Genomic DNA, 227,224 nt, shown 5'->3' with positions numbered 1-227,224 from the left:
TGTCGACCTCTTCGCGCAGCGCCGCGATGTGCTCGCGTGCCTCGCGCAGGGTGTAGGTCAGCTTTTCGTTCTGTGAGACCGCCGCCGACAGTTGCCCCTTCGCTTCGAGCAAACGCTCCTCGAGGGTGCTGACGCGCGCAGGCGTGTCGGCCAGTTTGCGTCGGAGCAGAGCGACCTCTTCCTCGAGCGCGCGCAGGCGACTGCGGAGGACCCCCGCATCGGCTGCGCTGCTGCGCTGAGGTTCGGATTCGCTCTGGTCCATGCGCGGCTGACACTACCCGCACACTGTTGTGATGACGTGACGCGCGGTATGGATGGCCGACGGGCCGCGGCGGGAGCGCTCGCGGGTGCCGTGCGGTACGCGCGCCGACTCGGTAGATTTCATTAGTGGCGCGGGCTCGCCTATCGGGCCGTCGCGGAGGAAGGGTCGCTACACGATGAAGGTCTGGATCGATCAGGATCTGTGCACCGGTGACGGGCTCTGCGAAGAGATCGCACCTGATGTATTCACACTGCTCGACGACGGTCTGGCCTACGTGAAGGAAGGCGACAAGGTCTTCGCCGAACCGGGCGGTGTCGAAGGTCTCGCCGAGTTTTCCGACTCCCAGCTCGACGCCGTGATCGAATCCGCCGAAGAGTGCCCCGGGGAGTGCATCTTCATCGAGGCGTAAGCCGAGATGAAGCAAGAAGCGCAGATCGAGGCGTAAGCCTCGTTACCCGCCGCCGCATTCACCGTTGGGGACTTCGCTGAGGTCTCCAGGTCTCGCCCCGATCACAGTGCGGCCAAGGGTGTCCACTCGGGCATCGACCCCCGCCGAGACGAGGAACCCCACCAACTCAGCCCGGCTGAGAGCGAATCCGATCTGGGAGGGGCCTCGCACCGTGCCGAACGCCACACCGACAACGTTTCCCCCCTGATCGACCAGCGGAGCGCCGGACTGTCCGGTTCGGATGTCGGCAGCAACCACGTACACGCTTCTAGCAGTTCCGTCACCCCACAGCCCGGTTGCGCTCACGTAGTGCTCGATGCGTGCTGGTGAGGCCACGAGCCCTCCGCCCTCGGGGTATCCGAGCACCACCCCCGATGCGCCCACCCGTGCCTGATCGATGCCGAGTGGCGGCACCGCGGCGTCGATCAGCAGCAATGCCAGGTCTCGTCCCTCCTCGTAGCCCACCACGACCGCTGGGTACGTGCTCGGATCAACGGCACCGCTCGGGGACCATTCGATCTCGATGGCAGATGCCCCTGCAATCACATGGGCAGCACCCACCAGGACCCCCGGCGCGACGGCGAACACCGTGCCGTTCGATACTGGCCCGCAGCCTCTCGCCCGCACGGCAGCAACTCCCCGAGCCGCCGCGGCGAGCACATCGTCGTCGACCGGCGATGATGCCGGCGGAGCGCCCAGCCACAACGGTCCCTCGCTGCTCTCAATCCGAGCAACCGGTTCGACCAGGGACCCTTCCCGTCCGGCATCGTCGGGTTCTGGAGCGCAGCCTCCCAATGAGGCAGTCAGCAGAGCCGCGCACAGCGTCCGCGTTAGCCACGCTGCGGCGCGTTGGGGTGTTCGTGCCTGGCGCCGGAGTTCGGTTCGTGTGCGGGAGGCGATGGTGCGCGTCACTCCTCGATCAATCGGGCGTGTGTCAAGAAGCCGGTGTGGGCAACCATGCGATGGTCAGGTCGTACGGAGGCCCCCTGCACGTGCCAGCTGCGATGCAGCACCTCGATGGTCTCGACGAACGCCCAAGGACCGTCGTCAAGCGTTCGGCGCAGTTGTTGCACCTGGGTCACCGACGGGTTGTAGACGACGAGGATTCCGCCAAGCCGCAGCCGACCAGGCAGATGCACCGCCACCCGCCAAGGCTCAGGGATGTCCAGGACTGCCCGGTCGTACTGGGCGTTGCCAGAGCCCGGGGCAGGAGCTTGGGAACTGGAACCAAGTCGAGGGGGATCGACTGATTCGTAGGCGTCGCGCAGTTGAACGTCGTAGCGGTCGAGTGCCTCTGACCCCTCAGCACTCGCCACATTGACCGCAGCCCGTTCGGCGAAATCGTCCCGCAACTCGTAGCCGGTGACGATTGCGCCCGTACGAAGCAAGGTCGCCGACAGCGCACCCGAGCCCACACCGGTTTCGAACACCTGCATGCCCGCTCGAAGATCGGCCAACATCCAGATGGCGCCAAGGTCTTTGGGATAGATGACTTGGGCCCCGCGCGGCATCTTCAACACTCGATCGGCGAGCGTCGGCCGCATGGCGATGAACCGGGCTCCCGAGCCACTGCGATATTGCGAGCCCTCGGGCGATCCGATGATCTCGTCGTGAGACACCACTCCGGCGTGGGTGTGAAACTCGCCGCCGTCGCTGAGCGACACGAGGTACCGCCGCTGGCGACTATCGATCATGAGCACGGTCTCACCCGGTCGCAGCTCGCCCCCTCGCTGTTCGCCGGCGTCGTCCGGCGCCGTGTGCTCGGGCGCGGCTTCGGAGTGGCTCACATCTGATCCGCCGACGAATTGTCCTCGCCGTAGCTGCGTGTGGTGTGCCGGATCGCGAGTTCTTCACCCGGCGCCAGCTCGCCGCTGAACACAACCTCGCGCTTGCGCCTCGATATTCGCACGAGCAGCCGGAGCCCACTGACGACGATCGCCGCTGCCAGCCACTTGCCGTTGCCCGACCGCGCTCGTCGCCACAGGACATCCATGGTCCGAGCCTTCAGCCCTCCGATGCGTCGCTTTGCTGCCATGTTCACGCCCACCGCATGCCGTGAACCCGGACTACACCCGGACGACTTCGACGATCGTGCTGCGGCGGCGCCCACGGCGCCGACCGAACAGGAATGCGGCCAGCACAAGACCCGTCCCGATCGCGGCGGCCACCGCGACGGCGGCACTCGACATTTGCTCTGCAGCATCGCCGGCTCCACCGATGAGCTGCCGTACGCGATCGGAAATGTCCTGCGGTGTGATGCGCTGCCCGTCGGTGCTGGATTCGAAAGTTTCGGCCACGTTGTTCTCAGTCTTCTCCGCGTTCGGTCGCCCCGTCATCGAACCGTTCGATGTCCGGCGCCAGTCTGGTGGCGTCGTCCTTGGGCCGAATCGCCCGCGCCACGGTGACAATCGCCACGATCAGCACGGCGGCGCCAGCCAAGTGCGGCACGAATGACCAGTTGGCACCGAAGACCGTGGTCTCGGTCTGCAGGACGCGCACCAGCGCCAATGCGCCAAGCACGACCGAGAGGCTCACTCCGACCGCGCCGAGCAGTCCGAACAACAGGTAGCGGCCGATCCCACGCAGTGGGCCCACCGTTTCCTGAACGACGTAGGCCCGCAACATGGCGGCCAATTCGGAAAGCTCGGCTCGCAGGCCGATGTCTCGTCGTGGCATTACTCGCTCAGGCACCATCCGCTGGGCACAGACTGCGAGAGTGCAGCCTGCTCAGGCACATTGTCCGCCGCTGGACATGAGCGGGCCGCCCAGGCCCGTGTGGCGACGCTACCGGCCCCCTAGCAGTTCTTCCACGCCGTCAAGCACCCCTGCGATCACCTCGACACGGTCAGCCGGATCGGGTGCGCTCAGCATGGCGTAGCGATCGAAGGGACCTGCGGGTACGAGTGCCGCCAATTGGAACGACCAGTCCGTCGCGTCCGTCGTGGCCTCCCCAAGTTGCGCGAGGAGGTCGTCGATCGCTGCTGACTCAGCCGCGGTGACTCCCAAGGCACCGATTTCCGAGGCCAATGCTCGCAACCGCCGGAGCCGCGCCACCGTCGCTCTGCGCGTCTGCGAATCCACCTCGGAAGGCTCGTCGGGCCAGATGATCGTCATAGCACGCGGGTAGGGATCGTCCGGCAGCCATTCGGCGATGCGAATCCGCGGGCCACCGGTGGCGAGCATCACCCATCGCCCGTCGGGCAGTTCTTGGTGCTGCGCGATGGACGCCAAGCAGCCCACGTCGGAACGGACATCCCCGCCGCCGACTTCGCTCCCACGCTCGATCATGACGACGCCGAACGGTTCATCGTTGCTGGTGCACCGCCGTGCAAGGGTCCGGTAGCGGGGCTCAAAAATGTGGAGCGGCAGTACGGCACCAGGCAGCAGCGGGGAACCAAGAGGGAACATCGCTCGCTCGCGAGCGACATCGGACCCAGCCCGCTCGCGAGCCTCGTGTCGCCCTTGGCCGGGGTCCGGGTCTTGTTCAGGCGGGGCCATGCATCAATCCTCGCAGGGCTGCCACATCACCCACGGGGTACCGCAACAGCTGACCCACTAACGACTCCTGCAGTTCCAGACCCAGTCGGGAATCGACAGGCACACCGTTGAGGATCTGGGCGAACATGACCGTACCGCTGTCGGTATGGACGAACCCTGCCAACGAGTTGACCCCCGTCAGCAAACCGGTCTTGGCATGCAGCCGGCCCGCCACCGGGTGCTCGGCAAATCGATGCGACAACGTCCCGGTGCGCGCTGCGATCGGGAGTCCCGCTGCCACGGCCGAATCGGTGCCGAGGCTGTCGAGCAGAGCTGCCAGCAGGCTGCACGACAACTGGTTCTGACGATCCAATCCTGAGCCGTCCACCACGACCGGCGGTGACTGTTGAGGCAGCATCTCCGACACGATCCTCGCCGCGGCAGCGGCGCCGGCTGGGGTCGAGCCCTCACCGGCACTTCGCAGACCGATCTCTCGCAGCATGAGCTCCGCAGTCGTGTTGTCGCTCTCACGCAGCATCTGCTGGATGATCTCGATGAGCGGCGGTGACGTCAGCCGCGCTATCTCGGTCATGCCGCTCGGCGCGGTCGAGACGTCGATTTCGACATCGACCGAGACGCCACGTACGGTCAACAGATCCGCCAGCGTGGACACGAACCAGCGCGCCGGGTGTTCGGCCGCGGTCAAGGCCGTCGTGAAGCCCGTGATGCCGTCATTGAGGCTGAGTGCCGAAAGCGGCCCGCTGTGCAGCTGGGTGACGTAGCGCTGAGGCCATGTCTCGGGAAAGCGGGTCGCGTCATAGCGCGACTCATCGGCGATGAGCTTGCCACGCAACGATCGGATGCCCAGGCCGACGAGTTCGTCTGCGAGATCCTCCATCGGCGTGCGCAACTGCGGCTGGCGACGATGCGAGTCCGCGTACGACTGAGTCATGATCAGCGGATCGCCGCCGCCGACGACCCAGACCGTACCGTCGAGTACGCCGTCGACGATCTCAGCATCGGTGAGCACCTGGGTGACCAGTTGCTCAGCAGGGTCAACCACTGCAAGCGCCGCTGCGGCAGTAATGAGCTTTTGAACCGAAGCGGGAATCACCACTTCGACATCGCTCGAGAACACTTCGGTACCGTCGATCCAGATCGCGAGGCAGTGCGGCTCGGGCCAGTCCGAGCTGAACGCCGTCATCTCGGTCCCGATGTGGTGTTCCTGCGCCGCCCGCCACAACGCGTCCGGTGCGCGTTCGGCCCGCAGGAGCGGCACTGCCAACGCCAACGCCTCATTCCCGCCATCGGGATCTTCGAGGTCGAGGGGGTCCGCGGGAGCGAACACCGGAGTGCGAAGCGCAGCGGCGTAGGCGGCTGCTTCATCGGCTGAGGCGTTCATGCGCACGGCCGCCAGAGTGGGCAGCAGGCCGGCTGCTGCCGTCAACAACGCCAGCACGGCTGCGCGCAGTGGTCTCACATCACTCGCGAGGGGCAGTCACGCACGAATCGGAATCCGCACGGGCGCCACCAAGGGCGGCACGGTCCGCACGGGCGCCACCAAGGGCGGCACCCAGGGCCGCTGAGAGTTCGCCGGCTTGTGAGGGAACCACCTTGGGGCGCGAGGTGTCCGATCGACCAATGAGCATCTCGGTCAGCAGCACATCCAGCGATCCGGCAAGCAGATCCCAGTCCTCGCTGAGTCCCCCGCCGATCACCACCATTTCAGGGTCCGTCAGGATGCAGAGATTCGAGATGCCCAGCGCGAGCCAGTATGCGAACTCGTCCAGCACTCCGAGCGCAATGGTGTCTCCCTGCCGGGCAGCCTCGGTCACGTCGGGGCCACGCGCGCCATCGCCGAGACGCTCGCTGGCCATCCGATCCAGTGCGGAACCCGACGCGTAGGCCTCCCAGCAACCCTTCCGCCCGCAGGTACATTCGCGCCCGCCAGCCGCCACAATCATGTGCCCTGGCTCACCGGCGAGCCCCACCGCACCGCGAAGCACCTCGCCGCCAAACATGAAGGCTCCGCCGATTCCAGTACCGACGGCCACCATCACGCCATGGCGGACGTCTCGCGCCGCCCCGGCCGCCAATTCCCAACGGGCGGCGCAATTCACTTCGTTGTCCAAGGCAACTGGCATGCCCAGCTCGTCGCTGAGCCGAGCCCCGATGTCTGCACCGTCCACGCCGACGAGATTGGGCGAGACTGTCACCCGCCCGGAGTTGGTGATCAGCCCTGCCATGCCGACACCGACCGACGCAGGGCCCTGATCAGGCGCCAGCGCGCCGACCATCTGGACCAGACAGTCCACGAGCGCTCCGGCACCACTGGGTGTGGGCTCGCGCACCGCCCGCTGAAGTGTGCCAGCGCCATCGGTCGCGACGCCGAAGATCTTCGTCCCGCCGACGTCGAAACCGAGATGCAACTTCGATGTCGCAACCATTGACGCGCCGACAGATGTCGGCGCGTCGGTTGTCATGAGCGCTGCGACGTCGGCCTGGCGGCGGCGTCGCAGTCCCCCATGCGTCCGGCTGGGATCAGAGCTTTCCCAACATCGACGAGCAGCTCGAGACGTCGATACCAGCCCCGGGCTCGACCTCGAGCGCCGTCACGGTTCCGTCCTCGACAACCGCTGCGTAGCGGCGCGAGCGAGAGCCCAAGCCGAAGCCGGAGCCGTCCATGACGAGGCCCATGGCCTCGGCGAACTCGCCGTTGCCGTCGGCAGCCATTTCGATGCCCTGCGCACCGTTGGCCTCGGCCCAGGCGTGCATTGTCCAGGCATCATTCACCGAGACGCACACGACCTTGTCAACACCCTTGCCGGCAAGTTCGGAGGCACCTTCGACATAGCCGGGGAGGTGCACGTTGGTGCACCCGGGCGTAAACGCGCCCGGCACTGCGAACAGCACCACCTTGCCGCTGCCCAGCATCTCGCTGGACTGCACGGGCGCGGGCATGCCGCTCTCGTCCAGTACACGCAGTGCCACATCGGGAATCTGGTCGCCAACCTCAATCGCCATTGCTCTGCTCCGTCCCTGTTCTTCTTGCGGGGAAAACGTGGCTCGCAGCGTATCCGCGCCGCTGCTGTCCGGTCCGACCGGAACTGTCCCGGACCCCTCAGTCGCCGCAGTTGCTCTACTCGGTCGGCACGTGCACACCCTCGATCCAGCGCAGCAGTTCGCCGTAGTCGGATGCCGCTGGCAGGTCCGGATTCGCCTCGGCCACCGCTGCGGGGCATCTGAACAGGCTCGCGACGTCTGCTGCTCGCAGCATCGTCAGGTCGTTGTAGGAATCTCCGACCGCGGTCACGTGATAGTTGAGCTCCCGGTACGCGACGACGGCGCGTTGTTTGGAGTCTTCGACACGGCGGCGCCATCCCAGCAGGCGTCCATCAGCCACGTCGAGCCGGTGGCAAAGCAGATGTGGGTGACCCATCAGCTCCAGGAAGTGGTCGTCGAACTGCTCAAACGTGTCGGACAACAGCACGACGACCCACTGGCGCCGGAGTTCGTCGAGGAACTCACGGGCCCCTTCCAGCAGCGGCAGCTCAGCGATCACCTCCCGGATCTGACTCAGCGTCACTTCATGAGAGTTGAGCACGTCGATCCGGTACTTCATCAGGGCGTCGTAGTCCGGCTCGTCACGGGTCGTGCGTCGCAACTCGGCAATCCCGGTGCGGTCGGCCACCGCGATCCAGATCTCGGGCGTCAGCACACCCTCCATGTCCAAGGCGATGACCCTCTGCACGAGCGCCGATTCTCTCATGCCGTGGACGATTGTCCACGAACCGTTGCCCGGTCGGTGCCAGGACGTGTCCGGTTTGGCGTACCAAACCGTCTGTCGCTGATGGGCACGCGCCACCGCTTCGGGCTGTACGACAACGCATGCCTGCAGACCTCAGTGTCGCAGGTGCGTTGGGACGACGAGGCGGCCCAAGCTGCCTGGCATCGGTGGCATCGACTCCTACGAGGGGCACACATTTCACACCAGCCGCTGGGACTACGACTACACCCGAGGAAACAAGCTCGGGAACCCGAACGGCTTCTTCACTGCCATGTACGGCGCCGGCCCGATCAAGTTCTTCCGCATCCTGGACGAGTGGCGTTCGACCGGTCGCCTCGAAGGCATCGACCTAAGCTGAGCGGAAGGGCGATGCAGAGATATCACAGCCAGCAGAGGTGAAGCGTCGCCCCCGAACACGGACCACTGCAGGGAGGCTGGACATGGCAAAGCCGATCAAGATGGCGCACGCCGTCTTTCGCACCGACGACATCGAGCGCCTCCAGTCGTGGTGGTGCACGGTGCTCGACGCCAAAGTCGTCCACAACGGCGGCTTCATCTCGTTCATCTCCTACGACGACGAGCATCACCGGCTGGCATTCGTGAACCGTGGCCAGCCCGGTCGCTACGACTCTCGCCAGGGGACCCTTGAGCACATCGCCTACTCGATGGGCAGCTTCGGCGACCTCCTCGACCTCTACGAACGGCTCAAGGCCGCCAGCATCATGCCGGTTCGGACCATCAACCACGGTCCCACCACCTCGATGTACTACGCCGATCCCGACGGCAACGGGGTGGAGTTTCAGATCGAGAACTACCCGACGATGGAAGAGTGCATGGACTTCATGCGCTCGGAGACCTTCGCAGCAAATCCCATCGGCGTGGATTTCGACGCCGACCTGCTGGTCGAGCGGTTCCGCCGCGGCGACCCGCTCGAAGAACTGGTCAAGCAGGGTTCCGCCCCAGTATCTGTCGGCTGAGCCGGTGAGCACCACAGTCCATCGCAACATCTACCTGAGCGACGAGCTGCAGGCGATCTACGAGCAAACCGTCGCCTTCGTCGCCAACGAGGTCACCCCGGTCGGCGATGCCTGGGAGGAAGCCGGCCAAGTTCCGCGTGAGATCTACAAACAGATGGGCGAGCTGGGGATGTTCTCGCTGCGGGTGCCTGAACGGTGGGGCGGATTGGGCCTCGGTCCGCTCGCCTCGGCCGTATTTTCCGAGGCGCTCGGCACTTCTACGTACGCGGGCTTCGAAGCAAATGTGCTGGTGCACACCGACATGGCGCTGCCCCATCTGCTCAATGCGGGGTCCGACGAACAGCTTGAGCGCTGGCTGGGTTCGATTCAGTCCGGCGACACCATGCTGTCGATCGGGGTGACCGAGCCCGATGCCGGTTCCGACGTGGCAGGGCTGCGCACCACGGCGGTCCGCGACGGTGACGGGTGGCGGCTGAATGGCGCCAAGACATTCATCACCGGAGCCGTGTACGGCGACATGACGGTGCTGGCGGCTCGAACCGACCCCGATGACCGTTACGGGATCTCGATGTTCCTGGTCCCTGCGCACACCGAGGGCTTCGAAGTGGCTCGCAAGCTCGACAAGCACGGCTGGCGCTGCTCGGACACCGCCGAACTCGTGCTACGCGATGTGTGGCTGTCTGACGACCACCTGCTCGGCGAATTGCACCGGGGCTTCTACGCCACCATGGCGAACTTCCAGAACGAGCGGATGGTGATTGTCGGCATGGGCATCGGCGCAGCACAGGTCGCCATCGACCTGACCAACGCGTACACCCAGCAGCGCAAGGCCTTCGACGCCACGCTGTACGACCTGGGTGCAATCCGCCAGCGCATGGCAATGAACCAGGCCAAGGTCGACGCAGTGCGCGCCTCGATGTACCACGCCGCCTGGCTGACCGAACAAGGCATCGACGCCATCAAAGAGATGTCAGGCGTCAAGGCGCTCGGCGCCGAAGTCGTGAATCAGGTCATGTACGACTGCATGCAGTTCCACGGCGGCATCGGCTACATGCGGGAGTCGACCATCGAGCGGATGTGCCGCGATGCGCGCCTGCTGCCCATCGGCGGCGGCGCCACAGAAGTCATGCTCGAAGAGGTTGCGAAGCGCAGCTACGTCAGCCCTTAGCGGGACTCGAGCCAGTCGCGCACTGCACCGGCGAAGCGGGCGGCTGGGGCGCCGTCGAAGGCTCGGTGATCCCAGGTCAGCGAGAGGGTGAGCACCGGGCGGGCTGCGGGGTTGCCACCTGACCAGTCGGTCTCAGTGCGGATGCGTCCCACGCCCAAGATGGCGGTGTTCGGTGGGTTGATGACCGGCGTGAATGCGTCCACGCCGAACATGCCAAGTGCGGTGACCGTGAACGTGGCGCCCTGGAAGTCGTCGTAGCCCAACGCTCCCTCGCGTGCGCCGCCGGCAAGGCGCTTCGTCTCTGCTGCGATTTCGCTCAGGCTCAGACGGTCGGCATGACGGATCACCGGCACGAGCAGGCCGTCATCAAGCGCAACGGCGAGACCGACGTGGATGTCCCCCAACAGCGCAACCGCATCGGCCGTGACCTGGGAATTGATGCGCGGGTGGGAACGCAGCGCAGCGGCAGTTGCGGCCACGACGTAGTCGGTGTAGCCCGGAACCGCCACATCGGCGGTGTCGTCGCCGTTGCCGCTGCGAGCAGACTCGGCCCGCGCAGCCCGTTCGGCCACGATCGCGCTCATGTCAGCATCCATCGTGAGCGTGAGCTGGGCCATCGATCGCAGCGATGCGCTCATCCGATCCGCGATGACACCGCGCATGCCTCGCAAGGGGATCTCTTCAGTGGGTGTCTGGGCAAGCGGTGGTGTCTCGTCCGCTGCGGCGGGCTTCGTTTCAGGCGCGGCACTCATCAGGGCGGGCTGGTCCGGCTCGACAAGGCGACTCAGCCGGGCCAGCACATCCCGGACGTGAACAGCCACATCAGCGCGCGAGATGCGCCCGTCGGCAGCTCCGGCTCTCACGGTGCGAAGGTCAACGCCGAGCAGGTCCGCGAGTTGCCGGGCCGCCAGAGTTGCCGGCGGTGACACTGCGGCGCTGAGGTCCGCTGCAGCTGTGCCCGCTGGAGCTGCTTCGCTCAAGGCCGGAACAGGCGATGCGTCGAGCGCAGCTCGCACGTCTCGTTCGGTGATGCGGCCCTTGGGACCGGTCCCGGCGATGGTCGCCAACTCCACACCGAGTTCTCTCGCCAACCGTTTGGCTGCCGGAGACGCCAGGACACGTTCCCCAGGGGCGCGTGGCGGTGCCGTTGCAGAAGCGGCGGCGACAGCGGATCCGGTTGCTGAGGACTTCAACGCCTGTACAGGAGCCCGGGGCGGGACAGCAGCTGCGGTGGGTGGGGACTCCCCCGGTTCACAGAACCAGCCGATGCGCACGCCGCACTCGTAGTTTTCGCCGACCTCACCGGTGAGATGCAGCACGCCGCTGCCCGAAGCCTCGATCTCTGTCTCCACCTTGTCGGTCTCGACCAGCACGACAGCTTGGCCAGCATCGACCGGCGTGCCGTCGGGCACCAGCCAGCGCAAGATCGTGCCCGATTCCATCGTCAGACCCAGCTTCGGCATCGCAAACTCGGTGGCCATCGGCGTCCCCTTGCTCAGCCGTCCGCAACCACAGGCACGAAGGGGTAGCGCCGTCGCTGTGCCGCAGCAACCACCGCACCCACGTCGATCACCTGCGGACCGTTTGAATTGACAGCGACGTCTGCCCTCTCGCCTCGGCCCAGCACGGTCTCGCGCTCTCCGTCCAGCGTCAGCACACCGGGGCCCCACAGTGTGACTGGCTGTTCGAAACGCAGCCGCTCGCAATGTTCGATGTCGACGTCGGAATAGCTGCCGGGCATCACCGCCGCCCGGATGCGTCTGCTGCGCTGCGCGTTCTTCGATGCGCACCCCAAACGGACGTGCACTCCGCCGGCTTCGTGCCGCCCCACCGGGGCGACGGCCGCAGCGATGGCTGACAGTCCCACCGACGGCGGCTCGGCGATGGCAGCGACGATCTCGCTCACCGACGCTGATTCCCACACAGCGCGTGCGCCCACAAACGAGCCCCGCACCAGACACACGTCGACCAGCGCTACATCGGCGCCGCCACTCGACTCCAGCGTGATGTCAATGATCTTTGCCTGGGCTGTCACCTCCGCCGCGACCCCGAGACCGCTCGCCACCGCTCCTGCAGCGAAGCCGGCAACGGTGGCCTCCAACTGCGAAGGGAAGACGTTGTTGGTGCCGACGGCCAGCGGCACCAGTGGCACGTTTCGCCAGCCTTTCGCGACATCTCGCTGGGTGCCGTCGCCGCCCAGCGCGATCACCGCCCCCACGCCCAGCTCACAGAAGCGTGCAGCTGCCAACTGGGAGTCGCGGCCGGTATGCCAGCCGTGCGGCTCCAGAACCTCCACCGGTCCCGAGGGATCAAGTCCCGCCAGCGCCCGATCCCCCAGTCGCGACCGGTCGCCGCTGATCAGCACCCGCTCTGCGCCGCCTTCGAAAGCGCCCACCACAGCACGGCGGATTGCACCGATCTTGACGGCGTCCGAGACCGGTGTGACCCCTGAGGTGAGCCTTCTTACGTCTTTGCCAGCCAGGGGGTTAGCAACGATGCCGACTGTCGGGCCGGTAGCTTCCCTCACGCGGCCGCGAGTGCTCGGATTCGCTCGCCGACCATCTCGGCGTTGGGCACCCATTTCTTCTCGAGCACGGGACTGAATGGCACCGGGCTGAATGGTGCGCCGATGCGCTCGATTGGTGCATCGAGATAGTCGAAGGCTTCCTCAGCAATCTGGGACGCGATCTCGCCGCCGAGACCGCCGAATCGGACCGCCTCGTGCACCACGGCGACGCGATTCGTCCGCTGCGCCGATCGGATCACCGTCTCGATATCGAGCGGTTGCAACGTGCGGAGGTCGATCACGTCGCACTCGATCCCCTCTGCCGCGAGCGCATCAGCAGCCGATGTGGCCTCGTGCACCATCCGGCCGTACGTCACCACGGTGATGTCGTCGCCGGGCCGCACGATGTTCGCCGAGCCCAGCGGCACTTCGTACACGTCGGGGGGAACGTCCCCACGCAGGCCCAGCAGGCGCTTGTGCTTCACAAACACCGTCGGGTTGTCGTCACGGATGCACGAGATGAGCAGGCCCTTCGCGTCGTACGGGTTCGACGGCATGACCACCTTGAGGCCCGGAACGTGACACAGCATCGCCTCGAGGCTCTGACTGTGCTGAGCTGCGGCCGACAGCCCTGCTCCGGCACTCGTGGTGATCGTGAGCGGCAGCGTGGCCTTGCCGCCGAACATGTACTTCAGCTTCGCCGCCTGGTTCACGATCTGATCCATGGCAACGAGCATGAAGTCCATGAACATCAGGTCCACGACTGGCCTCAGGCCGCTGACGGCCGCCCCGGTGCCGAGACCCACGATGGCCTGCTCGCTGATCGGCGTGTCCACCACCCGCATATCGCCGAAACGCTCGTTCAGCCCGCGGAACGAACCGAACACTCCCCCGGCTCGACCGACGTCCTCACCGGCAACGAACACATTCGGGTCGGCCTCCATCATCTGTGCGAGCCCCTCGGTGAAAGCGGCTCCATAGGCGATGCTGCGCTCTGAGGCACCGGCAGTGGCGGTCATGATGATGCTCCTGAGTACGCGGCTGCGGTCAAATTGGCGCCGGTGTAGACGTCGGCCAGCAGATTGTCCGGGTCGGGCAGCGGACTCTCTTCGGCAAATGCGATCGCCGCTTCGATGTCGGCCTGGGCGGAGTCATGAACGGCTTGAGCACCGTCGGCATCGAGCACGCCGGCTGCCGCCAGCCGACCTTCGAACAACTCGATCGGGTCCCGTTGCTTCCACTGTGCGAGCTCGTCGTCGGTGCGGTACTTCATGCCGAGCGTCTGCACCCCGTGGTGGTTGTAGAAGCGGTACGTCTTGGCCTCGATGAACGAGGGCCCTTCACCCCGACGGGCCCGGCTGACGGCCTCGTTGGCTGCCTCCCACACCGCCACCACGTCCATGCCGTCCACGATTGCCCCGGGCATGCCATAGCCGGCAGCTCGGTCCACCACATCGGTGATGGCCATCGTGCGTTCACGTGGCGTGAACTCGCCGTACTCGTTGTTCTCGCAGACGAACAGCACCGGCAGCGACAGTGCGGCCGCCATGTTTGCGGCCTCATGGAAGGCGCCGATGTTGGAGGCGCCGTCGCCGAAGAACACCACCGAGACCCGGTCGTTGCCCCGGTACTTGTTCGCGAATCCGGCGCCAACCGCGATGGGCACACCGCCGCCCACGATGCCGTTCGCACCGAGCATCCCCAGGTCGAGATCGCAGATGTGCATGGAGCCGCCCTTGCCCCCGCAGTAGCCGGTGGCCTTGCCCATCAGCTCAGCCATCATGAGGCTGTAGTCGCCCCCTTTGGCCACCAGATGCCCGTGACCCCGGTGGGTCGAGCTGATCTGGTCATCGTCGTCGAGGTTGGCGCACACCCCGGCGGCAACCGCTTCCTCCCCCACATACAGGTGCAGGAATCCCGGCAGCCGGTTCTGCTCGGCCAGCCGCCCGGCGGCTTCTTCGAAATGACGGATGCGCACCATGCGTCGGTGCATATCCAGCAGTACTTCTGGGCTCGGATCCATGCGTGCCCCCTCGGCGCGATATCGGCCCGCCACACACTAGTTCCGCGCCTGTGAGTCCACCGTGGTGGCTGCGTCGTGTGCTCCACCGGGGGCCCGCACGGCTGCTGTGCGACCCGCGGCGAGGCGTAGTGTGGCCCGGTGGCTTCCGAACCAGATTCACACCCATCCTCCGAACCTCGTTCGATCCATCCTGTCGGCGGACCCGACCCGGGCATCGGGCGCGGCGGTCTGCGCTCGGCGGCCTGGTTCGACATCGAGGGCGACCCGCTCATGTCGGCGCTCTACCTCGAGCGCTATGCCAACTTCGGGCTGACACGAGAAGAGCTCCAGTCGGGCAAGCCCATCATCGGCATCGCCCAGACCGGCTCAGACCTCTCGCCGTGCAACCGTCACCACCTCGAGTTGGCAAAACGCGTGCGCGAGGGCATCCGCGAAGCCGGCGGGATTGCCTTCGAGTTCGGGGTGCATCCCATCCAAGAGACCGGCAAGCGGCCCACCGCGTCGCTCGACCGCAACCTGGCCTATCTCGGCCTCGTGGAGGTGCTGCAGGGCTACCCCCTCGACGGTGTGGTGCTTACCATCGGTTGCGACAAGACGACACCGGCATGCCTGATGGCGGCCGCGACGGTGAACGTGCCTGCCATCGCGCTGTCGGTTGGGCCGATGCTGAACGGCTGGCACGAGGGGCGCAGGACCGGATCGGGCACCGTCGTGTGGAAAGCCCGTGAGCTCTATGCCGCCGGCGAGATCGACGACACGGGATTCATCGACCTGGTGGCGTCTTCGGCACCGTCAGTGGGCTACTGCTCCACGATGGGCACCGCCACCACCATGAACTCCCTCGCCGAGGCGCTAGGTATGCAGCTTCCTGGCTCCGCCGCAATCCCAGCCCCGTATCGCGAACGGGCGCAGATCGCGTACCGTACGGGGCTGCGCGTCGTCGAGATGGTGCGGGAGGATCTGCGTCCGTCCGACATCATGACCCGCGAGGCATTCGAGAACGCCATCGTCGTGAACTCCGCGATCGGCGGATCCACCAATGCCCCGATCCACCTCAATGCGATCGCCGCGCATCTCGGGGTCCCGCTGGACAACGACGACTGGCAGAAACACGGCTACGCAGTGCCGCTGCTTGTGAACTTGATGCCCGCTGGGTCCTACCTCGGTGAGGACTATCACCACGCTGGCGGTGTACCCGCCGTGGTCGGCGAGCTGATGCACGCCGGGTTGTTGCCTCACCCCGATGCGCTGACAGCCAACGGCCGCAGTATCGGCGAGAACTGTGCCGATGCCAAGATCATGGACGCCGACGTCATCCGTACTGTTGGCGAACCGCTCTTGGCCGATGCCGGGTTCATCAACCTGTCAGGGAATCTCTTCGACAGCGCCATCATGAAGACCAGCGTCGTCTCCGACGAGTTCCGACAGCGCTACCTGTCCAATCCGGATGATCCCGACGCGTTCGAAGGCCGCGCCATCGTCTTCGACGGACCGGAGGACTACCGGGCCCACATCGACGATCCCGCTCTCGACATCGACGAGAACTGCCTGCTGTTCGTTCGGGGGGCTGGTCCGATCGGCTACCCCGGCGGCGCCGAGGTCGTCAACATGCAGCCCCCGGCAGGACTGCTGGTGCGCGGAGTCCATTCGCTGCCGTGCATCGGCGACGGTCGTCAATCGGGAACGTCGGGCTCGCCGTCGATCCTGAACGCGGCTCCCGAAGCGGCGGTCGGCGGCGGCTTGGCGTTGCTGCGCACCGGCGACCGTGTCCGGATCGATCTGCGTCGCGGCAGCGCCGACATGCTGGTCGACGATGACGAACTGGCCCGCCGCAAGGCCAAGCTGGACGAGGCCGGTGGATACCCCGTGCCGCCATCGCATACCCCGTGGCAAGAGATCCAGCGGTCGATCGTCACCCAGTTCGACGAGGGAATGGTGCTTCGCCCGGCTGTCAAGTACCGGGACACCGCTCGCGCATATGGCACCCCGCGTCACAATCACTAGGTCCGCGCCATTGGGATCGAGGTCGTCGCAGCGATGATCCTCGCATTGCTGGCACTGCTGGCGGGCCTAGTGCTGCTGGTGTGGGCTGGTGATCACTTTGTAACGGGCGCATCACGTCTCGCCACCGCGCTGCGAATCCGGCCTGCAGTGATCGGGGCGGTAGTGCTGGGCTTCGGCACGTCCGCACCGGAGATGGTGGTGTCCTCGCTGGCGGCGATCAATGGCGAGCCCGCGCTCGGCGTGGGCAACATCGTGGGCTCGAACGTGGCAAACCTCAGCCTGGGCCTCGGAGTGGCAGCACTGCTCATGCCGATCCCGTTCTCCCGCATGGCCCTGCGTCGCGATGTTCCCTGGTCGATGGCTGCCGCAGCGATATTCGCTCTGTTGGTCGTGGACGGCACGCTCAGCCGATTTGAGGGCGGCCTGCTGGCCGTTTTGATGGCAATCACCTTGGTGTGGCTGGTGCGCTCGTCGCGTGACGAGACCCTTCCGCCCGATAAAGGCACATCTCCTGTCGCTCAGGACGTCGGTCGGTCGATCACCAATCTGATCCGGGCGCTGCTGGGGCTGTTCGGCGTCATCGTGGGCGCCCAGCTCGCTGTGGAGGGCGCCACCGCACTCGCGGAGCGCTGGGGCCTCAGCGGCGGCTTCATCGGCTTCTCTGTCGTAGCGGTGGGCACGTCGTTGCCGGAGCTAGCGACCGTTGTAGCCGCCGCTCGAAAAGGGCACACCGAGCTGATCGTGGGCAACCTGTTCGGCTCAAACATCTTCAACAGCCTCGCTGTCGGCGGAGCCATGGGCCTGGTGGGCGCGGGAGCCATCGACGACCCCACGCTGACCGGCCTCGGAATCGGAGCGATGATGGCCGTGATCGTGCTGGCCTACCTGGGTGCGCTCGTCGGCAAGCGTGCCAGCCGAATCGATGGCGTCGCCCTGGTCGCCGTCTACATCGGCGCAATGGTCCTGCTCGGCGTCAGCTGAACGGAACGCGGCCACAATTCCCCGTTCAATTGCGAACGCCTCTAGCTCAGGAACGCGTGGGAGTGAGACCGCGCTGCCAGATGCCCAGCAGCACGATGCCGAACAGCGAGCATGCGGCCGCCGCGTAGAAGGCGCCGACCGTGGCGCCGACGAGCCACGCCGTGACACCCAGAATCGGCCCGCCGATTCCAGCCGAGAGCTCGAAGAACATCGTGAAGGTGCTCATGGCACGCGCGCGCTCGTTGACCGGGACGCCTTCGACAGCGGCGACCATCAGCGCTGGGTAGAGCAGCGAACCGCCGAGGGCCAGGATCAGCACGCCGACGTACAGCCCTGGAACCGACACAAAGGTACCGATCACCACCATGCCGGCGGCCGCACCGATGAGTGCCAACGTCGCCGTTCGCTTCGTGCCCAGCTTGTCGGGCAGCTTGCGTCCGATGATGCGAAGCACCAGAACCAGCATGCTGTAGACGAAAAAGACCGGGCCGAGCCAGCCGAGACTGTGCTCTTCTGCGAGCTTGGGCAGGTAGGCGTACAGCGCCGGGATGATGATGATCCCCATCGCCAGAATGGTCCCGGGCCACAGCGCCGGCCTGTAAAAGATGCGGCCTGCGTTGCCCGTGTTCGCGGGCGCCTGGGCGTGCGGCGCCGCAGGCGGCTGGACTGCGCTTCCCTCCTTGCCGACGAGTTGGAACACCAGCGGGCGTGCTGCCTGGGCGAGGCGCACCTGCAGTTGGGAAGCACCAACGCCCGCCGTCCCGTTCATCTGGCCGTTGTCGTCCTCGGCGAAATGCTGCCCCACGGCACTCGGCGAGTCCTTCGGAAGAAACCCGCCGATGACCGCAGACAGCATCATCAGTGCCCCCGCAAGAGCAAATGCCGCGTCGTAGCCCCCCAATGCGAAAGAGGAGTCGCCCCACTCCTGGGTGATCGTTCCCAGTCCTGGGCCTATCCCCATTCCGAAGTAGAGGAACACCGAGAACCAGCTCACGGCCTCGCCGCGGCGGTGCTCCGGGGCCAGGTCGCTGATCATCGCGGCGCTGCCGACGAAGAACATCCCCTGGAACGCTCCGGTCAGCATGCGCATGGCCAGGATGAGTACGTACGTATCGGCCCAGATATGCCCGAAGAACGTCACCGCGGTGGTGAAGCCGCCTAGGACGATCAAGAAGCGGCGGCCACGCTCGTCGCCGAGACGGCCGATGAGCGGTCGGGCTGCGATGGCCGTAATGGCGAACACGCCGATGGCGAAGCCGACTGCCACGTCACCACCGCCTGTCTGGTTGGTGACCAGCAATGCCGTGAGCGGCAGCATCGAAGAGAACGAGATAGCCGAGAACAGTGCGCTGACGTTCAGGATCAGGAACGGGCCGGTGAGCAGGCGCGACGGCTCGCCAAGAGGCGGCGCGGCGATCGGTGTCGCCGAGAACGTCGACTGTGACATGGGGCGATGGCCTCGTGCACGCTGTGCCCGGAATTCGATGCGGGCGCGCAGGTTCGGTTAGGCCATGCTAGGGGTGATGCCCACAGAGGTTCTTGAGGCGGCCGCCGGGAGCGAGCTCCCGATGAGCGATTCCCCAACGATCGTGCGCGGAGCGTGCCACCACGACTGCCCAGATACCTGCGCGTGGGAAGTCACGGTTCGCGACGGCGTCGCCGTGCACCTGCGAGGCGATCCGGCCCATCCGTTCACCGACGGTCAGCTCTGTCCGAAGGTGAACCCGTTTCTGGACCGCGTGTATCACCCTGACCGGCTCCTGCGGCCAATGCGACGAGCCGGGCCCAAGGGCGAAGGTCGGTTCAAGCCGATGGAGTGGGATGCTGCGATCGCTGAGATTGCCGAACGCACGGCCGCGGCCATTGCTCGCCATGGTGGCGAGACCGTGCTGCCCTACTCGCTCGACGGCACACAAGGACTCGTGCAGAAGGGTGTGCTCGCGGACCGGTTCTTCGCCGCGCTGGGGGCCACCCGCCTGAACCGTGACATCTGCGGAGTGACTGCGTGGTTGGGCGCGTCCGATGTGCTGGGTGTCCCCCTCGGAGCCGATCCCACCGAGATCGCCGATGCCCGCACCGTGGTGCTGTGGGGCACCAACACGCTGCTGACCAACCGTCACCTGTGGCGATTCATCGAAACGGCTCGCGGCAACGGCGCCAGCGTCATCGTCGTCGACCCGATCGCCACCATGACAGCCCAGCGGGCCGACTGGCACCTCCAGCCGCGTCCGGGCACCGACGTTGCCCTGGTGCTGGGAATCATCGGCGTGCTGGACAGCGAGGGATCGATCGACGAGGCAAGACTCGAGGCCAGCGCCGAGGGCTGGCCAGAGCTGCGGGCCGAAGCCCGGGCCATGAGCCTCGACGACGCAGCCAGCATCACCGGCACCGAACCCGCCGACATCGTTGGACTGGCGCACCGCATCGCCCACTCGGGGCCGACGGTGCTGCGTGCGCTCATCGGCATGGAGCACCGCGAACACGGCCGGGACATCCACCGCGCGATCGCCGCCCTGGCCGCCGTCTCGGGTTCTGTCTACATGCGCTCCACGCAGGTGTACTTCGACACGGCATTCGCCGACGTTGTGCCGCCGCCCGGTCCTGAGCGGGCCGTGAACATGTCGGCACTCGGCGACGTTCTCACCAAAAGCGAACTGGAATCGCCCGTAACGGTGCTGGTGAACTATGGCTGCAATCCCGCTGCCATCACGCCTGACCAGAACCGGGTGCTCGCCGGCCTCGAACGCGACGACCTGTTCACCGTGGTGATCGAGCAGTTCATGACCGACACCGCGAGGTACGCCGACATCGTGCTGCCCACGACCACCCAGATCGAGCACCTCGACCTGATGAACGCGTGGGGCCATCTGTACGTATCGCTGAACCTGCCGGCCATCGAGCCGCTCGGAGAGTGCTTGGCGAACACTGAGATCTTCCGCCGGCTGGCAGATGCGATGAAGCTCGATGCGCCCGGCCTGACCGACAGCGACGAGCAGGTGGCGCGGGATTTGCTCGCGAGCGACCACCCTTGGCTCGACGGCATCACCTACGAGCGGCTCGAACGAGACGGCTGGGCGCGACTGGAAGTGCCGACAGGCTGGTCTGCCCTGGTCGAACGGGAGGTCCCGCTGTCGCCGCCGTCGAGTGCCGACGCTGCCCATGGGGCCCCGCGTCGCCAACTGGGCCTGCTGCAGCTCGGTGCGCTCCGCTACCGACCCGCAGCAGAATCACCCGCAGGCGACGCTGCGCTGGCCGGGCGCTACCCGCTGGCGCTCATGACGCTGAAGCAGCACCTGCGCTTCCTCAACAGCCACTACGGCGGTTTCGAGCACCACCTTCCGGAACCGCCGCGGCCACGCCTCGAGATCAGTGCCGCCGACGCGTCGGTGCGGGGCATCTTCGAAGGTGACCGGGTGCGTGTCTTCAACCACCGAGGCGAGCTGTTCACCGACGCCACCATCTCGGACCGCTTGCAGCCCGGGCTGGTGGCAATGCCCTTTGGCTGGTGGGCTGGCAGCGCCGATGCGCGCACCGTCAACGTCCTGACCAACGCTGCGGTCGGCGGTCCCGATCCCGACGTCGGTTCGGCGGCCTTTCACGACACGCTTGTCGAAGTCGAACCGGCCCATCGCGATCCGCGGACACTGGCCAGCTCGTCGCCGTAGCCTGCGATGGCGATGAACGTCGCCGAATTGCTTGAACGCGCCGCGCGCGACGACGCCGTCGTGCTCATCGACCGTTCCGCCTCACCCACCAGACACGTCACCGCTGCTGAGCTGCGAGATCGGGCACTGCGTTGCGGTGCAGGCTTGGCTGCACGCGGTCTCGCGTCATCGGCGCGCGTCGGCCTGCTGGCCGGCAACTGCGGCGAGTTCTACGACGTGTTGTTCGGCGCACCTGCGGCGGGCTTGGTGTTCGTGCCGCTGAACACCAAGCTGCCGGCGGAAACCCAGGCGTACATCGCAGACGACGCCGATGTGCAGCTGGTCATTTCCGACCGTGAGCACGCCGCACTCGTCCCGCCCGATGTGCCGAACATTGTGATCGGGTCGCCGCAATGGGATGAGCTGCACTCGCACGAACCGCTCCCAGGCCCCGCAGACATGCACGATGACGACATCGCTGTGCACATCTACACCTCGGGCTCCACCGGCCGGCCCAAGGGCGTGCTGCTCACTCACAGGAACATCATCTTCACGGTTCTGGAGTACGGCGCGGCGATGCCCGGCGAGGTGATGCTCGTCTCTGCCCCGCTGTACCACAAGAACGCTTCGATGTCCTCGAAGCTGGCGTTCGCCAACGGAGGCACAGTGGTCCTCCTGCCTGGATTTACAGCCGCCGGCTACATCGACGCCATCACAGAGCACAGCGTGACGATGTGCTCGGGCGTGCCGACGATGTTCGCGCTCGTCACGGCCGAGGTCGCTGCCCGCGTCGCGGCCGGCGAGCAGATCCCTGACCTGTCCTCGGTCCAACGTGCCTTCATCGGCTCGGCGCCGTTGACCGAAGCCCTCCACAGCGACGTGCAACGCCTGCTTCCGGGAGCACTGGTATCGAACGGCTACGGCACCACAGAAGCCGTGCTCGAATTCGGGCCCCATCCGCAGGGCAAGCCACGGCCCAAGATCTCCGTCGGCCACGCACATCCCAAGGTGGAGCTGCGACTGGTCGACCCTGCAACCGGGGAAGACTCAGATGCGGGCGAGCTGTGGGTGCGCTCGCCCGGGGTGATGGCCGGCTACCACAACCTGCCCGAAGTCAACGCAGAGCGGCTGACCGACGGCTGGTACCACACAGGTGACCTGATGACCCGTGATGCCGACGGCTGGTATTTCTTCGTCGGTCGGGTCGACGACATGTTCGTCTGCGCAGGCGAGAACATCTATCCAGACGCAGTGGAGCAGCTGCTCGAGAATCACCCTGCGGTCCACCAGGCAGTCGTGGTTCCGGTGCCCGACGAGGTGAAGGGCCAGTTGCCCGCCGCATTCGTACGCATCGAGCCCGGTCGCACGCTCACCGTCGATGCGGTGAAGCAGTACGCACTCGCGATTGGGCCGGCATACGCCCACCCCCGTCACGTGTGGTTCGTCGACGAGATCCCGCTTGCCTCGACAGCAAAGATCGACCGCAACGGCCTCGTCGCGCGGGCTGCCGATCTGGTTCGCACACCCGACTCGGAACCCTCCGCATCCTGAATCGCCTACCAATGCCGGCGGGCCCGCCATCGAGGCTCCGCACCCTGACCCAGGGCGTCGGGCAGATCGCCAACGAGGTCCGCCAAGACTGGGCTGCCAAGCGCATCGCCGGACTCTCCGCTGAGATCGCATTCTTCGCCCTGCTTGGCCTGTTCCCGGCCGTCATCGTGTTCGCCGCGCTGCTCGGCTCACTGGATGTGCTGATCGGCCAGAGCGCGGCAGCCGACACTGAGGCGTGGCTGCTCGAACGCATCAGCGAGACGTTCGGCGATCAGAACACGCTCAATACCACCATCGCCGAGTTGTTTGACCGCTCTGATGCCCGCGTGGTCACCGTGGGCGTGGCCGTCGCCGGGTATGCCGCTTCCCGGGGCTTCGTGGCGGTTGTGCGTGCGCTGAACGTCACCCGTGGGCATCAAGGCGCTCGGAACTGGCTGTCCACCCGGCTCGTGGGATTCGCACTGACGTTCTTCACCTTGGTGGTCGCCGTGGGTGTCGCTGCGATGGTGGTCGTGGGGCCGCTGCTCGGCGGGGGTACCGAGCTCGCAGACCGATTCGGCGCGGGTCGGGTGTTCAGCACGGCGTGGGACTGGCTCCGCTGGCCCGCTGTCGTGATTGCTGTCGTCGCGTGGGCCGCGACCGTCTACCGCATCGCGCCACGCCACAAGCTGACATGGCAGCGCGAAGTTCCCGGCGCACTGATGGCAACTGCATGGTGGCTCGTCGTCTCGGGCGGCTTCGGTGCGTACCTCGGCCTGGCATCGAGCGGCATGAACGCCGTGTTCGGTCTGCTGGGTGGCGTCCTCAGCCTGCTGCTCTGGCTGTACTTGCTGGCGATGGGACTGCTCGCAGGCGCCGAGCTGAACAGCCTTCTGGATCGTCATCGTCCACAGGGCGGCGGCTCGCAGGCATCGCCCGAATCGCTCTCCTAGGGTGACGCTCATGTGGATTCGCTTGCGTCAAATTGCTGTCACGACTGCGGACCTCGGCCGTACAGCCGTCGACATTCAGACCGTGCTGGGCGTCGAGCCGTGTCATATCGACCCCGGTGTCGGCGTCTTCGGGCTGAAGAACACGCTGTGGCCTGTGGGCACCCAATTCCTGGAGTGCGTGACGCCCGTCACCGAGGACACCGCCGCGGGCCGCTACCAGAATCGTCGCGGCGGCGATACGGGTTACATGGTCATCACCGAGGTGGACGACGTGGCTGCGCGGCGCTCACATGTGGACGATCTGGGGGTCCGCGTCGCGTTTGACATGAACTATCCCGACGACGGCATCGTGGGGATGCAGCTCCACCCCGCCGACACTGGCGGCGCATTCTTCGAGATGGACCAGATGACCAGCGACGGCGCCGGGGCAGTCGGCGGTCCGTGGTGGCCCGCCGGCAAGCACTGGGAGCCGTTCGTGCGTACCGAGTTGGTGAGCGGCATCGCCGCCGCCGAATTGCAGAGCCCCGACCCACAAAGGCTGGCCGAGCGGTGGAGCCAGATCGCGCAGATCGATCTCGACAGCGACACCGACGGCAATCCGATCGTGCCGATCGACAACGCCACACTCCGATTCGTGGCCGAGACCGACGGACGCGGCGAAGGGCTCGGTGGGATTGACGTCACCACCGTGGATCGCGATGCGGTGCTCGCTGGTGCTCGTGCCCGCGGCTGCTACGTCAACGACAGTCAGGTCATGCTCGCCGGCTTGCGAGTCAACCTCGTCGACAGCGATGAGAACTCCGCCGGTGCGCATCGCCGCGCCGAGGCACCACGACTTACCGTCATTCCGACATCCACACCAACCAAGGAGACACGACCACCATGAGCGACAACCTGACGCACCTGCCGATCCCGCCGCGAGGTGGGCCGAGACCCGCGCCGGCGTCACAGAGGCGCTCAACCTGCCTGGCGCTCTCGACCACGAGGGCAAGTGGTGGTTCGGGCCGATGAGCGTCGACATGCTGTTGAGGGTGGTGAGTTGGGATCCGCTGACACATTCATGGGACATCGCTCAAGCCGCAGGCATCGACGTCGAGCTGCCCGCAGACCTGTGCGAGATCAGTCTCAACACCATCAAGAGCATGGGTGAAGGCCCGCGCAAGATGAAGCTGATCACCGATCCGGTTGAGATTGCCGACGACGCCCCGATCGCGGACCGTTACCTGGCATACGTCGGACGTCAGCCGTGAGCGGCACCGACGAGCGCGCCGAACCCCTGCGCTGGGACAGGTCGGCGACGTCACCATCACGTCGGTCTCGGAATCCGATACTCCGACTTCGCCGCGGTTTCTGTATGACGGCATAGGCAAGAACGACGTGCTGGCCCGCGCCGATGCCGCACCGTGGCTGCGCCCGCACTTCGTGAGCGACGAGGGCTACCTGCTGCAGCGAATTCACTGCTGCGTGATCGAAGCCGGCGATCACCGCATTGCGGTGGATACCTGCGTCGGCAACGACAAGCAGCGGTCCAACCCGTTCTGGCACGAACAGCAGGGTCCGTTCCTCGACGACTTGGCGGCCGCGGGCTTCCCGCCGGAATCCATCACCCACGTGGTGTGCACTCACCTGCACGTGGACCATGTCGGCTGGAACACCCGGCTCGTGGACGGCGAATGGGTGCCCACGTTCCCGAACGCTCAGTACCTGTTCTGCCGGGCCGAGTACGACCATTGGGAGAGCACCGACGATCTGTTCGGCGACGGTGTATTCGACGACTCGGTGGCGCCGATCGTGGCGGCGGGCCTCGTGGACATGATCGACCCAGACCATCAGATCTGCGATGAAGTGTCGTTCCAGTCGACACCGGGGCACACCCCAGGGCACATCTCGGTAGTCATCACCTCGCAAGGCAAGCGGGCGATCATCACCGGGGACATGGCCCACACTCCTCTCCAGCTCGCAGACCCAGATCTGAGCTCGATGTTCGACACCGACCAAGACGAGGCCCGGGCGACCCGCCACGAGGTCTTCCCCGACTGGGCTGACGGCGAGACCCTGGTCATCGGCACGCACTTCGGCGCGCCCACCGGCGGGATCATGGTGCGCGACGGCGAGGGCTACAAGCTCGAATTCGACGACGACGCTGAGCGGGTCTGAGAGCGGCTCCGAGACTCAGTGGCCGCCGCGTAGCAGCTTCGCGATTCCTGACATCAGGCGGTCGGGCCTGCCCGTTCTCAGCTCGAGTTCATCGGCGACGCCGAGCAGCGCGCGGCTCACGCGTACGCCGAGCCAGCGCAGCGGCTCGGGCTCCCAGCGCCTAGAGCTGACTCCCACCCAGGGCAGGCTGGCGCGCTCGGTGTCGCGCTCGCAGATCAGCTCGGCCATCGTGCGACCCGCAAGGTTGGACGCCGCCACACCTTCGCCCACGTAACCACCGAGCACGCCTTGGCCGGTCCGCGGGTCGAAGTGCACGCCCGGGAGCCAGTTTCGTGGGATGCCGAGCACGCCGCCCCATCGATGCGTGATGCGCGCATCTGCGAGCTGCGGAAGCATCTCGACCAGCACTCGCCAGATCCGCCGGTGCATTCCCAGGTGAAACTCGGCAGATGGCACGATCCGCGAGCCGAAGCTGTAGGGCACACCGGTGGCACCAAAGGCGATCCGGTTGTCGGCTGTGCGCTGGCCGTAGGTCACCATGCGACGGTCGTCGGCAAAGCTGGGTCGGTTCGCCAGCCCGATGTCATCGAACAGTTCGTCGGGCAGCGGCTCGGTGGCCACCATGCGCGAGTACACGGGCAGGATGTCGCGCCGGTGCCCTCGCAGGTCCCGGGTGTACGCCTCCGTCGCCCTCACGATCACCGGTGCCCGCACTTCGCTGCCGCCAACCTGCACGGCACTGCCGCCGATAGACCTCGCTCGGGTCTGCTCGTAGATCTCCGCCCCTGCCGATTCGGCGACCGCGGCCAGTCCGCGGGCCAGCTTGGCGGGGTCCAGCACGGCCGAGGGCCCGAGCAGGATGCCACCACGCACGTCAGTGGCGTTCAGCTGCTCTGCGGCCTCATCGGCATCAAGGAGCCGGACCTCGTCGGGGGTCAACCCCATCTCCCGGGCCTCAGCGATCTCCGCGACCTGGCGCTCGACTTGGGGAACGGTGCGCGCCACCCGGATCGTGCCGCCCTTCGCGTAATCGCAGTCGATGCCCTCGGTGGCTGCGACCCTGCCGATCTCGTCCACCGCATCGAAAACCGCCCGCAGCAGGCGTCGTGATTCGGCTGGATTCGAGCGCAGCGCATAGTCATCGACAGAGCCAGCAAGCTCCCCCACCGCCCAGCCGCCATTGCGCCCCGACGCACCGAAACCGCAGTAGTGCCGTTCCAGCACTGCGACACGCAGCGATGGTTCGAGCTGCCGCAAGTAATACGCCGTCCACAACCCGCTGAAGCCACCGCCCACGATGGCGACGTCCACGTCAAGATCGCCACCGACACCGGCTCGCGCCGTGATGGGCGGCTCTAGACGATCGATCCACAGCGGTGTGGTGGACGCCGTCTCGAGTGACCACACGTCAGAAGCACTGTGAGCTGCCATCTCGCGGAAACTACCGCCGCGACCAGTCGGTTCTTGTCGCGGCAGTAATGTCTCGCACTACAGCGGGGTGCCGCAGGTGCCTGCGGGGGGTCTGCGATGCGTGAGATCGAAGCTGTGTCTGTCGGCGAGCGCTCGGGCTTGCGCTATGCCCGCATCGTTCCGGAGTGGGCCACCGAGCTCGAGGCGCTGGAGCTGGCCTCTCACCCGACCGCCGACCAGCACGACCTGTACGACGCCGACGCGTTCGGTCAGCTGGCGCGCGATTTCTCCGAAGGCTGTTTCGCCGGATTCAACGGCGACGAGCTGGTCGCCATGGGCGTCGGCATCCGCTGCAGTTTCGATCTGGCGAATCCGATACACACGATCGCCGACATCGTGCCCGACGACCACAGCGGCAGCGGTCACGTTCCGGAGGGTCGTTGGTACTACGGCACCAGCATCGCCACCAGACTCGAGTACCGGCGCCGCGGCATCGGAGCCGAGCTGTACGAGCTGCGCAAGCGGGTCTGCGTCGATCTTGGGCTGGCGGGGATCGTCGCGGGAGGCGTCATCCCGGGCTACGCCGAGCACAAGGTGACCATGACCGCCGATGAGTACATCGCGGAAGTTCGAGCGGGCCGGCTCTATGACCGCACGCTGAGCTTCCAGATCGAGAATGGATTCGAGGCGGTGTGCGGATTGCCAAACTACATCACTGATCCGGCCACTGAGAGCTGGGCGGCGCTGATCGTATGGCACAACCCAGACTCTCAAGGCGACGCCACATGAGCGACGCTGGCGAGTCGTCGTCGGGCGGCGGGGGTTTGGTCGCCGGGGCTGAGTCCGAGACAATCGGCGATCAGGCCTTCCGGTCCGAAGGCCTACGTGGCCGGTTGCCAGAGATGACCTACGGCGGGGCATTGTCGTTCCTGCGCCGCCGCTACACACGTGACATCGCCGGGGCCGACATCGTCGTATCGGGCATCCCCTTCGACATGGCCACTTCGAACCGGCCCGGCGCCCGTCTGGGGCCCCGAGCTATCCGGGCGGCCTCGGTTGGCCTCGCCGAACTTGACGCCTATCCCTTCGGCTTCGACCCCTTCGAACACCTCGCCGTTGCCGACTACGGGGACTGCTTTATCGACTACGGCCACCCGACCGAAGCCGTCGAGCGCATTGAGGCCCACTGCACAGAGATTCTCGCTCACGACGCTCAGATGGTGACCTTCGGCGGTGATCACTTCGTCACCTACCCCATCCTGCGAGCCCATGCCGCCAAGCACGGCCCGCTGGCACTTATCCACTTCGACGCGCATCCCGACACGTGGCCCGACGACGAGGGCCGGCTCGACCACGGCTCAATGTTCCTTCGAGCCCTGCGTGAGGGCATCATCGACCCGTCGGCCTCGGTGCAAATCGGCATCCGCACCCACAATGACGATCACGGCTTCACGGTGCTCGGCGCGCCCTGGGTGCATCGCAATGGGCCTGACGCTGTCGTCGAGGTCGTGCTCGAACGTGTTGCGGATCGTCAGGCGTATCTCACCTTTGACATCGACTGCATCGACCCGGCGTTCGCCCCTGGCACCGGAACGCCAGTAGCAGGCGGTCTCACCACCGCCCAGGCACTCGAGATCGTGCGTGGCCTGTCGCCGGTCGACATCGTCGGAATGGACGTTGTGGAAGTTGCCCCCGCATACGACGTCTCCGAGATCACCGCTCTGGCAGCAGCGACCATCGCGCACGACTTCATCTGCACGCGCGCGGTGCATGTGGGCGCCTCGCCCAACCCCGTGGGACTCACATGAACACGTCCGCCGACGAGACCCCGGCCAGCACCGGTGCACCGGCTGTGGAGCTGCGCGACATCTCAAAACGGTTCGGCGAGGTCATAGCTGTCGACTCGTTCGACCTGAAGATCGCCGACGGCGAGTTCTTCGCGCTGCTCGGACCGTCGGGCTGCGGCAAGACCACGACGCTTCGCATGATCGCCGGCCTCGACGTTCCCAGCGAAGGCAGCCTGCTGATCTACGGCGAAGAAGTCGCATCTTCGCCACCGGACCGACGACCCGTCAACACCGTGTTCCAGGCGTACGCCTTGTTCCCACATATGACGGTGGCCCAGAACATCGCCTTCGGCCTGCGCATGCGCGGCATCCGCGGTTCCGAGGCCGATCGGCAGGTTGCCGAGGCAACCTCGCTCGTTCAGCTCGAAGGCATGGAACATCGCCGACCCTCGCAGCTCTCGGGCGGGCAGCAGCAACGGGTTGCGCTGGCCCGGGCGCTCGTGAACCACCCCAAGGTGCTGCTGCTCGACGAGCCCCTGGGAGCGCTGGACCTGAAGCTGCGCCAGGAAATGCAGGTGGAGCTCAAGGTGCTCCAGCGTGAGGTCGGCATCACGTTCGTGTTCGTGACACACGATCAGGAAGAGGCCTTGGCGATGAGCGACCGAGTGGGCGTCATGTCCGAAGGCCGCCTGTTGCAGGTCGGCACGCCCGCAGAGGTGTACGAGCATCCCGCCAGCCGTTTCGTGGCCGACTTCATCGGACGGACGAATCTGCTCGAAGGTGTCGTGGAGAGTTCCTCGACGGTGTGCCTGCGTGCTGGGGCAGTCGTTGCCGCTGAGAGCAACCTGGCCGCGGGCACCGCGGCAGCGTTGAGCGTGCGCCCTGAACAAGTGCGGCTGTATCCCCAAGGCGAGGTGCCTCCCGGTGCTCCGTGCCTCGACGGTGTCATTCTCGACGTCACCTACCTCGGCCACGCCTTCGTCTACACGGTGTCCATCAGCGCAGCGTCCGGCACGAGCAACGACGCACCAACGGTCACCGCCCGAGCCGAAACCGGCGAGGCAGCGCTGGCCGCAGGCGAGCCGGTCAGCGTGAGCTGGGCCCCGGCCTCTACAACCGTCGTGGCGGACTGATGCGCACGCTGCGTCGCCGTTCCAGCCCAGCAGAGACGCTGCTGACGCCCCAAGAGCAGGCCGCGCAGCGCCGGGCTCGGCGCATCGGGACGCTCATCGCCTCGCCCGGTGCGTTGTACCTGCTCATTTTCTTCATGGTCCCGCTGGGCCTCATCACCGTGTACTCGTTCGCCACCCGCACATCTACGGGCCGCACCTCGCTCAGCGGCTGGAACCTCAACTCCTACGAGCGCCTCGCCGACGACGTGATTCTGGGCATCATCGCCCGCTCGGCCTGGCTGGCGTTCATCACGACCGTGCTGTGCCTGGTGGTCGCCTACCCCTTCGCCTACTACCTGGCCACCCGCTCCCCCAGGGTCAGAGCCCGTCTGCTCGTGCTGGTGATGATCCCGTTTTGGACCAACGGACTCGTGCGGATCTTCGCAATCCGCTTCCTGCTCGGCTCGAATGGCCCGGCCTCAGCGCTCAGCGAGGCCATGGGCTTCGGCACGTTCCGCATCTTGTTCACACCCACTGCCGTCGTGCTGGGAATGGTGTACGGATTCCTGACGTTCATGGTGCTGCCGCTCTATGTGGCCCTCGAGCGCATGGACTGGCGCTTGGTCGAGGCCGCCCGTGATCTCTACGCCAGCGGAGCGAAGGCCTTCTGGCGGGTGACGGTGCCACTGACCCGCTCGGGCATCGTGGCGGGCTGCGTGCTGGTGTTCGTCCCCAGCTTCGGCTCCTATGTCGTGCCCGAGATCCTGGGCGGAGCCAAGACGCTGCTCATCGGCTCGTATGTGGCGCGCCAGTTCCAGGCTGCTCGCAACTGGCCGCTGGGCGCCTCCCTGAGCGTGCTGGTGATCGTGGCGATGCTCGTTACAGTGGCGATCAACCAGCGCAACTCGGAGAACGCCGAACGCGCCCGAGCAGGTGCGCCATGAGCAGTCTCGATACTGCGGGCACCAAGCGCTCGTCTCGACGGCTGCTGGCCGCGAACGCGTGGCTGGTGTTCACGTTCCTCTATGTGCCGATCGCAGTGTTGGTGGTGTTCTCGTTCAACGATTCCGAGCGGGTCAATGTCTGGCAAGGCCTCTCGGCGCGTTGGTACGGCGAGGCCCTTGGCAATACCCACGTCGTCAGCGCGCTGCGTGTGTCACTTGTCGTCGCGATCACCTCGACGATCGTGTCGACAGTGCTGGGGACAGCAGTGGCGCTCGCTCTCGACCGCTACCGCTTCAAGGGGAGGCGGGCGCTGGACGGCACCGTCTACCTGCCCATCGTCATCCCCGATATCACGATGGCAGTCATGCTCTTGGTGTTCTTCGCCGAGGCGTTCAGGCTCATCGACACATTCGGCCCGCGGCTCACCCTGGGTGTCACGACAGTCGCCCTCAGCCACATTGCGTTCAACATCTCGTTCGTCGCGGTGGTGGTGCGCGCCCGCCTGGATCAGTTCGATCGCACGCTCGAAGAGGCCGCACGTGATCTGTATGCCACACCGTGGCGTACGTTCAGGAGGGTGACGCTGCCGCTGATTGCGCCAGGCATCGCCGCGGGTGCCCTGCTGGCGCTGACGCTGTCGCTCGACGACGTCGTCATTTCAGCCTTCACGGCCGGCCCGGGGGCCACGACCCTGCCGGTGTACGTCTTCAGCAGTATCCGCCAAGGCGTCACGCCCGAGTTGAACGCCATCTCCACGCTCATGCTGGCCGCCTCGATCACGCTGGTCGTGGCCTCGCTGGCACTGCAACGGCCCCGGAGCAGCACGCCGTGAACCGGCACCACTCGATACAACCACGCTCACTCAGAGCGACAAGCACAGCGGCGTTCCGTTGGACGTCCATAAGGGAGGAAACATGACCGATTCAGCGAGCACCCGAGGCCGACTGCGCCGCAGTCGGTGGCTCGCAGTCACCGTTGTGGCTGTGCTGCTGCTGGCCGCATGCGGCGACGGAGACGACGACGATGCCAGCGAGGCTGCCGCCGCCACCACTGCCGCTGCAAGCGATGCGGGAGATGCCGCCGACGGTCCGGCTCCCGACGACGGCTGCGAACCCGGCGAGACTGACGGCGATCTGGTGTTCTACAACTGGGCCGACTACATCGATGAGGAATTGCTGGTCGCTTTCGAAGAGGAGTCAGGCATCAGCATCGACTACTCGGTGTATGAGTCGAATGAGCAGATGCTCACTCAGGTCGAGTCAGGCGCCGCCATCTATGACCTGGTCGTTCCATCGGACTACATGGTGGCGTTGATGATCTCCGAGGATCTGCTGCTGCCCCTGGACTTCGACGCCCTGCCCAATGCCGCTAACATCGATGACGCGTGGGACAACCCGCCGTTCGATCCCGAGCACCGCTTCCACGTGGCGTACCAGTGGGGCACGACGGGCATCGGCATGACCTACGACATGCTCGATACGCTCGGTGGCGAAGCCTCATGGGCGGTCATCTTCGATCCTGAGACGGCGGCGCTGGTGCCGGGCGACATCTCCATGCTCGACGACGCGCCCGAGGCCGTTTCGGCCGCACTGAAGTACTTGGGCTACAGCATCACCGAGGTGATCGAGTCCGGTAACGAGGACGCCGTGCGCGAAGCGGGCGCCCTGCTCAAGGCCACCAATGATCGGCTGCTCAAGTACGACTCGGTGACCTTCGGCGATGACCTGGTCAACGGCGAGGTCGACGTGGCACACGGTTGGAGCGGCGGGTTCGCCCAGGCCTTCTTCGAGACCGATGCGTACGAGACTCACGTGTACACCATCCCGATCGAGGGCGGTGTCCGCTGGGTGGACACGATGGCCATCCCGCACAACGCCGACAACGTGTGCTCGGCCCACGCCATGATCAACTTCCTGCTCGACGCGGAGAACGGCGCTGCGTTGACGAACTACACCTACTACGGCAGCCCGAACACAGCCGCAACGCCCTACATCCTGGACGAGATTCTGGAGGACCCGGGGATCTACCCGCCGCCGGAGGTGTACGCGCGGCTGGAGTTGATCCCGCAGATGGGCGACCTGGGCTTGATCGTGCAGGACATGCTGACCGAGGCCAAGAGCTGAGGGAGCCGGAGGTCAATTGAGCCGGCAGTACGCCGGGCTGGGCTCTGGCCTGGCCCGGCGCTGTCGCGTATGCCCGGGCTAGCTTCGGCCCAGTCCTGCCGGCGGGACGCCGTCCTCAAAACTTGTCGTCGGGGTCGCCCCAGCCGGTGAAGTCGTCGATGTAGTTGGTGTCGTCGATCAGCGCTTCATCGCGAGGGTGGTCGATGGCGTAGTTCAGCGCCCCGTTGATGTCGTCCTCCCAGACTTCACGCGGCAGGTCGTACAGCACCTCGACGCCGTAGCCGTTGGGATCGGTGATGTAGACGCTGTGCGTCATGCCGTGGTCAGTGCGGCGAGCGATCCTCACGTCGTTGTCCATCAGGAACTGGACCTGGGACAGCCACGACTCACGGTCCGGATACGTGATGGCGATGTGGTTGACCGCACATCCACCGCTTCCCAGTGTCCATTGTTCCGGGGGCGGCGGCAGGTCGTCCTGTTCCATGAGTGCAATATCGTGATGGTGCTGACCTTCGGGGGCACCCCGTACTCCGCTGTAGAAGCGCATCGTGGGGCGCCCGCGACCGTCGGGTGCAGCCACCAAGTTGCCCACCTGGCGGAATCCGAGCAGGTTGCACCAGAAGTGGTGCGACTCCTCAATGTCGCGCACGTTGAGAACGAGGTGGTTCACGCCGCGGGGTGCAACCGGCTCGGTCCGCTTCGACACCTCGGGTGCGGGAGGCACCTCGGTGCTGCTGTCGGTCGCCGTCATCGCTGCTCCCTGGCTGACTTGATCGACTGACTGTTCTGACGTGCCTCAGTTACGCGGCACTTCGATCCACGGGACGTCCTTGTCGACCCGTGGCTCGCCCGGGAGTCCCAGGACCTGCTCTCCCAGGATGTTCCGCATGATCTCCGAGGTGCCGCCCTCGATGGAGTTGGCGCGTACTCGCAGGAAACCGTGCTGCACGCCGCCGTCGGACCCGTCCACCGACAGGTCCTCGGGGCGGCGGAACGTGTAGTCGTAGCCGACGAGCCCTTCGGCGCCCATCATGTCCACCGCACAGGTCATGAGCGCCTGGTTCAGCTCGGCATAGGCCAGCTTGGCGATGGACATTTCCGGCCCGGGATTGCCCATGCGCCGGTTGGCCCCGGCGCGCATATTCGTCAGGCGCATCACCTCCGAGCGCGCCCACAGCTTTGTCAGTCGATCACGCGTCACGGTGTCGCGATCAGCTTCATCGCGCTGGTTCCACAACTTCACCAGCACCGAGATCGGTCCCGATCCCTGCTTGGGCGGACCACCGCTGCCGGTGCCGATGGCATTGCGCTCGTTCATCAGCGTGGTCAGCGACACCCGCCAGCCGTCACCGACGTCGCCGATGCGCTTTGCATCGGGCACACGAACATCGGTCATGTAGACCTCGTTGAATTCGGCCTCGCCGGTGATCTGGCGCAGCGGGCGCACCTCTACGCCCGGCGACTTCATGTCGAGTGCGAAGTAGGTGAGCCCCCGATGCTTGGGCACCTCGGGATTCGTGCGCGTCACGAGCATGCCGAAATCGCCTAGGTGGGCCAGCGTGTTCCACACCTTCTGGCCGTTCACGATCCACTCCTCGCCGTCAGCTACCGCCCGGGTCGCCAGTCCGGCGAAGTCGCTGCCCGCACCTGGTTCGCTGAACAGCTGGCACCAGAGCTCCTCGCCGGTGAACATCGACCGGAGGAAACGCTGCTTGACCTCTTCGCTGCCGTGCGTGTGAATGGTCGGACCGGCCAGGTGCATGAAGAACGTGACGGGCTTCATGGGCCGGGCGCCGGCCGCCCGCAGCCGCTCCTCGACCCCCCGCTGGAGCCTGGGGCTGACGCTCAGGCCGCCGTGCCCCTCGTCGAAGTGCACCCAAGCCAGACCGGCGTCGAACTGTGCTCCGCGAAACTCCGCGTAGCTCAGCTGTTCGGGGTTGTGCGATGCCAGCAGTTCGTCGATGGCGGCGTCAACCCGCGCCGCAGCGGCATCGGCAGTCGTCGGGGCTTCGAGCGTGTCGGTCATGGTGCCAGTCTGCCAGCACTGCGCAGCCGCTGGCGCTGTGCAACAAACAAGTCAGCGCAGCCGCTGGCGCTGCGCAGCATCGGTTCAGCGCGGCATTGGTTCAGCGCAGTCCGAGACGGCTCAGTAACGCTCGCCCGGGAACGAAGGATCGGTCTTGGCCAGGAACGCCTCTGCACCGTGCGACATGTTGCGCGGGATGAGCACCGCTTGGTGGCCCATCTCGACATCGAGCTGGTCGGCAAGGTCACGCTGCATGGCGCCATCCACCGCAGAGCGGATCCGCGCCATCGCCGCCGGGGAGCCGCGCCGGAGCACATCGACAACCTGTGCCACCGCAGCATCGAGGTCGGCGTCGTCGACCGTCCTCCACACCAGGCCCCACTCGGCGGCCTGATCGGCCGTGACGCGCTCTCCGAGCAGCGACATGCCCAACGCTCGGGCCCTGCCGACTCGCATGGGCAGCTGCCAGGTCGTGCCCAAGTCGGGGACGATGCCGAGCCGAGGCCCAAAGGTCGCGACGAAGAATGCTGACCGGGCAGCGATAGCGATGTCACACGAGAGCGCCAGACCGATGCCGCCGCCGGCGGCAACTCCGTTGATGCGGGCCACTGTCGGCACCGGAGACTCGGCCACCGCTCGGATGGCGGGATGGAACACGTTGTCCATCGAGTCGGTCGTGGCATCGCCCTGAGCCTGGGGATCGATGTCCTCGGCACCATCGGCGGCGGCGCGAAGGTCGGCGCCCGAGCAGAATCCGCGTCCAGATCCGGTGAGAATCACCGCTCGTACGGACTCATCGGCCACCACCATGCCGAACGCTTCGCTGATGTCGTTCATGAACTCGTCGTTCATGGAGTTCAGCGTCTCGGGCCGATTGAGCGTCACCGTGGCGACGTCGGCGTCGACGCTGAAGCTGACCGTGCCGTTTGACGGCTGCGCCGGACTGCTCATGAGGATTACTTATAGCGGTAGGTGATGCGGCCGCGGCTGAGGTCGTACGCCGAAACTTCCACCTGCACCCGGTCTCCAGGAAGGATCCGGATGTGGTGCTTGCGCATCTTGCCGCTCAGGTGCCCGAGAACCTCGTGACCGTTGTCGAGCTCAATGCGGAAGTAACCGCCCTTGAGCGCCTCGACGGTCTTTCCTTCGAGCAAGATTGCGTCGTCTTTGACTTTCGGCACGTGGTATCCCCGGTCGGCTGTGCGCCCGAGCGCCTCACCACAGCGGAGCGCGCGAGCCGTTCCATGGTAGCCGAGCCGACTCGGAGCCGCCCGCGGTTGCCGCCGGAAGGCCGCCCTCAGTGACGCTTCACGCCCCCGTACTTCATGCGGGTGTCCGACATCGAGGCGAGCCGCACCTCGTCGTTGTTGATGCCGGCAGAGACGATTTCGCCCATGAATAGCGTGTGAGTGCCCAAGTCCACGCTGTGGCGCACCTCGCAGTCCATCCAGGCCGCGGCATCGACGAACACCGGTGCCCCGGTGGCGGCTTCGTACACCGACCAGCCGTTCAGCGTCCCGGTTGCCGGACCGTCCCCATCACCAGCGGCCTCATAGGCAGCGGGCTTGGAGAACTTCACGAACGGCCTGGTGTTCTCTGCATCCCAGAGGTTCACGCTGAACGAGCCGCCGTCAGAGATCAGCCGGTGAGTGACGGCAGTGTTCTCGACACCGATGCCGATGAGCACCGGCTCCATCGACAGCTGCGTCATCCAGCTGGTCGTCATGGCGTTGCGCTCGTCGCCGGCTCTGGACCCCACCAGCGCAAGGGCATTGGGGATCTTCCACGTCACCCGGTTGACCAACTCGTCCGCAAGGTCGGCAGTGCTCATGGGTGCACCCTATGCACATCTGTACTCGGCTCGTTTCCGTACCGACCAATCCAAATTGGCTGCGCCCGCACAGTCCGGTCAAGCGGCATTACCTGGAGACGAACCCTCGACCGAGCCTGATGAGTTCGCCCGCCGCTTCCCTTAGATCGCCGTCCCCATGGCGAAACCCATGAATCACGGCGTTGCGCAGCGATGCCAGCTCTTTCAGTCTCGAATGCTCTTGGCGCGAAATCGCGCCGTGCATGGTCGCTTCGCTCAAGAGGTGTCGCACATGGCTGACAGCCTTTGAGTGCCCACCAGCCTCCTTCGCCAACAGCCGCCTGACCGCGGCTTCACACCCAGACCAAGCGAGCAGCACTGCTGCCTCAGGTTGCGAGCCGCTGAGCAGCGACTCGGCGTCAATCAAGCGGTGGCGAATGTCGTCCAAGGCCAGCGGATCCACGTTCTCGGGCGTGTCCACGCCGACGTGCTCAGGGACGAGAACGAGATCGAAGCTCCACCCGGGCTCCGCCTCTACCGCGCAGGCCAGCCTTTCGGCGGACGGATCGGTCCGCAACGAGGATCGCGTCTTGACCTCGATCACGCGTTTGTCGTCCTGTTTGGTTGCGATGAGGTCGGCTCGAACGCCGGGCAAGAAGCCCACTGGCGCTTCGATCGCAACCTCGTATCCCTTGCGCCGATACTCAGACGCAGTGCTCAGCAAGACCGTGTGTTCTGCTGCGTCTCGCTCTCGTTGCATCAGGTAACGCCTCCCAGGACATCCGCACGGTCGACGAGCACATGCAAGAACTCGTTGCGCACCACGGCGTGCTGCCGCAGCAAGGATGTCGCATTCGGCCACGCCAGCTTGCCACCAGAGCTCCTCTTGTGGCACGCAAGATCGAACACTTGGTCGTCGTCCGGGTACACCAAGTTCTTGAGCGCGTCCAAGATCGGTTTGGGAACATTGTCCACGTCGAGCGAAGCGTCTTCGTAGATGTAGCTGATCGTCACGGCGACTGGACCGTCGATGGGCTGGCTGCTGTCCCATTCGCTCATAGCCGCTGAGCGAACCGCATTCCTCCAGTCACGGCACCGCGCCTTCTTGTTCGCCTGCTGTGACACGGGTGGGCCTTCGATGCAGAACTCGAACGGCAGCGCCATGTCGGTGACGCTAGACCGACCTGGTGCCGTCAACGTGGGGTATTTTGCTCAAACAGCTAGAGCACGGGGGTTGCGACATGGCTTACGACCTGAAGATCACGGGCGGGACGATCATCGACGGGACGGGTTCGCCCCGCTACATCGGCGATGTAGGCATCTCGGGGGGCCAGGTCGTGGCGCTCGGCTCTGCTCCCGCCGAAGCCGCGCAGACCATCGACGCCACCGGGCGCATCGTGTGCCCCGGGTTCGTGGACATCCACACGCACTATGACGCGCAGATCATGTGGGACCGGCTGGTGAGCTGCTCTCCCTGGCACGGCGTCACCACCATCGTGATGGGCAACTGCGGGTTCTCGGTGGCACCGACTCGGCCCGAGCACCGCGACCTCATCATGCGAACGCTCGAGAACGTGGAGGGCATGAGCGTCGATGCGTTGCGTGCCGGCCTCGGCGACTGGGGCTTCGAGACCTTCCCGCAGTATCTCGATGCGCTCGAATCGAACGGCGCTGGGGTCAACATGGCTGCGCTGATCGGGCACACCGCCGCCCGCATGTACGTCATGGGCGAAGAGGCCACCGAGCGGGAGGGCACCCCCGAAGAGATCGCTGCCCAGCGCGACTTGGTGGCCGAGGCGCTGCGAGCCGGGGCGCTCGGTTTCGCGACCTCCAAAGCACCTACCCATGTCGGCTACGAGGGACGTCCGGTGCCCAGCCGCGCCGCGACCACCGACGAGATCGTCGAGATCGCTCAGGCGCTCGGCGACGTGGGCGGCGTGATGCAGGCAACCGTGGGTCGGGGCCTCAATCACGACGAGTTCGCACGCATCGCCGAGACCACCGGGGCGCACGTGAGCTGGACGGCGCTGCTGGGCTCGGCACGCGGTCCCGGCAGCCACCGTGCCGAACTGGAGCGTGCGCACGAGATCGCCGAACGTGGCCTGCCCGTCTTCCCGCAGGTTGCCGTGCAGCCCATCCAGTTTGAGATGAGCTGGAAGGCACCGTTCATCTACGAGGCCCTGCGCTGTTTCACGCCGGTCTCCCAGAGCGACCTCCAAGGGCGCAAGCGCTACTACGCCGACGCCGACTGGCGGGCCGAGTTCAAGGAAAAGGCGGGCAACGGCGGCAAGATCGGCGACCGCTGGGCTCGAACCGAAATCAGCTACCTGCCCCACAACCCAGAGCTCGAAGGCCGCAACGTGCAGCAGATGGCCGACGATGCCGGCCAGGACCCGGTGGACTGGGTGCTCGACGTAGCGCTCGAAGCCGACCTCGAGATGCGCATCATCCAGGACGTGCTGAATCACGACCCCGACGACATCGACGAGCTGCTGCATGACCCGACCACGGTGATCGGGCTGTCCGATGCCGGGGCGCACGCCAGCCAACTGTGTGACGCCAAGTACTCGACGGAGTTCTTGGCGACCTTCGTGCGCGGTCGGGGCAGCTTCGACCTCGAGACCGCCGTCCACATGCTCACCCAGCGCCCCGCCGAGGTGTTCGGCATTGCCGATCGCGGCACGCTGGCGCAAGGCAAGCCTGCCGACGTCGTGGTGTTCGACGCCGACGAGGTCGGCCATCTGGGCAAGCGGCGGGTGTACGACCTGCCCGCCGGCGCCGACCGCCTCATTTCTGATGCGAAGGGCATCGATGCAGTGGTCGTGAACGGCACCATCATCCGCCGGAACGGCGCCGACGCCGTCGATCCGCACGGCCCGCTGCCGGGCAAGCTGCTGCGCAACGGCAAGGGCTGAGCCCCCGTGCGCCCGAGCAGCGCCCCGACACCGACCGCGTCTACGGCCAGGGTCGGCAGCGGGCTCGACGGTGTGATCGATCTTCGTTCAGACACCGTCTCGCGTCCTAGCGATGACATGCGTGCCGCCATGGCCGCCGCGCCCGTCGGAGACGACGTGTGGGGCGACGACCCCACCGTCAATGAGCTGGAGGCGTACGCGGCGGACCTGTTGGGCTTCGAAGCCGCCATGTACGTGCCCAGCGGCACCCAGTCGAACCTGTGCGCGCTGATGGCGCACTGCGAGCGGGGCGACGAGTACATCGTCGGGCATCACGCCCACACCTACATGTACGAAGGTGGCGGCGCGGCGGTGCTTGGCAGCATCCAGCCTCAGCCGGTTCCCACCGACGACGACGGCATGCTGGACCTCGTCGCGGCGGAAGCCGCCGTCAAGCCCGATGACAGCCACTTCGCCCGTACCCGCCTGCTGTGCTTGGAGAACACCATCGACGGCAAGGTGTTGACTGCACCTCAGCAGAAGGCCGCCCGCGCGCTGGCGGACAAGCACGGGCTGGCGTTGCACCTCGACGGTGCCCGGCTGTGGAACGCCGCTGTTGCCCAAGGCTTGGCCCCTGACGAGGTCGCAGCCCCGTTCGATTCGGTGTCGGTATGCCTGTCCAAGGGCCTCGGCGCCCCCGTCGGCTCTGTGCTGTGCGGCTCGGCGACGCTTGTCGGCAAGGCCCGACGCTGGCGCAAGCTGCTGGGTGGGGGCATGCGCCAGGCGGGCATCATCGCCGCGGGCGGGCTGTACGCACTGCGGCACAACATCGACCGCCTCGCAGACGACCACGCCAACGCGAGGCGTCTCGCCGACGGACTGGCCGAGATCGACGGCCTGAGCGTGAACGCCTGCAACACCAACATGGTCTTCAGTTCTTTGGACCATGACGACCCCACGTTGTCACGGCGCCTCGCAGCACGCGGCGTGCTGGCCGACTGGCGCTACGGCCGCTCACGCATGGTGCTCCACCTCGACGTCAGCGAGGCCGCCGTAGACGCAGCGCTGGAGGCAATCGCCTCCGAACTCGCTGTCTAGCCCTCAGCGAGATAGCCCTCAGCGAGATAGCCCTCAGCGAGATAGCCCTCAGCGAGATTCGGTCAGTCTGCGACCAGCTCTCGGTTGGCCACCCGTGGCTCACAGACGTATTCGTCGAGGTTTACTTCCTTGGTCATGTCGAAGTAGTCGACGTTGCGCCACGGCGAGTTCACGACGATACGGCCCGACTCGTTTCGGTAGTAGCTGGTCATGCCGGGGTGCATCCAGACCATGTTCCCGTGCGCCTCGTCGACGCGATTGCGGTAATCGGTATGCACCTCGGGGCGCACCTCTACCGCTCCGAGGCCAGCCGCACACATCTTGCCGATCATGTCCATGATGTAGCGAACCTGCATCTCCACAACGAAGATGAGGCTCCCGCCGTGGCCCGGCTGCAGGTTCGGCCCATAGAGGGTGAAGAAGTTCGGGAAGTCGGGCGTCGCCGTGCCGAGATAGGCACTCGCGTCGTCGTCACCCCACGATTCGCGCAGCGTTCTCCCTGAGCGGCCCACTGCCTCATAGGTAGTGATGAACCGCAACACGTCGAAGCCGGTTGCCAGCACCAACACATCTGCCTCGCGCTCAGAGCCGTCCGAGGTACGGATGGTTTGGCCCGAAATCTCGGCAACGGCATCGTCGACCAGCTCGACCTTGGGGTTGCGCAGCATCCGGTACCAGCCGTTGTCCATCAGCATCCGCTTGCCGAACGGCGGGTAGGTGGGCAGCACCTTGTCGAGCAGTTCATCGGCGCGGTCGCCGAGCTCGTCGACGACGTAGCGCGTGAAGTACTTGCGGTGCGCATCGTTCTGGGCATTGAGCGATCGCTCAGGGTGATCCCAGTCGGGATCGGTTTGCAAGGCCGAGTGGATGCGGTCATTGAATGTCCAACCCAATCGCACCCGGTACCACGCCCGGTACAGCGGCACCGCTTCGAACAGCACCCGCATTGCATCGGGGACTTCCTTGCGGAACTGGTCGAACGGCGCCGCCCAGTGGTTCGATCGCTGGTAGATCGTGAGTGACTCCACGTCGTGCTGGATCTCGGGGCCGGTCTGCATGCAGCTCGCCCCGTTGCCCACGATCGCCACACGCTTGCCGCTGACATCGGCATCGGCGGGCCAGCGCGCCGTATGCCAGGTCTCGCCGTTCCAGGTCTCGAGGCCATCGATGTTGGGGCGGATCGGCGGGTTGAAGATGCCAGCGGCGCTGATAACGACGTTGGCTTCGATGATCTCCGTGGGTCCGTCGACGCCCTGAGCGTGCCCGTTCGCACCGGGCGCCGTGGCCGCACCGTCATCCCGCCGGCGCAGGCCTGTTTCATCGGGCGTAGCGCTCAAGCCCAGACTGCCGGTTTCCCAGCGCCCCTCGTTGTCCGCTACATGGCGCACCTCGGCGCGCCAGACCTGGCGCTCGGCGTCATAGCTGATGCTCTCGACCGAGGTGTTGAAACGAATGCTGCGGCGCACATCGAATTCATCGGCGACCTTCTCGAGGTAGCCGTGCAGCTCGTCGCGCAGACAGAAGTACATCTTCCAGTCGTGCGGGGCGAACGAGTACGAGTACAGGTGGTTCGGCGTGTCCACGCCGGCCCCCGGGTAGCGGTTCTCCCACCACACCCCGCCGACCGTGCCGTTGCGCTCGACCACTTCATAGGGCACGCCGGCCTGCTGCAGGTTGATCGCCGCGCACAGCCCCGACGCACCGGCCCCGATCACCAGCACCTTGAAGCCGGGCGGAACGTTGATCGGATCGTGGTCCAGGAACTTGGCGAGGCCGAGCTGGGCTGCAGTGAATGCGCCGTACTCGTCGGGGACGTGCTCTCCCATTGCCGTGCCCAGCATCCGCACGATCAGGTCGTCGTCGGGCTCCGGGATCGCCATGGGGCGGCCGTCGCGCCAGACACTCATCGCCTCGAACGCCGCCTCGCGCACTTCCTGCTGCTGCTCGGGCGTCAAGCCGCCTGTGTCGTTGTCGCCGAGGCCGGGCTGGCGCTTGGGGCGGTACGGGTCCTCGAGCCAGTGCAGTTCGCCCGTCATCTGAACCAGCAGCATCAGCAGCGTCGGGATGTTCGCAACGGCCACTGCTGCCGCGAGCGTCTCGTCGTCCACATCGGGTCGGCCAGCGGCCGTCGGCGCTCCGTAATCGGACGCATGCGCCCCGTTTGTCGCACTGGCCTGGGACACCTGTGACATCACTCCCCCTCCGCCGTAGAGCCAGCGTAGGGCGTGGCGGGTCGCCGAATCCGGTGAAGCGGGTTGCGCCGGTGTGCGTTCGGAACTCTCGGGTTCGGTCAGTCCTGCCTGGTGAGTTCGCCTCGCAGGTGATGGACGAGTTCGGTGTAGCCCACGGCGGCCATCCACAGCTCGGAGATCAACGTGGTGCTGTTGACGGTCAGCTCGCGCCGCACCGAGGTCACTTCTTTGGCGGTCGGTGTGAGGCCGACCTGTTCACTCGACAGTTCGATCACGAGGCCGCTGTCACTGGTGCGCACGGTGCCGAGATGGATTTCGGTGACGCCCGACGGTTGGGCAATCGTGAACTCCAGTTGCCCGTCGGGCAGGGCTCGCAGGTAACCCGCCTCGGAGTGCAACGGCTCGCCCGTGACGCGGTTGCGGGTGCGCTGGATCATCGACACGAACGGCTTGCCGACGTGGCTGAACACCAATTCCTCCACATACGTGAAGTCGTCGATCGTCGGGTAGTGGCCAACGCCGGTGCCCTGCCAAGTACCCAGCAAGGGGGCGAGCGGTTCGCACTGCAGATGCAACTCAGTCATCTCCGCAAGCTAGTGGGGATGGTCCCGACACTGAGGCGCAGTGCACGCTCTAAGGTCTGCCGCCATGAGCGCAGCCATCGAGGTCGGATTCAGCGTCAGCGACACACACCGTGTGACCGACGAAATGTCCCCGCCGCACCTGCCCAACAAGGTGCTGTCCACGCCCGACATGGTCCGGCTCATCGAGGGAACCTGCCTCTTCGGCGTCCAGCCGCATCTCGGCGAGGGTCGCACGACCGTGGGCATCCACATCTGTGTGAGCCACGAGGCAGCCGTGGCCTCAGGCGAGGACGTCGTGGTTTCAGGCGAGATCAGCGAGATCGACCGCCGCCGCCTCGTCTTCGACATCAAGGTTTCCCACGGCGACACGCTGATCTCCCAAGGCACCCACCAGCGGTTCATCTTCGGCGGGTAACCGCCGAAGATCAACACGGGGCGGGTAACCGCCGTCCCTCGCTACTTGGCGCGCTGAACGAAACGAAGGATTCGCAGGGTGTCAATGGCCGTGATGCGGCCAATCGGACCAGTGGAGTAGCACGCCTGGGCGACTTTGCCCCTTGGAGCAAGGATGAACCCAGTGGCGTGCAAAATGCCCCGCTCGGATTCGATGAAGGCACCAGTCGCCGACGACACCTCTGCTGGGTCGGCGCTGTGCAGCATCCGGACGGGACCCAACTGGAGATTGTCTGCGAGGCGCGCGGTGGTGTCCTTGTCATCGACGGACAGCGCCACAACCTTGGCGTCCAGGACCTTCAGAAGTGATGCGGCGCCGTTGAAGTCAACCAACTGTTGACGACAGTACGGTCACCAGTGGCCCCGGTACATGAGCACGATGCCCCAGCCGTCGCCGAACACTTCGGGGATGGTGACGTCGCTGTCATCGAGATCCCGCAGGGTGATATCGGGGAACTTGTCTCCGGTGTCGAGTTTCATCGGCTGACTCATCTCCCTGTGTTGGCGACCGAACACGCCGCCCGTAGGCCGACACGTACCGTAGTGCGAGGGTCCAGCGCCGGTCCTCCCCAGCGTGGTGCGTCCCACATCGCCGAGCAAGACGGCGAGTCCCTCCAGAGCACGCTGAGCGCGGCAATACTCGCGGACAGCCATGTCTGTGGCGGAGGGGGTAATCGGTCATGTTTGATTGGCACGGTATTGATTACCTGGTCTAACTGACCGCAACCGAAGCGGTTCTGGGGTTCGGGACCCCGCTCATCGTCTTCGCAGCGTTCTTCGTGCTGCAGATGGTCATGCCCGGACGGCACGTTCCCGGCTACGTCATCCATCGCGAGACCGGCGAACCCCGCAACTACCGACTCAACGGACTGCTGGTGTTCGTCGTGGCTCAAGTGCTGTGGTGGTTCGAACTCACGGGCATGCCGCGTGACTGGTTCTACCGGTCATCCCTGTACGCCGTGGCCGGCGGAACAGTGCTGACGATCATCACGACGATCATCGCTGTGTTCAGCCAGCCCGAAGGAGAGGTCAAGAACCGCTTCCTGGCGTGGTGGTTCGGGCGTGCCCAGGAGATGCAGTTCTTCAATGGGCGGAGTATCAGGCACAGGTCAAGTACCGGATCGTTCCCGGCATCTATTGAGCAGCATTTATTGAGACAGTGCCCCGCGGGATCCCGTCAATGCGCCTGTCGAGCGTGGGCGCTGCAGGACTCGAACCTGCGACCCCCTCCTTGTAAGGGAGGTGCTCTCGCCAACTGAGCTAAGCGCCCCGCGACGCCGGGCTTCGCAGGCTAGCGCCGGTCTCGACGGCGGCAGCCATCGAATCAATGGCCGACGAGCCTGGCCGCCAGTTGGGGGGTGCTCGCGGCGACGGGCCCGAGGCGTCGGCTGTGCTCGAGATGGAACAGCTCCCTGCCCTCCGCTTCGCCGGTCCATGCCCCCGCCTCGGCACAGATCAGCACGCCGGCGGCGTAATCCCACACACCGTGATTGGAGTTGAGATCGATGTACGCATCGAGACGCCCGCAGGCCACGGCACAAAGGTCCAACGCTGCTGAGCCGAGGACACGTACCTGCCACACCGGCAGTTCGGGGCCGGGGCGTCCCGAGACACCGATCACTGCGCGTGCGCCGTGATCGCAGCCGCTCGGCGAGATGGGTCGCCCGTCGAGGTTGGCGCCCCCGCCTGCGCTCGCCGTGAACTCCTCACCTGAGACCAAGTGGCGTACGAGAGCTGCCACCGGCGTTTCGCCGTCGACGACGCAGAGGCTGATGCAGTAGTGCGGGATGCGCCGTGAGGCATTGGTGGAGCCATCGACAGGATCCACGATGACGGTCTCGCTGCCGGCTCCACGGTGCAGGCCTGATTCCTCGCTGAGCACGGCCACGCCTGCCGCGTCGAGCACGTCCAGCGCTGCAGCGTCGGCAACCTGATCAAGCGCGTACTGATCGGGTCGGTCGCCGCCGTCTTGCCAACGGTCGAATCCGGCGAGCGCCGCCTCAACCGAGTCTGCAGTTCGTCGCAGCAGGCCCAGCCAGTCGTCGCCTGCGGCCGTCATTGCGATCCCCTGCACGCATCACACCGCCAGCAGACACGGTTCTGGCAGCTCCGGGCGAGTGGAATTCCGGACGGCATCGAGCGGAGGGTAGTGGTCAGCCGTGGCCGCTCCAGATCGGTTCGCGCAACTCTGTCGAGCCGGACCGTGCGGGGCTATAGCCTCCGCGCATTGTCCCAGCGCCACGTGGGGAGTGTCCCGATGGCAGCGATCGACGTCACCGGCTACGTGGCAAGCCTGAAGGACCATGCGCACGCGCACGGCTTCCACATTCACGACGAGCGGCAATTCATCGAGACCTACAGCCTGCGCCAGACCTGGGAGGTGGACTTGCATCCGGCCGAAGCGTGCGGCGGTCCGCTCGATTTGCACCTCACACTGGAGGCCGACCCGCGCACGCTCCTGTCGTTCGAAGAGGTCCTGTGGGCGATGCCCGAAGACGATCTTCCGCCGGATGAGTTCTGGTTGCCGCTGCTCTTCACCTGGGCGCTCCCGCCACTCGATCACAGCCCGGACATGCTCGTGCTGGCCACCGATCTGGCGGGTCTGGGAGGCACGGCCCTGCCCGTAGAGGTATCCGCAATCGATTCCCTGACATCGGTGACCGACCCGACCAAGCGGACGCTCATGATCGTGGCTCGCAGAGAATTGTCGCTCCAAGCACTGCTGCAAGGCGAGGACGACATGTGTGAGCCGTTCGACCTGTGCGCCAAGATCTGCGACTACCTGCTGCACCACGCGAACGACTGGTACGACGAGGTTTCCGCGTGAGAGCGGTCCAGCTTCTGGTGCGCTCAGCCGGTTTGGATGACGACGCCGGTCTCGCTGACGCGGCCTGAAGAGATGTTGCGCTCGAGCGCCTCGGCGGCCTCTGGAGAGCCGACCGGATAAAAGCAGCGGTACACGTGGCCGTTGTCGGCCGCAGCGTCGTCGAGTTCGCGGGCGTCTGGGTCGGGAACCGTTGGCACCGCAATCAAGGCCGGCTCCTCAGCGACACACAGATCCTGCGCGTACTTGCAGCGAGGTGCGAATTTGCAGCCCGGTCCCAAGCGGGTCATCTCGGGCGGCTGACCGCCGATGATCTCCAAGCGGGCGTGGCTGTCGTCGGTGACCTTGGGGATCGACCGGAACAGCGCTTCGGTATAGGGCATCTTCATGTTCCGGAACAGCGTCGTGGTGGGAGCGCGTTCCACGATCCGGCCCGCATACATCACGACGACCTCGTCGGTTCGGCCCGCCACGATCCCCAAGTCGTGAGTGATGAGCACCAGCGACATGTCACGCTCAGCCCGCTGGGTCTCCAGCAGGTCCAGGATCTGCGCCTGCACCGTCACGTCGAGCGCAGTCGTGGGCTCGTCGGCAATGAGCAGCCGGGGACTGCACGCCAGCGCGATAGCGATCACGATGCGCTGGCGCATGCCGCCTGAGAGCTGGTGCGGGTACTCGTCGATCCGGCGCTGGGGCTCGGGAATGCCCACCTCATCGAGCAGCTCGAGCGCGGCGCTGCGTGCAGCACGCGCCGAGAAGTCGCGATGCACTCGCAGGCCCTCGCCCACCTGCCGGCCGATCTTCATCACCGGATTCAGCGAGCCCAGCGGATCTTGGAACACCATCGCCAGCTGCGGGCCCCACATGTCGAGCAGCTGGCGGCGACTCAGCGACATCATGTCGATCCCGTCGAAGGTGACCGTCCCTGTCGAGATCACCTTCGACTTCGGCAGCAGCCGCATTATCGAGCGCGACATGACCGACTTGCCCGAACCTGACTCCCCCACCACACCAAGTCGGGCGCCCTCGCGCAGCGACCAGTCGACGCCGTCCACAGCCACCAGCGGGCCCGCAACGGTGTCAAAGGTGGTCCGCAGGTCCGCTACCTCAAGGAGCGTTGGCGCACTCAGCGACGCATGGTCACTCACGATGCCCCCTGGCGAGCCGAGCTCATCTGGACCCGCACCGGCGGCGCGTGTTCGCCGAACAGCGGCGTGTGGCAGGCGACGAATCGCCCAGGGGCGATCTCTCGCATCTCGGGCTCCTCGGCGGCGCAGCGCTGCGTTGCCAGGGGGCAGCGGGTGCGGAAACGGCAGCCCGACGGGGGCGCCATCGGCGACGGCAACTCCCCACCGATGCGACCGGCGCCAAGATCCGCCTCAGGGTCGGGATGCGGGATCGCCGCCAGCAGCAGCTCGGTGTACGGGTGGGCCGGCGCCTCGAACATCGCATCGGGTTCGCTGACCTCGCACAGCTTGCCGAGATACATCACGGCCACCCGATCGCTCACGTTCTTGACGACTGCCAGGTCGTGTGCGATGAACACCAGCGTCAGACCCATGAGGTTCTTGAGGTCCTCGAGCAGGTTCAGGATCTGAGCCTGCACCGAGACGTCCAGCGAGGACACCGGTTCATCGCAGATAATCACCTGCGGCACGCTGACGAGCGCTCGGGCGATGGAGAGCCGCTGCGCCTGACCGCCGGAGAACTCCCACGGGCGGCGATCCAGGGCATCCTCGGGGTTGATCCCGACATAGGTCAGCACCTCGCGCACCCGCGGTTCGGCGCGCTCCCACAGGACCTGACGGTTGGCCCGGTAGCGGCGCAGCACCCACCAGAACAGAAACCAGTCCACGGCACCGGAGACGACCAAGACAACCAGCTTCGCCGTGTCGTCGAGACCTGCGATGTAGAACACCTGCAGTACCACCATGGCGCTTAGCGTTGTAGCCACGGCGCTGGCGCCTGCCCGTTCGGGCTTCGCGAGCGACGCCACCAGCCACACGATGAGCACTGCGGTGAACAGGCTCAGCCCACCCGAGTTGAGCCACTGCGCCCAGCCTCCGAAGCTCGACCACGTGCGCCAGGCCAAGAAGGCGCTGGCAGCTGTGGTGACGAACACCCCGGCAAGGCCGACGGCCGCCGACACTTCCCCGAATTGGCGGGACATCAGGCTGAAGGGCAGCATCAGCGCGAGCATCACCCACGTCACGCCCAGCACGAGAGTGACCGCAGCCATCAGAAGCGCTACAGCCAGTGCCGGGAAGCCGATGACCGCAGCGGGAACCTGCGTCCAACCCAGTAATCCCTCCGCGGCCCGCTCCTCGACGGCCTCGGACACGATCCACAGCACAAACGCCACACACAACGCCAGGCCCACAATGCGCAGCAGTGTCGCGGCACGCCGCAACAGGCTCTGCAGCAGGCCGCCGATGCGCTCCTGCCACAATGCCATGGCAGTTCGCTTCGTCGCGTTGTCCCATGCGATGAACAACGGCTCGGCCACGATGTCGCGCACCGTGCGCCGTGGATTCAGCGAGGAGATCGGGTCTTGGTAGATCATTTGCAGCCGCGGCCGCACCTGCCGCATCGCTTCGTCGTCAAGAGCAGTCAGCTCTCGGCCAGTGAGCTGCACTGAACCCGAATTGGGCCGCGGCAGCTGCAGAATCGCCCGTCCCGTCGTGCTCTTGCCGCAGCCAGACTCGCCGACGAGCCCCAATGTCTCGCCTTCGAGCAGGTCGAGCGACACGCCCGACACTGCGTGGACCGTGCGGCCGCCCGCTGCTGGGAACTCCACGAACATATCCCGCGCACTCAGGATCGCACCGGAACGCAAGTGGGCGTTGCCGCTGCCTGCCACTACCGAACTCCCCCAGCGGGAACCATCACAAGACCGTGTCGACGAGTGCTGTGAGTCACAGCACCGACTCCCGCGGCTCGAGGTACTGCTGCAGCTTGTCGCCCACGAAGTTCAGCGCCAGCACGGTCACGAACATGGTGATCGCGGGCATCAAGCTGATGTGCGCAGCGACGTCGAGGTTCGTCCTGCCTTTGTTGATCATGTCGCCCCACGTCGGCGTGGGCGGCGGGACACTCAGGCCCAGAAATGCCGCGGACCCCTCCACCACGATGAGCCCAGCCATGATGATCAGCGAGTAGCTGACGAGCGATGGCGCCACATTCGGCAGCACCTCGCGGAACAGAACCCTGCCGTCTCGAGCCCCGAGCGTTCGGGCTGCGAGCACGAAGTCCTGCCCGGCCCACGACAGAGTGGCAGCGCGCACCACCCGGGCGATCGGGGCGATCGCCAGCAGCACGAACGTGAAGATCAAAATGAAGATGCGGCGCCGGGCCTCGGAGTCCAAGAACAGGATCAACGCCAGGAACAGGATCAGTGGCGGGATCACGAGGGACGCATTCAGCGTGGCGGTCAGCCAGCGGTCGACTCGCCCGCCGTAGTACCCCGAGACCATGCCTAAGAGACCGCCGATCGCCAGCGCCAGCAGGGTGCCGACCGTCGAGATCACCAAGCTCACCTGCGCCCCGTAGATCACCCGGCTGAACACGTCGCGGCCCACACCGTCGTTGCCAAACCAGTACGACAGGCTGGGACCGTTCTTGGACGTGCCGGCAAACGTCTGGGTGGGATCCTTGATGGGCAGGACATCGGCAAACATGGCGGCGAGCCCAAGCACGACCAGGTAGACCACGGCCAGCCAGAAGAAGAATCCGAGCCGTTTATGCACGGGCGCCGACCTCCCTGCCACGCAGCCGCGGATCGAGCGCCAAGTAGAGGAAGTCGGACATGGTGAGCACGATGATGTACAGCGTCGAGATCACCAGTACCCCGCCCTGCACAGCGATGAAGTCGCGCTGCGTCACGCCCAGGAAGATGTAAGCGCCCACGCCCGGGAGCGTGAAGATGAACTCGACGATCAGTGCGCCGCCAATCAGCAGGCCCATCGTCAGCCCGACCACGGTCAGCAGGGTGAAGCTCGACGGCCGCAGTGCATGCCGCCACAAGATCCGCCTGGTCGGCAGCCCCTTGCTTCGGGCCAGATCGATGAACGGCAGACGCAGCGTGCCGATCATGTCTGAGCGCAGCAACCGCATGAACACCGCGGCCTGCCCCATCGCGAGCGACAACGATGGCAGCAGCAAGTGCTTGAAGTGCAGCACGACGTTGTCGCCCAGGGGCACGTAGCGCGCGGCGGGCAATGCGTGGAATCCGAACTGATTGCCAGCGACGCTCAGCCCGCCGATTGCCAAGAACAGCACGAGCAATACCGCGAGCACGTAATTCGGCGTGGCCAGGAATCCCAGCATCACGTTGTTGATCGCACGATCCGAGGCTGAGCCCTGTCGGTACCCCGCCCATACGCCGAGCGGCAGCGCCACTGCGAGCGAGATGACCACCGAGTAGGCCATCAGCTGCAACGTCGGTGTCATGGATCGTGAGATGCCGTCAGCGATGTCCTCGCGCAGCACGATCGAGCTCCCCAAGTCGCCGAGCAGCACACCGCCGAGCCAGTTGCCGTACCGGCTGAAGAAGGGCTCGTCCAAGCCCAACTCGGTACGGACGATCTCGATCTGGTCGGGCGTCGCGGCGGGCCCCAAGATGTTGATCGCCGGATCGCCGGGCAGGCTCGCCATGAGCGCGAACACCACGAATGAGACCCCGACCAGGATCGGTATCACGCTCGCGATCCGACGGAGTGCGTAGCGCCCGTCGGCGATCACCGCGCCGGTCGTGCCGATTGCCACAAGCACACCGAACGTCCAGCTGAACGGGGGCCGGAAGAACCACGCCCACGCAACCGTGGCGATCAATGCGATGCCGACGATGCGCCCGAGTTGGTCGCGGACGAACTGCTTCATCCGACCAGCTTCATCGGCTCACTCCGTTGGCCCAGGCAACGCTCAGAGTCATGCTCAACCCTGACAGTCGCCGTCGGTGCACCAGATCTGCGTCAAGTGGTGCTTGCCGGAAATCACCGGGAAAGAACCCTCGACGTTCCCGGGAATTGACAGGTCGGTGATGTTCTGCACCCGCGGGTTGGCGATGATGCCCCACAGCGTCCAGTGCGACCACAGGTTCCAGACATTGCGCCCGAACGCCCGGTTGACCTCCTCGGCAGCAGCCTGCCGGGCAGCAGGGTCTGGGTTGTGGCGGATTTCCTGGAATGCAGCGTCGATCTCAGGGTCTTGGAACCGTCCGAAGGCCAGTTCGTCGCCGAAGACGTCCGTCCACATCGACACCATGAGTTCGTTTGACTCGACGTTGAACCCATCATTGGTGGCGTTGAGCCCCAGCGGGTCCATCGGGATCGGCGCGTCGGTGCCCCGCAGGAACGCGAGCACCGGGTTCACGCCGGAGGCCACGTTGATGAGGCTGTAATTGGTCTCGCCGTAGTCGTTGGCCTGCAACGTCACGAAGTCCGAGTCGCCCTCGTACTTCGAGACCTCATCCGCATTCGACGTGTGGATCATGTCGAACTGTCCCGCCTTCAGCCCATTCGAGCGGTCCTGGATGTCCACAGCCACCACGAACTCGATCTCGTCCAGATACGGCAGCTCCTCCCCGGTGATGCCGTTGGGACCTCGCCAGTAGTCGGGGTTGCGCTCGGCGAGCAAGCTGTTGCCGTTGCCCGGCGTGTAGCTCACGAACTTGAAGGGGCCCAGCCCCACCGGTGCGGAGGGGTCGCCGGTGGCGTTTGCGCGGGCCGCTGCCTTCTCCTCGTTGGTCAAGGGCGAAGACGGCGACACATAGAACGGGTTGTTCGGCAATGTCTCCAGCCACGCCATCGAGAACATGAAACCACAGGTCTCGGCCCTGCCTCCATGGGCGGGCCCCGTCTGGACCTCGCGGGTGTCCTGGCCCGTGGCCTCGCCCGCTTCACGCGCCGCTACAACCGCATCCTGGGCGGGATCATCGGTGGCCGGCGCCGGAGCGGCCGTGGACTCGGTTTCGGAATCTGGGCCTGTGCGTTCGTCAGTGGAACCGTCGCTCCCACCGCAGGCAACGGCAATCGGCGCGAACCCCGCTGCAGCTGCTACAGACCGCGCCCGTGCCAATTGCCGTCTCCCGTGCCGTCCTGGTGGGAGCTCAGCCTTGGCAATTGCCCTCTGTGCACCAGATCTGCGTCAGATGGTGCTTACCAGAGATCACCGGGAAGGAATTCTCTGCGTTGTCGGGAATGGGCAGGTCTGTGATGTTCTGCACCCGCGGGTTGGCGATGATGCCCCACAGTGTCCAGTAGGTCCACAGGTTCCAGACATTGCGTCCGAAGGCCCGGTTGACCTCCTCGGCAGCAGCCTGCCGGGCAGCTGGGTCTGGGTTGTGACGGATGACCTGGTACGCGCCGTCGATTGCGGGATCCTGGAAGCGCCCGAAGTTCAGCGCCAACTCGGGCACGGAAGGATCGACCGGGCTCGCCGTTGCAGAATGCCACCAGTACCACTGCTCGCTGGGGTCCACGCCGCCGTGGTTGCGCCAACCCTGCATCTGGAACACACCAGCCAGCGCCAGGTTGATGTACTGGCCCTGCTCGATGGGCTGGATCGACACGGCCAGCTCGTCGCCGAAGGCGTCCGTCCACATCGACACGACGAGTTCGTTCGATTCGACGTTGAACGCGTCGTTGGTGGTGTTGAACGAGAACGCCACCGGATTCTGATCGCTGTCGGTCTTGCACTGCTCAAATTCCGAAGCAGCGGCCTCAGGGTCGTAGGACGGATAGCCAGAGTCTTCGAGGTAACCGACGCTGCCTGGCGGGAACGGTCCATTGGCCACCTGCACCAAGCCTTGGTGGCGCTCGTTGGCGAAGCGGTCACCGTCAAATGCGTGGGCGAGCGCCTTGCGGCAGCTCAGGTGCACCAGCGGATTGGTCAAGTTAAGCCCCAAGGGATCCATCGCGATCGGCTCAGCGGCACCACGCACAAACGCCAGCACCGGATTCACCCCCGCGGCGACGTTGATGAGGTTGTGGCTGGTTTCTCCGTAGTCGTTGGCCTGCAGCAGCACGAAGTCCTCGCCTTCGTACTTGGAGATCTCATCGGCGTTGGCCGTGTGGATGATGTCGAACTGTCCGGCTTTGAGGCCATTCGAGCGACCCTGGATGTCCACGGCCACCACGAACTCGATCTCGTCCAGGTACGGCAGGTTCTCACCGGTGATGCCGTTTTCGCCTCGCCAGTAATCCGGATTGCGCTCGGCGAGGAAGCTGTTGCCGTTGCCGGGCGTGTAGCTCACGAACTTGAAGGCGCCCAGCCCGACCGGGGCGGAGGGATCGCCGGTGGCTTCTTCTCGCAACGCTTCGCGCATCTCCTGGGGCAGCGGCGATGCCGGTGACACGTACAGCGGGTTGTTCGGCAGTGTGTGCAACCACGCCTGGCTGAACATCTGGCCGCACGTTTCGGCCCGCCCTGCGGGGCCGAGGCCGGCTGCGAGCGGCTGTCCGGGACTGGCGGTGACCGTGACCGTCTGGCCCTCGCCGGTGACGTCGGCAATGCCCAGGAACGCCGGCCCCGTCAGCTGGCTCAGGCGGCACAGATTGATGTTGTAGGCCACGGCCTCGCCCGTCAGCGGCGTCCCGTCATGGAACTTGATGCCGTCGCGGAGCGTCATAGTCCACACCATGTAGTCGTCGCTGTGCGTCTCGGATTCCACGAGGTACGGCACGATCTCGCCGTCGCTGTCGGTGACATACAGCGAGTCGGTGATGGAGCGGAAGATCATGCGGCAGCTGATCGCGCACGACGATGCGTAGTGCACGAACGGATTGGCCGTATCGGCCTCGATGCCGTACACGAGCCTGCCGCCGTAGATGGGACCGCTCTCTGTCTCGCGAATGTCTTCGCCGGTGGCCTCGCCAGCCTCACGGGCTTCCACTACCTCTTCTTGCGTCTCATCGGGGGTGGTCTCGGGCGCAGCCTCAACGGCTTCGGTTGTCTCGGGCTGCTCGCTCGGGCCTTCACCTGTTTCGTCATCGCCGCCGCCGCATGCAACTGCGATCAGCGCGAATGCCGCAACGATGACCCCGATCCGCCAGCCGAGCGGCCGCCGGGGAAGAGACTTGCGTCGCTCACTCGTGAGATTTCCGGCGTCGCGCCGCGCTTCCCCTGTATGCATCGTGGACATTCCTCCCCCACGGCGCCGCGGTGGCGCTCTGCGCGCAAACTACTAGCCCCTGAGCGAGCCACTGACCTATCCCCAGATCGGCGCTTCGGCCCGGTACGGTGCTGCCGGGCCGGTAGCTCAGTGGTCAGAGCAGGCGACTCATAATCGCTGGGTCGTGGGTTCGATCCCCACCCGGCCCACCTGCCGTCGGCGTGCCCAGCCGACTCAGTATCGTTGCGCCGCACGTTCGGGAAGGAATCGACCCGTTCGGTCCGGGGTAGCTCAGCTGGCAGAGCAGCGGACTGTTAATCCGTTTGTCGTGGGTTCGAGCCCCACCCCCGGAGCACGATCACTCCATCAATGAACACGGGCTCTATTCATGTGAGGCCGACGCGACGGGTCCAGGTTTCACAGCTTCGATGCCGCCCTGGATCCAGCTCGCGACCGCCGACGCGGCACCGACTTGCTGCTTGACGTCGCGTAGCTCGACTTCACGCTCACTGAGCCAGCGCAGCCAACTGCGTCGGAAGTGGTAGCGCTCGGCTTGAGACGCGTCGACGTTCAGTGTCGTGAAGGGAATATCGGCGCCTTCGCTGATTCGACGAACCGTCTCACTGACGAAGTGCCGCAACTCAATCGCTACCCGCCCCAGTGCCTCCTCGCTCGACAGTTTCTCCCCACCAGCAGCCGCCGCCGCCAAGAGATCCCGCACATCTTCGCCGGGTGAACCTGACGCCCCACCCACGACGTCAGTTTCGCTGGGCACCGCCTCGTCGTCACGCCAGTCCGCGTCGGAAGCGATGTGCGAGAACGCCTCCAAGGCTGTGTTGCTGACAAAGAGCTCAGGAGTGATGAGGGAGACGGCATCACCCTCTGGAGCCATTGCGGCTTCCAACAGCAGGCGCTCCCGCCTCGCCCGCTGTCTGCTTGACCTCTCGATCTGCACCTGAACACGCCGACTCAGGCGGGTTTCTGCGGGCCCACGATCCGTGCGACCCGTCGGGTCAAAGCCCCGCTCGTACTCGTGGTCGTAGTAGCCGTCGTCACGCTCAGGCGGTAAAGGGGCGTCGTCGGGATCGGGAGCGGAGGACGCCGGGCGCTGAGTCAGCCGATCACGAGCCGCGTCAACGCGGCGGCGCAGGTCCGCTACTGCCATCGGTATTCGACGTGCGACCGGTTCAAGGTCCTTGTCGTTCAAGACGTCGGCGGGGTACACGGCCAATACCTCGGCGGCCTCATCGGCCGCTCGGTCACGGCCGGCCGGGCTGTCGAGTTCGGCCCTGTGCAGGATGCGCTCTGCCCTGAATGAATGCAGCGGCTGGGCCTCTTCCAACGCCCGGCGCAGCGCTGGAGGGCTGGTCTCGGCCAGATCGCCGGGATCGGACCCCGGCGGCAGCGCCGCCACGAAGACGTCGAGTGCGTAGGTGCGCTCCCACTGATGCACCCGTTCGGTTGCGGTCTGCCCCGCTGCGTCGGCGTCGAAGGCCAGCACGATCCGCTTGGACGAGCGCGACAGCAGCTCCGCGTGCTGCTGGGTGAGCGCAGTGCCGCAGGTGGCCACCGCTTCGGAGATGCCCGCCTGGTCGCACCCGATGACATCGGTGTAGCCCTCGCACACCACAATCCGGTCCGCAGTACGCGCTGCGTGCTTTGCCAGATGCAGCCCGTAGAGGACCTTGCTCTTGTCATACACCGCAGTGCCCGCTGTGTTCTTGTACTTCGGACCCTTCGACGGGGCTTCATCGGGCCTGGGCAAGACGCGGCCGGCAAAGCTCACCACTCGCCCGCTGGCGTCGCAGATGGGGAACATGATGCGGTCCCGGAAGAAGTCCGATGCCCGACCCGCGATCTCAGCGTCATCGTTTGGCGCATCGCTGTCTTGGCCGGAGGTGCCACCGTCACGCCGTGCGCCTGAGGGGCGCCGCGAATCCGCGTACGCAAGGCCGGCCGCGGCCAGCAGAGCCGCTGGTACGCCGAGGTGCTGGCACAACGCATCCCACAGCGGCGGGGCGTATCCCAGACGCCACTTCACCACCGTGTCCCGGTCGTAGCCGCGGCGGCGCAGGTACGCACGGGCCGGGCCGGCGTCGTGATCGCTCAGCAGTCGCTCGTGGTAGAAGCGGGCAGCAACCTCGAGCAGCTCCATGAGTTCCTTGCGACGCTGGTTGGCGCTCTGCGCGCCGGGAGCGTCGTAGGTGAGCGTGATATTCGCCGCTGCTGCCAGCTGCTCCACCGCGTCGGTGAAGTCCAGTTGCTCGGTCTCGCGCAGGAACGTGATGGCGTCGCCGGAGGCCTTGCAGCCGAAGCAGTGATAGAAGCCCTGTGACGGATCGACACTGAACGACGGTGTCTTCTCGGTGTGGAACGGGCACAGCCCGACGTGGCGGCCGCCGACCCGCTTCAAGCTCACTCGGCGGGCGATGAGCGCGACGATGTCCGTGGCCTCTCGCACACGCTGGACATCGGAGTCACGGATGCTCATCTTCACTGCGACGCTAACGATTCGCCGGCGTCCGAGTGGCCCCGGTTACCGCCCTGGATCTCGAATGCCCAGCAGCGCTTGAGCGCAGGCCAGTCGTGCGATGGGCACTCGGTAGGGCGAGCAGGACACGTAGTCCAATCCCGCCTGCACCGCGAATTCGATGCTGTCGGGGTCACCGCCGTGTTCACCGCAAATGCCCGCGCGCAATCGCGGATTGGCTGCACGCCCGCTCAGCAGCGCCCCGACAAGCAATTCTCCCACTCCAGGGCGATCAAGGGATGCAAACGGATCGGCCTCCAGCAATCCATCGGAGAGGTACGGCGCAATGACTTGGGTCGCTGTGTCGTCCCGGCTGAAGCCGAACGTCAACTGGGTGAGGTCGTTGGTGCCAAAGCTGACGAACTCCGCTTCAGGCGCCAGCTGTCCCGCGATCAGGCACGCTCGGGGGGTCTCGATCATGGTCCCGATCGGAGGCACGGGACCGACCCGTTCGCCTTCCCATGTTGCGCGCAGTGCCCGAACCGCTGCGATTAGCTCACCAGCCGTCGAGACGAGCGGCACCATGATTTCGACGCGGGGATCGCCACCGGCTGCTCGCCGATCGGCGACCGCGCCGGCAAGCGCCCGGACCTGCGCGTCATACAGCTCTGGACGCAGCAGTCCCAAGCGCACACCGCGTACACCCAGCATCGGGTTGTGCTCGTGCCATTCGGCGGCCGTGCGGGGATCTGCGCCTGCCAAGAACTCGTGCATCGGTGCGTCGAGCAACCGCACGGTGACCGGCAGGCCGTCCATTGCCGCCAGCAGTTCGACAAAGTCTGCCCGCTGCGATGCGGCCAGTACGTCGATGTGAGCGTCACCGCCATCGAGGATGACTCGCTGGACGATGTCCAACCGGCCGGGTTCGAGAAACATGTGCTCGGTACGACACAGCCCGATACCACGGGCGCCAAGTTTCCGTGCTACTTCTGCGTCGACCGCAGTATCGGCATTCGCCAGCACCGTGACTCGGCCCGCAATGACGGCATCTGCCCAGCGCAGGATCTCATCGACATCGGGCGGCAATACCGCTTGGGGGCGGACCGGTTTCACCTCCCGGTCGCCGAGCACCACTTCGCCCGTCGAGCCGTCGATCGAGATCGGTGTGCCGTTCGTGATGCGACGATCGCCGACGACGAAGCTGTCAGCTTCCACGGTGATGTCGCGTGCGTCGCATACCGCGGGGATTCCCCAACCGCGGGCAACAACCGCCGCGTGGCTCGCGAGACCCCCGCGAGCGGTCAAGATCCCGACTGAAAGGCCCATCGCTGCGACGTCAGCCGGTGTCGTCTCGGTTGCAACCAAGATCACCGCGCTGTCCCCAGATGCGAGATCCAGCGCTGCCTGCGAGCCGACGGCGACGAGTCCCGATGCCGCGCCCGGCGACGCGGCGAGGCCTGTCGTCAGCAGCGTGCCCGTATCGCTCTCGAACGACGGGTGCAGGGCCTCGGACAACTCGGCGACGCCGAGGTCTGCCACCGCCTGTCTCTGCTGAGTGCTGAGGCCTGTCACTGCCTTGCCGGCCGCAGTCATGGGACCTCCCGGCCGCGGGTGATCAGAGATCCAAGCGGCTTGCCAGATGGTCTACTAGCGATGCGATCGGCAGCCGGTCCTGCGCCATCGTGTCCCGGTCTCGCACCGTGACGCACCGGTCCTCGATCGATTCGAAATCCACCGTCACGCACAGCGGGGTGCCGATCTCGTCCTGGCGGCGGTAGCGACGGCCGATGGCCTGCGTCTCGTCGTAGTCGCACATCCAATGCGGCTGGCAGAGCCCAAGCACGTCGGCCGCCAGAGCCGTCAGCGGCTCCTTGCGCGACAGCGGCAGAACCGCCACCTTGTACGGCGCCAGTCGCGGGTGCAGCCCCAGCACCGTTCGCAGGTCGTCGTTGACGGTCTCTTCCCGGTAGGCGGCCAGCAGGAAGGCCATGAGCGCGCGTGTCGCCCCGGCTGCGGGCTCGATGACATGCGGGATGTAGCGCTCGCTACTGGCCTGGTCGAAGTACTCCAGCTTCTGGCCTGAGTGCTCAGCGTGCTGGCGCAGGTCGTAGTCGCCGCGGTTTGCCACGCCCTCCAGTTCGCCCCAGCCCCACGGGAACAGGTATTCGACGTCGCTGGTGCCGCTCGAGTAGTGGCTCAGCTCATCGGCATCATGGGCGCGCAGGCGCAGGTGGCTGGCCGGTACTCCCAAGTCCAAGTACCAGCCGAGGCGCTCGGACAGCCAGTACTCGTACCACTGCGGCGCGTCTGCGGGCGGGACAAAGAACTCCAATTCCATCTGCTCGAACTCGCGGGTGCGGAACACGAAGTTGCCCGGCGTGATCTCGTTGCGGAACGACTTCCCGACCTGCGCGATGCCGAACGGGGGCCGTTTGCGGCTGGTCTCGAGGATGTTCTTGAAGTTCACGAACATGCCTTGGGCCGTCTCGGGCCGCAGATACACCTCGGTGCCCGCACCTTCGACTGGCCCCGCCTGGGTGCGGAACATCAGATTGAAGGCACGCGCCTCGGTGAAGGTGTCGCGCTCGCCGCAGTTGGGGCACTGGTGCGGATCGGCCAGCTGGTCTTCGCGGTGGCGGGTCTTGCAGCTCGTGCAGTCGACCAGGGGATCCGTGAAGTTCGTCAGGTGGCCCGAGGCCTCCCACACCGCAGGGGGCCCCAGGATCGAAGCGTCGAGACCCACGACATCGGTGCGCAACTGCACCATCGAACGCCACCACGCGTCCTTGACGTTGCGCAGCAGCTGGGCGCCGATCGGGCCGTAGTCGTAGGCGCTGCGGAATCCGCCGTAGATCTCCGCCGAGCCGAAGACGATGCCCCGGCGCTTGGCGAGGTTGACGATCTTGTCGAACAGCGCAGGATCGGGAGCTGGCCCAGGATCAGGATCGGTGTGTGCGGTCTGGGTCACGGGCGGCAAGGGTACCGATGGGCCTCATGGGCGTTACGGCTCTCGTTAGGCTCGACGCCATGAGGCTGCGCGATACGACTGTGGTCTTCTTGTGCGCATTCCTCGGCGTGATGGTGTTGATCGTGCCGATGCCCGTATTCGGCGGTCCGTACGAGGGCATCCGCGAAGGCGAAGTCGAGTGGACGTGCTCGATGCCGCCGCTGAGCCTGGCTCCGCCCGACGTGGACCTCGATGAGGTGCGCGAGGCCGTGGCAGACGCGCACGTCACCGCCCGCACGACCGGCCGGCCGTACATCGCTCCGGTGAGCGGGCATCCGCTGTGCGGCGGGCTGGCCCGCACACAGGTGGTGCTAGCGCTGCTCGCGCTGGCCGGAGCGGCCTGGCGTGGACGGGTGTGGTGGCGCACCACCGCGGACACTCGGGCCGAGAAGCGCTTCAAGCGTCTCCACCAGAGCGCCGAGAACCCCCAAGGCGGCAACCGCATCTTCCGCTAGCGCGGGGTCATCGGCCAAGCAGGTCAGCGCTTCGCAAGCGCCTGTCCATGTGGTACTCCCACATGCTGGTGACGACAGCTGCAGCTTCCTGGGTATCAGCAGAGCGCGGTGCTTCGAGCACCGAGTTCACTTGTCCGGCGATGATCGACCGCAACAAACCGAGCGCCCCTGCTCCCAGGGGGCGCCCACGCCGGTGGGTCTCGCATGTGACACCGCCCTGCGCCGGGTCGAACGCGACGATGGCCGCGTCGTCGCAACCGCCTCCCACGACGCATTCGTCGAGCAGCGGCGCCGTGCCCTCGTGGGCCAGCAGGCGCAGCAGGAATGCCGGCAGCAGCATCTCGGAACTTGCAAGATCCAAGCGGCCGAGCGCCCCCACCAGCATCTGGTACGGCACCGGATCATCGCCCCGGTCATGAACTGACTGGTCCACTGCCTCGGCGAGGGTCATAGCGGTGCCCAACCGGTCGAGATCCTCGCGAAGCCCGGGCCACCGGTCCAGCGTTTCCGCGCCGGTGACGATGTCGAGTTCGCCCCGGCCCCGATACAGCTGCAGGTCGACGTGGCGCAGCGGCTCGACATGCCCTGCAAGGCGGCTGCGGGTTCGCCGAGCACCCTTCGCCACAGCGCGCACCTTGCCGTGCCCCGAGGTGATGATCGTGATGATCCGATCGGCCTCGCCGAGCTTGATGGTGCGGAGCACCACTCCCCGGTCCCGGTACTGCATCTGCGGGGACATCCCCTTCGCTGTCTCAGCTGAGTGCTGCTGCGGCGTCTGCGCAGCATTCCCCAGTGTGGCTCTAGCTCAGTGTGGCTCTAGCGATTCAGGCCGCCGAACCGCCGATCCCGCGCCTGGTAGATGCAGATGGCATCGAACAGGTCATCCCGCCGGAAGTCCGGCCAGAGAGTGTCAGTGAACACCAGCTCGCTGTATGCCATCTGCCACAACAAGAAATTCGACACCCGGTTCTCCCCCGAGGTTCGGATCATGAGGTCCACGTCGGGCATCTGCGCGTCGTAGAGGTGCTTCGCCAGCGACGCCTCGTCCACGTCATCTGGCGACACGCCGGCGCGCACGAGGGCCGCGGCAGCGTCGGCGATCTCTGCGCGCCCGCCGTAGTTGAACGCGACCGTGAACGTGAGACCGGTGTTTGCCGCCGTGAGCTCGACGGCCTCCTCAATACGAGCCTGCACACGCTTGGGCACGCGCGTGTCGCGCCGGCCGACGAAGCGGATCCGTACGTTCCGCTCGTGCAGTTCCTGGCTGCGCCGTACCAGCAGCGACTCGTTGAAGCCCATGAGGAAGCGCACTTCTGATGGCGGGCGACGCCAGTTCTCCGTGCTGAACGCATACACGGTGAGCCACTTCAAACCGATGTCGGCCGCGCCCTCGACCGTGTCGATCAGGGCCTCTTCACCCGCTGCATGACCTTCAGTTCGCGGTAGCCCGCGCGCTTGCGCCCAGCGTCCGTTGCCGTCCATCACACAGGCCACGTGAGTCGGCAGGCGCGACAGATCAATTCCCGCACCTCGGTTCACACTGCGCAGGGTAGAACCCCGGTCGCCGCGGATCACCACGCCCATCGGGAAATGCCTCGCATCGAAGAACCGGTCGTCTCGTACCGTTACCGCAACCGACTGACGGGAGGCCGATGTCCGACGAGCCATGGGACCTCGATCCTGTAGCCGACGCCTACGACGCCGCTGCGGCCCTCGACGATGCGATCTCGGCACTCGGCCACGACGGCGAGCAGCGTCCGGGCCAAGCCGAGATGGCGGCTGCGGTAGTAACGGCCATCAACGATGGGGGCACGCTGTTGTGCCAGGCGGGCACCGGCGTGGGCAAGTCGCTCGCCTACCTCGTGCCGGCAGCGCTCGCTGCTGCCAGCGGCCGTCGCGTCGTCATCGCCACAGCCACGCTGGCACTGCAGGACCAGTTGGTCACCAAGGACCTGCCGCTCGTCGCGGCGGGACTGGCGCAGCGACTCGGACGCCCGGTTCGTTGGGAGCTGCTGAAGGGACGCAACAACTACCTGTGCCGCCACCGCTGGGAGGAACACGCGCAGCACCAGCTCGACATTGATGGTGGCCCGGTCTCTGCCGCCGATATAGGCCGCGGTCAACAGCTCGCCGAGATCGGCCGGTGGGTCCGCCTGACGCGCACCGGCGACCGGTCCGAACTGGCAGTGGCGCCAGATGGTCGCGTGTGGTCATCAGTGTCGGTGAACAGCACCGAGTGCGTCGGCGCTGAGCGTTGCCCGCAGGGACATCGCTGCTTCGCAGAAGAAGCACGAGCCCGATCCGCCCGAGCAGACATTGTGGTGACCAACCAGCACCTGTATTGCATCGATCTGTTCGGCGACGGGTACCTGTTCGGTCCCCACGACGCCGTCGTGTTTGACGAAGCACACCAGCTCGAGACGGTGGTCACCCAGGTTGCCGGCCTGGAGATCACGCCCGCAGGCTTCGCTCGGCTGGCGTCCGAAGCGCGCGGCGTGGGAGCAGGCGGCGCGGCGGCAGATGCCGTGGCGGACATGGCGACACGCCTGACGAGCGAACTCGAGCCACTGCGTGATACCCGGCTGGGAGCAATCACGGGCGATCTGGCGAGCTTGCTCGAAGTCGCGGACGGAAGGGTTGAGCAATTGGCTGCCGAGTTGCGGTCTGCCAACAGTGCCGACAGTGCCAACAGTGCCGACAGTGCCGATCTCGAGCGGCTGCGTGTCGCTCGGCTGGCAGCTGAATCCCTCACGGCATTGCGCGTCGCCGCTGACCCTCCGGCGGGCACTGTCATCCTGGTGGAAGGGCGGGGACGGCTTCGGCTCGCCCCGCTCGATGTCGGCGACCTGCTCGCGAGCCGGCTGTGGGGTCGACAGGCGTGTGTACTCACCAGCGCGACGCTCGGCCCGCACTTTGTCCAGCGACTCGGCGTGCCAGCCGCCGACCACACCTACCTCGCAGTGCAAAGCCCGTTCGACTACCGGTCCAATGCGCTGCTGTACTGCGCCAAGCATCTGCCCGCACCGACCCAGGAGGCTCACCGGGCCGCTGCAACTGAGGAATTAGCCGCGCTGATCTCAGCGATCGGAGGGCGCACGCTTGCGCTGTTCACGAGCTGGCGCGCACTCAACGACACTGCGGACGCGCTCGGGGAGGTGTTGAGCGACATCCGAATACTGCGACAGGGAGGCGACCTGTCCAACACCGCCCTTCTGGAGGCACTGGGCAACGACTCTGCAACCGTCGTGTGCGGCACGATGAGCTTTTGGCAGGGTGTGGACGTCGCCGGGCCGGCCCTGTCGCTGCTGGCCATCGATCGTCTCCCGTTCACTCGTCCCAACGAACCGCTCGCGGCGGCCCGGCGCGAAGCGGCAGGCAGCGACGCATTCATGACCGTCGACGTACCCAACGCCGCGGATCTGCTGGCCCAGGGCGCGGGCCGGCTCATCCGCACAACCGTCGATCGCGGCGTTGTCGCGGTGCTGGACTCCCGACTCGCTACTGCCGGCTACCGGGCGCGGCTGTTGGATCCGCTGCCGCCGATGCGCCGCAGCATCGACCGAGACGAAACGCTCGAGTTCCTGAACGCCATCAGAGAACTCCACGACCGCTGAGCCGGCCTTGAGAGCCGGCGCTTTTCAGGGGTGCGGGCTCGAAGGCGCCTCTGGCGCGAGCATGCGTGCGACCGCATCGGGAGTGCGCTGCCAGTCCGGCTCGACGCGTACCCGCAGTTCGAGGTAGACCCCGTCGAGACCGAGTTCGCGGCGTGCCGCCGTGCCCACCTCTCGCAGCATCCGTCCGCCCCGTCCGATGACGATGCCCTTCTGCGAGGACCGTTCCACGGCGATGTCGCAGCGGATGCGGTCGGGCTCCCACTCCGTGACGCGGACCGCGATGCTGTACGGCAGCTCGTCCGCCAAGCGTGCCAACAGCTGCTCGCGCACGGCCTCGGAAATGCGCCACGCGTCGGGCAGATCGGTGATGCTCTCAGGAGGGAAGTAGGCCGGGCCCTCCCCTAAGCCGGACGCAAAGTGCTCAAGCAGCGCGTCGGTGCCCTCGCCCGTCCTTCCCGACACTGGGAAGTACGCGCCGGCATCGAGTTCCGCGGCCGCAGCCAGCTGCGCTAACACTTGGGCCCTTGATGCCCGGTCGCACTTGGTGACAGCAATGACGGTGGAGGTGCCCGCGGGCAAGGAATCCCAGATCAATCGGTCGCCGCGACCCAAGGGCGCTGTGGCGTCGAGGACCATGCAGATCACATCGGGTGGCTCGAGGTCGGCTACCGCAGTCCGCGCGGTCTCGTTCAGCTTCTCGCCGAGCGGCGTGACCGGCTTGCCGATGCCAGGCGTGTCGACGAACACGATCTGGGCCTCTGGCAGGTGCCGCACGCCCATGACGCGCAGTCGCGTGGTCTGTGGCTTGGCGGAGGTGATGCTGACCTTGGCACCGACGAGGCAGTTCAGCAAGGTGGACTTGCCCGCATTGGGACGACCCACCAGTGTCACGAACCCTGAATGCATCACTGGCCCCGGAACTACCCAGAACCCGTAGAGTCAGCGCCCCGCCGAGCCCCGACGAGGTTGATGCGTCTGCCTTCCACCTCAAGGGCGGACAGGCACCAGCCGTCGAGTTCGGTGGTCTCACCCGTCTCGGGCACGTGACCCATGCGGTCGAGCACAAGGCCGCCGACCGTGTCCCAGTCGCCCTCAGGCAGGCGCAGTTCCAACACCTCGGCCAGTTGCGACGCCGGCAGCCGCCCGGAGAACAAGAACGTATCATCGCCGAGCACTTGAACCAGCGCCTCGTCGGCGTCGAATTCGTCGGCGATTTCCCCAACCAGCTCTTCGATGATGTCCTCGAGCGTGACCAGTCCCGCCACACCGCCGTACTCATCGACCGCGATGGCCAGGTGCGACTTGGACTCTTGCATCTCGCGCATCAGGTCGCTGACCCGCTTCGTCTCAGGCACGAAGGTGGCGGGGCGCAGCACCTGTGCGCATGTCACCACTCCGTCGGAGCCGATTCCGTGCAGGTGGGCGGCGACGAGATCCTTCGCCAGCACGATGCCTTGGAGATCGTCGACGCTGACACCGGTCACGGGCAGCCGGGTAAAGCCAGAGGCGATGACCTTCTCCAGAGCATCGGCGACGCTGTCGCCGATGCTCACGGTGATCATGTCGGGTCGGGGCACCATCACCTCCCGCACGATCGTGTCCCCGAGTCCCATGATTTGCCCGATCAGCTCGGCCTCGCTGTCTTCGATCAGCCTGGCTTGGGCTGCTGCCGACGCCAGGGCGACCAACTCGTCCTCGGTGACCTCACCGCTGTCGCCGTGTGTCGCTGCGGGTCCGAGCGCTCTCGCGGGCACTGCCAGCAGTCGGGCCGGCCACACGAGCGGCCCGGTGCGGCTCAGTACGCGTGCGACCGGCGCGAGCACCCGTGCCATGCGATCGTTCGCCTCTACCCCCCAACGGCGGGGCACCGCCTCGGTGACCACGAACAACGCGACTGAGGTCACGGCGATCGCGGCGATGATGCCCGCTGCACCCGTCCGGCTTGCGGCGATCCAGGTGACGCCTCCCACAAGCGTCACCTGCGCCAGTACTCGCAGCAGCGAGACAGGTCCCAGCACTACCTCGCGGTCTTCCACCAGCTGTTCCAACGACGCCTTCGGGGGGGCGCTCGAGTGGCCATTGTCGCGGTCGCCGTTGTGCCGTTCGCTGTTTCCGTCCGCCTCATCCAGACCTGAGGCACGGGCGCGCCCCAGACGAATGAAGGTCGCCTCGATCAATCGCAGGAACATGGCTGCCGCAAGCAGGACTGCTGCCGCGACCGCGCCGAGCACCCAGTTCATGAACGGCTCCACAATCTGCGAAGGTGCTCGGTCTCACGGGCGCGCATGGCCGCAGCCGCGGCAGGCTCGGCGTGGTCCATGCCGAGCAAGTGCAGCACGCCGTGCACGACCAGGAGATCGATTTCCGCTGTGACGCTGCCGTCATGCCCCGGACGGGACCCAGCCCCTGCCGCAGCATTCGATGCGGCGACCGCCGGGCACACAACCACATCGCCGACCAGCACATTGCCGACCAGAACATCACCCGCATCTGGAGCGCTCGACGCGTGTGCGCCGGCCACAAGATCGATCGAGAACGCCAGCACATCCGTCGGTCCGGTGTGACCCATGTGAGCTTTGTTCAGCTGTGCCATTTCTTCAGAACCGACAAATGTCACAGCAGTTTCCGAACCCGGCGGCACGCCCTCGGCATCGAGCACATCGCGCACCAACGCTCGATAGCGCTCCGAGTCGAGCCGGACATCGCTCTGGCGATCTGCAATCAGCACTCCGCCCTCGCCGGGAGAACCCGCACAGCCGCCGACCGGCTCGGCGCAGCTCGCAGCCGTGCGCTGCGACCCGGCTCGCTCACTCGGTGCCGTTGCGTTTCGCGTCACGTCGGTCATAGGCCTCCACGATGTCGCCGACGATGCGATGCCGGGTGATGTCGCGCCGGCCGAGGCGTGCAAAGGCAAGTCCGGGAATCCCGTCCAGTGCTTTCTCCACGTCAAGCAGGCCACTCTTGCCGCCCGGAACGTCGATCTGGGTCCGGTCGCCTGTCACGACCACTTTGGAGCCGAAACCGATGCGGGTCAGGAACATCTTCATTTGCTCAGGCGTCGTGTTCTGCGCCTCGTCCAAGATAATGAAGCTGTCGTTGAGGGTCCGACCGCGCATGAACGCCAGCGGCGCAACGTCGATGGTCTTGCGCTCGAGAAGCTTGGCGGCGGCTTCCACATCAAGCATGTCGTAGAGCGAGTCATACAGGGGCGCCAGGTACGGGTCGATCTTGGCCATCAGATCGCCGGGCAGGAAACCGAGTCGCTCACCCGCCTCCACCGCGGGCCGAGTGAGCACGATGCGCCGCACTGCTTTGGACATCAGCGCGTCGACGGCCAGCGCCACGGCCAGCCACGTCTTGCCCGTGCCGGCGGGTCCGACGGCGAACGTCACGATGTTCGACCGAATCATTTCCACGTAGCGCTTCTGGCCAGCGCTCTTGGCACGAACCACCCTGCCGTTGGGAGCGCGCAAGATCGGAGCAGAGAGCACATCGCTCGGGCTCTCGTCGGCTTCGACCATGTCGATGACGCGGTCGAGCACTTCAGGCTCGATCCGTTGGCCGGCCTCAAGGACGTGAACCATCTCTTCGAAGACTTGCCCGACGAGCGCTGCGCTCGGGCCCGCCACGGTGATCTCGTTGCCGCGCACATGGATGTCGGCATCTGCGAAGTGGTCCGCGACGAGCCGCAAGTGCTCGTCGCGCTGGCCCAGCACGCCGACCATGAGGTGGTTGCCCGGAACGTGAATCCGAACCTGGGTGTCGGTCACAGGGCTTAGGTACCTGCGCTCAACGGCCCAGCGCTCATTGACACGGGGCGCCAAGACGGCAATCGGGGGTGCCGACGGATGGTGCGGTCACGATGCGGCCAAGGCTAGTCCGCAACCGAGAACGCACATCGGCCACTTGTTTGGCTCAGGACCGCAGACCGGCAAATATCTCCTTGCACGCCGGGCACACCGGGAAGCGCTCGCCGTCGCGGGTGGGCACCCACTTCTTGCCACACAGCGCCACGACCTCTCGACCGCTGACGGCCGAGCGCGTCAGCGCCGTCTTGCTGACGTAGTGGGAAAAGCGGTCATGGTCGCCTTCGGTCTCGCGGGTGTCCGGACGCTCAATGACGTCAGGACTGCTAGCGACATTCGCGCCGACGTTCTGGATGGCCACTTCGCTGCTCCGGGTCCGCTCCGGGGTTTGCCTCTGCCGGTGCCAACGGTACGGCAGTAATGTGCCCAATCGCGCCGCAACCGCACCGGCGGTGCACGCGTGCGTCGAAGGGCAGCCCAGACCCAGCATGGCTAGGACTTCCTCCCCGGTCGCCGAAGACGGCGTGAAGGGCACAGAACTTCAGGCGTCGCGATGAGCACTGATGCCCAAGGTGCTCGGCTCGACTCGGCTGCGGGGTGGGTAGTCGCACTGTCGGCTGCGCTCGCAACGTTCGCTGTGTTCGGCGTGGCCTACAGCTTTGGCGCCTTCTTCGCTGAAGTTCGGGCCGAGTTCGGCGTGGACCGCAGCCAGACGGCACTGCTCTTCTCCCTGACGACGTTTGCGTACTTCACGCTGGGGATCTTCACGGGCAGGCTCGCCGACCGCTTTGGGCCGCGCCGGGTATTGCTCACCGGCGCGTTCGTGATGTTGGGTGGGCTGTGGCTGACCTCGATGACGAACAACATCTGGCTCGCGTACCTCACCTACGGGGCCGGTGTCGGGATTGGCGTTGCCTGCGCCTACGTACCAATGGTGGCGGTCGTCGGCGGGTGGTTCGAGCGCAGGCGAGTTGCTGCACTGGGTGTGGCCGTTGCCGGAATCGGCGTGGGCACGCTCGTGGGATCGCCAACCGCCGAGGCCCTTGTAGAGGCTTACGGGTGGCGATCCAGTTACCGCATCTTGGCGGTCGCAGCAACTGCGCTCATGCTGGTGGCGGCGATCGGGGCACGCCGCCCCCCGATGCACGCCGACACTGCAGAGCTGCCGCGTCTCTCCGCGCTGATGCGGGGCCGGGCGCTCATGTTCACATTCCTGTACGCGTCGGTGCTCGTCCTGAGCGCGAGCCTCTTTATGCCCTTCGTGTACCTGCCCGACTACGTGTCGGGCCTCGGCAGGACTGGCGGCGCGACCCTGGTGGGCATCATCGGCGGCGCGTCGGTAGTAGGCCGGCTCGGTTTGGGGGCGCTCGGGGCCTTTGTCCCCCTGATGCGTCTGTATCAGCTCTCGTTCTTCACGATGGCGCTCAGCTATCTGCTGTGGCTGGGCTCCGAGGCGAACCCGTGGATGCTGCTCACGTTCGCCATCGTCATGGGCCTCAGCTACGGCGGCTTCATCGCATTGTCCCCGGCAGTGGCCGCGATGTTGTTCGGCCCAGTCGGGCTCGGCGGCGTGCTCGGAGCGCTGTACACCGCCGCTGGAGTCGGGGCGATGATTGGCCCACCGGTACTCGGCCTGCTGATCGATGCCAGGGGCTACAACGCCACGATCACTATTGCGATGCTCGTGGGCTTCGCTGCCGTACCGCTGCTGATTGCAGCTGAACGGCTCGCACGCTCGCGCCCCGCGGCATTTGGTCCACAAGCGGCAACGCAGCGCCCGCCACCCAAATCAACGGCAGCCGCTCATCCCCCCTCAGGCAAACCCGTACACGTTCCCGCGTACGGAACGCTCGGTCCCGCTGCCATCGATTCGGTCCTGCTGCTGTCATTCGGCGGGCCCGAAGGCCCCGACGACGTCATGCCGTTCCTTCAGAACGTGACCCGGGGGCGCAATGTGCCGCCGGAACGTCTTGCCCAGGTGAAGATGCAATACCTCCACCACGGCGGCGTGAGCCCCATCAATGAGCAGAACCGCTCGCTGTTAGCGGCCGTGTCGACAGAGCTGGCTCGACGAGGCAGCCCGCTGGCGTGCTACTGGGGCAACCGCAACTGGCATCCCTACCTGCGGGACACAGTCGGCCAGATGGTTGCCGAGGGTCGCCGTCACGCAGCGGTGATCGTGACGTCTGCGTTCAGCTCGTACTCAGGCTGCCGCCAATACCACGAGGATCTTGCGCAAGCCGCAAGCGACATGCCCAACGCGCCGCAGCTGTCCCGGTTTCGCGTCTACGGCAATCATCCCGGGTTCGCTGGAGCTGTCGCCGAACGCATCCGCGAGGCGCTCGACGGAGCGCATCTGCGAAGCGACGTACACACCCTGTTCAGCGCACACAGCCTGCCGAGCCGGATGGCGGCGTCCTGCAACTACGAGGCCGAGCTTCGCGATGTCGCCGAGGCCGTTGCCGATATGGCAGGCCTCGCTGGCGAGATCGAGATCGTGTACCAGTCCCGCAGTGGCCCCCCGCAGGTGCCGTGGCTGGAACCCGATGTCAACGACCGCCTCACCCAGCTCGGTTCGCAGGGATGCCGCGCAGTCCTCGTCGTGCCGCTCGGATTCGTGTCAGACCACATGGAAGTGCTCGTCGACCTCGACACGAGGGCACGTACGACGGCCGCTCGCGCAGGCATCACCATGGTGCGTGCCCGCACGGTCGGCACTCATCCGCTGTTCATTTCAGCGCTCGTCGATCTCGTCGAAGAGACCGCTGGGCTGCGTACCGACAGGCCCACGGTCGGTCGCCTCGGTCCACGTCCCGACATCTGTGCCCCAGGCTGCTGTCCCCTAGAGCGGGTCGGCTAACCGTCAGCCGCAGCCGCTGGTCGCTCCGCAGGACCGGCAAGCGAAGCACGAACCGACGCGCACCATCCGATCGCCGCAGGTCATGCACAGCGGTGCGTCCCGGTGACCGCGTGCCTCGGAGCGCTCCGACGGAGGATCCGGAGCCGGCTCGGCGCCGATTGCGCTCTCGACGGAAGCACTCTCAAGTCCTGGCAATGGCGGATCGGTGCGCTCGTCGACGCTGAGCACCCCCAGTTCGCTGCGCTCGTCGAACGACAGGTACTCGAGCGCCAAGCGGCGGAAGATGTAGTCGACGATGCTGGTTGCGATACGAAGCTCGGGATCGTCGGTGAGCCCCGCCGGTTCGAACCGCATGTTGGTGAAGGCCTCGACATAGGAGCGCAGCGGCACCCCGTACTGCAGGCCATGGCTCACCGAGATGGCGAACGCGTCCATGATCCCGGCCAGCGTGGAGCCCTGTTTTGCCACGGTGAGGAATATCTCCCCTGGCCGTCCGTCGTCGTACTCGCCGACCGTCATGTAGCCGTGGCAGTCGGTGACGCGGAAGGAGGACGTGCGCGACCGGCGACTGCGCGGCAACCGATTGCGCGGCGGTGCCGGCGCTCCCCGCAGCGCCGCGTCGGCGTTGGCCGCGTGGGCCACGGCGGCCGTTGGCGCGGGCCCGACGGACAATGGCTGGCTCACCTTGCAGTTGTCGCGGTAAATCGCTACTGCTTTGAGGCCGAGCCGCCACGATTCGGTGAGGAGGTCCTCGATGTCGCCCACGGTGGCCGATTCCGGAAGGTTCACCGTTTTGGAGATCGCGCCCGACACGAATGGCTGGCAGGCGGCCATCATCGCGACATGGCCCTGCGGCGAGATCACGTCGTCCCCGATCGAGCAGGCGAACACAGCGCGGTCTGCGTCCGACAGATGCGGCGCACCGGAGATGTGCCCGGTTTCGAGGATGTGCGCCTCGATATCGGCGATCTCCGGCAGCGAGTATCCCAGCCGTGCAAGGGCGACCGGCACTGTCGAGTTCACGATACGCAAGTCGCCGCCACCGACCAGCTTCTTGTGCTTCACCAAGCCCAGGTCGGGCTCGATCCCGGTGGTGTCGCAGTCCATCATGAACGAGATCGTGCCCGTGGGCGCGATGACGGTGGCCTGAGAATTCCTGACGCCGTGAGCCTCACAACCATCTACTGCACGGTCCCATCGCTCGCGTGCAGCCGATCGCAGCTCGACTACCAGAGCGGGCAGTCCGTTCTCTGAGGAAACGCTGTCGGCGGCTTCCGTGCGGTCTGGGTAGGCCTCGATGCGTTTGAGCGCGTCGCGATGCCGGCGCAGCACGCCGCTCATCGCTTCTGCGTTGGGCGCGTAGCCGTCGAACGCTCCGAGTCGTTCAGCCAGATCAGCGGAGGTGGCGTAGGCCTCCCCGCACATGAGCGCCGTGATCGACGCTGCGAGCGCCCTCGCTTGCGGCGAGTCGTACGGGAGGCCCGCTGCCATCAGCAGCGCCCCCAGGTTCGTGAAGCCCAGACCGAGCTGGCGGAAACGGCGGGACGTCTCGCCGATGAGATCAGTCGGGTAGTCGGCGTGGCTGACCAGCACGTCCTGCGCAATAAACGTGATTCGTACTGCGTGACGCAAGCCCTCGACGTCGAAGTCGCAGCCGGGTGCGGTGCCCACGTGATCCCCGAAGAAGGGCAGCAGGTTGACGCTTGCCAAGTTGCAGGCCGAATTGTCGAGGTGGACATACTCGCTGCATGGATTGCTGGCGTTGATCGGACCGTGAGCCGGCGCGGTGTGCCAGCTGTTGATCGTGGTCGAGAACTGCACGCCGGGATCTGCACACTCCCAGGACGCCTGGGCAATCTGGCGAAGCAGGTCCCGCGCCCCCATCACCGAAGTCACCTCGCCGTTCGTGCGGGCGCGCAGCTCCCAGCAGGCATCGGCCTCCACCGCTGCCATGAACTCGTTGGACAGCCGAACCGAGTTGTTCGCATTCTGGTACTGCACCGAGAACGAATCGACGCCGTCGAGATCCATGTCGAAGCCTGCGGCGGACAACGCTCGCGCCTTGCGCTCTTCGCGTGCCTTGCACCACACGAAAGCCTCAATGTCAGGGTGGTCGGCGTCGAGCAGCACCATCTTGGCTGCGCGACGGGTCTTGCCGCCGCTGCGAATCGTCCCCGCTGACGCGTCGGCGCCCCGCATGAAGCTGACCGGGCCACTTGCAGTCCCACCGCCCGACAGGAGTTCGCACGAGGCTCGCAGCGCCGACAGATTCACGCCGGCTCCCGATCCGCCCTTGAAGATGCGGCCCTCAGTGACGTACCACTCCAGGATCGACTCCATCTCGTCGTCGACGGCGAGGATGAAGCACGCCGACGCCTGCTGGGGCACGTCCCGCACGCCGATGTTGAACCACACCGGGCTGTTGAAGGCCACTCGCTGATGCAGCAACAGCCACGCCAGCTCCGCCTCGAAGGTGGTGGCCTCTTCAGGCGATTCGAAATAGCCATCGCTGGATGCCCAGCGGGTGATCGTGCCCGCAACGCGGTCGATGACCTGGCGCAGCGAATGCTCTCGCTCTGGGGTGCCGAGGGTGCCACGGAAGTACTTCTGGGCAACGATATTGACCGCTGTGGGACTCCAATCGGCAGGGAATTCGACGTCGGGCTGCGAGAACGCAACCGACCCGTCGACCGCGTTGGTGATGGACGCGTTGAAGCGTTCCCACCGCACGGCGTCGTAAGGGTGGGTGCCGGCAACGGTGAAATGCCGACGCAACCGCATTGGCGCGCCCTCAGGGCGGCGGCCGGGGTTTGCCCCCTGCACTCGCTGCGCCTCGGTCATCGCCACCTGCCGTTAACCCCCTGCACAAGTGTCGCGAGCCAGAATCGATTCGCGAGAACACGGCTGCCGAATCTTCCGGCCACCACAGACAGGCGCACCCTACGGCCGCCTGCCTGTGGAATGGAAGTGGGCAACGTCGGGGCTTTCATGGGGATATTCCTGTGCACAACTGGCGAGCGGTGTGGACAACCGCCCACGGAGGTGCCGGCATCAGACGCCACGCAGGAATTGCGTGACAGCCCCGTGAGCAGGGGATAGTGCTGGCCTCCCGGTCGGGCCACCACAGACATCCTCCTCCCGAACTGGCGCTTCTGACAATAAGTTTTCCACAGCCCCTGTGGATGAGTGCCGTAGCCCGGGACGTTCGGTGGATCCAACGGTGGCAGACTCGCCGCGTGCACCGGCTGTACCCGCTGCCTCCGGGACCCGTCAACGCGGAGCAAGCCGCCGGTCCGCGGCGTTCACCGCACGCCGACCGTCCCTGGGTGATGCTCAACATGGTGGCGAGCATCGACGGGGCCGCCGCGGTCGACGGTCTGTCGCGGGGACTCTCGAGCGAAGCCGACAAGGCATTGTTCGTCGCCCTGCGCGCCCAAGCCGACATCGTCCTGGTCGGTGCCCGCACGGCGAACGCCGAGCGATATGGCCCAGCGCGGCGATCTGGGGCCCGCATTGCAGTGGTCAGCGGCTCACTCAGCGTCGACCCGGACTTGCCGCTGTTCCGGTCGCCGTCCGATCCGGCGACCGCACCCTTGCCTCTGGTGGTGACAACTGCCAACGCTGACCCTGAAGCCGCGGCGCGGCTGGCAGATCGCGCCGACGTCGTGCCCGCTGGCACCGAGTCAGTGGATCTGCATGCAGCGTTGAGGCACCTCGGCTCGCTGGGAGCTCGCGTCGTGCTGTGCGAAGGTGGGCCAGCCCTCAACGCCAGCTTGCTGGCAGCCGATCTCGTAGACGAAGTGAATCTGACGCACGCCCCGCTGGCCGTGGGAGACGAGGCCCCACGCATCGCCACCGCGCCAGTGGGCGGCTCAACGCCCCCAGGACCACGCGAGTACGCGCTGGAGCACGTCATCACCCAAGACGGTGTGCTCTTCGTGCGCTGGATCCGCTCCCGGCACTGAAATCTCGAACAAATGCGCGCCATATCGAACATTCGTTGCTAGTGTAGTGCCCGGAACGAGAGTTCCATCTCACGAACTTCATTTCACGGACTTCGACGAGTTCCGGCTCGACGGACGATGGTGAGCCAACTCGGCGGCTTCGCCCAGCGGATTCGCCCGACACGGCTCACTCAGGCGTACTTCTCCAGGAGGATCACCATGAAGACGGCTAGTGCTGCGGACCGGCGGGTCGCACATCTCGGAGAGCGCCAGCGCGCCATGCTCGAGTTCATCGACGAGATACAGCGCGAGCGCGGTTACCCGCCGTCGGTGCGAGAGATCGGCGAGGCAGTCAACCTCAGCTCGCCTGCAACCGTCCACCGCCATTTACGAACGCTTGAGGCAGACGGTTGGCTCCGGCGCGACCCGTCACGGCCCAGAGCACTCATCGTCAACTTCGACTGGCAGACGGGCGTGAAGGGAGAGCGACGGCCGACCCGTCATGTGCCTCTCATCGGCGACGTCGCCGCCGGTACCGACGTGCTCGCCCAGCAAAACGTTGAAGAACTGCTGCCACTGCCCGCCGACTTCACAGGCAGCGGTGAATTGTTCATGCTGCGAGTGCGGGGCGACTCGATGATTGATGCCGGCATCTGGGACCGCGACTATGTCGTAGCCCGTCACCAACCCGATGCCGAATCGGGTGACATCGTTGTCGCCGGCATCGATGGCGAGGAGGGCACCGTCAAGCGCTACCGGCGCGCCGACGATCAAATTGTTCTTGAACCGGCCAATCCCGATCACCACCCGATCGTCCGCCCCGCCGCCGAGGTCACGATCTACGGCAAGGTAGTGACGGTCATCCGGCGCCTTTAGGCGCCGGTGCGAACGACACGGCGCCGCCTTTAGCGGCGGACCCTCAAACACGGCGCCGCCTCTAGCGGTGAAGCGACTTGACACGGCGCTTTGGCACGCCGTGTGCTCAACTTGGCTGGTGTTCACGGTCCTGACGCAGCCGCCTGAAGATCTCGATGTCGCGTCCCGGGTGTGGATCCCGATCCGATCCGGCACGGTCTTCACCGATCCCACAGGCGGCTTGGCCAGCGGCTCGACGGCACCAGTCGGCAACGGATCGCCTCGCGCCTTATTTCTGGGAGTGCTCGACGGGCAGGGCGTGTGGGCAGTCGACATGGATCCCGCTGACGGACCGCCGCTGGACGAGGGTGATCTCGAGCCCGTTCCGCTGCGAAAGCTCTACGGCCGCATCCCCGACGAGCACTGGCAGATCGCCGGCCGCGCAACCCAGATCGTGGAGTTCGAACGAACCCACTGCTATTGCGGACGTTGCGGGAGCCCGACGAACACGAATGCCGCCGACCGGGCGAAGGTCTGCGGCGAGTGCGGGCATATGGCGTTTCCGAGGCTCAGCCCGGCCATGATCGTGCTCGTCGAGCGTGGCCCCGAGGTACTCCTCGCATGGGGCCGGCAATTCCCCGGACGCTTCTACAGCGCACTTGCGGGCTTCGTCGAACCCGGTGAGAGCCTCGAGGATGCCGTGTTCCGGGAGGTACGCGAAGAAGTCGCTATCTCGGTGAGCGACGTGCGCTATTTCGGAAGCCAGCCGTGGCCCTTCCCGCACTCGTTGATGTGTGGCTTCACTTGCCAATGGCAAGCAGGCGAGATCGAGATTGATCCTGAAGAGATCGTCGAAGCCGGTTGGTACACCGCTGACAATCTGCCTCCCTGCCCGCGTGGAGGCATGTCGATCGCAGGCTGGCTGATCGACGACTGGCTCAATCGCACAGGCGGCGCCTAGGAGCCGCTCGGCTCACCTGGGCAAACTCAGCGCCTAGCTGCGGTGCCAGCTAGCGCCGTCAGGGCCATCGGACACCACGATGCCCGCAGCGGCCAAGTCGGCGCGAATGCGGTCGGCGTTGTCGAAGTCGCGAGCTGCGCGCGCCGCTTCCCGATCTGCAAGCAATGCCTCGACCTCGGCGTCGGAAAGCTCGACATCGGTGCGAATGCGGTCGCCGTCGTCTCCGCAGGTGAGACCGAGGACGCTGAGCAGATGCAGCGCCGTACGAGCCCAGCGCGCAGCCTCTCGAGGTTGTTCGGCATCGAGAGAGGCGTTCGCGCGGCGCACCAGCCGGAAGATCACATTGAGCGCGGTCGGCGTGGAGAAATCGTCGTCCATCGCCGCTGCAAACGCCGCGGCCGCTTCGACATCTAGATCGGGTGCTGCGCCGGCCTCGATTTCGGGCCGTCGCAGTGTGGCCCCCACCTCCTGGGCGATGCCTGCAGCCGCGACTCGGCGCGCGAACGCATCGAGGCGGCCGACGGCGCTGCGCGCCGCCTCAAGCGCATTAGACCCCATCTCCATCGCTCGCCGGTAGTGGGTCTGCAGCACCAACAAGCGGACGGCGCGAGCCCCCGCAGCGTCTATGGCGTCAGCGAGCTGGGTGTAGTTGCCAAGTGATTTCGCCATCTTCTGGCTGCCGACGTTCACCATTGCGCTGTGTACCCAGTAACGAGCGAACGACTCGCCAACAGCAGTCACCTGCGCCCATTCGTTCTGGTGATGCGGGAAGACCAGGTCGTCTCCCCCGCCGTGAATGTCGAAGCCGGGCCCGAGCGCGCTGAGCGACATCGCCACGCACTCGGTATGCCAGCCGGGCCTGCCCTCTCCCCACGGAGTCGCCCAGCGCGGCTCCCCCGGTCGGGCGGCCTTCCAGAGCGCAAAGTCGAGCGGCGAGCGCTTATCGGGATCGACTTCGATACGTGCGCCGGCGTCAGCGGCGAGTTGCTCGGAGGTCCGGCCGGCCAGCTGGCCATACCCGGGGGCTGAATCCACGGCGAAGTACACGCCCTTGCCGGGAATGTCATACGCAGCCCCGAGCGACCGAAGCTCAGCGATCACGTCGATCATCTGGGAGATGAAGTGCGTGGCATGAGGTCGCGAATGCGGCCGGAGTACACCGAGACGATCCATCTGTTGGTCATATGCCGCCGTGAACTCTGTCGCGACATCGGCCTCCGAGCGTTTCTCACGCTGGGCCCGTTCCACGATCCTGTCGTCGATGTCGGTGACATTCGATGCGACCGTGACATCGAATCCGGCCCAAGACAGGTAGCGCCGCACCATGTCGTAGGTCAGCGCTGTGCGGCCATGGCCAAGGTGTGGCACGTCATAGACCGTCGGACCGCAGACATACATCGAGACCTCGTCCGGCGTGCGCGGGACGAAGGCGGTCTTGCGCCGCGTCATCGTGTCGAAGATCTGCAAACTCACTGTTGCCGGGGTCCCGATCGGGGTGCAAGGGTACCGATGAGCTCTACGGCGAACCCCTGGAAATTCCCCATGAGTCCTCACAGTGCCGTCCTGTGCCACACAACGGCGAGCAAATCCTGACACGGCATGCTCTCAGGCCTCGCCATACTGGCTGTTGTGCCCACGCTCCTCTACAAGCTCGGTCGGGCGTGTGCCATCCATCGACTCCGGACCGTCGCAGTCTGGGTCGTCTTAGCCGTCTCGCTGCTGGTTGCCAACCATGTCTACGGCGGCGAGTTCGGTCGGGGCATCGAATTGCCCGGTTCGGACAGCGAGCGCGCCCACGAGTTGTTGCGTTCAGACTTCGGAACCGATTCCGGCACGACTGCACTGGTCGTCGTGCAAGCACCTGCGGGATCGACGCTGGCAGATCCGCCGCAGACCGTGGCCATCGCGATGCTGCGCGCAACCCTCGCCGAGAATCCGGACGTTGCCTTCGTGGACGGACCGCACCCGGGCGACCTTACGCGCCCGGTCGGGGGCACGAGCAATGACGGCTCCCGCATCATGCGCAAGCAGCCCGCCGTCAGCCCCGACGGCACCATTGGGCTGATTTCGGTCAGGCTGCGCCCTGACGTCGAGACCTCATCGCATGTCACGGAACGATTGGAGGCAACGGGCGACGCTGCCATGGCAAACTTTGGTGCCGGGACCTTGCGGGTGACCTACGGCGGCGACCTCTACCGGGAGATCCGAGAACCCGAGACCGGCTTGGGCGAGGCAGTCGGACTCCTTGCCGCAGTCGTCATCCTGCTGGTGGCATTCGGCAGCATCGTCGCGATGGGCTTGCCGGTCGGCTTGGCCCTGTTCGGCATCGGCATCGGGGTCTTCGGGCTTATGGGTTTGCTGGCATTGGGCCTTCCCGTTCCCGACTGGGCACCGAACATGGCCATGATGATCGGCCTCGGCGTCGGCATCGACTACGCCTTGTTCATCGTCACGCGTTTCCGGGAGGGTTTGGCCGACGGCCTCACCGTTCCCGATGCCGCCGGTCGCGCGAATGCCACTGCGGGCTTGGCGGTAATTGTCGCCGGCGGCACTGTCGTCATCGCCATCTTGGGCCTGATCATGTCCTGGGTGCCGTTCATGACGGCTGCCGCGGTGTCGGTCTCGGTGGTTGTAGCGCTGATGGTGGTGGCATCAATCACGGTGCTCCCAGCTCTGCTGGGGTGGGTAGGGCCACGCCTCGGTGCCCGCCACCGGCGCAGCCGCGGACCCGGCTCGGAACGCTTCGCCAGGATTCGGAGGAGGTTGCAGTCGTGGCGTGGGGGGACCGGGGACATTCATCCCGTCTGGCACCGTTGGGGAGCGCACGTGTCGGCGCACGCCCGCGCGTACTTCGTGAGCACGCTGTCCCTGCTCATCGTGCTGTCTGCACCGGTCATATGGCTCCGGCTGGGTTTTCCCGACCAAGGCAACGACGACCCCAACAGCACGACGCGGCAGGCATACGACCTGCTCGCGGAGGGGTTCGGGCCGGGCTTCAACGGCCCGCTGATCATCGCGGCCGACACCACACGCACAACACCCGCCGAGCTGTCACAGCTGACCGCCGCTGTGGGGGCCGATCCTGGCATCGCTGCTGTAACGCCGCCGCTGTACTCGCAGGTCGGTGATGCTGCCACCCTCACCGCATTCCCCACGACGGCACCGCAGGACGAGGCAACGGTCGAGACCCTCGAACGACTGAGAAGCGAGCTCCTTCCGATGGTGCTGAGGGACCCTGACGCTGCCCACATTGGCGGCGCCACGGCCACCCTCGCTGATGTGTCGAAGCGTGTCACCGACCGGCTGCCCTACTTCATTTCCGCAGTCGTCGTCCTGAGCTTCTTGATGCTGATCCTGGTGTTCCGGTCGCTGCTCGTCCCGCTCAAGGCAGCGATCTTGAACCTGCTGTCGATCGGCGCCGCCTACGGCGTGATGGTGGCCGTGTTCCAGTGGGGCTGGGGCCTGCGCCTGGTGGGGCTGGCCGAGCCGGTGCCAATCGTCTCATTCCTGCCGATGTTCACCTTCGCGGTGCTGTTCGGCCTGTCGATGGACTACGAGGTCTTCTTGCTGAGCCGCATCCGGGAGAACTATCTCTCCAGCGGCGACAACGCCCACAGCGTCGTCAGCGGCATCGCGAACACGGCTCGGGTCATCACGTCGGCTGCGCTGATCATGATCTCCGTGTTCATCGGCTTTGTGAGCAACGCAGATCCCGTGCTCAAGATGATGGGGCTCAGCCTCGCGACTGCCATCGCCGTCGACGCCACCGTCATCCGCATGGTGCTTGTGCCAGCGTCGATGAAGCTGCTGGGGGATGCGAATTGGTGGTTCCCACGATGGCTGGCAAGGCTGCCCAGCCTCCACATCGACGGCGAACGGCGCTTGCCGCCGCGTGAGTACGCCCAAGCGGCTACGGAAGCGCGGACTGGCTGAGGGAGCTGGTCACGCCCCAGACCGCCAGGTTGTGGAATGCGTGCAGGGCCAGGCCCGCCCACCACCCATAGCGCACTCGCGCGATGGTGAACATGAGGCCCAGCCACATCTGCGGGCTCACCACGAGCGGCGCCACGATGATCGCGGCGACGGAGAGATTCACGTCGTAGTTGCTGAGGTGTACGAAGCCGAACGCTGCTATCGAGCACCACACCGGCCAGCCCGGGTGAGATGACCACCACCCAGCGGCGCTGTCGCGCCAGGTCGGGGGGGTCGGGGCACTCTCGTTCTCAGCGGCGTCTCGCGTCACCCCGACGATGAGCGACTGGATCCACAACACGCCGGATGCGATCACGATGATCCCGAACACCGCAGCGACGGCGATGACCGGCCCGTCGCCTCCTGCGAAGTTCAGGACTCCGATCGCTCCTGTGGCCGCGAGTACCCCCAAGCGCAGGCGGCCGGCAAGCGGGAGCCGGAACACAAGCTCCTCGACAACCGGCGCCAGCAGCGCCACGAGCACGAATTGCTCGACGAGGGGTCGCTTGAGGAGTTCGGACTCCAGGGTGTTGTCATAGCCCACCATTGACGCAATCAGCGAGACTGCGAGCAAGGCGATCGAGCCGCCGAGACCGATCACGAAGAGGAGGGCAAGGCCTCCCGGCCAGCGGCCCCGAACCGCCGCGCTGCGCCAGTCTGGGCGGACGCCGAAGCGCGGGCTGATCGTGCTCCACACGCCCCCTGGCGCACCGGCGTCAGCGGGTGGAACTTCCTCGCCGCTCAAGCGTCGTCGGCCGTCTCGGGTACTTCGTCGAGGTCGGACAGGCGCGCTTCGGGATAGAGGTGCTCGAGACTTCCCGGCTCAACCCTGCATTGCTCCACGAAACTGTCCACATCGGAGAGTCGCAACCGGATGACACGGCCGAACCGGTACGCCGGCAGGTCGCCCCGATCAATGAAGCGATACAGCGTCCGAGTGGTGATGCCCATGCGGTTTGCAGCCTTCAGCGTGGACAGCCAGACGATTTCGTCATAGGAGGCCTGGCGCTGTTCCGGGCTCGTTGCGCCATCGTCGCCTGCCCCCGTCGGCCCCTCGGGCATCATCGCACCTCGCAGTCGCTCGGCCGTTGGCGTTGTAGGGCAACCGCGCCAAGTTCCTCGAAAACCACGCTAGTGCGCTCGCCTCCGGGCAAAGTGCATTTCAACATCGATGATTGATATCGCGCGCTATATCGCCATATTTGTTCCACATATTTGGTAAATAACGTGATGTTTCCATAATTTTCTTGTTATTTCATAGCCGTTTGGCTAGGTTCTCGCCGTGCCCACCGATTCGCTGCTGCCGACCGGTCGCGAGGCCGTCCCCGCGGCCTCTCGCGCCAGCCGCCGCGCCGCACCGGCGCACGCTTCGATTCGGCCGCGAGTTATCGCGGGCTGCATCCTGTGCGGCGCCGCAGCACTGGGGTTGTGGTGGGCATTCGAGCAGTCGGCGGCGGCGCCCGAGACCAGCTACTTCGTCGCACGGAACCGACTCGCGCCGGGCAGCGTCATCGAGCCAACCGACGTTGCCCTCGTGCCGATCCAACTGCCGCCTGAGGTCTCCGCCACCGTCTTCGGTGACGGCGATGACGTGGTCGGCAACCTCGTTGTCGGGGCCGTGCACGCCGGGCAATTGCTGACGCGTGGCGACGTCGGCTCGCTTGGGTTCGCAAGCGACCGACGCGAGGGTTATGCCATCTCGGTCGAGCTTGATCGTTCCCGGGCGCTCAACGGCCTGCTCACCGCAGGCGAGCAAGTTGACGTCGTCGCCACCGATCGCGTCCCCCCGAACGGAGCAGCCGTCGTGGCGACCGGTGCCCTCGTGCTCGACGTCGACGGCCTCTCGGGCACGGAGCATCTCTCGAACACGATCACCGTCACGCTGCAGGTGTCCGAACGCGTCGCCGCCGTCTCGGTCGCTGCGGCCGCAGATGCAGGCGCCATCACCCTGATCCGGGCCTGGGGTGCCTCGAATCCCGTCGGGTCATGATCGATCCAGAATCTCTCGCCGAGATTGAACGAGCGGTGTCGGAACGGGCTCGCCACGGCGGACTGGATCCTCGCGCGCCGGGCGCAGATCTCGCCATCATGGCTCTCGCCCACGAAGAAATGCGGCGTTGGAATATCGACTTCAAGCGCGGCGTACGCAGCCATGCAGTCACCGACGCTGATCCAGTGGCGGACCGGATTCAGCGCGACCTGCTGGGCTACGGACCGCTCGAGGCGCTGCTCGCCGATGCCGACGTATGGGAGATCATGGTCAATGCCCCGCGTGAGATCTTCGTCAAGCGTCACCGCGGCCCGAGCGGCCGTCACGACGAGGTCTTCCACGACAGCGAGCACGTCCGGCGCACTCTGACGAGAATCATCGACGACGCGACTGCGTCCCATCGCAAGCTGGATCCGAGCGAGGGACTGCAGGACGCTCAGCTGGATGATGGTGCCCGGCTTCACATTGTCCATCCCGACATCGGCCGCGGCGGCCACCTGATCTTCAACATCCGGAAGTTCACCGGAATCGCTTTCTCGAGCCTGAACGACTTGACAGCGATCGGGACGCTGACCCGCGAGATCGCCGACTTCCTGCGCACTGCTGTGCGTGCCCGGCTGTCGATCCTGTTTGCCGGCGCTCCGGGCACCGGCAAGACGACGCTGTTGGGGTGCTGCGCCGCCGAGCTCGATCCACAGCTTCGTATCGCGACCGCCGAAGAGGTATTCGAACTCGACATACCGCTGCCCAACGTCGCCGGTATGCAGACCCGGCCTGGGCGGACCGAGCGCGCTCCTGTCGACTTACGGCGCTTGGTGGCCGGCTTCCTGCGCATGGCGCCCGACGTGGCGATCGTGGGCGAGGTCCGCGACCGCGAGGCAGTTCCCCTGTTGCTGACGCTGTCCAGCGGGGTGACTGGCTACGCCACCATCCACGCCGGATCTGCACGCCAGGCCCTCGGACGGCTCCGGCTCATGTGCCAACTCGCGCCTGACGTGCGTGACATGCCCGTCGCAGCGATCACCCAATTGGTGGCCGAATCGATCGACATCGTGGTGTACCTGCGCCGGAACCCTTCCGGGGTGCAGGTCACCGAGATCGTGGCCGTGGAAGATCCTGTCGGCAGCGGTGACAGCCTCTCGTTCGAGACGACGGTGCTGTACGCAATTGACCGCCCCGGCCAGACGCCTGCGAGCACAGGGAACGTGCCACGACGGGTGGCGTCGCACATCGAATCCGCGGGATTCAAGATGCCAGGCCCTCGCGCACCCGCGGGCGCAGCTCAGTGACCGGTCTCGTGTTTGCGATCGCCGGCGCGCTGGGCGTCTGGCTGCTGGCGACCAAGGAGGGCGACGTGCCGCTCGCGCCACGGTGGTTACCCAAGATGGTGCGCCCGGCGTGGTTGGCATCTCGAAGATCATCAGATCACCTGCTCCGCAGCGTGCTGGGCGCGGTCGCGGCAGCCGTTGCCGGATGGACGGGTGCCTGGATCCTCTTCGGCGGGCTGGTCGCACCTGCGCTTGTCGCAGCATTCGGTGCTGCCATCCCCCCGAGTGCAGCTTCCCGCCGCCGACTGCACCGTGTCGCCAGCTCCCGGCAGGCGTGGCCCCGACTCTTGGCAGAGATTCGTGTCCTCGTAGCCAACCGGGGATTGTCGATCCCTTCCGCGTTGTTCGCTGCGGGAGCTCAAGCCCCCACAGAAATGCGAGTGGCGTTCTCCGAAGCGGCACGCACGTGGGCTTTGAGCACCGATTTCGAAGCCTCGTTGCGTGCGCTCAAGACATGGCTGGCGGACCCGACTGCGGACGCCATCTGCGAGACATTGCTGGCCGCGCACCAGATCGGCGGAGTGCGGCTCGACACTCGCCTGCGCGCACTGGCCGAGGCTGCACATGCCGAGGCTGCTGCCCGCGAGGACGCTCGCGCCAAACAGGCCGGAGCGCGGTTTGCCCGCAGCTTCGTCGCAGTGGTGCCGGCATTCATGGCCGTGATCGGCCTGAGTATCGGACGCGGTCGACAGGCCTACGAGGCGTCGGACGGCCAATTGCTCGTGGCACTCAGTGTGCTCGCCGTAGTCGGCTGTTGGTTGTGGGCGGGGCGGATCATGGCAGTCCCGTTGCGGAAGCGGGTATTTGGCCAATGAGCCTCCAATGAGCAACACCGCGAGATCCGGAGGGCGCATCGCGACGCTGCTGGACTCCGATACCGAACTCCGCGCCCGGCTGTCTCAGGCCGGCATTGCCCAATCCCCGTCTGAGTTTCGTACACGGCAGTACGTGATCTGCGGTGCCGTGCTCATTGCATCAGTGGCTGCACTCAGCGCCATCGGCGCGAGGCCGTTGCTGGGATTCGCCGGGGCGCTAGCCGCGGCCGCTGCGACATATGGCACGTTTGAGCACCACCTCGGGAGATCGGTTGCCCACCGGCGCACACAGATCATCGAGGAGCTGCCGGTCGTCGCCGAGCAGATCGGCATGCTGCTTGCCAGCGGCATGTCGCTGACCAGCGCCCTCGAAGCAGCGGCACGGCGCGGGAAGGGGATCTGCGCCGCGGGACTGGAACGCGTCAGCACCCACGTCTCGGGAGGAATCGCGGTTGAGGTGGCACTGGCCGAGTGGGCCGACGACGCTGGCTCGGCGGAGATTCGAAGATTCGTCGGCGTGCTCACCCTGCACGAGGAAACGACGGACATCGCGGCGCTGGTATCCGACGAGGCCCGCTCAGCCCGCATGGAGGCCCACCGGCGCCTCATCGCCCACATCGAACGTCGCAACGAGCAGGTGTGGATTCCCGTCACCGTCGCCGCGCTGGTGCCGGGATCTGTCCTGCTGGCGATCCCGTTCAGCGACGCCCTCAGCAGCTTTGTGGCGCTATGAGCCGCCGGTCAGCGCCAGCGAGGCCGGGCGAACCCTCCCAAGGACATGACCGGCATTTATCGAAAGGACAACCCCGTGTACCTCAACACCTTGACCGCTATGTTCGAAACCGCCCTCTCAGTGACGTTCGATGCCTCCGTCGCTGCGCTCAGCGCAGTTTGCGCCAGTGCTGGCATCGTGACACTGGACCGATGGCAGAACCCGGCGATGTCCTGGGCCGCACGCGGCTCCTCCGGGCGAAACGAATGTGGCGAAGGAGTCATTTCAGCGGCCATCGCCGTGCTGATCATCGCCTCGCTCGGCGCCCTCATGTGGGTTGGCTTCAAGGCGCTGTGGGAAAACGCGGAGGAAGCAACGAATTCTGAAATCGCAAAGATCGGCAAGTGACGCGTGCTCACGATGAAGAAGGCGTCGGTCTCGTCGCATTGCCGTGGGGTGTGCTGGCGTACCTGACGTTTCTCATGCTCGCAGTCCAGGTTGCCGTGTACTTCTACAGCACCTCGATTGTCACCGCTGTCGGCTACGACGCAACGCGCCGGGCTGCGCTCGCGGGCGCTGACCCCGCCTCGATCGTCGATGCCGAGCGCTGGTTGCGCTCGAACATCGGTCCAGGACTGGACATCGTGACGCTGCGTTGGAGCACGACCTCCGAAATCGTCGCCTTGGATCTGGTAGCAAAGCCGCCGAACGTTCTCATCGACGCTTCGGCACTGATCGGATTGCGGAGCATCGAGCGTCGGTTCGAGATGCGACGCGAACTGGCACGCTTCGAGGGCTCCCCGTGATCCGCAGAGGGCGTAATTCCTCAGGCGTCGTGGGGGCAGAAGTGCTGCCGTTTGTGGTGCTCGTCTTCATCGGGGGTGCCTTGGTGCTCGCCCAAGCCTGGGCGGCACTGGATGCGAAGATCGCCGTGATCGCTGGTGCCCGGGAGGCCACGCGGACCTTCGTCGAGCACCCCGGACCTCGCCCCGCACATGCCGTGGACGCGGCGGTCTCCGCAGGTACGCAGGCGATGTCCGGCTACCGGCTCCACGGTGAGGCCTCCGTTGCGCCGGTCGGTGCAGCCCGGTTGCATCGCTGCGATCGGGTGACGTTCGAAGCGACGCAGGAAGTCCCTCGTATCGCTCTGTTGGGCGGCGGCTGGTCGCCCCTCACGGTCCGTGCTCGCGCCAGCGAGATTGTGGATCCCTTCCGGCACGGTCTGGGCGGACGGGCACCCTGTGGACAGTGACCCCGCCCGGCCAGTGATCGCTGAACGCAATGAGCCCTCGCCGAAGGTTCCCGGTGACGGCGAGCGAGGCACGGTGCTGCTGCTCGTGCCGACCGGGGTGCTGATCGTGGCACTGCTGGCCAGCATCGCCATCGACAGCGCCGCTGCGTTCTTGGCGCAGCGCGAGGCCCAAGCAGCAGCGTCCTCGCTCGCGAACGATCTGGTCTCGCTCGGCATCGACGAGGCCTCGCTTCGCCGTCACGGGTCCTACCGGCTCGATGCTTCACGACTTCGGAATCTGAGTCAGTGGGGCCAGCGGATGGCTACCGAGCGGCTGTCCGCAGTGTTCGAACCCGGCTCTGTCTCGGTCTCGGTCAGCGCGGCAGGTTCGAAGGCCGTGCGGGTGTCGGTCTCGGGCTCGGCACGACGTGTCATCGGCTTGATCGGCAATGTGGATGGAAAGTCCAACAGGAACGTTTCTGCCGAGGCCATCGGTCGCGTACACCTCTCGGGGTGAACGTGCGAGCCGAACCGCTTGCTTGAGGACAATTCATTTGAACGAGATTCCTGTCTTTTTATAACTTCTGAATGTGCTGAGAAGTCCGACCGTTCGCGACGATGGTTCGGGCAGCGCAGTCCTGGTCAAGCACGCCATCGGCACTGAGCGGCCGCGTTTGCGCCACGAGGCCGGAGTGCTCGACGCCGCTCGCATCGAGGGAGTGGTCGAGTCCGTCGGGTTTGACGAAGTTGATGAGCGATGCGAGCTGCGGCTGCGTTACCTCGAAGCCGCGACGCTTGCCGAGCAGCCGCCCCTGGGTCTGGTCGACCTCTTGGATGTCCTCATCGATCTCGGCACGACACTCGCCGAACTGCATGCTCGAGGCATCCGCCACGGTGCACTCAGGGGCGAGCACGTTCTCCTGGCGCGACCGCGCCGGCCGGTGATCTGTGGCTTCGGGGAAGCGACGGGTCCTGCCGACCACCGTCAGCATCTGCCAGGCGCCGATCTCGCTGCGCTCGCTGTTCTCGGGCAGGTGGAACTCGCGCGCACCGATCGTTCGGCGTCGGATCCGACAGAGCGCCAGTTCTGCGGTGATGCGCTTATCGCCTGCGGGGACCTCGCTGCTGTGGCGTCGGCCAGTCCCCACGACAGTGAGGCGTTGATGACGTGGCTCACCCGGCTGCGTCACGTTCGCGACGCAGCCGGACAGGAACATTCGGTGACCACCGACGGCTTTCGATCCCCCCAGGCACGTGTTGCGACGTTCGGACACGAACCACATGGCCTGCGTGAACGATTGCGAGCAGATATCGCAGCCTCGAATCCGTCAGACGCTGTCGCTCGCTTGCCTCATCGTGCGGAGCTTCGAGGCCCAACGACGTGGGACCGGCGGCGTGTCGGCGCTTATGCGGCGGCCGCTGCGGCCTTGGCGGTCGCAGCGTTCATCGGATGGCGAGCGCTCGCGGGTGGCGAACCGGATTTCGAGTCTCCTGGCACGGCACCACTCATCGGCTCCCGAAGCAGCCCCGTGACCTCTGCTGCTACATCCGGTGCCCCCTCGCTTGAGCTCGCTGGCGTCTCGGCAGCTGCCGATGACCACGGCCAAGGCTCGACCGCACTGCCCGATGCCACGATCACCTCCGAGGAGCCCGCGTCCACGGGAGCGACCTTGCTCTACAGCACGGCAACGGCGTATTGCCCCGAGCGGACCGGCGCCGATCTCGATGTTGGCGAGGGCAGAGACGGCTCGGCTGAGCCCAGCGAGTTCCCCAACACACCACCGCAGAGTGAGGGGGCGAGTGCCGATGCGACGGTCGTGCTGTATCACGCCGACGTCCGCGGGGATGGCTGCCTGGTACCCGTCCGCATCGAGATGCCCGCCGCACATCGTCGGTCGGCGGCCGTGCGCACTCCGCACGGTGAATGGACGCTCGGTGCCGATGGTGACCTCTTCGCCGTCGGCGATTGGGACTGCGACGGCCGTTCGACGTTGGCGGTTGTGAACCCCAGTTCCGGCATCGTCGGCTTCTACGGTTCGTGGCCCCCGCCGGAACGCCCCGTCGTTCCAGCTCGCATTGCTGTTGTGCCTCAACACGCCGAAGCTGTGTCGAGGTCGTCGTCGTTCGGCGCGGCACACGATCTTTCTTGCGATGCGCTGGTTGTGCACTATGGCGATCTGCGCCTGACGCTGTCCCAACGCGAGCCTGCGGCGGATGCTGCGCTGGTACTGAGCGCGCAGTCGCGCTAGCGCCGCGACGGCAGCTCCAGACGGATTGCCACCTCGTTTGCGACGAGGCGTCCACGAGCGGTCAGCTTGAGACGACCCTGGCTGGCGGGCGTGAGCAGGTGCGCGACGTCGTCGGGAACCGCATCGGCGGGGACACCGGCGGAAGTGCGCAGCGCAAGCTGCAGCGCCTCGATGTGGCGTTCGGCGGAGTCCAGCTCCTCGCTGCCGGCGGTGACCGAAGTTCCCGTCGAGATCGCTGCGATGAACCGCTCGGGTGTGCGAACGCTCCAGTAGCGGCGGCCGTCACGGTGGCTGTGCGCGGCGCAGCCGATGCCCGCGTAGGAGCCCTGTTGCCAATACAGCAGGTTGTGCCGGCATTGCGCGCCGGGCCGAGCCCAGTTGGAAATCTCATAGATCTCGTAGCCCGCCTGATCCAGCAGCTCGTCGGTAAGCAGGTACTTGTCGGCCATGTCGTCGTCGTCGGGATGTCGGGAAGGATCGTCTCCGAGTGCTGTGCCGGGTTCGGGGGTCAGCCCGTACACGCTCAGGTGATCTGGCTCGAGCGCAATGGCCTCGACCAGCGTGCGCTTCCAGTCGGACACCGATTCGGTGAGCGAACCGAAGATCAGGTCCAGATTGAACTGGTCGATACGCGCATTGCGAACCGCGGTGACCGATGCCGCCACCATCTGCGGATCATGACGTCGGCCCAGCGCCTCGAGCACATGGAGAACCATCGACTGCACTCCGAGGCTGACACGGTTCACGCCCATGCCCGCGTATGCCTGCATTTGGTCCACCGTGACCAAGTCCGGATTGCACTCGACCGTTACCTCCGCGTCCTCGGTCAGCGGTAACTCCTCCAGCACGTCGGCAAGCAGCGAAGGCTCCACCAGATTCGGCGTGCCGCCGCCAAAGAACACCGATGTCACCGGCGGAAGATCCCCCGCCAGTTCCTGGGCCTGACGGCGGCAGCTCGCCATGTAGTCAACGATGAGATGGCTGCGATCCGTCCACGTCGCAAATGCGCAGTAATCGCAGCGGTGCGTGCAAAACGGAATATGGCAGTACACGCCGAACTCGGGCGACGTCTCCTGCACTGCGGGAGCCCTGGATCCCCCAGTGTCCCTCACAGGTCCCTCACAGCACGGCCTCAGGGGGAAAGTTGGACGATGCGGGGGTCCGAGCCTCGCTGGGTGTGCGAGGCGACTCGCGGCCACCAGACACCGGCAGCTCCTGCGGCAACAGGGCAGTGGGGTGTACGCCGTAGATCTCGGCCAGTCGCAGGAGGCGATGCACTCGCAGACCCCGCTGACCGCGCTCGTATGCCCCCAGGATTGATGTCCGGAACTCGCCGCCAGACACTGCCTCCACATCAGCCAGAGATAGCCGCCGCTGGCGACGCACGGCACGCAGCCGCTCTCCTACCAGTGCATCCAACTCCGCTGAGCGGCGCCGGCGGGCAGATCGGACGTCGACTTCGGAGATTCCGGCGACTGGCTCCATACCGGGAGATCTCAGTGCTTGTGGCGCCGCTTGCGCCGGCCAGCCGGCCAATGGTCGCCGTCGGGTTGGGTCTCGCTCGCCCCCGCAAGTACAGGGTCGGCGTTGCCGTCCACGGGTTCACCCCGCTCGGCAGCGACCTCTTTCAGCTTCACCGCCTCGGACTTCGAGAGCCTCTTCGGGATGTCCACCCGCACCACCACGTGCAGGTCGCCCCGTCCGCGCCCGTTCGCTCGGGGCACGCCGAGTCCGCTCAACCGGATGGTGTCGTTCGGCTGGGTGCCCGCCGCTACAGCAAGTTCCTGCGGCCCGTCCAGCGTGTCGAACGACAGCGTCGTACCCAGCGCTGCCTGCAGCATCGTCACCGGCAGCTCCGCCACCAGGCTGTCGCCCTGGCGCACGAAGACATCAGACTCCGAAACACGGAGATGCACATACAGGTCGCCCGCGGGTCCCCCGCGAGGCCCGACGGACCCGCGGCCGCTCAGTCGAAGCGTGGCGCCAGAATCGACGCCGGGCGGCACACGCACAACGAGCGAGACGTGTTCTGCGCGACGCCCTTCGCCCCGGCACGACCGGCACGGCTCGGCAATCTCCTCACCGATCCCGCGGCATCGAGCACAGGGCGCAGTGGTCACCATCTGGCCCAGGAAACTCTGGCGTACCTGGCGCACCTGGCCAATGCCCTCGCAGATGCTGCAGACGGTCGGCGACGTGCCCTCTGCGGCGCCCGAGCCACCGCAATCGTCACACGGAACCAGTGTCCGTACCTCGATCGGCCGGTCGGTACCGAAGACGGCCTCGGCGAAGTCGAGGTCGACGACCGTCTCATGGTCGTCGCCGCGAGGTGGACCTGCCGGGCGGCGCGATCGGCCGCTGCGGAACGGGTTCCCTCCGAAGAAGGACTCGAAGATGTCGCTGAGGTCGAAATCGAACGCGGGTCCACCCATCCCGCCCCGCAAGCCCTCATGTCCGAAGCGGTCGTATCGGGCCCGCGCCTCCGGATCCGACAGCACGGCGTAGGCCTCGCTGATCTCCTTGAAACGGGCCTCAGCCCCGTCGTCGCCGGGGTTCGCATCAGGGTGGTGCTCACGGGCTTTGCCCCGGTATGCACGCTTGAGATCGTTCTCGGTGACGTCGCGGCTCACACCGAGCAACTCGTAATAGTCCGCAGGCATCTGTGGTGGGTCTATTCCTGGGCCGATCGCGACAAGCCCGCCGGCATATGTGCGCCGTCGCCGTCTCCAAGCGAGGCCGACAGCCTCCGGCTCACCGTATGCACCGCTGCAAGCGCCTTCGAGTAGTCCATCCGTGTCGGGCCGAGCAGGCCGACGCTGCCGACTGTTCGGCCATCTACCTCGTAGGGCGCAACCACCACCGAGCATTCCGCCAGTGGCTTCATGCCGGTCTCAGATCCGATAGCCACACTGAGACCGCGATCCACCAGGCTTCGCAGCAGCGTCACGACCATCAGTTGCTCTTCCAGCACCGACAAGACTGAACGCAGCGATGACACGGCTTCGAACTGCTCAGTGATCTTGGCCGTGCCACCCACGTAGAGCTCGCTCGGATGCGGTTCGTCGGCAGCCAGGGCGGACAGGGCCGCGGCCGCCAGTGCATCGGTTGGGGCATCTCCGGTCTCGCGAACCAGCGGCGGCTGCGTACGAGTCCTTCCCACAAGCGCTGCGGCCAGGACCGCAGAGGCTGCACCTGCAGAAGGCCCCTGGGCCGCCGCCTCCAAGTCCGGGTTGCTGTACACGTCGACGTAGGTCCGCTCCACGACGCCCGACGACATCACCAACACCACAAGCAATCGGCCGCCGCCGAGGTCCACCAGCTGGGCCGATCGGATGCTGTCGCGGTCGTGGCTGGGTGCGACGACCATCGCTGCATACTCGGTCAGGTCAGACAAGAGCCGGCTGGTGTCGGCGAGCAGCTCCTCAATCTGTCCTTGGGCATGGGCGAAGAACGCACCTACCTGCCGGACGCCTGTGCTGTCCAGGGAACCGGGTCCGAGGCCGTCCACGAAGTACCGGTAGCCCGCCTCAGTCGGCACACGGCCGGCACTGGTGTGCGGCTGCATCAGGTAGCCGCCAGATTCGAGCGCGGCGAGGTCGTTTCGCACGGTCGCGGGTGACACATCGAGGCGAGTCATCTCGAGCACCGCTGCGGAGCCGACTGGCTGCGCGCTCTCGATGAAGTTCTCGACCACCGCTCGCAGCACTGTGGCTCTGCGCTCGTCCATCACTCCTCCGCGGCCCCAGCAGCTTGCCCAGCGCCGCACCCATGATTGGGACCCATGCCCGCAATGGTGTCGATGCTACCGACACCCCTCCTAGGCAGCTTTGGGCGACAGGTTCTCGTGCTGCCGGATTCCCGGAGCAGAGGGCCCTGCCGCCTCCGGAGCGGGCACCGCATCTCAGCGCGACCACTCAGGGGTCGAGGCGCAACGCCGAGACGAAGGCCTCGTTGGGCACCTCGACGCGCCCGATGGCCTTCATCCGCTTCTTGCCTTCCTTCTGCCGCTCGAGCAGCTTGCGCTTGCGGGTGATGTCGCCGCCGTAGCACTTCGACAGCACGTCCTTGCGCTTCGCCTTGACCGTCTCGCGGGCGATGATCCGCCCGCCTATGGCGGCTTGGATCGGAACGTCGAACAGCTGACGCGGGATGAGTTCGGCGAGCTTCGCGGTAATGGCCTTGCCGTAGGGATACGCGCCATCACGGTGACGGATGGCAGAGAATGCATCCACTGGTTCGCCGTTGAGCAGGATGTCGACGCGCACGAGGCGCTCAGACCGGTAACCCGCGTGGTCGTAATCGAGGCTCGCGTACCCCTGGGTACGGCTCTTGAGCTGGTCGAAGAAGTCAGTCACAACCTCCGCCAGCGGCAGCTCGTAGCGCAGCTCGACGCGTTCGGGCGACAGGTAGTCCATGGAGGTCATCGAGCCCCGACGCGACTGGCACAGGTCCATGACCGCGCCCGTGTAGGCGGTCGGCGTCAGCACGGACACGTTCAGCATGGGCTCGGCGATTTCGGCAATCTGAGCCGCGGATGGCAGGTCGGAAGGATTGTCGACCTCCAGCTCGCGATCGTCGTCGGTGTGCACCCGGTAGGCCACCGACGGCGCGGTGGCGATGAGAGACAGTCCGAATTCGCGCTCGAGCCGCTCGCGGACTATCTCCATGTGCAGCAGACCCAAGAAGCCGCAGCGGAACCCGAATCCCAGCGCACCTGAAGTCTCGGGCTCGAAGGTCACGGAGGCGTCATTGAGCCTCAGCTTCGCCAGCGCCTCTCGCAGATCGGTGTACTCGTCGCCGTCGACGGGGTACAGCCCGCAGAACACCATCGGCTTCGGGTCGTCGTAGCCGGCCAGCGGTGCATCAGCCGGTGCGCCAGCCGATGTGACAGTTTCGCCGGAGCGGGCCTCAGCCACATCCTTGATGCCTGCGATGAGGTACCCGACCTCGCCGGGTCCCAATTCGTCTGTCGGTGTCACCGCGGGCAGGCGCAGTCCGACTTCATCGCACAGGTGCAGCCCACCGGCATGCATGAACCGCAGCCGATCGCCAGTGCACAGCCGACCATTCATCACGCGCAGCGAGGACACCACGCCTCGGTACTGGTCAAAGGAGGAATCGAAGATCAGCGCCTGCAGCGGAGCTTGCGGATCGCCGCCGGGCGGGGGGATGCGCTCGACAATTGCGTCGAGCAGTGCTGCGACGCCCTCGCCGGTCTTGGCCGAGATCGCCAGCACCTCGCTCGCGTCAATGCCCAGCACGCGTTCGATTTCCGACGCGTACAAATCCGGATCGGCCGCGGGGAGGTCGATCTTGTTGAGCACCGGCACGATGGTGAGATCTGACTCGAGAGCCAGGTAGCAGTTCGCCAACGTCTGCGCCTCGATGCCCTGTGCGGCATCGACAAGCAGCACCACGCCTTCACAGGCCGCCAGCGAGCGGCTGACTTCGTACCCGAAGTCCACATGCCCAGGTGTGTCGATGAGGTGCAACGTGTGCCCCTGCCAGGTCACCCGCACGTTCTGGGCCTTGATGGTGATGCCGCGTTCCCGTTCGAGCTCCATGGAATCGAGGTACTGGGCGCGCATCGAGCGCTCCTCCACAGCATCGGTCAATTCCAGGATCCGGTCCGACAGCGTGGACTTCCCGTGATCGATGTGGGCGATGATCGAGAAGTTGCGGATCGAACCGGGCCCGACACGGACAGACCCACGGGCAGACCCATGAGCAGACGCAGGAGGCACGTGGGGCATCGCAGGCCGCACGGTACCCTGCGAGACCGGTTTCGGGACAATCCGTGGAGACTCGCCTCACGACCCGAAAACACCCAACCGACTCCCGGCGGGCTCGCCTTCGTGACCGCCACCGAGACAGAGAGCACGCCTTCGTGGCCAACATCAAGAGCCAGATCAAGCGCAACCGCCAGAACGAGACGCGCCGGGTGCGGAATCGAGCCGTTCGCTCAGAATTGCGGACTCGCGAGAAGGCAGTCATCGCTGCTGCACAAGCCGGTGAACCCACCGATGAGCTGATGCGCGCCATCCAGAAGCGTCTCGACATGGCGGCCGCCAAGGGCGTTATCCACCCCAATGAGGCAGGTCGGCGCAAGTCCCGTCTCGTGGCCCGTTCAACGCGAACCAACGAGGCCTAAACCGCCGCGCTAGCGATCAACGGGCGCCGGCCGCGAGCCGCGCGCAGAGAATCTCGGCAACACATCGGGGATCAAGTCCGGACCGTCCGCGCAAGTCCACGTCAGCCCCCGCCAGAAGTTCGACGGCCCTCGCGATCCCCCCGCTGCCGCGCCGCCGGCTGGCGTCAAGCGCCTTGCGGGCCGGAAACGTGGAGCCGCGTAGGCCCAGCACACGAGCCGCCTCCTTCTCGTTCGCAGCATCGGCGCCATCGAGGCGAGCCATGCGGGTGATATGTCCAGCCACGACTGCCGTGACAGCCAGCGGGTGTCGACCGGCGCCCCACATGCGTTGCAGCACGGCGAGTGCGCCGCCCACATCGCCTCGATCGATCGCGTCGGTCAGCTCCCATGGCGGCACGTCACCCTCTGCACCGAGGTACGGCAGCACTTCATCGGGCCCCAAGCGGGCACGTGCGCCGTAGATGGCCTCGAGCGTTTCGATCACAGCTCCGAGGCGGCTGAGTTCCTCCCCGAGATGCTCGGCGATGCATGCTCCAGCACGGGCATCGAACTGGACCGAGGCCTCCGCGAGACGCTCGGTGAGCCAGGTCCGGCGATTGCGCGCCCCGCCGGGCACGTCGGACGCGATCCGCTGGCCACCGGCGGCCTCGACAGCTTCGACGAGCGCTCGAGGCACACGGGCTGCGTCCCACTCGAGAACGAGATCGGTCGTGGGACACGGATCATCAAGCCAGTTGATGAGCGGTGTGAGCTCGGCGGCACTGAAGCGGCTGAGGCGGCGGCCGACAACGACCCGGTGTGTAGCGAGCATCGGCGGGGTCGATGCCGAGATGACCAGATCGGGCAGCGCGTACTCATCGTCGGAGTACTCGTCAAGCACGTCTGCCCGGTTGGCATCGCCGACCAATTCAGAGACCGCCGCACGCACTGCGGTGGCGGTGAGGATCTCGTCCGCTCCGCTGACGAGTCGCACACTTCCACCGGGCATTAGCGACGTGCTCCCCGATGGGTGGCCTGCCCGTGCATCGCCGGGTTCACGGGTCTTGCGCCCACGTATTTGACGCTACTTCGGTCGAGACGCGCAGGCGCTGCGCTGCGGGCTCGACCACGAGGCCGCCGACGGCGACGGGTTCGGTCACTGAGTTGTACGGGACACGGCCTCCGAGGCCCGCCGGTGCGAGCAGATTCGCGATCTCGTGCCGGGCGTCCAATGCCCGCACCGCTTCTCGCCCTGCCCGGCTGGCCGAGCGGGCCACCAGCACGTCGATGTCGTCGACTCCAGCCGTGGCGAGCTGGTCGAGGGCCCGCGCTGCATCTGGACGATCCACGACGACGACGGTGGGGTCGACGCGGTGCACGGACAGATGCACACCCGAGGGAAGCGGCGGCCGGTGGACGCCGGCCACGACCCAGATCCCGATCCCAGCAGCGACGATCGCAAGGCTGCGCGGCACGGCGCCGTAGGCGCGCAGCAGGTACGCAGCGGCTGCGCAGAGCCCGATGACGGCGACGGCTGCGGCGATCTCCGACGGCTCGATGTGCGGCCAGCCCAGCGCCGCTCCCCATCGGGCCACACCGGCGACCCAACCCATCATCAATCTGGTCGGGACGTGCAGAACCGATGCCACGGCGTCGCCCGCCACGCCGCCCGCGAGACCGCCGATGAGGCCCCAGACCATGGCCGGTCCTGCAATCGGGCCGGCCAAGACGTTGGCGGGGATGCTCACGAGCGGCAGCGAGCCGAACACGGCAAGCTGGACGGGCAGCACTCCCACCTGGGCGCTCAGCGTCGCTGCGAGGGCCAAGCGCAGCCACGACGGGCCCCACAGGAGCCTGGAGATGGGGCGAGCGCCGACCACGATGGCGGCCGTCGCTGCAACCGAGAGCTGAAAGCCGACCGAGCGCACCAGCAGCGGATCGACAAGCAGCAGCACGATGATCGCAAGCGCCAGCAGGCGCGGAGCGGATGCCCGCCTGCCGACGGCATGTGCTCCGACTGCCAACGTGGCAAGCACGCACGCCCGCAGCACCGAGGGCTCACCCCTGGTCAGGACAGCGAACTGAGCGAGCAGAACCCCGACGGCGCCGAGCCGGACCCCTGGCCGCAGCCGGATCAGCAGCGGTGCGAACAGCAACAGAACGAACGCCACGTTCGAACCGGACACGGCCAGCAAGTGGGTGAGCGACGTCGCCCGGAAGTCGTGCACGACTTCGGGAAGCTGTCCTCGATCGTCGCCGTAGACGAAGCCGGCAAGCAGCGCTGCATCCCGTTGCGACAACGAATCACTCGACGCCTCGATCAGGCTGCGCATGGAGTTTGCGAGACGGAACGGCGCACTGCCGCCGTCTTGGCGCCAGGCCGTGTGGATCTGGGCGTTCCCCGCAAGATGCCGCGGCCACAAGAAGGGTCGGTCGGCAGGCTCTGCTGGTGCCACGGTCGCGCTCAGGAGCCAGCGCTCCCCCAGCGCTGCGTCTTCCAGCGTCCACGCTGCGGGACCGCGTGCCCGGCCTTCCCACCGGAACTGCTTGCCGTCAATGACCGCGCTGAAGGGAACGACCAGGGCGCCCGAGCGCCATCGGGGATCGCGGACCACTACCGTTTCGCCCTCGAAGTTCCCTCCCACCGCTGCGCTCAATTGGGCGGTCTGTTGCCCCATGGCTGCAGCCCCCAGCACCAGCAGGCCGGCCGGAACGAGCACACGGGCACGGGTTCGCAGACCCACCCCGACCGAGGCTGCCCCCCACCACCACGACACCGAAGGCGCCCACAGTGCGCCGACTGCTGTCGCGACCGCTCCGGCGACCAGCCACCGATCGCCGACAGCGCTGAGGCCCCCGAAGCGCCGGGGCGCCGCTCGTGACGGACTCGGCGACTCAGACCTTCGCATGGGGCCGGAGCTGGGAGAGCTTGGATGGCCCGATCCCGGGCACCTGTTCCAGTGCGTCGAGCGTCGCGAACGATCCGTGCTCGGCCCGGTACGCAACAATTGCCACCGACAGGGACGGGCCAATGCCTGGCAGCTCCTGAAGCTGTGCAGCCGTCGCTGAGTTCACATCCAACGGTCCGGAAGCATCGGCGCCCTCGGCTCGGGCCACGGACTGCTCTCCCACGAGAGGCACGTAAACCTGCTGCCCGTCACGCATTCGCTCTGCAAGATTGACCGCCGCGGCGTCTGCATCGGCATTCGGGCCGCCGGCGGCATCAATCAGGTCTCCGACTCTGAAGTTGGCTGGAACCTCGTAGAGCCCTGGGTGCCGTACCGCACCAGCAAGATGCACACGCATCAGCGACGGTTGTGTCGTCGCCACTGGCGGCGGTGCTCCCGTCGCCGCAATGGGCAGGTCGATGGGCTCGGGCGCGCCGTGCCGGACGCCTGCCAGGAATCCTGCTGCCACAACTGCGCCGATGGCGCCGAGGAGCACCAGGACGGGTACCACTCCTACCCGCCGTGCAAATCCAGTGGCCTCGGCCGCTACGCAACGCCAATCAGTCGAACGCCAGTCAGTTGAGCGCTCAGCGCCTGGCGCCCGCATGGACGTGAACCTAGTGAATGCTCTTGATGACCTTTGAAGGAATTTTCACTGCTTTCACACGCAGCATCGTGATACCTGCGAGAATCAGGCAGACGACACCCCAGACACCGAACAGCCAGCGTGACCCGAAATGGCCATACAGCGTCGGGCCCAAGAGTGCAGATGTGGCAGCCACCATCAGGCCGATTGCCTCAAGCACGCCGCTGCCCATTGCCGCCTGCTCAACGCCAGTGGCCTCCAGCACCAGCACTTGAGCACCCATCACGCTGTAGGACTCGGCGACCGCCTCGGCCACGCCGATCACGACGAAGCTCCACAGGCCTCCGACCCACCCGTACAGCATCACCGCAGGCGCGAAGAACAGCAAGGCCGGCACGGCGACCCGGGCCCCGCCGAGGCGCTCGGCCAAGCCGCCCGCGTGCGGGGGCAAGAGCATGAGCGGGATGCCAAGAATGAGGAGTCCGACCGCGAACTCTGTCGACGAGAGCCCGACATCGGTGAGGTATCGGTCGATCGTGGAGTCGAACATTCCGATCAAACCCCAGACACCGACGTGTACCAAGATCGCCGCCTGCACACGTGGTCGCCGCAAGAGATTGATCAGGTCCGAGTAGTCCACCGCCGTGGCCGCTATGGGCGATTTCGAGATGAGGATCGCGGCTACCGGACCGAGCAGCGCCATCAACGTGCCTGTCAACAGGAACGGGGCCTCAAAGGAAATGCCGCTGAGCGCCGCTCCGATGAACGGACCGCTGATGAAGCCGGCAACGGCGAACGAGAGCAGGCCGCCTACCTTCGATCCGCTGCCGCTGATGTCCCGACCGATCAGCGCTTTGCGTGCCACGAGTCCGAAGAGGCCGAAGCTGATGCCCGCGACTGCCCGGCTGGCCACCAGCGTCCACGCCGAGTCTGCGAACACGAATCCGTAGGCCCCTGCCACCGAGGAAGCCACTGATACCCACACAACCGAGCGGTGGTGGCCGCGATCCACCAGCGGCGACAGCAGCAGCTGCGACGCCAGCCCTGCCACAAAGCCGGCCGCTGCGATGGTGCCCAGTTCCAGGTTGGTGAGGTCGTATCGGTCTTGGAGGTCTGCCAAGTAGGCGAAGACGACGCCCAGCGAGGCCGTGATGAAGAACTGCGTCGCATAGACCGTCATATACAGCACTGGCGAAGCGTATTGGCACCGGCATCGGGCCGAGCCGTTCGGACCGCACTGTTCGGTCTGAGCCGTTCGGGTGGCCCCCACACTCCCGCTTCTGCCGCTTGCGGGGCATCGCTGCACCGCGTAGCGACCATGATGGAGCGAGATGACGTTGCCCGTCGAAGGGAAACGCGTAGGAGGGAAACGACAGTGTCAGCTGCAGTCGACCCTGCTGGCGGTCCAATTGCAGGTATCGATCCTGAGCCGGTCACCATCTGGCTGGTCGAACGAGCACCGGTTGCGCCGCCGCTGCGGTTCGAGCTCATCACGGGAGGCCATTCCAACCTGACCTACCGGGTCACTGATGGCTCAGATCGCCGATGGGTGCTGCGCCGTCCCCCGCTGGCGCATCTTCTGGCGGGCGCCCATGACATGGTGCGCGAGCACCGGCTGCTCGACGCGCTGGGACCGACCGATGTGCCGACCCCTCCGGTGGTGGGGCTGTGCACTGACTCTGAGGTCAATAACGCCGACTTCTACGTCACCGGATTCGTCGACGGCAGCGTGCTGCGAACGAGTGCCGAAGCGGCCGTCTTGTCCCCAGCGGCTCGCAGCACGCTGTGTGCCCGACTCGTCGAATGCCTTGCATCGATCCACGCAGTCGATCTCGATGCCACCGCTCTCGCCGATCTCGGCCGTTCGGCGGACTACGTCGCCCGCCAGCTGCATGTGTGGCAGCGTCAGTTCAACGCGATGACCATGCGCGAGCTGCCGATCATCGAGCGCGTGCATGACGCTCTGGTTGCGTCGATTCCGCCCCAGCACGATGCCACGCTCGTCCACGGCGATTTTCGGCTTGACAACTGCCTGGTCACCGGCGACGGCGATGTGGCTGCGGTGCTCGATTGGGAGATCGCCACACTCGGTGACCCGCTGGCAGACCTGGGCTACTTGCTGGGCTACTGGGTGGAGCCCAGCGACGCGTTCAGTCCGTTGGGCCACGATGCCACTACCGCAGATGGCTTCTGGAGCCGTGACGAGCTCGTGAGCGCGTATGCGTCCGCGACTGACCGCGATGTTTCGGCGCTGGGGTGGCATTTCGCATTCGCCAGTTGGCGTCTGGCTTGCATCCTCGAAGGAGTTCACGCCCGATATATGGGCGGCGCCAACCCCCAGATCCCGCCCGAGGTCGACCTGTTCCCCCCCAGCGTCGTCGCGCTCGCCGAACGTGCCGAGGCGCTGCTGGCCGGTCTTTGAGCCAAATCGAAGACAGACCACTAATGTCCCGGCCATGAAGGTAGACGGCGGTATCGGAGTCAGCGGCGGATTCGACGACATCATCGAGTCGAGCCGAGAACAGGAGGCGTTGGGCTACGACGGCCTGTGGGTGCCTGAGACCAGCCACGATGCCTTCACCATGCTGCCCCTCATGGCCCACGCCACCGAGACGGTGGAGCTGGGCACCAGCATCGTGGTGGGTTTCGCCCGCAACCCCATGTCGCTGGCCTACAGCGCCAACGACATCCAGTTGCTGTCTCGGGGCCGTTTCATTCTGGGTCTGGGCAGCCAGATCCGGCCGCATATCACGCGGCGCTTCTCGATGGAGTGGTCCAAACCCGCAGCGCGGATGCGGGAGATGATCCTGGCCACCAAGGCCATCTGGAATTCGTGGAACACCGGCGAGAAGCTGGACTTCCGCGGCGACTTCTACCAGCACACCCTGATGACGCCGTTCTTCCATCCCGGCGAGAACCCCTACGGCGCGCCACGTTTGGCCTTGGCGGGTGTCGGCCCGCTGATGACCGAGGTGGCAGGCGAGACCTGCGACATGTTCCTGTGCCACGGCTTCACCACCGAGAAGTACCTGCGCGAGGAGACCATCCCGGCACTCGAACGAGGCGCCGCGCGGGCTGGCCGCGACCCCAGCGAGATCACGATCTCCGGGCCATCGTTCATCGTCACCGGCAGCACCGAAGAGGACATGGCCAAGGCCAAGGAGGCCACCAAGCAGCAGGTGGCGTTCTACGGATCCACGCCGGCGTACCGGCCCGTCCTCGACTGCCACGGCTGGGGCGACATGCAGACCGAGCTGAATTCCATGTCAAAAGAGGGCCGCTGGGTGGAGATGGCCAACCTGGTCGATGACGAGATACTCGATGCGTTCGCTGTGGTCGCCGAGCCCGAGGGCGTGGCAACCGAGCTGAAGCACCGCTTCTCTGATGTCGTGGACCGCGTCAGCTTCTACGCCCCCTACAAGGGCGACCGCTCCCGCTGGGAGACGATCTTCAACGACCTGAAGAGCTAGCGCCAGCTGGCTCGAAGCGTCGTTGAAGCAGCCAAGACGACGAGGGCCTGAGGAGTTAGCGCCGGCTCACGGGACGAGCGGATTCCTCGTAACGAGTTGAGGGAACATCGCGAAGTCGCGATCGCTGGTCAGCAAGACATCGACGCCATTGGCCACGCAGATCGCTGCGATCTTGGCATCGTGGACCTTGGGGCCGCGTACGCTCGGGCGGTTCACAAACGCCGACAACGTGTCCATGAACCCGGCAGTCTCGCCGATCTGGCGACATGTCGGCGATGCAGTCCACGCCGAAAGCTGCTGCCATGCCTGTTCGGGTGTGCTCGCGGCGTCTCCCCAGATGCGTCGATTCGTCGCTACACAGAAGAACTCATAACAGCAGGGCCACGGAATCGCCCACTGCTCTGATCCCTCCGACAGCTCGCTCATGACGTCGAACGCGACTTGGTTCTGCGGCAACTCGTAACGCTGGGCGTATACAAGGATGTTTGTGTCGACAGCAATCATTCCGCGCCAGGCCATTCACGGTCGCTGAGTTCGAGCATCTCGGACCATGTGAACTTCTCGAACGGGTTCGGCCCGTTCGGGTCTCCCATGCGCAGGTCCGGCAGCTTGTAGCCGCTCACCTGGGGCTTCTCCAGCACCAAGCGCAGGCCTTCCTCGATGACGGCTCGCAGCGTCTGACCGGTTTCCTTGGCGTGCCCCTTAGGCCCGCTTCAGCAGCTCGTCGTGCACATCGACCGTTGTCTTCACCTCACCCATACTACCCATACCGGACAATATGGGTGATATGGGTGATCAAGTTCAAGCGATTTTCGGCGGGAGCGAGAATCGTCTCAAAAGACAGCGCCGCAGCGTGCCAATCAGGCGCCGGAGGAGCTGAGCGGGGCGCAGTCGGAGGCACACCCGCTGTTGCTCGGCGGTGTGGCCGGTGTGGCCGGCCGGTGCAGGACGCCTGAAGTCGGGCGAAGCTCCAATTCGGGCCCGTCGGCACCGTCCACAGTGCGGGCCACAACGTCCACGATCATCGAGTAGCCGCCCGGCTCATACGGCGGCCACAGCACCGAGATGTTCGGTCGTTCGGCCACGTTGGCGGCTGCGGACCGGCTGGCACCGCAGCGCAGCACGTCGCCGTCAAGGCGCATCGCCAGGTGAGCGATGTGCGTTGTGGCATCGTCACGCACGGTCAGCACGTACGCCGCAGCGCCAAAACGCTCCATCTGATTGCCGATGTCGGCCGGCTCCACGGGGATGCTCATATGCGGGACGTTACGCCTGCAGCGGCTTCCCGCGCACCCTGCCGTCTCCTTCGAATTCCGGCAGCGCGCTGGTATCGTCGTGGAGCCTCGGGGCTATAGCTCAGTTGGTAGAGCGCTTCCATGGCATGGAAGAGGTCAGGGGTTCAATTCCCCTTAGCTCCACCCGAGAGACTTGCCAGGAATTCCCAGAAGTTCCCAAATCTTCAGGTCAGAGACATATTCTGGCAAATTGCTTCCCCCGGCAGTTCCCATGCAATAGCGCTAGTTCCCTAGAAAAAGGGAACTCGAAAAGGGAACTCGTGCGACGCTCCAAGCGCCTTACCGACAAGACAGTTCACGAATTGAATCTGCCTCGCTGGCGCAACAAGCACGCTGCCAACGAATGGCTCGCCAGCCTCGAGCGCTACGCATTCGCCCGCATTGGCGAGGTCCCGTGCAACGCATCGAGCGCAGCGACATCATCGCTGTCCTCTCCCCGATCTGGACCACAAAGCCGGAGACGGCACGGCGAGCCGTTGAGCTGGCAAGCACTGCTCAAGCTGCTACGCACCTACGAACTGGACACGACGGTGCACGGCTTTCGATCAGCGTTCAAGACATGGTGCATCGAGCAGACCGCTACCCCGTGAGCCGTGGGCGAGGCAGCTCTGGCTCATGTCGTGGGCAACAGCGTCGAGGCCGCATATGTCCGCACGGATCTCTATGCTCAACGTCGCCATCTCATGCAAGACTGGGCGAACTACGTCGCCCCCTGACCGACACAGCCGTTCACGGCCCGGTCAGCACGATTGCTCCGCGACGAAGCCGGCATTGAACGCTGCACGGGGTTCCTGGGCGGCTCCGCGATCCGCGCGGCCGCGCGAACCGCGGTGATCGGACCCTCGATCAGATCCAGCCTCCTAGCTGCAGCAGGTGTCGGCCAGGGAGTCGGCCCGCCAGGTGGCGACGGCCGCATAGGCCGCGGCGGCGGCGATGCACAGCCCGGCCAGCGGGTCGGCCCACCACCAGCCCAGCGCGGTGTTGGCGCCGAGCCCCACGAGCAGAGCGCCCGACATCAGCGAGCACAGGATGGTCTGGTTCGCCTCGGCCTCGACGGCCCGCGATCCCATGAGCGGGGCCAGCCTCCGCTTGGCCCTGGCCAGCAGAGGCATCGCCGCCAGCGACAGCGCCGCCATCACGATTCCCACCAGCGATTGGCCGGGACGGTCGGCCAGTACCAGGTCGCGCACCGACTCCACCCCCACATAGACGGCCAGGGCGGCGAAGCTGACCGCGATCAGGCGCTGGGCCAGCCGGTCCCCACATAGACGGCCAGGGCGGCGAAGCTGACCGCGATCAGGCGCTGGGCCAGCCGGTCCGCTTCCTGCTTGCAGCCCGTGCGGCGCTCCTGGGCCAGTCGCCAGGCGAGGATCAGCGCAGCCGACACCTCGATGCCGGAGTCCAGGCCGAAGCCGATGAGGCTCACCGAGCCCGCGGCCAGCCCTGCGGCGATGGCGATCACGCCCTCGGCCCCGTTCCAGCCGATGGTCGCCGCGGTGAGCCACTTCTGGCGGGTCACGGCCTGTTCTCGAGTGGTGGGCTCAGTAAGTGCCACCGAGTCGCCGTCTCCTCGCGAGTGCTCTCTTCGCGAACCGTACTGCGGCCGCCACTATTCCATCGACCGTCTCATGCGCAAGCACGCCGACGTGGAGCGGTGGCGCTTGCGGCATCCCGGCCGGGGTACTTGTAGCTAGTGGGCGCCCCAGTATCGTGCGCACGCTCGGCCCGTCCGCGAGCGAAGCGCACCCATAACCACCGACGAACCCACCGCCCCGCCTCCTCCGCCGCCGGTGCCGCCGCGGGAGGCGTCCTCGGGTTTGCCTGCTCCACTGATCTCGATCAGCGACTCCGCAGCCGCGGGATCGACCTCCCGGCGATCATGGGGACCACCGCGGACTGCTGCGTGAGCGCGACGGTTCGCGAGGCCAACGACCGGGGCTACGACTGCCTGGTACTCATCGACTGCGTTGTCGACGTGTCCGAAGCCCGCACCGCGTCGACTGTCGAGCCCTTCCGCATCAACCCACTCGGCGCAACGGCGGAACCTTCGGCCCTGCTGGCCGCGCTCCGATAGCCGCGCGGGCCTCCCTGGCCTGCGCGGTTTCGAAGCTAGGCCTTCTCGGTCGTTGGATCGATGATCTTGCCGATCTCGGTGACCACCGTCGCCGGAAACCCGCTGCGCTCCGCGTGCTCGTCGATCAGCTCCGGGCCGTCGGAGACATAGATGCAGAAGGTCTTATCACCGGCCACGTAGCTGTGCTCCCACTGGATGTGTTTGCCTTCGGACTGCATCGCCCGCAGAACCGCGTTGGATTGTCCGGCCGCGGCGCGCAGTTGCTCGCGTTCGGCAGAGCCGATGTCAGGGATGTCCCGTTCGATGACGAAGCGCCGCATCGTCCCTCCCTTGGTACTTCTGGCCTCTGACTCTAAACCCTCTGGGAGTGTCCCCGCGGGCTCGACAAGCACGCCGTGCTGTCCGCCGTCGCCGAACTCGAGTCCATCGGGGACATCACCGTGGTTCGACTCGCAGATGCCGGGCTGGTGTCCATGGCCGACATCGCAGCCCGCACCGGCCGAACCCGCGAAAGCGTACGACTCCTCATCACCGGCAAGCGCGGACCCGGCGGATTCCCACCCCCCGTTACCGATCCCCGCAGCCGTTACCGGCTCTGGCGCAGCGACGAAGTCAAAACCCGGCTTCGAGAACACCTCGCCGCGACCCTCGACGACTCAGCCGATGATTACATCCGAGCGGCAATCAACGCCGGCCTCGAACTCCGCCATCACCGGGCCCACCTCGGCGACGCAAAACGCTCAAGCCTTCGAACCCTCGTCGACATCTGAACAACCTGTCCCCCCAACGGCCCACCTCGCCGTCTGTCGCCTGCTCGTCGGCGAACCGCTCACTACGTCGTCACCGACAAGATCCTCGGCTTCTGACCACAGCCGCATCGCCTATGTCGAGGCACACGATGACGAGAAGGCCAGCATTGTGGCCGTCGGAGCGTTATCCCTCACGCAATAATCGGCCACTGGCCTCATCACGCCCCGCGACATACTGGCTCCCACTCGATACATCGGACTCCCGTGTTCCTCGTTTGAGGTACACTTGCGCCACGCACAGGAGGTCGCACCATGGCCAAGACCGAGATGATCCGAGCTCGTGTCGAACCAGATCTGAAGGTGCAAGCCGAGCGTGTCCTTCGCGAACTCGGATTGTCGGCCACCGAGGCGATCACCCTGTTCTACAAGCAAGTAGTCCTGCGGCAAGGCGTTCCGTTTGACGTCAGCATCCCGAACGCCGAGACCGTCGAAGCGCTGCGTCAGGCCCGGGAACCCGACGAACTGACCGAGTACTCAAGCCTCGACGAGCTCAAAGCCACGCTGTAGCCCGCAGTGATCCTGCGTTCGGCCCGTCACAGCCCACCGCTAGGGCGGTATGCCGCCGACAACTGCCGTCGCCGGTTTGCCGGCGAACCGCTCCCAATACGTTGTCGCCGACGTCGGGGAGCTGGCCGACCACCTCATCGGCTGAGGGCCCCGCCTCAGTTCAGGAGGGGAGCAGGCGCCGGGCGGCTTCGACTACCACCCCGACCGCCCGCTCCTCGGTGGCAGCGACGCGGGCCGCGTCGACGACGGCCTCGGACTCGGTCCGCTGAGCGATCACCCCGGCGACGCACCCGGCCCGCCAGCCGTTGGCTGCGCACATCGTGAACAGGGTGGCCGACTCCATCTCGTAGTTGAGCACGCCAATGCGACGCCACTCCGCCAGGCTGCCCCGCAGCCACCCGACGACCTCGGCGGCCATGGTGTCGTAGCGCTCCTGGCCGGGGTAGAACGTATCGCTCGACGCCGTGATCCCGACCCGATGGGCAGCATCGAGGGCGACCGCGGCATCGACCAGGGCCCGGGTGCACTCGAACGAGGAGGCGGCCGGGTACTCCACCGGAGCGAAGTGCCGGCTCGCCCCGTCGAGGCGGACCGCGGCCTGGGTGATGACCAGGTGACCGATCAGCAGATCAGGCTGGATCGATCCGGTGGTGCCGACCCGCAGGAACGTCCGCACGCCAAGCTGGGCCAGCTCCTCGACCGCGACCGAGGTCGACGGCCCGCCGACGCCGGTCGAGCAGATCACCACCGGCTGACCGTCGATCGACGCTCGATAGCTCGTGAACTCCCGGTTCGAGGCCAAGTGCGCGGGCTCGGCCATCGTTTCGGCGATCCTCCCGACCCGGGCAGGGTCGCCCGGCACGATGGCAAGCGAGGCGCCGCCGAGATCGGCGGCGCTCACACCCAGGTGCATCACCCGCTCGTCACTCATCACCCGACCCTATTTCTCAGCCGTTGACTGGGTGATGGATGCCCTCCAAGACGCCATGCTGTCCGCCGTCACTGCTGCTAGTCGACGCGGACGGTGAACTCGAGTCCTCCCGCGAAGGGGAGGGTCATCGTCCGGAGCTTGTTGGCGGGGTCGTTGAGGAACTCGAAATAGGGCTGGTAGCCCTTAGCGGCCGAGATGGTGTTGTCGGTAATGATGGCCGCGTCGGGACGCAGGGCTGGAGTGACCAGTTCGAGAGCGTCGAGAGCGACATGCCAGATGTCGACGAGGAGGAAATCGACCGGTCCTCCGCAGTCAACCAACGTCTCGCGCAGATCGCCCTCCCGAAGCTCGATCCAGCGAGCGAGACCCGCCTCTTCAAAGTTGGCCCGAGCAATGCCAGCCTTGGCTGGCTCGTACTCGGTTGCAATCACCACGCCGTCGTCATGACCGTTGTCCCGGACGGCGGCGGCCAGGTAGAGGGTGGACACACCGTGGGAAGTCCCGGCTTCGACGACACGACGAGCACCGAGAGCACGACAGAGCTGGTAGCAGAACGTTGCCTTGTCGCGATCGAGCGCGACGAGCTTGTCGCCGAGGAACTGACGCAGGTTGTCGTCGAAGCCACGCTGGCTTCGGTCCTGGCCGCTCTCTCGCCGTTGCTCCGCTAAGAACGCCGACATCTCACCAGCTTGTTCGTCGCTCTGGGCGTGCAGTCGATCGAGCAGTTTCTCGAGCACGGGGTCATGCAGGGGTGACGTCATGTGGTTCCTCTCTCGGGTGCCGGCAGATCGAGTCGGTTGGTCACTTGGCTTGCTGTCGATCTTGACGTTTGGGTTCTACACGGTCGCCACCGGTTGGGCCTGCCTGAACTCGAACCCGATCAGCTCGACGGTGCTGGCCTGGTACGGCGAGCGCAGCGCAACGCCGCTCACCGTCGCCCTGACTGGCGCCAGCGCCGGAGGGATCGTCATGATCCCGCTGCTGGTCTGGTTGAACGAGATCGTCAGGTTCGCAACCGGTCTGACCGACGCTACGGCGGCCACCCGTCTCCAAGACCTTGACACCCGGCAACTCCACGGCCAAGATCAAGGAGGTAATCGAACACTGGTTCGATGTCGGAGGGGAGACTGTGTTTCCGCAGGTCAGAGGCAGGGTTGAGTCTCCAGTTCCCCCTAGCTCCACTTGAGGATCCTGCGGCCTCGCCGGTGAGTTGTCGGAGTTGCTCCTCTACATCGGTTCGTTGGGGTGGGCGAAGCCCGGGACTGGCCAACGATCCTGGGTGCTGGACGATGGCTGAGCGTTCAGGGCACCCGACTGGGTTTCGGTCGGCTCGTCAGGAGCGTCGTCCTCGTCGATCTTGTCCGCCGCCGTGTGCCCGTCGCTCGACGATGCATCTCCGTAGCCGTCGGTCGCGATGTCGCGCTCACCCTCGCTCGCGATGTCGTTGTCCCCCAAAGCGTTGATGAAGACGTTGTCTCCGATCTCATCGCCGATCGGCATGTTGCGGCGAATGATGTCTGCCAGTGTCGTGGCGTCCACTTCCGCCAGCACATCGGGGTTGGCGGCGAACCACGTGTCGTTCTGGTACCAGAAACGGTCACCGTCACGCAGACGGCGGAACTGGTCAGCGATGATCGTCTGGAACGTCTCGCCGACCATGGCCCCCTCCACATGGTCCTCGGCGAGCCCGCCCTTCCAGAGGTCGACGTGCTCGACTTCACCGTAGGCCTGGCGCAGCTTCGCCTGTACTTGGGGGTCAGATGAGATGTCGCCGAAGCTCATTGCCGCTGGCAGTCCATACGCCTGGCGGGCCGCGTTGTAGGACGCCAGTCCGTGGTCGCGGTTCCGCTGAATGTTGAGCGCGGCCAGGTCGCGTCCGGGGCTGCCGGGCGGGCCGAACAGCATGTTTCGGACCGGGTCGACCAGTTGAGTATCGACCTGCTGGGCCAGCTGTGTTGCGAGGCCGCGCAGCAAGCCCGAGATGCCCTCGTCGGTCACCTGTGACGGCGCGAAGAACGCGTCGGCCAGCGAGAGCGTCCTCTCGATGCCGTTCTCGTCAACCATGAGGAGATCGGGCGAAAGCATGGTGTGCCCCACCCGGTAGGCCGCCGCGGAGAACTCATTCGCTATGGACGCGTCGACTGCTGAGTCGTAGCCGTCGTAGGAGCCGACCGAATCGGGGCCCAGCAGTATCGGCAAGAATTCGTTGTAGGTGATGACCTGCATCTCAGTGCCAACGATCTTGCGAGCCATTTCGAAGATCTCCTGCCCGCACAAGCTGGGAGGGGCGGTCGCGATCAGGTCGGCGAGGCGATTGTGTTCACGGACGAACAGTGTGTGCAATGCGGAAAGCCCCACCTGCTCATTCGCCCGAACATCACCTGCCGCGAACAGATCAGTGCGAGAAGTTCCGGCGCCTCGGCCGCCGCTGTCATTGTCGAGTCCGAACTCATTGAAGGGCAAGAATCGGCCGTCGCTCGATGTGCGGAGCTTCACCGAGTCGTCGTTGTTTCGCAGCGCCTGCGCTCGACCCAATGACGAGCCGTAGACATTCGAGGCGTCGATGAACGACGTAACCACGTTGATCTGCTGCCGGGTGCCGCCTGCAGCAGTGCCGTGAGCCGACCGGTTGAAGGCAATCGTGCGAGTCCCGGCGGATGTGGGATCGAAGACAGCGTCGCCGGTCGGAACCGGGATCGGTAACGACTCTGCGGGGCTGTGCTCGGGCGTCAGGCTGATGTCGTGGTCCAAGAACTGGCCCCACTGCCACACCATGTCGGTTGCGTGGGCCGTGTTGGTGATTGACCTGGCCTGAGCTGCCACGATGTTGCTGACTGCCCTCGGCCCAGGAAGGTCAGCAGGCACATCTGAGAGCCCGGCATAGTTCGCGGCTGCCAGCCGGAGCAGCTGAGTGCCAGCGGAGCCGAACTCGGGATTCTCGACATTGTTGCCCCAGCCGTCGAGCGAGCGCACACCAAACGACATGGGGTACTCGCGCAGGGCAACCGGAACGATGTCGCGAGCATGCAGCCGGACCCGCACGCCGATCCACGTCAGGACTTCCCCGTCGGACCGTGCGTCGGCCAGGTTCAGCCACACCTGCCGCAGCCGCAGCACCAGCCTGTCGGTCCTACCGTCGATGGCAGGGGTGACGGCGAAGCGCACCGCACAGTCGGTGTCGGGCCCGCTGCATGCGACAGTGAGCTCCGTCACCGTGTGGCTGGTACCGCCGATGGTGATTTGGTCATCCGACACGGCGCCGAGTCGGGAGCTGGCGTCGAATCCGATCGCACCGGTGCTCTGGCCCACACTCAGCGATGCCGACCACAGCTCAGAGGTGGAAGCCGTCGACAACGTAGGACTGGTTTGGTCGTCCTCCTCAGCTGCTGCTGCGGGCGGCGCCGTGCCTACCGCCACAAGGACCGAGGCCAGCGCGGCCAGCGCAGTGCAAACGGCGATCTGCGGTCGCCCGCTCCGCCGCGTGCGCGGAGGATCTGCGCGCTCAAATGGGCCGCTCACCGGGCCCGAGAGGCGTGTCGCATCGTCTTCGCCGCCCGCCGGGCGGCACCCCAGTGCGGCAGCTGGGCCCGTTCGATGCCGACGGCACCTCGTTGACGCACTCCCCTTATGCCCGCGGCAAGAAGTCGGTTGAACTCGACATCACCAGCCCCGACGGTGCCGAAGCGCTCCGCGGTCTCGCGGCCAGCGCCGACGTGCTGCTGGAGTCGGCCCCACCTGGCGAGCTGACATCGCTGGGCCTGGGACCCGACGTACTCGCCGAGATCAACCCCGCACTCGTCATCGCTTCGATCTCGCCGTTCGGCCAGACCGGTCCCAAGGCTGACTGGGCCGCAACAGATCTCACTGTGTGGGCATCAGGCGGCCCGATGCACCTGTGCGGCGACGAAGACCGGGCACCGCTCGGCGTGGGCGTCCCTCAGGCATTCCGTCACGCCGCTGCGCACGCTGCATCACTGGTGACGCTTGCACTGGTGGAACGCAACCAATCCGGCGAGGGCCAGCACATCGACGTATCGGCGCAAGCCGTCGCAATGAACTCGACGATGTCGTCGGTGCTGTGCTCGCTGATCGGAGCCCCCTTGACCCTGCGAGGCGGCGGAGCTGTGCGCAGCGGCGACCTCCGGCTGCGGTTCATGTACCCGGCCAGCGACGGGCACGTCTCGGTGACCCACGTGTTCGGGGCTGCCATCGGGCCGGCGACGGCTCGGCTGATGAACTTGGTGCACGAGGCAGGATTCTGCGATTCCGAGACCGCGTCGAAGGACTGGATCGGCTACGGCATGGCGCTCAGCGACGGAAGCGAGACAATCGAGGACTTCGAGCGAACCAAGGAATGCGTCGCCGCATTCACGGCCTCCCGGACGAAGCAGGAGCTGTTCGCCCTCGCCAACGAGCATCGCCTGCTGCTCGCACCGGTCGCCACAACCGCCGACGTCGCAGCATCGGAGCAATTGGCCACTCGCAGTTACTGGGACGTCGTCGACGGGAAGCGCTATCCGGGGCATTGGATGAAGCCCGAACCCACCGACGGCTCGGCCGATCGTGTGCCGGCCGTCGGCGAGCACACGGCTGCTGTCCTGGCCTCGCAGCGGACACCTGCAGTATTCTCGCCCCGGAGGCGCCGACCAGATGTGAGCGCCCGCTCGAAGGCTTGAAGGTGCTCGACTTTATGTGGGCAGTGGCCGGTCCCACGTTCTCCCGGATCCTCGCCGATGCGGGGGCGACCGTGATCCGGGTCGAGTCGTCAATCCGCCTCGACGCGTGCCGTACGTTTCTGCCGTTCATCAACAACGACCCTGGGCCCGAGAACAGCGCCCTGTTCAACAACATGAATGCGGGCAAGCTCGGTATCACACTGAATCCGGGCACGCCTGCGGTCCTCGAAGTCGCCCACGACCTGATCCGCTGGGCCGACGTGGTGTGCGAGGCCTACACGCCCAGAGCCATGCGTTCATGGGGTCTCGACTACGACAACGTGCGCGAGATCAACCCAACGGTCGTCATGCTGTCGACCTGCCTGTTCGGCCAGAGCGGACCGCTTGCCAACTTTGCGGGGTACGGCAACCTGTCGGGTGCGATGGCCGGGTTCTACAACATCACGGGTTGGGGTGATCGCGCCCCGGTCGGGCCCTATGGCGCCATCACCGACTACACCTCGCCGCATCCGGCACTGGCCAGCCTGCTCGCGGCCGTCGATCATCAACGACGGACCGGTGAGGGCCGCTACATCGACTTCTCCCAGGCGGAAGCGTCGATTCACTTCATCGCGCCCGCCATGCTGGAGTACTTGCGTCCTGGCACCGTCGTGGAACGGCGGTGCCAGGACGCCGGCGTGGCTGCGCACCGGGTGCAGAACAGTCCCGAGCTGGCAGTCGATCCGCAGCTCACCTACCGCCGTCACTGGGTTGAGGTTCCCCACTCGACGCATGGCTCGACGATCATCGAGGCGCCCCGGTTCACCATGTCGCGCAGCCGAGTGTGGCCAGATGTCGCCGCTCCCGCTCTCGGAGAGCACCTCTACGAAGTCCTGACCGAGCATCTCGGTTACGACGCCGATCGCGTTGCCGAGCTGGCCGCCGCCGAGGCATTCGACTAGCCCAGCGACAGTGCGAGCCTTCTCTGTGCAGAAATGCTGACTGAGCGCGCGTTTCTGCACAGAATTGATGCAGGCGGCAATCTGTGCGCAAATTTGCCGCCTGAGGCGGCATTTCTGCGCAGAGTCCGCGCCGGTCGGCCTGATCTGGCGGTTTTGCCGTCTCTCCGCACAGCCTCTAACGTGCGCGCATGGCAGCAATCGATCACATCGTCGTCGCAGCACCCGACCTTGAGGCGGGCACCGCGGCCGTGGAAGCACTCGTCGGCATGCGTGCGGCGCCCGGCGGGCCCCACCCGGGCGTCGGCACCCGCAACACGCTCATGTCGCTCGGCGACGACGTCTATCTGGAGATCATCGCTCCCGACCCAGAACAGCCCGCCCCGGCCAATCCGCGGCCGTTCGGGATCGACAGCCTGAGCAGGCCGAAGCTCGTGACGTTCGCCGTGCATGCGTCGGACGGTGAGACCATCGACGACGTGGTGGCGGCAATGCGCGTCTGCGGCGAGGACCCCGGCGAGATCATCTCGATGAGCCGCGTCAAGCCCGACGGCGAGGAGCTCCACTGGTCGCTCACCCTGTCCCCCGCCGGTCTTGCCGAGGGGGCCGGCCTGGCCCCGTTCGTCATCGAATGGGGCGACACCACCCATCCCGCCACCGTGACGCCGACCGGTTGCACCCTGGTCTCGCTGGCCGGAACGCACCCCGACACCGATCACATCCGAGCCCTGCACGCCGCGATCGGCATCGACATCGACGTGAACGCAGGCGACAGCGTCAACCTCGAAGCGACGCTCGACACGCCGAACGGCCGCGTCACGCTCCGCTGATTCCGGCCGGGCAAGAGGCTCGGCCACACACGCGATTCAGCCTCCAATGTGCCAGTCGACGGTTTCTCGGCCCGCGTCGGCCAGGGCCGCGTTGGCGCGACTGAACGGGCGGCTGCCGAAGAACCCGTTGTGAGCGCTGAGCGGCGACGGGTGGGCGGATTCGATGACCACGTGCCGGGTCAGGTCCACGAGCGATTTCTTCCGGCGGGCAAACGCACCCCACAGGATGAACACGACACGCTCAGGCTTCGAGCTGACAGCCCGGATCACCTCGTCGGTGAACGTCTCCCAACCAGCCGACCGATGCGAAGCCGCCTGGCGGGCACGCACCGTGAGAAACGCGTTGAGCAGCAGCACACCCTGGTGCGCCCACCCCTCCAAATTGCCGTGCGACGGCGGCTCGATGCCGAGGTCGTCGCGCAACTCGACGAAGACGTTCTGCAACGACGGCGGTTGCCGTATCCCCCGGGGAACCGAGAAGCACAATCCGTGGGCTTGGCCGGGGCCGTGGTAGGGGTCCTGGCCCAGGATCAGGACCTTCACCTCGGCGAATGGCGTCAGGTGAAGCGCAGCAAAGACCTGATCGTAGGGCGGGTACACGGCGCTCTGGGAACGCTCGTCGGCTACGTATTGCTGCAGGATCGGCCAATAGGGCTTGTCGAACTCGCCCCGCAGGATCGGGTTCCAGTCGGTGCGTGGCATAGCCCGCTAGCTGAGATCCACGGCGTCAGGAGATCGCTGCTGCTGCCGCTGCCGACAACTCGATGCCGCGCTCGATTCGGGCCCGGTAGAGATCCAAGTCGACATCGTCAGCGGGCTTCTGGCCCCGCATGTAGCGGGCGTACACGCCGTGGATGATGCACGCCGATTTCCAGTGGTTGAAGCTGACGTAGTACGCCAACTGCGAAAGATCCGCTCCCGTGCGTTCCTGGTAACGCTCAATGATGTCGGCACGGCCGACGAATCCGTCCACCAGCGTCGGCGGATCCGAGCCCTCCAGGATGTCGTCGCTCGGCTCGGTCCAGCTGTTCAGCGCGTACGCGAGGTCCGCGAGCGGGTCGCCGAGCGTGGAGATCTCCCAGTCCAACACCGCCTGCAGTTCGCCGCTGGGATTGAACAGGCAGTTGTGGAGGCCGTAGTCGCCGTGCACGACGCGCGCCGGACCCTGCTCTGGCTTGCGTTCGGAGAGGAAGTCGTGCAGTTCGTGGACAACGGGAGTGTCGTACCTTGCCGCTTCCGCCGAGGCTGTCCACGACCGGTACCAGGTGCGAATCTGGCGCCCGATGTAGTCCTCCTTCTTGCCGAGACCGCCCAGGCCGACATCGTCGGGATCCACCGAGTGCAGCGCTGAGAGCACGTCCATGAACGATGTGCCGACATGTGCCCTGCCTTCGGCGCTCAAGTGCTCGCGGGCGTCGGCAGATTCGAACAGGGGCCTGCCTTCGACGTAACTCATCACGTAGAAGTGGGCGCCAGTCACGTCGGGGCTCTCGCAGTAGCCGTATGCGATGGCGACCGGCACATCCGTCGGCCCCAAACCGCTGATGATCGTGAACTCGCGCCCCATGTCGTGCGCCTTGGGCAGCAGCTCCCCCATCGGCGGGCGACGCACGACCGCCGTGGTGCCATCGGCGGCGGTCAGCTTGTAGGTGAGGTTGCTGTGGCCGCCCTCGAGCTGGGTCCACGTGAACGGCGACTCAAGGCCGTCGACGTTGGCGTCGATCCATGCCTCCACCTCGGGCACGTCGTACCCGACGGCCCCACTCGCAGCCGTGCCGCCTGTCGCCCCGTCGGTCATCTCGCCTCCCCTTGTACCCGGCGAGCGCCCGCCGATGTGCAGGCTGGCGCAGTTCGCACACACTATGGCAACCGGCGGCGCCCGCTGCGGGCTGTGCACACCCGCGCCGAGGGCTGCACCGGCACCGCGAATCCGCGACGAATCGCTGCGGCGACGACCGGTAGCGTCGGCGCCATGGACCCGACCGCACCAGATCTGCCTTCAGAGCTGACGTCGCCTCCTCCGCACATGACACCGGACGAATTCCGGCGCCACGGCCGGGAAGTCATCGACTGGATTGCCGACTACTGGGAGCGCGTCGAGTCGCTGCCGGTGGCGTCGACCGTCGCGCCGGGTGACATTCGGGCGATGCTGCCCGACGCCGCCCCCGAAGAGGCCGAGCCGTTCGAGAACCTGCTCGCCGATCTGGACCGCGTGGTGCTTCCGGGCGTAACGCACTGGCAGCATCCGGGCTGGTTCGCCTATTTCCCGGCGAACAACTCCCCGCCATCGGTGCTGGCCGACACGGTGTCAGCAGGGCTCGGGCTGATCGGCCTGCTGTGGTCGGCCTCGCCGGCGATGACCGAGATCGAGAGCCACGTGCTCGACTGGCTGGTGGATCTGCTGAGCCTGCCGGGCCACTGGAAGACCACGTCGACCGGAGGCGGCGTGCTGCAGGGCAGCGCGTCCGACGCGACTCATGTCGCCCTGGTCGCGGCCCGCCACCGCGCTAGCGCTCGCAGCGGCCTGCCCGCGACCCAGATGGTGGCCTACACCTCGGCCCAGGCGCACAGCTCGGTGGAGAAGGGCGCCAACATTGCGGGCTTCGGCGTGGCGCGCCTCATCGAGACCGACGAGCACAGGGCAATGCGACCTGACGCTTTGCGCGCTGCAATTGAGGCCGACGCGGCGGCGGGTCTTGTGCCGACGTTCGTCGGCTCGACCGTCGGCACCACCGGCACTACCGCGGTCGACCCGGTGCGGGCCATTTCCGCCATCGCCCGAGAGCACGAGCTGTGGCATCACGTTGACGCTGCGTATGCGGGCACGGCCATGATCTGCCCCGAGTTCCGTCACCACCAGGACGGCATCGAGCTGGTCGACAGCTACGTGTTCAACCCTCACAAGTGGATGATGGTCAATTTCGACTGCTCGGCCTTCTACGTGGCGGAGCGGGAGGCGCTCACCGAGGCGCTGTCGATTGACCCGCCGTACCTGCGCAACGCCCAGAGCGACGCTGGCAACGTGATCGACTACCGCAACTGGCAGGTGCCGCTGGGTCGCCGCTTCCGAGCGCTCAAGCTGTGGTGGGTTCTGCGCAGCTACGGTGCCGCGGCGCTGCGACAGATGGTGCGCCACCACGTCGCCATGGCCCAGGAATTGGCGCAACGACTCGACGACGACCCTCGCTTCGAGATCGTGGCGCCGCACCCGTTCTCGCTGGTGTGCTTCCGCTGGTGTCCCGCCGACGAGTCCCAGACTTCACAAGAAGCCGCGGACTGCGCCACCGATGCGATTGCTGCGACGGTGAACGACAGCGGCGTCGCCTACCTGACCCCCTCCAAGCTGGACGGCCACAGCATCATCCGTGTGGCGATCGGTCAGTCCCGCACCGATCGCGAGCACCTGGATCGGCTGTGGAAGACGATCAGCGAGGCCGCCGTCTAGCCGGCAGGTCCGAACGTGCCCAAGGCGGCCAGCAATCGGTCGTTCTGTTCCGGCGTGCCCAGGCTGATCCGCACGCCTTCGCCCTCGAACGGGCGGGTCACCAAGCCCTGCTTCTCCAGCCGGACGAACAGGTCCATGGCCCCAGTTCTCACCGCCAGGTAGACGAAGTTGGCTTGGCTCGGCACGACAGGCCAGCCCTGCTCAACCATCGCAGCACTCACCCGCTCGCGCTCCGCCAAGATGCCTGCCACTCGTACGCCCAGCTCCGCTGCGGCCTGTGGCTCCAGCGATGCCCGTGCCGCGACCTGAGCGATACCGCTGACGATGAACGGAAGCACCACCTTGTCGAGCGCGCCGATGACGCCCGGGTGCCCGACGCCATAGCCGACACGCAGGTTGGCGAGGCCATAGGCCTTGGAGAACGTGCGCAGCACCAGCGCATTCGGGTGCTCGGGCAGGATGGCCTCAATGGGATCGGCCACCGCAGGATCGGTCACGAACTCCCGGTATGCCTCATCGACCACCACGATGACGTCGTCGGTCACGGCTGCGAGCAGGCGTTGCAATTCCGCAGTCGAACAGACCGTGCCAGTCGGGTTGTTGGGGGTCGAGAGGATCACGATCTTCGTGGCGTCGGTCACCGATGCGGCGACGGCGTCGAGGTCAAAGGCATGGTCGACGAGCGGAACCGTCACAGCCCGAGCCGCGGACACTGCGCAGAACACCGGATGGACCTCGAACGAGCGCCACGGATACACGACCTCGTCGCCGGGATCGACGTACGAGGCAAACAGCTGCTGGAGCACGCCCACCGAACCCGAGCCGACGGTGACCTGATCGAGCCCGACGCGGTGCCTGTCGGCCAGCGCTTCCCGTACCTCCATGCAGCGATGGTCGGGATAGCGGTTCATGCCCAGCGCAGCCTCGGCGACCGCTTTGGCCACCGAGGGAAGCGGGTCGTTGGCGTTCTCGTTGGAAGCCAGCTTGACGGCTTCGGTCAGGTCATGCTCGGCCTCGGCCTGCGCGGCCGAGCGACCCGGCTTGTATTCCGGCAGCCCCTCTACAGCCGTCCTCGGTCGTCCGATCATGCGCTGGCGCTCCTGGTTCTCGGGGCGGCCCCGGCACGCCGCACTGCCCGGCGGCAAGTTACCGGGCGGAACTGTTTACAAGCGGCGGTTCGCCTGGTCCCCCGGCTTGGCGGCCGCCCGAAACTCGTCAGCAACAGCGGCCATGGTGGCGAACGTCACGCTGGGCTGGGACGCCATGTGGTCGATGAGCCGTTCGAGCATCAGCATGCGGCTGCCCCGTCCTATGCACTGGGGATGCATCGTAAGCACGAACACCCCGCTGCCGACCCGGTCACAGAGGTAGTCGAACTCAGCGGACCACACGTCATAGACGTGATCGGGGGTGCGCAGCCCTTGCACCGTGGGACCGTCGTAGCTGAAGTACGGCCAGTCGTCGAGGATCCAGTCGAACGGCAGCTGAACGAGGTCTACCTCACCGCCGAATTGGTGCGGACCGTCGGTGGTAGGCACGTCGCCCAGCCGGCACCACGTGGGCGCGTAGTCGTTGCGGGCCATGGAGGAGTCGTATGAGAAGCCGTGCTCGATGAGCAGGCCGATCCAGCGGTCCCCGCAGTTGCCGCCCGGCACCCGGTGCCCGACCGGCGTACTGCCCGAGAGCCGTTCGAGGCAGTCCATGGAGCGCGTCAGGATGGCCCGCTCGTCGGCTTCATCACGTTTGGACGAGGGGGCCTCGTGGCAGTAGCCGTGATAGCCCACCTCGTGCCCGTCCGAAACCACCCGGGCGCACACGTCGCCGAAGGTGTCGATGGTGTGGCCGGGGATGAACCACGTGGAGGGAAGGCTGCGCTCATCGAGCAGGTCGAGCAGCCGGTGCGCGCCGATCGTGGAGAATTCCCCGCGGGCGGTCAGGTTCGGCGATCTTGAACCTCGTGGCCCCGTCCAGATTGAGATCGCATCAAAGTCGAAGCTCAGGCAGACCGTTACACGGGAATCTGGGGCATCGGGTGGTCGTTCGGGGCTCATCTGCGGACCCTACTGAACCTCCATCAGCGCCTGCCACGTCCGCATGCGTCGCATCCTCCGCCGGCGGGCCCCATGTGGCCAAGCTGCCGGGCGATACCGTGACCCGATGCCAGAACGGACTGCATCTGGTCCCACTGAGGGGCCACCGCTCGCCGGCATGAAGGTGCTGGAGGTGGCCACTGGCATCGCCGGGCCGTTCGCTGGCCGGTTGCTTGCGGGCGCCGGCGCGACGGTGCTCAAGGTCGAGCCGCCGGACGGCGATCCTGCCCGGCGCCAGCCGGTCGACGATGTCCCGCTGCATAACGGCGAGCTGAGTCCCCTGTTCGTTCACCTCAACGCAGCGAAGCTGAACTGCGTAGCGGACGACCTCGACCCGTCGTGGCCCGACGTAGTGATTGCGAGTGACACCCTGGCGGGGCTCGCCGGCACTCCGTGGGACCCTCAGCGACTGACTGCCCGCGCCGCTGCGAGCGAGTCGGCACCCAAGCTTGTGACGGTCACCGCCTGGGGTGCAGACGCAGACGACCCGGGCGTCATTGCCGACGAGCTGTTGGTGCAGACCGCAACCGGCTTCCTGGGCTTCAACGGCGACGAGGGTGCCGAACCGCTGCGCCTCCCCGGCTGGCAGGCCCAGTACACCGCGGGCGGATTGGCGGCTTGGGCTGCGCATTTGATCCTGCGACGGCCTGAGACCCACATGGACGTGTCGTGGCTGGGGGCGCTGCTGACAGGGGTCGAGCTGTGCTACTGCGATGCGCTGCACTGCGAGCGGCCGCGGCCGCTGGTGGGGCCGCATCCGCCGACTGCCTACCCCTCGGGCGCCATCCGCTGCGCCGACGGTTACGTGTGTCCCGGATCGATCCGGCGTGACGACTGGGAAATGCAATGCCTGCACCTCGGCGTGCCCGAGTGGATCGACGATCCTGAGCTGAGCCACCGGCATCGCCGGGTCGGCCACATCGACAAAATCCGCGAGGTCATCGAACCGTGGTACCAGGCGCGCACCAAGCGGGAACTCTTCCAGTTCGCACTCGAAACGCCATGGGCCGTCGGCATGGTGATGACCCCGCTCGATGCGCTCAGCGACGAGCACCTCGTTGCTCGCGGCTTCCTCGGCAACATTGAGACACCGGCCGGCTCTGCGGTTGGACCGATCCGACCGTTCACCGCGGTCGGCCTGCCGGTGCCGAATCAGCGAGTCAACGACCGAGGCACCGACTCGCTTCCGGCTCTGACGAACGGCTCCCGCAGTGACGCGGCTCCTGCGCTACGCCCAGCCCGCCAGCTACGCGTCATCGAGATGACCATCGCTTGGGCGGGCCCCTATGTCGGCAACCTGCTCACGCCGCTCGGCATCGACGTCATCAAGATCGAGGCGCAGAACCCCTTCGACGGCTTTCGCACACAGCGCCCCTACGACCACGGCATGGCACCGGGGCTCGAACACCTCGTGGCAGACAATCGCTTCTACGAGGCGGGCGGCCACTTCAACGCCGTCAACAAGGGCAAGCGCGACTGCGTGGTCACGCTTGCGACGCCCGAGGGCCGGGACGCGTTCATGGAGCTGGTGCGCAACTGCGATGCGCTCGTCGCCAACTTCGCGGCCCACGTGCTGCCGCAGTTGGGTCTCGAGTTCAAGACGCTGGCAGAGGTCAACCCCCGCATCGTGCTCGTACGCATGCCTGCGTTCGGCATCGACGGTCCGTACGCGGACGCGGTCGGCTATGGCTCGATCATCGAGGCGATGGGCGGGCTCGGGCACCGGCAGGGCTACGAGCACGAAGGCGCCCGCATCTCCAACATCTACTTCCCGGACCCCATCGCCGGCATCGCCGCGGGATTCGCCCTGCTGAGCGGCCTGCACCACGCCGAGCGCACCGGCCAAGGCATCGAGATCGATGTCTCACAGCAGGAAGGCACCTGGCAGCACAGCGGCGAGGCAATCGTGCTGGCTTCAACGGCCGGGCGCGACATCGGCCGCATGGGCAACCGCGAACCCGGCACGGCATGGAGCGGCTTCATGGAAGGAACCGACGGCTGGCTAGCGGTCGTGATCGACGCCTCGCCGGACGGCCGGGTCGAGAACCATGCAACGAACGTCGTTCGAGGGCTGCTCGATCAGATTGCCGCCAACGGTGGCAATCCCGTCCGTCCGTCAGCGGACCTAAACACAGCGCTACGTCTCGCCGGAGTCCGAACGCAAGTCTGCCTGGATCCGTGGACGGCGCCGGAATATCGCCCGCTCGCCGACCACCTCGATGTCGTCGAGCACCCGGTCACCGGCCACAGGCGCCACATTGCGTCCCCGTTCACCCTTGACGGCGTGCGCGCATCCCAAGCAGGCCCCTCCCCCCTGTTCGACCAGCACACCGACGAGGTCTTCGCCGAAGTAGCCGGCCTCTCAGCCGACAAGATCGCAAACCTCCGAGCCAACGGCCACATAGGAGGCGAACTCCCCCCGCCCGCAGAGCTCGGTTTCGTCTACGACTGACAACAAGAGCGAGACATCGCCTGCGGGCTACCGTGCGCCCCATGCGCATCGAACCGTTCCAGATCGCCGTCCCGGAAGAGCAACTCGACGACCTTCGCGATCGCCTGGTCCGCACCCGCTGGCCCGAGCCGGAACCCGTCGATGACTGGTCGCAGGGCATCCCGCTCGCATACGTCCAGGAAGTCTGCGAATACTGGGCCAACACCTACGACTGGCGTGCCCGAGAGGCCTCTCTCAACCGATTCGACCAGTACATGGCCGACGTCGGCGGCATGGACGTGCACTTCATACACGTCCGCTCTCCTGAGCCCAATGCCATGCCGATCGTGATCACCCATGGCTGGCCGGGCTCCGTAGTCGAGTTCCACAAGGTCATCGAGCCCCTGGCCGACCCCGTCGCCCACGGCGGGAACGCAGCCGACGCATTCCATGTGATCTGCCCGTCGCTTCCGGGGTACGGCTTCAGCGGCAAGCCGTCCGAGCCGGGCTGGGGCGTTGAGAAGATCGCCGAGTGCTGGGCCGAGCTCATGGCCGGCTTGGGCTACGAACGATTCGGCGCCCAGGGCGGCGACTGGGGCTCAGCCGTGACGAGTGCGCTCGGCAGTCGCCATCGGAATACCTGTATCGGCATCCACCTGAACATGGTGATGCGCGGCAGCCGGCCGAAAGATCGAGAGCCCAACGAAGAGGAACTGTCAGCCCTCGCGGCAGCGAAGCACTACAACGACTGGGATTCGGGCTACTCCAAGCAGCAGTCCACCCGTCCCCAAACCTTGGGCTACGGGCTCACGGATTCTCCCGCCGGACAGGCCGCATGGATCTTGGAGAAGTTCTGGGCGTGGACGGACTGCGACGGCCATCCTGAGAACGCGCTCAGCCGCGACGAGATGCTCGACAACATCATGCTCTACTGGCTGAACGCCACTGGGGCATCGTCGGGACGTCTCTACTGGGAGAGCTTCCGACAGATGCCCCGCATGACGGTGGACGTGCCAACCGGCGTGGCGAAGTTCCCCAAGGAGATCATCCCTCCGGTGCGTGCCTGGTCCGAGCCGATCTATTCCGACATCCGGCACTGGTCCGAGATGCCGGCCGGCGGCCATTTCGCGGCATTTGAGCAGCCTGAGCTCTTCGTCGACGACGTGCGGGCCTTCTTCAGCTTGCTGCGATGAACCAAGGCCTACCCAAGGCGCCTCGAAGGTGCCCCCGATGATGACTGGTCGTTCCGAGCCGACCCTGGCCGGCAACACCATGGATCGGCCGTTACTGGTCTCGACCCTCATTTCCTATGCATCCCGCAGCCATGCCGCCACCGACGTCGTGGCCGTCGACTCAGCGGGCATCACCACGCGCAGCACTTGGGGCCAGGTCGGTGAGCGAGCGCGACGGGTGTCCGCTGCGCTGGTTGCCGACGGGATTCGACCCGGAGATCGGGTGGCCACCATTGCCTGGAACGATCACCGCCACCTCGAGGCCTACTACGGCATCTGTGGCATCGGCGCCGTCTTGCACACCGTCAACCCACGGCTTCATGACGAACAGCTGGCGTACATTCTCAACGACGCCGCCGACAGCGTCGTGCTGGTGGACCCCTCCTTTATCGAGATCGCTGCCCGTCTCGCCCCACGCATACCCAGCGTCCGCCGTTGGGTGGTGCTCGGGCACCTCGATTCGCCCGCGGGCCTGCCAGGCGAGATCGGCTATGAGGACTGGCTGGACACCGTGCCGGGCCCCTCAACATGGCCCGAATTCGACGAGCGTTCCGCCGCCACGCTCTGTTACACCTCCGGCACTACGGGCAATCCCAAGGGCGTCCTGCAAAGCCACCGATCGATTGTGCTGCAGACATGGGCCTGCTGCACCGGCGACGGCCATGACGTTCACTCTGGTCACGCAGTCCTAGGTGCGGTCCCCATGTTCCACGTCAACGGCTGGGCACTGCCATTCGCAACGGCGATGAGCGGCGCAAAGCTCGTGCTGCCCGGACCGGACCTCAGCCCCCAAGCGCTCGTCAATCTCATCGAGGCCGAGGACATCACCTTCTCAGCAGGCGTTCCCACCATCTGGCTGGGTGTCGTGCAATACCTGCAAGCCACGGGTCGCACCGTGCCCACGCTGGGTAAGGTCGCAGTGGGCGGATCTGCAGCGCCCCGTGTGCTCATCGACACGCTCGAGGATGACTATGGCGTCACGGTCAGCCATGTCTGGGGCATGACCGAAATGACCCAAGGAACCTCGGGACGTTTCACACATCGGGTCGAGCGCCTCGACCGCGACGCTCAGCGTGCCCGCCAGGCCAAGGCCGGCCGAGAGCTGTACGGCATTGAGCTGCGCGTGGTCGATGATCAGGGAACCGTCCTGTTGCGTGATGGCCGCAGTGTTGGCGAGATCCAGGCACGCGGCCTTTGGATGTCCGGTTCGTACTACTGCGGCGCCCTCGCCGATGCCGAGACCTTTGCAGACTCGCACCTCTCCGAAGCCGAAGGCGGCTGGCTGCGCACCGGCGACGTCGGCGCCCTCGACTCCGAGGGTTATCTCACCCTCACGGACCGGTCCAAGGACGTCATCAAGAGCGGTGGCGAGTGGATCAGCTCGATCGAGCTGGAGAACGCTGCTCTTGCGGCCCCGGGGGTTGCGGCTGCGGCCGTCATCGGCTTGTCGCACGAACGCTGGGGCGAACGCCCGCTGCTCATCATCGAGCTTTCCGACGGTGCCACTCTCGATCACGCAGCGGTGCTCGATGCCATCCGGCCACGGTTCGCTTCATGGTGGCTGCCCGACGACATCGTCGTCATCGACACGATTCCCCTGACCGGCACCGGCAAGATCGACAAGAAGGCGCTGCGCACCTACTACGCGGGGCACGTCTGGCCGCAGCGTTAGCTCGAATCCGCGCCGACCTGCGCCATGACCCTGCCGGTAGCATGTGAATCGGATGCGCGGACCGCGTTGCCGAGTCCGTGCTCTGGCCGCTTTGGCGGCCACCGGCACTGCTGCGCCGAGCGAGGTCACAAACCGCTTGGCGCCGGGGTTCGCCCCGCGTGCCGATTCCCTACCGCCCGTATCCCGACAGCAAGGTGTGAGTCATGGCTGCTGGTCGCACGACGTTCGAGAAACTGCAGAGGGACCGGGCCAAGAAGGCGAAGGCCGAGGCAAAACGGGCCAAGCGCATGGGCAAAATCCCCCAGAGCGGCCCACTGGTCGCGGCCGAACCCGAACTTGACGGCACCGGCGCCGTGCTCGACGGCAACATCGACGAGGAGCTGTCCGCTGCCGATCTGATCCGTCTCGTCGAAGAGGTGCAGACCCAGTTCGACAACGACGAGATCTCCTTCGACGAGTACGAGGAGCGCAAGATCGAGCTCCTGGCCCGCCTGCCCACCGACTGAGCACTCTCGGTGCGGCCCACGAGCCGTCGAGGTAGCCGCCTGCTTGGTGATCGGCGCTGCGTTGGCCTCCATCGCACCCTCGCTGGTGGTCCTCATCGCCATGCGAGGACTTCAGGGGATCGGCGCGGCGATGATGGCCCCGGCCTCGCTCGGACTCGCCGTCGCCGCGTGGCCCGTCGAACGGCGCTGTACCGCGGTCGCAGTCTGGAGCTCGACGCTCGCGCTGTCGACCGCAGTCGGCCCCGTGGTCGGCGGCTTCTTGATCGAATACGGCTCGTGGCGCTGGGCCTACGCGCTGGAAATCCCGGTGGGCTTGATCGCGCTGGTGTGGGGAGTGGGGGTGCTGAGCGAAAGCGCACGCCACCCCGAAACGCACCACCCCGATCTGGTAGGCGCAGCGCTTCTGGGCGGTGCAACCGGCGGCCTTGCTCTCGCAATCGTGCAGGGACAAAAATGGGGCTGGACGTCGCCAGCAGTGCTCGGATTGCTGGTGACGTGCGTCGTGTCGATCATCTTGGTCGCTCGTCGCACCGCGCAACATCGCGACCCCATCGTGCCGAGAACGCTCCTGGCAGTGTCGTCGTTTCGAATCGCCTCCATGTCGCTCTTCCTGTTCGGCCTGGGGTTCTTCTCCATGCTCCTGGCCGTGGTGCTGTACCTCACTGAGATCGCCGGTTATTCCACCGTGACCGTCGGCATCGCGATCATCACGTTGCCCGTCGCAGCCTTGGTGTCGGCCAACGTCAGCGGACCGCTCGCCGATCGCTTCGGATTCCGGGCCGTGGTGATCCCCGGAATGCTGCTCTTCACTGTCGGTGCGCTGTGGCTCTGTGTGAGAGCGGGCCCGAGCCCGAATTACCTGTTGGATCTGTTTCCAGGTTTTCTGCTGGCCGGAACCGGCATCGGAGCGGGACCAGCCATCCTGAACGGGGCCGGAGTCTCCGAAATCAACCCTGCTCACTTCAGCGTCGCCGGAGCGGTCACCCAGACCGCTCGTCAGATCGCTAGGGCGATCGGTGTCGCCATCGTGGTTGCCATTCTCGGTGCCAGCGCATCTGGCGGCCCCACGGTCGGCACCTTCCGCTGGGCGTTCGCGTACTTGGCGTTCGCTACAGTCTTGGCGGGCCCGGTGGCCACCCGGATTCCTGCTCGGGTGTCGACCGCCTAGAGGCAGCACGGAAGCTATCGGGGCGTGCGAGCCTTGCATTTTGGTACGTTGATCGTATGAAGCGCAAGAGTTTCGGGCACATGGCGTGTCCCATCGCGCAGTCGCTCGAACTCGTTGGTGAGTGGTGGACGCCGCTGATCCTGCGTGACACCGTCCTCTTCGGGCTCACGCGCTTTGACGACATTCAGAACGACCTCGGCATCGCGCCGACGGTGCTCACAAGCCGACTCAATCGTCTGGTCGAGAGCGGCCTGCTCGAACGCCGCCAGTACACCGACCGCCCGCCGCGGTTCGAGTACATCCCAACCGAGGCTGCCGAGGACTTCAGGCCGGTTCTGGGAGCCTTGGCGGAGTGGGGCCAGAAGTGGACCACTTGCCACGCCGCTGACGCCAGCTCCTGACGATCAGCGGTCCAAGCCACCGCCGCGGGCAGCCTCGGCGTCGAGTCGGTGCACGGACACGGCGTAGTCGCCCCCGTCGAATGGGGCACCCTCCCAGGTTGAGTAGCGAGCTTCGAGCGCGAGTCGATTGCGTTGCGCCAGCGCGTCATAGACGTGCAGTTGCAGGTACGCGTCGCTGAGTTGGAAGCCCGCCACGAGCACTCCGCCGGGCCGCAGATGCGCTGCCAGATTGGCCACCACGGCGGCCTCAGTGCCGCGCTCGAGGAAGATCATGACGTTGCCGGCGGCCACCACGGCGTCGAAGAGGCGCTGGTGACCAGCTGAGTCAGTGAGGATGCTGTTCGCGAGATCACCCTGCAGCCACGCCAGTTCGGGTGCTTTCTCGCGAGCGAGGTCGAGCATCGCGGGGTCCAGGTCGACACCGACGACCTCATAGCCGCGATGCGCGAACTCGATGGCCATGCGGCCCGTGCCGCAGCCCGCATCGAGCACGGCCGCTCCCGGCGGCGCCAGCCTCGTGACCAGGTCCACCTCGCCGTGCACGGACTCGCCACGCTCGGCCATCTGGGCCCAGCGCTCGTCGTAGGCGGTCCCTCGCGGGATGTCGCCTCGATCTTCCCAGCGGCTCAGCGGTCCTCCCAGTCCGGATCACGCCTCTCTGCGAAAGCGGAGGCACCTTCGATGGCATCTGCGGACCCGAAGACTTCCTCGAGCGCCGGCTGCTGGTACTCCCAGAAGCCGCCCTCAGTCACACCCAGCACGTCGCGGATGAGCCGCTTCGAGGCCCGAACGCCCATCGGCGCATTGCGAGCAATTCGTTCGCCGAGTTCCACGGCGACGTTGACCGCCTCGCCCTTCGGGCAGACTCGGTTGACCATGCCGTGCTGGTGCGCGACTTCAGCCGTGATCGGCTCTGCTGTCAACGCCATTTCCATGGCCAGGCTGTAGGGAAGCTGGCGCGGCAGGCGCAACAACGCGCCGGCGCCTGCGAACAGGCCCACGCCCACTTCCGGGATGCCCAGCATCGTGCCTTCAGAGGCCACGATGAGATCGCACGACAGCGCCACCTCCAGTCCGCCCGCCAAGGCGAAGCGCTCCACGGCCGCGATGAGCGGCTTTGCAGCACTGCGTTCGGCGATGCCGGCGAATCCGCGGCCAGGCGGGTTCGGCATGGCGTCGATGCCACCGCCGCTCACGAAGGCCTTGAGATCCATGCCTGCGCTGAAGCCGCGCCCCGCCCCGGTCAGAACACCGACCCGAACGTCGGGATTCGCATCAAGGTTGTCGAGTGCTTCGCCGAGTGCCTCCGAAAGTGCCATGTTGAACGAGTTCATGGCGTCGGGGCGGTTCAAGGTCAGGATCTGCACGTAGCCGCGCTGTTCGGTCAGCACAAGCGGTTCATCGCTCACGAGATCTCCTCCGTCGGTGAAGCGGTTGTTGGTCTGTCGGCAGTTTGACGCCATCGGCAGCGCCGACGGCGCCGACAGTAGCCTCGCCGCGCGGCGCGAACCCGGGGGCAGCCGCGGACTTGGGGTTGGGATGAACGGCGACGGCTCACCCGCAGCGAGCGAAGCTTCAGGCAGCGACGAGGTCCGCGACCTGCTCGCTCGCATCGAGATGGCCGAATCGACCGAGGCCCCGATGCTGGTGCAGCTCCTGGCTCGGACCCCCGAGCTCCAGCAGGCTCAAGGGGCGACCGCCCTGCGAACGGCCCGTGCGCTCAGTGTCCACGGCGGGCCACAGCTTCTGTCGATCGCCGGGGAGCTTGCCGCACGAGCGCACCGCGACGGCCAAGCCGGTGCTGGGGTCGTCTTCGCCGAGTGCGCCGACAAGATGAGCCTGCTCAGCGGTCGGCCGCAGCAATTCGGCACGGTGGTCACGAGACACCTCGGTGACCTGGTGCTCGCACCGATCGACGGCACCGTCGACGACGAGGCCCGCGCCCGCGTGGGCCTGCCCACGTTGACGCACCGCCTCACCGAGATCGATCGGAGAAACCGGGAACTTGCCCGAGAGCGAGCCGCTGAGGGGGGCCTTCCGCCGGGTCAGCGGATATGCCGGGTCTGGCGCGACCTCAGTCCCGAATTCCTGGCTGCCGAACTCGACGCCGACCCGGCCGGCTGCTGGAACGACGGCGACGAGCTCACCTTCGTCTGCCGCAGCGACGCCGCCGGCGTACTGCCCGGGCCCGTCATCGAACTACCCATGTGGCGGGTCGGCAAAGGCGACGACAGCGACCTGTGGGCGCTCAGCGTGCGCATCGAACGTCTTCCAGAAGCAGTGATCGGCTACGGTTTCTGGCCCCTTGACGACGCCGGAAGTCTGCTGGGCGGTCAGCGCGGTCCGGTGCCGCACCGCTTCCGAGGACCCGAGGCTCCCGCCGAGCTGCCCTCGCACCGTGGCGACGAACTGCAAGGCACGACGCAAGTGCACACGGTCGACAGCACCTCACTGCGCTCGAAGCGGAAGGCCACCGTGTACTTGCCGCCCCAGCACACGGCTTCGGAACGTCTGCCGGTGCTCTATGCCACAGACGGCAACATGACCGGCCCCTATATCCGGCGCCTTGACGCCGGGATCACGAACGGGACCGTACCCCGCTTCGTGCTGGTCGCGGCCCATGCTGCGCCAATGGGTGGCTATGGCAATGAGCGGGCCATGGAGTACCTGCCTGGCCTTGACAACGATCGCTTCGACCGCCATCAGCGCTTCTTTGTGGAGGAGCTGACGGCGTGGGCCGAACAGTTTCTTGGCGTCTCCGATGACCGAAACCAGCGCGGCGTATTCGGCGCATCCGATGGCGGCGGGCACGCGCTCACCGTCGGGCACATGCACCGCGACAAATTCGGCCACGTCATGGCCTATTCCACTGGAATGCCGCCGAACGAGCGCATGGACTGGAACTCCGCCGAGGCCCCGTTCGTTCACCTGTGCGCTGGAACGCTGGAGGGTGGCTTCCACCAAGCCACCGAGGCGTGGGCGGCGTGGCTGCACTTCGCGAAATCGCCCCACGAATGGACTGAGCGGGTCTGCGGGCACGATCTCATCCAGTGGATCGAGGAGCTGCCGCGCGCAATTGCACGCGCGTGGGGCTGACGCCCCACGCCGATGCACGCGCCATGGGCTCACGCCCCACGCCGTGGCCCGCTCCTGGGGCTGACGCCCCGCGGCGGGCCGCTCAGCCGTCGCGCAGCAGGTAGCGCTTGATCTTGCCAGTCGCTGTTTGGGGCAGTTCGTCCACAACGCTGACCCAACGCGGGTACTTGTAGGGCGCGAGACGCTCGCGCACGTGAATCTGAACCGCTTTGGCAAGGCTGTCAGTGGCCGTGCCGGGAACCGGCACCACGAAGGCGCTCGGCTTCGTGAGACCCGCTTCGTCGAGAGCGCCCACCACCGCGACGCTCAGCACACTTTCCATCTCCAAGATGCAGGCCTCGACCTCGGCGGGTGACACCCAGATGCCGCTGACCTTCATCATGTCGTCGGTACGCCCTAGACAGGCGTAGGTGCCATCGGGATTGCGCACGTAGGTATCGCCAGTCGCGAGGAACCGGCCGTGTAGCGCCTTGCGGTTCTGCTCGGTGCGATTCCAGTAGCCCGCCATGACCGACTCGAAGGCGACGTGCAATGCGCCCGGCTCCCCGTCGGGTACCTCGTTGCCGTATTCGTCGCGGAGCGACACCTCGCAGCCGTCGATCGGCGTCCCGCTCGTGCCCGGCACCGAAGCGCCCGGCCGGTTGGTGATGACGATGTGCACGATCTCGGTGGTTCCCAATCCATCGAGGATCTCCACGCCGAAGCGTTCGTGGAATCTCCGACCGATGTCTGCAGGAAGAGGTTCACCAGCGGAAACGGCCTGGCGGACCGACGCGAACGTGTCGACCGGGAGATCTGCAGCGAGCAGCTGCGCATACGAGGTCGGGACGCCGAAGTACAGCGTCGGCTGGTACCGGGTCACATGTGCGGCGATGTCGTCAGGCGTCGGGCGGGCCGGGTTGAGCACAACCTTGGCTCCAGTGGCGGGAGGGAAGTAACCGGCATTGCCCAAGCCGTAGGCGAAGAACAGCTTTGCGACCGAATAGACCGTGTCGCTGGGCCCCATGCCCAAGATGTCGACTGCGTACCGGTCGGTGACAGCGCTCATGTCGGTGTGCCGATGCATGGCGCCCTTGGGATGGCCGGTCGTGCCAGACGTGTACAGCCAGAATGCGACGTCATCGTCGATGGCCACGAACGGATCGCCAGCGGCCGCAGGGTCACCAAGACCGGAGTCATCGGTGTCGTCGAGCGTCCATTCCAGAAACGGCTGGTCATCGGCGGCCGGCAAGATCTCAGCGGCGAAGGGCGGCGAGTACACCAGGCCTACAGCGCGGCTGTCCCCAAGCAAGAACCGGTAATCGGCAGTACGAAACAGCGTCGAGACCGGAACCGGCACCGCGCCAATCCACATGGCTCCCCAGAACCACCACAGGAACGCCGGGGTGTCGGCACAACACAGCATCACTCGCTGCTCGCGCTGTAGGCCGCGTTCAGCCAGCGCAGCAGCGGCGGCGCGCACGCGCTCGGCCAGTTCGGCCCGGGTCAACTGGCTGCCGCTCGGGGCGTCAACCACCGCTACTGCGTCGGGAGCGGCCGACGCTGGCTCAATGACGAAACGGTAGACAGCGTTCGCGTTCACGCCTGGCCTCCGCGGTGATGCCGGTGTCGTTGCGAACACTAACGATGCGCCGACACTCCGCCATTCGCTGCGACTCATGCAGGACTCAGGTTGTGCGGGTGGCGGCCGGGCTGCACACTCGTCGCGTGAGCACCGAACACGGCGTGTACCTCGACTTCTTCGGCGATCACCGTCCGTGGCGGCATTGGACTCTTCGGGTGGACGGTCCGGTCGCCACACTCACCATGGGAGTGCAGCCCGACGGCGGCATTTTCGAGGGCTGCGAGCTGAAGCTGAACAGCTACGACATGGGCGTCGAGCTGGAGTTCGCAGACGCCATCCGCCGCATCCGCTTCGAGCACCCGAGTGTCGGATGCGTCGTGATCGAAAGCGGCTACGACGGGGTCTTCTGTGCCGGTGCCAACATTCGTGCGCTGGCAGCCGCCCCGCATACCCACAAGGTGAACCTCTGCAAGTTCACCAATGAGACCCGGCTGGAGCTGGAAGAGGCCTCAGAGCACAGCGGGCTGCGATTCCTCGCGGCGGTGGGTGGTGCGTGCTCGGGCGGCGGTTACGAACTGGCGCTTGCCACCGACCACATCCTGCTCGTGGACGATCGCAACACGGCAGTGTCTTTGCCCGAAGTGCCACTGCTCGGAGTCCTGCCCGGCACCGGCGGGCTGACCCGGCTAACCGACAAGCGGCACGTTCGTCGTGACCGGGCCGATGTGTTCGCCACCAAGGCCGAAGGACTGCGGGGACGGGTGGCGCTCGAATGGGGCCTGGTCGACGAGTTGGCGCCGCGGACGACGTTTGCCGAGGCGGTGGGCGCGCGGGCGGCTGCATTGGCTGCGAAGAGCCGCTCCAGCGGCCCCTCTGCAAACAGGGAACCGATGGCGCTCGAGCCGCTCGGCTTGCACCCCAATGACGACGGCAGCGTGATCGGCGAGTTCGTGGCGATGGCACCGGATCGTGAACGCGCGTGCGCCGAGGTGCTGATCACAGCAAGTCCCGACCCCGCGTGGCCGTTGCGAGCCACTCGGGAGCTGGATGCGCTGCTGTGCCACCTGCGCTTCAACGAGACCGAACTGGGCACGATTGTGCTGTTCACAGACGGCATCCACGCAGACGTGACAGCCCATGACCGCGCCCTGGGCGAACCCGCCAGCCATGCCGAGCTCGAGACCGCCTTGCTGTGGCGACGGACCCTGTCTCGCCTTGACCTCACTGCTCGCACACTCATCGCAGCAATCGAGCCTGGTTCGTGCTTTGCCGGCGTGCTTGCCGAGCTGGCACTGGCTGCCGACCGCACGTACATCCTCGACGGCGAATTTGTCGACGACCGTCCCGGCGATGCCGTGGGGGCGCGCGTGCATGCCCTGCGAAGCGAGGCGATCGGAGCTCATGAGCCCGCCGTCCTACTGTGCTCCGAGCTCAGCCTGGGCACGATGCCGATGGCCAACGACCTCACACGGCTGCAGTCGCGGCTGTGGGGCGACGAGGCGGCCATTGCCGAAGCCGCCCGCACCATCGGCACCCCGCTCGACGCGCAGGCCGCTGCAGAGGTTGGCTTGGCGACCGCGACGCCCGACGATCTCGACTGGGATGACGACTTGCGGTTGGCGATCGAAGAGCGCGCCGCCTTCTCCCCCGATGCACTGACCGCCATGGAGGCCAACCACCGGTTCTGTGGCCCCGAGACCATGGCGACAAAGATCTTCGGGAGGTTGTCGGCTTGGCAGAACTGGATCTTCATTCGTCCGAACGCAACCGGACCACAGGGCGCGTTGACCCGTTACGGCACCGGGACTCGCCCGATCTACGCCCCAGACCGCGTCTAAGGTCCCGCGTCTAACCTCGCCGGGCGGCAGCGACGCCCCGAGGCGCAAGCACACCCCGCTGGAACGCACATGACCAGGGTCGACTACAGCGAGCGCATCCCCAACAATGTCGGGCTCTCGCAGGATCGGCGACTGCAGCGTGCGCTGGAGGGCTGGCAGCCCAAGTTCGCCCGCTGGTGGGACAAGTTGGGCCCCGCCGGCTTCTCGGGAAACGACGTCTACCTGCGCACCGCAACCGACACGAGTGCCGAGGGTTGGGCCCACTTCGACTACGTGAAGATGCCCGATTACCGCTGGGGCATCTTTCTCTCGGCGCCAAAACCCGACCGCCGCATCGGCTTCGGCGAGTCGATGGGCGAGCCGGTATGGCCGGAGGTTCCGGGCGAGTTCCGCAGCGAGCTGCGCCGGCTGATCGTGGTCCAAGGCGACACCGAACCAGCCTCGGTGGAACAGCAGCGCTACCTCGGCCACACCGCCCCGTCGCTGTACGACCTGCGCAACCTCTTCCAGATCAATGTCGAGGAGGGCCGCCACCTGTGGGCGATGGTGTACCTGCTCCACGCGCACTTCGGCCGGGACGGCCGCGACGAGGCCGAGGCCCTGCTTGAGCGGCACTCGGGAGACCCCGACAATCCCCGCATCCTGAACGCCTTCAACGAGAAGACCTCCGACTGGCTCTCGTTCCTGGCGTTCACCTATTTCACCGACCGCGACGGCAAGTACCAGCTCGGCGCCCTTGCCGAGTCGGCGTTCGATCCGCTCGCCAGGACGTGCGAATTCATGCTGCGCGAGGAAGCGCACCACATGTTCGTCGGCGCTACCGGCCTGGGCCGGGTTGTGCAGCGCACCTGCGAAGTGATGGTCGAACACGACACCGACGACGTTCGCGCCTTCGGCGCCATCGACCTGCCGACCCTGCAGAAGTACATCAACTTTCACTACACGGTCTCGCTCGACCTGTTCGGCGCCGAGGCTTCCACCAACGGCGCGAACTTCTACACCGCCGGACTCAAGGGACGCTTCGACGAAGCCAACTACCACGATGACCATGTGCTCACGTCGTCCACGTTCGCCTGTACTGAGGTGGTCGACGGCGCCATGGCCGCCGTGGAGCGGCCCTCACTGCAGGTAGTGAACCTGCAACTGCGCGACTCGTATTCCGAGGACTGCCTGAAGGGGCTGCGGCGCTGGAACCGGCTGATCGCCGAGGCCGGCATTGAGGCTGAGTTGACGCTTCCGCACCCTGGCTTCAACCGCGCCGTGGGCGTGTTCGCCCCCTATGACATCACGCCTGACGGCCGCGTCGTCGACAGAGCTGAATGGGAGGCTTCGTGCGAGGACTGGCTGCCCACTGACGCCGACCGCGACTACATCAACTCGCTCATGTCGCCCGTCTATGAGCCGGGGCGCATGGCCGCTTGGATCGCTCCCCCGGGTCGCGGCATCAACACCCGGCCCGTCGCCTACGAATACGTGCGCCTGTAGCCAGAATGAACGTCGAAGACGGTCGCATCCAGATCGACGCGGTCGGCATCGCGTACCGCCGGCTCACTCCCGAATGCTCCGAAGCTGGGCACCTCAACAGCGATGGCAGTCCCACGATCGTGATGCTGCACGAGGGGCTCGGCAGCATCACCCAATGGCGTGACCTACCCGAGGTGCTGACACGCCAGTGCGGACTCGAGGTCGTCGCCTACGACCGAGGCGGCTACGGACGATCCGACCCGCTGCCGGCGAACTACAGCGACGGCTTCATGGAACGCGAGGCAACCAACGTGTTGCCTGCGGTGCTCGAGGGGCTCGCTGTGAGCCGACCCATCCTGATCGGCCACAGCGACGGAGCCTCGATCGCACTGATCGCTGCCGCTCTGGGCTCGGTGACGCCACTCGGTGTGGCCGTCATCGCACCGCACACGTTCATTGAAGACATCTGCATTGAGGGCATCCGAGCGATTGACACCCAGAGCGACAAGGTCATTTCCGGACTTGCCCGCCATCACGACAACCCACGGCTCGCATTCGAGCGCTGGCGCGATGCCTGGCTGACCGATGAGTTCCGACACTGGGACATTCGGCCCCTGCTGGAACGCATTGCCTGCGGGGTGCTTGTGCTGCAGGGAGACGGCGATCAGTACGGCACCGATGCCCAGGTATGGACCATCACCCAGAACGTGAACGGTGCAACCGGGCACATTCTCGATGACTGCGGCCACGTCGCCCACCGCGACCAGCCTGAACAGATCGCCGGCTACTTGGTCGAGTTCGTCTCAGACTGCCTGTCAACCGGAAGTTGACCGAGCACGGTCGCAAGCGCGTCGGCTGCGACGACGTCGGGTGCTTCGAACGGTCCGAAATGGCTCAGACCCGCATAGGTGATCAAGCGTGAATTTGCCAGCGCCTCATGGGCAGGGACGCCGATGTCCTCGAAGGTCATTTCCAGCCCCTTGCCGATGACAATGTCCGTTTCGCTGCCTTGCAGGCGGGTGGTCGTCGAGGTCCACTCGCCGTCGTAGGTCGCCGCCTCGTCGGCCGCACGGCAGCGCAGGCGCACGGTCCCATCGGGCAGGTCTTCGAATCCGTTCGTGATGTAGCTGTGCAGTGCGTCGGCGCGCACCCCGCCGAATGGTGGCCGGGAGGCAAACCGCTCGAAGGCCTCACCACGTGAAGAAAAGACCTCCCGACGGTTTGTGGTGACAGCAATCAAGGGGTTCTCCCCGGGCCCGAACACTTCCTCTGCACGCCACACGACGGGCTCGTAGCCGTACATGCGCCGGATGGTGCCGGGTCGCTGGGCGTCCGCCAGCAGCAGCGTTGCCGCGCCGATGGAGTGACCGACGCAGTCCAGCTCGCCCGCAGCGATGCCGAGATGGTCGGTGACGGCCAGGAGATCACGCGCCAGCGTGGTCCACAGAAAGTCCCTGCCGACAGGCGGTGGGCTCCAGCCATGCGCTCGAAGGTCGGGCGCCCACACCGTGAAGTGCTCGGCGAGTCGACCGGTGAGCGGCCCATAGGTACGGCCGTTGAAACCAGTGGCGTGCACGAACAGCAGCGGCGGCCCGGCTCCGCCGAGGCGGTGCAGCGCAAGCTCGACACCGTCGCCCACGTGGACCATGTCGGGTGCCGGGATGCCGCCGTCAGGTCCACTCATGTCTGCGAGACGTGTGTGCTAGCCATGCGCGCATGAGTACTACAGACGCCGCCCCGGCTGCCGAGCAATCCCCCGATCTTGAGTTCTTCTGGGATCCGGTCTGCCCGTTCGCCTGGATTACCTCGCGCTGGGTGGAAAAGGTGATCGCTCAGACCGGCTACTCCGTGGACTGGCGCTTCATCTCGTTGCGCGTCCTGAATCGGCACCGCGATTACGCCACTGAATTCCCGCCGGGGTACGAGCAAGGACATACCGCGGGTCTCCGGATGCTGCGGGTGGCCGCCAAGGTGCGAGCTGAGCTGGGCCGGGACGTCATGGGCCCGCTGTACGACGCAATGGGTCAGCACTACTGGGAGATGCCCAAGGGCTCGGGCCTGCGGGATCGCATCGGCACCGCGGAGCACACCGCGGAGGCACTGGCAACCGCCGGGCTGCCCACGGAGTACGCGTTTGCGGTCGACGACGACTCCTGGGACGCCGAGATCTCCGCCGAGACCGAGCTGGCGCTCAGTCGCACCGGCCGCGATGTCGGCACGCCGATCATCACCTTTGAACCGCCGGACGGTTTGTCGTTCTTCGGCCCGGTGATCTCGCGAGTTCCCTCCGACGAACAGGCAGTGCCGCTGTGGAATGCCGTCATCGAGCTGGCCCGCTTCCCGGGTTTTGCCGAGCTGAAGCGATCCCTGCGCGAATCCCCGCAGCTGAACGTTCTCGGCACCCTCACCGACGCGCCCGAAATGGAGGATTGGGAAGCAGGCTCCCGTAAGGCCCACAAGCCGAGCTGAGCACACTCCCCGACTCCGCCCGGCGTCTTGGCTCAAGCGTCGAAGCGATAGGCCTCAGCGCGGGGCTTGAGTGGGCGAGACAGCCACAGCGGGCGGCGGAGCCCTCCCGGACCGGGAGCCGGCCGCGTCATCGCGAGCCACTCCTCGTACGCCTCCCGAGCGCGCGCCGTGTCAACCACGACATCGCCGTAGCGATCGTCGGCTTCGGCCGGTCCCACGCGCACCCGCTGGTGCCAGCACTGCATGCCGGAGATCGGGTCGGGCTGCACTGAGAACGTCAGGTTCTGGTGCACTCCCGTGTCGTTCCACCACACACGCTCGGTGTCGGGATCATCGGAAGCGAATGGCGTCATCGAACCCGTGCGGCGCATCCGCCATACGGTGCCCTGCCGGTCAATCTCTGCAGGGCCTCCGGCCCACGACCTCGGCCCTGCGCCATCACCGTTGGGGCCGGAGCTATGAGAGCCACCGGCGGCAACAGGATCGAGCCGCCAGCGGCCCATGTGGTGCGACGCCGCTACCACGCCGGGGCGGATCCCCTCGGTCCGCCACGCCGAGATGACGAAATGGCCGATGCGGGTGGTGATCCGCACGAGCCCGCCGACCTCGATTCCCAGGGCTTCGGCATCCGAGGGGTGGATCCACAGCGGATGTCGATGACTGATTTCTGACAGCCACTTGGAGTTCGCAGACCGGGTGTGTATGAGCGTCGGGATGCGGAAGGTCGGCAACAGAATCCGCTCAGTGCCTGCCAGATCCAGCTGCTGCCAGTGGACATGACTGGGAATCCAGCCGGGTGTCGCATGCTCGGGCCAGCCCCAATCGGCCAGGGTCGTCGAGTACAGCTCGAGCTTTCGAGAGGGCGTCGGGAATCCGTGACGGGCCGCTCCCGCAACCTGCACCGCCACTGAGCCATCCCCGAGCGGGGGCAGCGAGGTGTTCACATCACGGATTGTGTCGCGCTGGGGCCGGTAGACGGCATCGTCACCGAGCACGGTGCCAGCGAGCTGCGAGGGCTGAACGACGCGCTCATGGTGACCATAGGGATCGCCTCGAACGGCGTAGGCGCCCCGGTCACGCATGAACTCGAGCGGGGTCTGTCCCGCGGCAGCAGCGTCGTCGGCCAAGCCCGGCACCTCGTCGGTGAAGATTGCCTCGTAGTACTCGTCGATGCTGATGGGCTCACCCGGCCGGGACGGGCTCTCGAACCACTGGCGGATGCCGAGCGAGCCGTCCGGATCAATCCGCCAGGACAGGTCAATCCAGAACTCGTTCTCCTCCCAGACCTCGCCTGGGTTGAACTCGTGCGTTCTGCTGTCGGGGCCGACATCTTTGCCCCGCAGTTCGGCATACCGGCGCATGACCGGCTGGCGGAATCCCAGCCATTGGCCTGCGTGAGTCTCGAACGATGCCAGATCGTGGCGCTCCGAGCCAACGCCCATCGGCAGCACGTAGTCGGCGAACCACGCTGTCTCCGACCAGGTCGGCGTGAGCGAAACGTGGCAGCCCACGCGCTCAGGATCACTCAAGGCTTCCAGCCAGCTGAACCCGTCAGGGTTCGTCCACACCGGGTTGTAGACGCGCGTGAAGTAGGTGTCGAGCCGGCCCCTGCCCTCGCGCAGGAAATGCGGCAGCAGGATCGACATCTCGTGATGGCTGAGCGGATACTCAGGCGGCCAGGACAGCTCGTTCCAGTGCCCGACCGGCGGCGGCCGCAGCGGCGGTGCCGGCTTGATCTTGTGCCAGCCAGCCCCAGTCGTGCCCCCTACGGTGCCGACTGACCCGGTGAGCACGTTGAGCAGGAACAGGCAGCGCGCCGTCTGCCAGCCGCCGAGGTTGCCCGCCCCGGCGGCCCGCCAGTTGTGAGATGCGAAGCGACCGAACGCCCCTCCGATGGCCTCCGCGATCTTGCGAAGTTCGTCGGCGTCCACCCCGCACAGGTGTGCCGCGCGCTCAGGGGTGTAGCGGGCATACGCGTCGCGCAGGGCCACCTCGACCGACTCGAATGTCGGCGGAAGATCGGGTCGAGTCTTGGCCAGGTAGGTCTGCCAGTTCGTCCAGCGGTGGACAAACGCACGGTCCCACGTGCCAGCCTCCAGCAGCAGGTGGGCCAGGCTCAGCAGCAGGACCGGTTCGGTTCCAGGCCACGCCGGCAGCCAGTGATCGGCCTTGGCTCCGGTGTTCGACAGCCTCGGATCGACGCAGATGACCGTGGCGCCCCGCTGCTGGGCCTCGATGATGCGCTGGGCATGCGGATTGAAGTAGTGCCCGGCCTCGAGATGGCTCGAGATGAGGAAGATGACCTCGGCATTGGCAAAGTCCGATGAGGGACGGTCATGCCCCATCCAGGTCGCATAGCCCACGCGGGCGCTGGAGGAGCACACGTTGGTGTGGCTGTTGTGGCCGTCGATGCCCCATGCAGTCAGCACCCGCTCGGTGTAGCCGTCCTCGCCGGCTCGGCCGACGTGATACATGATCTCGTCCCGGCGGTCCTCGACGATGGCTGTCCGGATCCGCGCCGCGATCTCGGTCAAGGCCTCGTCCCAGCTGACGCGCTCCCAGCCTCCCCCGCCGCGCTCGCCGGTTCTACGCAGCGGGTACAGGATCCGCTCGGTGTCGTGGACCTGGTTGATCGTGGCCGGCCCCTTGGCGCAATTGCGTCCCCGCGATGCGGGGTGTTCGGGGTTCCCTTCGAATCGAACGACCTCGTCGGTGTCCCGGTCGATATAGGCGACCAACCCGCACGCCGCTTCGCAGTTGAAGCAGGTGGTGGGCACCAGCGTGTAGTTGCGCTCGATGCGCTCGGGCCAGGAGGCTGCGTCGAGCTCGGTCCAGTGATGCCATTGCTCGTGCGGCGGCGAAGCCCTGAGCCCGATGCCATCGGGACCGCTGGGGGGGGACCCGGCGGTGTCGGCGGCGGGGCGATCCGTCATGACAGCGGCGCTGCCTGTGCGGCACGCAGGTACTCACGGTCATGTCGCCACAGCCACGCCAGCAGCGCGGCGGCGATGACCGGGGTCCAGGCAAAAGCGATGGCGTTGGCTCGCAGGGCGAGGTAGGAACCCCAGACCGCACCCCCGCCCAGCACGGCTTCGCCGGTCAGTCGAGCGATGAGCACCAGCACTGGCCGGTCCGCCCACATCGGACGGCCGCGGCACTGATGCAGCAACAACGCGGTGTACGCAGCGGTCAGCAGCGAGCACACCGCTGTCGGGCCGATCAGCACGACGAACCAGGTCGAGCCGCCCCACAAGCCCGCGACGCCCCACAGCGTCACCAACGCTGCGTCGGCCATGATCACCCACGCACCCGCCGTGATCCAGCTGCGAAGCCGTCCCTTGGCGAACAGGTACCAGAAACGCTCTGGCCGCTTCAGGTCGGCGATCAGCAGCACGCCGGTCACCGCCAGCGCGACGAGCGCTATCGCGGCTGGCCCCGTGGCGACGGCCGCTCGGTCGTCCCAGCCCAGCAGCGCAGCCGCGGCGGCCCAGAGCATCACGCCTGCTGCCACGCCCTTGGTGACCAGGTAGCCGGCGACCTTGGCCCCCCACGGCTCAGCGTGAGGCACCGTGTACGCCGTCCGTGTCGCCGTGCTCGATGCCGGGCTCGATGGCCAGGTTGCGCTGCCAGTCCAATCCGACCAGATCAGCCCGTCGTCAGCCACGGGGCGTGCCAGTGGGTCGAGGGCTTCGGGCACCGTTCCCGCGTAATGCACCTTCGGCAACGTTCGGCGCTCGGGAGCGCGGACCGGCAACTCCTCGCGGCGAATTCGCTCTGCGGTGGGGTCAGCGGGATCGTCATGATCCACCACCGTGATGGCGCGCGTCGGACATACCGACACGCATGAAGGCTCCAGCCCGACCTCGAGCCGGTGCTGGCAGAAATTGCACTTGTGCGCCGTTCCGGTATTCGGCGAGATGTACAGCGCGTCATAGGGGCACGCGTTCATGCAGCCCTTGCAGCCGATGCAGCGGGATTCGTCGAAGTCCACCACGCCGTTCGATGCCCGGAACAGGGCGCCGGTCGGGCAAATCGAGATGCAGGGGGCGTCGTCGCAGTGATTGCAGCGCATCACGGCGAAGTGCCGCTGAGTGTCGGGGAACTCGCCGGTCTCGACGTAGTTGACCCACGTCCGGTTGACACCGAGCGGCACGTCGTGCTCGCTCTTGCACGCCACCGTGCACGCATGGCAGCCAATGCACGCGCCGCTGTCCAACAGGAACCCAAGGCGCGTCACGGTCATAGGTTCCCACAGATCACCTCCGGATCGACGCACCTGAGGGGACAGCTGGGCCCGTCACACACGCCTTCCAGTCAGGAGTGCACGGATTACCGACGCGCACACGCGGCGCGCCTAACGTGGCGCGGGATAGGTCAGGGGGGACTTATGAGCGACGACGCAGCCAACGGCTCTGCTGCGAGCGACGAGATCATCCGCCTCAACGAGGTGTACAAGATCTTCGGACCGCAGCCGAGAGGCCGTCCGTTCGAGTTGGCCCGTTCTGGCGTGCCTAAGAACGAGGTACAACGGCTCTCGGGCCACGTCGTCGGGCTCAGCAATGTGAGCTTCTCGATCAACCGAGGTGAGATCTTCGTCGTGATGGGCCTGTCAGGTTCGGGCAAGTCGACCGCCATCCGGACGGTGAACAAACTGCATGACATCACCTACGGCGAAGTACTTGTGGACGGCGTCGATGTTCAAAAACTCGACGGCACCGACTTGCAAGCGTTTCGGCGGGAGAAGATGGGCATGGTCTTCCAGCACTTCGCCCTCTTCCCGCACCGCAATGTGCTTGACAACGTCGGCTATGGACTCAAGGTGCAAAAGGTCGACCGTTCCAACCGGAACGAGGCGGCCATGCGGGCACTGTCGCTGGTGGGCCTCGCTGCGTTTGCCGAACATCGGCCCGCCCAGCTCTCAGGCGGCATGCAGCAACGTGTGGGCCTCGCACGGGCGCTGGCGTCAGACCCGGACATCCTCCTCATGGATGAGGCGTTCAGCGCTCTCGACCCGCTCATTCGACGCCAGATGCAGGACGAGCTGATGGAGATCCAGGACAAAGTGCACAAGACGATCCTGTTCATCACTCACGACCTCAATGAAGCCCTGCGCATCGGCGACCGGGTCTGCATCATGAAAGACGGCGCGGTCGTGCAGATCGGCACGCCCGAGGAAATCCTCACCGAACCAGCGACGGGCTACGTGGCCGAGTTCGTGCAGGACGTCGACCAAGGGCGCGTGATCAAAGTGGTCGAGGTGATGTCGGAGCCACGCCCGATTCCCTCCGACATGTCGCTCAGCGATGCACTCACGCTGTTGGACGACATCGCTGGGCGGTTCTGCTGCGATGCATCCGGCAGACCGGTCGCGCTGTTGACAGCAGCCGACGGCCTGCGCGCCCGCAGCATGGGCAGCAATGATCTCGCCAAGGCACTGCGGTCCGATTTCGACCAGTGCAACCCTGACGCCACGCTCAACGAACTCTATGCATCAGCGGGCCGCGGTCTCTCCATTGCCGTCGTCGACGACGACGACGGCAAGCTCATCGGCAATCTGGATCCCCGCCTGATCATGGAGGAGATGGGCAGAGTCGAGCAGCTCATAGAAGGCTTCGAGCGGGAGGTGTTCATGTGAGCGCCGCCGCGCTGCTCGCCCAGGCAGACGCCGAGGAGGTTCAAGAAACCGGCCACTTCATTGACAAGTTCATCGACACCGTCACCAGTCCCGAGGCCGGTGACCGCGTCGCCGACTGGCTCACAACTGGCGTGGAATGGGCGGTGGCCGCAGCGCTGTTCGCTGTGCCGGCATTGTTGATCTTCGGAGGGATACGGGGCCGTCGCTACGCGATCGGTGCTGGCGGACTGCTCGGATTGATCGCGGTGTGGTGGTACCGCAGCCGACCTGACGTGGTCGTGGCCTCGGGCACCCGCACGTTCATCGAGGACGGGCAGACATTTGAGTGCCGCGACGCGGTGATTGACGCACAGGGCAATCTCGTGGAGTGCGGCTCCGGCTTGATCGCACAGGTGCGGCAGAACACGGTGCTGGACCAGTGGCATATACCTGTGGGCGACTGGGTGGAGCAGGTCGTGTTCTGGGTGGATAACAACATGGAAGCCACCTTGGGCGTCATCGAGTGGCCATTCGCCAAACTGCTCAACGTCATCGTGGACCAATGGCTGCTCAAGCTGTCGTGGCTCACCGTGTGCCTGGCGGTGTTCTTGCTGGGCTGGCTGGTGCGCAACTTCCAAGTCGGCGCCATGGCGTTCATCGGATTGCTCATCTGCGGGCTGCTGGGCGAGGCCTACTGGCGTCAGACCGCGCTCACCATCGGCTTCATCAGCGTGGCGGTGCTGCTGTGCGTGATCGTCGGCATCCCAATCGGCGTGCTGTGCGGGCGGGTGGACAGCGCTTGGAAAGTGGTCCGGCCCGTGCTCGATGCCATGCAGGTCGTCCACTCCTTTGTGTACATGCTGCCCTTCATCTTCTTCTTCGGCATCGGGTTCGTCTCCGCCACGATGGTGACGATGACCTTTGCCCTGCCGCCGCTGATTCGGCTGACCAATTTGGGCATCCGACAAGTGCCCGAGGACGTGGTGGAGGCGTCGAGGGCCTACGGCGCACCCGAATGGCGGGTGTTGACCGATGTGCAGCTGCCGCTGGCCCGCCCCGCAATCATGACGGGTCTGAACCAGACGCTGCTGTTGGCGATCTCCATGCTGGGCATCGCGGCGATCATGGGCGCTGGCGGCTTAGGTCGGCTGCTGTTCACGGCTATCTCAAACCTCGACATCGCTCTTGCAGGCTCGGCCGGTCTGGCCTTCTTTCTGGTGGCCGTGGTACTGGACAGGCTGAGCCAGCCAGAGTCGAGCGATTCGGGCAACTTGCTCAGTCGCATCACTCAAGCTTGGGCCAACCGGCGCACACCGGAGAAGCTGCTGGTGCAACAGGCCGAGGCCGAAAGCAGCGACGCAGCCAGAAAGCTGGCGGCACAACCCGAAGCACCCGAGGAATCGTTCGTGCCCGCAGGTCGCCCCGAGCGTGCCGCTGCAGTCGTGACGGCTGTCGGCTCGCTCGTGACGCTGGTCGCACTGGCGTTGCCGTGGAACATCGATGCCGGACTCGTCTCGGCCTATGCCCGCAGCACCGACGCGGACCTCCGGACCGAGCAGTGCTCGGGCGACTGGATCGACGTGCAGTCACTCAACCCGTTGGCAGAGGCCGGCAGCAATCGCGTGTGTGACGGCTCCGAATCATTGCTCTCCAACAGCTTCAACGGCGTGTCGGCCTCGGGCGGCTCATGGTTCGGCATCTTCATCGCCATAGCGGCCGCTGTGGCCTTTGTCGCCGCCTACAACACCCTGTTTCGGCGTGGCCGCGGTTCTGGCTGGTTCACCGCGCACGGTGCTGCGGCGTTCTCGCTGGCGTCGCTGGCCACCGCGGCGGTGTACCTGTTGGCGAACCCGCCGGACAGGGTCGAGATCTACAGCGCCGGCATCGGCGTCTATGTCGCCGTCGCGGGAGCGCTGCTGGCGACCGGCGGCGCCTTTACATGGTTGTGGCGGGCGCCAATGGCTGCTCGCAGGCCGCTGCCGGCAACGGTGGCGTGGGGCCGGCTGCTGGGCGCCGCGTTCGCCGTGTTGCTGCTGGTGGGCGGCGGCTACGCAGGTTGGAGCTTCGACACTCGGACCGAATCGGTGATCAGCGATGAGCTGCGCGCTGAGCTCGATGCCATCGCCGCCGAAGGCGAAGCTGCGGCTGCAGCAGCTGTGGCTGCCGATGCAGCCGCAGATGAAGCATTTGAGGCTGGGGATGTCGTTGCCGAACAAGAGCAACGTCGAGTGGAGAACCAAGCGCTGGCGCTGGCGGGGATCAGGGCCGCCGATATCACCGCGAAGATCGCGTTGGCAAAACGCACCGGCGACATCATCCACGACGGCTTTGAATCCGAGGGCGCTGGGCTGGGCATCTGGACATTCATCGCAGGCCTCGCCGCCCTCGGGCTCTCGTTGCCGGCAATCGGACTGCTGGGCATCGACGAGAGCCTCCGGTACCGCTGGAGCACGCTGGTGGCAGGAATCGGCTTGGGCATAGCCATCATCCCGCTGGCATGGATCCTGACCATCGCCCGCGTCGCAGACACCAACTTGGTCTCTGGCGTCGGATCGGTCTTCGTGATGGCCGCTGGTGTGACCCTGTTTGCCGCGTCACGGGGAACCCTGTCAGAGTTCGAGCGGAACAAGATCTACGGCGATATCCCCGCCAACACTGGCTAGTTGCTGAGGCGAGCCGTGCAAAGTAATCCGAACATGTATGCGCGGTCTAGGGTTTAGGGCGCGCAGGCACCCGACTACGCTGCCATTCAAGGAGCCTTCGTCGATCCGGGCGAACGGCGCCGCACATGCGTGGTCGCAACACGGTGCGCCGCGTGACGCAACCTGTCGCAGATCAGGGAGGATCTCCGAAATGAAAACGAAACGATTGACCAAGCTGCTGTTGTTACTAGCAGCGTTCGCGCTATTCGCTGCCGCGTGCGGCGGTGATGACGACGACGATGCCACTGCCACTGCCACTGCGGAAACAGAGGCACCCGCCGCCACCGAAGCCATGGTCGAAGAAGAGCCGATGGAAGAGGCGATGTCGATGACGCCTGGCGATGGCGTCTCGGTGACGATGGGCCGCGCCGATTGGTCCACCGGCTACTTCCAGGCCGAGCTGTACCGGCAGCTGCTCACCGAGCTTGGCTACACGGTGTCAGATCCCGCCGAACTCGAGCTAGGGCCCAACAACGGCTACGTGGCGATGGCCGCTGGCGACATGGACTTCTGGGTCAATAGCTGGTACCCAGGCCACAAGGCATGGCTGGCGGGCGAACTGCCCGACGGCTCGCTGGTTGGCGACCACCTAACTGTGCTGGGTGAGGAGATGATCGCCGGGGGGCTTCAGGGCTTCCTGGTGACCAAGTCCTTCGCCGACGAATTCGGTGTCTACACGCTGGACGCTCTGAACAGCAATGCTGACGCGCTTGCAGCGTTCGATGCAACCGACCCGGTGCCCGGCAACGGCATTGCCGACATCTTCGGCTGCCCCGAGTCGTGGACCTGCGACAACATCATTACCGCGCAGATCGCCTTCTCGGGCTGGGAGAACATCACACAGACGATCGCCGGCTATGACGCCATGTTCGTCCAAGCTGTGGATAACGCCAATGCTGGCATCCCGATGGTGGCCTACACCTGGACGCCTTCGGCGTACATCACCGAGTTGCGCCCCGGCGACAACGTCTACTGGATTGGTGTTGAAACCGTCCTTGACGACTCGAACCCCACGGGCATCGAGGGCGGCGAGGAATACGACCAGACCGGCGACGGCACAGGCGGCTACGCAGCCATCGGCGCCGACCAGTGCCCGGCAGCCGCGGACAACGCCGACGGGCTGTGCCCGATCGGATGGATCGCAGCCGACATCCTGGCGACCGCCAACAACGACTTCATCGACGCCAACCCTGCAGCCAAGGCGCTGCTCGAGGCGGTCAAGCTGTCGGTGATCGAGGTCTCGCTGGCCAACGTCGACCAAGACGCCGGCGCCGCACCCGGCGATTTGGCCACTGCGTGGATCGCTGAGAACCGCGCCACGGTCGACGCCTGGCTCGAAGCGGCACGCGCAGCTGCGTAGACAACTCAACGCAGCCGTCGCCCCTCAGGGCTGACGGCGCAGGCGCACAACAGAGGGTGCCGGACTCCGGTCCGGCACCCTCTGCGCGTTCGGGCGATTCTCAGTCTTCGAGTTCGGGCAGCGCCGACGGAGCGTTCGTTGCGGTCACCCGGGCCAGACCACCGTCCACCACGAGCGTCTCGCCGGTGACGTAACGGGAAGCATCGGACGCGAAGAACAGCACGACGTCGGCGATGTCGTCGCCGAAGCCCCAGCGCTTGAGCGCTACCTGGCCGGCAAGGTCCGCTATCAGGCCTGGCACGTTGTTGCGTGCCTCTTCCCAGATGGCCGTCGCGATCAGACCGGGTGCAATCGAGTTCACCCTGATGCCGTCAGGGCCCCAATCCGCGGCGAGCGCCCGGGTCATGGCGTCAACGGCGCCCTTGGTGCCGGCATAGGCGACACGGCCAAGCGGACCGTGCACGCCGGCCACCGAGCTGATGTTGATGACCGAACCGCCGCCCCGAGCGATCATCGACGGTGCCAGGCCGGTGCTCAGCATCACCAGGGACCGCACGTTGATCGAGAACACCAGGTCGAAGTCTGCTTCGGTGAGCTGTGCGGGCGTGCGCCGCATGGGAATGCCCGCATTGTTGACAAGCACATCCACGCCGTCGACCTCGTTGAGGATGCGACGAGCCAAGTCGGTGCCTGCGCCTGCCGGTGCAAGATCGGCGGTCAGTGCGACCGGGTCATGGCGCAGCTCGGCCGCCACGCGATCGAGATCCGCAGTGGTCCGGCCGGTCAGAACCACCCGGGCACCGGCGGCGTCCAGCGCTCGGGCGCTGGCTTCGCCAATGCCACGGCTCGCCCCGGTGACCACCGCCACCTTGCCGTCAAGCCGGTGATCGGTGCTGGGAGAGCTTTCTGTGTTGGCTGCGGGAGTCATGCGCGCAAGCTAACGCGCCGCGACCGCTGCGGAGGAGGCAGTGCCTATCCGCTCATGCTCTCGGTCCGCTCAGGGAGTGTGCTCGGCCAGGAATGCGGCGAATTGCTTCATCGCAGCAGCCCGCCCGCTTCCGTCCATCCAGTCCTCGATCAGTGTCGAGTTCGGCGCGACATCGTGAACGATTCGCGACGATGACTCTGGGTGATACAGGTCGTTGCCGAGCAGCACCAGAAGCGGCGTCTGCACGGAGGCCACGAAGTCCCGGTCCACGTTGAACAGGAAGTTGTCGCCGTCGTACATGTTCGACCGGAACTGGTTCCAAGCCGCCTCGTCAACGTCGGGATGCGCATCGCGGATGGCAGCTGCCCAGTCGTCGAACATGTCATAGAAGGCGTGACGGTTCTCGTCGAGCCCGATGGTCTGGAACAGCGTGGCGCTGGCAACCCGTTCAGACGCTGCTCCGATCAGCCCCATGATGTAGGGGCCGCCGATGCACATTCCTGCCAAGTGGAACTGCTCGCAGCCGAGATGATCCATGAGCGCCAGCTGGTCTGCGGTGTAGGTCGCCCAACCGTCTTCCGCCGAGATCGGGGCAGTCGAACGGCCGGCATTTCGTTGGTCCATTGCGATGACCCGGTACTGGTCGGCCAGCTGAGTGATCGGATTCCAAGGGGTCGATTCCCAGAACGAAGCTGCCGAACGCATCCCGCCTGGGGCTATGAGCAACAGCGGGAAGCCGGAGCCGTACTCGTCGTAGTGGATGTCCACGGAGCCGCGTGTGAAGTTCGCCATGACGTAAGTCTGCCCGCAGCACAGCGGCGCTGGCAGCGGCAACGGCTACCCGATCGCTGAGACAATCCACAGCCAGGCCAGTAATGTGCCCCGGCGATGCTGCGGCTGACCACCTCCGACGGCGAGCATGCCGTGCTGCACGACCTCGGCGGGCACGGGGTACCGCTGCTGATGACTCATGGCAATGGCCTCAACGCCGGCATGTGGGCGACGGTGGTGCCACATCTGCGCGACACGTTCCACTGCTGGGGACTTGACTTCCGCGGCCACGGCGCTTCGCGGCCGCAGCATGACAGCATGTCGGTCAAGCGACCGCGCTTCGTCGACGAGGTACTGGCCGCAGTCAACGCCTTGGGCGGCGAGCCGATGCTGGCAGTCGGTCACTCCTTGGGGGCAGCCAGTCTCCTGCTCGCCGAGCTGCGCCAGCCGGGCACTTACCGGGGGCTGTATCTCTACGAACCGGTGCTCGTGTCCGAGGGCTTTCCGATGCCTGATTCCGATCACGAGCTTGTGGTGGCGTCACGGCGGCGCCGTATTCGCTTCGCGACCGTCGACGAGGCGTACGAGCGCTTCGTCTCGAAACCCCCGTTCTCGCGCTGTGAGCCCGAGGCGGTGCGGGCATACGTCGAAATCGGCACGTACCCCTCAGGCGACGATGCCGTCCGGCTGTCGTGCTCAGGTGATACCGAGGCCCGCATCTACGAGGCCGGCGTGCCCATCGACTACAGCGATTTCGCCACAGTGACATGCCCGACGGTGGTGGCTCGTGGCGATTCGATTGCCCAGTGGAACCGGATCCCGCCCCAAGTGGCACAGCCCATCGCCGAAGCTCTCGGCAATGGGCGCCTCGAGGCGTTCGCCGAGCTCAGCCACTTCGGCCCCATGGAAAACGGCGAACGGGTGGCAAAGGCCATCCGCGCTCACCTCGAACCGCTCGTCGCGGCGTAGCCGCGAGCAGCAAGCACAGGCGGCGTAGCCGCGACTGCCTCAATTCTGTGCAGAAATGCCGCCACAGACGGCAAAATTGCACACAGAAAGCGTGACAGACGCTTCCCGAGTGGCGAAACGGCCTCTTAGGCAGCTGCGGGGAGCGCGTCTGGATCGAGCCCGTAGAGCTTGATGACGTTGCTCCAGACCATCTGTTCGGTTTCGTCGTCGGGAACGCCCGAGAGAATCTCGTCGAGGATCGGCCGCGAGTTCGGCCAGATCGAGTCGTGGTGGGGATAGTCGTTGCCCCACAGCAAGTTGGTGACGCCGATCGAGTGCCGGGTGGCGATGCCTTCGGTGTCGTCTTCGAAGGTGACCCAGAAGTTCCGGTCGAAGTACTCCGACGGCTTCATGGTGAGCTCGTCGGACACGTCCCACGGGGTGCGGTACGCAGCGTGGTCAAGACGCTGCTTGAAGTGGCCCACCCAGCCGGTCTCGTACTCGGCGCACACGAAGCGCAGTTCGGGGAATCGCTCGACAACACCACCGCAAATGAGGTCGATCATCGTGTTGGCGATGGTCGTGTGAGCGAGCGTGTAGCCCTTGAGGTGGCCGCCTGGTGTGCCCCAATGCTCGGGCATCCCGCCCTCGAGGCTTGACCCCGTGAAGATGTGCATGGTGAGCGGCACGCCGAATTCCTGGGCGCGGGCCCAGAACGGGTCGAAATCGGGGTGGCAGTACGGCTTGGCGGGATCGATGTGAGCGGGGATGGCAAACCCGCGCACGCCGAGCTCGGCCGAGCGATCGATCTCTGCGATTGCCCGCTCCACGTCTGGCAACGGCAGGCAGCCGACGCCGATGAGGCGGTTGCGGTCCACCGAGCAATAGTTGAGCACCCAGTCGTTGTGGTTCCGGAATGCAGCGTCACGCACTTCGTCGTCACCGATGGCGAAGGTGAACATCGACAGGCTGGGGTACATGACCTCGCCCACGATCCCGTCCTGAGCCTGCTCGTTGAGGCGCGCCGTCGGATCCATCACGCCGGGATTGAAGCCGTCGTAGCCCTTCTCGATGCGAGCGTGGGTAGCCGGGTCCGAGAGGCTGGCGCCCGCGATTCCCAGCCGGCCTACTGGCACTGGTCGGATGCCGCCTGGCAGAACCAACCAGGTGCCGGGCTTGTCGTTGTAGTCCTTGCTGATGAACGGTGCCCGGTCGCCGAACCGGTCGGTCAGCCCTGCGTAGATCTCGGCCGCCTCGACCACGTGCGAGTCACACGAGTAGTAGCGCATCGCTCTCCCCCATCGGCGCTGCCGCGCCTGGTCGCCAATTCGAGGCCAACAGTACCAGCGGCCCGCGATCTGCTCCTGCGAGGCGGCGCAGGCGCTCGTTGTGCAATCGTGTCGCCATGCGTGCATTGGAAGTGCAGTCCCTGACCGGCCCCGACGGCGTCGCTGTCGTCGACGCTCCTGAACCGGAGGCCGATCCCGACGGCGCGTCGGTGATCGTCGACATCGTCTGCGGCGGGGTGTCGTTCCCCGACCTGCTGCAGAGCCAAGGGCTCTACCAGTACCGGCCCGATCCGCCCTTCCGGCCAGGAATCGAGGCGTCGGGCGTCGTGCGTTCAGCGCCCGTCGAGTCGGGCTTCGCCGCCGGCGACCGCGTCTGCGTGTGGTCGAACGGTTGCCTCGCCGAAGTCGTGGCCTCCCGGCCCCGCGACCTGTTCGCGCTGCCTTCGGAGCTGTCATTCGCGCAAGGCGCTGCGCTGGTCATGAACTACCAGACGGCAGTGTTCTGCATGATCGACCGGGCCGGCCTGCGCGAGGGCGAATCCGTGCTGGTACTGGGCGCCTCTGGCGGTGTGGGCACATCGGGCATTCAGGTCGCCAAGGCGGTCGGTGCAGGACCGGTCATCGGTCTGGTCTCGACTGAAGCGAAGGGCGAGATCGCCACGGCCGCTGGCGCTGACCATGTCGTGCTCATCAGCGAAACCTGGAAGGACGAAGTGCGTGAGCTGAGCGGCGGACATGGGGTTGACATGACCTACGACCCCGTGGGAGGCGACCGTTTCCTGGACGGGATCCGGGCTCTGGCACGCTTTGGCCGGCTGGTCGTGGTGGGCTTCGCTGCCGGTGAGATCCCGACGGTCAAGGTGAACCGGCTGCTGTTGCGCAACGTGAGCCTGATCGGTGCCGCCTGGGGCGAAGCTGTGGCGGCTGACCCGACGATCCCGGCCCGTATCCATGAACGGTTGCTCGACATGATCGCCACGGGCGCCGTGCGGCCGCCGATCGGGCAGGTGCTGCCCTTGTCCGAAGCGGCCGAGGCCTACCGGCTGCTGGATGAACGCGAAGCCGTCGGCAAGGTGCTCGTGCGCATGCGCCCCGACCCGGCCTAGCTCACAGGCGCCAATCAGTCCCGGTCGGCTGCGAGGTTGCGGGCGAGCAACACCATCGTGACAGCCACGTAAACCGCGTCCTCGCCCACGTTGTGGCCTCCGGGGCCTTTGCTGCGCGCGTGTGCCTGTTCTTCGCTCTCGACCGTGACGAGGCCGAAGCCGATCGGGATGCCTGTTTCAAGCTGAACAGCCATCACGCCCTGCGCGGCGCCTTCGCTGACTAGCTCGTAGTGAGTGGTCTCGCCGCGGATGACCGCTCCGATCGTCACGATCGCGTCGATACGACCGGAGTTGGCCAGCATCTGTGCCGCCAGCGGGATTTCGAAGCACCCAGGCACGGTCACTTCGGTTACCTCGGTGACAGCTCATCGAGGCCCCGCTGGACGCCGTCCGACGCTCGACGATTTCGGGATTCCAGATTGCTCGCACGATGCCGACACGGAGTCCGGCACCAGCTCGGGGGCGGCCTGCCGGCCCGCTGGTCGCCACTCGTGACCCCCAGCTCATCGAGGCCCCGCTGGACGCCGTCCGACAACCGCTCGACGATTTCGGGATTCCAGATTGCTCGCACGATGCCGACACGGAGTCCGGCACCAGCTCCTGGGGGCGGCCTGCCGGCCCGCTGGTCGCCACTCGCACGCCTGCACGGTACCCCGCAGCTACTAGCGGCGACCGAATGCGGCTCGCCTACGCTGGGTCGATGGCAGGCGCACGCGCGCGGCTCGCAGCCGACATCGGCGGGACCTTCACCGACATCGCGCTGGAGGTCGACGGTGGCCGAGGCGCGCATCCAGCGCTGCACACGGTGAAGGTACTGACCACGCCAGAGTCGCCCGCCGATGCCGTGCTCACCGGTGTCGAGGCCGTCCTGAGCGAGGCGGGTGTCACACCCGCGGAGGTGGGCGTGTTCATCCACGGCACCACGCTCGCCACCAACGCACTCATCGAGCGCCGCGGCGCACGCACGGCGCTGCTGACGACCCAAGGCATTCGCGACTCGGTCGAGATGGCTCACGAGAACCGGTTCGAGCAATACGACCTGTACATGCGCCGGCCCGAACCGCTCGTGCCGCGGCACCGGCGTATCGGCATCCCCGAACGACTGGCTGCCGACGGGAGCGTGCTGCTGGCGTTGGACGAGAATGCTGTCCGGGCCGCTGCCGAATCGCTGGCAGCCGATGGCGTCAGCAGCGTGGCGGTCGGCTACCTGCATTCGTATCTCGACTCCCGCCACGAGGAACGCACCGCGGAGATCCTGGCGGAGTGCTGGCCAGAGGCGAGCGTCACCCTGTCCAGCGAGGTCTGCCCCGAGATCCGCGAGTACGAACGCTTCTCCACAGCGTGCGCCAACGCCTACATCGCACCGCTCATGCGGCGCTACCTGACCGACCTGGATGAGCGGCTGGCAGCGCTGGGCCTGGGCTGCGAGCTCTTCCTGATGACCTCCGGCGGCGGGCTGGGAACGCTCGCCGAGGCATTGCGCTTCCCGGTGCGGCTTATTGAGAGCGGACCGGCAGGCGGCGCTATCCTCGCGTCGGAAATAGCCTGGGGCCTCGACTGCGAGCGGGCGCTCAGCTTCGATATGGGCGGCACCACCGCAAAGCTGTGCATCGTCGAGTCCGGCCATCCCCGCACGAACCGCGAATTCGAGATCGGCCGCGAGTACCGGTTCCTGGCGGGCAGCGGATTGCCGCTGCGCCTGCCGGTGATCGAGATGGTCGAGATCGGCGCCGGGGGCGGCTCGATCGCAAGCCTGGACGCACTTGGCCGCATCACCGTCGGTCCTGCCAGTGCCGGATCAGAACCGGGGCCCGCGGCCTACGGACGCGGCGGGACCGAACCCACCGTGACCGACGCGGACGCCGTGCTGGGCAGGCTGCTGGGCGAACGCTTCGCTGGCGGCACGCTCAGGTTCGACCCCGACGCTTCTGCCAAGGCACTCACTGCTGCGTTGGCTGAACCGGCTGGACTGCAGACGACGGTCGCTGCGATCGGCATCACCGAGGTCGTCGACGAGAACATGTCCAACGCCGGACGTGTCCACGCAGCCGATCAGGGCTGCGATATCAGCAGCGGCACGCTGATCGCCTTCGGCGGTGCCGCCCCGCTGCACGCTGCCCGGGTGGCCGCCAAGCTCGGCATCGATGACATCGTGGTGCCGGCCGGGGCGGGCGTGGGTTCGGCGATCGGCTTCCTGCGGGCCCCGGTGTCCCACGAATCGGTCCGCACACGCCATGCCCGCGTCAGCGAGCTGACTGCGACGAGCCTGGCAGAACTGCTGGGCGACATGGCCGACGAAGCCAACGCGATCGTGCGGGCTGCTGCGCCCGACGCCGAGACCACCACGCACGTGCGCGCTCTCATGCGTTACCGGGGCCAAGGCCACGAGATCACGGTCGAGGTCGACGCCGCCGCGCTGCTGTTCGAGGACGTGGCCAACCCCAGTGACGCCGAACTGCGCAGCCAGCTGCGGACGGCCTTCACCAAGGCCTACCAGCAGCTGTACACCCGCCACATCGGCAACCTCGAGATCGAGGTGCTCAGCTGGCTGCTGGAGGTCCGCACGCCACAAGCCGAGGCCATGTCGCTGCACCCCGAGGTCACTGCTGAACCGGTCGCCTCGGCGACAACCACGCTCGTCACCGACACCGACACCGGTCTAGCCGTCGCCCATGGCGTCTACGAGCGGGATGCGCTGCGAGCAGGCGACTGGCTGGTCGGACCTGCACTGATCACCGAGGATCAGACCACCACGGTGGTGCCGGAGGGATTCGTGTCGACGGTCACTTCGGGTGGACATCTGCGGATCACCATCGGTTCGACATCGAATGGCACTCGCCGGCTGGGCGAAGCTGCAACGGCTTCTGAAGGCACAAGCCGAGCCGTCGGAGCGGCCCCTCTCGACGCCGTGCGGCTGGCAGTGCAGTGGAACCGCCTCATCTCGGTCACCGAGGAACAGGCGCGAGCTCTGGTCCGTGCTGCATTCAGCACGTCAACTCGCGAAGCAGGCGACCTGTCTGCAGGGATCTTCGACCCGCAGGGCCGGATGCTCGCGCAGTCGGTCACCGGCACACCGGGCCACGTCAACTCCATGGCGTACTCGGTCCTGCACTTCCTGGACCGCTTTCCCGCTTCGGAGATGCGCCCGGGCGACATCTTCCTCACGAACGATCCCTGGAAGGGCACCGGCCACCTCTTCGACATCGTGGTGGTCACGCCGGCGTTCCGCAACGGCGAGCTGGTGGCGCTGTTCGCCTGCACCAGCCACGTCGTGGACATCGGCGGGGCCGGCTTCACCACCGATTCGAAAGAGGTGTACCACGAGGGCCTGTACCTGCCGATCCTGAAGTTCGCCACCGACGGCGTCTTCGATCCCACCGTGGTGGCGATCATCGAGGCCAATGTGCGCGATCCCGTACAGGTCATCGGCGACATCCACTCGCTGGCCGCCTGCAACGAGACCGGTGCGGCCCGTTTGATCTCGATGATGAACGAGTACGGCATGGCCGACCTTGACGAACTGGCCGAACACATCATCTCGTCGTCGCACCGGGCAATGCTCGACGCCATCGGCGAGCTGCCCGGAGGCACTTGGAACTCGACCATGCGGGTCGACGGCATGGAGGAACCCATTGACATCGTCTGCTCCCTGACGGTTGCCGGCGACGGCATCGAGGTGGACTTCGCCGGCACAGGACCCCAGTCGGGCTGGGGCATCAACGTGCCGATGGCCTACACCGATGCCTATACGTCTTTCGGCGTGCGATGCATCATCGGACCTGACATCCCGAACAACACAGGGTCATTGGATGCGGTTCGGGTCCGAGCTCCTGAGGGTTGCATTCTCAATGCACCCCATCCGGCGGCAGTGAACGTGCGCCACGTCATGGGTCAACTGCTCCCCGACGCCGTGTTCGGCTGCCTGAGCCAGGTTGTGCCCGAACGGGTGCCCGCCGAGGGCACGTCATCGCTGTGGAACTTGCTCGGCACCGGCGTGTGGCAGCCCGACACCGGAGTCGGCGCAACAATTCGCTCCCAGGCGGCGGTGGGACGCTCCGGTGATGAATCCGACCGACTGAAGCTCGAGCGCTACATCCTCATGAGCTTCCATTCCGGTGGTGCAGGCGCCCGCCCGAGAGCCGATGGGCTGTCAGCCACGGCGTTCCCCAGCGGAGTGCGCAACATGCCCGTGGAGGTGAACGAAATCGGCTCACCGCTGGTGTTCTGGCGCAAGGAGTTCCGCACCGATTCCGGCGGGTCGGGCAAGTACCGGGGCGGGCTGGGCCAGGTGATCGAACTCGAGAACCGCCAGGGGCGGGACTTCGCGATCAGCGCCACGTACGAGCGGACGGTGTATCCAGCCCGGGGCCGCCATGGCGGTGGGCCAGGCGCGCTGGGCCGCCTGTCGCTCGACGACGGCACTGAGGTGCGTGCCAAGGGCCGCTCGGTGATCCCCGGCGACCGCCGCCTGATCGTGGAGTTCCCCGGTGGAGGTGGCTTCGGTGACCCCGCAGACCGCAGCCCGGAGGCCATGGCGCGTGACCTGCAGCTGGAATTCGTTTCCTCCCAGCCGGATGCGCCGCGATAATTCCCGCAGGTGGCGCCATGTCAGGCCCGCGACCGACGATCACGCTGTGAGGCAGCTCTTCATGAACCCATCAACGGCAACCGTCACGGCCGACCCAGATACCCGCAACGACGAGGCTCGCCACCGAAGCGCCGAGGAGCTGGAGGCTGCGGTTTGGAACATTCGCGATGCACCAGCAAGTTCCGGCACGATCCAGCTCATCGTCCGCCGTCCCGCTGAAGATGCCCGCGAGGTGCTGAGCGAGGCCCGCATCAATGCTGACGAGGGCATCGAGGGTGACACCTGGAACCAGCGTGGGACCTCGCTGTCGGCCGACGGGGGTCCGCACCCCAACAAGCAGATCACGATCATGAATTCCCGCGCCGCAGCAGCGGTCATCGGGCCGATCGAACGCTGGCCGCTGGCAGGAGACCAGATCTATGCGGACCTCGACATCGGCCACGAAGCGCTTCCGGCAGGCACGCAGCTGTCTGTCGGCGATGCGGTGCTTGAAGTCGCCGTCGAGCCGCACACCGGCTGCGCCAAGTACGCAGCACGCTTCGGTCGCGAGGCGCTGAGGTTTGTGAACACCGGTGAAGGACGTGATCTGCGCCTGCGCGGCGTCAACTGCCGAGTCATCCGACCCGGCACGGTCCGCGTGGGCGACTCCGTCAGCGAGGTCTGACGCTCAAACCATCGCAGCTATGCCCTCCGCGATCATCGTCGACCAGGCACGAAATGTTGGGGTGCGTGTCACATCTCCTTGTTACCGTCTCGTGCCATGAAGTTCATTCACACAGCCGACTGGCAGCTCGGGATGACTCGTCACTTTCTGAGCGGCGAGGCCCAGCCGCGATTCACCGAGTCTCGAGTCGATGCCATCCGGAGAATCGGCCAGCTTGCAACCGACGAGGGCTGCGAATTCGTCGTGGTGTGCGGAGATGTATTCGAGTCGAACCAGATCGACCGCAAAGTGCTCGCTCGAGCGCTCGATGCCATGGCCACCACCCCGAGCGTGACGTTTTACCTTCTGCCCGGCAATCACGACCCTCTGGATGCCGCTTCTATCTTCAGTTCGAACACGTTCCGCGAACGGCCACTGCCGAACGTCATCGTGTTGGAGGACTCGGCGCCGATTCGGGTAGCTGAAGGCGTCGAATTGGTGGCCGCGCCCTGGACGTCCAAGCGTCCGCTTCGTGACCTGGTGGATCAGGCATGCGCGGTCGCGGAGCCATCTGCGGCACTCCGCATCATCACCGGCCATGGCGCCCTCGACAGCCGCTCGCCCGATGCTGCCAATCCAGCGCTCATTTCGCTTGAGCGATTGGAAGAGCGCGTTGAGGCCGGGCAAATCAACTATGTCGCGCTCGGCGACCGACACTCCACTACGGACGAGGGCACGAGCGGTCGCATTTGGTACTCAGGTGCCCCCGAACCGACCGACTACGACGAGACGGATCCAGGCAACGTGCTCGTCGTTGAGCTTAGGCCGGAACGCGTCGAAGTAACACCGCGCAAAATCGGCACATGGTCCTTCCAGCAGCACGAATCTCACCTGACATCGGATGCCGACATCGACTCGCTGGAACAGTGGCTCAACGCCCTCGAAGACAAGCAACGGACTGTCGTCAAACTGTCATTAGTCGGTCAGGTCTCGCTTGCCCAAAAGGGGCGCCTCGACCGATTGCTCGATCACTTCGCCGACTTGTTTGCGGCCCTCGAGACGTGGGAGCGACGCTCCGATCTCGTCGTCGTACCAGATGAGATCGAGGTAGCGGACCTCGGGCTCTCGGGCTTCGCGAACGACGCGCTGGGAGACCTGCAAGAACTCGCGCTGGCCAGTGACGCGTTCGACGACGAGTCGAGGGCCGTCGCAGCGCAGGACGCGATGGCTCTCCTGTACCGACTCGTGGGATCTGCACAGTGAGAATCCACCGCATCAAGCTTGTGAACTTCCGCGGCGTCGAGAGCGCCGAAGTGACATTCGACATCCAGGGCACGACAGTGATCGAGGGCGACAACGAAGTCGGCAAATCCAGCGTCGTTGAAGGCTTCGGCTTGCTCCTCGACAAGCGGTTCCCGGACCGGTCGGGTCACCGCCGTGTCAAGTCGGTCAAGCCTGTCCATAGGGACGCAGGACCCATGGTCGAAGCCGAAATCTCATCGGGCCAATACCGCTTCGTATTCCACAAGCAGTGGGGGCGGGGGCGGAAAACCTTGCTCGACATTTTGGCGCCCCGACGCGAACAGCTCACTGGGGACGAAGCCCATGAGCGAGTCCAACTCATACTCGACGAGACGCTCGATCGCTCACTGTGGGAAGCCCTCAGCGTCCAGCAAGGGACCAAGCTCTCGCTCCCTTCCTTCGGAGTGCCGGACCTCGGAGCGGCTCTCGATGCCGCTGCGGGCGACAGCTACACAGACGGGCGAAACGAAGGCTTGTGGGAATCGATCGTTTCCGAGCGCAATGAGTACTGGACGGCAACCGGGCGACCACGGCCGAATCTCAGCGAGTCCAGGCAGGGAGTCGAACAGGCTCGCAACAACGCCGATTCACTCAAGGAGAAGCTCGACGAGGTCGAAGCCGACGCCGACCTGGCTGCCCGGATAGCGGCCGACGAGACCCGTTTGGCAGATGCCTGCGCCGAGTACGAGTCGGTTCGCGAGGATTGCCAATCGCAGATGGAAGCGGCACAAGGGTTGGAAGCCGTTGTTGGGAGTCGGAAGGTCGAACTTGACCGTGCCGAAGCAGAACGCGACCGGGCGCGGACTGAGTCACGAGTCCGCTCCGATCTCATCGACGACCTCGCAAGTCGCGCAAAAGACGTGCAGGACTTGAATGCGCGGGCCGAGCAGTCCTCACCGGCTCTCGCCGCAGCGCGACGTCACCACGATGAGGCCCTCGCGGCGCGCGATGCCGCTCGCACGCTGCACGAAGCGACACAGGAGGCGAGTACCCTGGCCGACCGCGATCGCGAGCACCTTCGCCAGATCATCGAAGCGCGACAACTCGGTGAGCGTCGCGACCGTGTCGTCGAGGCCCAAGCCGCTCTTGACCGCTCAAGCGCAGCGCTGGAGGCCATCCGACTCGACGATGATGACGTCTCGCAGATCGAGTCTGCACATCTCGCAGTGATCTCGGCCGAAGCGGCTGCCCGGACCGGCTCGGCGTTAGTGACGACGACAGCTCTCAGCGATATCGAAGTCGCCATCGACGGCGCTCCGGCTGCGCTTGAGATCGGCGACGAACGAGTCACGCCGGTGTCGGATTCGGTAGAGATCGTCGTTCCTGACTCAGTGAAGCTAGTTGTTGCAGCCGCCGAGGATTCACGGCAGCTCACCCGCAGGCTCTCCGACGCAAGAGCCGAACTCCGCAGGCGGTGTGCACAGGTTGATGTCGCTGGCGTCGAAGAAGCGCGCACCGTCCTCGAACGTCGCAACTCTGCCGTGCGCGAACAAGACGAAGCGTCGGCAGCAATTGAGCGTGATCTTCAGGACCTCACACCAGACTCTCTGGTCAGCAAAGCTGAACGGCTCTCGGCACGCGTGGCCGGCTACGAAGCTGAGCGCGCTTCAACTCCCCCGATGCCAGCCAACTACGACGACGCCACACGCTTGGCTCTCGACCTGTGCGAATCGTTGGCCGAGCACAAGTCCCAGCACGACCAGTGTATGCGAGCCCTCGACAGCGCGGCTCGCGCTCTGCACGACCAGCAAGTTGCTCATGCAGTGCTGAGCGCTCAGATGACCGACGCGCAAGCCCGGCGCGACCGTACGGAAGAAACCCTGAATGCGGCACGAACTGAACAGCCGGACGCAGACCTCACTGCGGATCTCGTGTCCGCCGAAGCTGCTGTGCGAGGGGCTCGATCGGCGTGGGAGAAGGCCCGCGCCGAGTTCGATGCTGCCGATATGGATGCACTGAAGAGCCGTCTGGAGAATGCACAGGCTGCGGCTCGGCGAGCTGAGGTCGAACTGCAGTCCAATCGTGAGCGTCTGCGCGGCCTGCGGGTCAGCCTTGATGTGCGCGGTGAATCGGGGCTGCAGACTCAGCACCAAGCCGCCATCAGCGCGCTCGACTGGTGCTCCAGGGAGAGCGAGGCGCTCGAACGCCGGGCTCAAGCCGCGAAGCTCCTGTACGACACCTTTGGACGAAGGCGCGTCGAGGCCCAGCAGCGGTACGTCGGACCATTCAAGGAGCGCATAGAGCAGTTCGGGCACATCGTCTACAACGAGTCCTTCGAGGTCGAGATCAGCGACGATCTGTCGGTGTCGCGGCGCACGCTCGACGACGTCACACTCGATGTCGATCAGCTCAGCACTGGTGCGCAGGAGCAGCTTGGGATTATTGCCCGTTTGGCGTGCGCTGCCATCGTGAGCCCCGATGGTGGTGGCGCGCCCGTAATTCTCGACGACGCGCTCGGCTGGAGCGACCCCTCCCGCCTGCAACGTATGGGCGCCGCAATCGCGGCAGCCGGACGACACTGCCAGGTGATTGTTCTCACGTGCACGCCGGGGCGCTACGCGCATGTCGGCAACGCAACCGTCGTCAACCTGCCGTCCTGATCGCATTGTGAGCACGGCAGAAACATGATAATTAGCTAAGTTTGTGGACTAAGCTAATCTCTGGACCATCTAAGAGGAGCATTCGATGACGGAGACCGTCAACGTGCACGAAGCAAAAACACACCTGTCGAAGCTTCTTGGTCGGGTAGAAGCGGGCGAGGAGATCATCCTTGCGCGAGCCGGCAAGCCGTGTGCCCGCCTCGTGCCATACGAGCAGAAACAAGCGAGGCGTCGAATTGGCCTGCTCCGCGGCCTCGAAGTGCCGCCCGAGTTCTTCGATCCCCTCCCCGACGACGAGCTCGCTGAGTGGGAGGGAGAGTGAACGAACTCCTGCTCGACACCCATGCCCTGCTATGGTGCCTAGCAGACGACCCGGCGCTCTCTGCGACGGCCCGGACTGCTGTCTTGGACCCTGAGGCGAGAATTGTCGTGAGTGCCGCGAGCGCCTGGGAGATTTCGACCAAGCATCGCCTCGGCCGGCTTGACGGGCTTAGAACAATCGCGTCGCGACTCGATCAGCTGATCTTGGCAGCCGACTACAACCACCTGCACATCACGTTCGCGCACGCCCAGCGCGCCGGTGCCTACGCATCAGCGCACAAGGATCCCTTCGACCGAATGCTTGCGGCGCAGGCTGAGATCGAATCGTTGACGCTGGTGACCGCTGACCGGTCATTTGCGGAGTTCCCCGTAGCCACACTGTGGTGACGCGACGCAGTTAGCCCTGATTATTCACGAGAATGCCTGTTCAGGGTTTATGGGTTGTGTTTTGGTGTGTCGGGCGGGTTTGTCGGCTTGACGGGACCCGGTGGGTGTTGTTTGGTGCCGCTGGGGTGGTCGCAGGGCCGGTGTTGGACCCTGACATGGGTGTGTGGGCGCGACGGGTCGGCCGCCGCGTGAGCGGCGCTGTTGGCGGCTGGGGGTGCGGGGTGCTCAGTTGGGGTGCTGGGCGGCGAGCAGGCTTCGGGTGCCGGGGTGTGCGGTGGGGAGCCGCAGCCAGGTGCGTCGGCCGGTTTCGCATACGAGCGCGGGCAGGTGCCACAGCTGCCAGCGGAGCCGTTTGGGTGCCGCGCGTTTGAGCGGTCCGGCAAGGCGCTGTGTCTGGAACCAGTGCACGAGCGCGGCGCTGATCATGCACAGCGCTGCCCATGCACAGTTGGCGTCCCAGGCTGTGAAGGGCATGCGGGCCAGTCCGCTGTCTTTGAGGCGGGCTATGGCGTCCTCGACGTCGGCGTGCTTGCGCATGAGACGGTCGAGCCGGGCGGGGCTGCCCGCAGCGTCGGTGAGGAATCCCCAGTAGCGGAAGTTCTCGGACGCGAACAGGCTGCGCTGCGCGCCCGGATGCAAGGGCTCGCGTCGGATGATCAGCCGTGTCCGCGCTGGCCAGCCCGACAGGTCCACCAGGTCGGTGAGCTCGGCGACGTGCGCTTTGGGATGCCGCTGTTTGGGGTTCGGCACCCCCGGCGTCCACCGCCCTGGGTCGCAGCGGGCCGCAGCGATCGCGGCGTCGATGCCTGCTGTGGCCCGGGCGGACATGAAAAACGTCACGTTGCGGCCCCTGCACGCCGCGGCGATACGCGCCGAACAGCCTCCTGAGTCCAAGCGCAGCACCATCTCGCGTCCTGCGAGCGCCAGATCGTCGCCTGCCCGATGGCCTGCCGCGTCAGCGTCGGGCAGCACCGATATCGCAGCGTCGAGCACCTCGACGTGATCGGCGATGCTGTTCGCGGCCGCGTTGCCCGGGCGCAGCTTCGCCCACAACGGCTCCCCGTCCGCGGTCGAGCAGATCATCGGGTGGAACCCGTACCCGCCCTTGAAATGCGCCGCCGCACCCGCCTTGTTGGGCGAGTGGACCTCCACCAGCGTCGAGTCGATGTCGACCACCAACGGACCCGAACCGCGGCGCTGGGACCACACTCGCTCACGCGCCTCGGCCGCGGCTGCCCACAGCCCGCCCAGCGCCGAGGCGTCGATGCCCCGCAGCGCCCGATACAGCGTCGAGTCCGACCCCACCGCCCCGAACAGCTCCCGCTGAGACCGCAGATGCTCGATATCTGTGCACGCCTCACCGCCGCCGGCGAGCACCAACAGCAAATGCGTCAACAGCCGGCCCCGGTCATGGACCGGGGCGCGCTCGCCGCGGCGCGGCACCGCCGCCGACAGCGCCTCGGTCAGCCCGACCCGGTCCGCGAAACCGCCCAAAGCGAACAGCCCCGCACCCCACACCACCCGATCCCCGCCGCCTGCCAGACGCGCGTTTGTCACACTGCTAAGTTTCACCTCGGAGATGCCCCCCTGAACTGCCGACCGCGTGCCTCGACAACACGCATCGTCGCAGATCAGAGGGGCTTTTCCGCGGACTCACACACCCAAGCCCACCAGACTCATGAAAAATCAGGGTTAGGTGTGATGGTGACGCCGGGTTCAGGTCAGCGGGGCGGTGGCGGGAACCTGTGACGGACGGTCGAAGACCTCGTCAAGCAGGGGGCGGAACTCCTCAGGCGGCAGGTTGGGGTAGTTCGGGTCGAAACAGTTCTGGTCGTAGTTCTGACCGAAGTCCACACAGGCGTCGTAGTGCGGAGAGTCCCGGTACTGCTCGCGGGCGTCGCGGTCACCGCCGAGGTGGTGGAAGTAGTAATAGCCCTGAAACAGACCGTGGTGCGCCACCACCCAGTGCGTGCGCTCGTCGACGTAGGGCTGCAACAGCGCCGCCGACGCAGCACTGTGATTCTCCGGGGCGAACGCATCGCCGACGTCATGCAACAGGGCCGCCACCACCAGATCGCTCGATTCGCCGTTGCGCAACGCCCGGCTGGCCGACTGCAGCGAGTGGTCGTATCGATCGATCTGATAGCCCAGCGTGGGGCCGCGCAGGCACTGCAAGATGTTCAGCAGGTTGTCGACCAACCCCGACCGGGTGTGTGCATAGTGCTGCCGGTCCAAGAACGCGTAGTCCTCAGCCGTGCCGTGCTCCATCGCAGTCCACGGCACAATGCGAGCACCCTCGTCCTCGACGCTGTGATCGACCATCGCTCCCTCCGCTGGTGTCTCAGCCCTTGACGGGTGTGCGCCAGCCGAACGGATCCGGCGCTGCGCCGATCTGGATGTCAACCAATGCCTGACGCAGCCGCATCGTGTTGCGGCCCGGCTCCCGGTCACGCACAGCCAGCGTCTTTCCCTCATACAGGATGGTCCCCACCGGGGCCAAGATCGCGGCGGTACCAGACAGGAATGCTTCGCCGCGTTCGGCCCATTCGACCAATTCGTCGGGGTCGATAAATCGCTCCTCGATCTCGTAGCCCAGCGAAGCTGCGAGCTCAATCACCGACGCCCGCGTCACGCCGTGCAAGAACGACTCGTCGAGGTGCCGCGTCACGACTCGCTGGTCATCGGCCAGGAAGAAGTTGGAGGCTCCGGTCTCGGTGATGTCGCCTCCGGTGGCGAACAGCATCTGGTCGATGGCCTCGTTTCCTGCCATGGCGTCAAGCGTGGGAGCGAGCGCCATGGCGTAGTTGCCGCCGCACTTCACCATGCCGAACTGCGGCACGGTGCGCGGCGTCGACGTTTCCACCAACAGCGTCAGCGGTCGCATACCGCCAGTGAAATAGTCGCCTACCGGGCAGTTGACGACATAGAGCAGCGCGCTTCGCGTCGGGCGGGCAGCAGCGCCGATGTCGGGTTCGGTACCGATGAGCGTCGGTCGGATGTAGAGCGAGCCGGGCGGGTCCGGCACCTCGCTGGCATTGGCCTCGACCGCGTCGAGGATCATCTGGCGCAGCGTCGCAGCGTCGATCTCGGGCAGGCGCAGCCGAGCCGCGCTGGACACCATGCGGTTCACATGGCGGTCCAGTTGGAAGATCGCCAGCGACCCGTCCACTTGCCGATGTGCCTTCAGGCCTTCGAAGATGGCGCTCCCGTAGTGGAGCACGTGCGCCGCGGGGCTGATCGTGAAGTCGCCGAACGGTTCTGCGGCACCGCCATACACGTACAGCCCGTCGTCGGCTCGCGCCGTCGTCATCCAGTCACAGAAGATGGTCCCGAATGGGACCGTGAATGGGTCGGGCTTGGTGGTCACCAGAACTCCATTCGATATGGCTCGGGCGGGACAGGCGCTCAGGACATTCGAAGCGTATCGCCAGGCCGAGATCGCACAGGGGCGAATTCTGCGAGGCGGACGCCTGTGGCCCGAAACTGCCGGGCCGTCGTTGCGTACGCTGCGGCCCATGACACAGCAGGACCAGAGCCAAACTGCCGAGGGCCAGATCACCGAGTCGGTCCGACTCGAACGCCGCGACGACGTGGCGTTGCTCATTGTGAACAACCCGCCCGTCAATGCGCTCAGCTACCACGTGCGCCAAGGCCTCATCGACGGCATGGCCGCTGCCGAGGCCAGCGATGCCACGGCGATCGTGCTCATCTGCGACGGGCGGACTTTCATCGCCGGCGCAGACATCACCGAGTTCTCCCAGCCGCCCAAGCCGCCCGGTCTGGTGCCAGGTCAAGAGGCAATGGAGAATTGCAGCAAGCCGGTCGTGGCTGCGATTCATGGCACCGCACTCGGCGGCGGGCTTGAAGTTGCGCTGTGCGCTCACTTCCGGGTGGCGATCAGCTCGGCCCAGTTCGGCCTGCCCGAGGTGAAGCTGGGCTTGCTGCCTGGGGGCGGCGGCACGCAACGCCTGCCTCGCATCACCGGCCCGCAACGGGCGCTCGAGATGATGGTCAGCGGCGACCCCATCGGCGCTACCGAGGCGCTCGACTGCGGCCTGATCAACGAGATCGTGGGCGACTCGCTGGCCGATCTCGAAGCCGGTGCCGTGGCGTTCGCTCGGCGTGCCGCCGCAGAGAACACACCCCGGCCACGCATCCGTGACCGCAACGAACGCCTTGAAGGCTTCGGTACCGAGCAGTTCGCCGCGTTCCGGGCCTCGATCGCCCGCAGGACACGCGGCTTCGAAGCGCCCGACAGGATCATCCGCTGCGTCGAAGCAGCGGTCTCCACGGCTGCCAGTGGCGACTTCGAGGCTGGCCTGGCGGCGGAGGCGCGCATCTTCGGCGAGTTGATGGGCAGCTCGCAGGCCAATGCGCAGCAGTACTACTTCTTCGCCGAGCGGGCGGCGCAGAAGGTGCCCGACGTGCCGCGTGACACACCACAGGTCGACATCGCCCGTGTCGGCATTCTCGGAGCTGGGACGATGGGCGGCGGCATCGCCATGAACTTCGCCAACATCGGCATCCCGGTCACCCTCGTCGAACGCGACGAGGCGAGCCTCGAGCGCGGACTCGGGGTTGTGCGGCGCAACTACGAGCGCACTGCTGCACGGGGTGGCATCTCCTCCGACGACGTGCAGACGCGCATGGATCTGCTGGCTGGCTCGACTGACATGGGCGACTTCGCCGATTGCGACCTGATGATCGAGGCCGTGTTCGAGAACATGGCTCTCAAGAAGGACGTCTTCGCCCAGCTCGACGGCATCTGCAAGCCGGGCGCGGTGCTCGCCACCAACACCTCGGCGCTGAACGTCAACGAGATCGCCTCGGCCACGTCACGGCCGCACGACGTCATCGGCATGCACTTCTTCTCCCCCGCCAACGTCATGCGGATGCTCGAGGTCGTGCGCGGCGATGCCACCTCGCACACGGCGATCGCCACCGCCATGTCAATCGGCAAGCGCATCGGCAAGACGCCCGTCCTGTGCGGGGTGTGTCATGGCTTCATCGGCAACCGGATGCTGTTCATGCGCGGCATCGAGGCTGACCAGATGCTGCTGGAGGGTGCTACGCCTGCGCAGATCGACAAGGTCGTGTACGACTTCGGCTTCCCGATGGGCCCCTTGGCCATGCGCGATCTGGCCGGGCTTGACGTGGGCTGGAACTCCGAGACGTCGTCGAGCTCGACGGTGCGCGAGGTCCTGTGCGAGTCGGGCCGGCGGGGCCAGAAGAACGGCCGGGGCTACTACATCTATGACCCCGCTACCCGGGCGTCGACTCCCGATCCCGAGGTGGAGCAGATCATCCGCGACTTCGCCTCGGACCGGGGAGCAGCCCTGCGCAGCGTCACCGATCAGGAGATCCTCGAGCGGTGCCTCTATCCGATGGTCAACGAGGGCGCCAAGATTCTCGACGAGAGCATCGCGCTGCGAGGCAGCGATATCGACGTCACCTGGATCAACGGCTACGGCTGGCCCATGTACACCGGCGGTCCCATGTACTGGGCCGACGAGATCGGCCTGGGTGAGGTGCTGGATCGCATCCGTCACTACCACGAGGCCCTGGGCGGCGAACACTGGACACCGAGCCCGCTATTGGAACGGTTGGCGGCCGAAGGTGGCTCGCTGGCCCGCTACGAGAGCTGAACCATGCCGACATTCGAGCCGATCCATCCCGACTTCGGTGCCAGGATCACCGGTATCGATCTGACGTCCGAGCTCGACGACACGGCGGTGGCCGAGCTGAACGAGGCGATCGACACGTACTCGCTGCTGCACTTCGGCGGCCAGGAGATGTCCGACGAGGCGCAGCTGGCGCTCACCGGGCGGCTTGGCGAGCCCGAGCCGAACCACGTCCGCTTCGGCAAGACCGGCGAGATCGACTTCTTCGGCACCATCGGCAACGTGATCGATGCCGAGACGAAGCGAGACGAGTCGGATCCGCTGACGCACAACCAGAAGGGCAACAACATGTGGCACTCGGACTCGTCGTTCCGGCTGGTGCCGTCGTACGTGTCGATCCTGTGTGCCTACGAGGTTCCCGGCGAGGGAGGCGAGACCCTCTACACCAGCCAGCGAGCCGCGTACCAGCGGCTGAGCCCGCAACACCAGGCTGAGATCGACAACCTGCAAGTGCTCCACGACTATGTGTTCAGCCGCACCAAGGTTGCGCCGGTGGACCCGAACCACGCCGCATCACTGCCGCCCATCCCCCACAAGCTGGTGCGCACCAACCCCGCCAACGGCTTGAAGAACTACTACGTCGGCTCGCACGCACGTTCCATCATCGGCTGGTCCGGTATCGACAGCCGACGATTGATCGACGAGCTGAACGAGGCGGCCACCCGGCCCCAAGACGTGTACACACACCGCTGGAGTCCCGGCGACACGGTCATCTACGACAATCGCTGCCTGCTGCACTGCGGTGCCGGCTACGACGCCGACCGGTGGCGTCGCTACATGCGCCAGACCCGCGTCACGGGCCGAGGCCCCACCCTCGACGAGTAACCCGCTCTGGTTCGTGTCGCTCTCCCGACACGATGCCAAGTTCGCAACGAGAAGTCCCGAGCGCTAGATGCGCTCCACCCGGACGTCATTGGCGTGTGCAGCCAGTGCGCCGATGTCGCCAGGATCGCCGGTGAGCACTGAGCCTCCGGGCTCAGCGCAAGCGACCACCAGCGCGTCAATCGCCGAGCCTCGACGGGCACGAGCCCTCAGCCAAGCTGCCCTGCGCGCCACACCCTCGTCGATGTCCGTCACGATGTCGCAGGACTTCAGCAAGCGGTTGGCGTTCGCGTCCCTGGCAGGATCGCCCCGCAGGCACTCCACAAGCACCGGCGAGGGCACCAAAGGAGGCCACGAGCCTCTTGCAAGAAGCGTTGATGCCAACGCACCGGCTCCTTGGTTGCGGCCAGCGAGGAACGACACCGCTCCTGAATCGAGCACGAGGGCCACAGCGAGCCGGGTCTAGCTCGCAGCGCGTTCGGCACGTCGATCCAGCCGCCGTACCAGATCTTCTGCCCAGGCAATGTCAGCCGGTCCAGGCTCGCCGACCTCAGCGAGCAGCTCCGCCACGTACTCGGCCCCCGCCGCAACCAGCTCCCTGCGCCGGACTTCCACACGGATCGCCTCCTGCAGCAGTTCCGACACCGGAAGCTTCCGCGCTTTGGCTTCCGCATACAGCGGTTCCGTCAGGTACACCTGCATCCTCGGCATACGCCTAACTATACACCCACGAACAGCTGCGTCCTCTCGAAGCGCTAGCCCTGATTTTTCATGAGTCTGGTGGGCTTGGGTGTGTGAGTCCGCGGAAAAGCCCCTCTGATCTGCGACGATGCGTGTTGTCGAGGCACGCGGTCGGCAGTTCAGGGGGGCATCTCCGAGGTGAAACTTAGCAGTGTGACAAACGCGCGTCTGGCAGGCGGCGGGGATCGGGTGGTGTGGGGTGCGGGGCTGTTCGCTTTGGGCGGTTTCGCGGACCGGGTCGGGCTGACCGAGGCGCTGTCGGCGGCGGTGCCGCGCCGCGGCGAGCGCGCCCCGGTCCATGACCGGGGCCGGCTGTTGACGCATTTGCTGTTGGTGCTCGCCGGCGGCGGTGAGGCGTGCACAGATATCGAGCATCTGCGGTCTCAGCGGGAGCTGTTCGGGGCGGTGGGGTCGGACTCGACGCTGTATCGGGCGCTGCGGGGCATCGACGCCTCGGCGCTGGGCGGGCTGTGGGCAGCCGCGGCCGAGGCGCGTGAGCGAGTGTGGTCCCAGCGCCGCGGTTCGGGTCCGTTGGTGGTCGACATCGACTCGACGCTGGTGGAGGTCCACTCGCCCAACAAGGCGGGTGCGGCGGCGCATTTCAAGGGCGGGTACGGGTTCCACCCGATGATCTGCTCGACCGCGGACGGGGAGCCGTTGTGGGCGAAGCTGCGCCCGGGCAACGCGGCCGCGAACAGCATCGCCGATCACGTCGAGGTGCTCGACGCTGCGATATCGGTGCTGCCCGACGCTGACGCGGCAGGCCATCGGGCAGGCGACGATCTGGCGCTCGCAGGACGCGAGATGGTGCTGCGCTTGGACTCAGGAGGCTGTTCGGCGCGTATCGCCGCGGCGTGCAGGGGCCGCAACGTGACGTTTTTCATGTCCGCCCGGGCCACAGCAGGCATCGACGCCGCGATCGCTGCGGCCCGCTGCGACCCAGGGCGGTGGACGCCGGGGGTGCCGAACCCCAAACAGCGGCATCCCAAAGCGCACGTCGCCGAGCTCACCGACCTGGTGGACCTGTCGGGCTGGCCAGCGCGGACACGGCTGATCATCCGACGCGAGCCCTTGCATCCGGGCGCGCAGCGCAGCCTGTTCGCGTCCGAGAACTTCCGCTACTGGGGATTCCTCACCGACGCTGCGGGCAGCCCCGCCCGGCTCGACCGTCTCATGCGCAAGCACGCCGACGTCGAGGACGCCATAGCCCGCCTCAAAGACAGCGGACTGGCCCGCATGCCCTTCACAGCCTGGGACGCCAACTGTGCATGGGCAGCGCTGTGCATGATCAGCGCCGCGCTCGTGCACTGGTTCCAGACACAGCGCCTTGCCGGACCGCTCAAACGCGCGGCACCCAAACGGCTCCGCTGGCAGCTGTGGCACCTGCCCGCGCTCGTATGCGAAACCGGCCGACGCACCTGGCTGCGGCTCCCCACCGCACACCCCGGCACCCGAAGCCTGCTCGCCGCCCAGCACCCCAACTGAGCACCCCGCACCCCCAGCCGCCAACAGCGCCGCTCACGCGGCGGCCGACCCGTCGCGCCCACACACCCATGTCAGGGTCCAACACCGGCCCTGCGACCACCCCAGCGGCACCAAACAACACCCACCGGGTCCCGTCAAGCCGACAAACCCGCCCGACACACCAAAACACAACCCATAAACCCTGAACAGGCATTCTCGTGAATAATCAGGGCTAGTGGTGTGTCGCGGTTTTGTTGAGGGCGGTTCGGGCTCGTTTGACTTTGGCGATGATCTGGTCGGCTGTTTTGGTCCATTTGAGCGGCTTGGGGTCGTGGTTCCAGTGCGCGGCCCAGTGCTCGATGACGTCTTTGAGGTGTTCGACTGAGGTGAACGCTTGTGTCTTGAGGGCTTTGCGGGTCAGAATCGAGAACCAGCCTTCGACGAGGTTCGCCCAGCTGGAGCTGGTGGGTGTGAAGTGCAGGTGCCAGCGCTTGCGGCGGGGGTGGGCGAGCCATGTGCGCACGGGCTCGGACTTGTGGGCTGAGACGTTGTCCAAGATGACGTGGACGTCGAGACGGCGGGGGGTGTGCAGGTCGATCCACTTGAAGAACGCGAGCACGTCGGCGCCGGTGTGGCGCTTGCGGGTCTGGGCCAGGACTTCGCCGGTGGCGACGTTGAGAGCGGCGAACAGGTCGATGGTGCCGTTGCGCTTGTAGTCGTGGGTGAGGGTGCGGTTGCGGCCCGGGCGCATCGGAAGCGACGGCTGGGTGCGGTCGAGCGCCTGGATCTGGGTCTTTTCGTCGAAGCTGAACACCACAGCGCGCTCGGGGGGATTCACGTACAGCCCGATCACGTCGGCGAGCTTCGCCTCGAAATCAGGGTCCGCGGACACCTTGAACACGTCGGCGAGCCACGGGCGCAGCCCCCGCTCGCGCCACACCTGGGCGACGAAGTCCTTGCCCACCCCGTGACGGGCCGCCATCGCACGCGTCGACCAGCACGCCGCCCCCTCAGGCGGCTCGGCGCACAGCGTGTCGGCCACGATCGCCTCCACCACCGCTGCGGGCACGCTGGGCTTGCGGCCCCGCCCCGGCGCCACCACACCCAGACCGTCCACACCCGAGACCCCGAACTGGTCACGCCAGCGGCGAACCGTGTCCTGGTGCGCCCCCATCGCCCGAGCAACGCCGCGCACCGAACCGCCGTCCGCCAAAGCCACAAGCGCCCTCGCCGGCCGCACCCGCCGCCACGGCTCGCTCACCGAACGCGCCACGCGCTCCAACGACAAGCGCCCCTCAACCGACAACACAAACCCAGCAGCCATCCCCCCACCATACGCGCCCCGGCCATTTCACAGACGAACCACTAGGCAGCGAGCCCGACATCAAGCTGCTCAGTGTGGGCGCGGGCGAGGTGTCTTGGTGGGGTCCTTTCTAGCGTGGGCTCACACGCCACGAAAGGACCCTCCCGTGAACGAGAACATCAGCGCACTACTTGCGCAACTTGAGGTAGGCAATCGACCTACATGTGGCTCGTGCGTCCATTTCGACGATTTACACGATGGTGCGCTTGGAAAATGCCGATGCTATGCGCCCGTGCCGCGATCACAGCAAGATTCACAACAGAACCAAGTGGCCTGGCCTATAGTGGACAAATATCGCGATTGGTGCTGGGATCATCTCTCAACGTCCGCCGACGGCTAATGTCGAACGAGCCAAAGTACTCTCCATCGAACTACTTCGGGCCGAATACGAGAAGGTCTGACGACGACTCCGACGATTCCGCGCAGTCATTTCGGTGCCCACGCTTACGGGTCAATCCATGGCGAGATGGCTCTAGCTGTACCACCCGAGTGCATTTGCGGCTGATGTCTTGACTGTAATATGTCGAGCACGGAGTTCGAACTACGCACCTTGATTCGCCGAGATTGAAATCAGGGGAACCGTATTTTCGTGACTCAATCCTCGAGCATTCCCCATAGCACCGTGCGTGGTTCTTCGTGAGCCCAGGAAACGTATGGCCCTGCATAGTTGATGGGATATGTTGGCCACAAAAATTCCAGCGAGAATGGTGGGCCACCGTCGCTCTCGATTGCACTTGCCCACTGCGAGTACATCTCCGTTGGAAGCTCGCCCGGATATGCCATTAGCAGGTCCTTGGGTACGTAGTCGCTGACCGAATCCCACCAACGAGATCCTTGGAGTCGGCAGTCCAAGAGGACAATCTCGCCGCCAACCAAAATTGTGCGCCCGCAGACGGCTGCGACATCTTCCACACCGTGAGAAATCATCAGAACTGCCCCGAGAATCAATTCCTTCGCTTCGGCATGTGCATTATCGGGTTCAAACGCGCTTTCAATCACACACGCTCGGTATGCATCCGTTAAGTCTGCATGATGTTGCTCTAGCTTGAATCGCAAGAAGGTCATCTCCGCATTCGTTGCTGACTCAAATATCCCAGGAGAAACGTCGCCCGGATGTGAGACCTGCTTTTCAAAACTTGCCAGCATCCTATTGAGCAAGCGACTTATATTCTCAACTCGATCGGTTGTCTCTGCCGAGTAATCAATCTCTTCTGTGAACGCCTTCAACCAAGCGTCATCGCATCGCTTCGCTTGTTTCCAGTTATAGAATCTAAGGTCGGCGATGTGATCCGGAACGTGTGATTCCCCGGATTCGCGGCCAGTGCCTTCATCTTCAGCCTGTTGAGGCCAGTCGGCCAATCTCACGAGACGTGGCCCAGTTGAGCATCCGAGGCCGATACCCAGCAACATGCCGGCCACAGACACTACCAAAAGGCATGAGTTCCGACGGATCTTCGATAAGCCAATATCCACTGTTCGCAACACTGCTCTTTCAGGAGTTGTGCAAAGCGGCGGTGATTGTCTCGGGGGCCACGCCAGCGGCTCGGGCGCCGCCGCAGATGCTCTCCCATGTCTCGGCGGGCAGCGTGATGCCGTTGGCCATGCGGTGCTGGCGCCGCTCATGCTCGACATCGCCAGGCAGCTTTACGGGCTGAGACGAGTCGATGGCATCGGCCTCGTAGAACCAGTCCAGGTAGTCGGCTGCGATGCCGTTGTAGCCGTCGTCAGTCTCACCGACCGCAGCATCGATCTGAGCCGGGTCGACGTAGACCGACAACATGCCGTTCGCAAACCGAACGCGGCGAGGTCCCGCTGTGCCCGTGCCGGTGAGCGCTCCAGCTAGCAGCTCGCACATCACCGAGATGCCCGAGCCCTTGTGCTCTCCCATGGCTCGCAGCGCCCCGGGGCCGTCCATCGAATTCGGCCGCCGGCCTTCGGAGAAGCTGTACAGCACCCGCGGGTCACCGGTGATCTCTCCGTCAGCCGACACCAACGCGTTGGCGGGAACGGGCGGTCCGCCATGCAGCGCGACCATCGCCTTGCCCTCCGCCACGACGGACGTGGCGAAGTCGTGGATGACCGGACGGCGGCCGGCAACCGGGGCGCCGTACGCGCACGGATTCGTGCCCATCCGACGCGCCTTCGAACCGAACGGGGCGACCAGCCGGCTGTTGGCCACGTTCACAAGATGCACCGACACCAGGCCTCCGGCTGCGGCCATCTCGGCATACTCCCCGATGCGCCCCAGGTGTCCGGCATTGCGCAGCCCCACCACGGCAGTGCCCAGCTCGGAGCATCGCTCGATGCCCAATCCCACCGCCGCAGGCCCGACGGTTTGACCCATGCCGTATTGGCCGTCCAGCAGCAGCAACGAGCCCGAGTCGATCAACACCTTGATCTCCTGGTCGGCCAGCTGGACGCCGTTGGCCAGCAGCTCGACATACAGCGCTGAGCGGATGACCCCGTGGCTGTCGTGGCCGGCCAGATTCGCGCCGACGAGGCTGCGGCCGATGCGGCCCGCTTCGGCATCCGAGCACCCGGTGTAGCGGAAGATCTCGGCGATGAAATCCGCCAGGCGCTCGTGATTGATAACCACCGGTGCTCCAGCGTCGGCCCCGGTCGTCGTCTGCGCAGAACTCATCGCGGCAGCGTACGTCTCAACACGGGTGCAGCGCCCTACATAGGCTCGCCCGGCGTGAGTCCGCCCGATGCCTCGCCGCCGCCTGAGCATCCGCAGCACTACGACGTGGTCGTGGTCGGGGCGGGCAACGCGGCGATGTGCGCCGCGCTGGCAGCGCACGAGGGCGGTGCCGGGGTATTGGTGCTCGAGCGAGCCCCGGTAGCCGAGGCGGGCGGCAACAGCCGCTTCACCGCTGGGGCCATCCGATTCGCCTACGACGGCGTCGACGACCTGCGTGCGCTGATGCCCGACCTCACCGACAGCGAAGTCGGCATGACCGACTTCGGCACCTACACAGAAGCGGACTTCTACGCCGATTTGGGCCGCGTCACCGACTACCGCTGCGACCCCGACCTGGCCGACACGCTGGTCACCCGGAGCAAGGAAACTTTGCTGTGGATGGCAAGCCATGGCGTGAGGTTCGCCCCGATCTGGGGACGCCAGGCGTTCAAAGTGGACGGTCGCTTCACGTTCTGGGGCGGCCTCACGGTGGAGACCGTCGGCGGCGGCGAGGGGCTCGTGGAGTCTCTGCGTTCTGCGCTGGAACGCAACCGCATCGAGCTGTGGCATGAGGCTGCAGGCCGGGCACTCATGCTGGACGACTCCGGTGCCGTGCGGGGCGTGCGCGTGCGACGCGAGGGACGCACGGCGGAGGTTGCCTGTGGCGCCGTCGTGCTAGCAGCCGGCGGCTTTCAGGCCAACGCCGAGTGGCGCACCCGCTACCTCGGACCGGGGTGGGATCTTGCCAAGGTGCGCGGCACACGCTTCAACACGGGCGACGGCATCGCCATGGCACTCGACGCCGGCGCCATGCCGTTCGGCAACTGGAGCGGTGCCCACGCCGTCGCGTGGGACTACAACGCCCCCGAATTCGGCGACCTGGCCGTCGGCGACGGCTTTCAGAAGCACAGCTACCCGTTCGGGATCGTTCTGAACCAGCACGGCAAGCGCTTCGTGGACGAGGGCGCCGACTTCCGCAACTACACCTACGCCCGCTACGGCCGGGAAATCCTGGCCCAGCCCGGGCATTCGGCGTGGCAGGTCTTCGACGCCAGCACCGATCACCTGCTGCGCGACGAGTACCGCATCCGGCAGGTCACCAAGGTCACCGCCGGCAGTATCACGGAGCTCTGCGAGCGCATGGAAGACGTCGACACCGAATCGGCCATGGCCACCATCGCTGAGTTCAATGCAGCCGTCGACCGCAGCGTCCCGTTCGACCCCAACGTGCTCGACGGCCGTCGCACCACGGGCCTCGGCCCCGACAAGACCAACTGGGCGATGCCGCTGGAAACGCCGCCCTTTACGGCTTTCCGGGTGACCTGCGGGCTGACGTTCACCTTCGGCGGCCTGCGCATCGACGGCACCGGCTGCGTGCTGGATACCGACCTGCACCCCATTAGCGGCCTGTATGCCGCTGGTGAGCTGGTCGGCGGCCTTTTCTACGGCAACTATCCCGGCGGCTCGGGACTGTCGGCCGGTGCTGTGTTCGGCCGCTTGGCGGGAAACTCCGCCGCTGCGCACGCTGCCGGCTGAGCTGCTCGTACCCTCCGGGCGAGGGGTCACAGGCGGGCGATAGCGTCGCATCGCTATGTCGATGTCCACCTCACCGCAGAACTCAACATCGAAGATCGTTTACACCCACACAGACGAGGCGCCGGCGCTGGCCACGTATTCGCTGCTGCCGATCATCAAGGTCTTCACCGATGCCGCCGGTGTCGACGTCGAGACGCGCGACATCTCGCTCGCTGGCCGGATCATTGCCGTCTTCGGGGACATCCTTGAGCCTCACCAACGAATCAGTGATGCGCTTGCCGAACTCGGCGGGTGGACCCAGCATGGCGGCGCCAACATCATCAAGCTGCCGAACATCTCCGCCTCGGTCCCCCAGCTGAAGGCCGCAATCGCCGAGCTGCAATCGGCGGGCTACGCGGTGCCCGACTTTCCCGATGACCCCGCGGACGCCTCGGAGCGCGAGATCCGAAAGCGCTATGACCGCATCAAGGGCTCGGCGGTGAACCCGGTGCTGCGAGAGGGCAACTCGGACCGCCGCGCACCCCGTGCCGTCAAAGAATACGCCCGGCAGTACCCGCACTCGATGGGGGACTGGTCACCCAGCAGTCGGACTCACGTCTCAACGATGTCGAGCGGCGACTTCCGCTCCAACGAGCAGTCGGTGACGGTCTCCGGTGCCGGCTCGCTGAGCATCGAGCACGTCGACGGCGATGGCAACGTGCGGCTGATGCGCAAGGTTCCCGTGGATGCGGGCGAGGTTGCCGACTCCACGTTCATGTCCGTCACCGCTCTGCGCGAATTCCTGGATGCCCAGATCGCCGAAGCCGGCTCCGCAGGGGTGCTGTTCTCGCTGCACCTCAAGGCCACGATGATGAAGGTCTCGGACCCCATCGTCTTCGGCCACGCCGTGCGCGCGTTCTTCGCGCCGGTGTTCGAACGGCACGGCGACACGCTGGCCGCGGCGGGTGCAGATCCCAACGACGGCTGGGCCAACGTGCTGGCCGCCGTGGAATCGCTGCCTGCGGCACAGCGCGAGGCAATCGGGGCCGACATCGCCGCTGCGTTCGACGAGCGCCCCGGCCTGGCGATGGTCGACTCAGACCGCGGCATCACCAACCTGCACGTGCCCAGCGACGTGATTGTCGACGCCTCCATGCCTGCGATGATCCGGGCCTCCGGGCAGATGTGGAACGCCGAGGGCAACCAGCAGGACACCAAGGCAGTCATTCCCGACTCGAGCTACGCAGGCGTGTACCAAGCAGTCATCGACGACTGCCGCACCCACGGCGCGTACGACCCCACGACGATGGGCTCGGTGCCCAACGTGGGCCTCATGGCCCAGAAGGCCGAGGAATACGGCAGCCACGACAAGACCTACGAGGTGGACGCCCCCGGCACCATGCGCGTCGTGTCCGAATCCGGCGAAGTGCTGATGAGCCACGCTGTGGCGCAAGGCGACATCTGGCGCATGTGCACCACCAAGGACGCGGCGATTGCCAACTGGGTGGACCTTGCCATCGAGCGGGGGCAGATCACCGGGGCTGCCGTGGTGTTCTGGCTGGACGCCGAACGACCACACGACGCGCAGCTCCTCGCCAAGGTCAATGCCCGCACGGCGCAGCGGCAGGCTGCCGATGCGTCAATCGGCGAGCTCGACATCCGCATGCTGGCACCGGCCGACGCCTGCCGTTTCTCGCTGGAGCGCATCCGTCGCGGCACCGACACCATCTCGGTCACCGGCAACGTCCTGCGCGACTACAACACCGACCTGTTCCCGATCCTGGAATTGGGCACCTCGGCCAAGATGCTGTCGGTCGTTCCGCTCATGGGCGGCGGCGGCCTGTTTGAAACCGGCGCCGGGGGCTCGGCACCCAAGCACGTGCAGCAGATGGTTGCCGAGAACCACTTGCGCTGGGACAGCCTGGGCGAATTCCTGGCATTGGCGGTGTCGCTCGAGCACCTCGCCCGTGTCGCCGAGAACCTCGCCGCGCAGCTGCTTGCCGACACGCTCGATGCCGCTATCGGTACCTGGCTCGCTGAGGGCCGGGCGCCCAGCCGCCGGGTGAACGAGCCCGACAACCGCGCCAGCCACTTCCACCTGGCCAAGCACTGGGCAGACGAGATGACCCGCCAGGGCACCGACGCTGCGCTGGCCGAGCAGTTCGCCCCCCTCGCTGCGGCTCTCGCTGCCAACGAGGACTCGATCATCGCCGAGCTCGTCGACTGCCAGGGCACCCCGGTCGACCTTGGCGGCTATTTCCTGCCAGATCCCGCGTTGGCCGAGGCCGCCATGCGGCCCAGCGCGACCTTCAACGATATTTTCGACAGCTTCCGCGCCGGCTCATCGGGCTGACGCGCACGGGCGCCGCAGCGTTCAGGAGTCGAGTTCGGCCAGACCGCCAGGTCCGAGCCTGCCCGACTCCCGGTAGGCGGCGAGCTTCGCACGGCTGTCGGCAATGTCCAGGTTCGCCATCGTGAGCTGCCCGATGCGGTCCGCAGGTCCGAACGCAGCGTCTTCGACGCGCTCCATCGAGAGCCGGTCGGGTTCATAGGTCAGCGCGGGCCCGGTGGTGCCGAGCACCGAGTAGTCCTCGCCGCGGCGCAGCCGCAGCGTGACCTCGCCGGTCACACCCGAGCCCACCCAGCGCAGCAGGGAGTCGCGCAACATGAGCGCCTGAGGGTCGAACCAGCGCCCCTCATAGAGCAGCCGTCCCAGTCGACGCCCCATCGTTCGGTAGTTCTCCAGCGTGGCTTCGTTGTGAATCGCGGACAGCAGGCGCTCATAGGCAATGTGCAGCAGCGCCATGCCCGGGGCTTCGTAGATGCCCCGCGACTTGGCTTCGATCACACGGTTCTCGATCTGATCGCTCATGCCGAGGCCGTGACGCCCGCCTACGGCGTTGGCTTCGAGTACCAGGGCAACGTGGTCGCTGCCCTCGGCACCCCCCGCAGCGAAGGTCCGCCCGCCGATCGCCACCGGCCAGCCGGCCTCGAACCGGACGGTCACGTCTTCGGGCTCGATGTCGGTCGCGGGGTCCCAGTGGGCCACGCCCATGATCGGCGTGACGATCTCCATCGAGGTGGCCAGGTCTTCCAGGCGCTTCGCCTCGTGGGTGGCACCCCAGATGTTCGCATCGGTGGAGTACGCCTTCTCGGTGGGATCCCGGTACGGCAGGCTGCGCGACACCAGGAACTCGCTCATGCCAGCGCGGCCTCCGAGCTGATCCACGAACGCCGAGTCCAGCCACGGCTTGTAGATGCGCAATCCGGCATTCACGAGCAGGCCGTAGCGGTAGAAACGCTCGATGTCATTGCCCTTGTACGTCGAGCCGTCGCCCCAGATATCCACGCCGTCTTCGGCCATGGCAGCCACCAGCATCGTGCCGGTCACCGCACGCCCCAGCGGCGTCGTGTTGAAATACGTGCGGCCCGCCGTCGAGATATGAAACGCGCCGCATTGCAGCGCCATCAGACCCTCTCGCACGAGCTCGGCCCTGCAGTCCACCAAGCGCGCCGCATGAGCGCCGTAGTCGAGCGCCTGCTGCGGCACGCCCGACAGGTCTGGCTCGTCGTATTGGCCGAGGTCGGCCGTGTAGGCGCACACGAGCGCTCCGCGCTCGGCCATCCACGCCACCGCCGCAGAGGTGTCGAGCCCGCCGGAGAAGGCGATGCCCACTTGCTCGCCGGTCGGCAGCTCTGCCAGCACACGCGCACCGCTGGCGGCTGGCGCGCCCGCAGGCGGCGAGGCGTCGTCGCCTGAGCCAGTCGAGGCAGGACTGTTCGACATGGGCCCTAACGGTACGGCTTTGGTCCCCCGATTCGCCCTGCAATAAACCTCCATGGGAAGGCCGGGTTCGCTGCGCCGCGATTGCGCTGCGCGTACGCTCCGCCACGAAGGGGTGACTCATGAACGACGGCACGGCGACAGGCACCACTGGCGGCACAGCAACGGGCCAGTCGATGGCGGAGCTGCTGAGCGAGATGGTGCGCATCCCCAGCGTCAACCCGATGCATCACGGGCCGCGCTCGGGCACCGTCGCAGAAGCCGACATGGCCAATTGGGTGGCGCAACGAGCCGAGGCCCTCGGCGCAGAGGTCGAGCTGGATGAGATCGAGCCGGGACGGCCCAACGTGTACGCCCGTTTCGTCGGCCGCACAGAACGGATGCTCGCCGTCGACGTGCACCTCGACACCGTCGGCGTCGAGCACATGGAAGGCGACCCCTTCGACGGCCGCATCACCGAGGGCCGCGTCTGGGGGCGGGGCGCCGTCGATACCAAGGCGACCATGGCCGTCGTGCTCGCCGTGATGGGCGAGATGACCGCCGCCGGAGTGCAGCCGATGTCCACCGTCGAGCTGGTCGGCACCATCTCCGAGGAAGGCGGCGGTCTGGCCGGCGCGTCCGCCTACCGCGACCGGCTGCTCGAACGAGGCGAACGCCGCGAGCAGATCGTGGTCGCCGAGCCGACAATGTGCGCACCGGTGTACGGCCACAAGGGGGGCCTCGGCCTCGAAGTCGAGGTGGAGGGCCGTGCGGCGCACTCGTCCAAGCCCCACCTCGGCATCAACGCACTCTCGGCTGGCGCACGCATCGTGGCCGCGATCGATGTTGAACAGGAACGGCTGGCGAACCAGCGCGAGGTCGGCGCACTGGGTGCCGGCACCGCGTCGGTCAACGAGATGAGCGGGGGGCGGGCACGCAACATCGTGCCCGACCACTGCGAGCTGTACGTCGGGCGGCGGATCGCCGACAGGGAGGACTACGAGTCCGAATCCGCCCGTCTCACGGAGCTGATACGTGCTGCAGCGCTGCCGGCCCGTGTCAAGGTGCAGTTGGCGAACGGGTTCGGCAGCAACGCGTTCTTCCAGGCCCCTGGGAGCGACTTGGTGACGGCGCTCGCCGAGATGTCGGGACATGGGCCGGCTGTCGCCGACTTCGGCACGAATGCACTGCGATACGGCGAGGTGGCCGATCAGATCGTGGTGTTCGGTCCAGGCTCCATCGACCAGGCTCACCAGGCCATCGAGTGGGTCGAGATCGCCGAGCTCGAACGCGCTGCTGCCGTCTACCGCCAGCTGCTGCAGCGCTAGAGCCTCATCACCTGCAGATCTGGCCGGCCCCGGCGGACAGGCGGGTCAATCGCGCGCTGCGGTGATGAAGACGGGAATCTCTCGATCTGTCTTGGCCTGGTACTCGGCGTAGGGCGGGAAGGCGGCCACACACCGCTCCCACCAGGCATCTCGCTCGGCGCCAGAGATGAGCCGGACCGTCGTCTCGAACGGCTCAGGACCATCCTGCATGAGCACCGCAGATTCGGCCATCAGGTTGTGGTACCAACCCGGATGTGCCGGTGCGCCGCCCTTGGAACCGACGATCGCGTACTCGCCTTCGTGCTCGACTCGCATCAGCGGAACCTTGCGTACCAAGCCGGTCTTGTGCCCGACGGTCGTCATCACGATGATCGGCAGGCCTGTATCGCGCAGTGTGTTCGCCTCGGTGCCCGAAGATGACTCGTACGCCGCTGCCTGGTCCGCCACCCAGTCCCACGTGCTCGGTGCATAGGTGCCGTCGAATCTTGCGCTGGGTGCCATGGGGCGCAATCTACGGCGGCGCATCGAGCGCAGCCCGCGTCAGGCCTTCACGAGATTGTGCCAGTGCGCGCATTGTGCGTTCGCGTCCCGGCCGTGCGGCACGCCTACGATCCTGAACGTGCAGATCATGTCCGCGCTGTTCATCGAGAACTTCGACATGCGCCAAGCGGCGGGCGGCGCCGCACGCATCGATCTCGCCGGCGTTCACTTCTCGATGGCCGCCCCGGGACCGTTCCCGGTGACCATCACCCCGCACATGCTCGTGCTCGTGCGCTGCCCCGCTGCCCACGCCGGGCTGGCGGCGCTCGAAGTGCGGTTCCTGCGCGGCGACGAGCAGATCGCGCGCAACGTGCAACCGCTCACCGTCGAGCCCGGCAAGTTCGGCTACAACCTCGTCCAGGCCGATCTCACCTTCGACGAGCCGTCCACCATCGAGGCCCATTGCCGCATTGACCAAGGCGAAGTGGTCGTGGTGCCCTTGACGATGAACCCGCCGGCAGACGATGCCTCGGCCTCCAGCTTGGCACCGCCCGCCGCAGGCGGCTGGACCGGCACGCCTGCAGAGCAAAGCGGCTAGGCGGCCCAGACAGCAATGCCGTTCACTGTCGGGCTGTCGCAGCACTCCGATCCCGGCGTGGCGACCGGTGAGATCGTCGGCCGTGTACTCGAGTCGCTCGGTGTGCAGCCCGATGTAGCGCTGCTGTTCACCTCGGGTGAACACATGGCGAACACCGACGAGATTGCTGCGGCGGTCGGAGAGCTGCTCGGGCCTGGTGCGTTCATCGGCACCACCGCCTGCTCGGTGGCCGCAGGTGAGCGCGAGATCGAGGAAGAGACCGCCGCGGTGCTGTGGGTCGGCAGCCTGGGTTCGGGCGAGGGACCACGAGCTCGTGCGGTCTGGCTGAGCGGGGTGCCCGATCCGACCGCCGACGATGAAGCGCTCGCAGCCGCACTGGACTCGGTGCACGCCACCGGCGATCCCTCAATGATCGTCCTGGCCGACCCGTACTCGTACCCCGTCGATGCGGCACTCGCTCACTGGGCCGAGCGCTGGCCGCACGTGAGCGTGCTCGGCGGATTGTCCTCGGGGGCACCCATGCCGGGCGGCAACCGCATCGTTGCCGATGGCGGTGTTCACCGCTCTGGCGCCGCAGCGCTGATCGTGGGCGGCAGCGCCACAGTCACACACCTGGTCTCTCAGGGCTGCCGGCCCATCGGTCAGCCGTACATCATCACCGAGGCCGAAGGAAACGTCGTCCGGTCGCTCGGCGGCCTGCCCCCCTTCGAGCGACTCCAGCAGATGTTCTCGAAGCTTGACCCGGCCGACCAGCGGCTGGTGCAGCGAGGCCTGCATGTCGGTCGAGTCACCGACGAGCGCAAGGTCGAGTTCGGCTCCGGCGACTTCTTGATCCGCGGCGTGCTCGGAGCGGACCGCGAAAGCGGCGCCATCGCCATCGGCGACGAGGCGCCGATCGGAGCGACCGTGCAGTTCCACGTTCGCGACGCACGCACTGCCGACGAAGACCTGCGCGCAGCGCTCGAGCATTCGCCACAGACGCAGAGCGCACTGCTGTTCACCTGCAACGGGCGCGGCACCCATCTGTTCGAGACTCCGCATCATGACGCGTCTGTCCTCGCCGAGCACACGTCCGCCGAAGTTGCCGGCATGTTCTGCGCAGGCGAGATCGGCCCCGTCGGCGCACGCTCGTACGTGCATGGATTCACGGCCTCGATGGCGCTGTTCGCCGATAACGACGACACGTCAAGCCATCGGGCAACCACATGAACAAGGTGAGCATCAGATCGTGAGCATCGAATTGGAAGCCCGGCAGATCAACACCATCCGAGCGCTGGCGATGGACGCTGTGATGCGTGCCCGCAGCGGTCACACGGGCACGGCCATGGCACTGGCGCCGCTGGCCCATGTGCTGTTCAGCCGCATCCTGCGCTACGACGCCTCCGAACCCGACTGGCCCGACCGCGACCGGTTCATCCTGTCGGCCGGTCACGCCTCGATGCTCGTCTACGCCATGGCTCACCTGGTGGGCTACGGCGTCACGCTGGAGGACATCCGCGACTTCCGACAGCTCGGCTCGATCACGCCCGGGCACCCCGAGCGTGGACTCACTCCCGGCGTGGAGGTGACCACAGGGCCATTGGGGCAGGGCTTCGCCAATGCCGTCGGGATGGCGCTAGCCGAGCGCGGCCTCCGCTCCCGGCTGGGAGCAGACCTGGTGGACCACCGCACCTTCGTCATCGTCAGCGACGGCGACCTGATGGAGGGCATCAGCCATGAGGCGGCATCGCTGGCGGGCCACCAACAGCTCGGACGCCTCGTAGCGGTGTACGACGACAACCACATCACCATCGACGGCAGCACCGATCTGGCTCTCAGCGACGACGCCGCGCGCCGCTTCGAGGCGTACGGCTGGCACGTGAACGACCTCAAAGAGGCGGCCGAGGACGTGGACGGGCTCGAGCGGGCGCTGCGCGAGGCAATGCTGGTCAGCGACCGGCCATCGATGGTCATCGTCCGAAGCCACATCGGCTACCCGATGCCCACCGCATGCGACACGTCGGCTGCGCATGGCGCTATTACCGACGCCGACGAGATCGCTGCGGCCAAGCGGGCGATGGGCATGGATCCCGAAGCCGCCTTCGTCGTGGACGACGACGTGACGCAGGCCTACCTGGTCGCCGGTGCGCGGGGCGCCGCTGAGCGTCTCGAATGGGAAGCCCGGCTCGCCGCGAGCGGGCACGACCGCGACTGGCTCGACGCGCTGTGGTCGGCCGGGGCCCTGGGCGGCCGCCTGTCCGAGCTTCCGACCTTCGAGGCCGGTACCCAGATGGCGACCCGGGTCGCTGCCAACCGTGTCTTCGACGCGTCCATGGACACCGTGCCCTCCCTCATCAGCGGCGGGGCCGACCTGACCGGCAACACCGGAACCGACGTGACCGCCGAGGTGCTGTCGGCCGCGAATCCAGGCGGACGCAAGCTCTATTTCGGCGTCCGCGAGCACGCCATGGGCGCAGTCGCCAACGGCATGGCCCTGCACGGTGGCGTGTTGCCGGTCGTCGGCACCTTCCTGGTCTTCAGCGACTACATGCGGCCGGCTGTGCGGCTGGCGGCACTGAGCGGCGCCAAGACGGTCTTCGTCTGGACACACGATTCGATCGGTCTGGGCGAGGACGGACCCACCCACCAGCCGATCGAGCACCTCGTGTCCCTGCGCGCCATTCCGGGTCTGTGCGTGATCAGGCCCGCCGACGCCAACGAGACCTCCCAGGCATGGCAGATCGCAGTTGAGCGAGACGGCCCGACTGCGCTGGTGCTGACCCGCCAGAACGTCGGGGTGCTCGACGGCACCGAGCGCGCTTCGCAGGTCGCCCGAGGTGCCTATGTCCTCATCAACACCCCGGCCCCTGCGGTCATCCTGGCGGGCACCGGCAGCGAGGTGCAGTGCTGCACCGAGGCAGCAGCGCTGCTCGCCGCGGACGGCATCGCCAGCTCGGTGGTGTCGATGCCCAGCTGGGATCTCTTCGAGGCTCAAGACACCCAGTACCGGGCCTCAGTGTTCTCTCACGGCGTCCCGGTGTTGGGTGTTGAGGCCGGGTCTCCCATGGGCTGGGACCGCTACGCCGATGCCACCGTGTCCATGAATCGCTTCGGTGCCAGCGCGCCGGGCAGCGACTTGATGGCCCACTTCGGCTTCACGGCACCGTCCATCGCCGACGCGGCCCGCAAGCTGCTGTAGACACAACAGAAGGAATGTTCACAGAAGGATCCCCATGACCGAAGGCGGCAACGGCAGTACCACCGACGGGCGGCTCTCGGGGCTGTACTCCGAATGCGGGCAAAGCCCCTGGCTCGACAATCTCCGCCGCGGATGGATCACCGGCGGCGAGCTCGAAGCCTGGGTGGAACGGGGCATCCGCGGCCTGACGTCGAATCCGTCGATCTTCCAGAAGGCCATCGAGTCATCGGACGATTACGACGAGCAGTTCGGTGACCTCGTGTGCGGAGGCACCTCGGTGGACGATGCCTACTGGCAGCTGGTGACCAGCGACATTCGTGGCGCGCTGCGGGCACTTGAACCGGTGCATGCGGCCTCGGGCGGCACGGATGGCTTCGTGTCGGTCGAGGTGGATCCGTCGCTCGCGCACAACGTGGAGGCCACCACCAAGGCCGCCCGGGAACTGCACCAAGGCATCGCTTGGCCGAACCTGATGGTGAAGATCCCCGGAACCGTGGAGGGCCTCCCCGCTATCCGCCAGATGATCGCCGAGGGCTACAGCATCAACGTGACGCTGATCTTCTCCGTGGCCCGCTACGAGCAGGTGGCCGACGCGTACGTGGCTGGCCTCGAAGACCGTGTCGCTGTCGGCATAACCGACCTGTCGGGAGTGGCCAGCGTGGCCTCGTTCTTCGTGAGCCGGACCGACACCGAGGTCGATCGTCTCCTCGACGCGGTCGGGACCATCAGCGCGCTCGGGCTGCGCGGCCGCACCGCGGTCGCACAGGCGCAGGCCGCGTACGGTCGCTTCGGCGAAATCTTCAGTGGACCGCGTTGGGAACGGCTCGCGGCGCTCGGAGCACAAGTCCAGCGTCCGCTGTGGGCATCGACGAGCACGAAGAATCCGGCGTATCCCGACACGCTGTATGTCGACGAGCTCATCGGGCCGAACACGGTCAACACCATGCCCGATGCCACGTTGGATGCCTTCTGCGATCACGGGAAGCTCCGTCGCACTATCGACGCCGACCAATCCGCAGCCCGCTACGTGCTCGAGGCCGTGACATCGCATGGTGTCGACCTCGACGGCGTCGCCGACACGCTTGAGGCACAAGGCGTCGCGGCGTTCACCAAGAGCTTCGACGAACTGCTGGTGTCGCTCGAGGCCAAGGCAGACTCGCTCGCCTGACGGCTCGCCGGGCAGACTCGCTCGCCTGATACAAGCCAGTCAGTTGCAAACCGAAACTGACTGCCGTAGTGTGCGCGGCCGTGACCGCGCTCCCGTCGGGCCAACCCGCCTGCTCCATCCAGGCAACCCTCGACATCGTGGGCGATCGATGGACGCTGCTCATCCTTCGTGACCTGTTCCGCGGCGTGCGCCGCTTCAGCGCCATGCAGCATGACCTGGGCATCGCCCGCAACATGCTGGCCGACCGGCTCAGCCGCCTCACCGATGCCGGCGTTGTCGCCAAGGTGCCCTACCAGCACCGCCCGGTTCGCTACGACTACGTCCTGACGCCCAAAGGGCTCGACTTGTCGAACAGCCTGCTTGCACTCATGGCATGGGGCGACCGGTGGTGTCAAGACGGGGACGCCCCCACGGTGCTCGTGCATGCCGACTGCGGCACCGCACTCGAAATCGCCACCCGGTGCCCAGCGTGCGACGAGCCGGTCAACCCGACACGCATTCGCAGCCGTGCCCATCTCCACGACGAATCTCACGGCGAGCAGCACTCCGATGCACCGCGCGCCCGAGCCATCGAACTCCAGCCCACGAACGGAGAGTCCCTGTGACCATCATCGATCCATCGCACGGCGTCGACGACGCAGCGACCAATGGGGTCGTTGCGCCGCCGCAGCCGACGGCGGCATCGCTGGCACTGGCAGAACTGCCGCTCGCTGAGCTGGCGGAGCGCGCTGGCGAGGTGCGTGACCGTACGTTCGGCACACGGGTCACCTACAGCCCGAAGGTGTTCATCCCGCTGACGATGCTGTGCCGCGACAAGTGCGGCTACTGCACGTTCGCCCAACCCCCAGCGCGGCTCGACTCGCCGTATCTCACACCGGAACAGGTGCTGGAAATAGCCGCCAGCGGCGCCCGGGCAGGCTGCCACGAGGCGCTATTCACCCTCGGCGAACGTCCCGAGCTGCGCTACCCCGCAGCAGCGGACTGGTTGGCCTCCCACGGCTGGGACTCCACCGTCCACTACTTGATCGAGATGTGCCGGCTCGTGCGCGACGAGACCGGTCTGCTCCCCCATGCCAATCCCGGGGCCATGACGGCGAACGAGTTGGCGGCGCTGCGCGAAGTCGCGCCCAGCCAGGGGATGATGCTGGAGTCGCTGAACCCGAACCTCGACTGCCACCGGGGCTCGCCCGACAAGGAGCCTGCCCGGCGTTTGGCCACACTTGAAGCAGCCGGCGAGCTGGCCATCCCCTACACCACCGGGATTCTCGTCGGCATCGGCGAATCGCTGGCCGACCGGCTGGCCGCGCTCGAGGTCATCGCCGCGAGCCACGCCCGCTGGGGCCATATCCAGGAAGTGATCGTCCAGAACTTCCTGCCCAAGGCGGGAACCTCCATGCACAACATGCCCGCGTGCCCGCCCGACGAGTACGCGCAGGCCATCGCGCTGGCACGGCTGATCCTGCCTGCTGACATTCACCTGCAGGCCCCGCCGAACCTGTCCGACGACTTCGGGGGGCTGCTGGAGGTCGGCATCGACGACTGGGGCGGCGTCTCGCCGATCACCGCCGACCACGTGAACCCCGAACGGCCCTGGCCAGCGCTGGACCGCCTGCGAGAGGTCACCGAGGCCCGTCGCTTCACGCTCGCTCCCCGGCTCACGATCTATCCGGAGTTCGCACTGCAACCCGGGCGCTGGCTGTCCGACGGCAACCGCTTCGGAGTCATGGACCGTTCCGACGCAGAGGGCCTTGGCCGCGACGATCCAGGCAGCCAGATGCCCGAGCGGACGATGGAGAACCTTAACGCCGGCTCCGGTGCGGATGTGCTGGCGGCCGACGAGAACTCCACCCAGTGGTACTCCGGTGGCGCCAGCCACCTGCCCACGACCATCATGGACGGCCCGTCGTATGCCCGCGGTGCCGTGCGCGAAGTGCTCGACGCTGTGATGGCCGGCCAGCAGGTCGGTCACGAAGAGATCGTCACGCTGTTCGGGGCACGCGGCCCCGAGGTTGTCGCCGTCGGCGAGGTCGCAGACGAGCTGCGCCGCGAGGCCGTGGGCGACATCGTCACCTGGGTGCACAACCGCAACATCAACTACACGAACGTCTGCACGTTCAAGTGCAAGTTCTGCGGCTTCTCCAAGGGTCCCCTGTCGCTGAATCTGCGGGGCACGCCCTACATGCTCACTCTGGCCGACATCCAGGAGCGCGTGATCGAGGCGGCCGAGCTGGGCGCCACCGAGGTGACCCTGCAGGGCGGCATTCACCCGAGCTTCGACGGCGACTACTACATCGACGTCTGCCGCGCAATCCACGACGTGGTGCCCGATATGCACCTGCACGGCTTCACCGCCCTCGAGGTCATCGAAGGGGCCAAGCGGCTCGGCGAGTCGCTCGTGGACTACCTCATGCGGCTGAAAGAAGCGGGGCTGAAGTCATTGCCGGGCACCGCGGCCGAGATCCTCGACGATTCGGTGCGAGCAGTGCTGTGCCCCGACAAGATCAACACCGCCGAGTGGCTCGAGTGCCACGAGGCGGCGCACGCAGTGGGCCTGCACTCGAACATCACCATCATGTTCGGGTCAATCGAGCAGCCCGAGCACTGGGCGAACCACATCGTGGCCACACGCGAGCTGCAAAAGCGCACCGGCGGCTTCACCGAGTGGGTCCCGCTGCCCTTCGTGCACATGGCCAGCCCCATCTACCTGCGCAAGTGCGCCCGCCGCGGCCCGACGTTCCGGGAAACCTTGCTGATGCACGCCGTGCCGCGCATCGCCTACCGGGGGCTCATCGACAACATCCAGGTGTCGTGGGTGAAGATCGGTCCACCTGGGGCCCAGCAGATCTTGCGGGCGGGTGCCAATGACATGGGCGGGACGCTGATGGACGAGAACATTTCGCGGGCTGCGGGAGCGCAACACGGCCAAGGCCTCACCGAGCAGGACTTCCGGAACATCGCGGAACCTCTCGGACGCCGCACCCGCCAGCGCCTTACCGGCTACGAGAACGCCGACGGCGCACCCGAGGTGCACAGCCGCGTGCTCCGGCCCACCGACAACGCCACCGACCGCAAACTCATCCCGCTCGAATCGCTCGGCAGTCGCGTTTAAGCGGCCGCGCAGGCGGGGTGGGCCCGCTGCGGAGGCGGCAGGGCCCTCCGCTCCGGGGATCCAGCAGGTCCCAACCTCGCAGAGTTCCCTGCCGCCTCCGCAGCTATGGCATCTGTGCCTCGCCGCTGCCGCGGTTTGTGGGGTGGGGCGTACGCTGCGCTCTAGATGAAGCCCTCGTATGCGCGCTATCTCGCTGTTGGCGTTCTGCTTGTTGGCGTCGCGCTCATTGTCTGGACCGCCGTCAGCGATCCTGACGACGATCCGGGCTTCACTGAGACTGCGAGCACGCCGACTGCTGCGCCCCAGAGCGAATCGAGCGAGGCGCCAGCGACGACCGCAACAGATGCGGCACCGACCACAGAGACTGCTCCTGTGGCGCCTACGACTACTACGACGGAGGCCTTGGAGCCGATTCCGGTGCTTGGTACGGCGTTCACGCTCTCGAAACTTGATGGCTGGCTCAACACCGACGCCACCTCGCTGGAGGAGATCCGCGAGCAGAACTCCATCACGGTGGTGCAGTTCTGGACGTTCGGCTGCCGGAACTGCAAGAAGACGCTGGACGCGCTGGGCCAGCTCCATGCCGACTTCCGGGATCGTGGCATCGAAGTCGTGGGGGTTCACTCCCCCGAGTTCGCCTATGAGGCCAACGTGGACAACATCATCGAGGCTGCGGCCGAGCTCGGTGTGGTTTGGCCGATCGCGCTCGACACTCGCAAGTACAACTTTCACGTCTGGCAGGAAGGGCCCACTGCTTACTGGCCGCGCGTCTACGTGATCGACAGCGACAACCAGATCCGTTTCGACCGCCGGGGCGACGGCGCACACACCTACCGCGAGCTGTACGAGACGGTCGAGCGGCTCCTCGCCGAGACCTGATCGGCGGGCCGACCGCCGTGGGCACGCTTATCGACACCCTCACCGAGGGCATCGGGGTGATCACTTGGGCGTGCACGCTCACCGTTCTCGCGCCCGGTGTGGCTCTGGTGCTGGTCGCCCGGCAGGCCCGGCTCACCGTGGCGCTGTACTACGTGGTGGGCGCCGCGCTGCTGGCATGGGCCCCGGCGGCTGGCCACTGGTCCGTCTCGGCGCGTGGCGCTGCTGTCGTGATCGCGGGGCTGCTCGCCGCAGGCACCTACGTAGCGGCGTGGCGGGCGCAGAGTCACTCCTCGCCGTACGCGACCGGTGCAGGCATTGTTGGTGGGGCACTGGCTGGCTGGCTGTGGCGTCCCTGCGTCGGACCCCGGCTGGGCGACATTCTGAACGAAGCGAGCACTGACGAACTCCGCACCTTGGCGCTGATGGGGGTGTACGTGGCAGGAGCGCTGCTGCCGCTCCTGCTGCTCGCGGTGTTGCCGTATGCGGTGCTGGCCGTGGACCGGGTACTCGACCGCATACCGTTCGCAATCGCGGGTGCGGTCATCGGAGCGGCATACGCAATCACGCTCGCCATCGGGCTGTACGACGACCTCATCGGCGAGCTGTACCGCATCTCGGCCGGCTACTGAACGGTCTAGATCAGGACGGGATCAAGCGATCGTCAGGCCGTCTCACGCGACGATGACAGGGACCCGATTGTTACTCCGATTGGCCTGCCGAGCGGCCGAGCAGAGAGATGCAATCGGCGACGAAAGAGATCCGTGCAAGAGGACATGTTGATTGCAAGAAGCCGCATACCGTAGGGAGGTACACAACGAGGTTCACCCTCAAACCGATGATCCTCACGGCGCTGGTCGCGGTGCTTCTATCGACAGCATTCGTGTATCCAGTCGCTGCTGATGCTGGCAGTGACGGGCTTTCGCAATCCCGCACCACCGTTGGAACTCTCGACACTGGGGAGCGCGGTGTGCTCTCCAAGGCGGGCCTCGATGGCTATGAAGTCGGTGTCTTGGTCAACCGAGACGTCTTGGACACCGAGAAGAGGTTGGACAATGGTTCGAAGAGGTATCAGGAGGCGTTCAAAGGCGTCGATCTTGTCACCAGGCAGGACGACCTCACGTTTAGCGTCGAGGCGATACTCGGGGATGCCTCTAGTGAGCACAAGCTAGCGTTTCAACTCGACCTGCCCGACAAAGCGCATCTCAGTCTGCAAGCAGATGGCTCAGTCGTTGTACTCGTAGACGGCACCATTCCTGTCGGAGTGTTCAAGCCGCCTTGGGCACGGGATGCAAACGGCGACGGGGTTGAAACGTTCTTCGAGATCGACGGGCAGACGCTCATCCAGCACGTTGTCGACGCTGACCCCGACGCCTATCCGGTCTACGCGGATCCCGACTTCGACGCCGGCATATTCACTTCAACGATCTACTTCGACCTCAGCGAGACATCGATCATCTGCTCCGGAGGTGCCGCTGTCTTCACTTGGCTGGTCCAATCAGGCAGCTATTGGCTCCTTATAATGGGGCCCGTCAGGGCAGCCATCTTGGCGGTCGCCGCGAGCGCTGTTGGAGTCGCATGCTACGCAACCGCGAGGTCGCGATGCCTCAAGATCAAGCTGATCGGCCATGTGATACCCGTGCCTCTCAGCTACCGTGACAATCAGTATTGCACCTGACCCGCTTCGCGCATCTTCTTGACTCCGCGACTCCGTGACATCTCAGCCTCGGCATGGCCCACTTCGGAAAGACACCAGGTTCCCAGATTGGGAGGACGGTCCTGCTCGGCGCATTTGTCGCCTTCTTGGTCGCGATGCTGCTGGGTGAACGACTGAATGTGGCCGAATTCGCGTTGCTGCTGACCGGAACGGCCATCGCCGTGGCGCTCGGCCCCGGTATCGACATTGAGGCACGGCGCACCAACAGACGGAGGCCGCGCGACAACTGGGCGGCCCTCCGAGCTTCACGACTGGGAGGCATCCCGCGCAGCATTCTGATCGTGCTGTTCGCAGGCTGGGTCGTCACCGTTGGTCTCGTCTTGCTCGCCTACGCAACGTCGGTGTCCGTTCCGTCGCCTTTTGGCGGCGCTGTGTCGGGCGGAGTGCTCTTGATAGCGGGCCTGCAAGTCTCACTGGCCGTGTGGCTCTGGATGCGGAAGCGTCGCCGAGCCTGACCGCCCCGAGAAGTCACCGGAATCGCGAATAACGGCCCAGTTTGCGAGCCGCTCTCGGGATCCGCCATGTCCCGTGTCAAGTCTGTTGCTCGGCGGCGGGCTGCTTTGGTTTGAGGGTCCGAGACTCGCAGGGGCTACCACAGATCATCGGCACCAACACCGGTGCCGGTGGACTCCCGCAGGATCGACGCGGCCTTGATCGTGGCCCGCCTGGCCCGGGTCACGCTTCGCTCGAGTCGGGCGCGCTCGTCGCTGGTGTCGGCATCGGCAAGGGCTCCCTGCAGCAGCTCGATGCTCAGCTCGGCCAGTCGCTCTGCGGTGTCGTCGAGGCGATCGGCCAGTTCAGCGATCTCGTCGTGCATGGTCTCACACCTCGGCTGCGGGCAGGAACTCGGCCACGATCTCGAGCGGGTGGCGAACGACGAGCCCCGCAGCACGCAGGTGCAGGGTGCAGCCCGGATTGGCGCTGGCAACCTCGGCTGCCCCAGTGCGCCCGATGGCAGCCACCTTGCGCTGACGGACAGCAGCGGCAATGTCAGGGTGCTGCTGGGAGTACGCCCCGCCAGCGCCGCAGCACAGGCCGTCGTCGTCGAGCTCGGCAATCTCCACGTAACGGCCGAGCACGGTGCGCACTGGCATGTGCGCCTGCTGCACATGCCGCAGGTGACAGGGGTCCTGCACTGCGACACGCGTTGTGCCGTTCGCATCCTGCGGCCTCTTCGGACCGGCTGGCAGCTTGTCGATGCGGGAGGCCAGCCACTCGTGAACGTCGAAGACACGTGCAGCGAACTGTCGGGCTTCGGGAGTGCCCAGCAGGTGCCCGTACTCCTTCATGGCAGCTCCGCAGCCCGCCGAGTCGACCAGGATCGGGGCCTCTCCGGGCATCGCCGCGATCACCCGCTGCGCGAGGCGGCGAGCGTCGGTGCGCAGTCCTGCATGGATGTGCAGCGCCCCGCAGCACGCGGCTCCCGCCGGCGGCAGCGCAACTCCAGCACCGGTTGCCTCGATGACTGCCTGGGCAGCCCGGTGCGTGTCCCGCATCCATGCGTCCATGACGCAGCCGGTGAACAGCCAGACGTCATCGCCGCTTGCTTTGAGCGGTCGCTGGTGCAACGGCACCGTCGGCAGCGCGTCAACTGCTGTCGCGAGCGATCGAAGCGCCCCGATCCGACCGAATCCACGCGCCGCAGCACGGCTGCGACCGAGCCCACGCGCCGCAGCACGGCTGCGACCGAGCCCACGCGCCGCAGCACGGCTGCGGCCGAGCAGTTTCACCAGCTGCAGCAGGCCGAGACGCTGAGCGAGTGCTAGCAGCCGGGAACCCGCCGCGAGCAGGCGTGGCATGCCTAGTACCCGGTAGGCAGTCCGTCGCAGCCGTGGCTGGTAGCGAGTCTGGGATGCGAGCGCTTCGCGGGTCACCTCCATCATGTGGCCGTAGTGCACGCCTGCGGGACAGGCCGTTTCGCAGCCGCGGCACTGTATGCAGGCGTCCATGAACTCCACGAAGGCAGCGTCGGCTTCGCCCCGCTCGACAACATCACGCATCAGGGCAATGCGTCCACGCGGCGATGCCGACTCCTCCCCCGTCACCCGGTAGGTCGGGCAGTGCGGCAGGCACATGCCGCAGGCAACGCACGAGGCAAGCGTGTCGCTGTCGATATCGAGCTGCAGCGCAAATCTGTTCACTGGGCTCACCAGGCGCTCCGGCCGGGATTGAGCCGACCCTCAGGGTCCAGCTTCCGCTTCAGCTCAGCCATCAGCGCTGCGTTGGTCGGCGCGACCGTTCCTGCAGCAACTGGCTCGGATCGGTGCACCAACCCCACGCCGACCTCGGCGATCCACCCTCCCGGAGTGCCGGCGAGCGCACGCAGTTCCGACGGTTTCATCGACTCGCGCCCCGCTCCGGGAATCGTCGGCCCCCCATGTGCGGGGCCGAAGCCCAGCGGCTCCACCTTGGCGATCTCGGCGGCGACGTCGGTCGGGTCGCCCTCCAGCAAGATCCAGGTGCGCGTGCCGTCCCACAGGAAGCTGCTGGGCCGGTACAGCAGGTCAAACGCCGCGAACGGATCGCCGGCGCCCACCAGCCATTGCGCCGCGGGCGGCACCGGCAAGGTGCGCAGGATCACCTCGGCCAGGCAGCCAAGCGTTCCCAGCGATCCCACCAACAGGCGGGGCAGGTCGTAGCCGGAGACGTTCTTCACCGTGGGCCCGCCGGCGGTGACGACCTTGCCGGTGGCATCGACGTGGCGTGTCTGCAGCACCAGATCGCGGACGTGCCCGTAGCGCAGCCGCCGGTGGCCGCTGAACCCGCAGGCCAGCACGCCGCCGACGGTTGCGGCATCGTCGACGGGATCGAGCGGGACCATCTGGCCGCTGTGTGCGAGGTGCACAACCAGCTCAGCGACGGGTGTGCCGGCGCCGCAGCGCACCGTCATTTCGGACGGCTCGTGCTCCCAGACGCCCGCTGGCGCTTGCACCTCACGTGTGCCGGCCGTCGATTCACCGCCGACTTGGGCATGCGTGCGGGCACCCACCACCGTGACCGGATCGCTGTCGCCGACCTCGCGGGCGAATGCCGTGACTTTGGGCGCGATGTTCGCCGCCAGGCTGGCACCGATCGCAGTCGGGCCGGTGCTCGATCCTGTTGCCGGCGGCGCACCGGCATTGCTGCCCCGCAAGCTCACACCCAGGCACCTTCTGGCACGTGCTGCCGGAACGAATCGCTGCAGCGCGAGCCTGTCGGGATCACCTTCAGCGGATTGGCGAAGCCGTCGGGGTCGAACGTCTCACGCACCAGGTCCTGGGTGTACATGTCGTGGGCGCTGAACAGCATCCCCATGTAGTCCCGCTTCTCCAGGCCGATGCCGTGCTCGCCGCTGAGCACCCCGCCCGCGGCGATGGATGCCGCGACGATGTCGCGCCCTGCGGCCTTCACGCGCTCGTCGACGCCGGGCTGGCGCCGATCGAAGGCCAGGATCGGGTGCAGGTTCCCGTCGCCGGCATGGAATACGTTGACAGCGATCAGGTCGTACGCGTCGGCGATCCGGTACACCTGCTCGAGCACCTCGGTGAGCCGCGAGCGGGGCACCACGGTGTCGTGCAGGTAGTAGTCGGGCTTGATCCGCGCAACGGCGCCGAAGGCGTTCTTGCGGCCCTTCCACAGCAACGCCCGCTCCGTGTCGTCGGCCGCAACACGCACATGGCCGGCGTGGTGCCGCTGGGCCACCTCGCGAATGACCTCCACGCCCGCCTCGACACCGCCCGGCAAACCGTCCAGCTCGACCAGCAGGACAGCCGCGGCCTCGGTCGGGTACCCGGCGTGAACGAATGCCTCGACGATCTCGATGGCTCGCTGGTCCATCATCTCCAGCGCGGAGGGCACGAGTCCCGCGGCAATGATCGCACTGACAGCTGCCGAGCCCTCGCTGACGTCCTCGAAGTCGAGGAGCAGCGTGCGCACCGACGGCGCGTTCGGCGTGAGTCGCACCGCCGCCTTGGTTGCGATGCCCATGGTGCCCTCCGAGCCCACGAAGAGCCCGCGCAGGTCGAGTCCGGTCGGCTCCGCCTCCACCCCGCCGAAGGTGGTGGTCTCGCCGGAGGGCAGCACCACCTCGAGGGCGGCGATGTGGGCCGTCGTCACCCCGTACGCCAGGCAGTGCGGCCCGCCCGAGTTGTTGGCGATGTTCCCGCCGATTGAGCAGACCTGCTGGCTGGAGGGATCCGGAGCGAAATGGAATCCCAGCGGCGCCAGGGCGCGGGACAGATCGAGGTTCAACACCCCCGGCTCGACCCAGGCGACACGGTTGCCGGTGTCGACCTCGACGATGCGATCCATCTTGGCGGTGGCGATCACCACCGGGCTGCCCACCGGCACCGCTCCCCCGGCCAGACCGGTTCCCGAGCCGCGAGCCAGAAAGGCCCGCTCGTGATGCCGGCAGATGCGCACGATCTCTGCGACCTCTGCGGCGGTGTCCGGCAGGCAGACGATGGCTGGGAGGCTGCCTTCGATCGAGCCGTCGCGCCGGTACAGGCCGCGCTCGAAGTCGTTGTCGCGTGCCCGGTCGCCGAGCACGCTGCGCAGGTCGGCCAGCAGGGCCGCGTCCGCTGCCTCATCGTCCGCTGGAGCCACGGCGTGACCGTACCCGAAAGGCAGAGCGGACCGAGTGGGCATATCGGCCCGCCCTTGCTTCCCGCTCTTGTTCACTGCGCTCACGGGCCGCTCGGGCCCCGGCCCCGCTCGTTCGGCCTCGTAGGCTCGCCGCCGATGGCTTCCGAAATCGCCGACGCCGATATCGGACCGGGCCCGAACAGCGGGAACCCCAGCGACGATGCGCGAGAGTGGCTCTCGCTGGAGGATCCGCACGAGCACCGCACGTGGCTGTTCGACGTAACCTTCCTCACCAGCAGCTGGACGTGCATCTATGGCGCTGGCTGCCCGGGCATCGACCCCGAACCGGCCCCAGAGCTTGCCCTGGGCTGCTGCACCCATGGCGCGTATGTGACCAGCGGTGACGACCTCGCGCACGTCCGCTCGATGATCGCCGAGCTGGACACCGAGATCTGGCAACTTCACTGCGATCCCGCCGAAGCTCTCTGGCAGGACAGCGAGGGCTGGTGGCGTACCCGCGTGGTGGACGGGGCGTGCGTGTTCGCCAACCGGGCCGGCCATCCCGCCGGCACCGGCTGCGCATTCCACCTGCTGGCGCAGCGGACCGGTCGGCGGCCGATGGACACCAAGCCCGAGATCTGTTGGCAGGCCCCGCTCCGCCGCGAGGACCACGAGACCGTCACCGGCCACGTCTACACCATGGTGCGGGAATGGGAGCTACGGGACTGGGGCGGGCCCGACACCGACGTGTCGTGGTGGTGCACATCGCAAGCACAGGCCCATGTCGGCAGCCGGCCTGTGTACCAAGTCCTGCGCGACGAGCTGACGGCCATCTGCGGGGCCGTCATCTACTCCGAGCTGTGCTCCGATCTAGACGAACGCGTCAATTCCGCCCAGCTGCTTCCCCATCCGGCCGTTCGTCAACGCAGCTGAACCAGTCCGCTATGCGTGCCGCCCCGAATGCACCGCTGGCGACGAGATACAGCAGCGGCGCTGTATTTCAGGCGTTCTCGCGCTGCGGAGCTTCTTCGTCGTCGCTGGAATCGAAGTCGGCGTACTTGGCTTCGAGGTCCGAATAGTCGTCGTACTTGTCGGCGAGATGGCCGTACTGGTCATCGGGATCCGAATCCTCATCATCGAACTCCACGCCGAAACGGTCCGAGTTGTCGAAGTCGTAGTCCTCGACGGTGAAACGCTCCGCTGTGGCTCGCTGAAACTTGCGAGCCTCCTCATAGCGGCGATGTCGACCCTTCTTCACCAGCTGGCTCCTCGTGCTCGACTGCGAGGCCTCGCTTGCCTGCTTGGACTGCTTCGACATGTGCCTACATCCGCGTCGGAAGAGGCACCTGTGTTCTACGAAGTGCCCTGTCACTCTACCGTCCGAGGCACCTCACTGCGTGGCATACCCAGTGCTCAGGCGTCTCCGCCCCGCCGGGGTTCGAGCTGCAGACCCGCCGACGGATCGAAGGCCAACGCGGCCTCTCCAGCCAGCAATGACCGGATCCCATCGCCCACCGCTTCGGCCCGCCAGCCGGTCCCGAGGCGGGACGCTGGGTCGCCCGCGAGCAACGCAGCGATATCGGAGCGAGTGGCCAGCAAACTGCGGTCGATGCCACGAGAGCGAGCAACCTCATCCACCCAGGCGGCGACCAGGGGCACCGCTGGCTGCAGTGCAGTATCCACGTTTGGTCCCCCGCCCAGTGCACTGGCGGGGATGTCGCCCGGTGCCATGTGCAGACCGCGCTTCACCTCGGCGATGATCCGATCGCCGGCCGCCCCACGGAGCTGGTTGCCGTCCACGCCGCGCAGTCCTTGCAGCTCACGAACGCTCGCAGGTGACCGCTGCGCAATGGACAGCAGCGCCATGTCCGACAGAACGAAGCGCACCGGAAGGTCGCGATCGCTGGCGGTTCGCTCCCGCCACGCAGCCAGCCGGTACGCCACCGCACGCTGAGAGCCGCGGAGCTGGCGTGCGCCCTTGATACGGGTCCACGCCTGTTCGGGGTCCGGGGGCCGAGCGGGCGGGCGCCGCCACATCTCGCACTCGTCAAGCGCCCACTGCCACCGACCTTGCTCCGTCAGGCGGGAACGAAGCTCGTCATGGAGCCGTGCAAGGTAAGCCACGTCGTCGGCCGCGTAGCGTCGCTGCGCCGTTCGCAGCGGTCGTTGGAACCAGTCGGCCAGGCGGTCGCCCTTGGTCAATCGCACTCCGAGGAGGCGTTCAGTCAGCGCAGCCAGCGACGGGGTACTCATGCCCAGGAATCCTGCGGCAACCTGGGTATCGAAGAGCTTCGCCGGGATTTCACCGCACTCTTGGGACAGCACCTCGATGTCCTGTGCGCAGGAGTGCATCACGATCACTGCATCGGAAGCGAGCACGGCACCCAAGGCCGCAATATCGATCGCGGTGGGATCGATAATGGCGACCTGGTCATCGAATGCGACCTGTACCAGAGCAAGCTGCGGCCGGTAGCTGCGCTCGCGATGAAACTCGGTGTCCACTCCGATGCGTTCAATCGCCAGAAGGTCGGCGATCAGCGCCTCGAGCGCAGCCTGGGAGTCCACCCATAGGTGACTGCTCATGGTGCTTGGGGCCCGGTCACCGATCGAGCGGACAGGATCGCCTCGGCGGTGGCGAGATCTGCGGATGTGTTTACGTTCAGCACGTCGGCCGCTGCGACCGGCACGGTCGGCACGCTCGTGTTGTCGAGCACGGCCTTAGGTCCGCGGGCACCGGCCCTCAGGCCCGCCCGCAGTGCCGGAAGCGACTCGCGGGCGTAGTGGCCGATCAGCGGCTCGAGCCGGTCGCTGCGCGCCAGAACAACCGGCGCACCCGTCTGGCGAGCGAGCTCGACGAGAGCGATCAGCAGGTCGGGCGGCACTGTCGGCACGTCGGTTGGGCACACAAGAACATCGCCGTGGCGTTCGAGCGCATCGACGAGACCCCCAAGCGGGCCCGCTCCCGGCGTGCTGTCGGTTTCGGCCACGAGCGGCGGCGGCGGTCTGCCGCCCTGTGCAACGACTGGGTGCGCGCCGGCCGCTCGCAGTGCCTCTGCAACCCACAGGGCGAGCGGTCGGCCCGCCACCTCAAGAGTGGACTTGTCGCTGCCCATGCGCGTGGAGGCTCCGCCGCACAGCACGACGCCAGCAGGGCTCACGCCTGCGGCCACTCACCCATGGGCGGCTCACCACTGGGGTCAAGCTGGACCAGGAACCCGGCACATCTGTCGGCCTCATCGCGTTCGCCGATGGCAGCGGCGGAGCGACCCAGGCCCAGCAGCGACCACAGGAAGCCATGATTGGCGGGCTCCGCCCAGCGCACATAGCCACTGCCCCGCCACCCAGCTGCCCGCAGCGCGTCCAAGCCGCGGTGATACCCCACGCGGCAATAGGCGTATGCCTCGACATGGCGGCCCTCGCTCGCAGCGCTGCGGCCCAACTCCGCCCAGGCCTCCAACAGCCGCGGCCAGCGGGCCGCAACCGTTGCGAGGGCGGCACCCCGTTCGGCCAATGGCTGTCCCATGGCTGCATCCCACGCCGCCGCAGCCGCCGGCGGAGCTGGGTCCAGGACCGTCTCGGGCAGGCCGCCGGGGCGCAGGTCAATGGGGGTGGCAGCCATGGCGCGATCCTCGCGAGCGTCAACGAACTCAGTTGGACTCTACTGAGCGCCCTGAGACTGGTCCGGGACTGCGTCGGGATTGAGTCGGGACTGAGTCAAGATTGGGTCGGGAGCGGTCCCCGTGCGCCGTCGGAAGGCTGCGTACTCTCTGTTTGGGTGCTGCCCGAATGGCTCGATGCCGACCGTCTGAACATCGCGCTCGTCGGCGGCATCGCCTCGCTGGTGGTCGCAGCAATCGTGGCTCTGCGGTTGATTCGGCGGCTTGTGCTGGCCGTGCTCATCTCGGTGGTGCTCGTCGGCGCCGCTGCAGTGCTGGCCGTGCAGTGGTCGGGATTGCGGGACTGTCAAGAAACCTGCTCGTGCGACGTCTTCGGGCGAACGGTGCAGGTTCCGGAGAATCCGCTGTGCGGGCCGGATCGCATCAACCCCAGCAATATCGACGTCGACATCGACCTCGGCTTCGGAGGGCTTGCGAACTAAGCCTGTCTCAGGGCACGCGCAGGGCGCGCAGGTTGTCAGTGGCGTGAGACTCAGGGCTCGTACCCGAGACCACCACCACCATGTCGCCGCTGCGCACCATCCCGGTTCGTACCGCTGCGTGCACAGCTTCGAGAGCCGATTCGGCCGGCGTCAGGCGTTCGCCGAAGACCAGCGGCCGGGTCCCCCACGACAGCGAGAGCTGCATCGCCGTGCGGGGCTCGGGTGTGAGACCCAGCAACGGCATCGACGGGCGGAATCTGGCCATGCTGCGTGCGGTGAAACCTGACCGGCTCAGGCAGATGATCGCCTGGGCGCCCAGCTCGGTCGCGAGTCTCGACGCCGCCTGGGTGATGCCGTCAGTCACGCGCATGTAGTCGGCGGCGCGATCGTCACGCCGGCGCACCGACAGCAGCCGGTTCCACCAAGCCTCATAGTCAAAGCGCTCGTCGGCTCGCTCGGTAATGCGCGCCATGGTCCGCACGGCGTTGACGGGATCGTGCCCGATCGCCGTCTCGCCGCTCAGCATCACCGCAGACGTGCCGTCGAACACGGCGTTGGCGATGTCGGAGGCCTCGGCACGGGTCGGCACAGGCGAGTGCAGCAGCGACTCCAGCATCTGCGTTGCCGTGATGGCCGGTCGGCCGTGCGCGACGCAGGCCTCGATGATCCGCTTCTGCAGATGCGGTAATTCCTCGATGTTGCACTCCGCGCCCAGATCGCCGCGGGCCACCATGACCGCCGAGGACGCCTCGATGATCCCATCGAGGTTCTCCACGGCTGCGTTGGTCTCGATCTTGGCCACCAGCAGCGGGCCGCGCGGGTGCGGTTCGACGCCCAGGCGCCGCATGTCGTATGCGGAGCGGACGAACGACAGTGCGACCATGTCGGTGCCCAAGTCGACGAACGTGTCGGCCAGCTTCAGATCGTGCGGGGTCGGCGTGCTCATGCGCAATTTGGACGAGTCGACGTGCAAGCCGGGCCGGCCTTCGAGATGGCCGCCGTGCAGAACGCGGGTCTTGAGAGCGTTGGAAGCACGATCCTCGACCACCAGCACGACGTTGCCGTCGCCGAAGGACAGTTGATCGCCTGGGCCCACGTCGGTCAGCAGGCCCTCGTAGTCGACGACCAGCCGGTCAGCGGTGCTGGCGTCGCCTTCGATGCCCAGCGAGAGCACGGCGTCCTGGGCGACCTCGCAGCCGCCCTCGGGGAACGGCTTGCAGCGGACCTTGGGGCCCGGAAGATCCGCCAGGATCCCGATGTGCCGTCCAGATTCCTGCGAGACCTTACGCAGCCGCCGGAACGTCTCGACTTGCTCGTCGAGCGTGCCGTGGGCCAAGCTGAGACGCCATACATCGACGCCCGCCTCGATCAGTGCCCGCATGGTCGCCTCATCGCTGCAGGCTGGTCCGACGCTGGCGATGATCTTGGTCCGTCTTGCCATGTGACACCACGGTACCGCTCCGGTCAAGCCACCCAGTCAACGGGAATCGCCGTCGCCCAATAGGGTCACCCGCCGTGGAACTTGTCTTCGTCCGCCACGGCCAGCCGGAACGAGTCGTGCGCCACGACGGGCGGCCCGCAGATCCGCCGCTGTCGGAGATCGGCCGGCAGCAGGCTGGCGCCGTCGCTGAGTGGCTGGCGGAGATGGGCATCGATGCGCTGTACAGCAGCCCGATGCGCCGAGCGCTGGAGACCGCCGAGGCCATCGGTGCCGCCACCGGTCTGACGTCGGCGGTACGCGACGGCCTGAGCGAGTTCGACCGCGACTCCCCCGCGTATGTCCCGATGGAAGTGATGAAGGAGACCGACCGTGCGCAGTGGAACGAGCTGGTGAGCGGCTCGTTCGGCGATGCGGAACGGTCGGCCCTCTTCGTTGCGACGGTCAACGGCGCCGTCGACGAGATCGTCGCTGATCATCGCAGCCAGCGTGTGGCCGTGGCCTGCCACGGCGGCGTCGTCAACGCTTACCTTGCCCGCTGCCTCGGCTTGCCCACCGAGACGTTCCTGCGCTTCGACGTCGACTACACGTCGGTGACACGGGTCTTCGCCTCGAGCCGCGGTCATCGCAGCGTGCTCTCGGTCAACGAGCGCACCCACCTTCGAGGCCGCCCCGACCTGGCCATCGGCTTGTAGCCGTCATCGCCGGCGCTCACGGCGACTCAGCGCGCCACGCCAGCGCTGCCCCTAATTCAGCTGGGCCCAGAGGCGCACTGCGGCGTTGTTGAGGTGCTCGGCATCGCTGCCGCCGAACCGTTGCGCTGCTGCTTCCAGGGTCCGGGCACCCTCGTCGGGCCTTCCCAGCGTTGCCAGAGCCTGGCCCAGCCGCATGAACTCGTCGAGCGGGCACCCAGGCAGCCGCGTCAGGAGTTCCAGCACAGCCACCAGCGACGGCGCATCGGGTTGACGCATGTGCAGCGTCCGCAGGTTGTTCAGCATTCGCAGCAAGATCTCCCCCGGCGGTGTCGGCTGGAGGAACGAAGCGTCGAACGGCTGCCGTGGCTCGAAGCGGGTGAAGATCTCCGCGGCACCAGCGTGGCCGATGAAGCGGCCGTCGAAAGCGTCGATGAATACCTCCGGATCCGGGGTGCCGACCAGGAAATGGCCCGGCATGCCGACACCGTGCAACACGACACCGGCGCGGCGGGCCACCTCGATGGTGACCACGGCCAGCGTGATCGGTATCCCCAGCCGCCGCGAGACCACGAGGTCGAGGTAGCTGTTTGCCGGATCTGCAAATCGTCCCCGATTCGGGCCGAAGCCCTCCTCGTCGAAGAGCAGTTCGACGACGGCGTCTGGCGTGGGCTCGCGTACCGCGCCGCCGAGACGGTCCAACTCGGCCAATGCCGCAGCTTCGTCCACACCCTCCCCACGGCAATGGGCTGCGATGCTCAGCGCCGCCCGGTCGAGCGGCACCGGTTCGCTGACCGCCCACGTGGCAAAGGTATCTGCTGGCGACGGATGGTCGCCCTCGGGATCGGTTGCCCCAGTCTCGCCATCAGACATCGACACGACGGTACCGGCGGCACTGCACTGCCTGGCGGCGATACTTGCGCTGTGACGTCACATCATCCGTACCTGGATGAGCCGGGTCCGGTGCCTATCGCCCACCGCGGCGGCAGTGCCGTGTGGCCGCAGAACACTATGGCCGCATTCGAGGGCGCAGTCGGCCTTGGCTACCGCTATCTCGAGACCGATGTGCAAGCGACGTCAGACGGAGTGCTCGCGGTCTTTCACGACGATGTGCTCTCGCTGACCTCGGACCGTGTCGGACGTATCTCGGAGATGACCTGGAGCGAGGTGTCGCAGGCCCGCGTCGGCGGCGAGCCGATCCCCCGGCTCGAAGAGCTGCTCGACGCATTCGACGATGTGCGCATCAGCATCGATCCCAAGACCGATGCCGCTATCGAACCACTGATCGAGGCGCTGCGACGGCCCGGCGTGCTGGACCGGGTGTGTGTGGGCTCGTTCTCCGACGCCAGGCTGGCCCGTCTGAACCAAGCCTTTGGTGACGCGGTGTGCTTGAGCTTCAGCCCCCGTGAGATCGCACGCCTCGCGGCGTTCAGCGCAGTGGGCATGCCGACCCGGTCCAGGCCGCGGCTCCGCTCGCGGAACCGCCTGCTGGACGGCCGGCCGTTCCGTGGCCGCATCGCTTCGATCCCGCTGCGGCAGGGCCCCATCCCGCTCGCGACCCGCCGCCTAGTCGACTATGCGCACCGGGCCGGACTGACCGTGCACGTGTGGACCATCGACGATCCCGCCGAGATGGACCGCCTGCTCGACATCGGAGTCGACGGCATCATGACCGACGAGCCGAACGTCTTGCTCGAGGTCATGGCCGAGCGGGGAAACTGGCCCGCAGGAGGTGGGCCTGTCTCATGAATGCCGGTGTGATCGACCCGGCTGTCGTTGACGAGCTCGCCGGCATCGTGGGCCCGGCGCACGTCCTGAGCGATCCAGAGATCACTGCGTCCTATGCCATCGACTGGACCCACCGCTTCGTCGGCTCAACGCCGCTGGTGGTGCGACCCGCCGACACCGCTCAGACCGCCGCAGTGATGGCCGTGCTTGGGGCCGCTCGCATTGCCGTCGTGCCCCAGGGCGGGAATACCGGACTCGTGGGCGGCAGCGTGCCGCTCGCAGGCGAAGCCGTGCTGTCGTTGCGGCGTCTGGACGTCTGCGAGCCAGTGGACGAGCTGGCGTCCCAGGTGACAATGGGCGCCGGGGTCACGCTGGCCGATGCCCAATCCCATGTTGGAGCGGCCGGACTCAGCGTCGGTGTGGACCTCGCCGCACGCGACTCGGCGACGATCGGCGGCATGGTTGCCACCAATGCCGGAGGCATCAACGTGCTGCGGTACGGCGCCATGCGTGCCCAGGTCATCGGCATCGAAGCAGTGCTCGCCGACGGCACGATCGTGAGCCACTTGGCAGGCCTGGAAAAGGACAACACCGGCTACGACCTCGGAAGCCTGCTGGCAGGCAGCGAGGGCACGTTGGGCATCATCACAAGAGTGCGGCTGCGCCTGCACCCTCAACAGCCCGAGCGTGCGACCGTCCTGCTGGCCTTCGAAACTGCCCAGGACGCTGTCGCCGCCGCTGCGGCACTGCGTCGGAGCGTCGGTTCGTTACACGCACTGGAAGCCGTATTCGACACGGCGATGGCGCTCGTGTCGGCCCACCTGGGCGTCGCCCCTCCCGTCGGCAGGCTTGCCAGCGGCAACAGCGGTGCTGCGTGGCTCATCGCCGAGGCTGCTGCACGCACCGATCCCAGCGACGAACTCGGCACTGCCGTGGACGAGCTCGCGGATCTCGTGGTGGATGCGGCCGTGGCGCTCGACCCTGCCGCACGCCAGCGGCTGTGGGCATTTCGCGAGAACGTCACCGAAGCGATTTCGGCGGCCGGCATTCCCCACAAGCTGGACGTGACGCTGCCAGCGGCTCGTCTCGCCGAATTCGTGGACGGCGTCCCCCAAGTCGTCCGGGCGGCCGACCCCGACGCCCAGCCGCTGCTGTTCGGCCACCTCGGTGACGGAAACGTGCACGTCAACGTGCTCGGCCCCGCCGGGGCTGAACCTGCCGAAGAGGTGGACGATGCAGTGCTGCGGTACGTCGCCCAACTCGGCGGGAGCATCTCGGCCGAGCACGGCATCGGCACGGCCAAGCTCGGACACCTGCACCTCAACCGCACCGAGGCCGAGCTGGCGACGTTCAGCGCCATCAAGCGAGCGCTCGACCCGGAGGGCTTGCTCAATCCCCACGTGCTGCTGCCCTGACAGGTCACACGGCCAAGACCAGTCAGTTCGGACGCATGTGTCGCTGAGTGGGTCTACCTTTCGATCCATGAGCCGATCCCGACCGCAGGTTCCGTTCGCCACCCGCTACGCCCGCAGCGGCATGGTGTGCAGCGTCGACTACCTCGCAAGCGAAGCCGGAGTGTCGCTGCTGCGTGCCGGCGGCTCAGCGGCCGACGCTGCAGTGGCCGCCTCTGCCGTGCTTGCAGTCACTACGCAGCACATGTGCGGCATGGGCGGCGACCTGTGGGCGCTCGTCCATCACGCTGACGGCGAGGCCCCCGCCGCGCTCAATGCCAGCGGTCGGGCCGGGAGCGGCGCTGACCCCGATGGGTTGCGCGCCGAGGGTCGAACGCGGATGCGCTTCCGCTCCGACATCCGCAGTGTCCCAGTGCCCGGATGCGTCGACGGGTGGGTGAGCTTGCACGAACGGTTCGGGCGAGCACCCCTGGCGAAGGTGCTGGCTCCTGCTATCGATCTCGCGAGCGGAGGCTTTCCCCTGTCGCCCCATGGCGCGGCTGCGACCTCACTGCTCGACGGCATCGCGAACTCCAAGGACTACTCACCACAGAGCCAACCAGGGGATCTCATTACCCGGTCCGGCGTCGCCACAGCGCTGCGTGAGATCACCGACGGCGGTCGGGAGGCCTACTACGAAGGCGACTTCGGGCGGGATCTCATCGAACTGGGCTGCGGTGAGTACACCGCAGCGGACTTGGCCCGCTCGCAAGCCGACTGGGTGAGGGCGCTGAGCACACAAGCGTGGGACCACAGCGTTTGGACCGTGCCGCCTAACTCGCAGGGATATCTCACCCTTGCCGGTGCGTGGATCGCCGCGGGACTGGACCTGCCCACGGATCCGGACGATCCGCTCTTCGCGCACCTGCTGGCTGAGGCAGCCAAGCAGGCAGGCTGGGACCGACCCGCGGTGCTCTCAGACACGGCTGACGGTGCCGCTTTGATTGCGCCCGACCGGCTCGCGCCGCGTCGGGCCGCGATCTCGCCGACCGCGGTGGCACCGCTCGGCGCCGGGACCGGGACTGGCGACACGATGTACCTCGCGGCGGTGGACGCCGACCGCATGGGTGTCTCGCTGATCCAATCGAATGCGGGGGGCTGGGGTGTGGGGCTGTGGACCCCGGCACACCGGATCAGCCTGCACAACCGGGGTGTCGGATTCAATCTCACCGAGGGCCATCCCGCCGAGTACGGGCCGGGGCGCCGTCCGCCGCACACGCTGGCTCCAGCACTCGTTCAGCGCGCTGACGGCTCCCTTCGCTCGGTGGTGGGGACCATGGGCGGCGATGCCCAGCCGCAGGTCCTGCTGCAGGTGCTGGCCCGCTCGCTGTGTCTCGGCTCCGAACCGGCGGCGTCGATCGGTTCAGGCCGTTGGCGCTGGGGGGCGGCTGAGGGAACCGGCTTCGACACGTGGGCCGACCCCGGCAATCTCGAACTGCGGATCGAGGGCCATGCAGCATGGGCGAGCGCCGTCGGGGTCTCCGAGCTGGGCCGGCGCGGCCACCGGGTCGGCACCGACGGCCCACACGACAACTCTTACGGGCACGCGCATCTCATCGAGGTGCACGACGGCGTGCTTGCCGGAGCGTCGGATCCCCGGGCGCTCATCGGCTCCACGGCCGGCTACTGATCTTGCTCTGGCGAGCGCGCCGCCTCGCGAGTCCAGCGGCCGCATTCGTCGGTCTCGAAGTACTGGCCGACAGCCAGCTCGACTCTGCGGCCGAAGGCGTCGCCGAAATAGGTCGTGACCACCGATCGCAACGATCCACTCAAGTCCGAGGTGACGGCGAAATAGCAAGCAGCGCCAGTGCCACGCGTCACATACCGACCCGGTGCCAGATCAGTGCCCACGAGATACATGCCGTCGCGTCTCACGAGCGTCGACGGAGCGGTTGCGTCCGATGTTGCAAGATCAGGAGGTTCATCGGCAGTGGCAGCCCCTGCGACGACGGTCTCGGTGGATTGCGTCTGGATGCGCTGCATCCACAGGGCCGTCGCCATGACACCCAGCAGCGCGCCCAATCCGAACACCATCAGCATTTGCGACGCACGGTTGCGGTCGTGCACACCATTCGAGGCTACGCGGCTCTCGCGGTGACTGCGGCAACCGACTGTGCTGACAGGCGCTGGGTTGACAGCCGCTGAAGCTCCATTGGGCATGATGTCCCTGAGGCATTGACGCCATCGCAATCGCTACATCACAGGGGCCGGGGGCTGACGGATCTCATGGGAACGTCGCGCACACCGAAGGCCAGGATCTCCGTCGCCACAGGCACGCGCCCACGAGCCGCCGCCATACGCCGCTGTTGCGTCGCGGCTGGTGTCGCCACGCTCGCGGCGTTGCTGGCGATTTCGCCCACTGCGCCTGCCGCGAGCGGCGAGCCATCGCCTGACGCGCAAGTTGGCCCCAGTATCTCGGTGCGTGTCGATTTCGCTCAGGCCGCACTCGACATCGGTGTCGCCTACTTCTTCACGCACAGCCGAGTCGAGCCGAACCTGAATGGTGTCTCGGTTTCCGAGGTGCCTCCCAAGCCCACGAGCGCCGGTCCCTTGGTGTCACGGCTCGTTGCGCACGCCAGCCGCCGGGATCTCTCGACCGTTGATGCATTCGAGAGCCACCTCGCCGCCATGGCGAACGACAAGGCTCCCTGCATCGTCGGTGGACTCGCAACGGAGGCGTATTTCTGCCCCTGGGCGACGTCGCCTCAGCTGCCCTCACTCGATCCGGCGCCCTATGGCGCGCTGGAACTCGAAGCGGCGGTACGGACTGAGGGAACCCTCATCACTGCGTTCGATCTGCTGACAGCAGCGTTCGAGACCGCCCAATGGCGGCCAGCAGGCATCCATCCCAGGGCGGCTGCTGCGGCGCGCCAAGCTGCTGCGCAGATGCGTCACCGCACGAGCCAATCGAATCGACCCTGCCACGTCACTGCCCTGTGGGTCGCTGCGGCCATCGTTGCCGATGCGCCGGACATCCGGTTGGCAATCGCCGGGTTCTGGCTCGACGGCGACACCGTGGTGCATCTGGGATCTCTGGCCCGGCACGCCGCGCGGCGCGGATGCCAAGCCGCTGCGGCCATGTCGAGGAATACCCGCGGCGCGCAGCCAGCGAGCCTCGCGTTCTGGGATCCAGCCACCGTGCTCGCGATAAGCGCGCGTGCCGGTGGCGGCATCGCCCGCACGCTCGGCGACATGACCGCCGGAAACCTTCGGCCAGCGAGCCTCGCAGTCGCCAATACAAACCGACATCCTCGACGCCAGCGTGTGGCTGATCCATTTCGAGCGTGCGATGCAGTCACTGATGTGGTGTCGTCGGGCGACATCGTGAGCGTGAGGGGAGTCGACGTGCATACCTGCCTCGCCTACTCGCTGCGTGAGCTGCTCGCCTCGGCGCGGCGCGACGGGATCATCATGCGCGGATGGGGCTGGCGCTCCACCGCCGCACAGATCCGCTTGCGCCAGGAGCATTGCCCGCTTCCGCCTCGCAGTGCCGCTGACTACTGGTTGCAGTTGTCGCTCCTGCCCTCGTTGGGGTGCAACCCTCCGGTGGCGCGGCCCACGACCTCGGCGCACGAGTTCGGATTGGCCGTGGACTTCAGCTGCGGGGCGTCGGGCGTCGCCATCACACGAACAAGTCGCTGTTTCGAGTGGCTCGCGGCGAATGCACATCGCTACGGCCTGTACAACCTGCTCTCAGAGCCGTGGCATTGGTCCACGACGGGCCGCTGAGCGGTGTTTGGGCACCATCGGCTACCGGCGCAGCGATTCGGCCACCTCGAGCCGGGAGGGGCCGAGCGACCGGGCAACGAACAGCGCCGCGTAGGCGCGATCGCGCAGGTCTGCGGCTTCCAGCGCGTGCGTGGGATAACTCGCCACGCCCATCGAGAGCGTGATGCCGGTGTGGTACGAACGTGCCGCCACCTCGCGGCGAACCCGGTCGGCAGCCCAGACCGCTCCGCCGTGAGGCGTGTCGTCGAGGATGGCGGCCAGGATCCCGTCGGTGCAGTGACAGACACTGTCTGACTCACGCAGCGTGCCCCGCACCAAGCGGGCTGCTAGCCGCTGTGCCACCCGGGCCTGCGTGCTGCTGAGCTGGGAGAAGCCGTCCACTTCGAAGAACACCACCGAGAGCGGCTGGAGAGCCCGCCGAGCCAGCGCCAGCTTCCGGTCGAGCAGCACCGCGAAGACGCGCACGTCTGGGAGTCCCGTGACGGGATCCAGCACAGAGTCGAACACGCCCGGGGTCGAGCCCCCGGCGCCATGGCGAGCCATGGATCGCCAGAGTGCCACTGTCGAGCCATTCGCACAATCCCGAGCGACGAACCAGCACTAGCTTCGGCGCCATGCGCATCGCACGACATCTTGTGGACGGCCAGCCCGCATTGGCCATCGTGACCGACGACGGTTTGGCAACACTGCAGACCGAGCACACCGATCTGCCGTCGCTGCTCGCCGCGTCAGGTGGCGACCTGGTGGCCGCGGTCGGGGCAATGGGCACAGGATCGGTGACACCGCTCGACGACGCGAACCTCCTGTCTCCGGTGGGGCATCCGCCCACAATCCTCGCCGTCGGACTGAACTACGGAGCCCACGCCGCCGAAGGAGGCCGCGAGCCCCCGTCAGTGCCCATCATCTTCAACAAGCACTACAAGTGCATCGTCGGTCCAGGTGATCCCATCCATCTCCCGGCAGCGGCGCCCAGCATGGTCGACTACGAGGGCGAGCTGGCCGTAGTCATTGGCCGCATCGCGAGGGCAGTGTCAGCGGCCGACGCCCCGGACTACATCGCCGGCTACACGATCATGAACGACGTCAGCGTGCGGGATTGGCAGCGTGCGAGCCCGACGATGATGATGGGCAAGTCGTGGGATACCCACGGACCGTGTGGCCCGTGGTTGGTGACAGGTGACTCGATCGACCCTCACTCGTGCCGCCTGGTCACCGAGGTAAGCGGCGAAGTCCGGCAGGACGCAAAGACCGACGATCTCATCTTCGACTGCTACCAAGTCGTCGAACATCTGTCGACGGCGTTCACGCTCGACCCGGGCACGATCATCGCCACCGGAACCCCCGCGGGCGTCGGACTGTTCTTCGATCCGCCACGCCTCTTGAAGCCCGGCGACGAGGTGTCGATCACGATCGAGGGCATCGGCACGTTGACAAACCCCGTGATTCCGGAGCCCATCGCCTAGAAAACGAGTGTGATGCGCTCAGTCCCCGGCATGGCTGTAGCGAGCGATTCCGCGTCGCCAGACTTGAGACAACACTTCGAATTCGATTTCGAATTGGACATCGGCCCCGCACTCGGGCGCGTCGGCGGCAAGGGCGCGTTGGGCCCCGTGCTCTACGACGGTCCTCGCATCTGGCGCGCGCAGGACACACCTGACGGGGAGGCCACGCTTCGCATCACGCGTTCAGCGCACGCCGCTGAGGTCGAGGCGTGGGGAGCTGGTGCAGCGGACGCCGTCGCCAGCGTGCCCGCGTTGCTGGGCGCGCATGACGAGCCCGCTGCACTCGTGCCTGCGGACAGGACCGTGGCAGGCTGGGTTCGCCGCTGGCCGCTGCGGCGGCTCACCGCTACCGGCACGGTCTGGGAACACGTAGTCCCGACGGTGTGCGGGCAGAAGGTGCCCGGGCTCAATGCCCGGCAACTCGTGGCAGGGCATCCTGCGGCGTTGGGGGCGGCGCCCGCCCGGGCCGGCCCCCGATGCGCTGCGGTTGCCGCCGGCTCCGGAACTGATGGCGTCACTCGCCTACCACGAGTTCCACCGCTTCGATGTGGAGCGTCGCCGAGCGGAGGCGATCATCGCGGTCGCTCGGCGAGCATCCACCCTCGAACGCGTGGCACAGCTCGCCCCTGCTGCGGCCCGAGATCGACTGCAGACCGTTCGCGGCATCGGCCCGTGGACGGCGTCGATCGTGGTGCTGCTCTGCCACGGCGACCCCGACTCGGTGATCGTCGGCGACTACCAGATTCCCAGCTACGTCACCTGGCACTTCGCCGGCGAACGGCGCGGCGACGACGACCGGATGCTGGAACTGCTCGAGCCCTACCGCGGCCAGCGCGCCCGGGTGCAGGCGTTGGCCAAGTCCGCCGGGGCTCCGCCGCGCCACGGCCCGCGTATGACCCTGCAAGATCTGCAGGGGCGTTAGCGGCCTAGACCAGCAGTGCTTCGGGTATGTCGACGATCTTGGCCCGCAGGTACTCCCCGAGTGCCTTGGCCTGCGGATCCTGCCGGGTCGAGGCGGCTACCCCCTCTTCCAACAGTCCGTGGAAGATGAAGTTGAGGCTCCAGAGGTTGGGCAGGTCGTAGCGATCCACCCGGTACTCGGCGGCCTCACCCATGAGTCCCGCGAGCCGCTCGACGGTCAGGAAATCCGAGAGCCACCAGTAGGCCTCCGCCGAGCGGGCAAAGATACCCAAGTTCGCATTTGGCCCCTTGTCGCCGGAACGGGTGCCGTACAGCGTGCCGAGCGGCACCGGCCGTGTCGGCCCGCCTGGAGGCTCGACGCGCGCGACGGGTGCCACCTCGTCACCGGTGAACCGGACGTCGGGTGGGGTGCTGTCGATCACAGTTCGCCGGCCGTCCACCACCACCTGCATAGGAACCAGCTCTGCGTCGACGAGTGCGGGCCAGTAGACCCCGAAGGGCTGGCCCGGCCCAGGACCGCCTCCGGTGCCGAACATCCCGGGAATGGAACACAGACCGATCTCGGTGCCCGCGTTCGAGAATGCCCGGCCGACCTTGTGCTCGTCCGGATCCTTCACGATGATCTTGTAGACGGCGACGGCTTCCTCGTTGGTGCCGGGGTCGGCCTTGTGCGTCGGCAGGAACTTGCGCACCACGGTCTCGTAGTCGTCGGGGCCGTAGGGGCAGGCATGCCAGAACTGCCGCTCGATGAGCTCGGCCTTTTCCTCGATGTCCAGGCCAGTCAGCCCGATCGAGATCTGGTTGCGATACCCGCCCTGGTAGTTCATTGCCACCTTGAGCGTCGGCGGAGCGGGCTCACCGCGGACGCCGCTGATGCGCACCCGGTCTCGCCCAAGCTGAGTCAGCTCGATCGTGTCGAAGCGGCTCACCACATCGGGGTTGAGGTATCGCTCGCTCTGGATCTCGTACAACAGCTGCGAGGTGATCGTGCCGATGGAAACCTCCCCGCCGGTGCCTGCGTGCTTGCCGATCACGGTCGAGCCATCGGCTGCCACTTCGGCCCACGGGAACCCCGGGTAGGTCATGTCGGCGATCTCGGTGAAGAAGCTGTAGTTGCCGCCGGTGGCCTGCCCGCCGCACTCGATGACGTGCCCCGCAACGATGGCACCGGCCAGCGCGTCCCAGTCGTCACGAGTCCACCCGTGGTGCCACGCGGCCGGACCTGCCACCACGGCTGCGTCGGTGGCGCGGCCCGTGATGACGATGTCTGCCCCCTGGTTGAGCGCCTCCACGATGCCCCAGCATCCGATGTACGCATTCGCGGTCACGATCCGGGACGCCAGTTCGCCGAGCGGCTGACCTGTGTCGAGGTGGGCGAAGTCGTTGCCCGCCTCGATGAACTCGGCGAGCCGGTCGGTGAGGTCATCGCCGTCCACGTAGGCAATTGACGGGTTGAGGCCCAGCCGGTCCGCAACCTCGGCCACTGCGTCGGCGCAGCCGGAGGGATTCAGGCCACCGGCATTGGACACCACCTTGATGCCACGATCCAGGCACGTTCCCATGACCTCCTCCATCTGGGTGACGAAGGTGCGGGCGTAACCGCTGCCGGGTCGCTTGGCTGCGATGCGCGACAGGATCAGCATGGTCAGCTCGGCCAGCCAGTCGCCCGTCAGGGCATCGATGGGGCCATCGGAGACCATCTCGCTCGCAGCGGAGAGTCGGTCTCCGAAGAAGCCGCTGCAGTTGGCGATCCGGATGGGCGGTGCTGTGGTGGTGCTCATATGTTCTCGGACGATAAACGTAGTTCTGGCAGACTTCTCGCCATGGCGAACCCCGTGCTCCTGCTCCACGGCTTCACGGGCTCGGTTGCGAGCACCTGGCAGCCGACCGGCATCATCGACCTGCTGCGCGAGGGTGGTCGCGAAGTGATCGCGTGGGACCTGCCAGGGCACGGTTCTGCACCGAAGCACCACGACCCGGCCGGGTATGCCGACATGGAGGCCAAGCTGGTCGAACGACTCTCCGATGAGGTCGGCGGTCAAGCTGTCGACGGCGTGGGCTTCTCGATGGGGTCGCGCACACTGCTCGCCATGGCGGCGATGGCACCCGAACGCTTCGGCCGCCTCGTCGTCTCAGGAGTCGGCCGGAACCTGTTCTCCCAAGACCTCGAGCAGGCCGAGCGAATTGCACGCGGTGTTGCCGGCGAAGCCGCAGCCGATGACGTACACGCACAGACCTTCGCCCGCTATGCCGCCGAACCCGATCAGGACGGCCAGGCGCTGGCCGCGTTCATGCGCCGCAAGCACGCGCCGCTCGGACCCGAACAGTTCACGCGGATCACCCATCCGGTACGGGTGGTCCTTGGCAACGAAGACTTCGCTGGACCCGCAAATCCGCTGCTCGAAGCGTTGTCGGACGCCTCGTACACCGAATTGCGCGGCTGCGACCATTTCGCGACGCCGAAGAACTTCGGATTCATCGACGCCGTGATGGAACACCTCGAAGTGTTCTGAGCCTGTCGGGGGCCCGTGAACTCAGGCGAGTTCGCTGGCCAGCGCAGCATGTGCCGCATGCCAGCCAGCCATGCCGTGGGTGCCTGGACCCGGGGAGGTGGACGCCGAACATAGATACAGACCTGGCGCCAATCGATAGGGATGCCCTCGCGTGGCGGATCGGAGCAACAGCCCGCGTGCATCGAGTCGGCCCCCGGTGATATCGCCGCCTGTGTAGTTCGCGTTGTCGGCAGCCAACTCCGCCGGCCCTCTGACCGAGCGCGCCAACACGCACTCGGTGAAGCCCGGAGCGAAACGCTCCAGCTGAGCCTCCACAAGGGCCGTCGCGTCATGCTCGTAGCCGACCGGGACATGCCCGTACACCCACGCAATATGACGTCCCGGCGGGGCGCGGCTCGCGTCGACGATCGTGGGCTGGGAGACAATGAGGAAGGGTCGCCCGCTGAGATGACCCGCACCGTGCGCTTTCTCGGCGGCCGCGATGTCGGACAGCGTGCCGCCAACGTGCACCGTGCCTGAACGACGTGACGGCTCGTGGGCCCACGGCAATGGAGCTGAAAGTGCGTAGTCGATCTTGTGGGCCGATCCGCCTGGACGCACCGAGCGCAGGCGACTCGCGGCCGAGCCTGCCTCCCCCCGACCCTGCCCGCCGGCGGATCCGAGGACGGCCGCCGCGTTGGAGGCCGTGAGGTCCAGCAACACCGCCCGCGCGGCCGGCAACTCGGAGAGATTCCGCACTCGAAACCCCGTCTCGATGCGTCCCCCGCCAGCGAGGAGAGCTGATGCAAGCGCATCGGCAATCGCCGAGCTGCCGGTCCGCGCGACCGGCCAGCCGACGGTGTGTGCGAGTGCCAGCAGCGACGTGCCAAATCCTGCTGTCGTTGGGTTGCCCAGAGGAACGTAGGAATGCGCGGCACATCCTGCGACGAGTGCCCTCCCCGCGGGGGTGGCAAACCATCGCCGAGCGAGAACTGCAGCCGGCCACGCTGACGCCATGGCGAACCGAATCGCCGACCAGGCAGCTGCCGGCGCTCGCTGCAGGAGCAGCGCTGGCCACCGACTGGGCGGCGAGAGCGCGAGATCCGCGAAGTGCTGCCACTGGTGCACCAACGCTCCGATCCGGCGCCGGTATGCCGCGGCATCTTCGCCGAGACCCTCGGCGGTTCGCCCCACCTCGCGAAACACGGCTGCACCGTCGCCACCGGCGAGCGGATGCGACAGCACCACATCGTGGTGCAGCCAACTAACGCCGAATGACTCGAGTTCGAGCGCCTCCATTGCGGGGCTGGTCGCAGCGAATGGATGAACCGCCGAGCAGACATCGTGGCGAAAGCCCGGCAATGTCAGCTCTTCGGTGCGCATCCCACCCCCGATGCGATCTGCCGACTCTGCAAGCAGGACCTGTTTGCCGGCGCGGGCCAGCACGGTCGCCGCCACCAGCCCATTCGGCCCGCTGCCGACTACGACCGCATCAAACGAGGTCATCACCCGGTCGCGATCTCCGCCGGCGCAGTCCCGCCGCCCGCAGCCGCGACACCAATTCACGGCTGTTCACCGCAACGGCACCTGCACGCAGCGCCAGCTCTCTCTCGGCCTCATCGACGTCGTAGTGGTCGCCCTGAAATGCGGCGCGGCGCTTGCCGATGAGTGCAGCGAACTGGTGCAGTTCGTCGTAGCTCTCGTCGGAAACGAGGTGGGCCCAGCGGCGGCCGCGCCACTGCCAACGGGCGTCGTCGACGAAGATCGTCATCGGTCCAGCTCGGCGGTCGGGTTCTCCGTCAGGGCAGGCCAGACGGACGAAATAGGCTTATCTCCTTTCCAGCGCGCCTGTGGAGGGGGAGGCGCAGCGTGAACGAGCAGCTGCAGCGCGGACGTCGTTCCCACCCGCGGGTGACGCGCGCCATCGCAGCCGTCACGCTCGCGTGTGCTGGTGTCGCGCTTGGGGGCGGCTCGGCCGTGCACGCGGCGGACGTTCCCGTCGAGGAACCACCGGTCAACTTCCACCTGAACGCCTGCTTTCCTGAACCAGCTCTCCCGACGCCTCCTGACTTGGGGCCCGCCATCGAAGGCGCACTCACCTACGACGACTGGATCGCCACCATCGTCTCCGCGACGCAGGGCTGCCAACCGCTCCGGGTTCCGGTCTTCGGCGAATTCCGGATGCCGCTTGCAGACCCGGTCATGAGTTCGGAATTCGGCCGTCGCTACCACCCGGTACGCAGACGCTGGCTGCCCCATACCGGGGTCGATTTCGTCGACCGGGAGCGGCGTTGGCGGGTCTCGGTCCTGGCTGCGGGCATGGGGACCGTCATAGCGGCCGGGAACTACGCCGCGTACGGGCGCACGGTCATCATCGATCACGGAGCGCGGATCGCGACGGTGTACACGCACCTGAGCAGCATCCACGTACGTGAGGGCGACTACGTGGAAGCTGGTGACAGGGTGGGACGACTTGGTTCGACCGGCGCAGTCACCGGCCCGCACCTGCACTTCGAGATGCGGCTGGGCGGTGCCGCAGTCGATCCATTGGACTACGTGGCGCCTTGGCCGCAACCGCCCCCGGGTCACTTCTAACCACTTCTCGCCGGCGGCGCCCACTTCAGCCAGATGCCGGCGAGTCGGATCCGGCTGCCGTATCGGCGTCCTTGGCTGCATCGTCGGCACCCTCAGCCGCTTGCGCACTGCTCCCGCCGTCGGGTTCGTCGGGTTCGTCGGGCTCGTCGGGCTCGTCGGGCTCGTCGGGCTCGTCGGGCTCGTCGGGTTCGTCCGGCTCGTCCGGCTCGTCCTTGTGAGTCTCGAACAACTCCGACTCGATGAGCTCGTGTCGCTTGATGTACGTCGACACGAACGCCTGAATCGTTGCGGCGGCCGGCACCGCCAACAGCGCGCCGACCGAGCCCAGCAAGGCGGCACCCGCCAGGACTGAGCCAAATGCCACCGCAGGATGAATGTTCATGGTGTGGGCAGTGACTCGGGGAGCCAGCAGGTAGTTCTCGATCTGCTGATACGCGAGCACCACGATGGCGACCCATATCGCCGAGATCGGGTTGTCGAGCAACGCAATGAGCAGCGGCAGCAGGCCCGCCAAGTAGGTGCCGACGACCGGTACGAACTGCGACAGAACGCCCACCCACATGGCAAGCGGAGCCGGGAACGGCACGCCGATGACGGCGAAAGCGGCCCAGTGGAGCAGGAAGGCTGCGACGGCGAGCAGAGTGCGCGAGTAGATGTACCCGCCGGTCTTGTCGATGGCCAGCTCCCAGCCACGCAGCACCATCGCCTGGCGGGTCGGAAGCAGGGTCGAGCACAGGAGGCGGCGCAGCCGGGGCCCATCGGCCACCAGGTAGAAGGTGAACAGGACAATGGTGAGCAGTTGCACCGCAACATTCACCACGGCCGAACTGACCGACACGAGGTTGCTTGCCACATCACCGGCCACCGAAGCAGCGCTCCCGCCCTCGGTGAACTGCGCCGCGATCTCGTCGGTGCTGAGCTGGACGCCCAACTGCTCGTCGGCCCAGCGTTCGATGTCGGACAGGTAGCCCGGAGCGGCGTCAATGAGCTTGACGATCTGATCGGCCAGCACCGACGCCATCGCTGCTGTGAAGCCGGCAACCGCCAGCACGAACACCAAGAAGACGAGCGCTGTGCCGAGCCCCCGGCGCCAGCCTCGACGCGCCAGCCAATTCACCGCCGGCTCCATCGCAAACGACAGGAACATCGATACGAGCAGGACCACCAACAGGGTTTGCAGCTTCTCGAGCAGCCACGCTGCCGTGGCCAAGCCCACGACAGCGGCCATGGTCAAGCCGATCGCGCGCGGCACCCAGCGCGGCATTCGGTCGCGCTCGGGCAGGTGAAGCTCCCTTCGACTCCGGGCGTCACTCGCCATGAGCACTCCCCCTGTGGGCTTCCATGGCGGCGACGACGGTCGCGTGCAGCAGCCCGTTGGTGGCGATCCCGTTGCGGTTGCGATACTCGGGCCGGCCTTCGACATCGGTGAAAATCCCGCCTGCCTCGGACATGATCACCGGCATCGGGGCCAGATCCCAGGTCTCGCACACCGGGTCGATCATGGCCTCAGCCTGCCCTGTCGCGACCAGGAAGTAGCCGTAGGCGTCGCCCCATGTGCGCATCATCGCGCCCCCGGCGCGCAATGCCTCGAATTGTTCAGGCTCGAAGGTCTCGTAGCTGGAGGTGTTGACCATGGCACCTCGGAGAACCGGGTGATCGCTTACCAGACAGCGATGATCGCCGAGCCAGCAACCAGTGCCACGGCCAGCGGCAAGCGTCAACCCCATCGCGGGAAGGTCGATCACACCGACCAGCGGGCCGTAGGGGTCCACCAGCGCCACAAGAGTCGCGTACAGCGGAACGCCTCGCACGAAGCCACGGGTTCCATCGATGGGGTCGACGATCCAGGTCCGCCCATCGGGTCGGACTGCGCCGCCTTCCTCCTCACCGAAGATCGCATCTCCGGGGAACTGCTGGGCGATCCGCTCCCGGACGAAGCGTTCAGCTGCCCGGTCGGCTTCGGTCACCTCCGTCCCGTCGCGTTTCCAGGAGACTCCGAGGTCGCGCTGGCCGAACCAGCGCAGCGTGAGTGCTCCCGCAGCAGCGGCGATGTCGCGCACCGCCCCCACGAGCGACTCGCTGGCGTTCGGGGGATCTCCGCGCGGTGGAGCGTCGGCCCCCTGGCTCATTCGCTCCGCCCCGGGCTCTGCCACGGCAGCCGTCGAGGTCGCGGCGGCTCGTCGGATTCAGGCAGATTCAGCGGAAAGGTCAACACCGGCACAGACATCTGGCGGGCGATCCGCTCGGAGGGCAGGAGCACCAGGCGCGAGGCGCCCGCCGGTGGTCGCGGAGTGAACAGTACGACAAGATCTGCATCATGCTGGCTGCGTGAACGCACCACTGCGCCGGTGAAGCTCTCGTTGCGCAGCGAGCGGAATTCGAAGTCGACATCGCGGCTGCCGCATCGCTCCCCGATCTTGGCTGCGTGCGGCTCGTCACGCTCTCCCGGCATCAGCACGACCAGCGACGAACGCCATCGAGCCGCCTGATCGATCAGCCACTCGGGCAACTCCACCGGTACAGGTGCAGCGACCAGCACGCGGGCTGGCAGCTCGAACTGCTCTGGAACGGACCCGTTCTCTTCTTCTTCGGACGACCAGCCACGCAAGTCGCGGGCAACCAGCAGTGGTCCGACCAGCTCAAACAACACGACGGCGCCCAGGACCACCGTCGCGGCCTCTGCGCCCGGGGCACCGAGACGCTCTGATGCAATGACTGCCAAGCCCACCGCAACACCCGCCTGAGGTGTCAGGTTGACACCCAGCCGCAGCGACCTGCGCCAGCCGAGGCCGCCCACCAAGCCACCAGTCAAACCGCCGACGATCTTCGCTGCCACGCGCACAACGACGTATGCGATGCCGACAACGCCAACCTTGGGCACATCGGCCAGGTGGATGGAGGCGCCGGCGAGGGCGAAGAACAGCAGGTACAGCGGCTGTTCGACGGTCTTGATAGTCCGGAACAACCTCACCGAGAACGACTGCGGCGACACCGTTGCGGCAGTGGCTCCCGCAACCAGTGCCGCCAGCGGCAGCGAGATGTCCAGCCAGCCCGCGATGGTCCACCCGATGACGACATGCACCAGTACGAACAGCAGGAGTTCACCGGAGGTCTCGATCTGGAATCCGAGCCGCGAGATGAACCAGCCACCTATGAGGCCCAGCACCGCCCCGCCGATGCCGAGCTGCACGAAGTTGATGAGAGCGCTGCCGATGTCGGCGGCTTCGTCGGAAAGCAGCAGCGCAATCGGGAGAACCGCGGCAAATGTCGTCGTGGCCAGCGCATCGGACACTGCGTGCGTTCCGACGATGCCGGTGGGATAGCTGCCCCGCGCCCGTACGGAACTCACGATGTGCGCGATGGTCATCGGCGCGCCAGCACCGGCGAGCGCACCGAGCACCAGCGCCACCGAACGGTCTGCTCCGAGCCTGCTTGTCACCCAGTACACCGCTATTGCGCTCAAGGCGAACTGTATGACACCGGTCGTGAGCGTCCACCGCGCAGCCCGCAGCGCACGCACCGACACGCGCTCGCCGATCACGAACATGAGGACCGCCAGCGCCACCTCCGTGACCGGACGCAGCGCGATCAACGACGGCTCGTCGATCAGACGGATGAACGGCGGACCCGAGGGGCCGAGCAGGGCGCCGACGATGAGAAACGCGACCAGCTCAGGCAGATTGTGGCGTGCCAGCAAGCGGCTGGCCAGATACGCCAGCCACGCCAGGACAGCGAAGGCGACCAGCGTGTCGTTCATGGCCGCCTCACGGCGTTCGCCTAGCTGTCGGCGACGACTGGCTCGAAGTTCGGATCGCGCTGCTCGACGAAGCTCTGGACGCCTTCCTTGAAGTCGGTGCGTCGGAGCGATTCGCGCATGAGGGCGTTCGACTCCTCGAGCGCCTCGTTACTTGCCTGGTCAAGCTGGCCCCACACCTGACGCTTGATCTGCGCCATCGACCACGGCGCGCTGTAACGACCGAGATCGCGGGCATAGCTGACAGCCGTTGACAACAGGTCCGCCGCAGGCACCACCTTGCTGACAACGCCCATCTCCTTGGCTTCGGGGGCAAGGAAGACCCGACCGGACATGAGGATGTCCAACGCATGGGACGGACCGACCACCCGCGGCAGCATCCACGCCACACCGTGCTCGGCAATGAGGCCTCGACGGGCGAACGCACTGGTGAACTTGGCTCCCTCGGCGGCGAAGCGAACATCGCACATCATGGCGTGGACGAAGCCCAGCCCAGCGCATGCTCCATTGATCGCCGCCACAACCGGCTTGGGAATAGTCAGGGCATAGTCGTGACGCTCGGCACGCAAGCGCGGAGCGTCCCCACCGCCGGTGCCTTCTCCTTGGCCGCTGCTGATTCCCTGCAGGCTGTCCATGTCGGCCCCGGCGCAGAAACCTCGGCCTGCGCCCGTGACCACGACTGCGCGCACATCGGAATCGGCTGCCGCCCGGTCCAGAGCGTCGAAGTAGCCGGTGCCTAGCTCACCCGTCCAGGCATTCAGGCGTTCGGGACGGTTCAGCGTGACGATTGCCACGCCGTCGTCAACCTCGTACAGCACTGTGTCATTCGTTTGGTTGCCGCTCATCTGAATCCTCCTCGCAGACGCCGCTGCGGCCACGCTACTCACGAGCGAGGCAGTGCCTCCACCGTCACGGTGTCCATCGTGTCGCCCACGGCGATGCCCAGCGCAACGTCCATGCCCTCGGTCACATAGCCGAACAGGTTGTAGGCGGGCTGCAGCTTGGCGCGGCAGTCGTCGATGCAGATGAAGAACTGGCTGCCGTTCGTGTCAGGACCGGCGTTGGCCATTGCCACCGCACCCAGCGTGTAGTCGCCCTTCACCGGTTCGTCGGCGAAGCGGTATCCCGGGCCCCCGCGCCCGGACCCCTCGGGGCAGCCGCCCTGGATGACGAAGTCCGGAACGACGCGATGGAACGTCAGCCCGGTGTAGTAGCCGTCCTGCGCCAGGTTGACGAAGTTATTCACCGTGGCCGGCGCCAGCTGCGGGTCGAGATCCATGACGATGCGACCCTTGGACGTGTCAAGGGTGACACGCCAGATCGCATCGGTGTTGATGTTCATTGGAGGTGCAGAGGCCATGAGGCTGCGACGTTATCCAAGCGCGCCCGGCAAGCCTCGAGGCCCGAGCGCTTGCCGTCAGTCGGTGGAGCGGAGCGTGCGTCCGGCGAGCGCACCGGTGTGCTCGCCGTCGCGCATGAACATCTGGCCGTTCACGAGTGTGGCCTCATAGCCGGCTCCGCGCTGGATGTACCGACCCGCACCGCCCGGGAAGTCGTAGACGTACTGGGGTCCTGACAACGACAGCCGATCGAGGTCGATGATGTTGACGTCGGCGAACCGGCCGGATTCGAGCCGACCCCGGTCGGCCAGCCCGAACAGGTCCGCAGTGTCCGAGGTGATCCGGCGCACTCCTTCGGGAAGGGAAAAGAACCCGTTGTCGCGCACCCAGTGGCTCAGGAAGAACGTGGGCTGGCTGGAGTCCATGATCTGACCGACATGGGCTCCCGCATCCGCGAGACCCATGACGATGGAGGGGTGGCTCAGCAGCCGTTCGATCGCGTCGAAGTCCTGGTTCAGCACCGGCAGGCTCAGCATCACAGTGCCGTCGGAGCGATCCGTCGCATCCAGGAACAACTCCACCGGGGACACCCCTGCGGCCCCAGCCTGAGCGTCGAGCGTGTCATCGGGTCCGATCCGGTAGTTCGGATTGACGGCATCGAGCAGGTAGAGGCGGCTCAGGTCCACCAGCGAGTTCGCCATACCGGTGGAGTTCTCGTCCGACGAGTTTGCCTCGGCAACCAGTGCTGCACGCGTGGCGGGGTCACGGATTGCCGCGAGTCGCTCGGCGACGCTGAGGTGGCGCAACGAACGCCAGGTGTCACCGGCGCGGTCCCACGGCGTGCGGTGCTGGATTCCCAAGACGACGCCGATGGCGCGGCAGGTGGTCTGCGGCCGCAGGTTCGCGCCCGCCGCGTTCTGCTCGGCGACGTAGCCGAGCACCAGATCGCTCATCTCGGGCTTGCGGGCGGAGTACACCAGGCCGAAGGTGCACGGCTGACCGCTGCGCCGGGTGATCTCGCCGAGCACCTCGATCTCATGGCGACCGCCGGCAAAGTCCGGGCCGGCGGCCTCGAAGCGGGGAGCTGATTCGAACACGCCCCGGCCGTGGCGGCCCAAGACATCGCCGAACGCGTACAACTCGTTGTCGTCAGCGAACGTGCCCGGGATCGGACGACCGTCGGGCGTGCGATGCAGCAACGTGCGCGACGTCGAGAACCCCAGGGCGCCCGAGCCCATCGCCTCGTCCACCAGCTCGCACATCGCGGCGACCTGCGACGCCGAAGCGGGGCGCTCTTCGAGGCTGTCAGGGCCCATCGTGTGCCAGCGAACCGCGACGTGACCGACCATGCCGCCCACATTGATGCCCTTTCCGATGCCGTCCAGGAAGGAGAGGTACTCGCCGTAAGAGCGCCAGTCCCAGGGCAAACCCTGCATGATCGACTGCTTCGGGATGTCCTCGACCGACTCCATGACCTCGGCGATGTATTCGATGTCGGAGGTCTTCACCGGAGCGAACGTGACCCCGCAATTGCCCATCACCACCGAGGTAACGCCGTGCCAGCACGAGCTCGAGCCAATGGGGTCCCACGCCAGCTGGGCGTCGAGGTGAGTGTGAATGTCCACGAATCCGGGCGTGACGACCTTGCCGGCAGCATCGATCTCGGTGCGCCCGGAATCGGGCACCTCACCGACCGCTGTGATCCGTTCGCCGTCGATGGCAACGTCGGCAACCTGGGCGTCGGCGCCAGTCCCGTCCACCACCAAGCCGCCGCGAATGACTGTGTCGTGCGACATCGCGCGCTCCCCTGCTCGTACCGGTTTCCGGTCGTTGAGCTTACGCCCGCCCCTTCCGGCCCGCCGGTGTCTCCGCGCCCCTGTCTTGGCTTCGGTACTCTCGACTAGATGCCGAATCCTCTGCGAAGGGCGACTGCCGTGCACCAACTCGACTCCCGCTTCGGAGGCAACACCGTTCGCCGGCGTGCGCTCGCCGCAGCCCTGGCTGCTGCGCTGCTGGTCAGCGCCTGCGGTTTGCTCAGCGACGACAGCACCGATGCGACCACGACTACGGCCGCTGACGACGGGTCTATGTCCGAAACCGGGTCCGATACCCCCACGATCGTCACGGCCACGCCGACCACCACAGGTGCTGGTGACGGCATGGCCGAAGAGGAACCGTCAGGTCCCAGCGTGACCGCCGAGTCGAAGCTCTCGACGGCTGGTCTTGGACCGGTGCAGATCGGTCACAGCCTCGAAGACGCCCGTGAAGCCGCCGGCGCGCTGATGATTGCAGTGCCGGGCGGCAGCGATGCCTGTCGCTACTACACCGTCCAGAACGGTCCCGAGGGTGTCCGGTTCCTTGCCGTCAACTCCGAGATCGTGCGGGTCGACATCGGGTCCGGACCGATCACGACCATCTCGGGCTACGGCATCGGCTCCACCCGGAGCGAGATCGTCGAAGCCTTCGGCGACCGGATCGAAGACGGGCCCGGGCTCTCGGCGATCCAGTACGTGCCGGTCGACGCTCCCGACGTCGACAAGCGAGTCGTGTGGGAGGTCAACGAGGAAGGCGCGGTCATCTCCCTGCGAGCTGGGCGCCTGCCGCACATCGAGCCCCGGGTGGCCTGCACCGGCTGAGCGCACCTGCGCTCCAGCAACCCGAGCCAGCGGCTCGTCTCAACTGGCGACGGCGTCACCCAGGTTCTTGACGACGTCGATCCACAGCTGCGTCGTGAGCGCCAGCGAGTCGATGTCGACGCGCTCGTCGTTGCCATGGAAGCGGAGCATGAAGTCGTTGGAGTTCACACGGTCGCTGAACAAGCCCGCCCCATATGCCACGGCGCCCTTGTGACGGAAGAAACGGGCATCGGTCGCACCGACAATCAATGAGGGGATGAGGGGCGCACCCGGATGTGCCTTGGCCATCAGCTCGCCGAGCAACTGCCACATGGGCGTGTTCGTCGGCGAGAAACTTGCTGGATCGTCGTGCAGGTGCTCGATCTCGACTTCGTCGAACAGATCGCCGAGCGCCGCCCGCAGGTGCTCGTCGACCGAGGTGGGATCGCCCGGAGCCGTGCGGATGTCGATCTCCATTTCGACCCGGTCGGGGATGATGTTCGTCTTGTTGCCGCCGGCCACGACGTTGGGGCTGAACGTCGTATGGCTGCATGCATGCAGGTGGCGCGCCAGCCCCGGGGACGACATTCCGGCAACGGCGTCGTAGACACGGGCCGGGTCACCCAGTGCCTCTCGAGTCTCGTCGTCGACGGTCAGCGTCGAGACATGGTGCTGCCACATCTCGGTGAGACGCGGCGCCGGCCGGTACTCCGCGATGCGGCGGATAATCTCGGCTGCCTTGAGCAGCGCATTGTCGGTGCCGAGGGGCATCGAGCCGTGCCCCGGCGTGCCGCGTACCGTCAGCCGTCGCCATCCCAGGCCCTTCTCGCCTGCCGCGAGCGTGAGCTTGGTGCCCTGAGGCGTGTGGGTGGGCATGCCGCCGAACTCGGTGAGCACGTAGTCGCAGGCGATGGCATCCCAGTGGTGCTCGGCCATCCACTTTGCGCCGTAGGTGCCGCCGGCCTCCTCGTCGGCCACGCCGAAGTAGATCAGGTCGCCCTTCGGACGGAAGCCGCTCTCGGCAATGTGGCGGAAGGCCACCGCCATCGAGGAGGTGAGATTCAGCATGTCGACGGCTCCACGTCCCCACACTTCGCCGTCCACCAGTTCGCCAGCGAAGGGATCCCGGCTCCAGCCTT

General features: G+C 66.4%; 209 protein-coding genes, 4 tRNA genes and 5 pseudogenes (2 of these 218 running past the window's edge). 102 read left to right on the top strand and 116 right to left on the bottom strand.

Annotated features, from left to right (window positions below; translation table 11 throughout):
- A protein-coding gene (gene arc / locus ACPXYO_RS15250; RefSeq protein ID WP_423922244.1) for a proteasome ATPase crosses the window boundary here: on the bottom strand, positions 1 to 262 show its beginning. It extends 1,502 nt beyond the left edge of the window; 262 of the gene's 1,764 nt are visible here — the first part of the coding sequence; it begins with the start codon at positions 260 to 262; its stop codon lies beyond the left edge, outside the window.
- 175 nt (positions 263 to 437) lie between these two features.
- Here arc and ACPXYO_RS15245 point away from each other — a divergent pair, with 175 nt between their 5' ends.
- Positions 438 to 671, top strand: coding sequence for a ferredoxin (locus ACPXYO_RS15245; protein WP_419553265.1), 234 nt, complete (start codon positions 438 to 440; stop codon positions 669 to 671).
- A gap of 42 nt (positions 672 to 713) precedes the next feature.
- On the opposite strand, the gene ACPXYO_RS15240 is transcribed toward ACPXYO_RS15245, so the two are convergent.
- The 10 genes from ACPXYO_RS15240 to thrH all read right to left on the bottom strand — a co-directional run bounded on the left by ACPXYO_RS15240 (position 714) and on the right by thrH (position 7,956).
- Positions 714 to 1,622, bottom strand: a complete 909-nt coding sequence (locus tag ACPXYO_RS15240; protein WP_423922239.1) for a S1 family peptidase — start codon at positions 1,620 to 1,622, stop codon at positions 714 to 716.
- Positions 1,619 to 2,497 (bottom strand): tRNA (adenine-N1)-methyltransferase, encoded by an 879-nt coding sequence (locus tag ACPXYO_RS15235; RefSeq protein ID WP_423922237.1) that lies wholly within the window; start codon positions 2,495 to 2,497, stop codon positions 1,619 to 1,621. The genes ACPXYO_RS15240 and ACPXYO_RS15235 overlap by 4 nt, the downstream gene beginning before the upstream one ends.
- Complete coding sequence (locus ACPXYO_RS15230) at positions 2,494 to 2,745, bottom strand: hypothetical protein (protein ID WP_420623862.1); 252 nt, start codon at positions 2,743 to 2,745, stop codon at positions 2,494 to 2,496. The genes ACPXYO_RS15235 and ACPXYO_RS15230 overlap by 4 nt, the downstream gene beginning before the upstream one ends.
- Before the next feature lie 31 nt (positions 2,746 to 2,776).
- Positions 2,777 to 3,007, bottom strand: coding sequence for a hypothetical protein (locus tag ACPXYO_RS15225; protein ID WP_423922234.1), 231 nt, complete (start codon positions 3,005 to 3,007; stop codon positions 2,777 to 2,779).
- Between the two features lie 7 nt (positions 3,008 to 3,014).
- Positions 3,015 to 3,386: a hypothetical protein gene (locus ACPXYO_RS15220; RefSeq protein WP_423922232.1), complete on the bottom strand. Its 372-nt coding sequence runs from the start codon at positions 3,384 to 3,386 to the stop codon at positions 3,015 to 3,017.
- A gap of 108 nt (positions 3,387 to 3,494) precedes the next feature.
- Positions 3,495 to 4,208, bottom strand: a complete 714-nt coding sequence (locus tag ACPXYO_RS15215) for an LON peptidase substrate-binding domain-containing protein (RefSeq protein ID WP_423922229.1) — start codon at positions 4,206 to 4,208, stop codon at positions 3,495 to 3,497.
- Positions 4,195 to 5,667: a D-alanyl-D-alanine carboxypeptidase/D-alanyl-D-alanine endopeptidase gene (dacB, locus tag ACPXYO_RS15210; protein WP_423922226.1), complete on the bottom strand. Its 1,473-nt coding sequence runs from the start codon at positions 5,665 to 5,667 to the stop codon at positions 4,195 to 4,197. Before dacB ends, ACPXYO_RS15215 begins: the two co-directional genes overlap by 14 nt.
- Position 5,668: 1 nt before the next feature.
- Entirely contained in the window at positions 5,669 to 6,670 is a 1,002-nt protein-coding gene (locus ACPXYO_RS15205; RefSeq protein ID WP_423922223.1) for an ROK family protein, read from the bottom strand.
- Positions 6,671 to 6,728: 58 nt separating this feature from the next.
- Positions 6,729 to 7,211, bottom strand: a complete 483-nt coding sequence (locus ACPXYO_RS15200; RefSeq protein WP_423922221.1) for a peroxiredoxin — start codon at positions 7,209 to 7,211, stop codon at positions 6,729 to 6,731.
- A gap of 115 nt (positions 7,212 to 7,326) precedes the next feature.
- Positions 7,327 to 7,956: a bifunctional phosphoserine phosphatase/homoserine phosphotransferase ThrH gene (gene thrH, locus ACPXYO_RS15195; protein WP_423922218.1), complete on the bottom strand. Its 630-nt coding sequence runs from the start codon at positions 7,954 to 7,956 to the stop codon at positions 7,327 to 7,329.
- Between the two features lie 458 nt (positions 7,957 to 8,414).
- Between thrH and ACPXYO_RS15190 the strand changes: the two genes are divergently transcribed.
- Positions 8,415 to 8,951, top strand: a complete 537-nt coding sequence (locus ACPXYO_RS15190; RefSeq protein WP_423922216.1) for a VOC family protein — start codon at positions 8,415 to 8,417, stop codon at positions 8,949 to 8,951.
- A 4-nt stretch (positions 8,952 to 8,955) separates the two neighbouring features.
- On the top strand, positions 8,956 to 10,119 hold the full coding sequence (locus ACPXYO_RS15185) for an acyl-CoA dehydrogenase family protein (RefSeq protein ID WP_423922213.1): 1,164 nt from the start codon (positions 8,956 to 8,958) through the stop codon (positions 10,117 to 10,119).
- Here the strand turns inward: ACPXYO_RS15185 and ACPXYO_RS15180 are convergent.
- From ACPXYO_RS15180 to ACPXYO_RS15165, 4 genes are read right to left on the bottom strand one after another with little or no spacing between them, the layout of a single operon-like run.
- Positions 10,116 to 11,600, bottom strand: a complete 1,485-nt coding sequence (locus ACPXYO_RS15180; RefSeq protein ID WP_423922210.1) for a 2-oxo acid dehydrogenase subunit E2 — start codon at positions 11,598 to 11,600, stop codon at positions 10,116 to 10,118. The two genes, ACPXYO_RS15185 and ACPXYO_RS15180, sit on opposite strands and share 4 nt — an antisense overlap.
- A gap of 14 nt (positions 11,601 to 11,614) precedes the next feature.
- Positions 11,615 to 12,646: an NAD(+)/NADH kinase gene (locus ACPXYO_RS15175; RefSeq protein WP_423922207.1), complete on the bottom strand. Its 1,032-nt coding sequence runs from the start codon at positions 12,644 to 12,646 to the stop codon at positions 11,615 to 11,617.
- A complete protein-coding gene (locus ACPXYO_RS15170; protein ID WP_423922204.1) occupies positions 12,643 to 13,644 on the bottom strand; it encodes an alpha-ketoacid dehydrogenase subunit beta in 1,002 nt (333 codons plus the stop codon). The genes ACPXYO_RS15175 and ACPXYO_RS15170 overlap by 4 nt, the downstream gene beginning before the upstream one ends.
- On the bottom strand, positions 13,641 to 14,648 hold the full coding sequence (locus tag ACPXYO_RS15165; protein ID WP_423922201.1) for a thiamine pyrophosphate-dependent dehydrogenase E1 component subunit alpha: 1,008 nt from the start codon (positions 14,646 to 14,648) through the stop codon (positions 13,641 to 13,643). The genes ACPXYO_RS15170 and ACPXYO_RS15165 overlap by 4 nt, the downstream gene beginning before the upstream one ends.
- Before the next feature lie 213 nt (positions 14,649 to 14,861).
- Here ACPXYO_RS15165 and ACPXYO_RS15160 point away from each other — a divergent pair, with 213 nt between their 5' ends.
- The gene (locus ACPXYO_RS15160; RefSeq protein ID WP_423923881.1) at positions 14,862 to 16,652 is read left to right on the top strand and encodes an IlvD/Edd family dehydratase; all 1,791 of its coding nucleotides are present in this window, start codon (positions 14,862 to 14,864) and stop codon (positions 16,650 to 16,652) included.
- Positions 16,653 to 16,685: 33 nt separating this feature from the next.
- Positions 16,686 to 17,633 (top strand): calcium/sodium antiporter, encoded by a 948-nt coding sequence (locus tag ACPXYO_RS15155; protein WP_423922199.1) that lies wholly within the window; start codon positions 16,686 to 16,688, stop codon positions 17,631 to 17,633.
- Positions 17,634 to 17,679: 46 nt separating this feature from the next.
- Here the strand turns inward: ACPXYO_RS15155 and ACPXYO_RS15150 are convergent, their stop codons facing one another.
- A complete protein-coding gene (locus tag ACPXYO_RS15150) occupies positions 17,680 to 19,080 on the bottom strand; it encodes an MFS transporter (protein ID WP_423922196.1) in 1,401 nt (466 codons plus the stop codon).
- Positions 19,081 to 19,201: 121 nt separating this feature from the next.
- Here ACPXYO_RS15150 and ACPXYO_RS15145 point away from each other — a divergent pair, with 121 nt between their 5' ends.
- The 6 genes from ACPXYO_RS15145 to ACPXYO_RS15120 all read left to right on the top strand — a co-directional run bounded on the left by ACPXYO_RS15145 (position 19,202) and on the right by ACPXYO_RS15120 (position 25,917).
- Positions 19,202 to 21,298 carry a molybdopterin-containing oxidoreductase family protein gene (locus ACPXYO_RS15145; RefSeq protein ID WP_423922194.1) on the top strand — a complete coding sequence of 699 codons (2,097 nt, stop codon included), beginning with the start codon at positions 19,202 to 19,204 and terminating at the stop codon, positions 21,296 to 21,298.
- Positions 21,299 to 21,310: 12 nt separating this feature from the next.
- Positions 21,311 to 22,828 carry an AMP-binding protein gene (locus ACPXYO_RS15140; protein ID WP_423922191.1) on the top strand — a complete coding sequence of 506 codons (1,518 nt, stop codon included), beginning with the start codon at positions 21,311 to 21,313 and terminating at the stop codon, positions 22,826 to 22,828.
- 11 nt (positions 22,829 to 22,839) lie between these two features.
- A complete protein-coding gene (locus ACPXYO_RS15135; RefSeq protein ID WP_423922188.1) occupies positions 22,840 to 23,760 on the top strand; it encodes a YihY/virulence factor BrkB family protein in 921 nt (306 codons plus the stop codon).
- Positions 23,761 to 23,770: 10 nt separating this feature from the next.
- Positions 23,771 to 24,646, top strand: coding sequence for a hypothetical protein (locus tag ACPXYO_RS15130; RefSeq protein WP_423922185.1), 876 nt, complete (start codon positions 23,771 to 23,773; stop codon positions 24,644 to 24,646).
- Positions 24,647 to 24,767: 121 nt separating this feature from the next.
- On the top strand, positions 24,768 to 25,010 hold the full coding sequence (locus ACPXYO_RS15125) for a hypothetical protein (protein ID WP_423922183.1): 243 nt from the start codon (positions 24,768 to 24,770) through the stop codon (positions 25,008 to 25,010).
- Positions 24,946 to 25,917, top strand: a complete 972-nt coding sequence (locus ACPXYO_RS15120) for an MBL fold metallo-hydrolase (RefSeq protein WP_423922180.1) — start codon at positions 24,946 to 24,948, stop codon at positions 25,915 to 25,917. The genes ACPXYO_RS15125 and ACPXYO_RS15120 overlap by 65 nt, the downstream gene beginning before the upstream one ends.
- A 15-nt stretch (positions 25,918 to 25,932) precedes the next feature.
- On the opposite strand, the gene ACPXYO_RS15115 is transcribed toward ACPXYO_RS15120, so the two are convergent.
- Complete coding sequence (locus ACPXYO_RS15115) at positions 25,933 to 27,348, bottom strand: NAD(P)/FAD-dependent oxidoreductase (protein ID WP_423922178.1); 1,416 nt, start codon at positions 27,346 to 27,348, stop codon at positions 25,933 to 25,935.
- A 96-nt stretch (positions 27,349 to 27,444) separates the two neighbouring features.
- On the opposite strand from ACPXYO_RS15115, the gene ACPXYO_RS15110 reads away from it, so the two are divergent.
- The 6 genes from ACPXYO_RS15110 to ACPXYO_RS15085 all read left to right on the top strand — a co-directional run bounded on the left by ACPXYO_RS15110 (position 27,445) and on the right by ACPXYO_RS15085 (position 33,294).
- Positions 27,445 to 28,116: a GNAT family N-acetyltransferase gene (locus ACPXYO_RS15110; RefSeq protein WP_423922176.1), complete on the top strand. Its 672-nt coding sequence runs from the start codon at positions 27,445 to 27,447 to the stop codon at positions 28,114 to 28,116.
- Entirely contained in the window at positions 28,113 to 29,135 is a 1,023-nt protein-coding gene (gene speB / locus ACPXYO_RS15105; protein ID WP_423922173.1) for an agmatinase, read from the top strand. Before ACPXYO_RS15110 ends, speB begins: the two co-directional genes overlap by 4 nt.
- Positions 29,132 to 30,247, top strand: coding sequence for an ABC transporter ATP-binding protein (locus ACPXYO_RS15100; protein ID WP_423922171.1), 1,116 nt, complete (start codon positions 29,132 to 29,134; stop codon positions 30,245 to 30,247). Before speB ends, ACPXYO_RS15100 begins: the two co-directional genes overlap by 4 nt.
- Positions 30,247 to 31,170, top strand: coding sequence for an ABC transporter permease (locus tag ACPXYO_RS15095; protein ID WP_423922169.1), 924 nt, complete (start codon positions 30,247 to 30,249; stop codon positions 31,168 to 31,170). Before ACPXYO_RS15100 ends, ACPXYO_RS15095 begins: the two co-directional genes overlap by 1 nt.
- On the top strand, positions 31,167 to 32,003 hold the full coding sequence (locus ACPXYO_RS15090; protein WP_423922167.1) for an ABC transporter permease: 837 nt from the start codon (positions 31,167 to 31,169) through the stop codon (positions 32,001 to 32,003). The genes ACPXYO_RS15095 and ACPXYO_RS15090 overlap by 4 nt, the downstream gene beginning before the upstream one ends.
- A gap of 82 nt (positions 32,004 to 32,085) precedes the next feature.
- The gene (locus tag ACPXYO_RS15085; protein ID WP_423922165.1) at positions 32,086 to 33,294 is read left to right on the top strand and encodes an ABC transporter substrate-binding protein; all 1,209 of its coding nucleotides are present in this window, start codon (positions 32,086 to 32,088) and stop codon (positions 33,292 to 33,294) included.
- Between the two features lie 115 nt (positions 33,295 to 33,409).
- Here ACPXYO_RS15085 and ACPXYO_RS15080 read toward each other — a convergent pair whose 3' ends face one another.
- The 7 genes from ACPXYO_RS15080 to ACPXYO_RS15050 all read right to left on the bottom strand — a co-directional run bounded on the left by ACPXYO_RS15080 (position 33,410) and on the right by ACPXYO_RS15050 (position 38,294).
- Positions 33,410 to 34,045: a VOC family protein gene (locus tag ACPXYO_RS15080; protein WP_423922164.1), complete on the bottom strand. Its 636-nt coding sequence runs from the start codon at positions 34,043 to 34,045 to the stop codon at positions 33,410 to 33,412.
- Positions 34,046 to 34,090: 45 nt separating this feature from the next.
- Entirely contained in the window at positions 34,091 to 35,320 is a 1,230-nt protein-coding gene (locus tag ACPXYO_RS15075) for an acyl-CoA dehydrogenase family protein (protein WP_423922161.1), read from the bottom strand.
- A gap of 120 nt (positions 35,321 to 35,440) precedes the next feature.
- Positions 35,441 to 36,271 (bottom strand): enoyl-CoA hydratase/isomerase family protein, encoded by an 831-nt coding sequence (locus ACPXYO_RS15070; protein WP_423922159.1) that lies wholly within the window; start codon positions 36,269 to 36,271, stop codon positions 35,441 to 35,443.
- Positions 36,272 to 36,276: 5 nt separating this feature from the next.
- The gene (gene infA, locus ACPXYO_RS15065) at positions 36,277 to 36,501 is read right to left on the bottom strand and encodes a translation initiation factor IF-1 (protein WP_423922156.1); all 225 of its coding nucleotides are present in this window, start codon (positions 36,499 to 36,501) and stop codon (positions 36,277 to 36,279) included.
- Positions 36,502 to 36,617: 116 nt separating this feature from the next.
- A complete protein-coding gene (locus tag ACPXYO_RS15060) occupies positions 36,618 to 37,151 on the bottom strand; it encodes a flavin reductase family protein (protein WP_423922153.1) in 534 nt (177 codons plus the stop codon).
- 88 nt (positions 37,152 to 37,239) lie between these two features.
- Complete coding sequence (locus ACPXYO_RS15055) at positions 37,240 to 37,890, bottom strand: hypothetical protein (RefSeq protein WP_423922150.1); 651 nt, start codon at positions 37,888 to 37,890, stop codon at positions 37,240 to 37,242.
- Entirely contained in the window at positions 37,890 to 38,294 is a 405-nt protein-coding gene (locus tag ACPXYO_RS15050) for a RusA family crossover junction endodeoxyribonuclease (RefSeq protein ID WP_423922147.1), read from the bottom strand. Before ACPXYO_RS15050 ends, ACPXYO_RS15055 begins: the two co-directional genes overlap by 1 nt.
- A 77-nt stretch (positions 38,295 to 38,371) precedes the next feature.
- Here ACPXYO_RS15050 and ACPXYO_RS15045 point away from each other — a divergent pair, with 77 nt between their 5' ends.
- Positions 38,372 to 40,045 carry an N-acyl-D-amino-acid deacylase family protein gene (locus tag ACPXYO_RS15045; protein ID WP_423922145.1) on the top strand — a complete coding sequence of 558 codons (1,674 nt, stop codon included), beginning with the start codon at positions 38,372 to 38,374 and terminating at the stop codon, positions 40,043 to 40,045.
- A gap of 72 nt (positions 40,046 to 40,117) precedes the next feature.
- Complete coding sequence (gene ltaE, locus ACPXYO_RS15040; protein WP_423922142.1) at positions 40,118 to 41,122, top strand: low-specificity L-threonine aldolase; 1,005 nt, start codon at positions 40,118 to 40,120, stop codon at positions 41,120 to 41,122.
- 62 nt (positions 41,123 to 41,184) lie between these two features.
- Here the strand turns inward: ltaE and ACPXYO_RS15035 are convergent, their stop codons facing one another.
- Together ACPXYO_RS15035 and ACPXYO_RS15030 are read right to left on the bottom strand one after the other, a co-directional pair.
- Positions 41,185 to 43,314 (bottom strand): flavin-containing monooxygenase, encoded by a 2,130-nt coding sequence (locus tag ACPXYO_RS15035; protein WP_423922140.1) that lies wholly within the window; start codon positions 43,312 to 43,314, stop codon positions 41,185 to 41,187.
- Positions 43,315 to 43,412: 98 nt separating this feature from the next.
- Entirely contained in the window at positions 43,413 to 43,898 is a 486-nt protein-coding gene (locus ACPXYO_RS15030; protein ID WP_423922138.1) for an FABP family protein, read from the bottom strand.
- Positions 43,899 to 43,962: 64 nt separating this feature from the next.
- On the opposite strand from ACPXYO_RS15030, the gene ACPXYO_RS15025 reads away from it, so the two are divergent.
- Positions 43,963 to 44,313 carry a thioesterase family protein gene (locus tag ACPXYO_RS15025; RefSeq protein ID WP_423922136.1) on the top strand — a complete coding sequence of 117 codons (351 nt, stop codon included), beginning with the start codon at positions 43,963 to 43,965 and terminating at the stop codon, positions 44,311 to 44,313.
- 41 nt (positions 44,314 to 44,354) lie between these two features.
- On the opposite strand, the pseudogene ACPXYO_RS15020 reads toward ACPXYO_RS15025, so the two are convergent.
- The 4 genes and pseudogenes from ACPXYO_RS15020 to ACPXYO_RS15005 all read right to left on the bottom strand — a co-directional run.
- A pseudogene (locus ACPXYO_RS15020) lies at positions 44,355 to 44,690 on the bottom strand (peroxiredoxin); the annotation flags it as partial.
- 12 nt (positions 44,691 to 44,702) lie between these two features.
- Entirely contained in the window at positions 44,703 to 44,831 is a 129-nt protein-coding gene (locus ACPXYO_RS15015; RefSeq protein ID WP_423922134.1) for a hypothetical protein, read from the bottom strand.
- A gap of 716 nt (positions 44,832 to 45,547) precedes the next feature.
- Positions 45,548 to 45,621 (bottom strand) — tRNA-Val (locus tag ACPXYO_RS15010).
- Positions 45,622 to 45,675: 54 nt separating this feature from the next.
- Positions 45,676 to 46,410 carry an inositol monophosphatase family protein gene (locus tag ACPXYO_RS15005; RefSeq protein WP_423922131.1) on the bottom strand — a complete coding sequence of 245 codons (735 nt, stop codon included), beginning with the start codon at positions 46,408 to 46,410 and terminating at the stop codon, positions 45,676 to 45,678.
- A 198-nt stretch (positions 46,411 to 46,608) separates the two neighbouring features.
- On the opposite strand from ACPXYO_RS15005, the gene ACPXYO_RS15000 reads away from it, so the two are divergent.
- Complete coding sequence (locus tag ACPXYO_RS15000; protein WP_423922128.1) at positions 46,609 to 47,178, top strand: hypothetical protein; 570 nt, start codon at positions 46,609 to 46,611, stop codon at positions 47,176 to 47,178.
- A 23-nt stretch (positions 47,179 to 47,201) separates the two neighbouring features.
- On the opposite strand, the gene ACPXYO_RS14995 is transcribed toward ACPXYO_RS15000, so the two are convergent.
- The 7 genes and pseudogenes from ACPXYO_RS14995 to ACPXYO_RS14965 all read right to left on the bottom strand — a co-directional run bounded on the left by ACPXYO_RS14995 (position 47,202) and on the right by ACPXYO_RS14965 (position 55,306).
- On the bottom strand, positions 47,202 to 48,326 hold the full coding sequence (locus ACPXYO_RS14995; RefSeq protein ID WP_423923879.1) for an ABC transporter ATP-binding protein: 1,125 nt from the start codon (positions 48,324 to 48,326) through the stop codon (positions 47,202 to 47,204).
- Positions 48,320 to 48,952, bottom strand: a pseudogene (locus tag ACPXYO_RS14990) (oligopeptide/dipeptide ABC transporter ATP-binding protein); the annotation flags it as partial. The gene ACPXYO_RS14995 and the pseudogene ACPXYO_RS14990, both read right to left, overlap by 7 nt.
- 687 nt (positions 48,953 to 49,639) lie before the next feature.
- Positions 49,640 to 50,035: pseudogene (locus tag ACPXYO_RS14985) on the bottom strand (ATP-binding cassette domain-containing protein); the annotation flags it as partial.
- A gap of 55 nt (positions 50,036 to 50,090) precedes the next feature.
- Entirely contained in the window at positions 50,091 to 50,921 is an 831-nt protein-coding gene (locus ACPXYO_RS14980; RefSeq protein WP_423922125.1) for an ABC transporter permease, read from the bottom strand.
- Positions 50,914 to 52,053 (bottom strand): ABC transporter permease, encoded by a 1,140-nt coding sequence (locus ACPXYO_RS14975; protein WP_423922123.1) that lies wholly within the window; start codon positions 52,051 to 52,053, stop codon positions 50,914 to 50,916. Before ACPXYO_RS14975 ends, ACPXYO_RS14980 begins: the two co-directional genes overlap by 8 nt.
- Before the next feature lie 54 nt (positions 52,054 to 52,107).
- The gene (locus ACPXYO_RS14970) at positions 52,108 to 53,250 is read right to left on the bottom strand and encodes an ABC transporter substrate-binding protein (RefSeq protein ID WP_423922120.1); all 1,143 of its coding nucleotides are present in this window, start codon (positions 53,248 to 53,250) and stop codon (positions 52,108 to 52,110) included.
- A gap of 31 nt (positions 53,251 to 53,281) precedes the next feature.
- Positions 53,282 to 55,306, bottom strand: coding sequence for an ABC transporter substrate-binding protein (locus ACPXYO_RS14965; protein WP_423922119.1), 2,025 nt, complete (start codon positions 55,304 to 55,306; stop codon positions 53,282 to 53,284).
- A gap of 115 nt (positions 55,307 to 55,421) precedes the next feature.
- Between ACPXYO_RS14965 and ACPXYO_RS14960 the strand changes: the two genes are divergently transcribed.
- Together ACPXYO_RS14960 and ACPXYO_RS14955 are read left to right on the top strand one after the other, a co-directional pair.
- Positions 55,422 to 55,494: transfer RNA gene (locus tag ACPXYO_RS14960), tRNA-Ile, on the top strand.
- Positions 55,495 to 55,565: 71 nt separating this feature from the next.
- A tRNA-Asn gene (locus tag ACPXYO_RS14955) sits at positions 55,566 to 55,638 on the top strand.
- Positions 55,639 to 55,667: 29 nt separating this feature from the next.
- Here the strand turns inward: ACPXYO_RS14955 and ACPXYO_RS14950 are convergent.
- Genes ACPXYO_RS14950 through ACPXYO_RS14940 form a run of 3 tightly spaced genes read right to left on the bottom strand, consistent with a single transcriptional unit; the run spans position 55,668 to position 60,723 of the window.
- A complete protein-coding gene (locus ACPXYO_RS14950) occupies positions 55,668 to 57,776 on the bottom strand; it encodes a DNA primase (protein WP_423922116.1) in 2,109 nt (702 codons plus the stop codon).
- 45 nt (positions 57,777 to 57,821) lie between these two features.
- Entirely contained in the window at positions 57,822 to 59,348 is a 1,527-nt protein-coding gene (locus ACPXYO_RS14945) for a putative PEP-binding protein (RefSeq protein WP_423922113.1), read from the bottom strand.
- Between the two features lie 22 nt (positions 59,349 to 59,370).
- On the bottom strand, positions 59,371 to 60,723 hold the full coding sequence (locus ACPXYO_RS14940) for a glycine--tRNA ligase (protein WP_423922111.1): 1,353 nt from the start codon (positions 60,721 to 60,723) through the stop codon (positions 59,371 to 59,373).
- Between the two features lie 59 nt (positions 60,724 to 60,782).
- On the opposite strand from ACPXYO_RS14940, the gene ACPXYO_RS14935 reads away from it, so the two are divergent.
- Entirely contained in the window at positions 60,783 to 61,217 is a 435-nt protein-coding gene (locus ACPXYO_RS14935; protein WP_423922108.1) for a hypothetical protein, read from the top strand.
- Between the two features lie 7 nt (positions 61,218 to 61,224).
- On the opposite strand, the gene recO is transcribed toward ACPXYO_RS14935, so the two are convergent.
- Together recO and uppS are read right to left on the bottom strand one after the other, a co-directional pair.
- On the bottom strand, positions 61,225 to 61,956 hold the full coding sequence (recO, locus tag ACPXYO_RS14930) for a DNA repair protein RecO (protein ID WP_423922105.1): 732 nt from the start codon (positions 61,954 to 61,956) through the stop codon (positions 61,225 to 61,227).
- A gap of 77 nt (positions 61,957 to 62,033) precedes the next feature.
- The gene (uppS, locus tag ACPXYO_RS14925) at positions 62,034 to 62,756 is read right to left on the bottom strand and encodes a polyprenyl diphosphate synthase (protein WP_423922103.1); all 723 of its coding nucleotides are present in this window, start codon (positions 62,754 to 62,756) and stop codon (positions 62,034 to 62,036) included.
- Between the two features lie 113 nt (positions 62,757 to 62,869).
- On the opposite strand from uppS, the gene ACPXYO_RS14920 reads away from it, so the two are divergent.
- The gene (locus tag ACPXYO_RS14920; protein WP_423922101.1) at positions 62,870 to 64,831 is read left to right on the top strand and encodes an ATP-dependent DNA helicase; all 1,962 of its coding nucleotides are present in this window, start codon (positions 62,870 to 62,872) and stop codon (positions 64,829 to 64,831) included.
- A gap of 24 nt (positions 64,832 to 64,855) precedes the next feature.
- Here ACPXYO_RS14920 and era read toward each other — a convergent pair whose 3' ends face one another.
- The 5 genes from era to ACPXYO_RS14895 all read right to left on the bottom strand — a co-directional run bounded on the left by era (position 64,856) and on the right by ACPXYO_RS14895 (position 68,998).
- The gene (gene era, locus ACPXYO_RS14915) at positions 64,856 to 65,737 is read right to left on the bottom strand and encodes a GTPase Era (protein WP_423922098.1); all 882 of its coding nucleotides are present in this window, start codon (positions 65,735 to 65,737) and stop codon (positions 64,856 to 64,858) included.
- A gap of 14 nt (positions 65,738 to 65,751) precedes the next feature.
- Complete coding sequence (locus ACPXYO_RS14910) at positions 65,752 to 67,071, bottom strand: hemolysin family protein (RefSeq protein ID WP_423922095.1); 1,320 nt, start codon at positions 67,069 to 67,071, stop codon at positions 65,752 to 65,754.
- Positions 67,068 to 67,676 (bottom strand): rRNA maturation RNase YbeY, encoded by a 609-nt coding sequence (gene ybeY, locus ACPXYO_RS14905; protein WP_423922093.1) that lies wholly within the window; start codon positions 67,674 to 67,676, stop codon positions 67,068 to 67,070. The genes ACPXYO_RS14910 and ybeY overlap by 4 nt, the downstream gene beginning before the upstream one ends.
- Positions 67,639 to 68,601 (bottom strand): PhoH family protein, encoded by a 963-nt coding sequence (locus tag ACPXYO_RS14900; RefSeq protein WP_423922090.1) that lies wholly within the window; start codon positions 68,599 to 68,601, stop codon positions 67,639 to 67,641. Before ACPXYO_RS14900 ends, ybeY begins: the two co-directional genes overlap by 38 nt.
- 145 nt (positions 68,602 to 68,746) lie before the next feature.
- Complete coding sequence (locus ACPXYO_RS14895; protein WP_420623933.1) at positions 68,747 to 68,998, bottom strand: DUF3039 domain-containing protein; 252 nt, start codon at positions 68,996 to 68,998, stop codon at positions 68,747 to 68,749.
- Between the two features lie 192 nt (positions 68,999 to 69,190).
- Here ACPXYO_RS14895 and hemH point away from each other — a divergent pair, with 192 nt between their 5' ends.
- Positions 69,191 to 71,497: a ferrochelatase gene (gene hemH, locus ACPXYO_RS14890; RefSeq protein ID WP_423922086.1), complete on the top strand. Its 2,307-nt coding sequence runs from the start codon at positions 69,191 to 69,193 to the stop codon at positions 71,495 to 71,497.
- Between the two features lie 3 nt (positions 71,498 to 71,500).
- Here the strand turns inward: hemH and ACPXYO_RS14885 are convergent, their stop codons facing one another.
- Positions 71,501 to 74,278: a vitamin B12-dependent ribonucleotide reductase gene (locus ACPXYO_RS14885; protein ID WP_423923877.1), complete on the bottom strand. Its 2,778-nt coding sequence runs from the start codon at positions 74,276 to 74,278 to the stop codon at positions 71,501 to 71,503.
- A gap of 455 nt (positions 74,279 to 74,733) precedes the next feature.
- Here ACPXYO_RS14885 and ACPXYO_RS14880 point away from each other — a divergent pair, with 455 nt between their 5' ends.
- The 3 genes from ACPXYO_RS14880 to nudC all read left to right on the top strand — a co-directional run bounded on the left by ACPXYO_RS14880 (position 74,734) and on the right by nudC (position 77,257).
- Positions 74,734 to 75,462: a dihydrofolate reductase family protein gene (locus tag ACPXYO_RS14880; RefSeq protein ID WP_423922084.1), complete on the top strand. Its 729-nt coding sequence runs from the start codon at positions 74,734 to 74,736 to the stop codon at positions 75,460 to 75,462.
- A gap of 198 nt (positions 75,463 to 75,660) precedes the next feature.
- Positions 75,661 to 76,317: a transcriptional repressor LexA gene (gene lexA, locus ACPXYO_RS14875; protein ID WP_420623936.1), complete on the top strand. Its 657-nt coding sequence runs from the start codon at positions 75,661 to 75,663 to the stop codon at positions 76,315 to 76,317.
- 67 nt (positions 76,318 to 76,384) lie between these two features.
- Positions 76,385 to 77,257, top strand: a complete 873-nt coding sequence (nudC, locus tag ACPXYO_RS14870; RefSeq protein ID WP_423922080.1) for an NAD(+) diphosphatase — start codon at positions 76,385 to 76,387, stop codon at positions 77,255 to 77,257.
- 33 nt (positions 77,258 to 77,290) lie between these two features.
- Here nudC and cysS read toward each other — a convergent pair whose 3' ends face one another.
- Positions 77,291 to 78,730, bottom strand: a complete 1,440-nt coding sequence (gene cysS / locus ACPXYO_RS14865; RefSeq protein ID WP_423922077.1) for a cysteine--tRNA ligase — start codon at positions 78,728 to 78,730, stop codon at positions 77,291 to 77,293.
- Between the two features lie 126 nt (positions 78,731 to 78,856).
- Between cysS and ACPXYO_RS14860 the strand changes: the two genes are divergently transcribed.
- On the top strand, positions 78,857 to 81,190 hold the full coding sequence (locus tag ACPXYO_RS14860; RefSeq protein ID WP_423922074.1) for an MMPL family transporter: 2,334 nt from the start codon (positions 78,857 to 78,859) through the stop codon (positions 81,188 to 81,190).
- Here ACPXYO_RS14860 and ACPXYO_RS14855 read toward each other — a convergent pair.
- Entirely contained in the window at positions 81,168 to 81,926 is a 759-nt protein-coding gene (locus ACPXYO_RS14855; protein WP_420623940.1) for a hypothetical protein, read from the bottom strand. The two genes, ACPXYO_RS14860 and ACPXYO_RS14855, sit on opposite strands and share 23 nt — an antisense overlap.
- Before the next feature lie 44 nt (positions 81,927 to 81,970).
- Positions 81,971 to 82,291: a helix-turn-helix domain-containing protein gene (locus ACPXYO_RS14850; RefSeq protein ID WP_423922070.1), complete on the bottom strand. Its 321-nt coding sequence runs from the start codon at positions 82,289 to 82,291 to the stop codon at positions 81,971 to 81,973.
- Positions 82,292 to 82,511: 220 nt separating this feature from the next.
- On the opposite strand from ACPXYO_RS14850, the gene ACPXYO_RS14845 reads away from it, so the two are divergent.
- The 9 genes from ACPXYO_RS14845 (at position 82,512) to ACPXYO_RS14805 (ending at position 89,554) form a co-directional block, all read left to right on the top strand.
- The gene (locus ACPXYO_RS14845; protein WP_423922068.1) at positions 82,512 to 83,219 is read left to right on the top strand and encodes an SAF domain-containing protein; all 708 of its coding nucleotides are present in this window, start codon (positions 82,512 to 82,514) and stop codon (positions 83,217 to 83,219) included.
- Complete coding sequence (locus tag ACPXYO_RS14840) at positions 83,216 to 84,508, top strand: CpaF family protein (RefSeq protein WP_423922065.1); 1,293 nt, start codon at positions 83,216 to 83,218, stop codon at positions 84,506 to 84,508. Before ACPXYO_RS14845 ends, ACPXYO_RS14840 begins: the two co-directional genes overlap by 4 nt.
- Complete coding sequence (locus ACPXYO_RS14835; protein ID WP_423922063.1) at positions 84,505 to 85,362, top strand: type II secretion system F family protein; 858 nt, start codon at positions 84,505 to 84,507, stop codon at positions 85,360 to 85,362. Before ACPXYO_RS14840 ends, ACPXYO_RS14835 begins: the two co-directional genes overlap by 4 nt.
- A gap of 7 nt (positions 85,363 to 85,369) precedes the next feature.
- Positions 85,370 to 86,095 carry a type II secretion system F family protein gene (locus tag ACPXYO_RS14830; RefSeq protein ID WP_423922061.1) on the top strand — a complete coding sequence of 242 codons (726 nt, stop codon included), beginning with the start codon at positions 85,370 to 85,372 and terminating at the stop codon, positions 86,093 to 86,095.
- A gap of 45 nt (positions 86,096 to 86,140) precedes the next feature.
- A complete protein-coding gene (locus ACPXYO_RS14825) occupies positions 86,141 to 86,482 on the top strand; it encodes a hypothetical protein (RefSeq protein WP_423922058.1) in 342 nt (113 codons plus the stop codon).
- On the top strand, positions 86,479 to 86,880 hold the full coding sequence (locus tag ACPXYO_RS14820) for a hypothetical protein (protein ID WP_420623947.1): 402 nt from the start codon (positions 86,479 to 86,481) through the stop codon (positions 86,878 to 86,880). Before ACPXYO_RS14825 ends, ACPXYO_RS14820 begins: the two co-directional genes overlap by 4 nt.
- A complete protein-coding gene (locus ACPXYO_RS14815) occupies positions 86,877 to 87,326 on the top strand; it encodes a hypothetical protein (protein ID WP_423922054.1) in 450 nt (149 codons plus the stop codon). Before ACPXYO_RS14820 ends, ACPXYO_RS14815 begins: the two co-directional genes overlap by 4 nt.
- Complete coding sequence (locus ACPXYO_RS14810; RefSeq protein WP_423922051.1) at positions 87,316 to 87,822, top strand: hypothetical protein; 507 nt, start codon at positions 87,316 to 87,318, stop codon at positions 87,820 to 87,822. Before ACPXYO_RS14815 ends, ACPXYO_RS14810 begins: the two co-directional genes overlap by 11 nt.
- A 73-nt stretch (positions 87,823 to 87,895) precedes the next feature.
- Positions 87,896 to 89,554, top strand: coding sequence for a hypothetical protein (locus ACPXYO_RS14805; protein WP_423922048.1), 1,659 nt, complete (start codon positions 87,896 to 87,898; stop codon positions 89,552 to 89,554).
- Here the strand turns inward: ACPXYO_RS14805 and hemW are convergent.
- The 5 genes from hemW to lepA all read right to left on the bottom strand — a co-directional run bounded on the left by hemW (position 89,551) and on the right by lepA (position 95,307).
- On the bottom strand, positions 89,551 to 90,666 hold the full coding sequence (gene hemW, locus ACPXYO_RS14800) for a radical SAM family heme chaperone HemW (protein WP_423922046.1): 1,116 nt from the start codon (positions 90,664 to 90,666) through the stop codon (positions 89,551 to 89,553). The genes ACPXYO_RS14805 and hemW overlap by 4 nt on opposite strands.
- 7 nt (positions 90,667 to 90,673) lie before the next feature.
- A complete protein-coding gene (locus tag ACPXYO_RS14795) occupies positions 90,674 to 91,039 on the bottom strand; it encodes a helix-turn-helix domain-containing protein (RefSeq protein ID WP_423922043.1) in 366 nt (121 codons plus the stop codon).
- 11 nt (positions 91,040 to 91,050) lie between these two features.
- Complete coding sequence (gene dnaJ, locus ACPXYO_RS14790) at positions 91,051 to 92,214, bottom strand: molecular chaperone DnaJ (protein WP_423922041.1); 1,164 nt, start codon at positions 92,212 to 92,214, stop codon at positions 91,051 to 91,053.
- Between the two features lie 11 nt (positions 92,215 to 92,225).
- Positions 92,226 to 93,281, bottom strand: a complete 1,056-nt coding sequence (gene hrcA / locus ACPXYO_RS14785; protein ID WP_423922038.1) for a heat-inducible transcriptional repressor HrcA — start codon at positions 93,279 to 93,281, stop codon at positions 92,226 to 92,228.
- Positions 93,282 to 93,468: 187 nt separating this feature from the next.
- The gene (gene lepA / locus ACPXYO_RS14780) at positions 93,469 to 95,307 is read right to left on the bottom strand and encodes a translation elongation factor 4 (RefSeq protein ID WP_423922035.1); all 1,839 of its coding nucleotides are present in this window, start codon (positions 95,305 to 95,307) and stop codon (positions 93,469 to 93,471) included.
- 134 nt (positions 95,308 to 95,441) lie between these two features.
- Here lepA and rpsT point away from each other — a divergent pair, with 134 nt between their 5' ends.
- Positions 95,442 to 95,705, top strand: coding sequence for a 30S ribosomal protein S20 (rpsT, locus tag ACPXYO_RS14775; RefSeq protein ID WP_423922032.1), 264 nt, complete (start codon positions 95,442 to 95,444; stop codon positions 95,703 to 95,705).
- Positions 95,706 to 95,721: 16 nt separating this feature from the next.
- Here the strand turns inward: rpsT and holA are convergent, their stop codons facing one another.
- From holA to ACPXYO_RS14755, 4 genes are all read right to left on the bottom strand, one after another.
- Positions 95,722 to 96,678, bottom strand: a complete 957-nt coding sequence (gene holA / locus ACPXYO_RS14770) for a DNA polymerase III subunit delta (RefSeq protein ID WP_423922029.1) — start codon at positions 96,676 to 96,678, stop codon at positions 95,722 to 95,724.
- A gap of 61 nt (positions 96,679 to 96,739) precedes the next feature.
- Positions 96,740 to 98,593 (bottom strand): ComEC/Rec2 family competence protein, encoded by a 1,854-nt coding sequence (locus ACPXYO_RS14765; protein ID WP_423922026.1) that lies wholly within the window; start codon positions 98,591 to 98,593, stop codon positions 96,740 to 96,742.
- Positions 98,580 to 99,239 carry a helix-hairpin-helix domain-containing protein gene (locus ACPXYO_RS14760; RefSeq protein ID WP_423922024.1) on the bottom strand — a complete coding sequence of 220 codons (660 nt, stop codon included), beginning with the start codon at positions 99,237 to 99,239 and terminating at the stop codon, positions 98,580 to 98,582. Before ACPXYO_RS14760 ends, ACPXYO_RS14765 begins: the two co-directional genes overlap by 14 nt.
- Positions 99,240 to 99,249: 10 nt before the next feature.
- Positions 99,250 to 100,398 carry an MFS transporter gene (locus ACPXYO_RS14755; RefSeq protein ID WP_423923875.1) on the bottom strand — a complete coding sequence of 383 codons (1,149 nt, stop codon included), beginning with the start codon at positions 100,396 to 100,398 and terminating at the stop codon, positions 99,250 to 99,252.
- Positions 100,399 to 100,593: 195 nt separating this feature from the next.
- Between ACPXYO_RS14755 and ACPXYO_RS14750 the strand changes: the two genes are divergently transcribed.
- Complete coding sequence (locus tag ACPXYO_RS14750; RefSeq protein WP_423922021.1) at positions 100,594 to 101,640, top strand: phosphotransferase family protein; 1,047 nt, start codon at positions 100,594 to 100,596, stop codon at positions 101,638 to 101,640.
- A gap of 34 nt (positions 101,641 to 101,674) precedes the next feature.
- Positions 101,675 to 102,688: an LLM class F420-dependent oxidoreductase gene (locus ACPXYO_RS14745; RefSeq protein WP_423922019.1), complete on the top strand. Its 1,014-nt coding sequence runs from the start codon at positions 101,675 to 101,677 to the stop codon at positions 102,686 to 102,688.
- Between the two features lie 66 nt (positions 102,689 to 102,754).
- Here the strand turns inward: ACPXYO_RS14745 and ACPXYO_RS14740 are convergent, their stop codons facing one another.
- The 3 genes from ACPXYO_RS14740 to ACPXYO_RS14730 all read right to left on the bottom strand — a co-directional run bounded on the left by ACPXYO_RS14740 (position 102,755) and on the right by ACPXYO_RS14730 (position 103,944).
- Positions 102,755 to 103,192: a type II toxin-antitoxin system VapC family toxin gene (locus ACPXYO_RS14740; protein ID WP_423922016.1), complete on the bottom strand. Its 438-nt coding sequence runs from the start codon at positions 103,190 to 103,192 to the stop codon at positions 102,755 to 102,757.
- Positions 103,189 to 103,329: a hypothetical protein gene (locus ACPXYO_RS14735; protein WP_423922013.1), complete on the bottom strand. Its 141-nt coding sequence runs from the start codon at positions 103,327 to 103,329 to the stop codon at positions 103,189 to 103,191. The genes ACPXYO_RS14740 and ACPXYO_RS14735 overlap by 4 nt, the downstream gene beginning before the upstream one ends.
- Positions 103,330 to 103,548: 219 nt before the next feature.
- A complete protein-coding gene (locus tag ACPXYO_RS14730) occupies positions 103,549 to 103,944 on the bottom strand; it encodes a pyridoxamine 5'-phosphate oxidase family protein (protein ID WP_423922010.1) in 396 nt (131 codons plus the stop codon).
- Positions 103,945 to 104,033: 89 nt separating this feature from the next.
- Here ACPXYO_RS14730 and ACPXYO_RS14725 point away from each other — a divergent pair.
- From ACPXYO_RS14725 to ACPXYO_RS14715, 3 genes are all read left to right on the top strand, one after another.
- Positions 104,034 to 104,106: transfer RNA gene (locus ACPXYO_RS14725), tRNA-Ala, on the top strand.
- A 137-nt stretch (positions 104,107 to 104,243) separates the two neighbouring features.
- The gene (locus ACPXYO_RS14720; RefSeq protein ID WP_423922007.1) at positions 104,244 to 104,573 is read left to right on the top strand and encodes a hypothetical protein; all 330 of its coding nucleotides are present in this window, start codon (positions 104,244 to 104,246) and stop codon (positions 104,571 to 104,573) included.
- Positions 104,574 to 104,576: 3 nt separating this feature from the next.
- Positions 104,577 to 104,699, top strand: a complete 123-nt coding sequence (locus ACPXYO_RS14715; protein WP_423922004.1) for a hypothetical protein — start codon at positions 104,577 to 104,579, stop codon at positions 104,697 to 104,699.
- 144 nt (positions 104,700 to 104,843) lie between these two features.
- Here ACPXYO_RS14715 and ACPXYO_RS14710 read toward each other — a convergent pair whose 3' ends face one another.
- Both ACPXYO_RS14710 and ACPXYO_RS14705 read right to left on the bottom strand, forming a co-directional pair.
- A complete protein-coding gene (locus ACPXYO_RS14710; protein WP_423922002.1) occupies positions 104,844 to 105,173 on the bottom strand; it encodes a hypothetical protein in 330 nt (109 codons plus the stop codon).
- A gap of 47 nt (positions 105,174 to 105,220) precedes the next feature.
- A complete protein-coding gene (locus ACPXYO_RS14705) occupies positions 105,221 to 105,538 on the bottom strand; it encodes a hypothetical protein (RefSeq protein WP_423921999.1) in 318 nt (105 codons plus the stop codon).
- Between the two features lie 138 nt (positions 105,539 to 105,676).
- Between ACPXYO_RS14705 and ACPXYO_RS14700 the strand changes: the two genes are divergently transcribed.
- Entirely contained in the window at positions 105,677 to 106,057 is a 381-nt protein-coding gene (locus ACPXYO_RS14700) for a cysteine hydrolase family protein (RefSeq protein WP_423921997.1), read from the top strand.
- A gap of 35 nt (positions 106,058 to 106,092) precedes the next feature.
- Here the strand turns inward: ACPXYO_RS14700 and ACPXYO_RS14695 are convergent, their stop codons facing one another.
- Positions 106,093 to 106,377, bottom strand: coding sequence for a DUF4242 domain-containing protein (locus tag ACPXYO_RS14695; protein WP_419552847.1), 285 nt, complete (start codon positions 106,375 to 106,377; stop codon positions 106,093 to 106,095).
- A 75-nt stretch (positions 106,378 to 106,452) separates the two neighbouring features.
- Here ACPXYO_RS14695 and ACPXYO_RS14690 point away from each other — a divergent pair, with 75 nt between their 5' ends.
- Both ACPXYO_RS14690 and ACPXYO_RS14685 read left to right on the top strand, forming a co-directional pair.
- The gene (locus tag ACPXYO_RS14690) at positions 106,453 to 106,827 is read left to right on the top strand and encodes a hypothetical protein (protein WP_423921994.1); all 375 of its coding nucleotides are present in this window, start codon (positions 106,453 to 106,455) and stop codon (positions 106,825 to 106,827) included.
- 291 nt (positions 106,828 to 107,118) lie between these two features.
- Positions 107,119 to 107,373, top strand: a complete 255-nt coding sequence (locus ACPXYO_RS14685; protein WP_423921991.1) for a type II toxin-antitoxin system RelB/DinJ family antitoxin — start codon at positions 107,119 to 107,121, stop codon at positions 107,371 to 107,373.
- Between the two features lie 160 nt (positions 107,374 to 107,533).
- Here the strand turns inward: ACPXYO_RS14685 and udp are convergent, their stop codons facing one another.
- From udp to ACPXYO_RS14665, 4 genes are all read right to left on the bottom strand, one after another.
- Positions 107,534 to 108,304 (bottom strand): uridine phosphorylase, encoded by a 771-nt coding sequence (udp, locus tag ACPXYO_RS14680; protein WP_423921988.1) that lies wholly within the window; start codon positions 108,302 to 108,304, stop codon positions 107,534 to 107,536.
- Between the two features lie 77 nt (positions 108,305 to 108,381).
- Complete coding sequence (locus tag ACPXYO_RS14675) at positions 108,382 to 109,065, bottom strand: O-methyltransferase (RefSeq protein ID WP_423921985.1); 684 nt, start codon at positions 109,063 to 109,065, stop codon at positions 108,382 to 108,384.
- 75 nt (positions 109,066 to 109,140) lie between these two features.
- Positions 109,141 to 109,347 (bottom strand): hypothetical protein, encoded by a 207-nt coding sequence (locus ACPXYO_RS14670; protein ID WP_423921983.1) that lies wholly within the window; start codon positions 109,345 to 109,347, stop codon positions 109,141 to 109,143.
- A 184-nt stretch (positions 109,348 to 109,531) separates the two neighbouring features.
- On the bottom strand, positions 109,532 to 111,721 hold the full coding sequence (locus ACPXYO_RS14665; RefSeq protein WP_423921980.1) for a peroxidase family protein: 2,190 nt from the start codon (positions 111,719 to 111,721) through the stop codon (positions 109,532 to 109,534).
- Positions 111,722 to 111,810: 89 nt separating this feature from the next.
- Here ACPXYO_RS14665 and ACPXYO_RS14660 point away from each other — a divergent pair, with 89 nt between their 5' ends.
- The 3 genes from ACPXYO_RS14660 to ACPXYO_RS14650 all read left to right on the top strand — a co-directional run bounded on the left by ACPXYO_RS14660 (position 111,811) and on the right by ACPXYO_RS14650 (position 114,748).
- The gene (locus tag ACPXYO_RS14660) at positions 111,811 to 112,980 is read left to right on the top strand and encodes a CoA transferase (protein WP_423921978.1); all 1,170 of its coding nucleotides are present in this window, start codon (positions 111,811 to 111,813) and stop codon (positions 112,978 to 112,980) included.
- Positions 112,981 to 112,982: 2 nt separating this feature from the next.
- A complete protein-coding gene (locus ACPXYO_RS14655; protein ID WP_423921976.1) occupies positions 112,983 to 113,921 on the top strand; it encodes a CaiB/BaiF CoA transferase family protein in 939 nt (312 codons plus the stop codon).
- Between the two features lie 188 nt (positions 113,922 to 114,109).
- The gene (locus tag ACPXYO_RS14650; protein WP_423921973.1) at positions 114,110 to 114,748 is read left to right on the top strand and encodes a VOC family protein; all 639 of its coding nucleotides are present in this window, start codon (positions 114,110 to 114,112) and stop codon (positions 114,746 to 114,748) included.
- Between the two features lie 36 nt (positions 114,749 to 114,784).
- Here ACPXYO_RS14650 and ung read toward each other — a convergent pair whose 3' ends face one another.
- Together ung and ACPXYO_RS14640 are read right to left on the bottom strand one after the other, a co-directional pair.
- A complete protein-coding gene (gene ung / locus ACPXYO_RS14645; protein WP_423921970.1) occupies positions 114,785 to 115,450 on the bottom strand; it encodes a uracil-DNA glycosylase in 666 nt (221 codons plus the stop codon).
- 25 nt (positions 115,451 to 115,475) lie between these two features.
- Entirely contained in the window at positions 115,476 to 116,546 is a 1,071-nt protein-coding gene (locus ACPXYO_RS14640) for a phosphotransferase family protein (RefSeq protein WP_423921967.1), read from the bottom strand.
- A 174-nt stretch (positions 116,547 to 116,720) separates the two neighbouring features.
- Here ACPXYO_RS14640 and ACPXYO_RS14635 point away from each other — a divergent pair, with 174 nt between their 5' ends.
- A complete protein-coding gene (locus tag ACPXYO_RS14635) occupies positions 116,721 to 118,193 on the top strand; it encodes a pyridoxal-dependent decarboxylase (protein ID WP_423921965.1) in 1,473 nt (490 codons plus the stop codon).
- Here ACPXYO_RS14635 and hisC read toward each other — a convergent pair.
- Both hisC and ACPXYO_RS14625 read right to left on the bottom strand, forming a co-directional pair.
- Positions 118,190 to 119,281, bottom strand: coding sequence for a histidinol-phosphate transaminase (gene hisC / locus ACPXYO_RS14630; RefSeq protein ID WP_423921962.1), 1,092 nt, complete (start codon positions 119,279 to 119,281; stop codon positions 118,190 to 118,192). The genes ACPXYO_RS14635 and hisC overlap by 4 nt on opposite strands.
- 75 nt (positions 119,282 to 119,356) lie before the next feature.
- Positions 119,357 to 120,244: a polysaccharide deacetylase family protein gene (locus tag ACPXYO_RS14625; RefSeq protein ID WP_423921960.1), complete on the bottom strand. Its 888-nt coding sequence runs from the start codon at positions 120,242 to 120,244 to the stop codon at positions 119,357 to 119,359.
- A gap of 106 nt (positions 120,245 to 120,350) precedes the next feature.
- Between ACPXYO_RS14625 and ACPXYO_RS14620 the strand changes: the two genes are divergently transcribed.
- The 6 genes and pseudogenes from ACPXYO_RS14620 to ACPXYO_RS14595 all read left to right on the top strand — a co-directional run bounded on the left by ACPXYO_RS14620 (position 120,351) and on the right by ACPXYO_RS14595 (position 127,693).
- On the top strand, positions 120,351 to 122,735 hold the full coding sequence (locus ACPXYO_RS14620) for a CoA transferase (RefSeq protein ID WP_423921957.1): 2,385 nt from the start codon (positions 120,351 to 120,353) through the stop codon (positions 122,733 to 122,735).
- Positions 122,736 to 122,776: 41 nt separating this feature from the next.
- Positions 122,777 to 123,907, top strand: coding sequence for an epoxide hydrolase family protein (locus ACPXYO_RS14615; protein WP_423921954.1), 1,131 nt, complete (start codon positions 122,777 to 122,779; stop codon positions 123,905 to 123,907).
- Between the two features lie 37 nt (positions 123,908 to 123,944).
- Positions 123,945 to 125,618, top strand: coding sequence for a long-chain fatty acid--CoA ligase (locus tag ACPXYO_RS14610; RefSeq protein ID WP_423921951.1), 1,674 nt, complete (start codon positions 123,945 to 123,947; stop codon positions 125,616 to 125,618).
- A gap of 203 nt (positions 125,619 to 125,821) precedes the next feature.
- On the top strand, positions 125,822 to 126,124 hold the full coding sequence (locus ACPXYO_RS14605) for a hypothetical protein (RefSeq protein WP_423921948.1): 303 nt from the start codon (positions 125,822 to 125,824) through the stop codon (positions 126,122 to 126,124).
- Between the two features lie 19 nt (positions 126,125 to 126,143).
- A pseudogene (locus tag ACPXYO_RS14600) lies at positions 126,144 to 127,292 on the top strand (MFS transporter); the annotation flags it as partial.
- A 56-nt stretch (positions 127,293 to 127,348) separates the two neighbouring features.
- On the top strand, positions 127,349 to 127,693 hold the full coding sequence (locus tag ACPXYO_RS14595; RefSeq protein WP_423921946.1) for a winged helix-turn-helix transcriptional regulator: 345 nt from the start codon (positions 127,349 to 127,351) through the stop codon (positions 127,691 to 127,693).
- A 3-nt stretch (positions 127,694 to 127,696) separates the two neighbouring features.
- Here the strand turns inward: ACPXYO_RS14595 and ACPXYO_RS14590 are convergent, their stop codons facing one another.
- Together ACPXYO_RS14590 and ACPXYO_RS14585 are read right to left on the bottom strand one after the other, a co-directional pair.
- Positions 127,697 to 128,323, bottom strand: coding sequence for a class I SAM-dependent methyltransferase (locus ACPXYO_RS14590; RefSeq protein WP_423923873.1), 627 nt, complete (start codon positions 128,321 to 128,323; stop codon positions 127,697 to 127,699).
- Entirely contained in the window at positions 128,320 to 129,102 is a 783-nt protein-coding gene (locus ACPXYO_RS14585; protein ID WP_423921943.1) for a crotonase/enoyl-CoA hydratase family protein, read from the bottom strand. Before ACPXYO_RS14585 ends, ACPXYO_RS14590 begins: the two co-directional genes overlap by 4 nt.
- Positions 129,103 to 129,232: 130 nt before the next feature.
- On the opposite strand from ACPXYO_RS14585, the gene ACPXYO_RS14580 reads away from it, so the two are divergent.
- On the top strand, positions 129,233 to 130,789 hold the full coding sequence (locus ACPXYO_RS14580; RefSeq protein ID WP_423921941.1) for an alpha/beta hydrolase: 1,557 nt from the start codon (positions 129,233 to 129,235) through the stop codon (positions 130,787 to 130,789).
- Between the two features lie 82 nt (positions 130,790 to 130,871).
- Here ACPXYO_RS14580 and ACPXYO_RS14575 read toward each other — a convergent pair whose 3' ends face one another.
- Positions 130,872 to 132,371, bottom strand: a complete 1,500-nt coding sequence (locus ACPXYO_RS14575; protein ID WP_423921938.1) for a benzoate-CoA ligase family protein — start codon at positions 132,369 to 132,371, stop codon at positions 130,872 to 130,874.
- A 125-nt stretch (positions 132,372 to 132,496) separates the two neighbouring features.
- On the opposite strand from ACPXYO_RS14575, the gene ACPXYO_RS14570 reads away from it, so the two are divergent.
- From ACPXYO_RS14570 to ACPXYO_RS14560, 3 genes are all read left to right on the top strand, one after another.
- The gene (locus ACPXYO_RS14570) at positions 132,497 to 134,191 is read left to right on the top strand and encodes an enoyl-CoA hydratase-related protein (protein ID WP_423921935.1); all 1,695 of its coding nucleotides are present in this window, start codon (positions 132,497 to 132,499) and stop codon (positions 134,189 to 134,191) included.
- Positions 134,192 to 134,260: 69 nt separating this feature from the next.
- Complete coding sequence (boxB, locus tag ACPXYO_RS14565) at positions 134,261 to 135,676, top strand: benzoyl-CoA 2,3-epoxidase subunit BoxB (RefSeq protein ID WP_423921932.1); 1,416 nt, start codon at positions 134,261 to 134,263, stop codon at positions 135,674 to 135,676.
- A gap of 5 nt (positions 135,677 to 135,681) precedes the next feature.
- Positions 135,682 to 136,485: an alpha/beta fold hydrolase gene (locus tag ACPXYO_RS14560; protein ID WP_423921929.1), complete on the top strand. Its 804-nt coding sequence runs from the start codon at positions 135,682 to 135,684 to the stop codon at positions 136,483 to 136,485.
- Here ACPXYO_RS14560 and ACPXYO_RS14555 read toward each other — a convergent pair.
- Positions 136,440 to 137,339, bottom strand: a complete 900-nt coding sequence (locus ACPXYO_RS14555; RefSeq protein ID WP_423921927.1) for an alpha/beta fold hydrolase — start codon at positions 137,337 to 137,339, stop codon at positions 136,440 to 136,442. The genes ACPXYO_RS14560 and ACPXYO_RS14555 overlap by 46 nt on opposite strands.
- Positions 137,340 to 137,371: 32 nt before the next feature.
- On the opposite strand from ACPXYO_RS14555, the gene ACPXYO_RS14550 reads away from it, so the two are divergent.
- A complete protein-coding gene (locus tag ACPXYO_RS14550) occupies positions 137,372 to 138,124 on the top strand; it encodes a hypothetical protein (protein WP_423921924.1) in 753 nt (250 codons plus the stop codon).
- Between the two features lie 32 nt (positions 138,125 to 138,156).
- Here ACPXYO_RS14550 and ACPXYO_RS14545 read toward each other — a convergent pair whose 3' ends face one another.
- Both ACPXYO_RS14545 and ACPXYO_RS14540 read right to left on the bottom strand, forming a co-directional pair.
- Positions 138,157 to 141,057 carry a molybdopterin-dependent oxidoreductase gene (locus ACPXYO_RS14545; protein WP_423921922.1) on the bottom strand — a complete coding sequence of 967 codons (2,901 nt, stop codon included), beginning with the start codon at positions 141,055 to 141,057 and terminating at the stop codon, positions 138,157 to 138,159.
- Positions 141,054 to 142,361, bottom strand: coding sequence for a 4Fe-4S dicluster domain-containing protein (locus tag ACPXYO_RS14540; protein WP_423921919.1), 1,308 nt, complete (start codon positions 142,359 to 142,361; stop codon positions 141,054 to 141,056). The genes ACPXYO_RS14545 and ACPXYO_RS14540 overlap by 4 nt, the downstream gene beginning before the upstream one ends.
- 150 nt (positions 142,362 to 142,511) lie before the next feature.
- Here ACPXYO_RS14540 and ACPXYO_RS14535 point away from each other — a divergent pair, with 150 nt between their 5' ends.
- The 3 genes from ACPXYO_RS14535 (at position 142,512) to ACPXYO_RS14525 (ending at position 147,800) form a co-directional block, all read left to right on the top strand.
- Complete coding sequence (locus tag ACPXYO_RS14535) at positions 142,512 to 143,759, top strand: quaternary amine ABC transporter ATP-binding protein (protein WP_423921916.1); 1,248 nt, start codon at positions 142,512 to 142,514, stop codon at positions 143,757 to 143,759.
- Positions 143,756 to 146,401 carry an ABC transporter permease gene (locus ACPXYO_RS14530; protein ID WP_423921913.1) on the top strand — a complete coding sequence of 882 codons (2,646 nt, stop codon included), beginning with the start codon at positions 143,756 to 143,758 and terminating at the stop codon, positions 146,399 to 146,401. The genes ACPXYO_RS14535 and ACPXYO_RS14530 overlap by 4 nt, the downstream gene beginning before the upstream one ends.
- Before the next feature lie 190 nt (positions 146,402 to 146,591).
- Positions 146,592 to 147,800, top strand: coding sequence for a glycine betaine ABC transporter substrate-binding protein (locus ACPXYO_RS14525; protein WP_423921910.1), 1,209 nt, complete (start codon positions 146,592 to 146,594; stop codon positions 147,798 to 147,800).
- 100 nt (positions 147,801 to 147,900) lie between these two features.
- On the opposite strand, the gene ACPXYO_RS14520 is transcribed toward ACPXYO_RS14525, so the two are convergent.
- Both ACPXYO_RS14520 and ACPXYO_RS14515 read right to left on the bottom strand, forming a co-directional pair.
- Entirely contained in the window at positions 147,901 to 148,728 is an 828-nt protein-coding gene (locus ACPXYO_RS14520; protein ID WP_423921908.1) for an SDR family NAD(P)-dependent oxidoreductase, read from the bottom strand.
- Between the two features lie 69 nt (positions 148,729 to 148,797).
- Positions 148,798 to 149,520, bottom strand: coding sequence for an alpha/beta fold hydrolase (locus tag ACPXYO_RS14515; protein WP_423921906.1), 723 nt, complete (start codon positions 149,518 to 149,520; stop codon positions 148,798 to 148,800).
- A 96-nt stretch (positions 149,521 to 149,616) separates the two neighbouring features.
- On the opposite strand from ACPXYO_RS14515, the gene ACPXYO_RS14510 reads away from it, so the two are divergent.
- Entirely contained in the window at positions 149,617 to 150,468 is an 852-nt protein-coding gene (locus ACPXYO_RS14510) for an alpha/beta fold hydrolase (RefSeq protein WP_423921903.1), read from the top strand.
- A gap of 125 nt (positions 150,469 to 150,593) precedes the next feature.
- Here ACPXYO_RS14510 and ACPXYO_RS14505 read toward each other — a convergent pair whose 3' ends face one another.
- The gene (locus ACPXYO_RS14505; RefSeq protein WP_423921900.1) at positions 150,594 to 151,736 is read right to left on the bottom strand and encodes an amidohydrolase family protein; all 1,143 of its coding nucleotides are present in this window, start codon (positions 151,734 to 151,736) and stop codon (positions 150,594 to 150,596) included.
- A gap of 116 nt (positions 151,737 to 151,852) precedes the next feature.
- Here ACPXYO_RS14505 and ACPXYO_RS14500 point away from each other — a divergent pair, with 116 nt between their 5' ends.
- Entirely contained in the window at positions 151,853 to 152,842 is a 990-nt protein-coding gene (locus ACPXYO_RS14500) for an NADPH:quinone oxidoreductase family protein (RefSeq protein WP_423921897.1), read from the top strand.
- Between the two features lie 14 nt (positions 152,843 to 152,856).
- Here the strand turns inward: ACPXYO_RS14500 and ribH are convergent.
- Positions 152,857 to 153,189: pseudogene (ribH, locus tag ACPXYO_RS14495) on the bottom strand (6,7-dimethyl-8-ribityllumazine synthase); the annotation flags it as partial.
- A 353-nt stretch (positions 153,190 to 153,542) separates the two neighbouring features.
- On the opposite strand from ribH, the gene ACPXYO_RS14490 reads away from it, so the two are divergent.
- From ACPXYO_RS14490 to ACPXYO_RS14465, 6 genes are all read left to right on the top strand, one after another.
- Positions 153,543 to 157,430: a hydantoinase B/oxoprolinase family protein gene (locus tag ACPXYO_RS14490; RefSeq protein WP_423921894.1), complete on the top strand. Its 3,888-nt coding sequence runs from the start codon at positions 153,543 to 153,545 to the stop codon at positions 157,428 to 157,430.
- 61 nt (positions 157,431 to 157,491) lie between these two features.
- On the top strand, positions 157,492 to 158,094 hold the full coding sequence (locus tag ACPXYO_RS14485) for an MOSC domain-containing protein (protein ID WP_423921891.1): 603 nt from the start codon (positions 157,492 to 157,494) through the stop codon (positions 158,092 to 158,094).
- Between the two features lie 96 nt (positions 158,095 to 158,190).
- Entirely contained in the window at positions 158,191 to 159,336 is a 1,146-nt protein-coding gene (locus tag ACPXYO_RS14480) for a metallophosphoesterase family protein (protein ID WP_423921888.1), read from the top strand.
- Positions 159,333 to 161,975 (top strand): AAA family ATPase, encoded by a 2,643-nt coding sequence (locus ACPXYO_RS14475; RefSeq protein ID WP_423921886.1) that lies wholly within the window; start codon positions 159,333 to 159,335, stop codon positions 161,973 to 161,975. The genes ACPXYO_RS14480 and ACPXYO_RS14475 overlap by 4 nt, the downstream gene beginning before the upstream one ends.
- Positions 161,976 to 162,060: 85 nt before the next feature.
- On the top strand, positions 162,061 to 162,297 hold the full coding sequence (locus tag ACPXYO_RS14470; protein WP_423921883.1) for a type II toxin-antitoxin system Phd/YefM family antitoxin: 237 nt from the start codon (positions 162,061 to 162,063) through the stop codon (positions 162,295 to 162,297).
- Complete coding sequence (locus ACPXYO_RS14465; RefSeq protein ID WP_423921879.1) at positions 162,294 to 162,683, top strand: type II toxin-antitoxin system VapC family toxin; 390 nt, start codon at positions 162,294 to 162,296, stop codon at positions 162,681 to 162,683. The genes ACPXYO_RS14470 and ACPXYO_RS14465 overlap by 4 nt, the downstream gene beginning before the upstream one ends.
- Positions 162,684 to 162,908: 225 nt before the next feature.
- On the opposite strand, the gene ACPXYO_RS14460 is transcribed toward ACPXYO_RS14465, so the two are convergent.
- From ACPXYO_RS14460 to ilvE, 3 genes are all read right to left on the bottom strand, one after another.
- Positions 162,909 to 164,240 (bottom strand): IS1380 family transposase, encoded by a 1,332-nt coding sequence (locus ACPXYO_RS14460; RefSeq protein ID WP_423921859.1) that lies wholly within the window; start codon positions 164,238 to 164,240, stop codon positions 162,909 to 162,911.
- A gap of 159 nt (positions 164,241 to 164,399) precedes the next feature.
- Positions 164,400 to 165,005 carry an HD domain-containing protein gene (locus tag ACPXYO_RS14455; protein WP_423921876.1) on the bottom strand — a complete coding sequence of 202 codons (606 nt, stop codon included), beginning with the start codon at positions 165,003 to 165,005 and terminating at the stop codon, positions 164,400 to 164,402.
- Positions 165,006 to 165,024: 19 nt separating this feature from the next.
- Entirely contained in the window at positions 165,025 to 166,050 is a 1,026-nt protein-coding gene (gene ilvE / locus ACPXYO_RS14450; RefSeq protein WP_423921873.1) for a branched-chain-amino-acid transaminase, read from the bottom strand.
- Between the two features lie 148 nt (positions 166,051 to 166,198).
- Here ilvE and ACPXYO_RS14445 point away from each other — a divergent pair, with 148 nt between their 5' ends.
- Positions 166,199 to 168,328 carry a 3-hydroxyacyl-CoA dehydrogenase NAD-binding domain-containing protein gene (locus ACPXYO_RS14445; RefSeq protein ID WP_423921870.1) on the top strand — a complete coding sequence of 710 codons (2,130 nt, stop codon included), beginning with the start codon at positions 166,199 to 166,201 and terminating at the stop codon, positions 168,326 to 168,328.
- Positions 168,329 to 168,331: 3 nt separating this feature from the next.
- Complete coding sequence (locus ACPXYO_RS14440) at positions 168,332 to 169,189, top strand: TauD/TfdA dioxygenase family protein (RefSeq protein ID WP_423921868.1); 858 nt, start codon at positions 168,332 to 168,334, stop codon at positions 169,187 to 169,189.
- A 63-nt stretch (positions 169,190 to 169,252) separates the two neighbouring features.
- Here the strand turns inward: ACPXYO_RS14440 and ACPXYO_RS14435 are convergent, their stop codons facing one another.
- Together ACPXYO_RS14435 and ACPXYO_RS14430 are read right to left on the bottom strand one after the other, a co-directional pair.
- Entirely contained in the window at positions 169,253 to 169,627 is a 375-nt protein-coding gene (locus ACPXYO_RS14435) for a hypothetical protein (protein WP_423921865.1), read from the bottom strand.
- Between the two features lie 21 nt (positions 169,628 to 169,648).
- Entirely contained in the window at positions 169,649 to 169,897 is a 249-nt protein-coding gene (locus ACPXYO_RS14430; protein ID WP_423921862.1) for a hypothetical protein, read from the bottom strand.
- Positions 169,898 to 170,080: 183 nt separating this feature from the next.
- Here ACPXYO_RS14430 and ACPXYO_RS14425 point away from each other — a divergent pair, with 183 nt between their 5' ends.
- Complete coding sequence (locus ACPXYO_RS14425) at positions 170,081 to 171,412, top strand: IS1380 family transposase (RefSeq protein WP_423921859.1); 1,332 nt, start codon at positions 170,081 to 170,083, stop codon at positions 171,410 to 171,412.
- 211 nt (positions 171,413 to 171,623) lie between these two features.
- Here ACPXYO_RS14425 and ACPXYO_RS14420 read toward each other — a convergent pair whose 3' ends face one another.
- The 3 genes from ACPXYO_RS14420 to ACPXYO_RS14410 form a co-directional block, all read right to left on the bottom strand.
- A complete protein-coding gene (locus tag ACPXYO_RS14420; protein ID WP_423921856.1) occupies positions 171,624 to 172,715 on the bottom strand; it encodes an IS630 family transposase in 1,092 nt (363 codons plus the stop codon).
- A gap of 633 nt (positions 172,716 to 173,348) precedes the next feature.
- A complete protein-coding gene (locus ACPXYO_RS14415; protein WP_423921853.1) occupies positions 173,349 to 174,173 on the bottom strand; it encodes a hypothetical protein in 825 nt (274 codons plus the stop codon).
- Between the two features lie 73 nt (positions 174,174 to 174,246).
- Positions 174,247 to 175,395: an Ldh family oxidoreductase gene (locus ACPXYO_RS14410; RefSeq protein ID WP_423921851.1), complete on the bottom strand. Its 1,149-nt coding sequence runs from the start codon at positions 175,393 to 175,395 to the stop codon at positions 174,247 to 174,249.
- Positions 175,396 to 175,449: 54 nt separating this feature from the next.
- Here ACPXYO_RS14410 and tcuA point away from each other — a divergent pair, with 54 nt between their 5' ends.
- Together tcuA and ACPXYO_RS14400 are read left to right on the top strand one after the other, a co-directional pair.
- Positions 175,450 to 176,970, top strand: a complete 1,521-nt coding sequence (gene tcuA, locus ACPXYO_RS14405) for an FAD-dependent tricarballylate dehydrogenase TcuA (RefSeq protein ID WP_423921848.1) — start codon at positions 175,450 to 175,452, stop codon at positions 176,968 to 176,970.
- Positions 176,971 to 177,025: 55 nt separating this feature from the next.
- A complete protein-coding gene (locus ACPXYO_RS14400; RefSeq protein ID WP_423921846.1) occupies positions 177,026 to 179,302 on the top strand; it encodes an NADP-dependent isocitrate dehydrogenase in 2,277 nt (758 codons plus the stop codon).
- A 21-nt stretch (positions 179,303 to 179,323) separates the two neighbouring features.
- On the opposite strand, the gene argG is transcribed toward ACPXYO_RS14400, so the two are convergent.
- Positions 179,324 to 180,736 carry an argininosuccinate synthase gene (gene argG / locus ACPXYO_RS14395; RefSeq protein WP_423921843.1) on the bottom strand — a complete coding sequence of 471 codons (1,413 nt, stop codon included), beginning with the start codon at positions 180,734 to 180,736 and terminating at the stop codon, positions 179,324 to 179,326.
- 119 nt (positions 180,737 to 180,855) lie between these two features.
- Here argG and ACPXYO_RS14390 point away from each other — a divergent pair, with 119 nt between their 5' ends.
- A complete protein-coding gene (locus ACPXYO_RS14390; protein ID WP_423921840.1) occupies positions 180,856 to 182,040 on the top strand; it encodes a M20 family metallopeptidase in 1,185 nt (394 codons plus the stop codon).
- A gap of 45 nt (positions 182,041 to 182,085) precedes the next feature.
- Here ACPXYO_RS14390 and ACPXYO_RS14385 read toward each other — a convergent pair whose 3' ends face one another.
- Positions 182,086 to 182,541, bottom strand: coding sequence for a nitroreductase family deazaflavin-dependent oxidoreductase (locus ACPXYO_RS14385; RefSeq protein ID WP_423921837.1), 456 nt, complete (start codon positions 182,539 to 182,541; stop codon positions 182,086 to 182,088).
- 118 nt (positions 182,542 to 182,659) lie between these two features.
- Between ACPXYO_RS14385 and ACPXYO_RS14380 the strand changes: the two genes are divergently transcribed.
- The 10 genes from ACPXYO_RS14380 to ACPXYO_RS14335 all read left to right on the top strand — a co-directional run bounded on the left by ACPXYO_RS14380 (position 182,660) and on the right by ACPXYO_RS14335 (position 193,621).
- Complete coding sequence (locus ACPXYO_RS14380; protein WP_423921835.1) at positions 182,660 to 183,118, top strand: hypothetical protein; 459 nt, start codon at positions 182,660 to 182,662, stop codon at positions 183,116 to 183,118.
- Positions 183,119 to 183,133: 15 nt separating this feature from the next.
- The gene (locus ACPXYO_RS14375; RefSeq protein WP_423921833.1) at positions 183,134 to 184,327 is read left to right on the top strand and encodes an FIST signal transduction protein; all 1,194 of its coding nucleotides are present in this window, start codon (positions 183,134 to 183,136) and stop codon (positions 184,325 to 184,327) included.
- A gap of 19 nt (positions 184,328 to 184,346) precedes the next feature.
- Positions 184,347 to 186,296 (top strand): transketolase, encoded by a 1,950-nt coding sequence (tkt, locus tag ACPXYO_RS14370; protein WP_423921830.1) that lies wholly within the window; start codon positions 184,347 to 184,349, stop codon positions 186,294 to 186,296.
- 34 nt (positions 186,297 to 186,330) lie between these two features.
- Positions 186,331 to 187,464: a transaldolase gene (tal, locus tag ACPXYO_RS14365; RefSeq protein WP_423921828.1), complete on the top strand. Its 1,134-nt coding sequence runs from the start codon at positions 186,331 to 186,333 to the stop codon at positions 187,462 to 187,464.
- An 80-nt stretch (positions 187,465 to 187,544) separates the two neighbouring features.
- The gene (locus ACPXYO_RS14360) at positions 187,545 to 188,069 is read left to right on the top strand and encodes a winged helix-turn-helix transcriptional regulator (protein WP_423921826.1); all 525 of its coding nucleotides are present in this window, start codon (positions 187,545 to 187,547) and stop codon (positions 188,067 to 188,069) included.
- Between the two features lie 5 nt (positions 188,070 to 188,074).
- Positions 188,075 to 190,573, top strand: a complete 2,499-nt coding sequence (cofH, locus tag ACPXYO_RS14355; protein ID WP_423923871.1) for a 5-amino-6-(D-ribitylamino)uracil--L-tyrosine 4-hydroxyphenyl transferase CofH — start codon at positions 188,075 to 188,077, stop codon at positions 190,571 to 190,573.
- 165 nt (positions 190,574 to 190,738) lie between these two features.
- Complete coding sequence (locus ACPXYO_RS14350) at positions 190,739 to 191,452, top strand: redoxin domain-containing protein (protein WP_423921823.1); 714 nt, start codon at positions 190,739 to 190,741, stop codon at positions 191,450 to 191,452.
- A gap of 17 nt (positions 191,453 to 191,469) precedes the next feature.
- A complete protein-coding gene (locus ACPXYO_RS14345) occupies positions 191,470 to 192,081 on the top strand; it encodes a cytochrome c biogenesis protein CcdA (RefSeq protein ID WP_423921821.1) in 612 nt (203 codons plus the stop codon).
- 206 nt (positions 192,082 to 192,287) lie between these two features.
- The gene (locus ACPXYO_RS14340) at positions 192,288 to 193,127 is read left to right on the top strand and encodes a hypothetical protein (RefSeq protein ID WP_423921818.1); all 840 of its coding nucleotides are present in this window, start codon (positions 192,288 to 192,290) and stop codon (positions 193,125 to 193,127) included.
- 53 nt (positions 193,128 to 193,180) lie between these two features.
- The gene (locus ACPXYO_RS14335; RefSeq protein ID WP_423921815.1) at positions 193,181 to 193,621 is read left to right on the top strand and encodes a hypothetical protein; all 441 of its coding nucleotides are present in this window, start codon (positions 193,181 to 193,183) and stop codon (positions 193,619 to 193,621) included.
- A gap of 134 nt (positions 193,622 to 193,755) precedes the next feature.
- On the opposite strand, the gene ACPXYO_RS14330 is transcribed toward ACPXYO_RS14335, so the two are convergent.
- The 4 genes from ACPXYO_RS14330 to ACPXYO_RS14315 are packed head-to-tail and all read right to left on the bottom strand — an operon-like array spanning position 193,756 to position 197,750.
- Positions 193,756 to 193,983 carry a hypothetical protein gene (locus tag ACPXYO_RS14330; protein ID WP_423921812.1) on the bottom strand — a complete coding sequence of 76 codons (228 nt, stop codon included), beginning with the start codon at positions 193,981 to 193,983 and terminating at the stop codon, positions 193,756 to 193,758.
- Between the two features lie 4 nt (positions 193,984 to 193,987).
- Positions 193,988 to 195,316 carry a (Fe-S)-binding protein gene (locus ACPXYO_RS14325; RefSeq protein ID WP_423921809.1) on the bottom strand — a complete coding sequence of 443 codons (1,329 nt, stop codon included), beginning with the start codon at positions 195,314 to 195,316 and terminating at the stop codon, positions 193,988 to 193,990.
- Positions 195,313 to 196,305, bottom strand: coding sequence for an FAD-binding protein (locus tag ACPXYO_RS14320; protein WP_423921807.1), 993 nt, complete (start codon positions 196,303 to 196,305; stop codon positions 195,313 to 195,315). The genes ACPXYO_RS14325 and ACPXYO_RS14320 overlap by 4 nt, the downstream gene beginning before the upstream one ends.
- Positions 196,302 to 197,750, bottom strand: coding sequence for an FAD-binding oxidoreductase (locus tag ACPXYO_RS14315; RefSeq protein WP_423921804.1), 1,449 nt, complete (start codon positions 197,748 to 197,750; stop codon positions 196,302 to 196,304). The genes ACPXYO_RS14320 and ACPXYO_RS14315 overlap by 4 nt, the downstream gene beginning before the upstream one ends.
- A 135-nt stretch (positions 197,751 to 197,885) precedes the next feature.
- On the opposite strand from ACPXYO_RS14315, the gene ACPXYO_RS14310 reads away from it, so the two are divergent.
- Positions 197,886 to 198,662, top strand: a complete 777-nt coding sequence (locus ACPXYO_RS14310; RefSeq protein WP_423921802.1) for a hypothetical protein — start codon at positions 197,886 to 197,888, stop codon at positions 198,660 to 198,662.
- 67 nt (positions 198,663 to 198,729) lie between these two features.
- Here the strand turns inward: ACPXYO_RS14310 and ACPXYO_RS14305 are convergent, their stop codons facing one another.
- From ACPXYO_RS14305 to ACPXYO_RS14290, 4 genes are all read right to left on the bottom strand, one after another.
- Positions 198,730 to 198,987 carry a hypothetical protein gene (locus ACPXYO_RS14305; RefSeq protein WP_423921799.1) on the bottom strand — a complete coding sequence of 86 codons (258 nt, stop codon included), beginning with the start codon at positions 198,985 to 198,987 and terminating at the stop codon, positions 198,730 to 198,732.
- 155 nt (positions 198,988 to 199,142) lie between these two features.
- Positions 199,143 to 200,312 carry a ribonuclease D gene (locus tag ACPXYO_RS14300; protein WP_423921796.1) on the bottom strand — a complete coding sequence of 390 codons (1,170 nt, stop codon included), beginning with the start codon at positions 200,310 to 200,312 and terminating at the stop codon, positions 199,143 to 199,145.
- On the bottom strand, positions 200,309 to 200,887 hold the full coding sequence (gene mobA, locus ACPXYO_RS14295) for a molybdenum cofactor guanylyltransferase (protein WP_423921793.1): 579 nt from the start codon (positions 200,885 to 200,887) through the stop codon (positions 200,309 to 200,311). Before mobA ends, ACPXYO_RS14300 begins: the two co-directional genes overlap by 4 nt.
- Positions 200,884 to 201,348: a DUF3151 family protein gene (locus ACPXYO_RS14290; RefSeq protein WP_423921790.1), complete on the bottom strand. Its 465-nt coding sequence runs from the start codon at positions 201,346 to 201,348 to the stop codon at positions 200,884 to 200,886. The genes mobA and ACPXYO_RS14290 overlap by 4 nt, the downstream gene beginning before the upstream one ends.
- A gap of 156 nt (positions 201,349 to 201,504) precedes the next feature.
- Between ACPXYO_RS14290 and ACPXYO_RS14285 the strand changes: the two genes are divergently transcribed.
- Positions 201,505 to 201,828, top strand: coding sequence for a hypothetical protein (locus ACPXYO_RS14285; protein WP_420624045.1), 324 nt, complete (start codon positions 201,505 to 201,507; stop codon positions 201,826 to 201,828).
- A gap of 7 nt (positions 201,829 to 201,835) precedes the next feature.
- Here the strand turns inward: ACPXYO_RS14285 and pyk are convergent, their stop codons facing one another.
- Complete coding sequence (pyk, locus tag ACPXYO_RS14280; protein WP_423921787.1) at positions 201,836 to 203,269, bottom strand: pyruvate kinase; 1,434 nt, start codon at positions 203,267 to 203,269, stop codon at positions 201,836 to 201,838.
- A gap of 74 nt (positions 203,270 to 203,343) precedes the next feature.
- On the opposite strand from pyk, the gene ACPXYO_RS14275 reads away from it, so the two are divergent.
- Positions 203,344 to 203,961: a histidine phosphatase family protein gene (locus tag ACPXYO_RS14275; RefSeq protein ID WP_423921784.1), complete on the top strand. Its 618-nt coding sequence runs from the start codon at positions 203,344 to 203,346 to the stop codon at positions 203,959 to 203,961.
- 51 nt (positions 203,962 to 204,012) lie between these two features.
- On the opposite strand, the gene ACPXYO_RS14270 is transcribed toward ACPXYO_RS14275, so the two are convergent.
- A complete protein-coding gene (locus ACPXYO_RS14270) occupies positions 204,013 to 204,831 on the bottom strand; it encodes a SirB1 family protein (protein WP_423921782.1) in 819 nt (272 codons plus the stop codon).
- A gap of 51 nt (positions 204,832 to 204,882) precedes the next feature.
- On the opposite strand from ACPXYO_RS14270, the gene ACPXYO_RS14265 reads away from it, so the two are divergent.
- The 3 genes from ACPXYO_RS14265 to ACPXYO_RS14255 all read left to right on the top strand — a co-directional run bounded on the left by ACPXYO_RS14265 (position 204,883) and on the right by ACPXYO_RS14255 (position 208,767).
- A complete protein-coding gene (locus ACPXYO_RS14265; RefSeq protein ID WP_423921779.1) occupies positions 204,883 to 205,707 on the top strand; it encodes a glycerophosphodiester phosphodiesterase in 825 nt (274 codons plus the stop codon).
- On the top strand, positions 205,704 to 207,101 hold the full coding sequence (locus ACPXYO_RS14260; RefSeq protein WP_423921776.1) for an FAD-binding oxidoreductase: 1,398 nt from the start codon (positions 205,704 to 205,706) through the stop codon (positions 207,099 to 207,101). The genes ACPXYO_RS14265 and ACPXYO_RS14260 overlap by 4 nt, the downstream gene beginning before the upstream one ends.
- Before the next feature lie 67 nt (positions 207,102 to 207,168).
- Entirely contained in the window at positions 207,169 to 208,767 is a 1,599-nt protein-coding gene (locus ACPXYO_RS14255) for a gamma-glutamyltransferase (protein ID WP_423921773.1), read from the top strand.
- On the opposite strand, the gene ACPXYO_RS14250 is transcribed toward ACPXYO_RS14255, so the two are convergent.
- Positions 208,761 to 209,204, bottom strand: coding sequence for a hypothetical protein (locus tag ACPXYO_RS14250; protein ID WP_423921770.1), 444 nt, complete (start codon positions 209,202 to 209,204; stop codon positions 208,761 to 208,763). The two genes, ACPXYO_RS14255 and ACPXYO_RS14250, sit on opposite strands and share 7 nt — an antisense overlap.
- A 273-nt stretch (positions 209,205 to 209,477) precedes the next feature.
- On the opposite strand from ACPXYO_RS14250, the gene ACPXYO_RS14245 reads away from it, so the two are divergent.
- Positions 209,478 to 210,866 (top strand): M15 family metallopeptidase, encoded by a 1,389-nt coding sequence (locus ACPXYO_RS14245; RefSeq protein ID WP_423921768.1) that lies wholly within the window; start codon positions 209,478 to 209,480, stop codon positions 210,864 to 210,866.
- A gap of 21 nt (positions 210,867 to 210,887) precedes the next feature.
- On the opposite strand, the gene ACPXYO_RS14240 is transcribed toward ACPXYO_RS14245, so the two are convergent.
- Positions 210,888 to 211,409: a GGDEF domain-containing protein gene (locus tag ACPXYO_RS14240; protein ID WP_423921765.1), complete on the bottom strand. Its 522-nt coding sequence runs from the start codon at positions 211,407 to 211,409 to the stop codon at positions 210,888 to 210,890.
- Between the two features lie 71 nt (positions 211,410 to 211,480).
- Between ACPXYO_RS14240 and ACPXYO_RS14235 the strand changes: the two genes are divergently transcribed.
- Together ACPXYO_RS14235 and ACPXYO_RS14230 are read left to right on the top strand one after the other, a co-directional pair.
- On the top strand, positions 211,481 to 212,329 hold the full coding sequence (locus ACPXYO_RS14235) for a fumarylacetoacetate hydrolase family protein (protein WP_423921763.1): 849 nt from the start codon (positions 211,481 to 211,483) through the stop codon (positions 212,327 to 212,329).
- A 448-nt stretch (positions 212,330 to 212,777) separates the two neighbouring features.
- A complete protein-coding gene (locus ACPXYO_RS14230) occupies positions 212,778 to 213,290 on the top strand; it encodes a DNA-3-methyladenine glycosylase family protein (protein WP_423921760.1) in 513 nt (170 codons plus the stop codon).
- Positions 213,291 to 213,294: 4 nt separating this feature from the next.
- Here the strand turns inward: ACPXYO_RS14230 and ACPXYO_RS14225 are convergent, their stop codons facing one another.
- Complete coding sequence (locus ACPXYO_RS14225) at positions 213,295 to 215,070, bottom strand: acyclic terpene utilization AtuA family protein (protein WP_423921757.1); 1,776 nt, start codon at positions 215,068 to 215,070, stop codon at positions 213,295 to 213,297.
- Between the two features lie 42 nt (positions 215,071 to 215,112).
- Between ACPXYO_RS14225 and ACPXYO_RS14220 the strand changes: the two genes are divergently transcribed.
- Entirely contained in the window at positions 215,113 to 215,802 is a 690-nt protein-coding gene (locus tag ACPXYO_RS14220) for an alpha/beta fold hydrolase (RefSeq protein WP_423921754.1), read from the top strand.
- A 21-nt stretch (positions 215,803 to 215,823) separates the two neighbouring features.
- Here the strand turns inward: ACPXYO_RS14220 and ACPXYO_RS14215 are convergent, their stop codons facing one another.
- Entirely contained in the window at positions 215,824 to 217,287 is a 1,464-nt protein-coding gene (locus ACPXYO_RS14215; RefSeq protein WP_423921751.1) for a phytoene desaturase family protein, read from the bottom strand.
- On the bottom strand, positions 217,274 to 217,552 hold the full coding sequence (locus tag ACPXYO_RS14210) for a DUF4031 domain-containing protein (RefSeq protein WP_420624069.1): 279 nt from the start codon (positions 217,550 to 217,552) through the stop codon (positions 217,274 to 217,276). Before ACPXYO_RS14210 ends, ACPXYO_RS14215 begins: the two co-directional genes overlap by 14 nt.
- Positions 217,553 to 217,650: 98 nt before the next feature.
- Between ACPXYO_RS14210 and ACPXYO_RS14205 the strand changes: the two genes are divergently transcribed.
- Positions 217,651 to 218,376 carry a M23 family metallopeptidase gene (locus ACPXYO_RS14205; protein WP_423921748.1) on the top strand — a complete coding sequence of 242 codons (726 nt, stop codon included), beginning with the start codon at positions 217,651 to 217,653 and terminating at the stop codon, positions 218,374 to 218,376.
- A gap of 25 nt (positions 218,377 to 218,401) precedes the next feature.
- Here the strand turns inward: ACPXYO_RS14205 and ACPXYO_RS14200 are convergent, their stop codons facing one another.
- Genes ACPXYO_RS14200 through ACPXYO_RS14175 form a run of 6 tightly spaced genes read right to left on the bottom strand, consistent with a single transcriptional unit; the run spans position 218,402 to position 225,266 of the window.
- Positions 218,402 to 219,694: an AI-2E family transporter gene (locus tag ACPXYO_RS14200; protein ID WP_423921745.1), complete on the bottom strand. Its 1,293-nt coding sequence runs from the start codon at positions 219,692 to 219,694 to the stop codon at positions 218,402 to 218,404.
- Positions 219,684 to 220,505: an inositol monophosphatase family protein gene (locus ACPXYO_RS14195; protein WP_423921743.1), complete on the bottom strand. Its 822-nt coding sequence runs from the start codon at positions 220,503 to 220,505 to the stop codon at positions 219,684 to 219,686. Before ACPXYO_RS14195 ends, ACPXYO_RS14200 begins: the two co-directional genes overlap by 11 nt.
- On the bottom strand, positions 220,502 to 222,133 hold the full coding sequence (locus tag ACPXYO_RS14190) for a cation:proton antiporter (RefSeq protein WP_423921740.1): 1,632 nt from the start codon (positions 222,131 to 222,133) through the stop codon (positions 220,502 to 220,504). Before ACPXYO_RS14190 ends, ACPXYO_RS14195 begins: the two co-directional genes overlap by 4 nt.
- Positions 222,134 to 222,153: 20 nt before the next feature.
- Positions 222,154 to 222,975, bottom strand: coding sequence for an enoyl-CoA hydratase (locus tag ACPXYO_RS14185; protein WP_419553535.1), 822 nt, complete (start codon positions 222,973 to 222,975; stop codon positions 222,154 to 222,156).
- Between the two features lie 38 nt (positions 222,976 to 223,013).
- The gene (locus ACPXYO_RS14180; RefSeq protein WP_423921736.1) at positions 223,014 to 223,490 is read right to left on the bottom strand and encodes a peptidylprolyl isomerase; all 477 of its coding nucleotides are present in this window, start codon (positions 223,488 to 223,490) and stop codon (positions 223,014 to 223,016) included.
- 57 nt (positions 223,491 to 223,547) lie between these two features.
- The gene (locus tag ACPXYO_RS14175) at positions 223,548 to 225,266 is read right to left on the bottom strand and encodes an N-acyl-D-amino-acid deacylase family protein (protein WP_423921733.1); all 1,719 of its coding nucleotides are present in this window, start codon (positions 225,264 to 225,266) and stop codon (positions 223,548 to 223,550) included.
- A 108-nt stretch (positions 225,267 to 225,374) separates the two neighbouring features.
- Between ACPXYO_RS14175 and ACPXYO_RS14170 the strand changes: the two genes are divergently transcribed.
- Entirely contained in the window at positions 225,375 to 226,106 is a 732-nt protein-coding gene (locus tag ACPXYO_RS14170; protein ID WP_423921730.1) for a hypothetical protein, read from the top strand.
- 39 nt (positions 226,107 to 226,145) lie between these two features.
- Here ACPXYO_RS14170 and ACPXYO_RS14165 read toward each other — a convergent pair whose 3' ends face one another.
- Positions 226,146 to 227,224, bottom strand: the 3' portion of a protein-coding gene (locus ACPXYO_RS14165; RefSeq protein ID WP_420624077.1) for a M20/M25/M40 family metallo-hydrolase. 286 nt of this gene lie beyond the right edge of the window; the window shows 1,079 of its 1,365 coding nt (coding positions 287-1,365); the start codon falls outside the window, past its right edge; the stop codon is at positions 226,146 to 226,148.

Origin of the sequence: Candidatus Poriferisodalis sp., assembly GCF_965237655.1 — a bacterium.
Lineage (GTDB): Bacteria > Actinomycetota > Acidimicrobiia > Acidimicrobiales > Poriferisodalaceae > Poriferisodalis.
Note: the sequence above shows the minus strand (reverse complement) of the source record. Positions and strands in the feature narration are given on the sequence as shown.

Excerpts from the sequence above, each read along its gene's own strand:
- ACPXYO_RS15245 (WP_419553265.1), top strand. The coding sequence starts at position 438 with ATGAAGGTCTGGATCGATCAGGATCTGTGCACCGGTGACGGGCTCTGC.
- ACPXYO_RS15230 (WP_420623862.1), bottom strand. The coding sequence starts at position 2,745 with ATGGCAGCAAAGCGACGCATCGGAGGGCTGAAGGCTCGGACCATGGAT.
- ACPXYO_RS15220 (WP_423922232.1), bottom strand. The coding sequence starts at position 3,386 with ATGCCACGACGAGACATCGGCCTGCGAGCCGAGCTTTCCGAATTGGCC.
- ACPXYO_RS15215 (WP_423922229.1), bottom strand. The coding sequence starts at position 4,208 with ATGGCCCCGCCTGAACAAGACCCGGACCCCGGCCAAGGGCGACACGAG.
- ACPXYO_RS15205 (WP_423922223.1), bottom strand. The coding sequence starts at position 6,670 with ATGACAACCGACGCGCCGACATCTGTCGGCGCGTCAATGGTTGCGACA.
- ACPXYO_RS15200 (WP_423922221.1), bottom strand. The coding sequence starts at position 7,211 with ATGGCGATTGAGGTTGGCGACCAGATTCCCGATGTGGCACTGCGTGTA.
- thrH (WP_423922218.1), bottom strand. The coding sequence starts at position 7,956 with ATGAGAGAATCGGCGCTCGTGCAGAGGGTCATCGCCTTGGACATGGAG.
- ACPXYO_RS15190 (WP_423922216.1), top strand. The coding sequence starts at position 8,415 with ATGGCAAAGCCGATCAAGATGGCGCACGCCGTCTTTCGCACCGACGAC.
- ACPXYO_RS15180 (WP_423922210.1), bottom strand. The coding sequence starts at position 11,600 with ATGGCCACCGAGTTTGCGATGCCGAAGCTGGGTCTGACGATGGAATCG.
- ACPXYO_RS15170 (WP_423922204.1), bottom strand. The coding sequence starts at position 13,644 with ATGACCGCCACTGCCGGTGCCTCAGAGCGCAGCATCGCCTATGGAGCC.
- ACPXYO_RS15165 (WP_423922201.1), bottom strand. The coding sequence starts at position 14,648 with ATGGATCCGAGCCCAGAAGTACTGCTGGATATGCACCGACGCATGGTG.
- ACPXYO_RS15155 (WP_423922199.1), top strand. The coding sequence starts at position 16,686 with ATGATCCTCGCATTGCTGGCACTGCTGGCGGGCCTAGTGCTGCTGGTG.
- ACPXYO_RS15150 (WP_423922196.1), bottom strand. The coding sequence starts at position 19,080 with ATGTCACAGTCGACGTTCTCGGCGACACCGATCGCCGCGCCGCCTCTT.
- ACPXYO_RS15145 (WP_423922194.1), top strand. The coding sequence starts at position 19,202 with ATGAGCGATTCCCCAACGATCGTGCGCGGAGCGTGCCACCACGACTGC.
- ACPXYO_RS15140 (WP_423922191.1), top strand. The coding sequence starts at position 21,311 with ATGAACGTCGCCGAATTGCTTGAACGCGCCGCGCGCGACGACGCCGTC.
- ACPXYO_RS15135 (WP_423922188.1), top strand. The coding sequence starts at position 22,840 with ATGCCGGCGGGCCCGCCATCGAGGCTCCGCACCCTGACCCAGGGCGTC.
- ACPXYO_RS15130 (WP_423922185.1), top strand. The coding sequence starts at position 23,771 with ATGTGGATTCGCTTGCGTCAAATTGCTGTCACGACTGCGGACCTCGGC.
- ACPXYO_RS15125 (WP_423922183.1), top strand. The coding sequence starts at position 24,768 with ATGAGCGTCGACATGCTGTTGAGGGTGGTGAGTTGGGATCCGCTGACA.
- ACPXYO_RS15115 (WP_423922178.1), bottom strand. The coding sequence starts at position 27,348 with ATGGCAGCTCACAGTGCTTCTGACGTGTGGTCACTCGAGACGGCGTCC.
- ACPXYO_RS15110 (WP_423922176.1), top strand. The coding sequence starts at position 27,445 with ATGCGTGAGATCGAAGCTGTGTCTGTCGGCGAGCGCTCGGGCTTGCGC.
- speB (WP_423922173.1), top strand. The coding sequence starts at position 28,113 with ATGAGCGACGCTGGCGAGTCGTCGTCGGGCGGCGGGGGTTTGGTCGCC.
- ACPXYO_RS15100 (WP_423922171.1), top strand. The coding sequence starts at position 29,132 with ATGAACACGTCCGCCGACGAGACCCCGGCCAGCACCGGTGCACCGGCT.
- ACPXYO_RS15095 (WP_423922169.1), top strand. The coding sequence starts at position 30,247 with ATGCGCACGCTGCGTCGCCGTTCCAGCCCAGCAGAGACGCTGCTGACG.
- ACPXYO_RS15090 (WP_423922167.1), top strand. The coding sequence starts at position 31,167 with ATGAGCAGTCTCGATACTGCGGGCACCAAGCGCTCGTCTCGACGGCTG.
- ACPXYO_RS15085 (WP_423922165.1), top strand. The coding sequence starts at position 32,086 with ATGACCGATTCAGCGAGCACCCGAGGCCGACTGCGCCGCAGTCGGTGG.
- ACPXYO_RS15080 (WP_423922164.1), bottom strand. The coding sequence starts at position 34,045 with ATGACGGCGACCGACAGCAGCACCGAGGTGCCTCCCGCACCCGAGGTG.
- ACPXYO_RS15075 (WP_423922161.1), bottom strand. The coding sequence starts at position 35,320 with ATGACCGACACGCTCGAAGCCCCGACGACTGCCGATGCCGCTGCGGCG.
- ACPXYO_RS15070 (WP_423922159.1), bottom strand. The coding sequence starts at position 36,271 with ATGAGCAGTCCGGCGCAGCCGTCAAACGGCACGGTCAGCTTCAGCGTC.
- ACPXYO_RS15060 (WP_423922153.1), bottom strand. The coding sequence starts at position 37,151 with ATGAGCACTGCCGACCTTGCGGACGAGTTGGTCAACCGGGTGACGTGG.
- ACPXYO_RS15055 (WP_423922150.1), bottom strand. The coding sequence starts at position 37,890 with ATGCAACGAGAGCGAGACGCAGCAGAACACACGGTCTTGCTGAGCACT.
- ACPXYO_RS15050 (WP_423922147.1), bottom strand. The coding sequence starts at position 38,294 with ATGGCGCTGCCGTTCGAGTTCTGCATCGAAGGCCCACCCGTGTCACAG.
- ACPXYO_RS15045 (WP_423922145.1), top strand. The coding sequence starts at position 38,372 with ATGGCTTACGACCTGAAGATCACGGGCGGGACGATCATCGACGGGACG.
- ACPXYO_RS15035 (WP_423922140.1), bottom strand. The coding sequence starts at position 43,314 with ATGTCACAGGTGTCCCAGGCCAGTGCGACAAACGGGGCGCATGCGTCC.
- ACPXYO_RS15030 (WP_423922138.1), bottom strand. The coding sequence starts at position 43,898 with ATGACTGAGTTGCATCTGCAGTGCGAACCGCTCGCCCCCTTGCTGGGT.
- ACPXYO_RS15025 (WP_423922136.1), top strand. The coding sequence starts at position 43,963 with ATGAGCGCAGCCATCGAGGTCGGATTCAGCGTCAGCGACACACACCGT.
- ACPXYO_RS15015 (WP_423922134.1), bottom strand. The coding sequence starts at position 44,831 with ATGAAACTCGACACCGGAGACAAGTTCCCCGATATCACCCTGCGGGAT.
- ACPXYO_RS15005 (WP_423922131.1), bottom strand. The coding sequence starts at position 46,410 with ATGACGGCCGCAGGCGACGACTGGCTGGGCCTGCTGCGACGAACTGCA.
- ACPXYO_RS15000 (WP_423922128.1), top strand. The coding sequence starts at position 46,609 with ATGGCAGCGATCGACGTCACCGGCTACGTGGCAAGCCTGAAGGACCAT.
- ACPXYO_RS14975 (WP_423922123.1), bottom strand. The coding sequence starts at position 52,053 with ATGAAGCAGTTCGTCCGCGACCAACTCGGGCGCATCGTCGGCATCGCA.
- ACPXYO_RS14965 (WP_423922119.1), bottom strand. The coding sequence starts at position 55,306 with ATGCATACAGGGGAAGCGCGGCGCGACGCCGGAAATCTCACGAGTGAG.
- ACPXYO_RS14950 (WP_423922116.1), bottom strand. The coding sequence starts at position 57,776 with ATGAGCATCCGTGACTCCGATGTCCAGCGTGTGCGAGAGGCCACGGAC.
- ACPXYO_RS14945 (WP_423922113.1), bottom strand. The coding sequence starts at position 59,348 with ATGACTGCGGCCGGCAAGGCAGTGACAGGCCTCAGCACTCAGCAGAGA.
- ACPXYO_RS14935 (WP_423922108.1), top strand. The coding sequence starts at position 60,783 with ATGAGGCTGCGCGATACGACTGTGGTCTTCTTGTGCGCATTCCTCGGC.
- recO (WP_423922105.1), bottom strand. The coding sequence starts at position 61,956 with ATGTCCCCGCAGATGCAGTACCGGGACCGGGGAGTGGTGCTCCGCACC.
- ACPXYO_RS14920 (WP_423922101.1), top strand. The coding sequence starts at position 62,870 with ATGTCCGACGAGCCATGGGACCTCGATCCTGTAGCCGACGCCTACGAC.
- era (WP_423922098.1), bottom strand. The coding sequence starts at position 65,737 with ATGCATTCAGGGTTCGTGACACTGGTGGGTCGTCCCAATGCGGGCAAG.
- ACPXYO_RS14910 (WP_423922095.1), bottom strand. The coding sequence starts at position 67,071 with ATGAACTGGGTGCTCGGCGCGGTCGCGGCAGCAGTCCTGCTTGCGGCA.
- ybeY (WP_423922093.1), bottom strand. The coding sequence starts at position 67,676 with ATGACCGACGTGACGCGAAACGCAACGGCACCGAGTGAGCGAGCCGGG.
- hemH (WP_423922086.1), top strand. The coding sequence starts at position 69,191 with ATGAGCACTGATGCCCAAGGTGCTCGGCTCGACTCGGCTGCGGGGTGG.
- ACPXYO_RS14885 (WP_423923877.1), bottom strand. The coding sequence starts at position 74,278 with ATGCGGTTGCGTCGGCATTTCACCGTTGCCGGCACCCACCCTTACGAC.
- lexA (WP_420623936.1), top strand. The coding sequence starts at position 75,661 with ATGAAGACGGCTAGTGCTGCGGACCGGCGGGTCGCACATCTCGGAGAG.
- ACPXYO_RS14860 (WP_423922074.1), top strand. The coding sequence starts at position 78,857 with ATGCTCTCAGGCCTCGCCATACTGGCTGTTGTGCCCACGCTCCTCTAC.
- ACPXYO_RS14850 (WP_423922070.1), bottom strand. The coding sequence starts at position 82,291 with ATGCCCGAGGGGCCGACGGGGGCAGGCGACGATGGCGCAACGAGCCCG.
- ACPXYO_RS14840 (WP_423922065.1), top strand. The coding sequence starts at position 83,216 with ATGATCGATCCAGAATCTCTCGCCGAGATTGAACGAGCGGTGTCGGAA.
- ACPXYO_RS14830 (WP_423922061.1), top strand. The coding sequence starts at position 85,370 with ATGAGCAACACCGCGAGATCCGGAGGGCGCATCGCGACGCTGCTGGAC.
- ACPXYO_RS14825 (WP_423922058.1), top strand. The coding sequence starts at position 86,141 with ATGACCGGCATTTATCGAAAGGACAACCCCGTGTACCTCAACACCTTG.
- ACPXYO_RS14795 (WP_423922043.1), bottom strand. The coding sequence starts at position 91,039 with ATGGAGCCAGTCGCCGGAATCTCCGAAGTCGACGTCCGATCTGCCCGC.
- dnaJ (WP_423922041.1), bottom strand. The coding sequence starts at position 92,214 with ATGCCTGCGGACTATTACGAGTTGCTCGGTGTGAGCCGCGACGTCACC.
- hrcA (WP_423922038.1), bottom strand. The coding sequence starts at position 93,281 with ATGGACGAGCGCAGAGCCACAGTGCTGCGAGCGGTGGTCGAGAACTTC.
- lepA (WP_423922035.1), bottom strand. The coding sequence starts at position 95,307 with ATGCCCCACGTGCCTCCTGCGTCTGCTCATGGGTCTGCCCGTGGGTCT.
- ACPXYO_RS14765 (WP_423922026.1), bottom strand. The coding sequence starts at position 98,593 with ATGCGAAGGTCTGAGTCGCCGAGTCCGTCACGAGCGGCGCCCCGGCGC.
- ACPXYO_RS14760 (WP_423922024.1), bottom strand. The coding sequence starts at position 99,239 with ATGCGGGCGCCAGGCGCTGAGCGCTCAACTGACTGGCGTTCGACTGAT.
- ACPXYO_RS14755 (WP_423923875.1), bottom strand. The coding sequence starts at position 100,398 with ATGACGGTCTATGCGACGCAGTTCTTCATCACGGCCTCGCTGGGCGTC.
- ACPXYO_RS14745 (WP_423922019.1), top strand. The coding sequence starts at position 101,675 with ATGAAGGTAGACGGCGGTATCGGAGTCAGCGGCGGATTCGACGACATC.
- ACPXYO_RS14740 (WP_423922016.1), bottom strand. The coding sequence starts at position 103,192 with ATGATTGCTGTCGACACAAACATCCTTGTATACGCCCAGCGTTACGAG.
- ACPXYO_RS14730 (WP_423922010.1), bottom strand. The coding sequence starts at position 103,944 with ATGAGCATCCCCGTGGAGCCGGCCGACATCGGCAATCAGATGGAGCGT.
- ACPXYO_RS14695 (WP_419552847.1), bottom strand. The coding sequence starts at position 106,377 with ATGCGGCGCTTCGTCATCGAACGGGACATCCCTGACATCGGCTCTGCC.
- ACPXYO_RS14685 (WP_423921991.1), top strand. The coding sequence starts at position 107,119 with ATGGCCAAGACCGAGATGATCCGAGCTCGTGTCGAACCAGATCTGAAG.
- udp (WP_423921988.1), bottom strand. The coding sequence starts at position 108,304 with ATGAGTGACGAGCGGGTGATGCACCTGGGTGTGAGCGCCGCCGATCTC.
- ACPXYO_RS14675 (WP_423921985.1), bottom strand. The coding sequence starts at position 109,065 with ATGACGTCACCCCTGCATGACCCCGTGCTCGAGAAACTGCTCGATCGA.
- ACPXYO_RS14660 (WP_423921978.1), top strand. The coding sequence starts at position 111,811 with ATGGGCCGCTCACCGGGCCCGAGAGGCGTGTCGCATCGTCTTCGCCGC.
- ACPXYO_RS14650 (WP_423921973.1), top strand. The coding sequence starts at position 114,110 with ATGGCAGCAATCGATCACATCGTCGTCGCAGCACCCGACCTTGAGGCG.
- ung (WP_423921970.1), bottom strand. The coding sequence starts at position 115,450 with ATGCCACGCACCGACTGGAACCCGATCCTGCGGGGCGAGTTCGACAAG.
- ACPXYO_RS14640 (WP_423921967.1), bottom strand. The coding sequence starts at position 116,546 with ATGACCGACGGGGCGACAGGCGGCACGGCTGCGAGTGGGGCCGTCGGG.
- ACPXYO_RS14635 (WP_423921965.1), top strand. The coding sequence starts at position 116,721 with ATGGACCCGACCGCACCAGATCTGCCTTCAGAGCTGACGTCGCCTCCT.
- hisC (WP_423921962.1), bottom strand. The coding sequence starts at position 119,281 with ATGATCGGACGACCGAGGACGGCTGTAGAGGGGCTGCCGGAATACAAG.
- ACPXYO_RS14625 (WP_423921960.1), bottom strand. The coding sequence starts at position 120,244 with ATGAGCCCCGAACGACCACCCGATGCCCCAGATTCCCGTGTAACGGTC.
- ACPXYO_RS14620 (WP_423921957.1), top strand. The coding sequence starts at position 120,351 with ATGCCAGAACGGACTGCATCTGGTCCCACTGAGGGGCCACCGCTCGCC.
- ACPXYO_RS14615 (WP_423921954.1), top strand. The coding sequence starts at position 122,777 with ATGCGCATCGAACCGTTCCAGATCGCCGTCCCGGAAGAGCAACTCGAC.
- ACPXYO_RS14610 (WP_423921951.1), top strand. The coding sequence starts at position 123,945 with ATGATGACTGGTCGTTCCGAGCCGACCCTGGCCGGCAACACCATGGAT.
- ACPXYO_RS14605 (WP_423921948.1), top strand. The coding sequence starts at position 125,822 with ATGGCTGCTGGTCGCACGACGTTCGAGAAACTGCAGAGGGACCGGGCC.
- ACPXYO_RS14595 (WP_423921946.1), top strand. The coding sequence starts at position 127,349 with ATGAAGCGCAAGAGTTTCGGGCACATGGCGTGTCCCATCGCGCAGTCG.
- ACPXYO_RS14580 (WP_423921941.1), top strand. The coding sequence starts at position 129,233 with ATGAACGGCGACGGCTCACCCGCAGCGAGCGAAGCTTCAGGCAGCGAC.
- boxB (WP_423921932.1), top strand. The coding sequence starts at position 134,261 with ATGACCAGGGTCGACTACAGCGAGCGCATCCCCAACAATGTCGGGCTC.
- ACPXYO_RS14560 (WP_423921929.1), top strand. The coding sequence starts at position 135,682 with ATGAACGTCGAAGACGGTCGCATCCAGATCGACGCGGTCGGCATCGCG.
- ACPXYO_RS14555 (WP_423921927.1), bottom strand. The coding sequence starts at position 137,339 with ATGAGTGGACCTGACGGCGGCATCCCGGCACCCGACATGGTCCACGTG.
- ACPXYO_RS14550 (WP_423921924.1), top strand. The coding sequence starts at position 137,372 with ATGAGTACTACAGACGCCGCCCCGGCTGCCGAGCAATCCCCCGATCTT.
- ACPXYO_RS14545 (WP_423921922.1), bottom strand. The coding sequence starts at position 141,057 with ATGACGGATCGCCCCGCCGCCGACACCGCCGGGTCCCCCCCCAGCGGT.
- ACPXYO_RS14535 (WP_423921916.1), top strand. The coding sequence starts at position 142,512 with ATGAGCGACGACGCAGCCAACGGCTCTGCTGCGAGCGACGAGATCATC.
- ACPXYO_RS14525 (WP_423921910.1), top strand. The coding sequence starts at position 146,592 with ATGAAAACGAAACGATTGACCAAGCTGCTGTTGTTACTAGCAGCGTTC.
- ACPXYO_RS14520 (WP_423921908.1), bottom strand. The coding sequence starts at position 148,728 with ATGACTCCCGCAGCCAACACAGAAAGCTCTCCCAGCACCGATCACCGG.
- ACPXYO_RS14515 (WP_423921906.1), bottom strand. The coding sequence starts at position 149,520 with ATGGCGAACTTCACACGCGGCTCCGTGGACATCCACTACGACGAGTAC.
- ACPXYO_RS14510 (WP_423921903.1), top strand. The coding sequence starts at position 149,617 with ATGCTGCGGCTGACCACCTCCGACGGCGAGCATGCCGTGCTGCACGAC.
- ACPXYO_RS14505 (WP_423921900.1), bottom strand. The coding sequence starts at position 151,736 with ATGCGCTACTACTCGTGTGACTCGCACGTGGTCGAGGCGGCCGAGATC.
- ACPXYO_RS14500 (WP_423921897.1), top strand. The coding sequence starts at position 151,853 with ATGCGTGCATTGGAAGTGCAGTCCCTGACCGGCCCCGACGGCGTCGCT.
- ACPXYO_RS14490 (WP_423921894.1), top strand. The coding sequence starts at position 153,543 with ATGGCAGGCGCACGCGCGCGGCTCGCAGCCGACATCGGCGGGACCTTC.
- ACPXYO_RS14485 (WP_423921891.1), top strand. The coding sequence starts at position 157,492 with ATGAACCCATCAACGGCAACCGTCACGGCCGACCCAGATACCCGCAAC.
- ACPXYO_RS14480 (WP_423921888.1), top strand. The coding sequence starts at position 158,191 with ATGAAGTTCATTCACACAGCCGACTGGCAGCTCGGGATGACTCGTCAC.
- ACPXYO_RS14470 (WP_423921883.1), top strand. The coding sequence starts at position 162,061 with ATGACGGAGACCGTCAACGTGCACGAAGCAAAAACACACCTGTCGAAG.
- ACPXYO_RS14455 (WP_423921876.1), bottom strand. The coding sequence starts at position 165,005 with ATGGTCGATCACAGCGTCGAGGACGAGGGTGCTCGCATTGTGCCGTGG.
- ACPXYO_RS14445 (WP_423921870.1), top strand. The coding sequence starts at position 166,199 with ATGACACAGCAGGACCAGAGCCAAACTGCCGAGGGCCAGATCACCGAG.
- ACPXYO_RS14440 (WP_423921868.1), top strand. The coding sequence starts at position 168,332 with ATGCCGACATTCGAGCCGATCCATCCCGACTTCGGTGCCAGGATCACC.
- ACPXYO_RS14430 (WP_423921862.1), bottom strand. The coding sequence starts at position 169,897 with ATGCCGAGGATGCAGGTGTACCTGACGGAACCGCTGTATGCGGAAGCC.
- ACPXYO_RS14420 (WP_423921856.1), bottom strand. The coding sequence starts at position 172,715 with ATGGCTGCTGGGTTTGTGTTGTCGGTTGAGGGGCGCTTGTCGTTGGAG.
- ACPXYO_RS14410 (WP_423921851.1), bottom strand. The coding sequence starts at position 175,395 with ATGAGTTCTGCGCAGACGACGACCGGGGCCGACGCTGGAGCACCGGTG.
- ACPXYO_RS14400 (WP_423921846.1), top strand. The coding sequence starts at position 177,026 with ATGTCGATGTCCACCTCACCGCAGAACTCAACATCGAAGATCGTTTAC.
- argG (WP_423921843.1), bottom strand. The coding sequence starts at position 180,736 with ATGTCGAACAGTCCTGCCTCGACTGGCTCAGGCGACGACGCCTCGCCG.
- ACPXYO_RS14390 (WP_423921840.1), top strand. The coding sequence starts at position 180,856 with ATGAACGACGGCACGGCGACAGGCACCACTGGCGGCACAGCAACGGGC.
- ACPXYO_RS14385 (WP_423921837.1), bottom strand. The coding sequence starts at position 182,541 with ATGGCACCCAGCGCAAGATTCGACGGCACCTATGCACCGAGCACGTGG.
- ACPXYO_RS14375 (WP_423921833.1), top strand. The coding sequence starts at position 183,134 with ATGCCGTTCACTGTCGGGCTGTCGCAGCACTCCGATCCCGGCGTGGCG.
- tal (WP_423921828.1), top strand. The coding sequence starts at position 186,331 with ATGACCGAAGGCGGCAACGGCAGTACCACCGACGGGCGGCTCTCGGGG.
- ACPXYO_RS14350 (WP_423921823.1), top strand. The coding sequence starts at position 190,739 with ATGAAGCCCTCGTATGCGCGCTATCTCGCTGTTGGCGTTCTGCTTGTT.
- ACPXYO_RS14340 (WP_423921818.1), top strand. The coding sequence starts at position 192,288 with ATGATCCTCACGGCGCTGGTCGCGGTGCTTCTATCGACAGCATTCGTG.
- ACPXYO_RS14335 (WP_423921815.1), top strand. The coding sequence starts at position 193,181 with ATGGCCCACTTCGGAAAGACACCAGGTTCCCAGATTGGGAGGACGGTC.
- ACPXYO_RS14330 (WP_423921812.1), bottom strand. The coding sequence starts at position 193,983 with ATGCACGACGAGATCGCTGAACTGGCCGATCGCCTCGACGACACCGCA.
- ACPXYO_RS14310 (WP_423921802.1), top strand. The coding sequence starts at position 197,886 with ATGGCTTCCGAAATCGCCGACGCCGATATCGGACCGGGCCCGAACAGC.
- ACPXYO_RS14300 (WP_423921796.1), bottom strand. The coding sequence starts at position 200,312 with ATGAGCAGTCACCTATGGGTGGACTCCCAGGCTGCGCTCGAGGCGCTG.
- ACPXYO_RS14290 (WP_423921790.1), bottom strand. The coding sequence starts at position 201,348 with ATGGCTGCCACCCCCATTGACCTGCGCCCCGGCGGCCTGCCCGAGACG.
- pyk (WP_423921787.1), bottom strand. The coding sequence starts at position 203,269 with ATGGCAAGACGGACCAAGATCATCGCCAGCGTCGGACCAGCCTGCAGC.
- ACPXYO_RS14270 (WP_423921782.1), bottom strand. The coding sequence starts at position 204,831 with ATGTCTGATGGCGAGACTGGGGCAACCGATCCCGAGGGCGACCATCCG.
- ACPXYO_RS14260 (WP_423921776.1), top strand. The coding sequence starts at position 205,704 with ATGAATGCCGGTGTGATCGACCCGGCTGTCGTTGACGAGCTCGCCGGC.
- ACPXYO_RS14255 (WP_423921773.1), top strand. The coding sequence starts at position 207,169 with ATGAGCCGATCCCGACCGCAGGTTCCGTTCGCCACCCGCTACGCCCGC.
- ACPXYO_RS14240 (WP_423921765.1), bottom strand. The coding sequence starts at position 211,409 with ATGGCTCGCCATGGCGCCGGGGGCTCGACCCCGGGCGTGTTCGACTCT.
- ACPXYO_RS14235 (WP_423921763.1), top strand. The coding sequence starts at position 211,481 with ATGCGCATCGCACGACATCTTGTGGACGGCCAGCCCGCATTGGCCATC.
- ACPXYO_RS14230 (WP_423921760.1), top strand. The coding sequence starts at position 212,778 with ATGCCCGGCAACTCGTGGCAGGGCATCCTGCGGCGTTGGGGGCGGCGC.
- ACPXYO_RS14225 (WP_423921757.1), bottom strand. The coding sequence starts at position 215,070 with ATGAGCACCACCACAGCACCGCCCATCCGGATCGCCAACTGCAGCGGC.
- ACPXYO_RS14220 (WP_423921754.1), top strand. The coding sequence starts at position 215,113 with ATGGCGAACCCCGTGCTCCTGCTCCACGGCTTCACGGGCTCGGTTGCG.
- ACPXYO_RS14215 (WP_423921751.1), bottom strand. The coding sequence starts at position 217,287 with ATGACCTCGTTTGATGCGGTCGTAGTCGGCAGCGGGCCGAATGGGCTG.
- ACPXYO_RS14210 (WP_420624069.1), bottom strand. The coding sequence starts at position 217,552 with ATGACGATCTTCGTCGACGACGCCCGTTGGCAGTGGCGCGGCCGCCGC.
- ACPXYO_RS14200 (WP_423921745.1), bottom strand. The coding sequence starts at position 219,694 with ATGGCGAGTGACGCCCGGAGTCGAAGGGAGCTTCACCTGCCCGAGCGC.
- ACPXYO_RS14195 (WP_423921743.1), bottom strand. The coding sequence starts at position 220,505 with ATGAGCCAGGGGGCCGACGCTCCACCGCGCGGAGATCCCCCGAACGCC.
- ACPXYO_RS14190 (WP_423921740.1), bottom strand. The coding sequence starts at position 222,133 with ATGAACGACACGCTGGTCGCCTTCGCTGTCCTGGCGTGGCTGGCGTAT.
- ACPXYO_RS14185 (WP_419553535.1), bottom strand. The coding sequence starts at position 222,975 with ATGAGCGGCAACCAAACGAATGACACAGTGCTGTACGAGGTTGACGAC.
- ACPXYO_RS14180 (WP_423921736.1), bottom strand. The coding sequence starts at position 223,490 with ATGGCCTCTGCACCTCCAATGAACATCAACACCGATGCGATCTGGCGT.
- ACPXYO_RS14175 (WP_423921733.1), bottom strand. The coding sequence starts at position 225,266 with ATGTCGCACGACACAGTCATTCGCGGCGGCTTGGTGGTGGACGGGACT.
- ACPXYO_RS14170 (WP_423921730.1), top strand. The coding sequence starts at position 225,375 with ATGCCGAATCCTCTGCGAAGGGCGACTGCCGTGCACCAACTCGACTCC.